Source organism: Pseudoroseicyclus aestuarii, assembly GCF_003217255.1.
Taxonomy (GTDB): Bacteria; Pseudomonadota; Alphaproteobacteria; order Rhodobacterales; family Rhodobacteraceae; genus Pseudoroseicyclus; species Pseudoroseicyclus aestuarii.
The window spans coordinates 272,999-493,265 of the sequence record NZ_QJTE01000002.1; the positions used below are offsets into that span (position 1 = coordinate 272,999).

General features: G+C 70.6%; 216 protein-coding genes, 3 tRNA genes and 1 pseudogene (2 of these 220 cut by a window edge). 109 read left to right on the forward strand and 111 right to left on the reverse strand.

The features are described from left to right. From DFP88_RS06090 to DFP88_RS06115, 6 genes are all read right to left on the reverse strand, one after another. Positions 1 to 1,591, reverse strand: partial view of a (2,3-dihydroxybenzoyl)adenylate synthase gene (locus DFP88_RS06090; RefSeq protein ID WP_245904713.1) — the 5' portion only. 50 nt of this gene lie to the left of the window's left edge; 1,591 of the gene's 1,641 nt are visible here — the first part of the coding sequence; the start codon lies at positions 1,589 to 1,591; its stop codon lies beyond the left edge, outside the window. Between the two features lie 52 nt (positions 1,592 to 1,643). After that, a complete protein-coding gene (locus tag DFP88_RS06095; protein WP_110813577.1) occupies positions 1,644 to 3,014 on the reverse strand; it encodes a YncE family protein in 1,371 nt (456 codons plus the stop codon). A 190-nt stretch (positions 3,015 to 3,204) separates the two neighbouring features. Beyond that, positions 3,205 to 4,008: an alpha/beta hydrolase gene (locus DFP88_RS06100; RefSeq protein WP_181418572.1), complete on the reverse strand. Its 804-nt coding sequence runs from the start codon at positions 4,006 to 4,008 to the stop codon at positions 3,205 to 3,207. Further along, positions 4,001 to 4,792: an ABC transporter ATP-binding protein gene (locus tag DFP88_RS06105; protein WP_245904714.1), complete on the reverse strand. Its 792-nt coding sequence runs from the start codon at positions 4,790 to 4,792 to the stop codon at positions 4,001 to 4,003. Before DFP88_RS06105 ends, DFP88_RS06100 begins: the two co-directional genes overlap by 8 nt. Continuing rightward, positions 4,789 to 5,844, reverse strand: a complete 1,056-nt coding sequence (locus DFP88_RS06110) for a FecCD family ABC transporter permease (protein ID WP_110813579.1) — start codon at positions 5,842 to 5,844, stop codon at positions 4,789 to 4,791. The genes DFP88_RS06105 and DFP88_RS06110 overlap by 4 nt, the downstream gene beginning before the upstream one ends. Then, positions 5,841 to 6,941: an ABC transporter substrate-binding protein gene (locus DFP88_RS06115; RefSeq protein WP_181418573.1), complete on the reverse strand. Its 1,101-nt coding sequence runs from the start codon at positions 6,939 to 6,941 to the stop codon at positions 5,841 to 5,843. The genes DFP88_RS06110 and DFP88_RS06115 overlap by 4 nt, the downstream gene beginning before the upstream one ends. A gap of 125 nt (positions 6,942 to 7,066) precedes the next feature. On the opposite strand from DFP88_RS06115, the gene DFP88_RS06120 reads away from it, so the two are divergent. The 6 genes from DFP88_RS06120 (at position 7,067) to DFP88_RS06145 (ending at position 13,854) form a co-directional block, all read left to right on the forward strand. Then, positions 7,067 to 9,133 carry an NAD(+) synthase gene (locus tag DFP88_RS06120; RefSeq protein WP_110813581.1) on the forward strand — a complete coding sequence of 689 codons (2,067 nt, stop codon included), beginning with the start codon at positions 7,067 to 7,069 and terminating at the stop codon, positions 9,131 to 9,133. Between the two features lie 133 nt (positions 9,134 to 9,266). Next, complete coding sequence (locus DFP88_RS06125; protein ID WP_110813582.1) at positions 9,267 to 10,175, forward strand: hypothetical protein; 909 nt, start codon at positions 9,267 to 9,269, stop codon at positions 10,173 to 10,175. A gap of 243 nt (positions 10,176 to 10,418) precedes the next feature. Continuing rightward, positions 10,419 to 11,414 carry a thiosulfate ABC transporter substrate-binding protein CysP gene (gene cysP / locus DFP88_RS06130; RefSeq protein ID WP_110813583.1) on the forward strand — a complete coding sequence of 332 codons (996 nt, stop codon included), beginning with the start codon at positions 10,419 to 10,421 and terminating at the stop codon, positions 11,412 to 11,414. A 48-nt stretch (positions 11,415 to 11,462) separates the two neighbouring features. Then, on the forward strand, positions 11,463 to 12,332 hold the full coding sequence (gene cysT, locus DFP88_RS06135) for a sulfate ABC transporter permease subunit CysT (RefSeq protein ID WP_245904715.1): 870 nt from the start codon (positions 11,463 to 11,465) through the stop codon (positions 12,330 to 12,332). Beyond that, the gene (cysW, locus tag DFP88_RS06140; RefSeq protein WP_110813585.1) at positions 12,332 to 13,135 is read left to right on the forward strand and encodes a sulfate ABC transporter permease subunit CysW; all 804 of its coding nucleotides are present in this window, start codon (positions 12,332 to 12,334) and stop codon (positions 13,133 to 13,135) included. The genes cysT and cysW overlap by 1 nt, the downstream gene beginning before the upstream one ends. After that, entirely contained in the window at positions 13,132 to 13,854 is a 723-nt protein-coding gene (locus DFP88_RS06145; RefSeq protein WP_110813586.1) for an ABC transporter ATP-binding protein, read from the forward strand. The genes cysW and DFP88_RS06145 overlap by 4 nt, the downstream gene beginning before the upstream one ends. Here DFP88_RS06145 and DFP88_RS06150 read toward each other — a convergent pair. Next, positions 13,851 to 15,203, reverse strand: a complete 1,353-nt coding sequence (locus DFP88_RS06150) for a FliI/YscN family ATPase (protein ID WP_110813587.1) — start codon at positions 15,201 to 15,203, stop codon at positions 13,851 to 13,853. The two genes, DFP88_RS06145 and DFP88_RS06150, sit on opposite strands and share 4 nt — an antisense overlap. Before the next feature lie 112 nt (positions 15,204 to 15,315). On the opposite strand from DFP88_RS06150, the gene DFP88_RS06155 reads away from it, so the two are divergent. Genes DFP88_RS06155 through DFP88_RS06190 form a run of 8 tightly spaced genes read left to right on the forward strand, consistent with a single transcriptional unit; the run spans position 15,316 to position 21,393 of the window. Further along, entirely contained in the window at positions 15,316 to 15,612 is a 297-nt protein-coding gene (locus DFP88_RS06155; RefSeq protein ID WP_245904716.1) for a flagellar basal body rod protein FlgB, read from the forward strand. Next, complete coding sequence (gene flgC / locus DFP88_RS06160) at positions 15,609 to 16,031, forward strand: flagellar basal body rod protein FlgC (RefSeq protein ID WP_110813588.1); 423 nt, start codon at positions 15,609 to 15,611, stop codon at positions 16,029 to 16,031. The genes DFP88_RS06155 and flgC (DFP88_RS06160) overlap by 4 nt, the downstream gene beginning before the upstream one ends. Before the next feature lies 1 nt (position 16,032). Further along, positions 16,033 to 16,356, forward strand: coding sequence for a flagellar hook-basal body complex protein FliE (fliE, locus tag DFP88_RS06165; protein ID WP_110813589.1), 324 nt, complete (start codon positions 16,033 to 16,035; stop codon positions 16,354 to 16,356). 39 nt (positions 16,357 to 16,395) lie between these two features. Further along, positions 16,396 to 16,629 carry a flagellar biosynthetic protein FliQ gene (locus tag DFP88_RS06170; RefSeq protein ID WP_110814159.1) on the forward strand — a complete coding sequence of 78 codons (234 nt, stop codon included), beginning with the start codon at positions 16,396 to 16,398 and terminating at the stop codon, positions 16,627 to 16,629. Then, entirely contained in the window at positions 16,626 to 17,426 is an 801-nt protein-coding gene (locus DFP88_RS06175) for a lysozyme family protein (RefSeq protein WP_110813590.1), read from the forward strand. Before DFP88_RS06170 ends, DFP88_RS06175 begins: the two co-directional genes overlap by 4 nt. Further along, positions 17,423 to 19,507, forward strand: a complete 2,085-nt coding sequence (gene flhA, locus DFP88_RS06180) for a flagellar biosynthesis protein FlhA (protein WP_110813591.1) — start codon at positions 17,423 to 17,425, stop codon at positions 19,505 to 19,507. The genes DFP88_RS06175 and flhA (DFP88_RS06180) overlap by 4 nt, the downstream gene beginning before the upstream one ends. A gap of 4 nt (positions 19,508 to 19,511) precedes the next feature. Next, complete coding sequence (locus tag DFP88_RS06185) at positions 19,512 to 20,267, forward strand: flagellar biosynthetic protein FliR (RefSeq protein WP_181418574.1); 756 nt, start codon at positions 19,512 to 19,514, stop codon at positions 20,265 to 20,267. A gap of 1 nt (position 20,268) precedes the next feature. After that, the gene (locus DFP88_RS06190) at positions 20,269 to 21,393 is read left to right on the forward strand and encodes an EscU/YscU/HrcU family type III secretion system export apparatus switch protein (RefSeq protein WP_110813593.1); all 1,125 of its coding nucleotides are present in this window, start codon (positions 20,269 to 20,271) and stop codon (positions 21,391 to 21,393) included. A 101-nt stretch (positions 21,394 to 21,494) separates the two neighbouring features. On the opposite strand, the gene DFP88_RS06195 is transcribed toward DFP88_RS06190, so the two are convergent. Genes DFP88_RS06195 through DFP88_RS06210 form a run of 4 tightly spaced genes read right to left on the reverse strand, consistent with a single transcriptional unit; the run spans position 21,495 to position 24,111 of the window. Beyond that, the gene (locus DFP88_RS06195) at positions 21,495 to 22,118 is read right to left on the reverse strand and encodes a MotE family protein (RefSeq protein WP_110813594.1); all 624 of its coding nucleotides are present in this window, start codon (positions 22,116 to 22,118) and stop codon (positions 21,495 to 21,497) included. Further along, positions 22,115 to 22,606, reverse strand: a complete 492-nt coding sequence (locus DFP88_RS06200; protein WP_110813595.1) for a hypothetical protein — start codon at positions 22,604 to 22,606, stop codon at positions 22,115 to 22,117. The genes DFP88_RS06195 and DFP88_RS06200 overlap by 4 nt, the downstream gene beginning before the upstream one ends. After that, positions 22,590 to 23,546: a flagellar motor switch protein FliM gene (locus tag DFP88_RS06205; RefSeq protein ID WP_110813596.1), complete on the reverse strand. Its 957-nt coding sequence runs from the start codon at positions 23,544 to 23,546 to the stop codon at positions 22,590 to 22,592. Before DFP88_RS06205 ends, DFP88_RS06200 begins: the two co-directional genes overlap by 17 nt. Positions 23,547 to 23,553: 7 nt before the next feature. Then, positions 23,554 to 24,111: a flagellar basal body-associated FliL family protein gene (locus DFP88_RS06210; protein ID WP_110813597.1), complete on the reverse strand. Its 558-nt coding sequence runs from the start codon at positions 24,109 to 24,111 to the stop codon at positions 23,554 to 23,556. A gap of 139 nt (positions 24,112 to 24,250) precedes the next feature. Here DFP88_RS06210 and fliF (DFP88_RS06215) point away from each other — a divergent pair, with 139 nt between their 5' ends. The 7 genes from fliF (DFP88_RS06215) (at position 24,251) to DFP88_RS06245 (ending at position 31,053) form a co-directional block, all read left to right on the forward strand. Further along, on the forward strand, positions 24,251 to 25,939 hold the full coding sequence (gene fliF / locus DFP88_RS06215; RefSeq protein ID WP_110814160.1) for a flagellar basal-body MS-ring/collar protein FliF: 1,689 nt from the start codon (positions 24,251 to 24,253) through the stop codon (positions 25,937 to 25,939). Position 25,940: 1 nt separating this feature from the next. Further along, positions 25,941 to 26,588: a FliH/SctL family protein gene (locus tag DFP88_RS06220; RefSeq protein WP_110813598.1), complete on the forward strand. Its 648-nt coding sequence runs from the start codon at positions 25,941 to 25,943 to the stop codon at positions 26,586 to 26,588. Then, a complete protein-coding gene (gene fliN / locus DFP88_RS06225; RefSeq protein WP_425450814.1) occupies positions 26,581 to 26,994 on the forward strand; it encodes a flagellar motor switch protein FliN in 414 nt (137 codons plus the stop codon). The genes DFP88_RS06220 and fliN overlap by 8 nt, the downstream gene beginning before the upstream one ends. Continuing rightward, a complete protein-coding gene (gene fliP / locus DFP88_RS06230) occupies positions 26,991 to 27,815 on the forward strand; it encodes a flagellar type III secretion system pore protein FliP (RefSeq protein ID WP_110813599.1) in 825 nt (274 codons plus the stop codon). The genes fliN and fliP (DFP88_RS06230) overlap by 4 nt, the downstream gene beginning before the upstream one ends. 17 nt (positions 27,816 to 27,832) lie before the next feature. Continuing rightward, a complete protein-coding gene (locus tag DFP88_RS06235; RefSeq protein WP_110813600.1) occupies positions 27,833 to 28,927 on the forward strand; it encodes a flagellar motor switch protein FliG in 1,095 nt (364 codons plus the stop codon). Then, positions 28,924 to 30,024 carry a hypothetical protein gene (locus tag DFP88_RS06240; protein WP_110813601.1) on the forward strand — a complete coding sequence of 367 codons (1,101 nt, stop codon included), beginning with the start codon at positions 28,924 to 28,926 and terminating at the stop codon, positions 30,022 to 30,024. Before DFP88_RS06235 ends, DFP88_RS06240 begins: the two co-directional genes overlap by 4 nt. Positions 30,025 to 30,087: 63 nt before the next feature. Then, positions 30,088 to 31,053 carry a DMT family transporter gene (locus tag DFP88_RS06245; protein ID WP_110813602.1) on the forward strand — a complete coding sequence of 322 codons (966 nt, stop codon included), beginning with the start codon at positions 30,088 to 30,090 and terminating at the stop codon, positions 31,051 to 31,053. Here DFP88_RS06245 and DFP88_RS06250 read toward each other — a convergent pair. Further along, positions 31,050 to 31,988: a formate/nitrite transporter family protein gene (locus DFP88_RS06250; RefSeq protein WP_110813603.1), complete on the reverse strand. Its 939-nt coding sequence runs from the start codon at positions 31,986 to 31,988 to the stop codon at positions 31,050 to 31,052. The genes DFP88_RS06245 and DFP88_RS06250 overlap by 4 nt on opposite strands. A 59-nt stretch (positions 31,989 to 32,047) precedes the next feature. After that, entirely contained in the window at positions 32,048 to 33,448 is a 1,401-nt protein-coding gene (locus DFP88_RS06255; RefSeq protein WP_110813604.1) for a phosphomannomutase, read from the reverse strand. 176 nt (positions 33,449 to 33,624) lie between these two features. Here DFP88_RS06255 and DFP88_RS06260 point away from each other — a divergent pair, with 176 nt between their 5' ends. Next, the gene (locus DFP88_RS06260) at positions 33,625 to 35,079 is read left to right on the forward strand and encodes a mannose-1-phosphate guanylyltransferase/mannose-6-phosphate isomerase (RefSeq protein ID WP_110813605.1); all 1,455 of its coding nucleotides are present in this window, start codon (positions 33,625 to 33,627) and stop codon (positions 35,077 to 35,079) included. A gap of 101 nt (positions 35,080 to 35,180) precedes the next feature. Here the strand turns inward: DFP88_RS06260 and DFP88_RS06265 are convergent, their stop codons facing one another. Continuing rightward, positions 35,181 to 36,248 (reverse strand): DUF2793 domain-containing protein, encoded by a 1,068-nt coding sequence (locus tag DFP88_RS06265; RefSeq protein ID WP_110813606.1) that lies wholly within the window; start codon positions 36,246 to 36,248, stop codon positions 35,181 to 35,183. A gap of 102 nt (positions 36,249 to 36,350) precedes the next feature. Next, complete coding sequence (locus DFP88_RS06270) at positions 36,351 to 37,220, reverse strand: branched-chain amino acid aminotransferase (RefSeq protein ID WP_110813607.1); 870 nt, start codon at positions 37,218 to 37,220, stop codon at positions 36,351 to 36,353. A gap of 159 nt (positions 37,221 to 37,379) precedes the next feature. Between DFP88_RS06270 and DFP88_RS06275 the strand changes: the two genes are divergently transcribed. Continuing rightward, the gene (locus DFP88_RS06275) at positions 37,380 to 37,883 is read left to right on the forward strand and encodes a MarR family winged helix-turn-helix transcriptional regulator (protein WP_245904717.1); all 504 of its coding nucleotides are present in this window, start codon (positions 37,380 to 37,382) and stop codon (positions 37,881 to 37,883) included. Between the two features lie 9 nt (positions 37,884 to 37,892). Beyond that, on the forward strand, positions 37,893 to 38,603 hold the full coding sequence (locus DFP88_RS06280) for a response regulator (protein WP_110813609.1): 711 nt from the start codon (positions 37,893 to 37,895) through the stop codon (positions 38,601 to 38,603). An 81-nt stretch (positions 38,604 to 38,684) separates the two neighbouring features. Here DFP88_RS06280 and DFP88_RS06285 read toward each other — a convergent pair whose 3' ends face one another. Beyond that, a complete protein-coding gene (locus DFP88_RS06285; RefSeq protein WP_245904718.1) occupies positions 38,685 to 39,119 on the reverse strand; it encodes a PRC-barrel domain-containing protein in 435 nt (144 codons plus the stop codon). Positions 39,120 to 39,312: 193 nt separating this feature from the next. Here DFP88_RS06285 and DFP88_RS06290 point away from each other — a divergent pair, with 193 nt between their 5' ends. From DFP88_RS06290 to DFP88_RS06320, 7 genes are all read left to right on the forward strand, one after another. Beyond that, positions 39,313 to 40,236 (forward strand): histone deacetylase family protein, encoded by a 924-nt coding sequence (locus DFP88_RS06290; protein WP_110814162.1) that lies wholly within the window; start codon positions 39,313 to 39,315, stop codon positions 40,234 to 40,236. Continuing rightward, positions 40,233 to 40,478 (forward strand): exodeoxyribonuclease VII small subunit, encoded by a 246-nt coding sequence (locus tag DFP88_RS06295; protein WP_110813611.1) that lies wholly within the window; start codon positions 40,233 to 40,235, stop codon positions 40,476 to 40,478. Before DFP88_RS06290 ends, DFP88_RS06295 begins: the two co-directional genes overlap by 4 nt. A 4-nt stretch (positions 40,479 to 40,482) precedes the next feature. Next, positions 40,483 to 41,346, forward strand: coding sequence for a polyprenyl synthetase family protein (locus DFP88_RS06300; protein WP_110813612.1), 864 nt, complete (start codon positions 40,483 to 40,485; stop codon positions 41,344 to 41,346). A 7-nt stretch (positions 41,347 to 41,353) separates the two neighbouring features. Further along, entirely contained in the window at positions 41,354 to 43,282 is a 1,929-nt protein-coding gene (gene dxs / locus DFP88_RS06305) for a 1-deoxy-D-xylulose-5-phosphate synthase (RefSeq protein WP_110813613.1), read from the forward strand. A gap of 128 nt (positions 43,283 to 43,410) precedes the next feature. Next, entirely contained in the window at positions 43,411 to 44,391 is a 981-nt protein-coding gene (gene deoC, locus DFP88_RS06310) for a deoxyribose-phosphate aldolase (protein ID WP_181418575.1), read from the forward strand. A gap of 10 nt (positions 44,392 to 44,401) precedes the next feature. Beyond that, positions 44,402 to 46,726, forward strand: a complete 2,325-nt coding sequence (locus DFP88_RS06315; protein WP_110813615.1) for an aldehyde dehydrogenase family protein — start codon at positions 44,402 to 44,404, stop codon at positions 46,724 to 46,726. A gap of 76 nt (positions 46,727 to 46,802) precedes the next feature. Then, entirely contained in the window at positions 46,803 to 47,138 is a 336-nt protein-coding gene (locus DFP88_RS06320) for a hypothetical protein (RefSeq protein ID WP_110813616.1), read from the forward strand. A gap of 87 nt (positions 47,139 to 47,225) precedes the next feature. Here DFP88_RS06320 and DFP88_RS06325 read toward each other — a convergent pair whose 3' ends face one another. From DFP88_RS06325 to leuC, 13 genes are all read right to left on the reverse strand, one after another. Continuing rightward, on the reverse strand, positions 47,226 to 48,086 hold the full coding sequence (locus DFP88_RS06325; RefSeq protein WP_110813617.1) for an SDR family oxidoreductase: 861 nt from the start codon (positions 48,084 to 48,086) through the stop codon (positions 47,226 to 47,228). A 39-nt stretch (positions 48,087 to 48,125) separates the two neighbouring features. Then, the gene (locus DFP88_RS06330) at positions 48,126 to 48,548 is read right to left on the reverse strand and encodes a DUF1810 domain-containing protein (protein ID WP_110813618.1); all 423 of its coding nucleotides are present in this window, start codon (positions 48,546 to 48,548) and stop codon (positions 48,126 to 48,128) included. Continuing rightward, positions 48,545 to 49,525 (reverse strand): DNA topoisomerase IB, encoded by a 981-nt coding sequence (locus DFP88_RS06335; RefSeq protein ID WP_110813619.1) that lies wholly within the window; start codon positions 49,523 to 49,525, stop codon positions 48,545 to 48,547. The genes DFP88_RS06330 and DFP88_RS06335 overlap by 4 nt, the downstream gene beginning before the upstream one ends. Before the next feature lie 135 nt (positions 49,526 to 49,660). Then, complete coding sequence (locus tag DFP88_RS06340; RefSeq protein WP_110813620.1) at positions 49,661 to 50,683, reverse strand: aspartate-semialdehyde dehydrogenase; 1,023 nt, start codon at positions 50,681 to 50,683, stop codon at positions 49,661 to 49,663. Positions 50,684 to 50,748: 65 nt separating this feature from the next. After that, positions 50,749 to 51,408: a YoaK family protein gene (locus DFP88_RS06345; RefSeq protein ID WP_110813621.1), complete on the reverse strand. Its 660-nt coding sequence runs from the start codon at positions 51,406 to 51,408 to the stop codon at positions 50,749 to 50,751. A 33-nt stretch (positions 51,409 to 51,441) separates the two neighbouring features. Next, a tRNA-Pro gene (locus DFP88_RS06350) sits at positions 51,442 to 51,518 on the reverse strand. A 47-nt stretch (positions 51,519 to 51,565) separates the two neighbouring features. After that, positions 51,566 to 52,534 carry a DMT family transporter gene (locus DFP88_RS06355; RefSeq protein ID WP_110813622.1) on the reverse strand — a complete coding sequence of 323 codons (969 nt, stop codon included), beginning with the start codon at positions 52,532 to 52,534 and terminating at the stop codon, positions 51,566 to 51,568. An 86-nt stretch (positions 52,535 to 52,620) separates the two neighbouring features. Next, the gene (leuB, locus tag DFP88_RS06360) at positions 52,621 to 53,721 is read right to left on the reverse strand and encodes a 3-isopropylmalate dehydrogenase (RefSeq protein ID WP_110813623.1); all 1,101 of its coding nucleotides are present in this window, start codon (positions 53,719 to 53,721) and stop codon (positions 52,621 to 52,623) included. Between the two features lie 68 nt (positions 53,722 to 53,789). Further along, positions 53,790 to 54,899, reverse strand: coding sequence for an endonuclease/exonuclease/phosphatase family protein (locus DFP88_RS06365; protein ID WP_110814163.1), 1,110 nt, complete (start codon positions 54,897 to 54,899; stop codon positions 53,790 to 53,792). Next, positions 54,896 to 55,720, reverse strand: coding sequence for a hypothetical protein (locus tag DFP88_RS17305; RefSeq protein WP_146227432.1), 825 nt, complete (start codon positions 55,718 to 55,720; stop codon positions 54,896 to 54,898). Before DFP88_RS17305 ends, DFP88_RS06365 begins: the two co-directional genes overlap by 4 nt. Positions 55,721 to 55,989: 269 nt before the next feature. Beyond that, the gene (gene leuD / locus DFP88_RS06375) at positions 55,990 to 56,595 is read right to left on the reverse strand and encodes a 3-isopropylmalate dehydratase small subunit (protein WP_110813625.1); all 606 of its coding nucleotides are present in this window, start codon (positions 56,593 to 56,595) and stop codon (positions 55,990 to 55,992) included. A gap of 73 nt (positions 56,596 to 56,668) precedes the next feature. Further along, positions 56,669 to 57,415 (reverse strand): THxN family PEP-CTERM protein, encoded by a 747-nt coding sequence (locus DFP88_RS06380; protein ID WP_181418577.1) that lies wholly within the window; start codon positions 57,413 to 57,415, stop codon positions 56,669 to 56,671. Positions 57,416 to 57,756: 341 nt separating this feature from the next. Further along, on the reverse strand, positions 57,757 to 59,178 hold the full coding sequence (gene leuC, locus DFP88_RS06385) for a 3-isopropylmalate dehydratase large subunit (protein WP_110813626.1): 1,422 nt from the start codon (positions 59,176 to 59,178) through the stop codon (positions 57,757 to 57,759). Positions 59,179 to 59,423: 245 nt separating this feature from the next. On the opposite strand from leuC, the gene DFP88_RS06395 reads away from it, so the two are divergent. Beyond that, the gene (locus DFP88_RS06395) at positions 59,424 to 60,791 is read left to right on the forward strand and encodes a mechanosensitive ion channel family protein (protein ID WP_110813628.1); all 1,368 of its coding nucleotides are present in this window, start codon (positions 59,424 to 59,426) and stop codon (positions 60,789 to 60,791) included. On the opposite strand, the gene DFP88_RS06400 is transcribed toward DFP88_RS06395, so the two are convergent. Beyond that, positions 60,778 to 62,331 carry an ATP-binding cassette domain-containing protein gene (locus tag DFP88_RS06400; protein WP_342767707.1) on the reverse strand — a complete coding sequence of 518 codons (1,554 nt, stop codon included), beginning with the start codon at positions 62,329 to 62,331 and terminating at the stop codon, positions 60,778 to 60,780. The genes DFP88_RS06395 and DFP88_RS06400 overlap by 14 nt on opposite strands. Before the next feature lie 347 nt (positions 62,332 to 62,678). On the opposite strand from DFP88_RS06400, the gene rsfS reads away from it, so the two are divergent. From rsfS to DFP88_RS06435, 7 genes are all read left to right on the forward strand, one after another. Next, the gene (gene rsfS / locus DFP88_RS06405; protein ID WP_110813630.1) at positions 62,679 to 63,050 is read left to right on the forward strand and encodes a ribosome silencing factor; all 372 of its coding nucleotides are present in this window, start codon (positions 62,679 to 62,681) and stop codon (positions 63,048 to 63,050) included. After that, complete coding sequence (rlmH, locus tag DFP88_RS06410; protein ID WP_110813631.1) at positions 63,050 to 63,520, forward strand: 23S rRNA (pseudouridine(1915)-N(3))-methyltransferase RlmH; 471 nt, start codon at positions 63,050 to 63,052, stop codon at positions 63,518 to 63,520. Before rsfS ends, rlmH begins: the two co-directional genes overlap by 1 nt. 63 nt (positions 63,521 to 63,583) lie before the next feature. Next, positions 63,584 to 65,104 carry a 2,3-bisphosphoglycerate-independent phosphoglycerate mutase gene (gene gpmI / locus DFP88_RS06415; RefSeq protein ID WP_110813632.1) on the forward strand — a complete coding sequence of 507 codons (1,521 nt, stop codon included), beginning with the start codon at positions 63,584 to 63,586 and terminating at the stop codon, positions 65,102 to 65,104. 4 nt (positions 65,105 to 65,108) lie between these two features. Continuing rightward, on the forward strand, positions 65,109 to 66,236 hold the full coding sequence (locus DFP88_RS06420; RefSeq protein WP_110813633.1) for a murein hydrolase activator EnvC family protein: 1,128 nt from the start codon (positions 65,109 to 65,111) through the stop codon (positions 66,234 to 66,236). Positions 66,237 to 66,250: 14 nt separating this feature from the next. Beyond that, positions 66,251 to 67,642 (forward strand): S41 family peptidase, encoded by a 1,392-nt coding sequence (locus DFP88_RS06425; protein ID WP_110813634.1) that lies wholly within the window; start codon positions 66,251 to 66,253, stop codon positions 67,640 to 67,642. After that, on the forward strand, positions 67,639 to 68,121 hold the full coding sequence (locus DFP88_RS06430) for an RNA pyrophosphohydrolase (protein ID WP_110813635.1): 483 nt from the start codon (positions 67,639 to 67,641) through the stop codon (positions 68,119 to 68,121). The genes DFP88_RS06425 and DFP88_RS06430 overlap by 4 nt, the downstream gene beginning before the upstream one ends. Positions 68,122 to 68,149: 28 nt before the next feature. Further along, entirely contained in the window at positions 68,150 to 68,653 is a 504-nt protein-coding gene (locus DFP88_RS06435) for a hypothetical protein (RefSeq protein ID WP_110813636.1), read from the forward strand. Positions 68,654 to 68,657: 4 nt separating this feature from the next. Here the strand turns inward: DFP88_RS06435 and DFP88_RS06440 are convergent, their stop codons facing one another. From DFP88_RS06440 to rnr, 3 genes are all read right to left on the reverse strand, one after another. Then, positions 68,658 to 69,122 (reverse strand): GNAT family N-acetyltransferase, encoded by a 465-nt coding sequence (locus tag DFP88_RS06440; RefSeq protein WP_181418578.1) that lies wholly within the window; start codon positions 69,120 to 69,122, stop codon positions 68,658 to 68,660. A gap of 164 nt (positions 69,123 to 69,286) precedes the next feature. Continuing rightward, a complete protein-coding gene (locus DFP88_RS06445) occupies positions 69,287 to 70,516 on the reverse strand; it encodes a lytic murein transglycosylase (protein ID WP_425450820.1) in 1,230 nt (409 codons plus the stop codon). Positions 70,517 to 70,624: 108 nt separating this feature from the next. Continuing rightward, positions 70,625 to 72,919, reverse strand: a complete 2,295-nt coding sequence (gene rnr, locus DFP88_RS06450) for a ribonuclease R (protein WP_110813638.1) — start codon at positions 72,917 to 72,919, stop codon at positions 70,625 to 70,627. 169 nt (positions 72,920 to 73,088) lie between these two features. Here rnr and DFP88_RS06455 point away from each other — a divergent pair, with 169 nt between their 5' ends. The 5 genes from DFP88_RS06455 (at position 73,089) to DFP88_RS06475 (ending at position 78,238) form a co-directional block, all read left to right on the forward strand. Then, the gene (locus DFP88_RS06455) at positions 73,089 to 74,888 is read left to right on the forward strand and encodes an adenine deaminase (protein WP_110813639.1); all 1,800 of its coding nucleotides are present in this window, start codon (positions 73,089 to 73,091) and stop codon (positions 74,886 to 74,888) included. A gap of 1 nt (position 74,889) precedes the next feature. Next, positions 74,890 to 76,374 carry an AMP nucleosidase gene (locus tag DFP88_RS06460; RefSeq protein ID WP_110813640.1) on the forward strand — a complete coding sequence of 495 codons (1,485 nt, stop codon included), beginning with the start codon at positions 74,890 to 74,892 and terminating at the stop codon, positions 76,372 to 76,374. A gap of 143 nt (positions 76,375 to 76,517) precedes the next feature. After that, a complete protein-coding gene (locus DFP88_RS06465) occupies positions 76,518 to 76,808 on the forward strand; it encodes an HU family DNA-binding protein (RefSeq protein WP_110813641.1) in 291 nt (96 codons plus the stop codon). Between the two features lie 116 nt (positions 76,809 to 76,924). Beyond that, positions 76,925 to 77,836: a DMT family transporter gene (locus DFP88_RS06470; protein ID WP_110813642.1), complete on the forward strand. Its 912-nt coding sequence runs from the start codon at positions 76,925 to 76,927 to the stop codon at positions 77,834 to 77,836. 42 nt (positions 77,837 to 77,878) lie between these two features. Then, positions 77,879 to 78,238 carry a PRC-barrel domain-containing protein gene (locus DFP88_RS06475; protein WP_110814166.1) on the forward strand — a complete coding sequence of 120 codons (360 nt, stop codon included), beginning with the start codon at positions 77,879 to 77,881 and terminating at the stop codon, positions 78,236 to 78,238. Between the two features lie 3 nt (positions 78,239 to 78,241). On the opposite strand, the gene mutM is transcribed toward DFP88_RS06475, so the two are convergent. Continuing rightward, positions 78,242 to 79,087: a bifunctional DNA-formamidopyrimidine glycosylase/DNA-(apurinic or apyrimidinic site) lyase gene (gene mutM, locus DFP88_RS06480; RefSeq protein WP_110813643.1), complete on the reverse strand. Its 846-nt coding sequence runs from the start codon at positions 79,085 to 79,087 to the stop codon at positions 78,242 to 78,244. Positions 79,088 to 79,149: 62 nt separating this feature from the next. On the opposite strand from mutM, the gene ubiE reads away from it, so the two are divergent. Together ubiE and ubiB are read left to right on the forward strand one after the other, a co-directional pair. Further along, positions 79,150 to 79,902: a bifunctional demethylmenaquinone methyltransferase/2-methoxy-6-polyprenyl-1,4-benzoquinol methylase UbiE gene (ubiE, locus tag DFP88_RS06485; protein ID WP_110813644.1), complete on the forward strand. Its 753-nt coding sequence runs from the start codon at positions 79,150 to 79,152 to the stop codon at positions 79,900 to 79,902. A 2-nt stretch (positions 79,903 to 79,904) separates the two neighbouring features. Further along, on the forward strand, positions 79,905 to 81,431 hold the full coding sequence (gene ubiB, locus DFP88_RS06490) for a 2-polyprenylphenol 6-hydroxylase (protein WP_110813645.1): 1,527 nt from the start codon (positions 79,905 to 79,907) through the stop codon (positions 81,429 to 81,431). 1 nt (position 81,432) lies between these two features. Here ubiB and DFP88_RS06495 read toward each other — a convergent pair whose 3' ends face one another. Beyond that, entirely contained in the window at positions 81,433 to 82,119 is a 687-nt protein-coding gene (locus DFP88_RS06495) for a flagellar hook capping FlgD N-terminal domain-containing protein (RefSeq protein WP_110813646.1), read from the reverse strand. Positions 82,120 to 82,129: 10 nt separating this feature from the next. Then, the gene (locus DFP88_RS06500; RefSeq protein WP_110813647.1) at positions 82,130 to 83,872 is read right to left on the reverse strand and encodes a flagellar hook-length control protein FliK; all 1,743 of its coding nucleotides are present in this window, start codon (positions 83,870 to 83,872) and stop codon (positions 82,130 to 82,132) included. Positions 83,873 to 83,952: 80 nt separating this feature from the next. Between DFP88_RS06500 and DFP88_RS06505 the strand changes: the two genes are divergently transcribed. The 6 genes and pseudogenes from DFP88_RS06505 to DFP88_RS06530 all read left to right on the forward strand — a co-directional run bounded on the left by DFP88_RS06505 (position 83,953) and on the right by DFP88_RS06530 (position 87,843). Beyond that, positions 83,953 to 84,279, forward strand: coding sequence for a rod-binding protein (locus DFP88_RS06505; RefSeq protein WP_110813648.1), 327 nt, complete (start codon positions 83,953 to 83,955; stop codon positions 84,277 to 84,279). After that, positions 84,266 to 84,610, forward strand: coding sequence for a flagellar biosynthesis protein FlgN (locus tag DFP88_RS06510; protein WP_110813649.1), 345 nt, complete (start codon positions 84,266 to 84,268; stop codon positions 84,608 to 84,610). The genes DFP88_RS06505 and DFP88_RS06510 overlap by 14 nt, the downstream gene beginning before the upstream one ends. A gap of 210 nt (positions 84,611 to 84,820) precedes the next feature. Beyond that, positions 84,821 to 86,029 (forward strand): flagellin, encoded by a 1,209-nt coding sequence (locus tag DFP88_RS06515; protein ID WP_110813650.1) that lies wholly within the window; start codon positions 84,821 to 84,823, stop codon positions 86,027 to 86,029. A gap of 109 nt (positions 86,030 to 86,138) precedes the next feature. Further along, positions 86,139 to 86,537 carry a flagellar biosynthesis regulator FlaF gene (gene flaF, locus DFP88_RS06520; protein WP_110813651.1) on the forward strand — a complete coding sequence of 133 codons (399 nt, stop codon included), beginning with the start codon at positions 86,139 to 86,141 and terminating at the stop codon, positions 86,535 to 86,537. Further along, positions 86,537 to 86,929 (forward strand): annotated as a pseudogene (flbT, locus tag DFP88_RS06525) (flagellar biosynthesis repressor FlbT); the annotation flags it as partial. The gene flaF and the pseudogene flbT, both read left to right, overlap by 1 nt. Before the next feature lie 119 nt (positions 86,930 to 87,048). Beyond that, complete coding sequence (locus DFP88_RS06530; RefSeq protein WP_110813653.1) at positions 87,049 to 87,843, forward strand: DUF1217 domain-containing protein; 795 nt, start codon at positions 87,049 to 87,051, stop codon at positions 87,841 to 87,843. A 7-nt stretch (positions 87,844 to 87,850) separates the two neighbouring features. Here DFP88_RS06530 and purU read toward each other — a convergent pair whose 3' ends face one another. From purU to DFP88_RS06555, 5 genes are all read right to left on the reverse strand, one after another. Further along, the gene (gene purU / locus DFP88_RS06535; RefSeq protein ID WP_110813654.1) at positions 87,851 to 88,699 is read right to left on the reverse strand and encodes a formyltetrahydrofolate deformylase; all 849 of its coding nucleotides are present in this window, start codon (positions 88,697 to 88,699) and stop codon (positions 87,851 to 87,853) included. Positions 88,700 to 88,793: 94 nt separating this feature from the next. Further along, positions 88,794 to 90,098: a TRAP transporter large permease gene (locus DFP88_RS06540; RefSeq protein WP_110813655.1), complete on the reverse strand. Its 1,305-nt coding sequence runs from the start codon at positions 90,096 to 90,098 to the stop codon at positions 88,794 to 88,796. Continuing rightward, positions 90,095 to 90,610, reverse strand: coding sequence for a TRAP transporter small permease (locus DFP88_RS06545; protein WP_110813656.1), 516 nt, complete (start codon positions 90,608 to 90,610; stop codon positions 90,095 to 90,097). Before DFP88_RS06545 ends, DFP88_RS06540 begins: the two co-directional genes overlap by 4 nt. 4 nt (positions 90,611 to 90,614) lie before the next feature. Beyond that, the gene (locus DFP88_RS06550) at positions 90,615 to 91,598 is read right to left on the reverse strand and encodes a TRAP transporter substrate-binding protein (RefSeq protein ID WP_110813657.1); all 984 of its coding nucleotides are present in this window, start codon (positions 91,596 to 91,598) and stop codon (positions 90,615 to 90,617) included. A 112-nt stretch (positions 91,599 to 91,710) separates the two neighbouring features. Continuing rightward, entirely contained in the window at positions 91,711 to 93,051 is a 1,341-nt protein-coding gene (locus DFP88_RS06555) for a FliI/YscN family ATPase (protein ID WP_110813658.1), read from the reverse strand. Between the two features lie 111 nt (positions 93,052 to 93,162). Here DFP88_RS06555 and DFP88_RS06560 point away from each other — a divergent pair, with 111 nt between their 5' ends. The 9 genes from DFP88_RS06560 to DFP88_RS06600 are packed head-to-tail and all read left to right on the forward strand — an operon-like array spanning position 93,163 to position 97,760. After that, positions 93,163 to 93,543 carry a FlgB family protein gene (locus DFP88_RS06560; protein ID WP_110813659.1) on the forward strand — a complete coding sequence of 127 codons (381 nt, stop codon included), beginning with the start codon at positions 93,163 to 93,165 and terminating at the stop codon, positions 93,541 to 93,543. Between the two features lie 3 nt (positions 93,544 to 93,546). Then, positions 93,547 to 93,939, forward strand: a complete 393-nt coding sequence (gene flgC, locus DFP88_RS06565) for a flagellar basal body rod protein FlgC (RefSeq protein ID WP_110813660.1) — start codon at positions 93,547 to 93,549, stop codon at positions 93,937 to 93,939. A gap of 30 nt (positions 93,940 to 93,969) precedes the next feature. Beyond that, on the forward strand, positions 93,970 to 94,266 hold the full coding sequence (gene fliE, locus DFP88_RS06570; protein WP_110813661.1) for a flagellar hook-basal body complex protein FliE: 297 nt from the start codon (positions 93,970 to 93,972) through the stop codon (positions 94,264 to 94,266). Then, the gene (locus tag DFP88_RS06575) at positions 94,266 to 94,535 is read left to right on the forward strand and encodes a flagellar biosynthetic protein FliQ (RefSeq protein WP_110813662.1); all 270 of its coding nucleotides are present in this window, start codon (positions 94,266 to 94,268) and stop codon (positions 94,533 to 94,535) included. Before fliE (DFP88_RS06570) ends, DFP88_RS06575 begins: the two co-directional genes overlap by 1 nt. 4 nt (positions 94,536 to 94,539) lie before the next feature. Next, positions 94,540 to 95,256, forward strand: a complete 717-nt coding sequence (locus DFP88_RS06580) for a flagellar hook-basal body complex protein (protein WP_110813663.1) — start codon at positions 94,540 to 94,542, stop codon at positions 95,254 to 95,256. A 12-nt stretch (positions 95,257 to 95,268) separates the two neighbouring features. Then, on the forward strand, positions 95,269 to 96,054 hold the full coding sequence (gene flgG, locus DFP88_RS06585) for a flagellar basal-body rod protein FlgG (RefSeq protein ID WP_110813664.1): 786 nt from the start codon (positions 95,269 to 95,271) through the stop codon (positions 96,052 to 96,054). Beyond that, entirely contained in the window at positions 96,051 to 96,467 is a 417-nt protein-coding gene (flgA, locus tag DFP88_RS06590; RefSeq protein WP_110813665.1) for a flagellar basal body P-ring formation chaperone FlgA, read from the forward strand. The genes flgG and flgA overlap by 4 nt, the downstream gene beginning before the upstream one ends. A 28-nt stretch (positions 96,468 to 96,495) precedes the next feature. Beyond that, the gene (gene flgH, locus DFP88_RS06595; RefSeq protein WP_110813666.1) at positions 96,496 to 97,227 is read left to right on the forward strand and encodes a flagellar basal body L-ring protein FlgH; all 732 of its coding nucleotides are present in this window, start codon (positions 96,496 to 96,498) and stop codon (positions 97,225 to 97,227) included. An 11-nt stretch (positions 97,228 to 97,238) separates the two neighbouring features. Continuing rightward, a complete protein-coding gene (locus tag DFP88_RS06600; RefSeq protein ID WP_110813667.1) occupies positions 97,239 to 97,760 on the forward strand; it encodes a flagellar basal body-associated FliL family protein in 522 nt (173 codons plus the stop codon). Positions 97,761 to 97,831: 71 nt separating this feature from the next. Here DFP88_RS06600 and DFP88_RS06605 read toward each other — a convergent pair whose 3' ends face one another. The 9 genes from DFP88_RS06605 to DFP88_RS06645 form a co-directional block, all read right to left on the reverse strand. Next, positions 97,832 to 98,218: a hypothetical protein gene (locus DFP88_RS06605; protein WP_110813668.1), complete on the reverse strand. Its 387-nt coding sequence runs from the start codon at positions 98,216 to 98,218 to the stop codon at positions 97,832 to 97,834. Beyond that, positions 98,215 to 99,300, reverse strand: a complete 1,086-nt coding sequence (locus DFP88_RS06610) for an EscU/YscU/HrcU family type III secretion system export apparatus switch protein (protein ID WP_110813669.1) — start codon at positions 99,298 to 99,300, stop codon at positions 98,215 to 98,217. Before DFP88_RS06610 ends, DFP88_RS06605 begins: the two co-directional genes overlap by 4 nt. Continuing rightward, positions 99,297 to 100,079 (reverse strand): flagellar biosynthetic protein FliR, encoded by a 783-nt coding sequence (locus tag DFP88_RS06615; RefSeq protein ID WP_110813670.1) that lies wholly within the window; start codon positions 100,077 to 100,079, stop codon positions 99,297 to 99,299. Before DFP88_RS06615 ends, DFP88_RS06610 begins: the two co-directional genes overlap by 4 nt. 10 nt (positions 100,080 to 100,089) lie before the next feature. Next, positions 100,090 to 102,174, reverse strand: a complete 2,085-nt coding sequence (gene flhA / locus DFP88_RS06620; protein ID WP_110813671.1) for a flagellar biosynthesis protein FlhA — start codon at positions 102,172 to 102,174, stop codon at positions 100,090 to 100,092. Positions 102,175 to 102,331: 157 nt separating this feature from the next. Further along, positions 102,332 to 104,704 carry a hypothetical protein gene (locus DFP88_RS06625; protein WP_110813672.1) on the reverse strand — a complete coding sequence of 791 codons (2,373 nt, stop codon included), beginning with the start codon at positions 104,702 to 104,704 and terminating at the stop codon, positions 102,332 to 102,334. Next, a complete protein-coding gene (motA, locus tag DFP88_RS06630; protein ID WP_110813673.1) occupies positions 104,701 to 105,573 on the reverse strand; it encodes a flagellar motor stator protein MotA in 873 nt (290 codons plus the stop codon). The genes DFP88_RS06625 and motA overlap by 4 nt, the downstream gene beginning before the upstream one ends. A 63-nt stretch (positions 105,574 to 105,636) precedes the next feature. Further along, the gene (locus tag DFP88_RS06635; protein ID WP_245904720.1) at positions 105,637 to 106,326 is read right to left on the reverse strand and encodes a MotE family protein; all 690 of its coding nucleotides are present in this window, start codon (positions 106,324 to 106,326) and stop codon (positions 105,637 to 105,639) included. Then, positions 106,323 to 106,688 carry a hypothetical protein gene (locus tag DFP88_RS06640; RefSeq protein ID WP_110813674.1) on the reverse strand — a complete coding sequence of 122 codons (366 nt, stop codon included), beginning with the start codon at positions 106,686 to 106,688 and terminating at the stop codon, positions 106,323 to 106,325. Before DFP88_RS06640 ends, DFP88_RS06635 begins: the two co-directional genes overlap by 4 nt. 13 nt (positions 106,689 to 106,701) lie before the next feature. Further along, entirely contained in the window at positions 106,702 to 107,199 is a 498-nt protein-coding gene (locus DFP88_RS06645) for a flagellar basal body-associated FliL family protein (protein ID WP_110813675.1), read from the reverse strand. 152 nt (positions 107,200 to 107,351) lie between these two features. On the opposite strand from DFP88_RS06645, the gene fliF (DFP88_RS06650) reads away from it, so the two are divergent. The 4 genes from fliF (DFP88_RS06650) (at position 107,352) to fliP (DFP88_RS06665) (ending at position 110,812) form a co-directional block, all read left to right on the forward strand. Next, complete coding sequence (gene fliF, locus DFP88_RS06650; protein WP_110813676.1) at positions 107,352 to 108,932, forward strand: flagellar basal-body MS-ring/collar protein FliF; 1,581 nt, start codon at positions 107,352 to 107,354, stop codon at positions 108,930 to 108,932. After that, positions 108,932 to 109,633: a hypothetical protein gene (locus tag DFP88_RS06655; RefSeq protein ID WP_110813677.1), complete on the forward strand. Its 702-nt coding sequence runs from the start codon at positions 108,932 to 108,934 to the stop codon at positions 109,631 to 109,633. Before fliF (DFP88_RS06650) ends, DFP88_RS06655 begins: the two co-directional genes overlap by 1 nt. Beyond that, positions 109,626 to 109,910, forward strand: a complete 285-nt coding sequence (locus DFP88_RS06660; protein ID WP_110813678.1) for a FliM/FliN family flagellar motor switch protein — start codon at positions 109,626 to 109,628, stop codon at positions 109,908 to 109,910. Before DFP88_RS06655 ends, DFP88_RS06660 begins: the two co-directional genes overlap by 8 nt. Positions 109,911 to 110,083: 173 nt before the next feature. Beyond that, positions 110,084 to 110,812: a flagellar type III secretion system pore protein FliP gene (gene fliP, locus DFP88_RS06665; RefSeq protein WP_425450815.1), complete on the forward strand. Its 729-nt coding sequence runs from the start codon at positions 110,084 to 110,086 to the stop codon at positions 110,810 to 110,812. An 8-nt stretch (positions 110,813 to 110,820) separates the two neighbouring features. Here fliP (DFP88_RS06665) and DFP88_RS06670 read toward each other — a convergent pair whose 3' ends face one another. After that, complete coding sequence (locus DFP88_RS06670) at positions 110,821 to 111,615, reverse strand: SDR family oxidoreductase (protein WP_110813680.1); 795 nt, start codon at positions 111,613 to 111,615, stop codon at positions 110,821 to 110,823. A gap of 115 nt (positions 111,616 to 111,730) precedes the next feature. On the opposite strand from DFP88_RS06670, the gene DFP88_RS06675 reads away from it, so the two are divergent. The 10 genes from DFP88_RS06675 to DFP88_RS06720 all read left to right on the forward strand — a co-directional run bounded on the left by DFP88_RS06675 (position 111,731) and on the right by DFP88_RS06720 (position 121,795). Further along, positions 111,731 to 112,507: a sulfite exporter TauE/SafE family protein gene (locus DFP88_RS06675; RefSeq protein ID WP_110813681.1), complete on the forward strand. Its 777-nt coding sequence runs from the start codon at positions 111,731 to 111,733 to the stop codon at positions 112,505 to 112,507. A gap of 52 nt (positions 112,508 to 112,559) precedes the next feature. Further along, positions 112,560 to 113,348 (forward strand): hypothetical protein, encoded by a 789-nt coding sequence (locus tag DFP88_RS06680; protein WP_110813682.1) that lies wholly within the window; start codon positions 112,560 to 112,562, stop codon positions 113,346 to 113,348. Next, on the forward strand, positions 113,332 to 114,702 hold the full coding sequence (locus DFP88_RS06685; protein WP_110813683.1) for a tetratricopeptide repeat protein: 1,371 nt from the start codon (positions 113,332 to 113,334) through the stop codon (positions 114,700 to 114,702). Before DFP88_RS06680 ends, DFP88_RS06685 begins: the two co-directional genes overlap by 17 nt. Further along, positions 114,699 to 115,106 carry a DUF6165 family protein gene (locus DFP88_RS06690; RefSeq protein ID WP_110813684.1) on the forward strand — a complete coding sequence of 136 codons (408 nt, stop codon included), beginning with the start codon at positions 114,699 to 114,701 and terminating at the stop codon, positions 115,104 to 115,106. The genes DFP88_RS06685 and DFP88_RS06690 overlap by 4 nt, the downstream gene beginning before the upstream one ends. Further along, entirely contained in the window at positions 115,103 to 115,864 is a 762-nt protein-coding gene (locus tag DFP88_RS06695; protein WP_110813685.1) for an FkbM family methyltransferase, read from the forward strand. The genes DFP88_RS06690 and DFP88_RS06695 overlap by 4 nt, the downstream gene beginning before the upstream one ends. 76 nt (positions 115,865 to 115,940) lie before the next feature. Further along, positions 115,941 to 116,801 (forward strand): flagellar motor protein MotB, encoded by an 861-nt coding sequence (locus tag DFP88_RS06700; RefSeq protein WP_342767692.1) that lies wholly within the window; start codon positions 115,941 to 115,943, stop codon positions 116,799 to 116,801. Between the two features lie 88 nt (positions 116,802 to 116,889). Then, positions 116,890 to 118,203 (forward strand): flagellar hook protein FlgE, encoded by a 1,314-nt coding sequence (locus DFP88_RS06705; RefSeq protein ID WP_110813687.1) that lies wholly within the window; start codon positions 116,890 to 116,892, stop codon positions 118,201 to 118,203. A 24-nt stretch (positions 118,204 to 118,227) separates the two neighbouring features. Then, positions 118,228 to 119,676 carry a flagellar hook-associated protein FlgK gene (gene flgK, locus DFP88_RS06710; RefSeq protein WP_110813688.1) on the forward strand — a complete coding sequence of 483 codons (1,449 nt, stop codon included), beginning with the start codon at positions 118,228 to 118,230 and terminating at the stop codon, positions 119,674 to 119,676. 2 nt (positions 119,677 to 119,678) lie between these two features. Continuing rightward, positions 119,679 to 120,692 (forward strand): hypothetical protein, encoded by a 1,014-nt coding sequence (locus DFP88_RS06715; RefSeq protein ID WP_110813689.1) that lies wholly within the window; start codon positions 119,679 to 119,681, stop codon positions 120,690 to 120,692. After that, complete coding sequence (locus tag DFP88_RS06720) at positions 120,689 to 121,795, forward strand: flagellar basal body P-ring protein FlgI (protein ID WP_110813690.1); 1,107 nt, start codon at positions 120,689 to 120,691, stop codon at positions 121,793 to 121,795. Before DFP88_RS06715 ends, DFP88_RS06720 begins: the two co-directional genes overlap by 4 nt. A gap of 131 nt (positions 121,796 to 121,926) precedes the next feature. Here DFP88_RS06720 and DFP88_RS06725 read toward each other — a convergent pair whose 3' ends face one another. From DFP88_RS06725 to DFP88_RS06740, 4 genes are all read right to left on the reverse strand, one after another. After that, positions 121,927 to 125,547: a hydantoinase B/oxoprolinase family protein gene (locus tag DFP88_RS06725; protein ID WP_110813691.1), complete on the reverse strand. Its 3,621-nt coding sequence runs from the start codon at positions 125,545 to 125,547 to the stop codon at positions 121,927 to 121,929. 81 nt (positions 125,548 to 125,628) lie between these two features. After that, entirely contained in the window at positions 125,629 to 126,219 is a 591-nt protein-coding gene (locus tag DFP88_RS06730; protein WP_110813692.1) for an HD domain-containing protein, read from the reverse strand. Beyond that, on the reverse strand, positions 126,216 to 127,175 hold the full coding sequence (locus DFP88_RS06735; protein ID WP_110813693.1) for a glycosyltransferase family 8 protein: 960 nt from the start codon (positions 127,173 to 127,175) through the stop codon (positions 126,216 to 126,218). The genes DFP88_RS06730 and DFP88_RS06735 overlap by 4 nt, the downstream gene beginning before the upstream one ends. A 197-nt stretch (positions 127,176 to 127,372) precedes the next feature. Then, positions 127,373 to 128,368 carry a glycosyltransferase family 8 protein gene (locus tag DFP88_RS06740; RefSeq protein WP_110813694.1) on the reverse strand — a complete coding sequence of 332 codons (996 nt, stop codon included), beginning with the start codon at positions 128,366 to 128,368 and terminating at the stop codon, positions 127,373 to 127,375. 159 nt (positions 128,369 to 128,527) lie between these two features. Here DFP88_RS06740 and ahcY point away from each other — a divergent pair, with 159 nt between their 5' ends. Genes ahcY through DFP88_RS06755 form a run of 3 tightly spaced genes read left to right on the forward strand, consistent with a single transcriptional unit; the run spans position 128,528 to position 131,894 of the window. Next, on the forward strand, positions 128,528 to 129,913 hold the full coding sequence (gene ahcY, locus DFP88_RS06745) for an adenosylhomocysteinase (RefSeq protein WP_110813695.1): 1,386 nt from the start codon (positions 128,528 to 128,530) through the stop codon (positions 129,911 to 129,913). Between the two features lie 57 nt (positions 129,914 to 129,970). Beyond that, positions 129,971 to 131,509, forward strand: a complete 1,539-nt coding sequence (locus DFP88_RS06750) for a sensor histidine kinase (protein ID WP_181418579.1) — start codon at positions 129,971 to 129,973, stop codon at positions 131,507 to 131,509. After that, on the forward strand, positions 131,502 to 131,894 hold the full coding sequence (locus DFP88_RS06755; RefSeq protein WP_110813697.1) for a response regulator: 393 nt from the start codon (positions 131,502 to 131,504) through the stop codon (positions 131,892 to 131,894). The genes DFP88_RS06750 and DFP88_RS06755 overlap by 8 nt, the downstream gene beginning before the upstream one ends. Before the next feature lie 171 nt (positions 131,895 to 132,065). On the opposite strand, the gene DFP88_RS06760 is transcribed toward DFP88_RS06755, so the two are convergent. From DFP88_RS06760 to tsaD, 3 genes are read right to left on the reverse strand one after another with little or no spacing between them, the layout of a single operon-like run. Next, the gene (locus DFP88_RS06760; RefSeq protein ID WP_110813698.1) at positions 132,066 to 132,485 is read right to left on the reverse strand and encodes an EVE domain-containing protein; all 420 of its coding nucleotides are present in this window, start codon (positions 132,483 to 132,485) and stop codon (positions 132,066 to 132,068) included. Positions 132,486 to 132,487: 2 nt separating this feature from the next. Further along, positions 132,488 to 133,450, reverse strand: a complete 963-nt coding sequence (locus DFP88_RS06765; RefSeq protein WP_110813699.1) for an NAD(P)H-dependent glycerol-3-phosphate dehydrogenase — start codon at positions 133,448 to 133,450, stop codon at positions 132,488 to 132,490. Beyond that, entirely contained in the window at positions 133,447 to 134,595 is a 1,149-nt protein-coding gene (gene tsaD / locus DFP88_RS06770; protein ID WP_245904721.1) for a tRNA (adenosine(37)-N6)-threonylcarbamoyltransferase complex transferase subunit TsaD, read from the reverse strand. The genes DFP88_RS06765 and tsaD overlap by 4 nt, the downstream gene beginning before the upstream one ends. Positions 134,596 to 134,661: 66 nt before the next feature. On the opposite strand from tsaD, the gene DFP88_RS06775 reads away from it, so the two are divergent. The 4 genes from DFP88_RS06775 to DFP88_RS06790 all read left to right on the forward strand — a co-directional run bounded on the left by DFP88_RS06775 (position 134,662) and on the right by DFP88_RS06790 (position 138,465). Then, positions 134,662 to 135,387: a uroporphyrinogen-III synthase gene (locus DFP88_RS06775; protein ID WP_181418580.1), complete on the forward strand. Its 726-nt coding sequence runs from the start codon at positions 134,662 to 134,664 to the stop codon at positions 135,385 to 135,387. Between the two features lie 203 nt (positions 135,388 to 135,590). Beyond that, positions 135,591 to 136,823, forward strand: a complete 1,233-nt coding sequence (locus tag DFP88_RS06780) for a COG4223 family protein (RefSeq protein WP_110813700.1) — start codon at positions 135,591 to 135,593, stop codon at positions 136,821 to 136,823. A 10-nt stretch (positions 136,824 to 136,833) separates the two neighbouring features. After that, positions 136,834 to 138,318, forward strand: coding sequence for a heme biosynthesis protein HemY (locus tag DFP88_RS06785; protein WP_110813701.1), 1,485 nt, complete (start codon positions 136,834 to 136,836; stop codon positions 138,316 to 138,318). Positions 138,319 to 138,389: 71 nt separating this feature from the next. After that, positions 138,390 to 138,465, forward strand: a tRNA-Thr gene (locus tag DFP88_RS06790). 129 nt (positions 138,466 to 138,594) lie between these two features. Here the strand turns inward: DFP88_RS06790 and DFP88_RS06795 are convergent. Further along, complete coding sequence (locus tag DFP88_RS06795; protein WP_110813702.1) at positions 138,595 to 139,143, reverse strand: ActR/PrrA/RegA family redox response regulator transcription factor; 549 nt, start codon at positions 139,141 to 139,143, stop codon at positions 138,595 to 138,597. 116 nt (positions 139,144 to 139,259) lie between these two features. Here DFP88_RS06795 and DFP88_RS06800 point away from each other — a divergent pair, with 116 nt between their 5' ends. From DFP88_RS06800 to trxA, 6 genes are all read left to right on the forward strand, one after another. Further along, positions 139,260 to 140,579 (forward strand): ActS/PrrB/RegB family redox-sensitive histidine kinase, encoded by a 1,320-nt coding sequence (locus DFP88_RS06800; protein WP_146227437.1) that lies wholly within the window; start codon positions 139,260 to 139,262, stop codon positions 140,577 to 140,579. 35 nt (positions 140,580 to 140,614) lie between these two features. Beyond that, the gene (locus tag DFP88_RS06805; RefSeq protein WP_110813703.1) at positions 140,615 to 142,258 is read left to right on the forward strand and encodes a PAS-domain containing protein; all 1,644 of its coding nucleotides are present in this window, start codon (positions 140,615 to 140,617) and stop codon (positions 142,256 to 142,258) included. A 368-nt stretch (positions 142,259 to 142,626) separates the two neighbouring features. Next, a complete protein-coding gene (gene tsaE, locus DFP88_RS06810; protein WP_110814171.1) occupies positions 142,627 to 143,112 on the forward strand; it encodes a tRNA (adenosine(37)-N6)-threonylcarbamoyltransferase complex ATPase subunit type 1 TsaE in 486 nt (161 codons plus the stop codon). Then, complete coding sequence (locus tag DFP88_RS06815) at positions 143,105 to 146,044, forward strand: PD-(D/E)XK nuclease family protein (protein ID WP_245904722.1); 2,940 nt, start codon at positions 143,105 to 143,107, stop codon at positions 146,042 to 146,044. Before tsaE ends, DFP88_RS06815 begins: the two co-directional genes overlap by 8 nt. Beyond that, complete coding sequence (gene addA, locus DFP88_RS06820) at positions 146,041 to 149,406, forward strand: double-strand break repair helicase AddA (protein WP_110813705.1); 3,366 nt, start codon at positions 146,041 to 146,043, stop codon at positions 149,404 to 149,406. The genes DFP88_RS06815 and addA overlap by 4 nt, the downstream gene beginning before the upstream one ends. A 59-nt stretch (positions 149,407 to 149,465) precedes the next feature. Then, on the forward strand, positions 149,466 to 149,786 hold the full coding sequence (gene trxA, locus DFP88_RS06825; RefSeq protein WP_110813706.1) for a thioredoxin: 321 nt from the start codon (positions 149,466 to 149,468) through the stop codon (positions 149,784 to 149,786). A gap of 242 nt (positions 149,787 to 150,028) precedes the next feature. Here the strand turns inward: trxA and DFP88_RS06830 are convergent, their stop codons facing one another. Continuing rightward, positions 150,029 to 151,090: a LacI family DNA-binding transcriptional regulator gene (locus DFP88_RS06830; RefSeq protein WP_110813707.1), complete on the reverse strand. Its 1,062-nt coding sequence runs from the start codon at positions 151,088 to 151,090 to the stop codon at positions 150,029 to 150,031. 144 nt (positions 151,091 to 151,234) lie between these two features. Between DFP88_RS06830 and DFP88_RS06835 the strand changes: the two genes are divergently transcribed. The 3 genes from DFP88_RS06835 (at position 151,235) to DFP88_RS06845 (ending at position 152,949) form a co-directional block, all read left to right on the forward strand. Next, positions 151,235 to 151,311 (forward strand) — tRNA-Arg (locus tag DFP88_RS06835). Between the two features lie 112 nt (positions 151,312 to 151,423). Further along, positions 151,424 to 152,131: a Crp/Fnr family transcriptional regulator gene (locus tag DFP88_RS06840; RefSeq protein ID WP_110813708.1), complete on the forward strand. Its 708-nt coding sequence runs from the start codon at positions 151,424 to 151,426 to the stop codon at positions 152,129 to 152,131. Positions 152,132 to 152,229: 98 nt separating this feature from the next. Next, positions 152,230 to 152,949 (forward strand): Crp/Fnr family transcriptional regulator, encoded by a 720-nt coding sequence (locus DFP88_RS06845; RefSeq protein WP_110813709.1) that lies wholly within the window; start codon positions 152,230 to 152,232, stop codon positions 152,947 to 152,949. On the opposite strand, the gene DFP88_RS06850 is transcribed toward DFP88_RS06845, so the two are convergent. Both DFP88_RS06850 and DFP88_RS06855 read right to left on the reverse strand, forming a co-directional pair. Then, positions 152,933 to 153,637, reverse strand: a complete 705-nt coding sequence (locus DFP88_RS06850) for a winged helix-turn-helix domain-containing protein (protein ID WP_110813710.1) — start codon at positions 153,635 to 153,637, stop codon at positions 152,933 to 152,935. The two genes, DFP88_RS06845 and DFP88_RS06850, sit on opposite strands and share 17 nt — an antisense overlap. After that, positions 153,609 to 153,920, reverse strand: coding sequence for a hypothetical protein (locus DFP88_RS06855; protein WP_245904723.1), 312 nt, complete (start codon positions 153,918 to 153,920; stop codon positions 153,609 to 153,611). The genes DFP88_RS06850 and DFP88_RS06855 overlap by 29 nt, the downstream gene beginning before the upstream one ends. A gap of 196 nt (positions 153,921 to 154,116) precedes the next feature. Between DFP88_RS06855 and DFP88_RS06860 the strand changes: the two genes are divergently transcribed. The 3 genes from DFP88_RS06860 to DFP88_RS06870 all read left to right on the forward strand — a co-directional run bounded on the left by DFP88_RS06860 (position 154,117) and on the right by DFP88_RS06870 (position 156,744). Then, on the forward strand, positions 154,117 to 154,791 hold the full coding sequence (locus DFP88_RS06860; RefSeq protein ID WP_110813711.1) for a hypothetical protein: 675 nt from the start codon (positions 154,117 to 154,119) through the stop codon (positions 154,789 to 154,791). Positions 154,792 to 154,920: 129 nt separating this feature from the next. Then, positions 154,921 to 155,553: a ribonuclease HII gene (locus tag DFP88_RS06865; protein WP_110813712.1), complete on the forward strand. Its 633-nt coding sequence runs from the start codon at positions 154,921 to 154,923 to the stop codon at positions 155,551 to 155,553. Between the two features lie 84 nt (positions 155,554 to 155,637). Further along, complete coding sequence (locus DFP88_RS06870) at positions 155,638 to 156,744, forward strand: site-specific DNA-methyltransferase (RefSeq protein WP_110813713.1); 1,107 nt, start codon at positions 155,638 to 155,640, stop codon at positions 156,742 to 156,744. 96 nt (positions 156,745 to 156,840) lie between these two features. Here the strand turns inward: DFP88_RS06870 and DFP88_RS06875 are convergent, their stop codons facing one another. Both DFP88_RS06875 and mutY read right to left on the reverse strand, forming a co-directional pair. Continuing rightward, positions 156,841 to 157,971, reverse strand: coding sequence for an alkane 1-monooxygenase (locus DFP88_RS06875; protein WP_110813714.1), 1,131 nt, complete (start codon positions 157,969 to 157,971; stop codon positions 156,841 to 156,843). 24 nt (positions 157,972 to 157,995) lie between these two features. Beyond that, positions 157,996 to 159,069, reverse strand: a complete 1,074-nt coding sequence (gene mutY / locus DFP88_RS06880) for an A/G-specific adenine glycosylase (RefSeq protein WP_245904724.1) — start codon at positions 159,067 to 159,069, stop codon at positions 157,996 to 157,998. Positions 159,070 to 159,120: 51 nt separating this feature from the next. Between mutY and DFP88_RS06885 the strand changes: the two genes are divergently transcribed. Both DFP88_RS06885 and DFP88_RS06890 read left to right on the forward strand, forming a co-directional pair. Further along, complete coding sequence (locus DFP88_RS06885; RefSeq protein WP_110813715.1) at positions 159,121 to 159,699, forward strand: DUF721 domain-containing protein; 579 nt, start codon at positions 159,121 to 159,123, stop codon at positions 159,697 to 159,699. After that, a complete protein-coding gene (locus DFP88_RS06890; protein ID WP_110813716.1) occupies positions 159,696 to 160,514 on the forward strand; it encodes a DsbA family protein in 819 nt (272 codons plus the stop codon). The genes DFP88_RS06885 and DFP88_RS06890 overlap by 4 nt, the downstream gene beginning before the upstream one ends. Here DFP88_RS06890 and lpxK read toward each other — a convergent pair. From lpxK to DFP88_RS06930, 8 genes are all read right to left on the reverse strand, one after another. Continuing rightward, on the reverse strand, positions 160,511 to 161,497 hold the full coding sequence (gene lpxK / locus DFP88_RS06895) for a tetraacyldisaccharide 4'-kinase (RefSeq protein WP_110813717.1): 987 nt from the start codon (positions 161,495 to 161,497) through the stop codon (positions 160,511 to 160,513). The genes DFP88_RS06890 and lpxK overlap by 4 nt on opposite strands. Continuing rightward, entirely contained in the window at positions 161,494 to 162,639 is a 1,146-nt protein-coding gene (locus DFP88_RS06900; protein WP_181418581.1) for a 3-deoxy-D-manno-octulosonic acid transferase, read from the reverse strand. The genes lpxK and DFP88_RS06900 overlap by 4 nt, the downstream gene beginning before the upstream one ends. An 8-nt stretch (positions 162,640 to 162,647) precedes the next feature. After that, positions 162,648 to 162,893 (reverse strand): DUF4170 domain-containing protein, encoded by a 246-nt coding sequence (locus DFP88_RS06905; RefSeq protein WP_110813719.1) that lies wholly within the window; start codon positions 162,891 to 162,893, stop codon positions 162,648 to 162,650. 73 nt (positions 162,894 to 162,966) lie between these two features. Further along, positions 162,967 to 163,785: a 3'(2'),5'-bisphosphate nucleotidase CysQ gene (locus tag DFP88_RS06910; protein WP_110813720.1), complete on the reverse strand. Its 819-nt coding sequence runs from the start codon at positions 163,783 to 163,785 to the stop codon at positions 162,967 to 162,969. Beyond that, a complete protein-coding gene (locus DFP88_RS06915; RefSeq protein ID WP_110813721.1) occupies positions 163,772 to 165,127 on the reverse strand; it encodes a TldD/PmbA family protein in 1,356 nt (451 codons plus the stop codon). The genes DFP88_RS06910 and DFP88_RS06915 overlap by 14 nt, the downstream gene beginning before the upstream one ends. Before the next feature lie 558 nt (positions 165,128 to 165,685). Further along, the gene (locus tag DFP88_RS06920; RefSeq protein ID WP_110813722.1) at positions 165,686 to 165,853 is read right to left on the reverse strand and encodes a YdcH family protein; all 168 of its coding nucleotides are present in this window, start codon (positions 165,851 to 165,853) and stop codon (positions 165,686 to 165,688) included. A 126-nt stretch (positions 165,854 to 165,979) separates the two neighbouring features. Continuing rightward, positions 165,980 to 166,675 (reverse strand): tRNA1(Val) (adenine(37)-N6)-methyltransferase, encoded by a 696-nt coding sequence (locus DFP88_RS06925; protein WP_110814174.1) that lies wholly within the window; start codon positions 166,673 to 166,675, stop codon positions 165,980 to 165,982. Positions 166,676 to 166,743: 68 nt separating this feature from the next. Beyond that, positions 166,744 to 166,959, reverse strand: a complete 216-nt coding sequence (locus tag DFP88_RS06930) for a putative signal transducing protein (protein ID WP_110813723.1) — start codon at positions 166,957 to 166,959, stop codon at positions 166,744 to 166,746. Between the two features lie 61 nt (positions 166,960 to 167,020). Between DFP88_RS06930 and DFP88_RS06935 the strand changes: the two genes are divergently transcribed. Next, the gene (locus DFP88_RS06935) at positions 167,021 to 168,016 is read left to right on the forward strand and encodes a polyprenyl synthetase family protein (RefSeq protein ID WP_110813724.1); all 996 of its coding nucleotides are present in this window, start codon (positions 167,021 to 167,023) and stop codon (positions 168,014 to 168,016) included. An 81-nt stretch (positions 168,017 to 168,097) separates the two neighbouring features. Here DFP88_RS06935 and DFP88_RS06940 read toward each other — a convergent pair whose 3' ends face one another. From DFP88_RS06940 to DFP88_RS06950, 3 genes are all read right to left on the reverse strand, one after another. Continuing rightward, positions 168,098 to 168,973, reverse strand: a complete 876-nt coding sequence (locus tag DFP88_RS06940; protein ID WP_110813725.1) for a 4-(cytidine 5'-diphospho)-2-C-methyl-D-erythritol kinase — start codon at positions 168,971 to 168,973, stop codon at positions 168,098 to 168,100. Continuing rightward, complete coding sequence (locus tag DFP88_RS06945; RefSeq protein ID WP_110813726.1) at positions 168,970 to 170,676, reverse strand: tetratricopeptide repeat protein; 1,707 nt, start codon at positions 170,674 to 170,676, stop codon at positions 168,970 to 168,972. Before DFP88_RS06945 ends, DFP88_RS06940 begins: the two co-directional genes overlap by 4 nt. Before the next feature lie 102 nt (positions 170,677 to 170,778). Next, complete coding sequence (locus DFP88_RS06950) at positions 170,779 to 172,449, reverse strand: electron transfer flavoprotein-ubiquinone oxidoreductase (RefSeq protein ID WP_110813727.1); 1,671 nt, start codon at positions 172,447 to 172,449, stop codon at positions 170,779 to 170,781. 220 nt (positions 172,450 to 172,669) lie between these two features. Between DFP88_RS06950 and greA the strand changes: the two genes are divergently transcribed. Together greA and DFP88_RS06960 are read left to right on the forward strand one after the other, a co-directional pair. After that, positions 172,670 to 173,140, forward strand: a complete 471-nt coding sequence (greA, locus tag DFP88_RS06955) for a transcription elongation factor GreA (protein WP_110813728.1) — start codon at positions 172,670 to 172,672, stop codon at positions 173,138 to 173,140. A gap of 25 nt (positions 173,141 to 173,165) precedes the next feature. After that, positions 173,166 to 174,161 carry a hypothetical protein gene (locus tag DFP88_RS06960; RefSeq protein ID WP_110813729.1) on the forward strand — a complete coding sequence of 332 codons (996 nt, stop codon included), beginning with the start codon at positions 173,166 to 173,168 and terminating at the stop codon, positions 174,159 to 174,161. Here the strand turns inward: DFP88_RS06960 and DFP88_RS06965 are convergent, their stop codons facing one another. Next, complete coding sequence (locus DFP88_RS06965) at positions 174,162 to 175,451, reverse strand: cation:proton antiporter (protein WP_110813730.1); 1,290 nt, start codon at positions 175,449 to 175,451, stop codon at positions 174,162 to 174,164. It abuts the gene before it with no gap. A 161-nt stretch (positions 175,452 to 175,612) separates the two neighbouring features. On the opposite strand from DFP88_RS06965, the gene DFP88_RS06970 reads away from it, so the two are divergent. Both DFP88_RS06970 and DFP88_RS06975 read left to right on the forward strand, forming a co-directional pair. Continuing rightward, positions 175,613 to 175,747: an aa3-type cytochrome c oxidase subunit IV gene (locus tag DFP88_RS06970; RefSeq protein ID WP_110813731.1), complete on the forward strand. Its 135-nt coding sequence runs from the start codon at positions 175,613 to 175,615 to the stop codon at positions 175,745 to 175,747. A gap of 10 nt (positions 175,748 to 175,757) precedes the next feature. After that, entirely contained in the window at positions 175,758 to 176,405 is a 648-nt protein-coding gene (locus DFP88_RS06975; RefSeq protein WP_181418582.1) for a hypothetical protein, read from the forward strand. Here DFP88_RS06975 and DFP88_RS06980 read toward each other — a convergent pair. From DFP88_RS06980 to DFP88_RS06990, 3 genes are all read right to left on the reverse strand, one after another. Further along, the gene (locus tag DFP88_RS06980) at positions 176,402 to 176,734 is read right to left on the reverse strand and encodes an AzlD domain-containing protein (protein ID WP_110813732.1); all 333 of its coding nucleotides are present in this window, start codon (positions 176,732 to 176,734) and stop codon (positions 176,402 to 176,404) included. The genes DFP88_RS06975 and DFP88_RS06980 overlap by 4 nt on opposite strands. Next, complete coding sequence (locus tag DFP88_RS06985; protein ID WP_110813733.1) at positions 176,731 to 177,492, reverse strand: AzlC family ABC transporter permease; 762 nt, start codon at positions 177,490 to 177,492, stop codon at positions 176,731 to 176,733. The genes DFP88_RS06980 and DFP88_RS06985 overlap by 4 nt, the downstream gene beginning before the upstream one ends. Positions 177,493 to 177,581: 89 nt before the next feature. Next, positions 177,582 to 178,352, reverse strand: a complete 771-nt coding sequence (locus tag DFP88_RS06990; RefSeq protein ID WP_110813734.1) for a redoxin domain-containing protein — start codon at positions 178,350 to 178,352, stop codon at positions 177,582 to 177,584. A 246-nt stretch (positions 178,353 to 178,598) separates the two neighbouring features. Here DFP88_RS06990 and DFP88_RS06995 point away from each other — a divergent pair, with 246 nt between their 5' ends. Continuing rightward, entirely contained in the window at positions 178,599 to 179,180 is a 582-nt protein-coding gene (locus DFP88_RS06995) for a GNAT family N-acetyltransferase (protein ID WP_110813735.1), read from the forward strand. Here the strand turns inward: DFP88_RS06995 and dgcN are convergent. After that, the gene (dgcN, locus tag DFP88_RS07000; protein ID WP_110813736.1) at positions 179,177 to 180,178 is read right to left on the reverse strand and encodes an N-acetyltransferase DgcN; all 1,002 of its coding nucleotides are present in this window, start codon (positions 180,176 to 180,178) and stop codon (positions 179,177 to 179,179) included. The genes DFP88_RS06995 and dgcN overlap by 4 nt on opposite strands. Before the next feature lie 145 nt (positions 180,179 to 180,323). On the opposite strand from dgcN, the gene DFP88_RS07005 reads away from it, so the two are divergent. Then, a complete protein-coding gene (locus tag DFP88_RS07005) occupies positions 180,324 to 180,548 on the forward strand; it encodes a hypothetical protein (protein ID WP_110813737.1) in 225 nt (74 codons plus the stop codon). An 82-nt stretch (positions 180,549 to 180,630) separates the two neighbouring features. Then, entirely contained in the window at positions 180,631 to 181,593 is a 963-nt protein-coding gene (locus tag DFP88_RS07010; protein WP_110813738.1) for an acetyl-CoA carboxylase carboxyltransferase subunit alpha, read from the forward strand. 73 nt (positions 181,594 to 181,666) lie between these two features. Here the strand turns inward: DFP88_RS07010 and DFP88_RS07015 are convergent, their stop codons facing one another. Genes DFP88_RS07015 through DFP88_RS07030 form a run of 4 tightly spaced genes read right to left on the reverse strand, consistent with a single transcriptional unit; the run spans position 181,667 to position 184,596 of the window. Continuing rightward, positions 181,667 to 182,272, reverse strand: coding sequence for a pyridoxamine 5'-phosphate oxidase family protein (locus DFP88_RS07015; RefSeq protein WP_110813739.1), 606 nt, complete (start codon positions 182,270 to 182,272; stop codon positions 181,667 to 181,669). Then, positions 182,259 to 183,011: a lysophospholipid acyltransferase family protein gene (locus DFP88_RS07020; RefSeq protein ID WP_110813740.1), complete on the reverse strand. Its 753-nt coding sequence runs from the start codon at positions 183,009 to 183,011 to the stop codon at positions 182,259 to 182,261. Before DFP88_RS07020 ends, DFP88_RS07015 begins: the two co-directional genes overlap by 14 nt. Next, the gene (locus DFP88_RS07025) at positions 183,008 to 183,913 is read right to left on the reverse strand and encodes a cell division protein FtsX (RefSeq protein WP_110814175.1); all 906 of its coding nucleotides are present in this window, start codon (positions 183,911 to 183,913) and stop codon (positions 183,008 to 183,010) included. Before DFP88_RS07025 ends, DFP88_RS07020 begins: the two co-directional genes overlap by 4 nt. Positions 183,914 to 183,918: 5 nt before the next feature. Continuing rightward, on the reverse strand, positions 183,919 to 184,596 hold the full coding sequence (locus tag DFP88_RS07030) for a cell division ATP-binding protein FtsE (protein ID WP_110813741.1): 678 nt from the start codon (positions 184,594 to 184,596) through the stop codon (positions 183,919 to 183,921). A gap of 187 nt (positions 184,597 to 184,783) precedes the next feature. Here DFP88_RS07030 and DFP88_RS17215 point away from each other — a divergent pair, with 187 nt between their 5' ends. Further along, entirely contained in the window at positions 184,784 to 186,259 is a 1,476-nt protein-coding gene (locus DFP88_RS17215) for a zinc-ribbon domain-containing protein (protein ID WP_220032299.1), read from the forward strand. Between the two features lie 7 nt (positions 186,260 to 186,266). Here DFP88_RS17215 and DFP88_RS07040 read toward each other — a convergent pair whose 3' ends face one another. The 4 genes from DFP88_RS07040 to argH form a co-directional block, all read right to left on the reverse strand. Beyond that, on the reverse strand, positions 186,267 to 188,789 hold the full coding sequence (locus DFP88_RS07040; RefSeq protein WP_110813742.1) for a TIGR02302 family protein: 2,523 nt from the start codon (positions 188,787 to 188,789) through the stop codon (positions 186,267 to 186,269). Between the two features lie 118 nt (positions 188,790 to 188,907). Beyond that, positions 188,908 to 190,173 (reverse strand): diaminopimelate decarboxylase, encoded by a 1,266-nt coding sequence (gene lysA / locus DFP88_RS07045; protein WP_110813743.1) that lies wholly within the window; start codon positions 190,171 to 190,173, stop codon positions 188,908 to 188,910. Positions 190,174 to 190,272: 99 nt separating this feature from the next. Then, positions 190,273 to 190,446, reverse strand: a complete 174-nt coding sequence (locus DFP88_RS17005) for a hypothetical protein (RefSeq protein ID WP_181418583.1) — start codon at positions 190,444 to 190,446, stop codon at positions 190,273 to 190,275. After that, a complete protein-coding gene (argH, locus tag DFP88_RS07050; protein WP_110813744.1) occupies positions 190,443 to 191,849 on the reverse strand; it encodes an argininosuccinate lyase in 1,407 nt (468 codons plus the stop codon). Before argH ends, DFP88_RS17005 begins: the two co-directional genes overlap by 4 nt. 40 nt (positions 191,850 to 191,889) lie before the next feature. Between argH and DFP88_RS07055 the strand changes: the two genes are divergently transcribed. After that, positions 191,890 to 192,444, forward strand: coding sequence for a TlpA family protein disulfide reductase (locus DFP88_RS07055; RefSeq protein WP_110813745.1), 555 nt, complete (start codon positions 191,890 to 191,892; stop codon positions 192,442 to 192,444). A gap of 335 nt (positions 192,445 to 192,779) precedes the next feature. Here DFP88_RS07055 and cbiE read toward each other — a convergent pair whose 3' ends face one another. The 11 genes from cbiE to DFP88_RS07110 all read right to left on the reverse strand — a co-directional run bounded on the left by cbiE (position 192,780) and on the right by DFP88_RS07110 (position 206,838). Further along, complete coding sequence (gene cbiE / locus DFP88_RS07060; protein WP_110813746.1) at positions 192,780 to 193,988, reverse strand: precorrin-6y C5,15-methyltransferase (decarboxylating) subunit CbiE; 1,209 nt, start codon at positions 193,986 to 193,988, stop codon at positions 192,780 to 192,782. Beyond that, positions 193,985 to 194,605 carry a precorrin-8X methylmutase gene (locus DFP88_RS07065; protein ID WP_110814176.1) on the reverse strand — a complete coding sequence of 207 codons (621 nt, stop codon included), beginning with the start codon at positions 194,603 to 194,605 and terminating at the stop codon, positions 193,985 to 193,987. Before DFP88_RS07065 ends, cbiE begins: the two co-directional genes overlap by 4 nt. Positions 194,606 to 195,659: 1,054 nt before the next feature. Beyond that, positions 195,660 to 195,854, reverse strand: a complete 195-nt coding sequence (locus DFP88_RS07070; RefSeq protein ID WP_110813747.1) for a DUF6732 family protein — start codon at positions 195,852 to 195,854, stop codon at positions 195,660 to 195,662. A gap of 189 nt (positions 195,855 to 196,043) precedes the next feature. Continuing rightward, entirely contained in the window at positions 196,044 to 196,412 is a 369-nt protein-coding gene (locus DFP88_RS07075) for a hypothetical protein (protein WP_110813748.1), read from the reverse strand. Positions 196,413 to 196,576: 164 nt separating this feature from the next. Further along, positions 196,577 to 198,439: a DNA mismatch repair endonuclease MutL gene (mutL, locus tag DFP88_RS07080; protein WP_110813749.1), complete on the reverse strand. Its 1,863-nt coding sequence runs from the start codon at positions 198,437 to 198,439 to the stop codon at positions 196,577 to 196,579. An 84-nt stretch (positions 198,440 to 198,523) separates the two neighbouring features. Then, positions 198,524 to 200,500: a glycoside hydrolase family 3 protein gene (locus DFP88_RS07085; RefSeq protein ID WP_110813750.1), complete on the reverse strand. Its 1,977-nt coding sequence runs from the start codon at positions 200,498 to 200,500 to the stop codon at positions 198,524 to 198,526. Between the two features lie 157 nt (positions 200,501 to 200,657). Further along, positions 200,658 to 202,085: a M16 family metallopeptidase gene (locus DFP88_RS07090; RefSeq protein WP_110813751.1), complete on the reverse strand. Its 1,428-nt coding sequence runs from the start codon at positions 202,083 to 202,085 to the stop codon at positions 200,658 to 200,660. Next, a complete protein-coding gene (locus DFP88_RS07095; RefSeq protein WP_110813752.1) occupies positions 202,082 to 203,449 on the reverse strand; it encodes a M16 family metallopeptidase in 1,368 nt (455 codons plus the stop codon). The genes DFP88_RS07090 and DFP88_RS07095 overlap by 4 nt, the downstream gene beginning before the upstream one ends. Before the next feature lie 176 nt (positions 203,450 to 203,625). Continuing rightward, positions 203,626 to 204,597 (reverse strand): ABC transporter substrate-binding protein, encoded by a 972-nt coding sequence (locus DFP88_RS07100; RefSeq protein ID WP_110813753.1) that lies wholly within the window; start codon positions 204,595 to 204,597, stop codon positions 203,626 to 203,628. A 241-nt stretch (positions 204,598 to 204,838) separates the two neighbouring features. Beyond that, positions 204,839 to 205,819: an NAD-dependent epimerase/dehydratase family protein gene (locus tag DFP88_RS07105; protein ID WP_110813754.1), complete on the reverse strand. Its 981-nt coding sequence runs from the start codon at positions 205,817 to 205,819 to the stop codon at positions 204,839 to 204,841. 104 nt (positions 205,820 to 205,923) lie between these two features. Beyond that, positions 205,924 to 206,838, reverse strand: a complete 915-nt coding sequence (locus DFP88_RS07110) for a hydrogen peroxide-inducible genes activator (RefSeq protein WP_110813755.1) — start codon at positions 206,836 to 206,838, stop codon at positions 205,924 to 205,926. Between the two features lie 94 nt (positions 206,839 to 206,932). Between DFP88_RS07110 and DFP88_RS07115 the strand changes: the two genes are divergently transcribed. Then, positions 206,933 to 207,904 carry a sodium-dependent bicarbonate transport family permease gene (locus tag DFP88_RS07115; protein ID WP_110813756.1) on the forward strand — a complete coding sequence of 324 codons (972 nt, stop codon included), beginning with the start codon at positions 206,933 to 206,935 and terminating at the stop codon, positions 207,902 to 207,904. 12 nt (positions 207,905 to 207,916) lie between these two features. Here DFP88_RS07115 and DFP88_RS07120 read toward each other — a convergent pair whose 3' ends face one another. From DFP88_RS07120 to dapD, 11 genes are all read right to left on the reverse strand, one after another. After that, positions 207,917 to 209,677, reverse strand: coding sequence for a chloride channel protein (locus DFP88_RS07120; protein WP_220032300.1), 1,761 nt, complete (start codon positions 209,675 to 209,677; stop codon positions 207,917 to 207,919). Positions 209,678 to 209,685: 8 nt separating this feature from the next. After that, entirely contained in the window at positions 209,686 to 210,600 is a 915-nt protein-coding gene (locus DFP88_RS07125) for an aminotransferase class IV (RefSeq protein ID WP_110813758.1), read from the reverse strand. A 23-nt stretch (positions 210,601 to 210,623) separates the two neighbouring features. After that, the gene (locus DFP88_RS07130; protein ID WP_110813759.1) at positions 210,624 to 211,397 is read right to left on the reverse strand and encodes an amino acid ABC transporter ATP-binding protein; all 774 of its coding nucleotides are present in this window, start codon (positions 211,395 to 211,397) and stop codon (positions 210,624 to 210,626) included. Between the two features lie 19 nt (positions 211,398 to 211,416). Continuing rightward, positions 211,417 to 212,082 carry an amino acid ABC transporter permease gene (locus DFP88_RS07135; protein ID WP_110813760.1) on the reverse strand — a complete coding sequence of 222 codons (666 nt, stop codon included), beginning with the start codon at positions 212,080 to 212,082 and terminating at the stop codon, positions 211,417 to 211,419. A 10-nt stretch (positions 212,083 to 212,092) separates the two neighbouring features. Beyond that, positions 212,093 to 212,758, reverse strand: a complete 666-nt coding sequence (locus DFP88_RS07140; protein WP_110813761.1) for an amino acid ABC transporter permease — start codon at positions 212,756 to 212,758, stop codon at positions 212,093 to 212,095. 68 nt (positions 212,759 to 212,826) lie between these two features. Then, positions 212,827 to 213,648 carry a transporter substrate-binding domain-containing protein gene (locus DFP88_RS07145; protein ID WP_110813762.1) on the reverse strand — a complete coding sequence of 274 codons (822 nt, stop codon included), beginning with the start codon at positions 213,646 to 213,648 and terminating at the stop codon, positions 212,827 to 212,829. Continuing rightward, positions 213,645 to 214,337, reverse strand: a complete 693-nt coding sequence (locus tag DFP88_RS07150) for a GntR family transcriptional regulator (protein WP_110813763.1) — start codon at positions 214,335 to 214,337, stop codon at positions 213,645 to 213,647. Before DFP88_RS07150 ends, DFP88_RS07145 begins: the two co-directional genes overlap by 4 nt. Before the next feature lie 309 nt (positions 214,338 to 214,646). Further along, a complete protein-coding gene (gene dapE, locus DFP88_RS07155) occupies positions 214,647 to 215,789 on the reverse strand; it encodes a succinyl-diaminopimelate desuccinylase (RefSeq protein ID WP_110813764.1) in 1,143 nt (380 codons plus the stop codon). Next, positions 215,786 to 216,124 carry a hypothetical protein gene (locus tag DFP88_RS07160; RefSeq protein WP_110813765.1) on the reverse strand — a complete coding sequence of 113 codons (339 nt, stop codon included), beginning with the start codon at positions 216,122 to 216,124 and terminating at the stop codon, positions 215,786 to 215,788. Before DFP88_RS07160 ends, dapE begins: the two co-directional genes overlap by 4 nt. A gap of 124 nt (positions 216,125 to 216,248) precedes the next feature. Then, positions 216,249 to 216,491 (reverse strand): GlsB/YeaQ/YmgE family stress response membrane protein, encoded by a 243-nt coding sequence (locus DFP88_RS07165; protein ID WP_220032301.1) that lies wholly within the window; start codon positions 216,489 to 216,491, stop codon positions 216,249 to 216,251. A 142-nt stretch (positions 216,492 to 216,633) separates the two neighbouring features. Next, complete coding sequence (gene dapD / locus DFP88_RS07170; protein WP_110813767.1) at positions 216,634 to 217,473, reverse strand: 2,3,4,5-tetrahydropyridine-2,6-dicarboxylate N-succinyltransferase; 840 nt, start codon at positions 217,471 to 217,473, stop codon at positions 216,634 to 216,636. Between the two features lie 101 nt (positions 217,474 to 217,574). Here dapD and DFP88_RS07175 point away from each other — a divergent pair, with 101 nt between their 5' ends. Continuing rightward, on the forward strand, positions 217,575 to 218,423 hold the full coding sequence (locus DFP88_RS07175; protein WP_110813768.1) for an LOG family protein: 849 nt from the start codon (positions 217,575 to 217,577) through the stop codon (positions 218,421 to 218,423). A 13-nt stretch (positions 218,424 to 218,436) separates the two neighbouring features. Here DFP88_RS07175 and DFP88_RS07180 read toward each other — a convergent pair whose 3' ends face one another. Beyond that, a complete protein-coding gene (locus DFP88_RS07180) occupies positions 218,437 to 219,441 on the reverse strand; it encodes a LacI family transcriptional regulator (RefSeq protein WP_245904726.1) in 1,005 nt (334 codons plus the stop codon). Positions 219,442 to 219,665: 224 nt separating this feature from the next. On the opposite strand from DFP88_RS07180, the gene DFP88_RS07185 reads away from it, so the two are divergent. Continuing rightward, positions 219,666 to 220,267, forward strand: partial view of an ABC transporter substrate-binding protein gene (locus tag DFP88_RS07185; RefSeq protein ID WP_425450821.1) — the 5' end (the start) only. It continues 637 nt past the right edge of the window; 602 of the gene's 1,239 nt are visible here — the first part of the coding sequence; it begins with the start codon at positions 219,666 to 219,668; its stop codon lies beyond the right edge, outside the window.

Sequence of the window (220,267 nt, forward strand, 5' to 3'; positions counted from 1 at the left end):
CGCGCAGCTGCCGACGGCTGATCTTCAGCGCGGCGGTGGTCTCGAAGGCCTCGACGAAGCGGACCTCGTCGGGGATCTTGAAGGACGCGATCCCGCGCCCGCGCATCCATGTCTTCACTTGCGGCCCGCGCAGCGCCGGATCGCGGCGGATCACGAAAGCGCAGCTGCGCTCGCCCAGCTCGGCATCCGGGATCGACACGCAGATCGCGTCATAGACGCCTTCGTGCCCCAGCAGATGATCCTCGATCTCCTCGGCCGAGACCTTCTCCCCGGCGCGGTTGATGTGATCCGTGGCGCGCCCCTGCACGACAAGGTGGCCGGAGGGCAGGCGCAGCACCACGTCGCCGGTGCGATAGAAGCCGTCGGCGGTGAAGCTGCGGGCATTGGCCTCGGGCGCACCGTGGTAAGCAGTGATTGTGTAGGGGCCGCGCGTCAGAAGCTGGCCGGGCGTCCCCTCGGGCACCTCGCGGTCCTGGTCGTCGACGAGGCGGATCTCGTCGTCCGGGCTGATCGGGCGACCCTGCGTGCCGGTGACGATTTCGTCCGGATCCTCGGCGCGGGTGTAGTTCACCAGCCCCTCGGCCATGCCGAAGACCTGCGTCAGCCGGCAGCCTAGACCGGGGCCGATGCGCCGCGCGGCCTCGGGCGGCAGCCTGGCGCCGCCGACCAGCAGGTCGGTCAGGCTCTCCAATTCGTCCCGGCCCCGCGCGGCGGCGGCATCGAGCCAGAGCAGCGCGAGGGGGGGGACCAGCGCGCTCATCGTCACGCCATGCCGGGCGATCAGCGGAAAGGCGGTCTGCGGGTTCGGATCGGGCGCGAGGACCACGGTGCCACCCGCATGCAGCGCGCCGAGTACCCCCGGCGACGACAGCGTGAAGTTATGCGCCGCCGGCAGCGCGGCGAGGTAGACCGAGGCCTCCGTCAGCCCGCAGATCGTCGCGCTTTCGCGCACGGAATAGAGGTAGTCGTCATGGGTGCGCGGGATCAGCTTCGACAGGCCCGTGCTGCCGCCGGAAATCTGCAGGAAGGCGACGGAGGATGGCTCCGGATCCGGCGGCAGCAGGCCCGGATCGCCCGAAAGGCTCCCCAGCGGCACAAACTCCTCCGCCTCGCCGGCGACAACGACATGGGCCAGCCCGACCTCGGCCGAGACCTCGCGCGCCATGGCGCGGTAATCGAAGCCGCCGCGCCGGTCGGCCACCACCAGCGCCTTGGCGCCGGAGCGGGCGGCGAAGTGCGCGATCTCGGTCCGGCGATGGGCGGGCAGGGCAAAGACCGGCAGCAGCCCGGCCATGAAGAGGCCGAACATCACCTGCACGAAGGCCGGCTCGTTCGGCAGCTGCAGCACGACGCGGTCGCCGGGCCTCAGCCCCAGCGCCAGGAACCCGGCGCCGATGCGCCGCGCATCCTCCAGCAGGTCCTCGTAGCTCAGTCGCATTTCGCCGCCGATGACGGCGGTGCGGGTGGCATGGCGGGCGGCCCGGTCCCGCAGCAGCGCGGGAAAGGTCTCGCCCGTCCAGTAGCCCGCGGCGCGGTAGCGGGCGGCGCGATCCTCGGGCCAGATCTGCTGCGGCGGGGCGGGCTCTGTCACGGCTGCTGTCCTGATGGGCGGACGCCCCGGGTGTGGGGCGCCCGCGGGGTCTTTACTCGGCCGGGGTGATGCGGGTGATGTGATCGCCCTGCGCGTCATCCTCGCCGGCGGATTTGTTGACGACGAAGACGGTGCCGTCCTCCAGCGCGATCACACCGTTCGGGAAGGTGCCGATCGGCAGGGTGGCAGTGATCTCGCCCGCCGCGTCCAGCACCGACAGGGTGCCCGAGACGCGGTTGGTCACGAAGACCTCGCCCGAGGCCGGATTCCAGGCCGCATTCAGCGGGCCGGCGCCTGTGCGCAGCTGCGACAGGATCTCGCCGCTCTCGGCGTCGATACGGGTCACGTGATCGCTGCCCTGGCTGGTGGCGATGACGGCATCGGCCTCGGGGTCGTAGGCGATACCGATGGTGCCCAAGACGTTTTCCAGCGGGACGATGTTCAGCACGCTGCCGTCGGCGGTGTCGATCACCGCGACCTCGTCGGTGTCCAGGCTGGCCGCGACGAGGCGCCCGGCCCCGGGATCCAGCGCGATGCTGCCCATGCCGAAGGTCGCGCGGCGGCGCGAGGAGGGGATGGTGATCGGCTCCAGCTCTTCGAGCGTCTCGGTGTCGAAGACATGCACCGTCGGCTCGAAGGTGGCCGAGGCATAGGCGCGCCCAGCCTCGGCATCGATCACCACGTCACGGGCATGGCCGACGGTGCCGGGCGCGAACTGCTTGATCAGCGACAGGTCGTCCTGGTCGTAGACGGCGACGGTATCCTGCCGGGTGTTGGTGACCCAGACGGTGCCCTGCGCGTCGTCGACACCGATGCCGTAGACCGCGAAGACACCGTTCTCGGGCGCCGTCTCGGGCGTGATGCTGGCCGTGATCTCGAGCGTCTCGGGATCGACCTTCAGCAGCTGGCTTTCCTCGATCGGCGGGCGCCCGACGGCCGATGCAACGAAAAGCGTGTCACTCGCCGCGCTATAGGCGACCTGATACAGGCCGGACACCAGCGGCGCGCTCTCGATGATAAAGCGCTCCTCGCCCGAGAGCGGCAGGTCGGGCGAGATCTTCATCTCGAAGGCCAGCCCGTAGGAGGGGGCGCCGATCTGCGCGAGGATCGGGTGAATGCCGGGAACGGCATCCTCGGGCAGCGGCAGGGCGGCCTCGAAGGCGCCCTCCCCGTCGGCGATATAGGGCTCTTCGTTCAGCACGGTCTCGCCGCGCATCAGCGTAACGGTCTGGCCGGGCTCCAGCCCCTCTCCGGTCACGACGGCCTCGCCGCCGGGCACCAGCGGCTGGTCGCGCGCGCCAGACCCGGCCGAGATCGTGCCGGACCAGCTCTGGTCGAGATCGGCGAAGGCGGATTGGGCGAGCGCGGGCGCCGCGCTCAACAGGGCAAGGCTGGCGCCGGCAAAGAACTTGGTGTGCAGCATCTGCAACGGTCTCCTCAAGGGGTCTCGGGACGGCCCTGCTTGCTGCTGACTGGCTACGGGCGCTGGCCCGACCTACCGCAGCTCGACGCGCAATCCAAGTATTTTTGTCGGGTAATCCGCGCCCCTCTCTTCTCTTTGAAAATATCCCGCGGGGAGCGCGAGGGGTGCGACACCCCTCGCTCCCGCAGTGTCAGCCGGCCAAGGGCCGGGCCGCGAAGCGCAGCGCATGCGGCACCGAGGCGCGCAGCGCGGGCCCATGCTGCTGGCCTGCCAGGATGCGCTGCTCCACCGCCAGCCCCTCGCACCGGGCGAGGCGCCGGGTCAGCTCCAGCACCTCGGGCGCAGGGCGCGGCGCTGTCAGCGGCGGATCGGTGCTGCGGCTTTCCATATCGCCCAGCATGACCAGCAGCCGCGCCCGCGCCGGTCTCGCCGCCCGCTCCAGCGCCGCCATGGTGCGCGCGGCCATCCAGAGCGAGGGGCTGACGGGGCAGTAGCCGGAAAATCCCTCCGGCCTGGTGAAGAGCGCCGTCAGCACCAGCAGCCCGCCCAGCGAATGGCCCCAGAGCGTGCGACGCGCCGGATCGATCCGCAGCCCGGTCTCGGCCAGCTCGCGCAGCGGACCGGTGATCTCCTCCAGCAGGGCGCCGCCGCCGCCGGTGGGCCGCATCGCCCCGTCTTCGGGATCGAAGGGCGGGGTATAGTCATGCCAGCGCCGCGCCCGGTCGAAGGCCTCGGGCCCGTCATGGCCCAGCAGCACCAGCGCCAGGTCCGGCACCTCTGCCAGCAGCGCGGGCGTCAGGCAGCCAAGCGCGGCATTGCCGTCGAGCATGGTCAGCGACGGGACACCGCCGGGCGGCACAGGCGCGCGCGGCACCGCGACATAGAGCCTGCGATGCCCCGCCTCCAGCACCCGGAAGACATGCGTTCCGGTGCCCTCGAGGATCGCCTCCTCCATCATCGCGAAGCGGCCGTCGCGCGGCGGCGCCTCAGCCATGGCGGGCGAGGACGCCGTCGGCATGGACATGCAGCAGGCCGCGCGAACAGCGCTCGATCCGGGCGTCGATGCCATAGGCCTGCCCCAGCGCCTCGGGGGTCACCACATCCTCCGGCGCGCCGGAGGCAAGCGCGGCGCCGGCCTGCATCAGCACGATGCGGTCGGCCCACCGCAGCGACAGCTCCAGATCGTGCAGCACCACCACCGCGATGATGCCGCTCTCGCGCACGAGGGCCTGCACCGCCTGCATCACCTCGAACTGGCGCCCGGGGTCGAGCGCGCTGGTCGGCTCGTCCAGCAGCAGGATGCGCGGGCCGCGCACCATGGCCTGCGCCAGCGAGGCCATCTGCCGCTGCCCGCCCGACAGCCGGTCGAGGCGCGATTGCGCGAGGCCGGCTATGCCCAGCCGCTCCAGCGCGGCATGGGCGCGCATGACCGGATCGCTCCGGTCGCCGTCGGGCACCGCGCGCAGCGCCGTCACCACCGCCTCGAGCACGGTGAGCGCGGCGCCCGATTGCACCGCCTGCGGCATGTAGCCGGTCAGCCGGGCATGGGCGGCGGCGCTTTGCTGCAGAAGATCGAGATCGCCCAGAAACACCCGCCCCTCGCAGGGCGCCAGACGCGCAAGGGCCCGGATCAGGGTCGATTTCCCGGCGCCGTTCGGCCCGATCAGGGCCGTCACCTCGCCTGGTCGCATCTCCGGCAGATCGAGCCCGTCGATCACCATGCGGCGCCCGAGGCGCACGCGCAGCCCCTCGGCGCGCAGGGCCTCCCCGCCGCTCACAGCCCGTCCTTCCGGCGCAGCACGAGGGCAAGGAAGACCGGCACGCCCACCAGTGACGTGACGATGCCGATGGGCAGCACGACGCCCTGCACGATCAGCTCGCTCAGGATCGCGGCCAGCAGCATCACCAGCGCCCCGGTCAGCGCGCTGGCGGGCAGGAAATGGACGTGATCCTCGCCCACCAGAAGGCGGGCAATATGCGGGCCGACCAGCCCGACGAAGCCGATGGTGCCGACGAAGGCCACGGACAGCGCCGACAGAAGCGTGATGCGGATCAGCGCCATGGTGCGCAGCCGCCCGGTGTCGATGCCGAAGCTGCGGGCGCGATCCTCGCCCAGCCGCAGCGCCGTCAGCATCCAGCGCGCGCGCCAGGACAGGGGCGCGACAACCGCCAGCGCGAGGGCCAGCACGCCGATCCGTCCCCATCCTGTCTGCCCCACCGAGCCCATGGTCCAGAACACGAACTGCTGCAGCGCCGACTGGCTGGCGGTGTATTGCAGCAGGGCGACCATGGCGTTGAAGGCGAAGACCAGCGCGATGCCCAGCAGCACCAGCGTCGAGGGGCCGGTGCCCGGTCGCCCCGCCACGCTGCGCAGAAGCGCCATGGCCAAGGCCGCGAAGAGGAAGGCATTGGCCGGCACCAGCCACTCTGCCGGCAGCCCCGGCACCGAGACGCCGAGGATCAGCGCCAGCGCCGCCCCGAAGGAGGCCGCCGAGGAGATGCCGAGCGTGAAGGGGCTGGCCAGCGGGTTGTCGAGGATGGTCTGCATCTCGGCCCCCGCCAGCGCCAGCGCGGCGCCGACCAGCAGCGCGGTCAGGGCCTGCGGCAGGCGCACGGTCCAGACGATGACGCGGGCCACGCGCTCTGCCTCATCGGGCAGGATCAGCGCGCGCAGCGCCTCGAGCGGGGGCAGCGGCGAGGGGCCGGACATCAGCGAGGCGAGGAGCGCCGCAAGCACCAGACCCGCCAGCACCGCGACGCAGCCGCGCCGCCAGCGCATCTGCGCGGCATGGGCGGCCAGCGCCGGCGCTGCTGCGGGCAGGGCGGTCATTGCCCGGCGCGGTTCAGGCTGACGAAGGGCGCACCGGTGACCGGCACGGCGAGGAAACGGTCGTTGATCTCGTCCAGCGTGTCCTGCGGCAGCGAGGCGGGGAAGAGGTCCGGGTGGAACCAGCTTGCCATCGCCTCGAGCGCGACGACGTTCAGCGGGCTGTTGTGGAAGTTGTGCCAAAGCGCATGGGCGCGCCCCTCGCGCACGGAGGTCAGCTCCGACAGGATGGGCTGACCGTCGAGGAAGCTCTGCAGCGTCTCCTGCGCCTGTTCGGGCGGGATGCCGGGGCCGGTGACCACGCCGCGGTCGGGCGCGAAATGGCTGCCCCCAGTGGCAAGGTAGATGTCGGGATCGGCGGCCAGCAGATACTCTGCGCTCAGCTCGCCGAAGGTGCCGGGCACGACGCTTGCGCCGATGTTCTCGCCCCCCGCGGCGCTGACGAATTCCCCGAGACTCGCCTCGCCGGGCGAGACCAGCCGGCCCGAGGTATTGGCCTGCATGTGCAGAAAGACGCTCGGCCGCTCGGGCTGCTGCGCCGCGATGGTGTCGAGAACGCTGTCCCGGTGCTGCTGGTAGAAGGCGATGAAATCCTCGGCTGCCTCCTCCTTGCCCAGCACCTGCCCGAGGATGCGCATCGAGGGCACGGTATTGGCAAAGGGATCGGCGCGGAAATCGATCATTACCGTGGGGATGCCCGCGGCCTCCAGCGTATCGGCCAGCGCCTCCATGGCCTCGGGCGTGCCGCCCTCGCCGCTGAGGATGAAGAGGTCGGGATCGGCGGCGATCACCTTCTCCGCCGAGGGGATCTGGTCGCCGTCGATCAAAGGTCTGTCGGCAAGCTGCGGATAGGCTGCGAACCAGTCTTGCTGCAGTTCCGCGTCGAAGCGGCGCAGGTCGGCCAGCGCCACGACCCGTTCCGGCACTTCGGCGCCCAGAAGGCCTAGGGCGAGGAGCTGCCGCGCCTCGGCCAGCGCGATGCGCTGGGCGGGGCCCTCCAGCGTGACCTCGCGCCCCTCGATGTCGGTGACGGTGACGGGCTGGGCCTCGGCGGCCAGCGGCAGCAGGGCCAGCAGCAGGGCGAGGGTGGATCGGATCACGCGGACCTCCCTGAAAGACTGCCCTTGGTCTAAATGCCCCATTAAAATTGTCAACTATCCCGCGGGCCCCGTCTCTGCGCCCGGGAGGTATTGAGGCGGCGGCGCGGATGGAGGATGCTGCACCCATGACACATGCCCCCGATCCCGCCGACTTCGCCGCGCTGCATCGCCACGGCTTCGTCCGTGTCGCCACCTGCAGTCCCGCGGTGCGGCCCGCCGACGTGTCCTTCAACACCGAGGCGGTGCTGGAGCAGGCGCGGGCGGCGGATGCGGCGCGGGCGGACGTGCTGGTCTGCCCCGAGCTGTGCCTGTCCTCCTACGCGATCGACGATCTGCACATGCAGGGCGCGCTTCTGGACGCGGTCGAGCGGGCGGTGGCGCGCGTGGTCGAGGCAAGCGCCGACCTTGCGCCGGTGCTGGTTGTCGGCGCGCCGCTGCGGCACGAGGGGCGGCTGTACAACTGCGCGCTGGCGATCTCGCGCGGGCGGCTGCTGGGGGTGATCCCCAAGACCTTCCTGCCGAACTACCGCGAGTTCTACGAGAAACGCTGGTTCGCGCATGGCCTCGGCGTCACCGGGCATGAGATCGCGGTCGGCGGGCTGACCGCGCCCTTCGGCACCGACCTGATCTTCGAGGCCAGCGACCTGCCCGGCCTGATCCTGCATGCCGAGATCTGCGAGGACGTCTGGACGCCTGCGCCGCCATCCTCTGCGGCTGCGATGGCGGGGGCGGTGATCCTGACCAACCTCTCGGCCTCGCAGATCGTGATCGGCAAATCCTCGGACCGGCACGTGCTGTGCCAGAGCCAGTCGATGCGCGCCGTGGCCGCCTATGCCTATGCCGCCGCCGGACCGGGCGAGAGCACGACGGATTTCTCCTGGGACGGGCAGGGGATGATCTACGAGCTGGGCGATCTGCTGGCCGAGTCCGAACGCTTCGCCGCCACGCCGCAGCTGGTGCTGGCCGACGTGGACACCGGGCGCATCCTCTCCGAGCGGATGCGCACCGGCAGCTTCAACGATGCCTCGCGGGGGCAGACGGGCAGCTTCCGCCGCATCCGCTTCGAGTATCGCCCGCACCGGCAGGACGCCGGGCTGATCCGGCCCCTGCGCCGCTTTCCCTATGTGCCGAACCGCGCCAGCCACCGCGACCGCGACTGCTACGAGGCCTTCAACATCCAGGTCGAGGCGCTGCGCCGCCGGATCGAGGCGACGGGGGCGAAGCACCTTGTCATCGGCATCTCGGGCGGGCTCGATTCCACCCATGCGCTGATCGTCGCGGCCCGAACCTGCGACAGGCTGGGCCTGCCGCGCGAGCGCATCCTCGCCTTCACCATGCCGGGCTTCGCCACCTCGGACGAGACCAAGGGCAATGCCTGGGCCCTGATGCGGGCGATGGGCGTGACGGCGGCGGAAATCGACATCCGCCCAGCCGCGCGGCAGATGCTGGCCGACATGGACCACCCCTTCGCGGACGGCGAGCCGGTCTATGACGTGACCTTCGAGAACGTGCAGGCGGGGCTGCGCACCGACTACCTGTTCCGGCTGGCGAACCAGCGTCAGGGCTTCGTCGTCGGCACCGGCGATCTGTCCGAGCTGGCGCTGGGCTGGTGCACCTACGGCGTCGGCGACCAGATGAGCCATTATGCCGTCAATGCCGGCGTGCCAAAGACCCTGATCCAGTACCTGATCCGCTGGTGCGTCACCTCCGGCCAGTTCGACGCCGAGGCCGACCGCGTGCTCGAGGCGATCCTCGACACCGAGATCAGCCCCGAGCTTGTGCCCGCCGACGCGCAGGGTGGCATCCAGAGCACGGAAGAGAAGATCGGCCCCTACGCGCTGAACGACTTCTTCCTGTTCCACATCATGCGCTACGGCCTGCCGCCCTCGAAGGTCGCCTTCCTCGCCTGGCATGCCTGGCACGACGCCAAGGCGGGCGTCTGGCCCGAGGGGATCCCCGAGGCCAAGCGCGAGGCCTACGATCTGGCCACCATCCGGCACTGGCTGGAGCGGTTCCTGACCCGTTTCTTCGTGACCAGCCAGTTCAAGCGTTCGGCCCTGCCGAACGGGCCCAAGGTCTCGCCCGGCGGCGCGCTGTCGCCCCGCGGCGACTGGCGCGCGCCCTCCGACAGCGTGGCCGGGCCGTGGCTAGAGGATCTGGAGGCGGTGCCGGAGGTCTGGCCGGGCGGCTGAGGCGCCCGCCGCCATGTCAGCTTTTTGCTAACCATCACGGCCTATGGTCGGCCTCCGGAAGGTCGGCCGCGGGGTTCGCGTCACCCGGTTGCCTGGCCGTACGATGGGGGCGCCACTGGGGAGGGTGCGACGCTTGAGGACCCTTGCCAGACACGGTGACTACGAGATCACCCTGCACGAAAGCGGCGCGCAGCCCAGCGACAAGCTGGTCGTGACCTTCGGCGGCCAGCCGTCGGACCTGGCCCAGAGCGGCTTCGGGACGAGCTTCGCCCTGTCGCTGGGCTATGACACGATTCACGTGGCCCAGCGGTTCGGAACCCAATACCAGGGCCTGCCGCTCGAGGCGTTTCACGCCGCGGTGCATCCGGTCAGCCGGGGCTATGCGGATGTCATCACCTACGGATCAAGCCTGGGTGGCTATGCCGCCCTCTATTACGGCGGCTGCATCGAGGCCCGCTGCCTCGCGGCGGCGCCGATGCTTCCGGCGTGGAAGCCCCTGCAGCTACCGGCCTACCGCGATGTCGCGGTGACCCACCGCGCGCTGGGCGAGTGTCCGGCAAGCGGCCGCACCCCCACCGTCCTTTACGACCCCCACGTCTCGGCGGACCTTTACCTGGTGGAGACCATGGTCAGGCCGGTCTATCCGGACCTGCGGGAAATCCGCCTGCCCTTCGCGGGGCACAAGGTTCTCGTCGCGCTGTCACAGGCACGGCTTCTGCGGCCCGTGATCGAGACCCTCATCCGCGAGGACAGGGTGATCGACTTCGACCCACCCGCAGAGGGCACGGCGATCTTTCACGGCGAGAAGGGGGGCCACCTGATGAAGTCGGACCCCGCCGCCGCGAAGGCAGAGCTTCTGATGAGCCTTGGCCTCAGGCCGTCGAAGCGGATCTACAACCACCTGATCCAGTGCATGATAAAGCTGGGCGACCTCGATAGCGCGCAGGCCATGATCGACCACGCGAAGGCGAGTGGCGACAAGAACCGCGCCCTGTTCCCGGCCCGCGCCAAGAGTGCGGCGGAGGCCGGACTGAGGGTCTGATGCCCGCAGAGGACAGGCTGCGCCGGGCCAGGGGCGCTGACGGTCCGGAGGGCGGCAGCCGCAGACCCGCACCTTCGGCCGGCAGAAGGATTTCCCGCGCAGCCCTCGCTTGGGCGAACGCCCGTTCCAGCCCGCGCCATCGCTCGAGCAACCCATCCCTTTCGCACCCCCGCCGCCTTGCCGCTGCCCCGCAGAACCCGCAGATCAGCGGTAACAGACCCCGAACTCACGGAGCCTATCCGCATGATCCGCAGCACCCTGACCGCCGCCGCGCTTGGCCTTGGCGCCCTGACGACGCCCGCCGCCGCGCAGGACGCGCCGGACGAGATCCTCAACGTCTCCTACGACATCGCGCGCGAGCTTTATGCCGCGATCAACCCCGCCTTCATCGCGCAATACGAGGGCGAGACCGGGCAGGAGCTGACTGTCGATCAAAGCCACGCCGGCTCGTCGAAGCAGGCGCGGGCCATCCTGCAGGGCCTTCAGGCCGATCTCGTGACCTTCAACCAGGTCCTCGACATCCAGATCCTCGCCGATCAGGGCTTCGTCGCCGAGGACTGGCAGGAGCAGTTCCCGAACAACGCCTCGCCCTACTATTCGCTGCCCGCCTTCATGGTGCGCGAGGGGAACCCCAAGGACATCCAGGACTGGGGCGATCTGGTGGAAGAGGACGTCTCGGTCATCTTCCCGAACCCCAAGACCTCGGGCAATGCGCGCTACACCTACCTCGCCGCCTGGGCCTATGCGCTCGAAGAGAACGACGGTGACGAAGAGGCGGCGCGCGCCTTCGTCGACGAGCTTCTCGATCACGTCGAGGTCTTCGATACCGGCGGCCGCGGCGCCACCACCACCTTCACCGAGCGGGGGATCGGCGACGTGCTGATCACCTTCGAGGCCGAGGTGCTGAACATCGTCGAGGAGACCCCGGGCTACGAGGCCGTCGTGCCGTCGCAATCTCTGCTGGCCGAGTTCCCCGTCGCCGTGGTCGAGCGTGTCGCCGACCAGCGCGGCAGCACCGAGATCGCGCGCAGCTACCTCGATTACCTATATTCGACCGAGGGGCAGGAGATCATCGCCGGCTTCAACAACCGCGTCCACGACGAGGCCGTCGTCGAAGCCAATGCCGACCGCTTTCCCGAGGTGGACCTGGTGACGGTCGAGGAGGTCTTCGGCTCCTGGGAAGAGGCGAACGAGACGCATTTCGCCTCGGGCGGAGAGCTCGACCGGATGCTGCGCTGAACGATTGAGGGTTGACGCGCCCCCGCCATCCGTGGCGGGGGCGAGTGCATGAGCATGACGGCGACACCTGTTTCCCCCTGGCGCCTGCCCCGGCGCCGCCGCAGCCCCTTGCCGGGGCTGGGCCTGACGCTGGGCGTGAGTCTCGTCTTCGTGTCGCTGATCGTGCTCCTGCCGCTGCTGGGCCTTGGCTGGCAATTAGCGCAGCTGGGCTGGTCCGATTACCTCTGGGTGATGAGCGACGCGCGCACGCTGGCCTCGCTGCGGGTGACGCTGACGGCGGCGGCGGCGGCGACGCTGGTGAACGGCGTCTTCGGATTGCTGCTGGCCTGGGTTCTGGTGCGCTACCGCTTTCCGGGGCGCGCGGCGCTGGATGCACTGGTCGATCTGCCCTTCGCCCTGCCCACGGCCGTCGCCGGCATCGCGCTGGTCGCGCTTTACGGCCAGAACGGCTGGGTCGGCAGCCTCTTGGCGCCGCTGGGCCTGCAGGTGGCCTACAGCTGGTCCGGCATCGTCATCGCCATGGTCTTCACCTCCGTCCCCTTCGCCGTGCGCGCGATCCAGCCCCTGATCGAGGAGCTGGACCCCGCCGAGGAAGCCGCCGCCCTGACGCTGGGCGCCAGCCGGGGGCAGATTTTCCGGACCATCACCCTGCCGCAGCTGATGCCGGGCATCCTGACCGGCACGGGCCTCAGCTTCGTGCGCTCTCTCGGCGAATTCGGCGCGGTGATCTTCATCGCCGGGAACATCCCCTACGAGACCGAGATCGCCTCGCTTCTCATCATGATCCGGCTGGACGAGTTCGACTATCCCGCCGCCGCCGCCATCGCCGGGACCATGCTGGGCCTGTCGCTGGTGCTGCTGGTGGCGATCAACCTCGCCCAGACGCGGCTTTACCGCCGTTACGAGAGGGGGGCCTGATGCTGCGCCGCACCCTTATCGCGCTGGCGGTGCTCTTTGCCGCCGTGGTCATCGTGCTGCCGGTGGCGGCGATCCTGTCGCGCGCCTTTGCCGAAGGGGTCGGCGCCTGGTGGGCCGCCGTTTCGGACCCCGAGACGCTGCAGGCGGTCTGGCTGACGGTGCTGACGGCGCTGATCGTGCTGCCGCTGAACATCCTTTTCGGCCTCTGCGCGGCCTGGGCCATCGCCCGCTTCCGCTTTCCGGGACGGCGGGCGCTGCTGATCCTGATCGAGATTCCCTTCGCCGTCTCGCCCATCGTGGCGGGGCTGTGCTTCCTGCTGGTCTACGGCGCCTACGGCCCCGTCGGCGGCGCGCTGCAGCCCTACGGCCTGCAGCTGATGTTCAACCTGACCGGCATTGTCATGGTCTCTCTCTTCGTGACCTGCCCCTTCGTGGTGCGCGAGGTGCTGCCGGTGCTTCAGGTGACCGGCGAGGACGAGGAGAAGGCCGCCCTGACCCTTGGCGCGAATGGCTGGCAGATCTTCCGGCACGTGACGCTGCCCAATGTCACCTGGGCGCTGGTCTATGGCGCGATCCTCGCCACTGCCCGCGCGATCGGGGAATTCGGCGCCGTCTCTGTCGTCTCGGGCGCGATCCGCGGCCAGACGATGACGCTGCCCCTGCAGATCGAGCTTCTCTACAACGACTACAACACCACCGGCGCCTTCGCCGCCGCGACGCTGCTGACCGCGCTTGCCCTGCTGACGCTGGTGCTGCGCGGCGCGATCACGGCGATCCACCCCGCGCATGGAGCACGGCCATGACACTGACGGTCCAGTCCATTTCCAAGCGTTACGACGGCGCGGCGGTGCTGCAGGATGCCTCGATCACCATCCGGGACGGCGAGTTCGTCGCCCTGCTCGGCCCCTCGGGCAGCGGCAAGACGACGCTGCTGAACGTGATCTCTGGCCTCGTGCAGCCCGACGCGGGGCAGCTGCTGCTGGACGGGCGCGACATTACCGCGCTGCCCGCAGGCGCCCGCCGCTTCGGCATGGTGTTCCAGAGCTACGCCCTGTTCCGGCACATGACCGTCGCGCAGAACATCGGCTTCGGCCTTCAGGTGCTGCCGCGCGGCGACCGGCTGGACAAGGCGGGGCGCGCGGCCAAGGTGCGCGAGCTTCTGGCGATGATCGAGATGCCTGACCTCGGCGACCGCTATCCTGCGCAGCTTTCGGGCGGGCAGCAGCAGCGCGTCGCCATGGCCCGCGCGCTGGCCATCGACCCGGCCCTTCTGCTGCTGGACGAGCCCTTCTCGGCGCTGGACGCCAAGGTGCGGCATAGCTTGCGCGGCTCGGTGCGCGATCTGCAGCGGCGTGTCGGTGTCGCCGCGATCCTCGTGACGCACGACCAGGCCGAGGCCTTCGAGGTGGCGGACCGCATCGCGGTGATGAATGGCGGACGGATCGAGCAGATCGGCACGCCGGAGGAGCTGCGCGCAGCCCCCGCGACCCCCTTCGTGCAGGATTTCCTGACCGCGGCCTAGTCCTGCGGCATCTGCACCGCGACCCCGGCCTCGCCGAGCGCGGCATAGAGCGCGCCGAACGCCTGATCGGCGCTCGTCGCCTCGCCCTTGCGCTGGGTCAGCATCTCCTCCGCCGGGCCGGACAGGCTGATCGCGGCATCGACCTCCGCGTCGGTGCCGGGCTTGTAGGCGCCGATGCGGATCAGCTCTTCCATGTCGGCATGACGCGCCAGCGCCCCGCGCGCGGCGCGCAGCACGGCGTATTCCGCCGGGCTGTGACAGTCGGGCAGCATCCGGCTGATGGATTTCTGCAGGTCGATCGCCGGGTAGCGCCCGCGCTCGGCGATGCGGCGGTCCAGCACGACATGGCCGTCCATGATGCCGCGCACCGTGTCCGCGATCGGCTCGTTCATGTCGTCGCCGTCCACCAGCACGGTATAAAGCGCGGTGATGTCGCCCTGCGCCGCGCTGCCGGGGCCCGAGCGTTCCAGAAGCTGCGGCAGCTCGGCGAAGGTGGTGGGCGGGTAGCCGCGCTGGGTCGGCGGCTCTCCCCCCGCGAGGCCGATCTCGCGCTGCGCCATGGCAAAGCGGGTGACCGAATCGATCAGCAGGAGCACCTGCTTGCCCTGATCGCGGAAATGCTCGGCCACCGCCGTGGCGGTCCATGCGGCCTGCCGGCGCATCAGCGGCGGCTCGTCCCCGGTCGACACGATCAGGACGGCGCGGGCCATCCCCTCGGGCCCGAGGTCGCCTTGGATGAAATCCTGCACCTCGCGCCCGCGTTCGCCCACGAGGCCGATAACGATGACATCCGCCTCTGCGCCGCGCGCCAGCATCGCCATCAGGGTCGATTTGCCGACCCCGCTGCCGGCGAAGACGCCCATGCGCTGCCCGCGGCAGAGGGGGGTGAAGATATCGACAGCGCGAATCCCCGTCTCCAGCTTCGGGCCGACCCGGCGCCGGTCGAAGGCGCGGGGCGGTGCCGCCTTGACCGCGCGCGCCTGCGGACCCTCGTGCAGCGGGCCCAGCCCGTCCAGCGGCGCGCCCAGCGGGCCGAGCACGCGGCCGATCCAGCTGTCGTCGGGGCGCAGGCTGCCCCCCTCGGGTGAAAGCGCGACGCGGTCGCCGATCACCACGCCGTCCCATTGGCCGAAGGGCAGCACCTGCGTGCCCTTGTCCGACATGCCGACAGCCTCGCCCAGCACCGGGCCGCGCGCGCCATGGACCACGCAGCGCGCGCCGATCCCCAGCGCGCGTTCCAACCCCGTGACCGTCAGCGTCAGCCCGAGGACCGAGGCAACGCGCCCCTCTATCCTTGCATCAGGGCTGGTGCGACTTATCGACGACAGCTCTGAAAACAGCGTATGCATCTGCGCTATCCCGTAGTCAGCTTGATTTATACATGGTATTACAAGGATAGATGCAAGGGAAACGATGATGAGTCACTCAGACATATCTTTCTTCCAGGTGGCGTCGCAGCGCATGCAATGGCTGGCAGACCGGCAGCGCGTGACGGCCCAGAACATCGCCAATTCCGACACCCCCGGCTTCGAGGCGCAGGACATCGCGCCCTTCTCGCAGGTGCTGGGAGAGGCGCGGGACGAGCCGGCGCGCGCGCGCCGCGACGACACGGCCTGGAGCATCAGCCCCGACGGCAATTCCGTCGTGCTGGAGCAGCAGACGATCCGCGCGGCGCAGACCGCCGGGGAGCACCGGCTGGCGTCGCAGCTGTATCGCAAGGGCGTCGAGATGCTGACGCTGGCGGGCGGCGGCTCATGAGCGGCGGGATCGATTCGCTCGGCGCGGTCGCGGCGACCGCCGCCAGCGGCATGCGCGCGCAGGGCGACCGGCTTCGCGTCACCGCCGAGAACGTCGCCAATGCCGAGACCCGGGGCACCACGCCCGGCGCCGACCCCTATGTCCGCAAGCTGGTCAGCTTCGAGGAGATGATCGACCAGTCGACCGGCGCCGCGCTGGTCCGCGTCGGCGATCCGCGTATGGACCCCGCGCCCTTCGGGCTTGAGCACGACCCCTCGCATCCGGCGGCGGACGAGGCGGGCTACGTCAAGACGCCCAACGTCGACCCGATCCTCGAGATGGCCAACATGCGCGAGGCTTCGCGCGGCTACGAGGCCAACATGAACATGTTCGAAACGGCGCGCCGCATGCGCGACCAGATGCTTGATCTGCTGAGGTAAGATGGCCGACTTCTCGACCCTGGTGTCCTCGGGCGCCGTCCGCGGCGCCTATCGCAGCGCGCAGTCCCTTGCCGCCGAGCGTGGCCCGCTCGTGGTGGAAGAGGCGCCGCCGAGCTTTGCCGAGGCGCTGTCGCAGGCGGCCTCGACCACCATGGAAAACGTGCGCGCCTCGGAAGAGGTGATGCAGCGCGGCCTCGTCGGAGAGGCCGAGACCCAGGCGGTGATCGAGGCGACACTGGCGATGGAGCAGACGCTGAAGATCGCCGTCTCGGTCCGCGACAAGCTGGTCGAGGCCTACCGCGACATCATGCAGATGCCGATCTGATCCTTGGACGGCGCCGCGACATACGCCGTCCTGCAGGACATGCTGATCGCCGTGCTGCTGGCCTCGGCGCCGGTGATGCTCGTCGCGCTGGTCGTTGGCCTTGGCATCGCGCTGGTGCAGGCGCTGACGCAGGTGCAGGAGATGACGCTGACCTTCGTGCCGAAGATCGTCGCCATCTTCGTGGTGCTGCTGGCCAGCCTGCCCTTCGTCTATGCGACCCTTTCCGGGCTCAGCGACACGGTCTTCGACGCCATCGCGAGCGGCACGCTGTGAGGGCGCTGGCGCTGATCCTCGCGCTGCTGCCCGGCCCGGCGCTGGCAGAGGCCTGGGGCGGCTTCTACGCCCCCGCCAGCGCCGCGACGCATCAGGCTGCCCCGCTGGAGGCCGCGCCCGCCAGCGGCGACGCGGGGATTTGCGTGCGCGAGATCCTGCAGGCGCAGCTGCGCCACGGCATCCCCAACAACATCCTTCTCGGCATCGGCCTGCAGGAGGCCGGGCGCCGCGTCGGCGAAGGCGTGACGATCTGGCCCTGGTCGGTCAATGCCGCCGGGACCGGCCGCGTCTTCGACAGTAGGGACGAGGCGCTGGCCTGGGTGCAGGAGCGGCAGGCCGCCGGCATCGCCTCCATCGACGTGGGCTGCATGCAGATCAACCTGCGCTGGCACCCCGAGGCCTTCGTCAGCCCGGCCCAGGGCTTCGATCCGGCGGTGAACGTCGATTATGCCGCCCGCTTCCTTGTCGGGCTGCACCAGCAGACCGGGGACTGGGCGACGGCGGCGGGCAGCTACCATTCCTTCACCCCCGAAAAGCGCGACATCTACCTCGCCAGCCTGACCCGCAACGTCGAGGTGGCCAATGCCCGCATCGACAGCTTCCGCGCGCTGGCGGCCGGCTCCCCGGGGGGCGAGGATCTGCGGCTGGCCGAGGCGCCGCAGCCGGTCCTTGCGCCGGGCGGCCCCTTCTGGTCCGCCAGCCTCAGCGCCGGCGGGCGGCGCAGCCTTTATTCGGCGCGCGACCTGCAGCCGATCCTGCCGATCTTCGACGCTGCCCCCGCCGAGGAGGCGTCATGAGCGCCCGCCGCCCCTCGCGCCTGATCGCGGCCGGGCTGGGCCACCGCGACATCGGGTTCGCCATCGGCGTGGTGCTGGTGCTGGCGATGCTCTTCGTGCCGCTGCCCAGCGTTCTGCTGGACCTCGGCCTCGCGGTCTCGCTCTCGCTTTCGGTGCTGATCCTGATGGTCGCGCTCTGGATCCCGAAACCGCTGGAGTTCAACAGCTTTCCGACGCTGCTGCTGGTCGTGACCATGCTGCGGCTGTCGCTGAACGTCAGCTCGACCCGGCTGATCCTGTCCGAGGGGCATACGGGCACCCATGCCGCCGGCGGCGTGATCGAAGGCTTTGCCCAGTTCATGGTCAGCGGCGATTTCGTGATCGGCATGGTGATCTTCGCGATCCTTGTGGTGATCAACTTCATCGTCATCTCCAAGGGCTCCACCCGCATCGCCGAGGTTTCGGCCCGCTTCAGCCTCGATGCGATGCCGGGCAAGCAGATGGCGATCGACGCCGACCTCGGCGCCGGCCTGATCGACGAGGGCGAGGCGCGGTCCCGCAGGAAAGAGCTCGAGGACGAGAGCGGCTTTTTCGGCGCCATGGACGGCGCCTCGAAATTTGTGCGCGGCGACGCGGTCGCCGGCCTGATCATCACCGGGATCAACGTCGTCGGCGGCATCCTGATCGGCACCATGCAGCACGGGCTGGGGCTGGGGCAGGCGGCCTCGACCTATACCGTGCTGACCATCGGCGACGGCCTCGTCAGCCAGATCCCGGCGCTGATCGTCTCGCTCGCCGCCGGCCTGATCGTCACCAAGGGCGGCACCGAAGGCGCGGCGAACGAGGCGGTGCTAGGCCAGCTCTCGAGCTTTCCCAAGGCGCTCTTCATGGCCGCCGCGCTGCTTTTCGGCATCGGCCTGCTGCCCGGCTTTCCGATCCTCGTCTTCACCCTGCTGGCCGCCGGCATGGTCGCGCTGGGCGAGGTGCTGCGCCGCGAGGCCTTGGCCCGCGCCGCCGAGGCCGCCAAGGGCCCGCCCGCCCCTCAGCGCAGCGAGGCCGAGCAGGAAAAGGAGAGCCTCGCCGAGGCAATGCGGGTCGACGATCTGCGGCTGGAACTGGGCGCCGGGCTGGTGCCGCTGATCTCCAGCCCGCAGGCCGCGCTGCCCGGCAAGATCAAGAGCCTGCGCGCCCTCTTCGGGCGGGAATACGGCTTCGTCCTCCCTTCCGTCCGGATCAAGGACGAGGGGCGTCTGCCGACCCGCGGCTACGCGATCCTCGTGCAGGGCGTCGAAGCCGCGCGCGGAGAGCTGCGGCCCGACCGGATGATGGTCATCAACCCCGCCGAGACGCCCGTCGCGCTGCCCGGAGAGCATGGCAAGGATCCGACCTTCGGCCTCGACTGCCTCTGGATCGAGCAGTCCCTGACCCCCGAGGCCGAGCGCCTGGGCTATACCGTCGTCGATCCCGAAAGCGTCATCACCACCCATATGACCGAGATCATCAAGGACAGCCTCCCCGAACTGCTGACCTATGCCGCGGTGAAGGGCCTGATCGAGGGGCTGGACAAGACCTACCAGAAGCTGGTCACGGACCTGCCCGGCCAGAACCAGGTGATCATGATCCAGCACGTCCTTCAGGCCCTGCTGAGCGAGCGGATCTCGATCCGCAACCTGCCGCTGATCGTCGAGGCCGTGGCCGAGGCGGCGCGCGGCACCACGAACGTCGGGCAGATCACCGAACACGTGCGCAAGCGCCTGTCGAGCCAGATCTGCCAGGCGCTCAAGGACCCCTCCGGCTACCTGCCCGTCATCACACTCTCCCCGGCCTGGGAGCGGGAGATGACCGACGCGATCCGCGTCTCGGGCGAGGGGCGCAATTTCCTGATGTCGCCGCAGCGCGTGCAGGATTTCGTTCTGGCCGCCCGCAAGGAGATCCAGCCCTACGCGCAGCGCGACGAATGGCCCGCGCTGCTGGTCGGCGCCGAGGCGCGCCCGCATGTGCGCCAGATGCTGGAACGGGTCAGCCCGACGACGCAGGTGCTGTCCCATGCCGAGGTGCATCGCAAGGCCAGCCTGCGCACCGTCGCCACCGTGGGCGGCTAGGGCGGTGGAGCTCTCCGCCGTCCTCGTGGCGCAGCTCGTGCCTTATATCCTCGTCTTCGCGCGGCTGGGCAGCGTGATGATCTTCATGCCCGGCTTCGGCGACACGGCGATCCCGATGCGGATGCGGCTGATGATGGCGCTGGTGATCTCGGTCGCGCTGACGCCGGCCAGTGGCGTTCCGGCGGTGGATCTCGCGCAGCCGATGCTGCTGGTCCCGCTCCTCGCGATCGAGGTGACCGTCGGCCTCTGGATCGGGCTGACCGCGCGCATCCTCTTCTCGGCGCTCGATTTCGCCGGGGCGCAGGTCGCCTATGTCGCGGGGCTGTCGAACGCGCTGGCGCCGCAGACGGGCCAGTTCCAGGGCGCGACGATGATCTCGGGCGTGCTGACGCTGGCGGCCACGGCGATGATCTTCGCCACGGACCTGCACCACCTCATCCTGCGCGCGCTGCTGCTGTCCTACGAGGTCTTTCCCACCGGGCGGCTGATGCCCGGCGATCTGGCGCAGCAGACCGTGCGCGCCGCCTCCGCCAGCTTCTCGATCGGCCTGTCGATCGCCGCGCCCTTCTACGTCATGGGGCTGGTGCTCAACGCGGGGCTGGGGCTGACCGCGCGGATGATGCCGCAGCTGCCGGTCTTCTTCGTGGCAACGCCGGTGCTGATCGTCTCGGGCCTCTTCGTCCTCGTCCTTGCCGCGCCCGCCATGCTCTCGGGCTGGGCCGAGGTCTTCGCCGGCTGGCTCGGACGGCTGAGCTTCTGAGATGGCCCAGCAGGAGGAAGACCAGCAAAGCAAGACCGAAGAGCCGACAGACAAGCGCCTGCGCGACGCGCGAAAGAAGGGCGACGTCCCCTCCTCGCGCGAGGTCGGGACAGCCGCCTGCGTACTCGCGCTGGCGCTCTGCACGGCGCTGGTGCTGCCGCGGATGGCACCGGGCCTCGTCGCGGCGCTCTCGGGGCCTCTGGCCAATGCCGGGCAGCTTTCCGTCGCCACCGGCGGCGCCGGCCTCGAGGATGTCGCCGGCATCTCTGCGGGGCTGGTCCTGCAGGCGGCGCTGGTCTGCGCGCCGCTCTTTCTCGCGCTGATCCTCGCTGCCCTCGCCGCCGTCGCGCTGCAGGGCGAGGTCGTCGTGGCCGCCGAGCGGATCAAGCCCAAGTGGTCCAAGCTCTCGCCCGCGCAGGGGCTCAAGCGGCTCTTCAGCGCCGAGACGCTGGTTGAGTTTCTGAAAAGCCTCGCCAAGGTCGCGATCATCGGCGCCGTCGCCACCTGGGTCACGCGCCGCGTGGTGCTGGGCATGGCCGAGGGCGCGCTTTTCGTGCCGCAGGCGCTGCCCGGTCACATCGGCCGGGCGCTGGCCGCGATGCTGCTGGGCGCCACGGTCCTGCTGGTGCCGCTGGCGCTGGCCGATGTCCTCTGGAAGCGCGCCCAGTGGATGAAGAAGCAGCGCATGTCGCTGCGCGAGATCCGCGTTGAGCACAAGGAAAGCGAGGGCGATCCCATGCTCAAGGCGCGCCGCCGCGACATCGGCCGCGCCCGCGCCCGCCGCCGCATCACTCAGGCCGTGCCGACAGCCAGCGTGATCCTGACCAACCCGACGCATTACGCCGTCGCCCTGCGCTACGAGGTCGGGCGCGATGCCGCGCCGGTCTGCGTCGCCAAGGGCACCGACCGCATGGCCGCGCAGATCCGCGCCCTCGCGCGCGAGAACGCGGTCCCGGTGATCGAGAACCGCCCCCTCGCCCGCGCGCTGCACGCCGCCGTAGAGGAGGGCGAGGTGGTCCCGGCCGAGCACTGGCAGGCCGTGGCCGAGATCATCGGCTACGTCATGGATCTCAAGGCCCGCCGGGATCGCCGCCCGCCTCCGGGCTCGGACCTGCGGCTCGATTGAGGCCCGGCGGCAGAAGCCCCCCCCAATTCATGTTTCCGAAAATACTCCGGGGGTCCGGGGGCTGGCCCCCGGTCCCGAAGCCTCCGCCCGCGCGGCGCCCGTCACTCGATGCGGATGTTCTCCAGCCGCTGATCGCCCGGCATCCGGCCGCGCTCGAAGATGATGCGGCTGATCGCCTGCGCCCGCACGGGGCTCAGCTGCGCGAGGATCGGGGCGGCGTCGCGTTCTACCATGTCGCCTAGCACCATGACCGAAACCTCGAGGTCCAGCTCGTTCATGATCGCTGCCGCCTCGTCGGGCTTCATCGCGCGGTAGAGGTTGACCAGCCGGGCCACGTCGCCCTCGTGCACCGCCTCGATGCGGTCCAGCTGCGCCTCGAGATCGCCGCGCAGCGTCTCGAGACGAGCCGCCTCGATCTCCAGCTGCTCGCGGGCCAGCTCCAGCTCGGCGGCTTCGGCGGCGAGTTGCTGCTGGCGCTCGCCCAGCAGCCCGCGCTCCTGCGTCACGGTCTCGAGCACCGCCTCGGGCAGCGGACAGGCCTCCGGCGCGGTCGCCTGCGCCGTCGCCGCCGCCGTCTCGGGGTCGTCCGCAGAGCCGGCGGCCTCGGCGGCGCGCACGAAGGGCAGGGCCAGAGCCTGCGGCACGGCGCCCGGCCCGAGGCTGGCGCCGGCCTTGAACAGGGCGGCGAGGGCGAGGCCCGAGAGAAGGAGGCGCGCGGGCCTCACGCCTCGATGCTCCGGGTCTTCTCGAAGAACTGCCGCACGAGGTCGGATTTCGGCTCGCCCCGGATCATCTCCTGCGCCGCCTGCGCCCCCCCGCCTGCGGGCAGCGGGGCCGCGGGTGCCGTCGGCGTCGCGATATCACCGTCCGCCGCCGGGGTCTGCGCCGCCTCGGGCACGGCGGCCGCGGGCTCAGGCACGGGGCTGCGCCGGCGCCCCAGCGCCAGCCGGGCGCCGAGGCGGCCCGTGCGCTGCGGGGCAGTCGCCGCGGCCCGCGGCTCCTCCGTCTCGCGCGGGGCCATCCGCCCTGCGGCCTCGCGCAGCGCCGCCGCCGAGACCTGCGACCGGTCGACATCAGCCGAGAAGCGGCCGATCACCGGCTCTAGCGCCGACAGCGCGGCCAGCAGCCGCCGCATGCGCCGGTCCACCAGCGCGGTATAGCCCAGCGTGCCCGCGAGCAGCATGAGGATCACCCCGTCAATCAGCTGTGCCATCGGCTCCGTCCTTTCTCGATGTCTCAGTGCCGTCCATGTCGCCGGTCAGGCGCAAGGCCACCGACCCGTTGCTCTTGCGCCCCATCGCGCCGGTGAACATCTGCCGCCCGCCGCAGGTCAGCATCGCCTCGTGGTCGGTCAGCACACCCAGGTCCAGCACCTGCCCGGCGCGCCAGTTCAGCACCTCGGCCATCGGCAGGCGCACCCGGCAGAGCAGCGCCTGAAGCTGCACCGAGGTCTCGCCCAGCCGGCCCTCCATCTCCTGCCGCCAGCCGCTCTCGCCGCTGAGGCTGCCGCCCAGGAAGGGCTGCGCCAGCAGCGGCCGGATCGTGTCGATGGCGCCGTAGGGGATCATGAAGTGCAGCGGTCCGCCGTGCCCGTCGATCCGCACGTCGATGCGCAGCAGGACCGAGGGGCCGCCGCCGGGCGCCAAAGCGGCGGCCTGCGGGTTGCTCTCGACCTGGCCGATGCTGAACTCGACCGGCGCGATCTGGCTGAAGGCGCGGGTCAGCTCCGCCAGGATCACCGCGCAGAGCCGCATGCCGAAGCGCCGCTCGATCGCGGTGAAGCGACGCGGCACCCACTCCCGCGCCTTGCCGGCGGGCGGGTTGCCGCCCAGCATGAACTCGAGCATCGCGAAGAGAAGCTGCGGCGAGATCGCGGTCAGCATCGGCCCGTCCCAGCCCTCGGCCTCGGTCACGGCGATGAAGCCGGGCGCCGGAAGCGTCGCCATCGCATCGCCGCAGGTCATGTAGCGGGCCTGCTGCAGTGTCACTTCGACCGGCACCCCGACGAAGTTCTTCAGCGCGCTCGACAGCGCGAGGGTATAGCGGTCCGTCGCCACCTCGAGCATCGGCAGCGGCTCGAAGGATTGCGCCGCGGTGCGGATGATCAGCTCTTCGACCGGCTCGCCGGCGGGGGCCGTGGTCTGGGTATTCATGCCGCCCTCACTGGATCACCAGGTCCGCGATCAGGACCTCCTGCACCGTCTCGGTCCCCACAACGGCGCGGGCGCGGCGCAGAAGCTCGGCCCGCAGCCGGGCCAGGCCGGCGCTGCCTTGCAGATCGGCCTCGGTCAGCTGCCGCAGGTAGTCGAGGAAGCTGTCGCGCAGGTAGGGCTGCCGCCCGGGCAGCTGCCCGGCCTCGGGCGCGTCGCCGTCGAAGACCAGCGCGAGGTCCAGCTTGAGAAAGCGGTAGGCGGACTGGCCGTCCAGCGTCGGCGCGGCGATGTTCACGATCATCTCTTCCATCGCCAGCACCTGCGTGCCGCCCTCGCCGCCGTGCGACGCGGCCGGGGCCTCGTCGTGCGGCGCGGGCGCGGCCTCGGCCCCGCCGCCGCCGGCAAAGCTGGTCAGCCCGCCGATGCCGAGCGCGGCCATCAGCCCGCCGGTGCCCGCCAGCAGCGCCAGCGCCAAGGCCAGCAGCGGCAGCGCGAGGCGGCGCAGCAGGGGCCGCCGTGCCGGGCTGGCCCCTGTCTTGGTGGTGCTGGTGGCGCTCTTGCTCATGCGCGCGGAATCCCCTGCGGCTACTGAGGCAGATGTTCCATCACGATAAGAATAAATCAAGGACACTTTCTAACTATACTTGAAATACAAGGATAGCCGTGCTTCCTGTCCGACACATCACGCCGACATGGGGCCAAGGGTGCGGGCAATCATCGACAACCTTCGCAAGCTGGGCGGGCTGAAGCTGGCCGCCCTGGGGGCCACCGGGCTGGGGGTCACCCTCGCGGTGCTGTTCGGGCTGGGCGCGGTGATGCGCGCGGACTGGACGCCGCTCTATTCGGATCTCTCGCCCGCAGCCGCCTCGCAGGTGGTGGCGACGCTCGAGCAGGCGGGCTTCCGTGTCGATCTCGGCGCCGGCGGATCGGTCGTCAGCGTGCCGGCCCCGGATGTCGCGCGGGCGCGCATGGCCCTCGCCGAGCAGGGCCTGCCGAACGAGGGCACCCCGGGCTGGGAGCTCTTCGACGGCGCCTCGGGCCTTGGGATGAACGGCTTCATGCAGCAGGTCACCCGGCTGCGCGCGCTCGAGGGCGAGCTGGCGCGCTCGATCCAGACGATCGACGGGATTGAGGCGGCGCGCGTGCACCTCGTCCTGCCCGAGCGCGAGGCCTTCAGCCGCGAGCGGGCCGAGGCCTCGGCCTCGATCATCCTGCGGGCGCAGACGGGGCGGCAGGTCGGCCGCGCGCAGGCGCAGGCGATTCGCGCGCTCGTCGCCTCCTCCGTCGCCGGCCTCGCCCCGGCGCGGGTGACGGTGCTGTCCGCCAGCGGCGAGACGATCCTGTCCGAGGATGGCGAAAGCGCCGCCGAGATCACCATGCAGACCGTCCGGGCCGGCATCGAAGAGCGCATGGCCGCGCAGGTGCAGCAGATCCTCACCGCCCGCGTCGGCGCCGGCAATGCCCGCGTGCAGGTCAATGTCGACCTGTCGAACGAGCGGCAGGTGATCCGGTCGCAAAGCTACGATCCCGACCAGCAGGTCGTCCGCTCCACCGACACGCGCGAGCGCAACGAGGAGGGGCAGGAGTTCCGGCGCGAGGCCAACGACGTCGGCGGCAACCTTCCCGATGCGCTGGCCGGGGACGAGACGCGGCCCGCCAGCACCAGCACCAGCACCGACAGCGAAGAGCAGGTGCGCTACGAGATCGGCTCTACCCAGACCGAGACGGTGCGCGAGCCCGGCGAGATCGAGCGTGTCTCGGTCGCGGTGCTGGTCAACGGCATCTACGCCGTCGGCGATGGCGGCGCCGTCGCCTATCAGGAGCGTGACGCGGCCGAGCTGGAGCGGCTGGAGGCCCTCGTGCGCTCGGCCATCGGCTTCGACGAGGCGCGGGGCGATCTGGTGCAGGTCGATAGCCTGCGCTTCATGGATTACTCCATGGACGTCGGAGAGCCGGTCGGCCAGGGCCTCGCCGGGGTGCTCTCGGCCAACCTCGGGGCGCTGCTGCGCGGGCTCTTCGCCGTGGCGATCCTCGCGCTCGTGCTGCTGCTGGCGGTGCGGCCGGTGCTGCGCCGCCTGCTGCCCGACCCGGGCATGGCCCAGATCGGCGAGCAGGAGGGTGCCCCCGCGCTGACCGCCGATCCGGCGCAGGACGAGGCGGGGCAGGGCCTGCCGGCGCCCCTCGACGCGGGGCGGCGCGATGCCGGGGCCGATGCCGGGCAGGAGGACGGCCTTTACGATCCGCTGCGCGGCGCGCAGGGCGATTACGTGAACCTTGCGACCGTCACCGGCGAGATCGGGCGCACGCGCCTCGCCGCGCTGGGCGAGCTGGTGCAGGTCGAGCCGGAGCAGAGCCTGCGGGTGCTGCGCGGCTGGCTGTCGCAGGAGGGCTGAGATGGGCGCCCTGTTCCAGCGGGATTTCGACGCCGAGCTGGCCGAGGAGCAGCGCGCCGCCGTGCGCGCCGCCCATGGCGGTATCCTGCCCGAGGAGGTGGAGGCGGCGATCGAGGCCGCGCGCGCCGAGGCGCGGGCCGAGGGGCTGGCGCAGGGCCGCGCCGAGGGCCGGGCCGAGGCCGAGGCCGCCCGCGCCGCCGCCGACAGTGCCGCGCTGCAGGCCCTCGGCCCGCAGCTGACCGACATCGCCGAGGCCGCCGGCGCCCATCGCGCCGCGCTGGAGCGGCAGCTTCTGGGCTATGTCCAGACCATCTGCACCCGCGTTTTCCCCGAGCTGATCGAGCACCGCGCCGAAGCGCGCGCCGCCGCCCGCATCCGCCGCGCGATCACGCTGGCGCTGGGCAGCGGGCAGCTTCGGATCGCGGTGGCGCCGGGCAGCCTCGCGGCGCTGACCCCCTCGATCCGGGCCGTGGCCGAGGCCGAGGGCCTTACGGCCCGGCTTGAGATCGAGGCCGATCCGGCGCTGCGCCCCGGCGCCATCTCGGCGCGCTGGGACGATGGCGTCTTCGACTACAGCTTCGACGCGATCTGCGAGCAGATCCTCGCGTCCCTGCGCCAGATCACCGAGAAGGAGGCCCCGCGTGGCTAGCAACACCCCGACGACAGACCCCTCGCGCACCGCCCCCGCCGGCGAGGAGACCTTTCCCGACCTCGATGCCGCCGCGCCCGAAGGGGCGCAGGACCAGACGGTGATCGAGGCCATGGCCGCCGCGCGGCTGACAGGCGAGGATACCGCGCCGGGGCGCAACATCGACGCGATGCTGAACGTCGCGCTCGACGTGCAGATCGTGCTGGGCCGGGCGCGGATGCCGATTGCCCAGCTGCTGAAGCTGTCGCGCGGCAAGGTGGTCGAGCTCGACAAGAAGATCGGCGAGCCGGTGGACGTCATCATCAACGACCGCCTCGTGGCGCGCGGCGACCTCGTGAAGGTCGGCGAGGGGCGGCTGGGCGTGACCCTGACCGAAATCGTCAAGGACTACGTCGGCGACCGATGAGGCAGCGCGCATCCCTCCCTTTCCTGGCGGCGGGCCTGCTCGTGATCGCCGGGCCGGTCGCCGCGCAGCAGGGGGGCGACCTTCTGGGCGCGCTGAGCGGCGCGCTGGGCGATGCGCCCGCGGGCAGCGACGCGGCGGCCTCGCTCTCGGGGCGGCTGCTGCAGCTGATCGCGCTGATTACCGTGCTCAGCCTCGCGCCGGGTCTGCTGATCGTCACGACCAGCTTCACCCGCTTCGTCATCGTGCTGTCGATCCTGCGCAGCGCCATGGGCCTGAACCAGACGCCGCCGAACATCGTGCTGACGGCGATGGCGCTGTTCCTGACCTTCTTCGTCATGCAGCCGGTCTTCGAGGACGCCTGGGAGGACGGGCTGCAGCCGCTTCTCGACAATGCCATCACCGAGGAGCAGGCGGTTCCCCGCATCGCGGAGCCCTTTCGCCGGTTCATGACCGCCAATACCCGCCCGCGCGACATCGCGCTGTTTCAGGACATCGCCGCCCGCTCCTCGGGGGAGGCGGGGCAGGAGGAGGAGGAGGCCGGGCCGCAGGAGCCGGGCTGGCGCGAGCTGGTGCCCGCCTTCATGATCTCTGAGCTCAGGCGCGCCTTCTCGATCGGTTTCCTGATCTACCTGCCCTTCGTGGCCATCGACCTGATCGTCGCCTCGATCCTGATGGCGGCAGGCATGATGATGCTGCCGCCGGTGCTGATCTCGCTGCCCTTTAAGGTGATCTTCTTCGTTCTGATCGATGGCTGGTACATGCTGGCCGGCAGCCTGCTGGAATCCTACCTGCCCATCGCCGGCGCGGCGGGGGCAGGATGAGCGAGAAGGACGCGCCGATGCCCAAGGATACTTTCGAGGCGGCCGAGGCCGGCTCTGTGCTGCCTGCCCCGTTTGGCGGACGCTCGGGCAGTGCGCGCGCCCGCCGCGAGGCGCGCGCCCTCGCCGGCCCCGAGAAGGCGGCGATCCTGTTCCTCTGCCTCGGCGAGAAGCGGGGCACCGCCCTGATGCAGAAGCTGTCCGAGGCCGATATCCAGACCATCACCCGCGCGATGGCGGGCCTCGGGTCGATCCCGGCCGAGGTCGTCGAGGAGGTGATGGAGGAATTCACCTACCACGTCACCGAGGGCGGCGAGGTCTACGGCTCCTTCGCGGTGGCCGAGGGGATGCTGCGCGGCTTCCTGCCCGAGGCGCAGGTGACGCAGATCATGAACCAGGTCCGCGGCCGGCGGAACGAGAACAGGGGCATGTGGGACCGCTTCTCGGCCCTGAACGAGAGCGTGATCGCGAACTACCTGCGCGGCGAGCACGAGCAGACCGCCGCCGCGATCCTGACGAATGTCGCGCCCGACGTCGCGGCCAAGGTGCTGCCGATGCTGGGCCCCGACAAGATGCAGGAGGTGGCCGAGCGGATGATGACGATGGATGCCGTACCGCTGCACATGATGCGCCAGATCGAAGAGACGCTGCAGCAGGAGGTGATCGGATCGGCCAGCCGTTCGAGCGGCGGCGACACGCAGCAGCGCATGGCCGACCTTTTCAACAAGCTCGACCGCGAGGCCTTCGACAAGATCGCGCCGGTTCTCGAGGAGCGGCATCCCGAACGCTTCTTCGCGATCAAGCAGCGCATGTTCACCTTCGCCGACCTTGCCAAGCTGGACATGCAGGATCTGGCCCGCGTGATGCGCGGGATGGAGGGAAGCATGCTGCCTCTGGCCCTGCGCGGCGCCGAGAAGGAGCTGCGCGACACCTTCCTGGCCGCGCTGCCGGCGCGGACCCGCGACATGCTGCTGGACGAGATGAACACGATGGGCCCCGTGCGCGGGCGCGAGGTTCGGGCGGCGCAGGTGGCGATGGTCGACCTCGCCAAGGACCTGGCCGAGCAGGAGGTGATCCGCCTGCCGCTTGACGACGAAGACGAGCTGATCGAATGAGCCTGCCGCCGATCCTGCCGATCCTGCCGGGGCTTGCCGGGCTGGCGGGGCTGACCGGGCTCGCGGGCGGACGTGCTGCGGGGCAGGGGCAGGGACTGGGTGGCGGGCCTGCCGGCAACCCCGCCGGCGGGGGCTTCTCTGCCGGGAGTGCTGCCGCCGGGGCCGCCGCCTCCGCGCCGGTCGAGGCGGCGCTGAGGCTCGTCGGGCAGGTGCCCGCGGCGCATCCCGCGAGGGGGAGCTGGGTCCCCGCGACGGTCACCGCGCCGGCGGCAGGCGGCCTCGTCACGCTGGAGGCGGCGGGGGCCGAGATCGTGCTGCGCGGCGCTGCCGGTCCGTTGATGCCGGCGCTGGCCGCCGGCGCCAGCCTGCGCCTGCGGCTGGACGGCGGCACCGCGCGCCTGCGGGTGGCCCCCGAGGCGCCCGCCGGATCGGCGCCACAGCCCGCCCAGTCCATGGCGCCGCCGCGCGGCGGTCTCTCGGGGCTCGCCGCGCTCGCCATGGCGACCGAGAGCCTGCGACAGGGGCAGGGGGCCGCGGCCCTGCGCCGGACGGCAGAGCCCGCGGCGCCCGCCCCCGCGGCCCAGGCCGCAGGGGGCGCCGCGGCCGGGCTGATGCCCCTGGCCGCCGTTCAGGCGGTGCTTCTGCATCTTCTGCCGCTGCATCAGGCCGCGCCGCTGCGCCGGCTGGCGCGCGGTCGTCCGGACCCGCGCCGGGAAGGCGAGGATGCGCCGCCGGAGGACCAAGGCCGGCGCGACCCCTCGACCCCCGAGCGCGAGCCCGATGCGCAAGACACCGCGCCGCCGGAGGCGATTCTCTTCGACCTGGGGGGCGTTCCGCACCAGGCCGAGATGCGCCAGCAGGCGGAACCCGAGCCGCGCATCCTGATCGAGACCGAGCTTGCCGCCTGCGGCCGCGTCCGCCTGACCGCCGAGCCCGCGCCGGGCGGCGCCGTCGCCCTGCATTGCCGCAGCGAGCGCCCCGTTCCCGATGCCGACTGGGAAGAACTGACCACGATGGCCCGCGCCCGCGCCGGCGCCGCCGGGGTGGCGCTGGTGCTGTCGCGCAGCACCGGGCCGCTCGACCCGGCGGCGGGCTGACCCGGGCGCCTTGCCGCCACTGGCCGCTTCGCTAGAGTGCGCGCAACGAAAGGCCCCCTCCCCATGCCCGCTCCCGAGACGACCCCCGCCGAGACTGCCCCGCGGCGGGACCAGCCGCTGAAGGGCATCTTTCTCAAGGTTCTCTCGGTCTGCATCTTCGTGTGCATGGCGAGCCTGATCAAGGCGACCTCGGGCCATGTGCCGCCGGGCCAGGCGGTCTTCTTCCGCTCCTTCTTCGCGGCGCCGGTGATCCTTGTGTGGCTGCTGATGCTGGGCCAGCTGCGCCACGGCCTCGAGACGGCGGCACCGATGAGCCACCTCTGGCGCGGGATCGTCGGCACGACGGCCATGGCCTTCAACTTTGCCGCCCTTGGCCTGCTGCCGCTGCCCGAGGTGACGGCGATCGGCTATGCCGCGCCGCTGCTGGTGGTGGTGCTGGCGGCGATGTTCCTCGCCGAGAAGGTGCGCCTGTTCCGGCTGTCGATGGTGGCCCTTGGCCTTGTCGGCGTGATGATCGTCCTGTCGCCGCGCCTCTCGCTGGGCGCCGGGCCGATCCAGCCGACCGAGGCGCTGGGCGCCGTCGTCGCGCTGGCCGGCGCGATCTGCGCCGCGCTGGCGCAGGTCTTCGTGCGCCGCATGACCGAGACGGAAAGCACCGCCGCCATCGTCTTCTGGTTCTCGATCACCGCGACGATGCTCTCACTGCTGACGCTGCCCTTCGGCTGGGTCTGGCCGACGCCGGCCGAGGCCGCGATGCTGGTCATGGCCGGGATCAGCGGCGGAATCGCGCAGATCCTGATGACCTCGAGCTATCGCTATGCCGATGCCTCGGTCATCGCGCCCTTCGACTACGTCTCGATGCTGCTGGCCATCGTGATCGGCTACCTCGTCTTCTCCGAGGTGCCGACCGGGCCGATGCTGGTGGGGGCGGCGATCATCATCACCGCCGGCGTGCTGATCATCCTGCGCGAGCGCTGGCTGGCCCTGCCGCGCGGCCGCGCCCGCAAGGCGATGACCTGGAACGGCTAGAGGACGCGGGGCCTCTGCCCCTCGACCGGGTCGGGAATGCGGTCGCTGACGATCTCTTCGCGGACCTGGCCCCAGGCGGTCATCGTGAAGACCGCCGTGCCGCCGACGATATTGCCCGCCAGCACCGGCAGCCAGAAGCCGAAGGCGGCATGCATCCAGCCCAGCTCTCCGCGGATCAGCAGGAATACCATCTCGACCGTGCCGGCGATGATATGGGTGAAATCCCCCGCCGCGATCAGCCAGGTGAAGAGCATGATGATCCAGAAGGCCTCATGCTCGCCCGATGACAGCATCCAGACCAGCGCGGCGATCAGGATGCCCGCCGGGATTCCCTTGACGAAGCTCATCGTGGCGCCGGTCCCCGTGGCGTGATCCGAGATCGCCGCCATGGCCGAGACGACCTCGGGTGCCAGCGCCGGCGTCAGCGCGAAGAAGGCCGCCGCGATGGCGCAGCCGACGGCATTGGCCACCAGCACGGTCAGCCAGAGCCGCGCGACGTAATAGGCCATCTTCGGCCTCGGCCGGGTCAGCAGCGGCAGGACGGTGGTGATGACGTTCTCGGTGAACAGCTGCATCCGGCTGAGGATCACCAGCAGGAAGCCGATGCTGTAGCCCAGGTTCTCGACCAGCGGGCGCCAGGTGGCGTCGGGCAGGTAGGCGCGGAAGATCGATTCGCCCAGCACCGAGGCCGAGATCAGCATCCCCGCCGCGATGCCCGAGAAGATCAGCGACCGCCAGGGCCGCTTCAGCTCTTCCTCGCCCTGCCGCAGCACGACGTGGTAGACCAGCCGCGCCGTCAGGTGAGAGGCCTGATCGACGGCCTTGTCCTCGGCCTCGTCCCGCACCTTGACCGAAGAGGGGGCCTCCTCCTCGGACAGGTCGTCATCGCTGCCGGTGCCGGGGGCCTGCCGCGGCCTGTCATCTTGATCTGTCATGTCCCCCAGATGCCGCGTTGCCGCCGCAGATCAAGGGCGATCGTGCAGGGCAGCCCGGCTCAGCCCCGCGACAGCCTCTGGTCCAGCCGGTCGAGGTGGGCCGTCATCAGCGCCTCGGCGCGGGGCGCGCTGGCGGCCTCGGCGTAGCAGCGCATCTCGGGCGCATTGCCCGAGGGGCGCAGATGCACCACCTCGCCGCTTTCGAACAGCACCCGCAGCCCGTCCGTCAGGTCGAGCGCCTGTTCCGGCGCCCCGGTCTCGAAGAAGGCCGCCCGCGCCTCCGGCTCTGCCTCGAGCGCGGCGATAAGGGCGGCGGCGGCCTGCGTGTCGATGCCGGTGACCCGGCCCGAGGCGGTGAAGCGCGCGGGCAGGGCGGCGGCCAGCTGCGCCAGGCTCTGCCCCGCCGCGCGGGCGGCGGCGAGGGGCGCGATCAGCGGCAGCAGCGCATCGCGCGTCATCAGCGGCGGCAGCGGCCCGGCGGGGCCCTGCGCCTCGAACCCGAGGAGGAAGCCGCCGTTCGCCTCGTAGCCCGCGACGCGGGCCTGCGGGTCGTCCCGCAGCGCCGCCTCCATCCCGGCGATGACATGGGGCGAGCCGATGCGCGTGCGGGTCACCGCGAAATCGCCCATCGCCTCGACCAGCGTGTTCGAGGAGACCGGCGTGACGAGGGCCTTCGCCCCCAGCATCCGCGCCGTCAGCGGCCCCAGCACGTCGCCCGGCAGCACCTGCCCGGCGCCATCCGCCAGCAGCGGCCTGTCGCCGTCGCCATCGGTCGAGACCACGGCATCAAGGCCATGCTGCGCCGTCCAGGCGGGAAGCAGGTCGCGCAGCGCCGGGTCCACCGCCTCGGTGTCGACGGGCACGAAGACCTCGGACCGCGCCAAGGGCACGCAAACCGCCCCCAGCGCCTGCAGCACCTCGGCCAGCAGGTCCCGCGCGACGGAGCTGTGCTGGTAGACGCCGATCCGCAGCCCCTCCAGCGCCCGCGGGCCGAAGGCCTCGGTATAGCGCGTCGCATAGGCGGCGCCGCAGCCGGGGTCCTCCTGCAGGGGGCCGGTCGTGCCGCCCCCGGTTTCGGCCTGTTCCAGCGCGGCGAGGATCGCGGCCTCGTCGCTCTTGGCGATCTCGCCGGTCGGCAGGTAGAACTTCAGCCCGTTGCGGTCGTCCGGGATATGGCTGCCGGTGACCATGATCGCCGCCTGCCCCCGCCCCATCGCCGCCAGCGCCAGCGCCGGGGTCGGCACGGCGCCGCAATCGGTGGCCTCGAGGCCCGCCTCGCGCACCGCCGCGAGAACAGTCTGGCCGATCCTCGGGGAACTGGCGCGCAGGTCGCGCCCGACATGGACCCCGCCGCCATGCGGGCAGGCGGCGAGGAAGGCCCGCACATGCGCGGCGACAAGCGCGTCCGTCAGCTCGGTGACAAGGCCGCGCAACCCGCTGGTGCCGAATTTCGGGGGCATGATCACTCCTTCGGGGCCGCGTCCATCGGTGTGACCCTAGCGCCGGGCGTGGCCGCGGGGCAAGGCGGCGCGGGACGCAAGACACTGACGCACCTGCGCTCCTTGACTTCCCGCGGCGGCTCCCGCCGACTGGGGGGGCCCCTTTGCGGGGGCGCCGACACAACGCGCGAGGGCCCATGACCCAGATCACCCCCGTCATCCTCAGCGGCGGCTCCGGCACCCGCCTCTGGCCGCTGTCGCGCAAGAGCTACCCCAAGCAGTTCGCGCGCCTGATCGGCGAGGAGAGCCTGTTCCAGTCCTGCGCCCGGCGCCTCTCGGGCGAGGGCGCGGATGGGCTGCGGTTCACCCCGCCGGCGATCGTGACCGGCGCCGATTTCCGCTTCATCGTGACCGAGCAGCTGCAGGAGGTGGGCGTCGATCCCGGCCCCGTGGTGATCGAGCCCGAGGCGAAGAACACCGCCCCCGCCGTGCTGGCCGCCGCTCTGCATGCGCAGGCGCAGGACCCCGAGGCGGTGCTGCTGGTCGCGCCCTCGGACCACCTGATCCCGGATGCGGCGGCGTTCCGCGCCGCCGTGGCGCAGGGGATGCAGGCCGTGACCGAGGGGCGTCTGGTGACCTTCGGCATCCGTCCCGACCGCCCCGAGACGGGCTACGGCTACCTGCACCTCGCCCAGGCCCCGGACGGCAGCGGCGGCCCCGTCCCGCTCGAGGCCTTCGTCGAGAAGCCGGCCCTGGCCGAGGCCGAGAGGATGCTGGCCGATGGCGCCTATCGCTGGAACGCCGGGATCTTCCTCTTCGCGGCAAAGGACATCGTCGCGGCCTTCGACCGGCATGCCCCCGCCATCGTGGCCCCGGTGCGCGCGGCGCTCGAGGCGGCGCAGCACGACCTGGGCTTTCTGAGGCTGGCCCCCGGCCCCTGGGCCCGTCTGCCGGACGACTCCATCGACTACGCGGTGATGGAAAAGGCCGAGGCGCTCTCGGTCGTGCCCTTCGACGGCGCCTGGTCGGACCTGGGCAGCTGGGAGGCCGTGCTGCGCGAGACGGCGCCAGAGGCGGGCGGCACCGCCACGAGCGGCAGCGCGCTGGCCATCGACTGCCGCAACACCCTCCTGCGCAGCGAGGATCCGGAGGTGGAGCTGGTCGGCATCGGCCTCGACGGCATCTTCGCCGTGGCGATGCCCGACGCGGTGCTCGTCGCGCGCCTCGACCGGGCTCAGGACGTGAAACAGGCGGTGACGGCGCTGAAGGCGCGCGGTGCCCGGCAGGCCGAGGCCTTTGCCATGGATCACCGCCCCTGGGGCCATTACGAGACGCTGGCCCTCTCGGACCGCTTCCAGGTCAAGCGCATCGTGGTCAAGCCCGGCGCCGCCCTCAGCCTGCAAAGCCACCACCACCGGTCAGAGCACTGGATCGTCGTCGCCGGCACCGCCCGCGTCACCGTCGACGGCACCGTGCAGCTGGTGACCGAGAACCAGTCCATCTACGTGCCCTTGGGCTCGGTCCACCGGATGGAGAATCCCGGCAAGGTGCCGATGGTGCTGATCGAGGTGCAGACCGGCAGCTACCTCGGCGAGGACGACATCATCCGCTACGAGGACGTCTATGCCCGGGGCCAGGGCGCAAAGGGCTGAAGCCGCGCCCCCTTCTTCTCTTTGAAAATATCCCGGGGGAGAGGCCGCAGGCCTCGGGGGCAGCGCCCCCCGCGCCGCCCCCGCCCGCGCGCCAACTGGCCTTAGCCCCAGCGCCCCACGGCCATGGCGCGGTATGTCGCCCCCGTGCCCTGCGTCGTCGCGGCGAAGCCCTGGATCAGGGCCGAGACACCCGCATCGGCACCGGGCCGGGCATTGGCCCAATGCCCCGCCGCGCCGCTACAGTGAACCTGCAGCGCAGGCGCGGCGATGAAGGCGCGCGGAAAGGTCCAGGTGATCTCGGGCGCGGTGAAGAGGGCCCCGAGCGGCTGGTCCGCCGCCGAAGCGCTCAGCGCGGGCGAGAGGCAGATCTGCGTCCCGTCGGCCAGCCGCAGCCAGGCGCCATCCGCGCTCTCCCCCCGGTCCAGCAGGGCGCCGGTGGCGGCGCCTGCGTCCAGAGAGACGGCGCCGAGCACGTTGCCGCTATGATAGGCGGTCGCCCCACCGATGGTCAGGCCGGGGCCGAAGGCCGCGGCGCCGCTCGCGCCGTCGAAGGCGACGCCCTGCGACCAGTCCGCGCCATCGGCCGAGACCTTGATCGCGAAGGCGTCGCTGCCGGCGGTGCCCATCTCGGCCCGGCCGGACCAGCCGGTCTGGAACAGAAGGCTCGCGGTATCGCCCGGCGCGGCCTTGTTCAGCTTCAGCTGGTGGCCCGCGCCCTCATGCGTCAGCAGCGTCGCATCGGCGGCGACGGCCAGCCTGTTGGTGGCATCGGCATCGGTGTTCAGCCCCAGCATCTCCTGCCGCGCCGCGCCGCCGCCGGTGCCCGTGCTGCCGGCCACCGACCAGGTGCCGGCGCCGAAGACCAGCGCCGCATCCTCGGCCAGGCAGCGCAGCTGCCAGCCCGGCGCGGGCCGCAGGAACAGCCAGCCGCCGTTCGAGAAGACGGCGACAGCGCCGTCCTGCCCGGTCCAGGCGCCGGCCGCGCCCGCAGCGACGATATGGCGCTGGCCGGGGGCGGGTTCGGCGGGCGGCGCCGTGCGATCCCGGTCCTGCACGACGGGCATCACCAGCGCGTCCAGCCGCTCCAGCGCCTCGTTGTGGGTGACGTGTTTCTGGGCCTGCGCCGGCTGGAGGACGGGCAGGCCGAGATTGGCGGTGGTGTCGGGCATCGGCGACCTCGCGAGGTGAATGACATCCCCCGCAGCCTGCCGACCTGGCCCTAAGGCGGGCTGACGGCGCCGAACGCGCCGCCGCCCGCCCGCGCAACGCCCCTAGCTGCGCACGAGCTTTTCGTAGGCCTCGGCGATGTCGCGGGTCATCTGCCCGACCTCGAAGCTGTAGTCGCCGATCTGCCCGACGGGGGTGACCTCGGCGGCGGTGCCGGTCAGCCAGCACTGCTCGAAGCCTTCCAGCTCCTCGGGCATGATGTGCCGCTCGTGCACCGTCACGCCGCGCTCGTGCAGCATCTGCAGCACGGTCTGCCGGGTCAGCCCGTTGAGGAAGCAGTCGGCGGTAGGGGTATGAACCTCGCCGTCCTTGACGAAGAAGATGTTCGCCCCCGTCGCCTCGGCGACATAGCCGCGGTAGTCGAACATCATCGCGTCCGAGCATCCCTTGGCCTCGGCGGCGTGCTTGGACATGGTGCAGATCATGTAAAGCCCGGCGGCCTTGGCCTGGCTGGGGATCGTCTCGGGCGAGGGGCGTTTCCACTTCGAGATGTCGAGCTTGGCGCCCTTCATCTTGGCATCGCCGTAGTAGTTCCCCCATTGCCAGCCGGCGACGACCAGCCGCACCGGGTTGCGCGCGGCCGAGACGCCCATGTCCTGGCCCGAGCCGCGGAAGGCGACGGCGCGGACATAGGCATCGGTCCAGCCGTTCGCCTTGAGCATGTCGTCCTTGGCGGCGTCGATCTCCTCGGCGGTATAGGGCAGCTCCATGTCGATCAGCTCGGCCGAGCGGATCAGCCGCTGGCTGTGCTCGTGCCCCTTGAAGATCGTGCCATTGTAGCAGCGCTCTCCTTCGAAGACGGAGCTGGCGTAGTGCAGACCATGGGTCAGCACATGGACCTTGGCCTCGCGCCAGTCCACCAGCGTGCCGTCCATCCAGATCGTGCCGTCGCGGTCATCAAAGGCTCCGTCCATCGAAGCACCCCTTTTCATTTGCGATGCTTGCGCTGCAATGTCCGATGTGGACATATTGTTGCGCAAATTCGGCGCCTGACGTAGCAGCGCGCTACTGGACAGTCAACAGCCCTGACGTATTCTGCGGCGGGGCCGGCAAGCAGTCGCAAGGGGGGCATGATGGGCGAGACGACGCGCGGCGGGCAGGCGCTGCTGTTCCTGACGGACGAGCAGCTGCGCCGCGGCATCGAGGCGATGTATTTCGCCTACCGCGGCTTCACCGCCGATCCCGACCGCATCCTCGAGGAGCGGGGGCTGGGCCGGGCGCATCACCGCGCGATCCATTTCATCCACCGCAGCCCCGGCGCCACGGTCGGCACCTTGCTGACGCTTCTGGGCGTGACCAAGCAGTCGCTGAACCGCGTGCTGCGCACGCTGGTCGAGGAGGGGCTCGTGGTGCAGCGCATCGGCACCAGCGACCGCCGCGAGCGGCGGCTGCACCTGACGCCCGAGGGCGAGGCGCTGGAACGCGCGCTCTCGGATGCGCAGCGCGAGCGGCTGCGCGCGGCCTACCGGCGCGCCGGCCCGGCCGCCGTCGCAGGCTTTCGCGAGGTGCTCGAGGCGATGATGGACCCGGAGTTGCGGCACCACTACGATGTCACTGCCCGCAAGGGAGAGCCCTAGGAGCCGCTGATGGACAGGCCGCATCTTCTGGTCGTCGACGACGATTCGCGCCTGCGCGAGCTACTGCGCAAGTTCCTGCGCCGCGAGGGCTACCTCGTCACGGCGGCGCGCGACGCGGCGCAGGCGCGGCGCCTGCTGGCCGGACTGGAGTTCGACCTGATCGTGCTGGACGTGATGATGCCGGGCGAGGACGGCATCAGCTTCTGCCGCGCCCTGCGCGAGGAGCGGGGCCTGACCCTGCCGGTGCTGCTGCTGACCGCGCGCAGCGAGACGCAGGACCGAATCTCCGGTCTCGAGGCGGGGGCCGACGATTACCTGCCCAAGCCCTTCGATCCCAAGGAGCTGGTGCTGCGCATCAATGCCATCCTGCGCCGCCTGCCGCCCGCAGAGGCGCAGGCCGCGCGCCCCAGCGTGCTGCACCTTGGCGCGATCCGCTACGAGATCGAGCGCGGCGAGATGTGGCAGGGCGATATGCCGGTGCGGCTGACGGCGACCGAAAGCGCCCTGATGCGCATCTTCTCTGCCCGCCCCGGAGAGCCGGTCAGCCGCGCCGAACTGACGCGGGAGCTGGGACGAGAGGCCGGCCGCGAGGGCGAGATGCAGGAACGCGCCGTTGACGTGCAGATCACCCGCCTGCGCCGCAAGTTCGAGGCCGATCCCCGCCAGCCGCGCTACCTGCAGACCATCCGCGGCGCGGGCTACATGCTCGCGCCGGACTAGGGCGGGGCCCACCGGACAAGAAAAAGCCCCCGCAGGGCGATCCTGCGGGGGCCAAGTCTTCGTCAAATCGAAGATCGGGGCTTATTGCCACCAGCCTTCGTCGACGCTCGGCAGCTCTTCGAGCTGCTCTTCGTTGTAGCGCGTGATCAGCGCGTAGCCGTCATCCGAAGGCGTCAGGTCAACGTCGGTCAGGTTCAGCAGAACGTGCTTGTCGCCGATGTCGAGAAAGCCGCCGACTTCGACCACGACGCCTTGCAGCGAACCGGACTGGTCAAGGACAACATCCTCAATCTCACCGATCTGGTTCCAGTCGGCGCCGACGCCGTCATAGCCCGACCAGCCCCAAGCGTAATCGCCTTCCGGCGCGCCCCAGGAGCCTTCGTCATAGGCCTCGTTCGTGGTGTAGACGGGGCTGCCCGTCATGTCGCGGGTGCGGATCAGTTGATCCCACTGCGGCGTCTCGTAACCGGTATCGGACATCGTGTCCTGAGCGATCGCGGGGGTGGTGGACGCCATCAGGGCTGCGGCAAGAATTGCACCAGTCGTTTTCATGGTCTTTCCTCCAAAGTCGTTGTTGCCAACCCAAGGCGTGGCAGCGGAAATCGTTCCTGAAAAACCGGCTGGGCGAGCAGGCGCGGCGCTGCGGCAAGGCCATGCGCCGTCAGGACGGGGCTTGTCCTCGACCAGTCTTTTGGTCTTCCTCGCGGGCATGGTCACAGCCCTCATCACCCATTCCGCCTGCCTTGGACACGATACGCCGCCGGGCCACCCCGAGCGCGTCGAACGGCTGCGCACGGTGCTCGCCGTGCTCGACGGCATGGATCTCCAGCGGCACGAGGCGCCGATGGCGGCCGAGGCCGATATCCTGCGCGTCCATCCCGAAAGCCACCTGCGCGCCCTGCGCGAGGCCGCGCCGGAGGAGGGGCTGGTGGCGCTGGACGGCGACACCTTCCTCTCGCCCGGCAGCCTCGAGGCCGCCTGGCGCTGCGTCGGCGCCGCGCTGAAGGGGGTGGACCTCGTGCTGGGCGGGCAGGCGCAGACAGCCTTTGCCGCCGTGCGCCCGCCGGGCCACCACGCGGAACGCGAGACGGCGATGGGCTTCTGCCTGTTCGGCACCGTCGCGGCGGCGGCGAAATACGCGCTGGATCACCACGGTTTGGCCCGTGTCGCGATCCTCGATTTCGACGTGCACCACGGCAACGGCACGCAGGACCTTGTCGAGGACGATCCCCGCATCCTCTTCTGTTCGTCCCATCAGGCGCCGCTGTTTCCCGGCACCGGCGCCGCGCATGAGACCGGCGCGGATGACAACGTGGTGAACGTGCCGCTGCCCGCGGGCACCGACTGGCCGACCCTGCGCCGCGCCTGGAACCGCACGATCCTGCCCCGGGTCGAGGCCTTTGCCCCCGAAATGATCTTCATTTCCGCCGGTTTCGACTGTCACCGAGCCGACCCGCTGGGCGGCATGACGCTGGAGGCGGCGGACTTCGGCCTGCTGACGGAGCGGATCATGGAGGTGGCAGAGGAGTGTTGCGGCGGGCGCGTCGTCTCCGTACTTGAGGGCGGATACGATCTCGCGGCCCTCGCCGCCGGGGTCGCGGAGCATGTGAACGTGCTGAAAGGTGGGGCATGAGCGAGACGCAGAAACCCGTCGAGGAAATGAGCTTCGAAGAGGCGATCCGCGAGCTTGAGACCGTGGTCGGCCAGCTCGAGCGCGGCGACGTGGCGCTGGAGCAGTCAATCGCGCTCTATGAGCGCGGCGCCAAGCTGAAGACGCGCTGCGAGACGAAGCTCGCCGAGGCCGAGGAAAAGGTCGCCAAGATCACGCTCGACGCCAGCGGCCAGCCGCAGGGCACCGCCCCGCTCGAGGGCTGAGGGCATGTCCGCGCTCGACGACGGCCTTGCCCGCGCCCGCGCCATCGCGGAAGAGGCGCTGCCCGAACGGGGCGAGCGCCTTGGCCCGCTGGCCGCGCCGATGGGCTATGCCATCGAGGGCGGCAAGGCGCTGCGCGGCTTCCTCGTGCTGGAAGGCGCGCGGCTGCACGGGCTGGACGAGGGCGCGGTGCGCGGCGCGGTTCAGGCCGCCGAATGCCTGCACGCCTATTCTCTGGTGCATGACGATCTGCCCAGCATGGACGACGACGACCTGCGGCGCGGCCGCCCGACCCTGCACCGGCAGTGGGACGAGGCGACGGCGATCCTGGCCGGCGACGGGCTGCAGGCCCTGTCCTTCGAGCTTCTGGCCGGGCTGGACCTGCCGCCAAGCCGCGTCGTCGCGCTGATCCGCGGCTTCGCCAGTGCCGTCGGCGCCGAGGGGATGGTTCTGGGCCAGGCGATGGATATCGCCGCCGAGACGGCCGAGGCGCCGCTGACGCTGGAGGAGATCACCGACCTTCAGGCCAAAAAGACCGGCGCGCTGATCCGCTGGTCCGCCGGGGCGGGCGCCGTGATGGCGGGCGCCGACGACGGCCCGCTCGACACTTATGGCCGGGCGCTGGGCATGGCCTTCCAGATCGCCGACGACCTGCTCGACGTGACCGGCGATGCCGGCACGGTGGGCAAGGCCACGGGCAAGGATGCCGATGCCGGCAAGGCCACCTTCGTCTCGCTTCTGGGGCTGAAGGCGGCGCAGGCGCGCGCGAGCGCCCTTGTCGAAGAGGCCTGCGACGCGCTCTCGCCCTACGGGCCGGACGCGGAAACCCTGCGCGATGCCGCGCGTTTCGTCATTTCACGCAAGCGTTAGGTACCGCATGAGCAGACCCAGCACGCCGCTTCTCGACCGCATCCGGACCCCCGCCGATATGGCAGAGCTGTCCGATAGTGACCTGCGGCACCTTGCCGACGAGTTGCGGGCCGAGACGATCAGCGCCGTCAGCGAAACCGGCGGCCATCTGGGCGCGGGCCTCGGCGTGATCGAACTGACGGTAGCGCTGCATGCGATCTTCGACGCGCCGCGCGACCGGCTGATCTGGGACGTCAGCCACCAGGCCTATCCGCACAAGATCCTGACCGGCCGCCGGGACCGCATCCGCACCCTGCGGCAGGAGGGCGGTCTGTCCGGCTTCACCAAGCGGGCGGAAAGCGTCTTCGACCCCTTCGGCGCGGCCCATAGCTCCACCTCGATTTCGGCGGCGCTGGGCTATGCCGCGGCGCGCGACCTTGGCGGGCGCGGCATCGACGACGCGGGTATCGGCGATTGCATCGCGGTGATCGGCGACGGCGCGATGAGCGCGGGCATGGCCTACGAGGCGATGAACAACGCAGGCCACCTCGACAAGCGCCTGATCGTCATCCTCAACGACAACGAGATGAGCATCGCGCCGCCAGTGGGGGCGATGTCCTCCTACCTCTCGCGGCTCTATGCCGGGGCGCCGTTCCAGGAGCTGAAGTCCGCCGCCAAGGAAGCCGTCAACTTCCTGCCCGGCCCCTTCCGCGAGGGGGCGAAGCGGGCGAAGGACGTGCTCAAGCACATGGCCGTCGGCGGCACCCTCTTCGAGGAGCTGGGCTTTTCCTACGTCGGCCCGATCGACGGGCACGACATGGAGCAGCTTCTGGCGGTGCTGCGCACGGTGAAGTCCCGCGCCGACGGGCCGGTTCTGATCCATGCGATCACCAAGAAGGGCAAGGGCTACGCCCCCGCCGAATCCGCCGCCGACCGCGGCCATGCGACGACCAAGTTCGACGCGGTGACCGGCGAGAAGTCCAAGGCCAAGAGCAACGCGCCCTCCTATACCTCGGTCTTCGCCAAGGCGCTGACGGGGCTGGCCGAAGAGGACAAGCGCATCTGCGCGGTGACCGCCGCCATGCCCGACGGCACCGGCCTTTCGGGCTTTCTCGAGCGCTTCGCCGACCGCGGCTTCGACGTCGGTATCGCCGAGCAGCATGCGGTGACCTTTGCCGCGGGCCTCGCGGCGGGGGGAATGCGGCCCTTCTGCGCGCTTTATTCCACCTTCCTGCAGCGCGGTTACGACCAGGTCGTGCACGACGTGGCGATTCAGCGGCTGCCGGTGCGCTTCGCCATCGACCGCGCGGGCCTTGTCGGGGCGGACGGGGCGACCCATGCCGGCGCATTCGACGTGGCGTATCTGTCCAATTTGCCCGGCTTTGTCGTGATGGCCGCCGCCGACGAGGCGGAGCTGGTGCGCATGGTGGCCACCGCCGCCGCGCATGACGAGGGGCCGATCGCCTTCCGCTTTCCGCGCGGCGAGGGCGTGGGCGTCGAGATGCCCGCCGATCCGCAACCGCTGGAGATCGGCAAGGGCCGCATCGTGCGCGAAGGGCGGGGCGTTGCCCTGCTGAGCCTTGGCACCCGGCTGCAACCGGCGCTGAAGGCCGCCGAGGCGCTGGCCGCGCGCGGGATCGAGGCGACGGTGGCCGATGCGCGCTTTGCCAAGCCGCTGGACCGCGAGATGATCCTGGGGCTGGCGCGCGATCACGACGCGCTGATCACCATCGAGGAAGGCGCGGTCGGCGGCTTCGGCAGCCATGTCGCGCAGCTTCTCGCGGACGAAGGCGCCTTCGACGCGGGGCTGAAGTTCCGCATGATGACGCTGCCCGACAGCTTCATCGACCAGGCCTCGATGGAGGCGATGTACCGCGTCGCCAAGCTGGGCGCCGAGGATATCGAGGCCAAGGCCCTCGAAGTGCTGGACGTCGCCGCGATCGAGCGCCGGGCCTGAGGGGGCCGGCCTCGGGGGGCATCGAGCCCCCGCTCGGCCGGCCCGCCGCTGACGCGGCGGCGCGCGCTGCACGGGGCATTCCCCAGAGGGCCCTCGCCGCGCTAGACTGGCGCCCAAGGGAGGACGAGATGACATCATTGCCCGCGACCGCCACGCAGATGGCCCTGCATCACGCCCGCAATGCCGGCACCGCGCTGGAGCCGGCGATGTTCGAGGGTCATGCCGTCAACCGCAGCGCTGCCGAGAAGCGCGCGGCCCAGCTGACGACCCGGCGCAGCGTGAAGAAGGCGCACCAGGCGGCCTGGCTGGTCAATGCGATCCGCTGCATCGACCTGACCACCCTTGCGGGCGACGACACCGCCGGCCGCGTCCGCCGCCTTTGCGCCAAGGCGCGCCAGCCGATCCGCCCCGATATCGCCGAGGCGCTGGGCGTCACGGTCACCACCGGCGCCGTCTGCGTCTACCCGACCATGGTGCCCCATGCCGTCGAGGCGCTGGAGGGAACGGGCATCCCCGTCGCCTCTGTCGCCACCGGCTTTCCCGCCGGGCTGATGCCGCTTCCCCTGCGCCTCGAGGAGATCCGCTGGGCGGTGCAGCAGGGCGCGCAGGAGATCGACATCGTCATCACCCGCGAGCACGTGCTGACCGGCAACTGGCCGGCGCTTTACGACGAGGTAAAGGCGATGCGCGAGGCCTGCGGCGACGCCCACCTCAAGGCGATCCTCGCCACCGGCGATCTGGCGACGCTGGGCAATGTCTATGCCGCGAGCATGGTGGCGATGCAGGCGGGCGCCGATTTCATCAAGACCTCGACCGGCAAGGAGGGGGTGAACGCCACGCTTCCCGTCTCGCTGACCATGGTGCGGGCGCTGCGCGACTATGGCGCCATCACCGGCGAGCGCATCGGCTTCAAGCCGGCGGGCGGGATGAAGACGGCGAAGGATGCCATCGCCTGGCAGATCCTGATGCGCGAGGAGCTGGGGCGAGACTGGCTGGAGCCGGATCTCTTCCGCCTCGGCGCCTCGTCAATGCTGGGCGATATCGAGCGGCAGCTCGAGCATCACGTCACCGGGCGCTACGCCGCCGCCCATCGCCACGCGCCAAGCTGAGGGGGCAGGCATGACCGAGATCACCGATATCCTGAAGACGATGGAGTATGGCATGGCGCCCGAGGACAGCAGCGCCGTGCGGGATTGGCTTGCGCGGCACGAGGCGGGCTTCGGCCACTTCATCGGCGGCAGCATGACAGCGCCGGGCGAGACATTCGAGGTCACGGCCCCGGCCAGCGGCGATGTGCTGGCGCGCGTCACGCAGGGCACGCAGGCCGACGTCGAGGCCGCCGTGGCGGCGGCGCGCAAGGCGCAGCCGGGCTGGGTCGGGCTTTCGGGGCACGAGCGGGCGCGACACCTTTACGCGCTGGCGAGGCACGTCCAGCAGCACGCGCGCTTTTTCGCGGTGCTCGAAAGCCTCGATAACGGCAAGCCGATCCGCGAGAGCCGGGATGTCGATGTCCCCCTCGTCGCGCGGCACTTCTACCACCATGCCGGCTGGGCCGAGCTGATGGAGACCGAATTCCCCGGTGCCGCCCCTCATGGCGTCTGCGGCCAGATCATCCCATGGAACTTCCCGCTGCTGATGCTGGCCTGGAAGGTCGCACCGGCGCTGGCGGCGGGCAACACGGTCGTGCTGAAACCGGCGGAATACACGCCGCTGACGGCGCTGGCCTTTGCCGAGATCGCGCGCGAATGCGGGCTGCCCAAGGGCGTTCTAAACATCGTCACCGGCGATGGCGAGACCGGCGCCGCGCTGGTCGCGGCGGATGTCGACAAGCTGGCCTTTACCGGATCGACCGAGGTGGGGCGGATCATCCGGCGCGAGACCGCCGGGCGCGGCATCCCCCTGACGCTGGAGCTTGGCGGCAAGTCGCCCTTCGTCGTCTTCGCCGATGCCGACCTCGATGCCGCGGTCGAGGGCGTGGTCGATGCGATCTGGTTCAACGGCGGGCAGGTCTGCTGCGCCGGCGCCCGCGTCCTCGTGGCCGAGGCGGTGGAAGAGCGTTTCACCCGCCTGCTGAGCGCCCGGATGAAGGCGCTGCGCATCGGCGATCCACTGGACAAGAACACCGACATGGGGGCCATCGTGCATCCCGTGCAGCTGGACCGCATCCGGCGGCTGGTGGCGCAGGGCGTCGCGGAGGGCGCAGAGCTGATCCAGGGCGATTGCCCGGAGGGCTGCTTCTACCCCGCCACCATCGCCCGCCACGTGGAGCCGGCGAGCACTTTGGCCACCGAAGAGATCTTCGGCCCCGTGGCGACGATCACCAGCTTCCGCACGCCCGAGGACGCGGTAAGCCTGGCCAATGCCACGCGCTACGGCCTCGCCGCCTCGATCTGGACCGAGAACGTTAACCTCGCGCTCGACGTGGCGGCGCAGGTCAAGGCGGGCGTCGTCTGGGTGAATGCCACCAACCTTTTCGACGCGGGCGCGCCCTTCGGCGGCATGCGCGAAAGCGGCTTTGGCCGCGAGGGCGGGCGCGAGGGGATGGGCGCCTACCTCAAGGCGCCGCAGCCCGAGGGCTGGGAGACGGCGCCCGAGGCGCCCGGCGCTGCGCCCGGCCTCGGCCAGCCGCAGCAGGGCATCGACCGCACCGCCAAGCTCTATATCGGCGGCAAGCAGGCGCGGCCCGATTCGGGGTACAGCTACGCGGTGCCGGGCGGTCTTGCCGGCCTCGGCAATCGCAAGGATATCCGCAACGCCGTCGAGGCGGCGCGCAAGGCCAAGGGCTGGGGCAAGGCCACCGGGCATAACCGCGCGCAGGTGCTCTATTACCTCGCCGAGAACCTCTCGGCCCGCGCGACGGAGTTCGAGGCGCGCCTCACCGCCTCCGGCAGCAGCGACGCCGCGCAGGAGGTCGAGACCGCGATCCGCCGCTGCTTCTGGTACGCCGCGCAGGCGGACAAATTCGACGGCGCGGTGCGGCCCACGGTCGGGCGCCACGTCACGATGATGATGCCCGAACCCTTCGGTGTCATGGGGATCGCCTGCCCGGTGGAGCAGCCGCTTCTGGGCTTCGTCAGCCTCGTGCTGCCGGCCATCGCGATGGGCAATGCCGTCGTCGCGGTGCCCAGCCAGACGCATCCGCTGGCGGCGACCGACCTTTACCAGGTGCTCGAGACCTCGGACGTTCCGGCGGGCGTGGTCAACATCGTCACCGGTGAGCGTGACGTTCTGGCCAGGACCCTGGCCGAGCACGACGATGTCGCGGCGCTCTGGTACGCGGGGAGTGCCGAAGGCGCCCGCGTGGCAGAGGCGGCGAGTGCCGGAAACCTGAAGTCCACATGGTGCCTCGGGTCCCGCGACTGGTCCGGCCCGGATGGGCAGGGCCGCGCCTTCCTGGAGCGGGCGACGCAGATCAAGACGATCTGGACACCCTACGGCGCCTGATCGCCCGCCGCCCCGCCGCGGAACATCCCGCGAGCGGGGCGGTTTCCCCCGTGACCTTACGCGAGGGAGTCGCACGATGACCGACGGCAAGAGCCCCACGTCCGACCAACTTCGGGACCAGATCGACCACGGCGAAGGCGGCGACAAGGTGTCGGCCGAGGATCCCGCGAGCGCGCCTCTCGGCACGGATGCCGAAGCGGGCGGCAACCCGCCCACCCGCGACGAGCTGGAGCTGGCCCGGAAGGGTGAGATTGCAGGCCGCGAGAACGGCCCGCCGCCGGCCAGTCAAAACGAGCCGCAACAGGCCCGGGCGGCGGAGCACGAGGAGCGGACGTCTCGTGGCAGCAGCGCCCTGTGGATCGGCGCGGCGGTGGTGGTCGTGATCGTGCTGGTGATCTGGCTCGCGACCTGAGGGCGGGACAAGAGAGGGGGCTCTGCCCCCTCGGCCCTGGCGGGCCTCACCCCCGGGATATTTTCGAAGAGAAGATGCAGCGGGCCCTCAGGCCTCGGGTTGCTCGGCTTCTAGGATCGCCTTCAGGCCGCTGCGGTAGTCTGGGTAGGCGAGGCTCACACCGAGGTCAGCCTTGATCCGGTCGTTCCGCACACGCTTGCTCTCGGCGTAGAAGCTGCGAGCCATGGGCGACATGTCGGCCTCGTCGAAATCGACCGCTTCTGGAGGGGGCATACCCAGCAACTCGGCGGCATGGGCGATCACGGCGTCTGGCGGGGCGGGATCGTCGTCGCAGACATTGTAGATGCGCCCCGGATCGGGCTGCGCGATCGAGGCCATGAGTACCTGCGCGATGTCCTCGACATGGGTGCGGCTGAAAACCTGTCCCGGCTTGACGATCCGCCGCGCGCTGCCGCGCCGCAGCTTTTCGAAGGGGCCGCGGCCCGACCCGTAGATGCCGGCGAGGCGGAAGATGTGAAGCGGCAGCCCCGGCACCTCGGCCCAGGCGGCCTCTGCCGCGACGCGATGCCGGCCGCGCTCCGTCGCCGGGTCTAGTGCGCTGTCCTCGTCCACCCAGCCGCCCTGCCGGTCGCCGTAGACGCCGGTGGTGGAGAGGTAGCCGACCCAGCGAAGCTGTGGCGCGGCGGCGGCGATCTCGGGCCCTAGGGCGGCAAGGACGGGATCGCCCGCCTCGGATGGAGGGGCGGAAATCAGCAGGTGGTCGGCGGCGGCGAGGGCGGGCCGCGGATCCTCCCCGGGCCAGAGCACCGGCTCGACGCCGCTGGCCACCATCTTTGCGGCCGTCTCGGCATGGCGCGTCGTCCCGATCAGGCGCCAGCCCTGCGGCTGAAGGCGGCGGGCGAGGGCGCGGGCGGTATAGCCATGGCCGAAGGTCAGAAGCGTGGGCATGGGGCTACCTGACAGCCGCGCCGCCGCCTTGTCCAGCGGCTAGCGCCGGCCCAGGCGGTCCAGCGTCTGCGGGTCGCGCGCGCCGCCGTAGAAGCTGGACAGAACGGCCTCGAAGATCGGGTCGGCCTGCGGCACCTCGGCGAAGAGTGTGGCGCTTGATCGTAGCTTTACGGCGTCGATCTCGCCCAGAACCGCCTCGGGCGGGCGACCGCTGTTCGCCAGCATGGCCTCGCAGGCCTCGATCAGGCGCGGGCCCAGTACCGCGTGGGAGAGATAGGCCCCCGCCTCGTCCAGATCCGCGAGCGCGTAGCGGCGCGCCATCTCGCTGCGGCCAAGGCCGGCGACCTGCGGGAAGACGAACCAGATCCAATGCGTCGCCTTGCGACCGCCGCGCAATTCCTCGAGCGGGGCGGGCCAGACGGCCTCCTGCGCCGCGACGAAGTCCTGCGGATCGAAGCTCATGACAGAAGCCGCAGCAGCGCGCGCTCGGCCTGCCGCAGGCCCTCGCGCTCGGGCAACTCGCGCAGCAGGTCCAGCCGTTCCTTCTCCGTCGCCTCGGTCAGGGCGATGACGCGCGGATGGATATAGCTGTTGCGGGCAATGGTCGGCGTATTGTGCAGCCGCTCGGAGGCCGCCTCGCTCACGGCCTTGATCGTCAGCTTGCCGGGCTGTAGCGCCGCGGACAGCGCCGCCTCGCTGCCGGCCCAGGTGCGAAAGGTCTTGGCAGTGATCCCCTCAGTGCCGACGATGTCGGAAAGGCGGTGGTTCACCTGCTCGGAGCTGACGCCATGAGCCTCGCCCTCGTCGTCGATCCAGCGGATCAGCTGTTTCCCCGGCAGGTCGTGAAGCTGGCCGAAGACCTTGTTCAGCCCGCGGTCCCGGATCGTCTTGCGCACCTTGTGCCCGCCCTTGGCGGTGAAGCGCAGCTCCATCCGGTCGCCGTCCAGCTTGATGTGCCTGCCGGTCAGCGTGGTGGCGCCGTAGGTGTGGTTCTCGCTGGCATATTCCGGGTTGCCGACGCGGATCGCCATGCGGTCAATCAGCGCCAGCACGGCGGCGATGGCGAAGTCCAGATCGCCTGCCTCGCCCGACAGATCCCGCCGGATGCGGCGGCGGATCGCCGGAAGAGCCTCGCCGAAATCGACGAGATGGTCGAACTTGTGGCTCTCACGCCAGGCGCGCCAGTCGGGGTGGTAGCGATACTGCTTGCGCGTCCGCGCATCGAGGCCGGTGGCCTGAAGGTGGCCGTAGGGCAGCGGGCAGATCCAGACGTTCTCGTAGGCGGGCGGCACGGCCAGCGCCTCGATCCGCTTGCGCTCGGCGCCGCGCTGGATGCGGGTGCCATCCGGCGCGACGTAGGAAAACCCCGTGCCGCGCCGCTCACGGCGGATCCCGGGCTGGTTGTCGGGGTAATAAACGAGGTCGCGGGGCGCGGGCATGGCAGCGTAACCATGTCCGCAGGCCGCGGTTCCCCCGCCGCGATCACGAGGCGCGGGGGCCCCCCTCTTCTCTTTGCAAATATCCCGGGGGTGCGGGGGCTGGCCCCCGCTCCCGCCCTTGCCGCCAGCGGAAGATCAGGCCTTCTTCAGCGCCCGCTGGCCGAGGACCTCGGCGATCTGCACGGCGTTCAGCGCCGCGCCCTTGCGCAGGTTGTCCGAGACGACCCACATGTTCAGGCCGTTGTCGATCGTGGGATCCTGCCGGATGCGGCTGATGAAGGTCGCGAAATCGCCGACGCATTCGATGGGCGTCACGTAGCCGCCGTCCTCGCGCTTGTCGATCACCATGACGCCCGGCGCCTCGCGCAGGATGTCGCGGGCCTCGTCCTCGTCGAGGAAATCCTCGAACTCGATGTTGATCGCCTCGGAATGGCCGACGAAGACCGGCACCCGCACGCAGGTCGCGGTGACCTTGATCGCCTTGTCGACGATCTTCTTCGTCTCGGCGACCATCTTCCACTCTTCGCGGGTCTGGCCGTCTTCCATGAAGCTGTCGATATGCGGGATCACGTTGAAGGCGATCTGCTTGGTGAAGGTCTTGGCCGGCTTGTCGTCGGTCGGGTTGTAGATGCTCTTGGTCTGGTCCCAGAGCTCGTCCATGCCGTCCTTCCCGGCGCCCGAGACGGACTGGTAGGTCGAGACGACGACGCGGCGGATCCGCGCGCGGTCGTGCAGGGGCTTCAAGGCCACGACCATCTGCGCGGTCGAGCAGTTCGGGTTCGCGATGATGTTCTTCTTGGTATAGCCCATGACCGCCTCGGCGTTCACCTCGGGCACCACCAGCGGCACGTCGGGATCGTAGCGGTAGAGAGAGCTGTTATCGATCACCACGCAGCCGGCGGCCGCGGCCTTGGGCGCGTATTGCTTCGTGGCGTCAGAGCCGATGGCGAAAAGCGCGATGTCCCAGCCGGTGAAGTCGAAGCCGTCGAGGTCCTTGGTCTTCAGGGTTTTGTCGCCATAGCTCACTTCCGTGCCGAGCGAGCGGCGGCTGGCCAGCGCGACGACCTCGTCGGCCGGAAACTCGCGCTCGGCAAGGATGTTCAACATTTCGCGGCCCACGTTGCCCGTGGCGCCGACGACGGCGACCCTGTAGCCCATTGTCTTGTCCTCGTGATGGTCCGGACGGCGTCCTAGACCCTTTCGGACCCGAGGGAAAGCGGCGATCAGCGCGGTGCGCGCGGCTCGAGCAGCAGCAGCGACAGGGCACAGAGCAGGGCGGCGGCCCCGGCGGCGCAGCCAAGAGCCAGGCCCGCGTCCCGCATCGCCAGCACGGCGCCAAGGACTGCGCCCGTGCAGAGGCCTGCCCAGAGCCCGGCAAAGCGCAGGGCCACCCGCCAGGGGCCGCGCCCCATCGCCGCATCCGCCAGGGCCCGCCCCAGGTTCACCAGGGTGCCGGTGACATAGGTCAGCGCCAGCCCGGCGGCGCCCTGACGGTGCAGCACCGCGTTCTGCAGCCCCATCACCAGGGCCAGCAGCGGGCCGGTCGCCGCAGTGGGGCGGCCTTGCGCCGCGACCAGCGCCGTCACGCCGGCAAGGGACAGCGCCAACACCGCCAGGAGGACCGCGATGCGCCAGCGCCCCGCGCCGGCGCCGGCCAGCTCTCCGGCGACGACCCCGGTGACGAAGGCGGCGATCAGGCTGAGAGCGGCCCCGACGCCTGACACGCGGCCCGCCGCGGCGTCGAGGCCGGCCTGCGTGGTGTTCCCGCTCATGAAGGAGACGTAGAGTTCGCCGAAATGCAGAAAGCCGATTGCATCCACGGCACCCGCCAGCGCGGCTAGCGCCACGGCAAGGCGGTAGATGCCGGGCTGCGGCGCGCTCATGCCAAGACGGAAGCTGTGATGTGGGGGTGATACTGGTCGGAGCGAGAGGATTCGAACCTCCGACCCCCTGCTCCCGAAGCAGGTGCGCTACCAGGCTGCGCTACGCTCCGACCGTGCGCGGGGACGTAGCCGCTGTGGCGCGGGGATGCAAGGCCCGTCATGCGCGCCCGTCGCGGCGGCGGGGCATCAGCCGGGCGATGGTGCTGGGGCGCGGGCCGGTGCCGATATTGGGGCGCAGCAGCTTGGTGTTCAGCACCGGCTTGTGCGCCGAAGCGTCCGAGCCGCTTTCCCGCAGCACGATGTAAAGGCCGCTGGCAATGATGATCAGCGTGCCGATGGCGGTGCCCCAATCGGGATACTCGCCGAAGAAGAGCGCGCCGAAAAGCGTCGCCCAGATGATCTGGCTGTACTGCATCGGCGCGACGATCACCGCCTCGCCGACCGAGTAGGCGGCCACGATCAGCCGCCCGCCGATCCATCCCAGCACGCTCATCGCGGCGAAGATGCCCAGATGCTCGACCGGCATCGGCTTGTAGACGAAGGGCAGGAAGCAGGCCATCAGGACGAAGTTGCCGATCATCGGGTAAAGCAGCAGCACCACGGGCCGCTCCTCCGCGCCGATCTTGCGGATCACGATGGCGGTGAAGGAGCCGGTCACCGCCGCCCCGACCGCCGCCAGATGGCCCAGCGTGAAGGGGGTGGAGCCGGGGCGCAGCACCACGATCACCCCGATCAGCCCGGCGATCACCGCCAGCCAGCGGCGCAGGCGCACCGTCTCGCCCAGGATCGGGATCGACAGGACGGTGATGATCAGCGGCGTCGCGAAGACCAGCGCATAGACCTGCGCCAGCGGCAGCACCGAGAAGGCGTAGAAGCCGAAAAGGCCGGTCAGCACGGCCGATCCGGTGCGCACGGCGACCCATCCCGGATGGCGCGGGCGCAGCGTGCCCGGCTGCGGGTCCTGGATGATCATCAGCATGGCGAGGGGGAAGGACAGCGTGACCGAGAAGAAGATCAGCTGCATCGGGGCGTAGATGCCGCCCATGGTCTTCACGATGGCGTCGTGGCTGGCGAAGATCGCGAAGGCGATCAGACCGATCACCGCCCCCTTGGCGTTTCCACCCATAGCTGCCTCTCCTGCCTGCCTTTTTTCAGGCAGTCATGCGCCCCCCTTCCGGGGGACGCAAGGGAGGCCGGGTCAAAACCCGCGCCTCAGGCGGCGTCCAGCGCGGCGACGATGGCATCGCCCATCTCGCCGGTCGAGACCGGGCTGCCGCCCTCGGGGCCCAGCAGGTCGGCGGTGCGCAGCCCGTCGGCCAGCACCTTTTCGACGGCTTTCTCCAGCCGCGTCGCCTCGTCCCCGGCGTCGAAGGAATAGCGCAGCGCCATGGCGAAGCTCAGGATGCAGGCGATCGGGTTCGCCTTGCCCTGGCCCGTGATATCGGGGGCAGAGCCGTGCACCGGCTCGTACAGCGCCTTGGGCCGGCCATTCGCCATCGGCAGGCCGAGCGAGGCGGAGGGCAGCATGCCCAGCGATCCCGTCAGCATCGCCGCGGCATCCGACAGCAGGTCGCCGAAGAGGTTGTCGGTGACGATGACGTCGAACTGCTTGGGCCAGCGGCACAGCTGCATCGCGCCGGCATCGGCGTACATGTGGCTCAGCGCGACATCGGGATATTCCTCGGCGCCGATCTTGGTCACGACCTCGCGCCAGAGGACGCCCGATTCCATCACGTTGGCCTTCTCCATCGAGCAGACCTTGTTGCCGCGGCGACGGGCCAGTTCGAAGGCGCTGCGGGCGACGCGGGCGATCTCGGATTCCGTGTAGCGCTGGGTATTGATGCCGACGCGTTCGTTGCCCTCGGTGACGATGCCGCGCGGCTCGCCGAAGTAGATGCCGGAGGTCAGCTCGCGCACGATCATGATGTCGAGGCCCGCGACGACGTCCTTCTTGAGGCTGCTGAAATCGGCCAGCGCGTCGAAGCACTGCGCCGGGCGCAGGTTGGCGAAGAGGTCCATCTCCTTGCGCAGGCGCAGCAGGCCGCGCTCGGGCTTCAGGCTGAAATCGAGGCTGTCGTACTTCGGCCCGCCGACGGCGCCCAGAAGCACGGCGTCGACCTCTTGTGCCTTGGCCATGGTGTCGTCGTGCAGCGGGGTGCCATGCGCGTCGTAGGCGCAGCCGCCGACCAGATCCTCGGAGACGTCGAAGGACATGCCGCGCCCGTCGAACCAGCCGATGACCTTGCGGACCTCGGTCATGACTTCGGGGCCGATGCCGTCGCCGGGCAGGATCAGAAGGCTGTTGGTCGTCACGGGCGCTCTCCCTTTGTCGCGGACGCATCCGGGTAGCCCCGTGCTACCCGAGGGTCAAGCGAGGCGCCTCAGGGCGCGAGGTCGACCCAGACGAGGCGATGGGCAGAGGCCTCTGCCGCCGCCTCGGCCAGTGGCCCCGCCTCGGGCCAGAGGACCCCGGCATCCACCACCCGCAGATCGGCCGAGGGCAGGACATAGGCGACGCGCAGGTTGCCCGGCCCGCCCTCCGCGGCCGGGTCCCAATCGGCAGTGTCGAGGGCCGGATCGCCCGCGTGACCGGCGTCGGCAGACGCGGCGCCGCCGGGGCTTGCGGGGCGCGGATCGCTTAGCCGCGGGTCGGTCAGCAGCGCGGCAATGGCCTCGTGGCGGCCATCACCGTCGGTGGGGTCTATATTGGCCTTGCCGGCCAGCACGGCGGGCGAGGGTAGCGCCCCATAGGCACCGTCCAGCACCGCCTGCCAGAGGCGCAGTTCATCCGCATTGCGCAGCCCGTTGGCATCCTCGGGCCCGTCGAAAAGCGGCGGCGTCGCGGCGAAGGCCAGAAGGCTCAGCGGACGCGCGCCGCCGAAGGGCACGATCCAGTGGCCCGTGCTCGACAGCCGCTGCTGCGCCTGCGCCGCCTCGGACGGGAAGGGGGTGGCATCGGGGCGCTGCGGCAGCACCGCGCCGGGCAGGTCGCGCCAGAGCAGGTCCGACAGGTCGCGCACCGGGCCGGCCAGCGGCACCCGCGCCAGCACCGCCAGCCCGCCGTGGCCGGTGAAGCGGCCGTAGCCCATGGCATCGCGCGCCTCGTGCGTCCTGCCGTTGCCGTCGAGGTCGAGGCCCGTCTCCATCCCGCTGTTCGGCTGCCGCGCGACGCGGACGGGGTAGGCGGGGCCGCCCTCCTCGGCCAGGAGCTGGGCCAGGGCACCCAGCGCAGCGCCGCCGGCATCCCAGTCGATGCCGGTCAGCAGCAGGATGTCGGCATCGGCGGCGCGGATCACCTGCGCGGCGGCCATGACCTGCGCCTCCTGCCGCAGGATGTCGCGCAGCAGCAGGCCCGGCCCGCGACGGCTGAGGCCGGCGTCGTAAGTCGCGATGCGGACAAGGCCCTCCTGCGCCGCGACATGGGCTGCGGGCAGGCAGAGCGCCAGCAGCAGCCAGAGGGTGGCCGCGATGCGGCGGGCGCGGCGGGTCAGGCCGTGGCGATTCGCCCCGCCTCGGCCATGATGCGGTCGCGCTGGGCCTGGATCAGGTCGGCGACCCGGTAGCGGGCGATCCCGCGCATCAGAAGGCTGCCCGGCACGAAGGCCCATATCGCCAAGGTCCAGATCAGGGTCTGCGGATCCGACATGTCGAAGACCGGGCCCAGCCACCGGACCGCCGGCCCCGCCATCATCGGCAGCAGGAATGGCAGGACGACTCCTAAGGAAAGGTAAACGAAGGCCTGGCGGCGCAGCCGGCTGGCCGCGTCATCGCCCAGCGAGGGGTCGAAACCGGGCAGGTTCACCCAGACGTTGAAGATGCCGCCTTCCAGCGGCCAGCGCCCGAGGCGCAGCGAGATCCAGAAGACCGCCACCATCGCGAGCGACAGGCTGTAGGCCGTCGCCGAGACGCAGCACAGCGCCTCTGCCACCTCGTTCGGCAGGGCGAGGGGGCTCGCGGCGATCACGGCGGCCACGGGGGTGCCGGGCCGGTCCAGCACCTCGGTCAGGCGGTGCGTCAGCATATGGGCCGCTTGGCCAAGCGTGCTCGCCGAGGTGCTGGGCAGCAGCAGCAGCAGGGAGAAGGCGACGAACAGCAGGGTGCAGATGAAGCGCAGGCGGTTGAAGGGCGGCGCATCGCGGAACTCCAGCAAGCTGGGCGCGGCAGCGCGGTATTCGACGGTCACGAGCACACCGGCAGAGAGGGCGCCCAGCAGCAGCATGTCTCCCGCCTGGCCTAAGGCGAGGCCGGGCAAGGCGATCAGCAGGGCCACGCCTGCGCCGCGCATGATCGCGGCTGAAGCAGCTTTTGCCATTGTCTATCCCCTGCGTCGCGAATGACCCGACGGGGTCGGATTACCCCGTCCACGACCTATTGGTGTACGTATGCAAGCAAAGGGGCAAGACGGTCCGGTAGCGAACGGAGAAAGAGTGATGCCTCAGGGCCACCATGGAAGCGCCAAGGTTTCGACACGCAAAACCCGCCAGACCATTAAGGTCGGGCGGGTTCCGGGGGTAGGGGCGGATGAGGGGCTGCGACCCTCTGTCGCGCCTGCTCAGCAGGTTAAAAAGGATCCGGCGGGGGTCAGACCCAGGGGCGCTGGGCGTCGGCCTCGGTCTCGAAGCTGGCGATTCGGCTGCTTTTCTCGAGCGTCAGGGCGATGTCGTCCAGACCGTTCAGCAGGCAGTGCTTGCGGAAGGAGTCCACCTCGAAGGGATAGCGCGTGCCGTCGGAGGCAGTGACGGTCTGGCTTTCGAGGTCGACCTCGATTCGCGCGTTGGAGCCTTTTTCCGCCTCGGCCATCAGCGCATCGACCTGCTCCTGCGGCAGGGTGATCGGCAGGATGCCGTTCTTGAAGCAGTTGTTGTGAAAGATATCGGCGAAGCTGGGCGCGATCACGCAGCGGATGCCGAAGTCGAGCAGCGCCCAGGGCGCATGCTCGCGGCTGGAGCCGCAGCCGAAGTTCTCGCCCGCGACGAGGATCTGGGCCTCGCGGTAGGCGGGGCGGTTCAGCACGAAGTCGGGGTTCTCCGACCCGTCGTCCTGATACCGCATCTCGTCGAAGAGGTTCACGCCCAGCCCCGAGCGCTTGATGGTCTTCAGGAACTGCTTGGGGATGATCATGTCGGTATCGACGTTCACCAGGGGCAGGGGGGCGGCCACGCCGCTGAGCTTGTCGAACTTGTCCATCACTGGCCTCTGAAGAAGGGATTCCGTCGCGCGCCGGTCTAGTCCCGGCAGCAAAGTTTCGCAACTGGCCGGATCAGGCCGTCTTGCGGCGACGAAGCAGGCCCAGGCCCCCCAGCGCGCCCAGCAGCAGCGCCCCGCCGGCGGGCAGCGGAATAGGCGCAACGTCCCCGACATAGGTGAAGACGCCGGTCAGCCCGGCAGAGGTCTGCTTGCCCTCGGCCGTCCAGATGGCGTCGTCGATGCCCAGCCCGGTGATGTCCAGCGTGTAGAGCCTGTCGCCGATGCGGAAGGTGTCGCTGAGGCTGTCGTTACGCAGCAGCGTCACCTTGTCCGCGCAGCCGCCGGCGTTGATGCCCGTGCCGTTCGCCCCGTTGGCGCAGACGGCGTCCTGGTTGCGCGTCTCGTCATGGGCGAAGTCGAAGGTGGAGCTGTAGCTGCGCGCCTCGCCCTCGAAGTTCAGCGAGTAATCGACGCGCAGCTGGGCCGAATCGATCGAGGCCTGCTGCCCCTTGGTCCGCGAGCCGGTCGTCGCGATGGCGTTGTTGTAGTGCGTGAAGGTGCCGAGCGAGAAGCGCGTGCCTTGGGTGATGTCGTCAAGCGGCGTGTCCGCGCCGGCAAAGCCGTAGCCGCTGGGGCCGGTCCCGCGGGTCGGATTGCCCCAGATGATGCGGTCGGAGCCGACGCCGCCCAGATCGTAGACGCTGCCGCCTTCGGCACTCGCAGAGGTCCAGCTGCCGCCGACGGAGGTAAGCGATGCGGCATTTGCCGCGGCAGTCGTGAGCAGCAGGGCCGCACCTGCGAAGGCAAATCTGGTAAACATGAAAACCGTCTCCAAGAACCTGAAAGTGGCAACGCGGCGGCGCCCCGAATCCGTCCGCAGATTGCCACCGTTATGACACCTTTCAACGGAAGGGCCTTGGATAATGTTTCGAATGATCGTCATTGGTGCGCGATGCGGCGCAGTAATGATGCAAGGACGCTACTGTTTTGGCGCCGTTGATGCGGGGGAACCGGCCAGCGGTACTGCGCCGCCTCGGCGGGCGGAAAACATGGCGCGAAAAAGGCGCGGGACTCACTCGGGTCCAAACGCAAAACCGGCCGCGAGGGGGAACCTCGCGGCCGGACCTGTCATGGAGCTGGCGCTGCAGCCTGCGGGCGCGGTCAGGCCGGCTCTGGCTCCGGTGCCATCATCTCGCGCACGTCGGTCAGCCGCCCGGTGATCGCGGCGGCCGCGGCCATCTGCGGGCTCATCAGGTGGGTGCGCCCGCCGCGGCCCTGACGCCCCTCGAAGTTGCGGTTCGAGGTGGCGGCACAGCGCTCGCCCGGGGCGAGCTGGTCGGGGTTCATCGCAAGGCACATGGAGCAGCCGGCCATCCGCCACTCGAAGCCTGCATCGCGGAAGATCTGCGCGAGGCCCTCTTCCTCGGCCTGCGCCCGCACGAGGCCAGAGCCGGGGACGACCATGGCGCGCAGGCCCGGCTTGACCTTGTGGCCCTTCATGACCGCGGCGGCGGCGCGCAGATCCTCGATCCGGCCATTGGTGCAGGAGCCGATGAAGACGGTGTCGATCTCGATGTCCTGCAGGCGCTGGCCCGGATTCAGGCCCATGTATTCGAGGCTGCGCTTGACCGCGCCGACCTTGCCGCCTGAGAAATCCTCGGGGGCGGGGACAGCGGCGGTGATCGGCAGCACGTCCTCGGGCGAGGTGCCCCAGGTCACGACCGGGGCGATATCCTCGCCGCGGATGGTGACGACCTTGTCCCAATGGGCGTCCTCGTCGGATTTGAGCGTCTTCCACCACTCGAGCGCGGCATCCCATTGCTCGCCCTTCGGCGCATGGGTGCGGCCCTTGACGTAGTCGAAGGTGGTCTGGTCGGGGGCGATCAGGCCGGCGCGGGCGCCGCCTTCGATCGCCATGTTGCAGACGGTCATCCGCCCTTCCATCGACAGCGAGCGGATCGCCTCGCCGCAGTATTCGATGACGTAGCCGGTGCCGCCGGCGGTGCCGGTATGGCCGATCACCGAAAGCGTGATGTCCTTGGCGGTGACGCCGGGCATCAGCTGGCCGGTGATCTCGACCTTCATGTTCTTGGACTTGGACTGGATCAGCGTCTGCGTGGCGAGCACGTGCTCCACCTCGGAGGTGCCGATGCCATGCGCCAGCGCGCCGAAGGCGCCATGCGTCGCGGTATGGGAATCGCCGCAGACGATGGTCATGCCCGGCAGCGTCCAGCCGTTCTCGGGGCCGACGATATGGACGATGCCCTGCCGGATATCCGAAACCGGGTAGTAGTTGATGCCGAAGTCGCGGGCATTCTTGTCCAGCGCATCGACCTGGATGCGGCTGTCCTCGTTCTCGATCCCGTTGGCGCGATCCTCGGTGGTCGGCACGTTGTGATCGGGCACGGCGATGGTGCGCTGCGGGGCGCGGACCTTGCGGCCCGTCATGCGCAGGCCTTCGAAGGCCTGCGGGCTGGTGACCTCGTGCACCATGTGGCGGTCGATGTAGAGCAGGCAGGTGCCCTCGTCCTGCTGGACGACGTGGGCATCCCAGATCTTGTCGTAGAGTGTCTTGCCGGACATGGTCTGTCCTCTCGCGGCTGGAAATTGGCTGACGAAGGCGTGGGCACACGGCCCGGGCGCGTCAGAGACGCGCGAGGATAGCCCGGCGGGCGCCGAAGAAGCGCCAGGGCAGCCTTGCGCGATCGTCCATGTCGAAAACCCGTGTCATGGCGCCGACATACGCCTCTGCCGCGATTCCATCAAGACCCGCGCTATAAGGGGCTGCGCCGCTTGCCGACCCTGCGCCGGCAGGGCAGGATCGCGCGATGGAGCCCGATATCGATCCGACAGAGCTGGCCGAGGATGCGGCCCAAGGCCTTGTGCAAAGGCTCTCGGGTCTCGGCCGCGAGGTTCTGGCATGGCTTCAGGACGCCGGGTCCGAGCTGCTGCAGCCCTACAACTTCTGGCAGGCGGTGCTCTGCCTCGTGCTTTTCGGCGTGGCGCATGTGCTCGCGGGCCTCCTGCGACCGCGGGTCGAGGCCTGGACCCACAGCCGAGAGGGCTGGCCGCGCTGGCGCCTGCGGTATCTCGTGGTGCTGCAAAAGCGGCTGCGGCTGATCGTCTTCGTCGTGCTGATCTGGCTGGCGCTGATCGTGCTGCGCGGCGCGATGATGGATGCACGCACCGCCCTGACCGAGATCGTCGCCAACCTCGCCGCCGCCTGGCTGGTGGTGGCGCTGGCCGCGCGGCTGATCCAGAACCCGATCCTGCGCAGCGTCGTGCGCTATGCCGCCTGGACCTGGGTCACGCTGCGTATCCTTGGCCTGACCGACGAGGCGGCAGAGATCCTCGACGGCATCGCGCTGGGCGTCGGCGACGTGCGGCTGACCGCGCTCAAGGCGGTGCAGGCGGTGGTGACGCTGGCCTTCGCCATCGTCGCGGCGCGGCTGGTGGCGCGCAGCGCCGCGCACCGGGTCGAGGAGAATCCGAACATCAGCCCCTCGGTCCGGGTGCTGGCGATCAAGCTGCTGCAGATCGGCCTTTACGGCGCCGCCTTCGTCTTCGCGCTGCGGGCGGTGGGGGTCGACCTGACCGGCCTCGCCTTCCTGTCGGGCGCGGTCGGCGTCGGGCTGGGCTTCGGCCTGCAGAAGGTCGTCTCGAATCTCGTGTCGGGGCTGATCATCCTGCTCGACAAGTCGATCAAGCCCGGCGACGTCATCAGCCTTGGCGAGACCTTCGGATGGATCACCACGCTGGGCGCGCGCTATGCCAGCGTCGTCACCCGCGACGGGCGCGAGTACCTGATCCCGAACGAGGATCTGATCACCACGCAGGTGGTGAACTGGACCCATTCGGACACCTCCGTCCGGCTGGATATCAACTTCGGCACCGCCTACGGCGACGATCCGCACCTTGTCCGCCGCGTCGCGATCGAGGCGACAGCGGCGGTCGAGCGGGTGCTCGGTACCCCGAAGCCGGTCTGCCACATCACCGGCTTCGGCGATTCCAGCGTCGATTACATCCTGCGGTTCTGGATCGACGATGCGACGAAGGGGCTGACCAATATCCGCGGCAACGTCTTCCTCGCGCTTTGGGACGCCTTCAAGGAAAACGGCATCACCATCCCCTTCCCGCAGCGCGAGGTGACGGTGCTGGACGGCTCGCGCCTGCGCACCGCGCCTATCCCCGACTAAGGGCGTCCAGGACCGGCGCGGGATCGTCCCGCTCGACCAGCCGCTTGCCCTCGATCGACCAGGTGCGGGTGGCGACGGCCTCGACGAAGGCGCGGTCGTGGCTGACGATCAGCGCGGCGGCGCCCTCGGCGGAAAGCTCGCCCTCCAGCGCCTCCTGCCCCTCGATGTCGAGGTGGTTGGTCGGCTCGTCCAGCAGGTACAGCGTCGGCCGCGCCAGCCGCAGCAGCAGCATCGCCAGCCGCGCCCGCTGCCCGCCCGACAGGCGGGACAGTGGCGCCGTCTGCAGGTCCGGCGGCAGCCCGGCGCCGGCCAGCGCGGCGCGGGCGCGGGCATCGGGCATGTCGGCGGCCTTCACCGCCTCCCAGGCGGTGGCGTGTGCGATCTGCGCGAGATCCTGCCGCGCGATACCGGGCCGGGCCGAGGCGGCGACCTGCACGCCGGGCACCGGCCCCGCCAGCGCCGCCTCGATCATCGCCATGAGCCGCGACTTGCCCGCGCCGTTCGGGCCCAGCAGCACCACGCGGTCGCCGCGCTCGAGCCAGAGCTTCGGCGTGCGGTAAAGCAGCCGCCCGTCCGGCGCCGTCACTTCGGCCTCGTCCAGCGTCACCAGCGCCTTGGCGTGCGCGGCCCCGTGGTCGAGGCGGATCGCGCCTGCGCCGGCCTCGCGGTGGGCCGGGCGCGCCGCCTCTTCCATCCGCTCGGCCCGTTCCGTCAGCTGCTTGGTCTTGGTGACCAGGAGGTCCGAGCCGGAGTTGATGCCGATGTTCTTCAGCTTGGCCGCCTGCCGCCGCAGCTGCGCCGCGCGCCGCATGTCGTTGTCGAAGCGCCTGCCCTCGGCGGCATCCGCCTCGTCCAGTGCGGCGCGGGCGGCCGTATAGGGCAGGGGATAGCTGCGGCTGCCCTCGGGCCGCAGGAAGAGGGTGCGGCTCGTCACCGAGTCCAGAAAGGCGCGGTCGTGGCTGGCGGCGATCACCCCGGTGCCGCGCGGCAGGGCCGCGAGCCAGGCCTCGAGCGCGGCGATCCGCGACAGATCGAGGTGGTTCGTCGGCTCGTCCAGCAGGATCAGGTCCGGCTCCACCACGCCAGCGCGGGCCAGCAGGACCATGCGCTGCCAGCCGCCAGACAGGGCGGACAGGGGGTGCTGCCGCGCCTCTTCGGGAAGGCCGATATCGTCCACCGCGATCTCGGCGCGCCAACTCTCCATCTCCTGCAGCTCGGGGTGCAGGGCCTGCAGAACCGCCTCCTGCGCGGTCAGCGGCAGCAGCGGCTCGGGCACATCCTGCGGCACGCGGGCGATGCGGGCCGAGCGGGCGGTGGTCACGCTGCCCTGCGTCGGCTCCTCCTCTCCGGCGATGATCCGCAGGAGCGAGGTCTTGCCGCGCCCGTTGGCGGCGACGAGGCCGAGGCGCTCGCCGCGACTCACGGTCAGGTCGAGATCGGAAAACAGGGTATCGGCGCGGGTCAGCGCAAGGGCAGAGAGAGTGAGAAGCGTGGGATCATCCGGGGCACGGGCCAGCGCGGGGCTGGCAGGCCTGCACAGGCAGGCCGGTTCGGACGAACCGGAGAGGGGGCTGGTCTGCTTTGTCCTGTCCGGTCAGCCCTGCGAAGACATGTCTTGCAGGGCCAGATCAGGGCCGTGGGTGCGGTGCGGGTCGGCGCGCCAGGTCATGCGGCAGGCCCTCCTTCCAGGCCGGATCCTCGGATGAGGAAAGGCTACGGCAGCAGATCGCCGGCGGCAAGGGCGCGGCTTTGTTGAAAGGCGGCCACGAGATTGCTATCATAGGGCTACGCCCTGCGCCGGGGCGCTAGGCCGGCGCGGCACCGGAGGACGATGATCTGTCTTTTTCCACATCGGCGGAGCAATCCGCCACAGGGACTGCGGGCGTCATGACCGGCGCCCCCGCTCTGACGAGCGATCGGCTGCTGAGCGCGATCCTCACCTCTCTCGATGACGACAAGGCCGAGGAGGTCATCAAGATCGACCTTCGCGGCAAGACCGAGATGGGCGACTGGATGGTGATCGCCACGGGGCGCTCCAGCCGCCAGGTCGGCGCCATGGCCGAGCACATGATCGACACGCTCAAGGCCGACTTCGGCCTGCTGTGCAAGGTCGAGGGCAAGGAAGCCGGCGACTGGGTCCTGATCGACACCGGCGATGTCGTCGTGCACCTGTTCCGCCCCGAAGTGCGCGAGTTCTACCAGCTCGAGAAGATGTGGCAGAGCGGCGCGGACGTCGCCGGGGCCATCCGCAACAGCTGATGCGCGTCCAGATCTGCGCCGTCGGGCGCCTGAAGGCGGGCCCCGAACGCGCGCTGGTCGAGGATTACGTGACGCGCTTCGACCGCACGGGGCGCGCGCTGGGCCTTGGCCCGCTCGAGATCACAGAGGTCGAGGATCGCAAGGGCGGCGGCATGAGTGCCGAAGCCGCGCTTCTTGACCGCGCCCTCCCCTCCGGCGCCGCAATCTGCGCGCTGGACGAGCGGGGGCGGCAGATGACCTCGCCCGAGTTCGCGCAGATGCTGGCCGGCTGGCGCGATGCCGGGCGCAGCGGCGCGGCCTTCGTGATCGGCGGCGCCGACGGGATCGACCCCGCGCTGCGGGGCAGGGCCGAGGCGGTGCTCAGCTTCGGTCCGATGGTCTGGCCGCACATGATGGTGCGCTCGATGCTGACCGAACAGCTCTATCGCGCCGCCTCGATCCTTGCCGGAAGCCCCTACCACCGCGTCTGATCCGCGCCGGGTGGACAATCGCGCCCCCGCCGCTACACCAAGCCGCAGCGAATGGAGGCCCAAATGGCGACACCGAAACCCGTGGTCCTGTGCATCCTCGACGGCTGGGGCCTGCGCGCCGAGCGCGAGGCCAATGCCCCCGCCCAGGCCGAGACGCCCACCTTCGACCGGATCATGGCGCAGGGCCCGACCTCCCGGCTGATCACCCATGGCCGCGACGTCGGTCTGCCCGCCGGGCAGATGGGCAATTCCGAGGTCGGCCATACCAACATCGGCGCCGGCCGTGTGGTGGCGATGGATCTCGGCCAGATCGACCTCGCGATGGAGGACGGCAGCTTCGGCAAGATGGAGGCGCTGACCGATTTCATCGCCGCGCTGCAGGATTCGGGCGGCACCGCGCACCTGATGGGCGTGATCTCGGACGGCGGAGTTCACGGGCATATCGACCATGTCGTCGCCGCTGCCACGGTGATCGCCGGGGCCGGCGTGCCGGTCGCGATCCATGCCGTGACCGACGGGCGCGACGTCGCCCCCAGCTCCGCCGATGCCTTCATCGCCGACCTTGTGGAGCGTCTGCCGCAGGGCGCCCGCGTCGCCACGGTCACAGGCCGCTACTTCGCGATGGACCGCGACAACCGCTGGGACAGGGTGAAGACCGCCTATGACGCCATGGTCCGGGGCGAAGGCGCCCGCGCCGATACCGCGCAGGAGGCGGTCGAAGCCTCTTACGCCGCGGGCAAGACGGACGAGTTCCTGCCTGCCACGGTGATCGGCGATTACGCCGGGATGCAGCCTGCCGACGGCTTCTTCTGCCTGAACTTCCGCGCCGACCGCGCGCGGGAGCTGCTGGCCGCCATCGCCGATCCCGACTTCGACGGCTTCGAGCGCAGCGCCATGCCGCAGCTCGTGGCGCGGCTGGGGATGGTGGAATATTCCAGCCGTCACACCGCCTGGTACAAGACGGTCTTCCCCAAGCGCGACATCCAGAACACGCTCGGTGCCTGGGTCGCGAAGAAGGGCCTGCGGCAGTTCCGCCTCGCCGAGACGGAGAAGTACCCGCATGTCACCTTCTTCCTGAACGGCGGCAAGGAAGAGCCGGAGGAGGGCGAGGATCGGTTCATGCCGAAATCGCCCAACGTCGCCACCTACGACATGCAGCCCGAGATGAGCAGCGTCGAGGTGACGGACAAGTTCGTCGAGGCGATCGAGTCGGGCTATGACCTGATCGTCACCAACTTCGCCAATCCCGACATGGTCGGCCATACCGGCGACCTTCAGGCCGCGATCAAGGCCTGCGAGGCGGTGGACCGCGGCCTCGCCCGCGTCTGCGAGGCGCTGGACAAGGTCGGCGGCGCGATGATCGTCACCGCCGATCACGGCAACTGCGAGACCATGGTCGATCCCGAGACCGGCGGGCCGCATACCTCGCATACCACCAACCCGGTGCCCGTCGCGCTCTATGGTGGGCTCGAGGGCGCGTCCCTGCACGAGGGGCGGCTGGCCGATCTGGCGCCGACGCTTCTGGATCTCATGGGCCTCGATCTGCCGCCCGAGATGACCGGCCGCAGCCTGATCGACCGCTAGGCCGGTGCTGCGTCTCGCCCTGGCCCTCCTGCTGCTGGCCGCGCCCGCCCAGGCTGAGGCCCAGGCGCAGGATACGGCAGAGGCCGCGCGCGCGGCCTCGGGCCGGTTGCAGGAGGCGGGGCGGATGCTGGACGAAGCCGAGGGCAGCACCGACCGCCTTTCCGCGCTGACGCAGACGGTCCATGCCTACGAGGAGGGGCTGGTGCTGCTGCGCGACGGCCTGCGCCGCGCCGCCCTGCGCGAGGCGGCGCTGGAACGGCAGCTTGCCTCGCAGGAAGGCGAGATCGGTGATCTTCTCGGCGTGCTGATGACGATCGAGCGAGCGCCCGTGCCGCTTCTTCTGCTGCACCCCTCCGGCCCCGTGGGCACCGCCCGCGCTGCGATGATGGGCAGCGCGGTGACGCCCGCCCTGCAGGAGCGGGCCGAGGCGCTGCGCGCCGACCTGACAGAGGTGCAGGAGTTGCGCGCCGTGCAGGACAGCGCCGCCGCCACGCTGGAAGAGGGGCTGGCCGGCGCGCAGCAGGCCCGCGCCGAGCTGGCGCAGGCGGCGCAGGAACGGACCGACCTGCCGCGCCGCTATACCGAGGATCCCGTTGCCACCGCCCTGCTGATCGCCGGCTCCGAAACGCTAGAGGCCTTTGCCGGCGGGCTGGCGCAGACCATCGACACCGAGATGGCGACCGAGGCGCCGGATGCCGCGGACCGGCGCGGCAGCCTGCCGCTGCCGGTGCAGGGCGTGGTGCTGCGCGGCTACGGGCAGGCCGATGCCGCCGGCGTGGAGCGGCCGGGTCTGGTGATCGCGACGCGGCCGCAGGCGCTGGTCACCCTGCCGGTGGCGGCCACCCTGCGCTTCCGCGGCGAGCTTCTGGATTACGGCACCGTCGCGATCCTGGAGCCGGCGCCGGGGGTCCTCTTCGTGCTGGCCGGCATGGCCGAGGTCTATGGCGAGGCGGGCGAGGTCCTTCCCGAAGGCGCGCCCTTGGGCCTGATGGGCGGCGAGGCCGGGCCCGGTGACGCAATATTGACGGGATTGGCGGCATCTTCTGGCGCAGAAGCCAGCGAAACGCTTTATCTCGAGGTGCGGGACAGGCAAGGTCCGACCGATCCCGCGACCTGGTTCGCGCTGGACTGAGAGGGAATTCGAGCATGAGAAAACTGCTTCTTGCCGCGGTCGGTGGCACGGCACTGGGCCTTGTGGCGACGACTCAGGTCGCCGGTCCGCTGCTGGCGCAGGAGGCCGAGCGCGAGTCGAGCGTCTACCAGCAGCTGGACCTCTTCAGCGACATCTTCGAACGCATCCGCGCCGAATACGTCGAGGAGGTGCAGCCCGCCGATCTGGTCGAGGCCGCGATCAACGGCATGCTCACCTCGCTCGACCCGCATTCCAGCTACCTCTCGCCCGACGACGCCGAGGCGATGCGGGTGCAGACGCGCGGCGAGTTCGGCGGCCTCGGCATCGAGGTGACGCAGGAAGAGGGCATCGTGAAGGTCGTCTCGCCGATGGACGAGACGCCCGCCGCCGCCGCCGGCATCCAGGCCGGGGACTACATCACCGCCGTCAACGGCGAGAGCGTGATCGGCCTGAACCTCGACGAGGCGGTGGAGCTGATGCGCGGCCCCGTCGGCTCCGAGATCACGATCACCATCGTGCGCGAAGGCATGGACGAGCCGATGGAAGTCAGCCTCGTGCGCGACACCATCCAGCTGACCGCCGTGCGCGCCCGCACCGAGGGGCATGCGCTGGTGCTGCGCGTCTCGACCTTCAACGACCAGACCTTCGAGAACCTGCAGGAGGGTCTCGAAGAGCAGATTGAGGAGGCCGGCGGTCTCGACAATGTCGACGGCGTCGTGCTCGACCTGCGCAACAACCCCGGCGGACTGCTGAACCAGGCGATCTACGTCGCCGACGCCTTCCTCGACGAGGGCGAGATCGTCTCGACCCGCGGGCGCGACCCGCAGGAGAGCGAGCGGCACAATGCCACCGCGGGCGACCTGATCGACGGCAAGCCGATCGTGGTGCTGGTCAACGGCGGCTCCGCCTCCGCCTCCGAGATCGTCGCGGGCGCGCTGCAGGATCACCGCCGCGCCATCGTCGTCGGCACCCAGAGCTTCGGCAAGGGATCGGTGCAGACCGTCATGCCGCTGCGCGGCGATGGCGCGATGCGGCTGACCACGGCGCGCTACTACACGCCCTCGGGCCGGTCGATCCAGGCGCTGGGCATCGCCCCCGACATCATCGTCGAGCAGCCGCTGCCCCCGACCCCCGAGGAGCTCGCCGCCGAGGAGGAGGACGCGCCGCGCTTCCGCAGCGAGGCCGACCTGCGCGGCAGCCTGGCCAACGACAGCCTCACGGACGAGGAGCGCGAGCAGATGGATGCCGAGCGCGCCGAGGCCGAGGCGGCGGCCCAGCTGCGCGAGCAGGACTACCAGCTCGCCTATGCCGTCGACGTGCTCAAGGGTCTCTCGGCGCTTTCGCCGCAGTCGATCCAGATGCCCATCGACGATCACGCCGATGCCGGCGAGGCCGCCCAGCCGTGACGCCCGAGGCCATCGCGGCGCTGCCCTACCGGCCCAATGTCGGCGTCATGCTTGTGAACGCCGATGGGCTGGTCTGGGTCGGCCAGCGCATCGACCGCGACCAGGACGCCTGGCAGATGCCGCAGGGCGGGATCGATCCGGACGAGGACGCGCGCACCGCCGCCCTGCGCGAGCTTGAGGAGGAGACGGGCATCCCGCCCGCCCTCGTCCGAATCGAGGCGCAGACGCGCGAGCCCATCACCTACGAGCTGCCCGCCGATGTCGTGCCGACGATCTGGGGCGGGCGGTTTCGCGGGCAGGCGCAGGACTGGGTGCTGCTGCGGTTTCTGGGGCAGGATGCGGATATCCGCATCGATACCGAGCATCCGGAGTTCGCGGCCTGGAAATGGGTCGCGCCCGATGACCTCGTGCCGAACATCGTGCCCTTCAAGCGCGCTGCCTATGCCCGCGTCCTGGCCGAGCTTGGCCCCTCGATCTGACACCTTCCCGCCGATACGGAGCCTTCCGATGCCGCGTCTCTTCCCCGCCGTCGCCCTTGCCCTGAGCGTGGCGCTGCCCGCGCAGCAGGCCGCTGCGCTCAGCTGTCTAGCCCCCGATCCGCTGCGCAGCCTGCAGGAGGCCGCCGCCTCGGACGAGACCTACCGCGTGCTGCTGGGCCGCCTCGACTTCGACGCCGAGGCGCTGCCGGTATCGGGCCCCGCCGGGCCGGTCGCCGGGCTGTCTGAGGCGCCGCTGGTCCGGGCGGAGTTCGAGGGCCATGCCCTTGGCGCCGAGGGCTTCGACACCGCCGCCAACGGCACCCTCGCGATCGAGCCTGGCTGCCTGGGCGAGGTCTGCGGCAATGCCGTGCCGGGCGAAGAGGTTCTGATATTCGCCCGTGTGACCGAGGCCGGAATGGTGATCGACCTCGACCCCTGCCAGGGCTGGCTGCAACCCGCGCCGAGCGACGCGCAGCAGGCGCAGATGGCGGCCTGCGTCTCGGGCGGCGAGGACTGCCCCGCCGCCGACTGACCTCTTAGCCCTCGCGCGGAAGCTCCATGCGGAAGGAGACGCCGTCCGTCTCGCGCAGGGCAAAGCCGCAGGCGAGGTAGGTGTTCTGCGCGCCGGTATTGGCCTTGTCCGCGCTGACCGTGATGTAGTCGTAGCCCTCCGCCTCGGCGCGGCGGACGACGGTTTCGATCAGCCGCCGGCCCAGCCCGCTGCCGCGCCGCTCCGGCGCGACGTAGAGGTGATGCAGGTCCATCCCGCGCCTGCTCTGGTGCAGCATGGCGCGGCGGGCCATGGCAGCGTAGCCCACGGCCCGGCCCTCTGCCTTCGCGATCAGCGCCTGAAAAATGGGCCGCGGGCCGAAAAGGTCGCGTTCGAGCGTGTCTTCCGTCGCCTGCGAGGCGTCGCCGTGATGCGCGGTGAGTGCCGCGATCATCGCCAGCAGATCGGCGGTATCCGCGCGTGTGGCGTCTTCGATGGTGATCTCTGTCATCTGTCCGGTCTCTGAGGCACCCGCCGCAGGCCGGAGTCCATGCCGCCCTGCGGCGGACATGGGAAATGCGCCGCCACCCTAGAAGGGGGCGTTCCAATAGGTCGTGAGGGAGGTGCGGCGCGTCATGCGGCAAGACTTGCCCGCAGGACGCGCCGCGTCAAGGCCTAGCGCAGGCGGGCCAGCAGCGCCTCTGACGGGAAGCCGTCGACCGGCAGGCCGGCGGCCTGCTGGTAGGCACGGATCGCCGTGGTGCTGCCGGCGCCCAGAAGGCCGTCGATCTCGCCGTCGTAGAAGCCGGCGCGGGCGAGGCCCCGCTGCAGGTCCTTGCGCTGCGCCTCGGTCAGCTGGTGGTAGCCGGCCATCGGCGTGGCGAAGGGCGCGCCGCCCTTCAGCCGGTCCGACAGATGCCCCACCGCGATCACGTAGGAGGCGGCGTTGTTGTAGCGCGCGATCGAGGACCAGTTGCCAAAGGCGAGGAAGGCAGGGCCATCAGCGCCTTCGGGCCGGATCAGCCGCGCCGGGCCGTGGTCGGGGATGCTGCCGCGCGCGGCACGCACGCCGGCGGCCTGCCAGTCGGCGACGCTGCGCCGCGTGTCGCTGGCGGCAACGCCGGGGGCCGAAACCTCGACCCCCCAAAGCTGGCCGCGCGTCCAGCCCGCGTTGGCGAGGTAGCGCGCGGTGGAGGCCAGCGAATCGGTGGGATCGTCGGACCAGATGTCGCGCTTGCCGTCGCCGTTGAAGTCGGCGGCATAGGCGAGATAGCTGGTCGGGATGAACTGGGTGTGACCCATCGCGCCGGCCCAGCTGCCCAGCATGTGCTGCGCGTCCACGTCGCCGTTCTGGATGATCCGCAGCGCGGCGATCAGCTGCTCTTCCATGAAGGCGCCGCGCCGCCCCTCGAAGGCGAGGGTGCTGAGGGCCGAGACGGTCGGAATGTTGCCGCGGCGGTCGCCGTAGCTGCTTTCCAGTCCCCAGATCGCCACGACAACCTCGCGGTCGACGCCGTAGCGCGCCTCGATCTGGTCGAGCACGCCGTCATAGCGGGCGAGCATGGCGCGACCGGTGTTGATGCGGGTGTCCGTGACGGCGCCGGCCAGATACTGGCCCAGCGTGCGCCGGAACTCGGGCTGGTCGCGGTCGCTCTCGATCACGCCGGGCAGGAAGCCGGTGCTGGCGAAGGCCGCGTCGAAGACGCCGGGTGCGATGCCCGCCGCCGTGGCGCGGGGGCGGAAGTTCGCGACCCAGGCGTCGTAGGCGGCATTGGGGACAGGCTGCATGGCGGGATCGGGCCTTTCGGGCGGGCGCAGCGCGCTGGTCGGCTGGGCGCCGCCGCAGGCCGCCAGAAGCGACAGCGCAAGGACGGCGCCAAGCCCGCGGGCGGCGGTCTTCTTGATGGATGTGGTGCGGGCGATGGTCACTGCTCGGGCCTCCCCTTTATGGATTTTGCGGCAGTGTAGCCGGGCCCGGGGCGGGGGGGAACAGCGCGCGGCGCGGCGGCGTGGTTATTTGCGCCGCCGCGAGACAGAGCGCTTGGGCCCCTTGGGGCTGCCGGGGCGCGCCGCCTTCTTGGCCGCCTTGGCGGCCTTCTTCTTGGCCTGGCCCGCCTTGCGCTGCACCGGACGGCCCGGGCGTCGGGAAGGGCCTGTGGCCATCTCCTGCCCGTCGAGCTCGATCATCTCGGCCACGAGGCCGCCAGAGATCGGCGCCGCCTCTTCCAGCCGCACCAGCGCGCGCTGGCCGGCGGAGAGGGTGGTGCCGCTGTCGGCCCCCATCAGCGTCTGCGCGGCGCGGTCGTAGTGGAAGTATTCGTTCCCCAGCGAGCGGATCGGGACCAGCGCATCGGCGCCGCTGTCGTCCAGCTTCACGAAGACGCCGAACTTGGCGATGCCGCTGATCCGGCCCTCGAAGGTGCTGCCGACGCGGTCCTTGAGGTAGGCGGCGAGGTAGCGGTCGGTGGTGTCCCGCTCTGCCACCATCGAGCGCCGCTCGGTGTCGGAGATCTGCTTGGCGGTATCGGCCAGTGCCTCGATCTCCTCGGGCTGCAGCCCGTCCTTGCCCCAGCGGTGCGCGGCGATCAGCGCCCGGTGCACGATCAGGTCGGCATAGCGCCGGATCGGCGAGGTGAAATGCGCGTAGTTCCGCAGCGCGAGGCCGAAGTGGCCGAAGTTCTCGGGCGCGTAATAGGCCTGCGTCATCGAGCGCAGGGTGGACATGTTGATCAGCTCGGCCTGATCGGTCCCGGCGGCCTGGCCCAGCAGGCGGTTGAGATGCGCGGTGCGCAGCACCTGCCCCTTGGCCAGCGTCAGGCCCGAGGCCTCGGCCACCTCGCGCAGCGCGTCGAGGCGGTCGGGATCGGGCTCTTCGTGCACGCGAAAGAGCAGCGGCGTCTTCTTCGCGATCAAGGTCTCGGCGGCGCAGACATTGGCCAGCACCATGAACTCCTCGACCAGCCGGTGCGCATCCATCCGGTCACGGTAGGCGACGGAGGTCACCTCACCGGCATCGTTCAGGATGATCCGCCGCTCGGGCAGGTCGAGGTCCAGCGGCTGCCGCGCCTCGCGCGCGGATTTCAGCGCGGCATAGGCGTCGAAGAGCGGGCGGATCACCGGATCGAGCAGCGGGCCGGCGCGGTCGCTCGGATTGCCCTCGGCGGCGGCCTGCGCCTCTTCGTAGGTCAGCGAGGCGGCGGAGCGGATCAGCGCGCGGTGGAAGTCGTGGCTCAGCTTCTGGCCGTGGCGGTCGATCCGCATGCGCAGGGCCAGCACCGGGCGGGCCACGCCCTCGTGCAGGGAGCAGAGGTCCCCCGAGAGGTGGTCGGGCAGCATCGGCACGACACGGTCGGGGAAGTAGGTGGAATTGCCGCGCTTCTTCGCCTCGCGGTCCAGCTGGCTGCCGGGCGTGACGTAATGGGCGACATCGGCGATCGCGACCCAGAGGATGAAGCCGCCTTCGTTCGAGGGATCGGGATCGGGCTGGGCGAGGACGGCGTCGTCGTGATCGCGGGCATCGGCCGGGTCGATGGTGACCAGCGGCAGCTCGCGCAGATCCTCGCGCCCCTTGAGACCCGCGGGCTTGGCGGCATCCGCCTCGGCCAGAACCGCGTCGGGGAAGTGGTCGGGGATGCCGTGCTGGTGAATGGCGATCAGGCTGACCGCGCGCGGCGCGCCGGGATCGCCAAGGCGCGAGGTGACACGTGCTTTCGGCAGGCCCATGCGGGCGCGGGGACCCGCGGCCTCGGCCTCGACCAGCTCTCCGTCCTTGGCGCCGTGCTCGGCCCCTGCGGGGACGATCCATTCCTTGTCGCTGCCCTTGTCGATCGGCAGGATCCGCCCGCCCTCGGCGCCTTGGCGGAAAAGGCCGAGGATGCGCAGGGGGTTCACGCCGATCTTGCGGATCAGTCGGGCGGTGTAGTGCTGATCCTCGCCCGGCGTCTCGGTCAGCCGCGCGAGGATGCGGTCGCCCGCGCCAAGGGCGCCGTCGCTGTCGCGCGGCAGCAGCAGGACGCGCGGCTCCGCCCCCTCGCCCTGCCATTCCAGCGGGCGGGCGAAGAGATCACCCTCCGCATCGGGTGCCTGAACCTGCAGGATCGAGACGGGCGGCAGCTTTTCGGGGTCGCGGTAGCTGCGGCGGCGCCTTTCCAGGTGGCCCTGATCCTCGAGCTCCTTGAGCACGCGCTTGAGGTCGATGCGCTGCGCGCCCTTGATGCCGAAGGCCTTCGCGATGTCGCGCTTGGCGGTCAGGGCGGGATTGTCCGAGATCCAACGGAGGATCGCGTCCTTGGAGGGGATATCAGCCATCCCTCGCGCCTATCACGGGCCAGCCGCGGCGTCATCGGGGATTCGCCGCGCGGACCGAAGCCGCGGAACCGGGGGTTTTGCACCCCCGGACCCCCGCAGGATATTTGCAAAGAGAAGAACGGGCCGCGCGGGGGTTGCGAAGGCAGGGGGCTTGGTGTCAGATTTGGAAATGGAACATACCACCTCCTCCCCGAAAAGCTGGGCCGATTGCGCCCCCACCCTTGTCGCCGTGGCCGCGGGCCGGGCGCCCGCAGACCTGGTGATCCGCGGCGGCCGGCTGGTCAACGTCCAGAGCCGGGAGGTGCTGGAGGGCTGGCAGGTGGCGATCGCCGAGGGGCGGTTCGCCTATGTCGGCCCCGATGCCGGGCATTGCATCGGCGAGGGCACGCGGGTGATCGAGGCCGAGGGGCGGTTCCTGATCCCCGGACTGATCGACGCCCACATGCATATCGAGAGCGGCATGCTGACGCCGGCGGAATTCGCGGCCGCCGTGATCCCGCATGGCACAACCACGATGTTCACCGACCCGCACGAGATCGCCAATGTGCTAGGGCTGGAGGGCGTGCGGATGATGCATGACGAGGCGCTGATGCAGCCCGTCAACATCTTTACCCAGATGCCCTCCTGCGCGCCCTCGGCCCCCGGTCTCGAGACCACGGGGCACGAGATCAGCGCCGAGGATGTCGAAGAGGCGATGGCCTGGCCCGGCATCGTCGGCCTTGGCGAGATGATGAACTTTCCCGGCGTCGCGGCGGGCGATGCGCAGATGCTGGCCGAGATGGCCGGGACCATGCGCGCCGGCAAGACGGTGGGCGGGCACTATGCCTCGCCGGACCGGGGGCTGGCCTTCCACGCCTATGCCGCCGGCGGCGCGGCGGACGATCACGAGGGCACGCGCGAGTCCGATGCCATCGACCGGGTGCGGCAGGGCATGCGCTCCATGCTGCGGCTGGGCAGCGCCTGGTACGACGTCGAGAGCCAGATCACCGCGGTGACCGAGAAGGGCCTCGATCCGCGGAACTTCGTCCTGTGCACCGACGACTGCCATTCCGGCACGCTGGTGAACGAGGGGCACATGGACCGCGTGCTGCGCCATGCCGTGGCCTGCGGCTGCGATCCGCTGGTCGCGCTGCAGATGGCGACGATCAACACCGCCACCCATTTCGGCATGGAGCGCGAGCTGGGCTCCATCGCGCCGGGGCGGCGGGCGGACGTGATCCTGACCTCGTCGCTGACCGAGCTGCCGATCGAGCATGTGATCGCCCGCGGTGTCACGGTGGCTGAGGGCGGTCGTCTGGCTGTCACCTGCCCGCATTACGACTGGCCCGAGAGCGCGCGGGCGACGGTGAGGCTGGGCAAGGTGCTGGAGGAGAGCGACTTCGAGATCGCCGCGCCGGAGGGGGCCGCCGAGGTGCGCGCCCGAGTCATCGGCGTGGTCGAGAACCAGGCCCCGACCAAGGCGCTGGTGCAGAGCCTGCCGGTCCGCGGCGGGATCGTCGAGGGCGGCGAGACGGCGCAGATCGCGCTGGTAGAACGGCACCGCGGCACCGGCGGCGTGACCAACGGCTTCGTCTCGGGCTTCGGTTACGGGCCGGGCATGGCCATGGCCAGCACCGTGGCACATGACAGCCACCACATGATCGTCGTCGGCACCGACCGGGCAATGATGGCCGCCGCCGCGAACCGGCTGGGCGAGGTCGGCGGCGGTATCACTGTCTGGAAGGACGGGGCCGAGATCGCGCTTGTCCGCCTGCCGATCGCCGGGCTGATGTCGGATGCGCCCGCGGCCGAGGTCGCCGCCGATGCCGAGGCGATGGGCCGCGCCATGCAGGCCTGCGGCTGCACCCTGAACAACGCCTACATGCAGCATTCGCTGCTCGCGCTCGTGGTGATCCCCGAGCTTCGCATTTCCGATCTCGGGCTGGTGGACGTCACCCGCTTCGAGATCGTTCCGCTATTCGAGGACTGAGATGACCAAGATTGATGGTAGCCTGAACCTGCTGACCCCTTCCGTTCCCGCGCCCGAGGCCTTTACCGACGAGGCTGCCGCGATGGAGCGGCTGATCGAGCTTTACGACATCGCGACGGAGTTCCTGTCGAAGAATTTCGTCGAGACGCTGCGCGACGGGCAGCAGGGCGCGCGGTTCCGCGCCTTCTACCCCGAGATCCGCTTTTCCACCGCGACCTTCCAGCTGGCCGACAGCCGCCTGAGCTTTGGCCATGTCGCCAGCCCCGGCAGCTATTCCACGACCGTCACCCGCCCGCGGCTTTTCGCCAACTACCTGCGCCAGCAGATGCGGCTTCTGATCCAGAACCACGGCGTGCCGGTGGTGATCGGCGCCTCGGAGACGCCGATGCCGGTGCATTTCGCCGTCGCCAACGATGCCGCGCTGTCGGTGCCGCAGGAGGGATCGACCGAGTTCCACCTGCGCGACATCTTCGACGTGCCGGATCTGTCGACGATGAACGACGACATCGTGAACGGCAACGGCTTCACCTATCCCGACGGGTCGACCCCGCTGGCGCCCTTCACCGCGCAGCGGATCGATTATTCGCTGGCGCGGCTTGCGCATTATACAGCGACGGCGCCCGATCACTTCCAGAACCACGTGTTGTTCACGAACTACCAGTTCTACATCGAAGAATTCGAGGCCTTTGCCCGCAAGATGCTGGCCGATCCGGACAGCGGCTACGACAGCTTCGTCGCGCCCGGCAACGTGGTCATTACCGATCCCGAGGCGCCGGTGCCGGTGCCGCCGAAGATGCCGCAGATGCCGACCTATCACCTGACGCGCGAGGGCGGGCAGGGGATCACGCTGGTCAACATCGGCGTCGGCCCCTCGAATGCGAAGACGGCGACGGACCACATCGCGGTGCTGCGCCCGCATGCCTGGCTGATGGTCGGTCACTGCGCGGGGCTGCGCAATTCGCAGCGTCTGGGGGACTTTGTCCTCGCGCACAGCTACCTGCGCGAGGATCACGTTCTGGATGACGACCTGCCGCTCTGGGTGCCGATCCCGCCGCTGGCCGAGATCCAGGTCGCGCTGGAGCAGGCCGTGGCCGATGTCACTGAATTCCAAGGCTATGACCTCAAGCGGATCATGCGCACAGGCACCGTCGCCACGATCGACGACCGCAACTGGGAGTTGCGCGACCAGTCCGGCCCGGTGCAGCGCCTGAGCCAGTCGCGGGCCGTCGGCCTCGACATGGAAAGCGGCACCATCGCGGCGAACGGCTTCCGCTTCCGGGTGCCCTACGGCACGCTTCTGTGCGTCTCGGACAAGCCGCTGCATGGCGAGCTGAAGCTTCCGGGCATGGCCTCGGACTTCTACAAGACGCAGGTGGCGCGGCACCTGATGATCGGGATCAGGGCGATGGAGAGCCTGCGCGAGATGCCGCTCGAGCGGCTGCACAGTCGCAAGCTGCGGAGCTTCGAGGAGACCGCATTTCTGTGATCCAGTGGCGGCACCCTGCCAATGGGCGGCATTTCCCCTTGCACTGATAGCGAAATCGGTGTCGGTCTTGTCGTCATAACCGCGCAGACGCGCGGAGAATTGATGCCCCGCGCGCCTGGCGTGAATGAAGGAGACCGTGGACCATGGCCACCAAACCGATGACCAAGACTCAGCTCGTTGCCGCTCTGGCCGATGCGACCGAAAGCGACAAGAAGTCCGCAGGTGCGGCTCTCGACGCGCTGAGCGAGATCATCACCAAGGAGGTCGCCGGCGGCGGCGCCGTGACCATCCCCGGCGTCGGCAAGGTCTACTGCCGCGAGCGTCCCGAGCGTATGGTCCGCAACCCCGCCACGGGCGAGCAGATCAAGAAGGACGCCGACAAGGTGGTGAAGGTCACCATCGCCAAGGCGCTGAAGGACAGCGTCAACGGCTGAGGCCGGCTTTTCATCCCGGACCGGGCGCGTGTCGCCCGGATCGGTCTAGTCTTCAGGACGGGCGCTGCGGCGCCCGCCCGCCTTTCTGGGGGCGGGACAGCCACGGGGGGGCCTGAATGGGCCTGCGTGCGATCCTTCTGGGCCTGCTCTTTGCGCTGGTCTGGTCGTCCTCCTTCACCTTCGCCCATATCGTCGTCGAGCAGGCGCCGCCGATGACGGCGCTGGTCCTGCGCTTTGCCTGTTCGGGCGCGATCTGCGTCGCGCTGGCGCTGGCGATGGGGCAGACCGCGCGGCTGACGCCTGCCCAGTGGCGCGCCACGGTGATCTTCGGCATCTGCCAGAACGCCATCTACCTGGGCCTCAACTGGATCGCGATGGCCTGGATCGAGGCCTCCCTCGCGGCCATCATCGCCTCCTGCATGCCGCTGCTGGTGGCGGCGGCGGGGCGGTTGTTCCTCGGGGACAGGCTGCGTCCGCTGACCCTTGGCGGGCTTCTGGCGGGGCTGGCCGGCGTCACGCTGATCATGGGCGCGCGGCTGGGCGGCGGCGAGACGGCGCTGGGCGCCCTGGCGCTCTGCGTGATCGCGGTGCTGGCGCTGACGGTGGCGACCCTCTCGCTGCGGGGCGCGGCCTCGGGCGGGAATGTCACCATGGTCGTGGGCCTGCAGATGCTGGTCGGCGGCGCCGCGCTGGTGCCCTTCGCCCTGTTCGAGGACCATACGACGGTCTGGAGCGGCGGGCTGATCTTCGCCTTCGCCTACTCGGTCCTCGTCTCGGGCGTGCTGGCGACGCTGATCTGGTTCGTCCTCGTGGGCAGGATCGGCGCCACCCGGGCCGCCACCTTCCACTTCCTCAACCCGGTCTTCGGCGTGCTGATCGCCGCGGTGCTGCTGGGCGAATCCCTGCGCGGCTGGGACCTCGTCGGGGTGGCCGTGGTCGCCGCCGGCATCCTTGCCGTGCAGATCGGCCGGGCGGAAAAGGGCCGGCCCGCCCCGGCCGGGCCTGCCACCGCGGAACGGGCGGGCTGAAGGGGGCGTTTATCGGGCACAGGTCATCCGATGGAGGATCACATGCCTGACACAGCGCAGACGAACAGCGCCGTCATCTCGTCCGACCGGGTCAACGGGACCGAGGTCTACGGCGTCGAGGGCGGCAGCATCGGCCATATCGACCACCTGCTGATCGACAAGAAGACCGGCCGCATCACCTATGCGATGATGGGCTTCGGCGGCTTCATGGGCCTCGGCGAGGATTACTACCCGATCCCCTGGGCCAAGCTCGACTACGACCCCGGTCTTGCCGGCTACCGCACCGACATCACGCGCGAGCAGATCGAAGGCGCGCCCGAGCGGCGCGACGGCTGGTACGATGACCGCAAGTGGGAAGAGGCGACCTACGCCCACTACGGCGCGCCGTATTACTGGATCTGATCCCTAACGCTGGCAGGTCGGGCAATAGAAGCTCGACCTGCCGGACTGCACGATCCGCCGGATGGGGGTCGCACAATGGGGGCAGGGCGCCCCTTCTCGGCCATAGACGCGGAAAGTGTGCTGGAAATAGCCCAGTTCCCCGCTGGCTTGGCGATGATCGCGAAGCGAGGATCCGCCGGCCTCTATCGCCTCCTCAAGCACCATGCGCGTGATCGGCACGAGGGTGGTCAGCCGCTGCGCCGAGATGCGGCCCGCCTTGCGGCGCGGGTCGATGCCGGCCCGGTGCAGGATTTCACAGACGTAGATATTGCCAAGGCCCGCGACCACCGTCTGGTCCAGCAGCGCCGTCTTGATCGGCGTGGCCCGCCCCTTGAGGCGCCCGATCAGATAGGCCTCGTTGAACGCGTTGCCGAAGGGCTCCGGCCCAAGCGCCTTGAGCAGCCAGTGATCCTCGACCTCCGCCGTCGGCGCCAGATCCATCGCGCCGAAGCGCCGCGCGTCGTTGAAGGTGACGCGCGCGCCGCCCTCCATGTCGAGCACGACGTGATCGTGCTTTTCCGGCGCGGGGTGGTCGAAATGGAACTGCCCCAGCGCCGCGCCCGAGACCAGCATCCGCCCCGACATGCCAAGGTGGACGATCAGCGTCTCGCCCCCCGACAGCTCTGCCAGGATGTATTTGGAGCGCCGCCGCAGCGCCGTGACCTCCTGCCCCTCCAGCCGCTCTGCCATCCGCTTGGGCAGGGGCCAGCGCAGATCCGGCCGGTTGACCTGCGCGGCAAGGATGCGCCGCCCCTCCATCGCCGGCAAAAGCCCGCGACGAACCGTCTCGACCTCTGGCAATTCGGGCATCGGCGCCTTTCCTATGGGGGGAGCGCCCCATATGAAGGAGCGAAGGCCAGAGAGGCAAGAGCATGACCGACCAGACGCAGCGCACCACCCATTTCGGCTTTTCCGAGGTGCCCGAAGACGAGAAGGCGGGCCGCGTGCGCGGCGTCTTCACCTCGGTCGCCAGCCGCTACGACCTGATGAACGACGTGATGTCGGGGGGCGTGCACCGGCTGTGGAAGGACGCGATGATGGACTGGCTCGCGCCCCGGCCCGGCCAGCGCCTGCTGGACGTCGCGGGCGGCACCGGCGACATCGCCTTCCGCTTTCTCGGGCGCGCGGGCCATGGCCATGCCACCGTCTGCGACCTGACCGAGGATATGCTGATCGCCGGGCGCACCCGCGCCGAGGCCGAGAAGATGGAGGGCAGCCTCGACTGGGTCGTGGGCGACGCCATGGCGCTGCCCTTCGAGGATGCCAGCTTCGACGTCTACACGATCAGCTTCGGCATCCGGAACGTCACCCGCCCCGAAGAGGCCCTGCGCGAGGCCTTTCGCGTGCTGAAACCTGGCGGGCGGCTGATGGTGCTGGAGTTCAGCCAGCTCCCGAACCCGATGATGCAGAAGGCCTACGATCTGTATTCCTTCAATGTGATCCCGCGCATGGGGCAGGCGATCGCGGGCGACCGCGACAGCTACCAGTACCTCGTCGAATCGATCCGCCGCTTCCCGGACCAAGAGACCTTCCTGCAGATGATCCGCGCCGCCGGCTTCGACAATGCGCGCTATCGCAACCTGAGCATGGGTATCGCGGCGCTGCATTCCGGCTGGAAGCTCTAGCCTTGCGAGGACCCCACAACTTCCTGCGGCTGATCCGCACCGGCGCGACCTTCGAGCGGACCGGCGCCATGGGCGTCGTGCTCGACGCTTTCGACGCGCCGCCGCTCTTGCGCACGGCCGCGCGGCTGCTGGGCAAGCCCTTCCGCTGGCTGGGCTACGAGGGCGACCCGAACATGCCGCCGGTGACGCGGGCGATCACCGCCCTTGGCCCGGCCTATATCAAGTTCGGTCAGATCCTCTCGACCCGCCCCGATGTCGTCGGCATCGAGATCGCGACACAGCTTCGGGTGCTGCAGGACCGCCTGCCGCCCTTCGGCATGGACGAGGCGAAGGCCGCGGTCGAATACGAGCTGGGCCAGAAGGTCGATGCGGTCTTTTCCGAGTTCTCCGACCCCGTCGCCGCCGCCTCGATCGCGCAGGTCCACCACGCGCGCCTCGCCGCCACCGGCGAGGAGGTCGCGGTCAAGGTCCTGCGCCCGGGGATCGAGCGGGCCTTCCGCCGCGATATCGACGCCTTCCGCCTTGCTGCCCGGATGATCGAGCGGCTGGCCCCCTTCTCGCGCCGGCTGCGGCCGACGGATGTGATCGCGCATTTCGAGCAGACCGTGCTGGGCGAGCTGGACCTGCGGCTCGAGGCGGCTGCGGCGGCGGAGTTCGCCGCCAATACCGCGAAGGACGCGGGCTTTGCCGTGCCGCCGGTGCTCTGGCACCTCAGCGGGAAGCGGGTGATGACGCTGGGCTGGGTCACGGGTCTGGGTGCCGCAGATGTCGAGGCGATCGAGGCCGCGGGGCACGACCGCAGGCTGCTGGGCGAGCGGGTGCTGCAGCTGTTCCTCAGCCACGCGCTGCGCGACGGCTTCTTCCACGGCGACATGCACCAAGGCAATCTGAAGATCGGCCCGGACGGCACGCTGATCGCCTATGATTTCGGGATCATGGGGCGGATCGATCACTATACGCGCCGGGTCTATGCCGAGATCATCTTCGGCTTCATCCGGCGCGACTACAAGCGCGTGGCCGAGGTGCATTTCGAAGCAGGCTACGTCCCCGCGGACCGCGATGTCGACGAATTCGCCAGCGCCCTGCGCGCGGTGGGCGAGCCGATCTTCGGCATGGAGGCCAGCCGCATCTCCATGGGGCGGCTGCTGAACTACCTCTTCGAGGTGACGGAACGCTTCGGCATGGAGACGCGGACCGAGCTGATCCTGTTGCAACGCACCATGGTCGTCGTCGAAGGCGTGGCACGGACGCTGGACCCGCATATCAACATCTGGGACGCGGCGCGTCCGACGGTCGAAGGCTATATCCGCGACAGCATCGGCCCGCGCGCCGTGGCGCAGGACCTGGTGCAGGCCGCGCGGGTGCTGTCCCGCTTCGGCCCGCGCCTGCCGGCCCTGGCCGAGGCGGTGCTGGTGGCGCAGAGCCAGCCCACGCCGCCGCCATCCCGCCGCCCGCTGCATCCGCTGGTCTGGGCCGGCGGCGGCGCGGCCCTCTCGGCGCTGGTGATCCTCGCGGCGGCCTCGCTCTAGGCTATAGGGCCGGCGCCCTCAGGGCATCCACCTCCTCCTGCGACACGGCGGTGCCCCCGGCGAGGATCAGCACCGTGCCGGCAGGGGTGGATTGCACCTCGTCGACGCGGGCGTAGAGGCGCGGCACCTGGGTGTCGATCACCGTCTCACCGGCCTGGCTGACCACCTCGAAGCTGTAGAGGCCCCGCGGCATGGCCGTGCCGTCGGCCCCTGTGCCGGTCCAGGTAACCGTGCTCTCGCCCCGCGGCAGAAGCCGGCGCTGGACCTCGGCGCCGGTGCTGTCGCGAACGACAAGCTCCGTCCGCTCCGCCTCGGCGCGGGGGGTAAAGGTCAGCGCGACGGGGCTTCCGTCGAACTGCGCCGGCACCGCGGCCCGCACTTCACGGCCGACAAGGGCCGCCATCTCGGCCAGACCGCCGGCCCCGATGGCCGAGGTCATCTGCCGCAGCAGATCGTTCGTCTGCACCTGCTGCTCCACCCCCGAGAAGGTGGCAAGCTGAACCGAGAACTCCGCCGACTCCATCGGCTGTAGCGGGTCCTGGTTCTGCATCTGCGTCGTCAGCATCTTCAGGAAGGTCTCGAAATCCGAGCTGAGCGCCGAGGTGCTGCTGCCCTTTGCCGTGGCTGCGCCGGGGGCGGGTGCGCGCCCCGCCGGGGCGAGCGGGCTGGTTGTCGCGATATCGGTCATGCAGTCGCTCCTATAGTCGAAGGTCGAGGCCGGTGGCGGCGCCACGGCCCGGGGGCGGCGAGGTCGCCCCTGCCGGATGCTGCGCGGTCCGGCCTTCAGGCGCCTCGCCGGCTGGCCGGGCACTGTCCGGGGTCGGGCCATCGCCCCGGTCGGGCCTGTCCCGCGCGCTGCCGCCGAAACTAAGATCGACCTGGCCGAAGCCGAGGTCACGCAGCTCGGCGGCAAGCTCGGCCGCGTGGCGGCGCATCAGGTCCGCGGTCTCCGGCCGCTCGGCCTGCATGACCAGTGTGAGGCTGTCGCCGGTGGTCACGAGGCTCATGCGAACGCGCCCCAGCTCCTCGGGGTCGAGGGCGATTTCGGTCGGGGTTCCCTCCGGCTGGGGCAGCGCGGCAGAGAGTTGCTGCGCAAGGGGCCGTGCCTCGGGCCGCGGGGCCTGCGCGATATCGACGCGCGGCATCCCGGCCGTCTCGGGCCGGAGGAGTCCGGCCTCCAAGGGCTCGGCCGCGGGATCGGGCAGGGCCGTGGCTTCGGGCAGGACGGCATTGCGGAAGCCTTCGGCCTTCGCGGCCGCGAGGCTTGGCTGCGCCACTGCGGGAGAGGCCGCCGTGGATCGCATCAGAAGCGCCGCCTCTGCCGTCGTCGGGGCCTGTCGCCGCGCGGTGCGGCCCTCTGCACCCCGCCTCTCGGGGGCGCTGGTGCCAGGTGTCGTCTCACCCGCGGCGCCCGCCTGCGACGCCGCGGGGCGCGGCGCTTCGGCGCCGGCCTCGACCGGGCGCGCGGAATGAGTGCCGGGCATGGGCGTCCCGGCCGTCGCCTGTTGCGGCGTCGGCCTGTCCTTTGCGGCGCGCGTGCCCGTGGGCTGGCCCGGGCCGATTTGCTGCGCGGCGGCAAGGGGGCGCGGCGGCTTGCCCGACTCGGCCGAGGCCGCGCCGGGGGAACCAGCCCGACCGGCGTCCTCTCCTGACTCTGTCATCAGCGCGGCGGGCGTGGCCGCTCCTCCACCCTCGCGCCCGGCTTGGGTGCTGCGCCCCTGGGCGGATGTGGGGCCCGGCGGGGGCGCCGGAACGCCCCGGGGGCCAGTGTCGGACCCGTCCATGCCGTGCAGCGGCGTCTTGGTGTCGAACCGTGCCTGGACGGCTCCCTCTGCCGCGGCGACTGCGCCCGGCATCGTGCCGGAGCCCGCCGCGGCCGGGTCCACGGGCCGCGGGGCGGCCACAGGATCGCCTGTGGATGCGGGCCCGGCGAGCGTAGGAGACGCATCGCTTTGTACCCTGCCGGCTCCCTCTGCGGCGTGGATCGGGTTCAGGCTCGGGCTCCGGCGCGCGGCTGTGACGGCATCCTCGACGGGGTGCGCTGTGACGGCGCGCGCTGCCCCTGCCCGGTCGCGGGGCGGCAGGGCGTCACCCTGCCCGTCGTGCCGCAGAAGCGGGTGCCGCGGCAGAGGGTCCGCCCCTTCCGGCCGCGGCAGGGACTCCGCGACCTCGGCCGGCGCCTCTGAAGGCCGGTCACCGGCGGTCTCGGCCTGCTCGCCCTCCGGGGTCGAGCCGTCCGCCGCGATGGAGGGGCCTTCGGTGCCGGTGCCTTGGTCGGCCATCAACATCCCGAAGAGGGCACCGCCATCGCTATCTCCGCGCGTCCCGCCACGAAGGCCCGGCGCCTCTACCGGCGCGATGGCTGGGATCCCGGCGTTCGCCGCGCCCTTGCGAAGAGGTGCTGCTGTGGTCGCAGTGGCGAGAATCGGAAGCTGGGTCATGCTCTGTCTTCTGCACCACGAGGCTTACTGAATATTTACCGCGAGCGGAGAGTCTGCCCCCGATCAGCAAGGAGAGGGTCATGGCGGATTACGTGACGGGCTTCGGCCCGATGCCAGGCGCGGCAGGGCAGCCACCGGCGGCGACGCCGGCTGGCGGCACCGGGGTCACCGACAGGGCCGCGATGCGCGCCGCGGCAGAGGGTCTCGAGACGCTGTTCCTGGCTGAGATGCTGAAGACGGCCGGCCTGGGCAAGACGCCCGACAGCTTCGGCGGCGGCGTGGGCGAGGACCAGTTCGCCTCCTTTCTGACCGAGGCGCAGGCCGGGCGCATCGTCGCGGCCGGCGGCATCGGCCTGGCCGAATCGCTCTTCAACAGCATGCTGGAGGCGCGGGATGGACGCGACTGATCGTGCCCTCGCGCTGCTCGAGCGGGAGAGGCGCGCGCTCCTCTCCGCGGACTGGGAGGCGCTCGACCGAATCGCGCCGTTGAAGGCGAGGCTGGCCGAAACGCTTGGCGCGCAGCCGGAGGCGGGCCTGACCCCGCGCCGCCTGGCCGAGATCCGCAGGGCGGCGGGGCGCAACGGCGCGATCATGACCGCGGCGATGGAGGGCCTTCGCGACGGCGCCCGCCGCCTGCAGGAGATACGCCGCGCCCAATCGGGATTCTCCAGCTACGACAGCGCCGGGCGGCAGGCGCGCGTCGCCTCCACGCGCCCGGGCCTCGAGAAGCGATCCTGACGGCGGCGCCCCGGGCGACGAGAAAGGCCGCGCCCGTTAAACCTATCTTGGGAATTCTCGAGGCAAAAGAAGCGCATCACCCTAGGGTGACGCACAGGGGCCGGAGCAGCCGGCCCGACCGATAGTCAGAACGGCTGAAATCGTCGCCGCATGCCGGCGACACATGCCATCGGCGTAAAACGCGCCCTATCAACAGGACCACATACACCCATGTCCAGCATTCTGACCAACAACGGGGCGATGGTCGCCCTGCAGACCCTCAAGAGCATCAACAACCAGCTCGGCGACACCCAGTCGGCCATCTCGACCGGCAAGAACGTCGCCACCGCCAAAGACAACTCGGCCGTCTGGGCCATCTCGAAGGTCATGGAGTCCGACGTCAAGGGCTTCAAGGCGATCTCCGACTCGCTCTCGCTCGGCGAAAGCACCGTCGCGGTCGCACGCCAGGCGTCGGAGACGGTCACCGATCTGCTCACCGACATGAAGGGCAAGATCGTCGCCGCCCAGGAAGACAACGTCGACCGGGCGAAACTGCAGGCCGACGTCGCCGCGCTGCGCGACCAGATCACCTCGGTGGTCGGCGCCGCCCAGTTCAACGGCCTGAACCTCGTCAACGGCACCTCGGGCAACGTGGACGTCCTGTCCTCGCTGGACCGCGATGCCTCCGGCGGGGTTACCTCCTCCACCATCACCGTCAACCAGCAGGACCTCTCGGTCGGCGGCTATACCGCCAAGGCCGTTCTGGCCGGCTCCGACGGTGCCTCGGCGAACAACGACACCGCCAGCTTCACGCTGGACAACACCAGCGGCACCGGCACGCTGGTGATCGACGACAGCGCGGATGCCTTTGCCGCCGGTGACAGCGTCTCGCTGAGCATCGGTGACACCAAGGTGACCTATACCGTCACCGCCGACGACGTCGCGGCCACCACGACGGCCGATATCGTCGCCGTCGGCCTGAAGAACGCCGTCGACAAGCTGGGCAACCCGGACCTGACGGTGGATTACGACAGCGGCACCCCCGGCACCCTGGCCTTCACCAACGCCGGCGGTGACGACCTGGTCGTCTCGGCGCAGTTCGAGAACGCTGGTTCGGGTGGCCTCGGTACGCTGGCCAGCATCGATGTCTCCTCGGCCGCGGGTGCCACCGCTGCCCTGGGCACCATCGAAGGGCTGATCACCACCGCGGTCGACTCTGCCGCCGCCTTCGGTTCGGTCCAGGGCCGGATCGAGATCCAGGCCGACTTCATCAGCAAGCTGTCCGACTCGCTGAAGTCCGGCATCGGCTCCATGGTCGATGCCGACATGGAAGAGACCTCGGCCCGTCTGCAGGCCCTGCAGGTGCAGCAGCAGCTGGGCGTCCAGTCGCTGTCGATCGCCAACCAGGCGCCGCAGTCGGTCCTCTCGCTGTTCCGCTAAGGCACGGCTTACCGGGGGCGCCCTCGCGCGCCCCCGGTCCCCCCATTCCTGTCTCGTCAGCGGCAAAGCCGCCCTTCCGGCGCATTTTCGTCCTGAAAGGACCTGACCCTTGAATTTCGTCCAGCAAGCCCGACAGGCCTACGGCGCCAGCAATGCCGTCATCCGCTCTGCCCGCTCGGCCGAGCACCAGATCCTCGCCGAAGCGACCGCACGCCTGCGCGCCGCCGTCGACTCCGGCTTCTTTCCCTCCATCGCCAAGGCCATCCACGACAATCGCCGTCTCTGGACCCGGCTCGTCGCCGATGTGGCCGATGACGACAACGGGCTGCCGGCCGAGCTTCGCGGTCGGCTGTTCTACCTGGGCGAATTCACCAACAGCCATTCGCGGGCCGTCCTTGCGGGCAAGGCGCATGCGGGCGTCCTGGTCGAAATCAACACCGCGGTGCTGCGCGGGCTGAGCGGCCAGCAGGCCGGCAGCGCGGCCGCCGTGCCCAGCGAGGTGGCGTGATGACCGGCCTTGTCCTCAAGCTCGGCCCGCAGGAGCGTGTGCTGGTCAACGGCGCGGTGATCGAGAACGGCGACCGCCGGTCGCGCCTGTCGATCCTGACGCCGAACGCCAAGATCCTGCGCCTGCGCGACGCCATCCGCCCCGGCGAGGCCGATACCCCGGTCAAGCGCGTCTGCTACATCGCCCAGCTCGTGCTCGCCGGCGAGGCGACCCCGGCCCAGGGCCATACGCAGATGATCAGCGGGGTGGAGCAGCTGAGCCAGGTCCTGACCGATCCGGACAGCCGCGCCCTTCTGTCCGAGGCGACCACCGCCCTGCGCGCGGGCGAGACCTATCGCGCGCTCAAGCGGTTGCGCGCGCTTCTGCCGCGCGAAGAACGCCTGATGGCGATGTCCCGGAGCGCTCCGCCGGCCCCCGCGCGGCCGGAGCTGGGACCGGAGGTCGACATGGCCCGACAGTTCGCCGCCGAGCTGTGCGACGAGGATGCCGCCCGCCGGGCGGGTCGCGCATCATGAGCTTCCAGCCGGTCCTGCCCCTTTCGGGCTATACCGGCTGGCGGTTTCTCCAGCGCACGCTGGACAGCCAGCAGGAGGCCTTCTCGAACAGCGGCCCCGTCAAGACCGCGGCCGAGTATTTCCGCGAGAACATCTCCAAGGCGGCCACGGCAGAGGACCTCGTGGCGGACCGCCGCCTTCTGGGCGTGGCCTTGGGCGCCTTCGGGCTGGACGAGGATATCGACGCCAAGGCCTTCATCAAGAAGGTCCTGGCGGAGGGCACGCTCGAGAAGGACGCCCTGGCGAGCAAGCTTTCCGACAAGCGCTACGCCCGCCTGGCCGAGGCCTTCGGCTACGGCAATGCCGGCCCGCGCGTCTGGATGGAGGGCTTCGCCGATGAGATCATCGACAAGTACCAGGCGAAGCAGTTCCAGGTCGCGGTCGGCGAGCAGAACGAGTCCCTGCGCCTCGCGCTGAACGTCACGGCCGGTCTCGAGGAGATCGGTGCCGCGGAGAAAACCGACAACGCCGCCTGGTTCGGCATGATGGGCAATGGCCCCCTGCGGGCGGTCTTCGAAGGGGCGCTGGGCTTTCCCAAGTCCTTCGGAAAGATCGACCTCGATCAGCAACTGGACCAGTTCAGGTCCCGCGCGCAGTCCACCTTCGGCACCTCGGACATGGCCGAGATCGCCGGCGATCCGCAGCTTCAGGAAAAGCTGGTCCGGCTCTACCTGATCCGGAGCGAGGCTTCGGCCATGACATCCCTGAGCGGCGCGAACGCCGCCCTGACCCTGCTGTCGAACCTGCGCTAGCCCGCCGCTACTTGGCGAAGACCACGGTGCGGCTGCCATTGATCAGCACCCGCCGTTGCAGGTGCAGCGCCACGCCCCGCGCCAGAACGCGCCGCTCGATGTCGCGGCCCTTGGCGACGAGGTCCTCGGGCGTGTCGGCATGGGTCACATGCTCCACGTCCTGGCTGATGATCGGCCCCTCGTCGAGATCCTCGGTGACGTAATGCGCCGTCGCGCCGATCATCTTCACGCCGCGGGCATGGGCCTGATGATAGGGCTTCGCGCCCTTGAAGCCGGGCAGGAAGGAGTGGTGGATGTTGATGCAGCGCCCCGAGAGAAAGGCGCTCATCTCGTCGGAGAGGATCTGCATGTAGCGCGCCAGCACCACCAGCTCGGCGCCGGTGTTGTCGACGAGATCGCGGATCTGCGCCTCCTGTTGCGGCTTGGTCTCCCTGGTGATCGGCAGGTGGTGGTAGGGCACATCGGCGGGCAGATCGGCGCTCAGCGCTTCGGCAGGGTGGTTGCCGGCGATGGCGACCACCTCCATCGGCAGCTCGCCCATGCGCTGGCGGTACAGCAGGTCGACCAGGCAGTGATCGAACTTGGACACAAGGATCATCACCTTGGGCAGGCGCTGGGCCGAGACCAGCTCCCAGCGCATGCCGAAGGCCGTGCCGATGCCGTCCATCTTGGCGCGGAAGGGCGCGGCATCCTCGTGGCAGCGGAAGGCGACCCGCATGAAGAAGGTGCCGGTCTGCGCGTCGTCGAACTGCCGCGCCTCGGTGATATCGCCGCCGGTATCGGCCAGGGCGGTCGCCACCGCCGCCACGATGCCGGGGCGGTTCTGGCAGGTCAGCGTCAGGATCTCGTGGGTCATGGCTCTTCCTTCTGGCCTCCTCCCCTCGTGCCCCGGGGGCCTCCGCCGGTCTGATGCGGAAGCGACCCTTCCGGGGCGGAGGGCGAAGCAAGCCTTAGTCGATCATCGTCTCGGGCAGAAGCAGGGCGATCTGCGGAAAAGCCACGATCAGCACCAGCGCCACCAGCATCGCGCCCCAGAAGGGCAGCACGCCGGCGAAGATGCGGCCCAGCGGCACCGAGGGCGCCACCGATTTCACGATGAAGACGTTCACCCCCACGGGGGGCGAGATCAGCCCCATCTCCAGCACCAGCACCGCCAGAACACCGAACCAGATCGGATCGTAGCCCAGCGCGATGATCACCGGAAAGAAGATCGGCAGCGTCAGGACCAGCATCGCCAGCCCCTCGAGGAAACAGCCGAGGACGAGGTAGCACAGCAGGATCAGCGACAGCACCGCGAGCGGCGGCAGGGCCAGCCCCTCGAGCAGGGCGCCGAAGCTGGCGGGAATGTGGCTGAGGGCGAGGAAGGGGTTGATCAGATGCGCCGAGATCAGGATCAGCATCACGGTCGCCGTCGTCACCACGGAATCGCGCGTGGCGCTCCACAATCGGCGCAGCGAGAGCTGGCCCAGCACCGCGCCGAAGAGGATCACAAGCCCCGCGCCCACGGCCGAAGCCTCGACCGGGGAGAAGAGCCCGCCGTAGATCCCGCCTATGGTCAGCGCGATGACCGAGAGGATCGGCAGCGCGCCGATCAGGGCGCGCAGCTTCTCGGCGCCGGTGGTGCGCGGCCCGGTCGGGCCGAGGCCGGGGCGCAGGCGGCAGAGTAGGCTAATCGTCGCGATGAAGAGGGCCAGCAGCAGCAGGCCCGGCAGCACGCCGGCCAGGAACAGCCGGCCGATGCTTTGCTGCGTCAGGATCGCGTAGATGACGAAGCCGGTCGAGGGCGGGATCAGGATGCCCAGCGTGCCGCCCGCGGCCACGGCGCCGGTCGAGAGCCGGCTGTCGTAGCCGTAGCGATCCATCTCGCCCAGCGAGACGCGCCCCATTGTCAGCGCCGAGGCGACGGAACTGCCCGAGAGCGCCGCGAAGCCGCCGCAGCCCAGCACCGTCGCGGAGGCGAGGCCGCCGCGGACCTGCCCGATGATGGCATAGGCGGCATCGTAAAGGCGCCGGCTCATGCCGGTTTCGGTGGCGACATTGCCCATCAGGATAAAGAGCGGCACCACCACGAGCTCGGCCGAGGAGGCGAGCGTGAAGCTTTCCGATCCCAGCAGGCTGAGCGCGCTGGTCAGGCTGTCGAGCGCCCAGATCCCGCCGAAACCGACGGCGAACATTGCGAAGGCCACGGGCACCCGCAGCATCAGCAGCAGGAACAGCAGGGCGAGGCCGGAAAGCCCGATGGCGGTATCGGTCATCGCGGCGCCTCCTGCGCGGTGTCCCAGCGCGGCGGGCTGCGGCGGCTGGCGACCTCGGCGGCGCGCAGCAGCATCGCCAGCGCGGTCAGGCCCGAAAAGGCGCAGACCCCCCATTGGAACCAGGCCTTCGGCAGGTCGATGATGTTGCTGCGCAGGTTCAGCATCAGGCTGAGCCGCGCGCTGTCGTAGACCGTCCAGGCGATGCCCGCGAAGATCGCTGCGCCCAGCAGCGCCGAGGCGATGTCCGAGGCGCGGTTCAGCCATGCGGGAAAGCGCGGCTCCAGCAGGTCGACCGAGATATGCCCGCCCAGCCTGTCACAGAGCGCCATGCCGCCGAAGACGAGGACCGTCATCGCCATGGTCGAGACGTCCTGCGCCCCGCGCAGCGGCGCGCCGAAGTAGCGGCCCAGGACATCGACGAGGATCACGCTGACCTGCACGATCAGCGCGACGGATCCGATCAGGGCGGACAGGCCGATCAGCCTGTCCGCCAGCCATCGCAAGGACGTCACGCGGTCACTCGCCCTGCATCACCGAAAGGACCTCTTCGCCGCCGATCTCGGCGACCACCTCCTGCGTCACCGGTTCCGTCAGCGCGCCGAAGGCGGCGGCCTCTTCCTCCGTCAGGGTGATGACGGTCGCGCCCTCGTCGGCCTGAAGCGAGGCGAGGACCTCGTCCGCCTTGGCGTACCAGCCCTCTTCGGCCGATCGCGACAGCGGCCGGAAGGTGACGGTATCCAGCGCCGCGCGGCCTTCGTCGGGCAGGCCGTCATAGACCGCCTCGTTCATCGCGAGGAAGAAGGAGACCCGGCCCAGCGGCGCACCGTAGGTGTAGCTGTCGGCCACCTCGTCGAGGCGGAAGTCGGCGACCGCGCTCGATCCGGTGACGATGCCGTCGATCAGCCCGGTGTCCAGCGCGTTGTACATCTCCGAGGCGGACATCTGCACCGGGATACCGCCGAGCGATTCGATCACCGCCGCCCCGACGGAGCCGGCGACGCGGATCTTCAGCCCCTCCACGTCCGCGGGCGTGCGGATGTCGTGGCCCTTCATGATGAAGATGTTCGGCTCGGAGGTCCAAAGCGCGATCGGAAGCGTGTAGGGAAACTCGTCCCCCAGAAGCCCGGCCTCCCAGGCGTCGTTCAGCGCCTCGGCGCCGGTGCGCCCCTCGGGGATCGCGCCGGGCAGTTCGGAGATCATCGTCAGGGGAAACTGGCTGGAGGTATAGCCGGGCACGCCCCAGGCGATATCGGCAACGCCCTGCAGCACGCGGATATACTGCTCCAGCGGGCCGGCGCCCAGCTCTCCGCCGGGGTAGGTGCGGATCGTCACGTCGCCGCCGGCGGCGGCCTCGGTCAGGGGATCGACGACCGCGGCGGTGATCGTATGCACCGGTGGCACCCAGTGGGCGAGCTTCAGCTCGGCCTGCGCCTGGGCGAGGGCAGGGACGAAAGCGAGGGCGGCGGCCACGGCGAGGCGGGCTCTGCGCTGGTGGATCATCGTGCGGTCTCTCGTGTCGGTGACGGCTTCGAGGTGCAGCCTTAGCGTGCCTGCCCCCGAAGGTCCCCCGCCGAAATCCTCATGTTAACTATGAGGAGGGGCCGCGCACCGGTCAGTCCTTGCGCCGGGCCGGAGCGCGGGCCTGCGCAAGGACCTGCCGCAGGACGGTGAAGGACGAGGAGATCGCCGGATCGCCCTTGCGCGCCAGAAAGGCGTCCAAGGCGCCATGGCAGGTGATGGCGGCATCCACAGCCGGGTCCGAGCCGGCGGTATAGAGACCGGCCTGGATCATCAGCTCGGCCCGCGCATAGGCGCCAAGGTGGCCCCGCGCCTCGCCGATCAGCTGGTTTTCCGCCGCTGTCGCCGCCGCCGGAAGCGAGCGCGAGACCGAGCGCAGCAGGTCCACCGCCGGAAAGCGCCCCCGCTCGGCGATGGCGCGGTCCATCACGACATGGCCGTCGAGCACGCCGCGCAGCCAGTCTGCCACCGGCTCGTCCATGTCGCTGCCCGCGACGAGGACCGAGTAGATCGCCGTGATGTCGCCCTGACCCTCGGTGCCGGGACCGGCCCTTTCGCACAGCGCGGCGATGGCCGGCGCGGTCGAGGCAGGAAAGCCGCGCAGGGCCGCGGGCTCGCCCGCCGCGGCAGCGACCTCGCGATGCGCCTCGGCAAAGCGGGTGACGCTGTCGATCAGCAGCAGCACCTGCCGCCCCTCGTCGCGGAAATGTTCGGCCACCGCCGTCGCCGCCAGCGCGCAGCGGCGCCGCGTCTGCGGCGCGCGGTCCGACGTCGCGGCGACGACGACCGCGCGGGCCATGCCCTCGGGGCCCAGAACCTCCTGCACGAAGTGCCGCAGCTCGCGCCCCCGCTCGCCCACGAGGCCGATGACGATGACGTCCGCCCCGACGCCGCGCGCCAGATCGGCCAGCAGCGTCGACTTGCCCACGCCCGAGCCGGCGAAAAGGCCGATGCGCTGGCCCTGGACCAGCGGCAGCAGCGTGTTGAAGACGGCCAGCCCGGTCGACAGGCGGCTGCCCATGGGCCGTCGCGCCTGCGGCGGCGGCGGCGCGGCCTGAAGGCGCCGGGGCCTTGCGCCGGGCAGCAGCGGCAGGCCATCCAGCGGCGCCCCGTCGGGATCGACCACGCGCCCGATCCAGCTGTCGTCGGGGGCGAAGACCGGCGCGGGCTCCATCTGCACCAGATCGCCAAGCGTCACCCCCTCGGCCGATCCCTCGGGCAGAAGCTGCACCCGCCCCTCGGCGATGCGCACGACCTCGGCGGCGATGCGCCCGGCGCCGTGGCGGATTGTCACCCGCGACCCCAGCCGCGCCATCGGCAACAGCCCCTCGGCCTCGATCACGGCGCCGGCGGCGCCGGTCACCCGCCCCGCCGGCCGCTCGGCCCCCGCGCGTTCGATCGCGGCGATGACGCGTCCGATCAGCTCGTCGTCCATCTTCGGCCTCCTGCCTCTCCGTTGCGGCGGCTGCGCCCCTGGCTTGCGAACCCGTTCTTAAAGAATCGGCCTTAAGGCTGGGTTGAGGCAGGAAGCCGAGGGAGAAGCCCCGTGTATCAGTCGCTCGACATGTTCAGCACCTCCATGGCGATGGCGCGCCATGCCGGTGCGCGGCAGGCCGTCTCCTCGGCCAATGTCGCCAATGCCGACACGCCCGGATTTCGCGCGCAGGCGCTGCCCGGCTTTGCCGAGGCCTACGACAGTCCGGTCGGCCGGCTTGGCCTGCGCCAGACCCGGGCGGAGCATCTGGGCATCGGCCAGGGTCACCTCGCGCTCAAGGTCGCCGATGCCGGCGGCGAGGCCGCGCCCAACGGCAATACCGTCTCTCTCGAGACCGAGATGCTGACCGGCGCCGAGATCCGCTCCGAGCACAATCGCGCCCTCGCCATCTATCGCCATGCCATCGGCCTGATCCGTACCAGTCTGGGGTAAACGATGACCGATTTTTCCAATGCCATGTCCGTCGCGGCCAGCGGGATGCGCGCCCAGTCGGGCCGCATGCGCTTCATCTCCGAGAACATCGCGAACGCCGACACGCCCGGCTATCACCGCAAGACCACGACCTTCGAGCAGGAGGTGTCGCGCGCGGCGCCCGAGGGTGCCGTCAGCCTTGGCCGCCTGCGCCTCGACCAGACGGAGCTGGACCGGATCTACGACCCCGCCCACCCGATGGCGGACGGCAGCGGCCACTACGACGGCTCCAACGTCGATCTGCTGGTCGAGATCGCGGACAGCCGCGAGGCCTCGCGCAGCTACGAGGCCAATCTCAAGATGTTCGACCAGGTGCGCCAGATGAGCGCCTCTCTTCTCGAAATCCTTCGCAAGTAACGCAGCCCTTTTTTCGTCAGGAGGACCAGGATGGAACTCGGATCTCTCGTCGCCCAGGCCTACCGCGGCACTCGGCAGAGCGTCTCGGCCGAGATGCCGCAGCCCCCGCGGGACGAGGCCGCGAACCCGGCCGGCGCCGCCGCGGCCGAATTCGTGCGCACCCTGCGCGAAAGCGATGCCACCGCGATGCAGTCGATGACCGGCAGCGGCGATCCGCATGCGCTGGTGCAGGCCCTGTCGCAGGCGGAACTGGCCGTCGAGACGGTCGTGACCCTCCGCAACAAGGTCGTCGAAGCCTACCAGGAAATCCTCAGGATGCCGGTCTGATGCTGAGCGAGAGCGAATTCTACGACGTGCTGCGTCAGGGCCTCTGGGTGGCTGTGGTCATCTCGATCCCGGTGCTGGCCGTGGCGCTGGGCGTCGGCCTGATCATCGGCCTATTCCAGGCGCTGACCTCGATCCAGGAGGCGACGCTGACCTTCGTGCCGAAGCTGGCGGCGATCGCCGCGGTCTACTGGGTGACCATGGGTTTCATGACCGAAAGCCTCGTGTCCTACTTCCAGGACACGCTGCTGCCGCGGATCGCGGGGGTCTAGGCGCATGGAGAACAGCACCTACGCCACGCTCACGCGCCAGTCCGGCCTGCAGGCCCAGATGCGGGTCCTTGCCAACAACATCGCCAATGCCGGCACCACCGGCTACCGCGCCGAGGGGGTGATCTTCTCGGAATACGTCGCGCGGCTGGGCGATGACGCGCCCTCACTGTCGATGGCCGCCGCCCGCGTGCGCCAGACCGATACCTCGCAGGGCGCGCTGACGCAGACGGATGGCGCCTTCGACCTGGCGATCGAGGGCGAGGGGTTCTTCGCTATCGAGACGCCCGAGGGGCAGCGCCTGACCCGGGCCGGCAACTTCGGCCCCAACGAGAACGGCGATCTGGTGACGCCCGACGGCTACCCGGTGCTCGACGCCGGCGGCGCGCCGCTTTTCGTCCCGCAGGGGCAGGGGCCTGTCGGCATCGGCGCCGACGGCACTGTCTCGGTCGAGGGGCGCCCGGTGGGGCAGGTGGGGGTGTTCCGCCCGCTCGACCCCTTGGCGGTGACCCGCGGCAGCGGCGTGATGTTCGACGCCGGCGGCGCGGTCGAGGCGGTGCCCGACCCCGCCGTGCTCCAAGGGTACCTCGAGGAATCGAACGTCGATCCGGTGGTCGAGGTCGCCCGCATGATCGAGGTCCAGCGCGCCTACGAGCTGGGCCAGGGCTTTCTCGACAAGGAAGACGAGCGGATCCGCAGCCTGATCCGCGCCGTCAGCAAGTAAAGGAGACCGCCGATGCGTGCCCTTCAGATCGCCGCCGCCGGCATGACCGCGCAGCAGACCCGGGTCGAGGTCATTTCCAACAACCTCGCCAACATGAGCACCACGGGCTACAACGCCCGCCGCGCCGAATTCGCCGACCTGCACTACCAGCAGGTGGCGCGGCCCGGCACGATCAACGCCTCTGACGGCACGGTCCTGCCGACCGGCGTGCAGCTGGGCCTCGGCGTGCGGCCGACGGCGGTCTCCGTGATGCTGTCGCAGGGCACGCTGGCGCAGACGGGGGGCAACCTCGATGTCGCGATCGAGGGCGAGGGCTACCTCGAGGTGACGCTGCCCAGTGGGCAGCCGGCCTATACCCGCGACGGCGCGCTGAAGCTGTCCGCCGACGGGTTGATCGTGACCTCCGACGGCTATGCCGTGGCGCCCGACATCACCATGCCCGCCGATGCGCGCGACATCTCGATCAATGCCGAGGGCGAGGTCTATGCCTACTTCACCGACAGGGTAGAGCCGGAGCTGCTGGGCCAGTTCAGCATGGCCGGCTTCACCAATGCCAAGGGGCTCGAGGCGATCGGCTCGAACCTCTTCGTCGAAAGCCCCGCCTCCGGCCCCTCGCTGGTGACGACGCCGGGGCAGGACGGGCTGGGGACGCTGCGGCAGGGCTACCTCGAGGACAGCTCCGTCGATGCGGTCAAGGAGGTGACCGAGCTGATCCAGGCCCAGCGCGGCTACGAGCTGAACTCCAAGGTCATCACCGCCGCCGACCAGATGCTGGGCGCGATGGTGCAGATCCGATGATCCGCCGGGCGCTCCTGGCCTGCCTCTGCGCCGGGCCTGCCATGGCCGATACGCTGGTTGCCGCGCGCACGATCCCGGCCGGGCAGGTCATCGCCGAAGGCGACCTGCTCCTGCGCGGGCAGGAGGTGCCCGGTGCCCTCACCGACAAGGCCTCGGCCGTGGGGCAGGAGGCGCGCGTCGCGCTTTACGCCGGGCGGCCGATCCGCGCTGGCGATCTCGGCGCCCCTGCCGTGGTGGAGCGCAACGAGACCCTGCCGCTGATCTACGAGAACGGCGCGATCACCATCACCACCGAGGGGCGGGCGCTGGATCGCGCCGGCCTCGGCGACATGCTCGACGTGATGAACATCTCGTCGCGCACGACGGTCCGCGCCCGGATCGGCCCCGACGGCGGGGCCTATGTCACGCCGTGACCCATTGCCGCACAGAAGGAGCGACAGAATGCGCTTTCCTGCTCTAGCCCTCGCCCTGGCCGCCCTTGCCGGCTGCGGCAGCGCGCCCATCGGGCGCGAGCCCGACTTCACGCCGCCGCAGGCCGGGGCCGAGGCGACGGCGATGATGACCTACTCGCTGCCGCAGGAGGTCGCGGTGCCGCCGACGATGATCGGCCCCTCCGTCGCCTCGCTCTGGGACGGGGGGCGCGGCTCGCTCCTTGGCGACCGGCGGGCGATGCAGCGCGGCGACATCATGACCGTGGTGATCGAGATCGACGATTCGGCCTCCATCTCCAATTCCTCGGACCGCTCGCGCACGGCCAGCCAGGACATGGGCGTGCCCTCGCTCGTCGGGATCCCGCAGCGCCTGAACGAGCGTCTGCCCGAGGGGGCCACCCTCGACGCTGCTGTCGGGCTGAACTCCAACAGCAGCTTCGCCGGCGACGGCTCCGTCCGCCGCAACGAGCAGCTGGAGCTGCGGGTGGCCGCAACCGTGACCGATGTGCTGCCCAATGGCGTGCTGCAGATCGAGGGGCGGCAGGAGGTGCGGGTGAACTTCGAACTGCGCGAGCTGATCGTGACGGGCTACGTCCGGCCCGCCGATATCAGCCGCCAGAACGAGATCACCTACGATAAGATCGCCTCCGCCCGGATTTCCTACGGCGGGCGCGGCCAGATCAGCGACGTGCAGCAGCCGCGCTACGGGCAGCAAGTCCTGGAAAACGTCCTGCCGTTCTGAGAGGTGCGCCGATGATGAAAATCCTGATCCCCCTCGTGCTGCTGCTGGTGGGCACCGGCGGCGGCGTCGGCGCCGGCCTGATGTTGAAGCCGGCCGAGCCGGAGACCGTCCTGGCCGAGGCGCCCTGTGGGCCGCTTGCCGAAGGGCAGGGCGAGGCGGCGGTGCACGAGGCTGCGGCGCATGCAGAGGCGGCGGACGACGCCGACTCCACCAAGGCCTATGTCCGGCTGCAGAACCAGTTCATCGTGCCCGTGGTCGACGATGGCCATGTCTCGGGTCTCGTCGTGTTGTCGCTGAGCGTCGAGGTTCCGGAAAGCGGCAAGGAAGAGGTGCTGATGCGCGAGCCGCGGCTGCGCGATTCCTTCCTGCAGGTGCTCTTCGACCACGCCAATACCGGCGGCTTCGACGGCACCTTCACCGATACCGCGACGATGCGGGGCCTGCGGCAGGCGCTGACCCTTGCCGCGCAGGAGGCCGTGGGTCCCCAGGCCTCGAGCGTTCTGATCACCGATCTGGTGCGGCAGGACGTCTGAGGCGCGGCGGCGGCCCTGCCGCTGCCAGCCAGCCTTGGCCCACTGTGCCGCGCCGGCAAGGCGGCGCGGGCCTAGCGATCCTCTTTCCGCTGCGCGGCCTGCCGCCTTGCGCGGGCCTCGGCCTCAAAGAGATCCTTTGCAGCCTCGCGCCGCCCGAAGGCTTTGCGCAGCTCGGTCTCCTGGCCAGCGATCTCGGCCCGCAGGCGCGCGCGCTCCATGTTCAGGCTGGTGCGGCGCGTGTCGATCCAGTGCTGCCAGCGTTGATCGGCGCCCGCGCGATGCGCAAGGTCGTCGGCCCGCACCTCCAGCGCCCGCTCCCGTAGCTGCTCTGACAAGGTCTCGAGGGCTTGGCCGATCTCGGCATCGCGCCGGCGCAGCGCCGCCATGCGGCCCTGGGCCGCGTCGAAGACGGCGCCGGTCAATCGCCTCAGGGCGGCAAGATCATCGGCGCGGCTCATGGCGCGCCGCCCGCTGCCTTGCGCAGCTTCTCGGCGAAGCGGATCGCGGCGGCGACGGCGCGGAAATGCCTGCGCTCGATCTCGTCCCCGATCTCGAGCTCGGCGTGCAGCGCCCGCGCCGTCGGCGGATCGGAATGGATCGGAACCCCTGCCTCCGTTGCGGCCTCTCGGATTCGGGCGGCGATGGCGTCGACGCCCTTGGCCACCACATGCGGGGCCCGACCGGCGGCCTGGTCCCATCGCAGCGCCACGGCGTAATGCGTCGGGTTGACGACGACGACGTCCGCCGTCTGCACATCGGCCAGCATCTGGTTCATCGCGATCTGGATGCCTTTCTGCCGGCGCTGCTGCTTCATATGCGGATCGCCCTCGGCATCCTTGGTCTCATCTGTCAGCTCCTTGCGGCTCATCCGGTGTTTGCGCATGTGCTCGGCCCGCTGGAACAGGAAGTCCACGGCCCCCAGCGCCAGGGCGATCAGCACCACGATCCACAGCAGGCCAAGGCACAGCCGCCCCAGCTCTGCCGCGATCTGGCCGGGGGAGAGGGTCATCGTGCCGAGGATGCGGGGCAGCTGCCGTGACAGGTAAAGGCCGAGCACGACGGAGTAGAGCAGGAGCTTGGCGAAGCTCTTGGCGAATTCGAACAGCCCGGCGCGGCCGAACTTGTTCTTGACCCCCGAGATCGGCGAGATCCGGTTCAGCTTCGGCTCGAGCTTCGTCGGGGCGAAGACCAGGCTGCGCTGGGCGATGACGCAGAGCAGCGCGAGGGCGGCGGGAAGGGCGAAGAAGGGCCAGACCGTGCCCGCGGCCCGCCCGGCGAGCCCGCCCAGAAGCGGCGCCTGGCTGCCCGCGAAGACCACCGCCGCAAGCGCGGCGGCCTGGTCCAGTGGCACCGAGAGGGCCTGGCCCAGGCCCTTCAGCGCCGCAGGCCCCATGGCCAGCGCGCCGATCAGGAAGCCGGCATAGGCGGCGGCGGTCGTCAGATCGGCAGAGCGTGGGATCTCGCCCTTGCGCCGCGCGTCGTCCAGCCGCTTCTGTGTCGGCTCGTACTGCTTGTCTCCGCTGTCCTCGCCCTCGCTCATGGGGCGAAGGGGGCGGCGAGAAAGGCGTGCATCGCCTGCACCCAGATCGGCAGCATCAGCGGCGCGGCCAGCAACAGCAGCGCGAGCGAGCCGAAGGTGATCGCCGGCGCGCCGACGAAGGCCACCATGAGCTGCGGCATGGCGCGGTTAATCACGCCAAGGGTGATGTTGTAGATCAGCGAGGCGAGCACGAAGGGCGCCGCCAGTGTGAAGGCGAGGGCGAAGCTGCGCGAGACCTGGTCGAGGCCGGCGGCCCCGATGGTCGCCGGATCGGGCAGTTGGCCCGGCGGGATCAGCGCGTAGCTGTCGATCATATAGGCCGCGAGGCGCAGGTGAAGGCCCAGGATCGTCGCCAGCGCCAGCCCCGCGACGACGAGGATATGCCCGATCGCCGGCATCGCATCGAGACCGGCGGTGCCGCCGAAGATCTGCGACAGGGACGTGGCCTGCGCCGCGATGGTGCCGGCCATCTGCAGCACCATGACGAACAGCCGCAGCATCAAGCCCAGAAAGATGCCCGTCAGCAGCTCCGCCCCGCCGAGCGCCAGGAGCGGCAGCCCGTCACGTGGCACCGCGCCGAGGGGCGCCGCGGGGGCGACCACCAGGGTAAAGGCCAGCGCCAGGGCCAGCCGGACCCTGGGCGGGATCGCCTGCTCGCCGAAGGCGGGGGCCAGCGCCATCAGCGCCGCGATCCGCAGGAACACGATCAGCCCGGTCCAGAGGCCCGCCTCGGTCAGCCCTGCCAGCTCGAGAAGGGCGCGCGACAGCTCGGCGTTCATCCCGCGGGCCTCAGGCCGGGACCATGCCGACGACGGCCGGGCGCGCATCTACGCCCAGCTCGTCGAAGGACAGCACAGGGTTCGGCAGGCCGCGCGCCGCCATGACGGTGCGGATGAAGCGGCGCCGCTTCATCGTCGTGACCACCGCCGGGAATTGCCCGAGGTCGGCGGCGCGGGCGAGCTTCTCGGCGATGGCCGCGGCGAGACGGTTGAAGTCCTCCGGCGGCAGGGCGATGTCCGCCGGCCCGCGGTCGCCGCCGATCTGGTAGGCGGTGAAGCTGTCCTCCCATTCCGGGGCGAGCTGGATCAGCGGCACCGTGCCGTCGGGCCGCTTCAGCTCTGCCACCAGCTGGAAGCCGAGGCGCTGGCGCACGTGCTCCGTCACCCCCTCGACAGTCTGGTGCAGCTGGCGCCCCTCGGCCGAGGCCTCGAGGATCAGCGGCAGGTTGCGGATCGACACCCGCTCTTCCAGCAGCAGGCGGAGCACGGCCAGCAGGACCTCGAGCGGCAGCTTGTCCGGGATCAGCTCGTCGATCATCCTCCGGTTCTGCTCGGAGCGGGCCTGGTCCGAGAGGTTCGTCATCTCGTCCAGCAGGCGGCGCAGTGCCCGCAGGGTCAGCAGGCGCGGAAAGTTGCGCTTGATCACCTCGAGCAGGTGCGTCGCCAGCACCTCGGCGGGATAGACCGTCGTCATGCCCGCGACCGCAGCCTCTTCCTGCGCGTCGGGCGCGATCCAGCGCGCCGGGGCGCCATAGACCGGCTCCTTCACGTCCTCGCCATCCAGGGTTTCTGGCGGCGGGCCGGCGAGAAGGGCAAGGATACGGTTCGGGCGCAGGGTGTCCCGCTCCTGCTCGACCCCCTGGATCTTGACGACATAGGTGCCCGGCGGCAGCCCGGCGTCGTCGGTCAGGCGGATCTCGGGCAGCAGCACCCCGAACTGCGTCGCGACATGGTTGCGCATGTTGGCGATGCGCGCGTCGAGGCCGGTTCCTGGGTCGAGCACCATGTCCACGAGGTCCGGCGCGAATTCGACATGGATGTCGTCGAGGTCGAGCATGTCCCCGAGCGAGGTGCGGCGCGCCTCTTCCGCCGGGGGCTGCGCGGCCTCGGCCTCGGCCTGTCTCTGGCGCCCGCGCGAGACGGCGAAAGCGCCAAAGGCGAGGACCGCCGCCCCGAGCATGAAGGGCACGAAGGGCAGGCCCGGCACCAGCGCAAAGGCCGCCAGCAGGGCGGCGACGGTGGCAAGGGCCGCGGGATGCCGGCCCATCTGGTCCATCAGGGCGAGATCGGTCGACCCCGTTGCGCCGCCTCGGGCCAGCAGCAGCGCCGAGGCGATGGAGATGATGACCGCGGGGATCTGGCTGACGAGGCCGTCGCCGACGGTCAGGATGGCGTAGGTCTCGAAGGCGAGGCCGACCGGCATGCCATGCACCAGCGTGCCGATGATCAGCCCCATGACGAGGTTCAGGGCGGTGATCAGCAGGCCCGCGACCGCGTCGCCCTTCACGAATTTCGAGGCGCCGTCGAGGCTGCCGAAGAAGGTCGTCTCGGCCTGCTCGCGCTCGCGCCGGGTCTTGGCCTCGGTGTGGTCGATGGCCCCGGCGCTCATGTCGGCGTCGATGGCCAGCTGCTTGCCCGGCATCGCGTCGAGCGCGAATCGCGCGCCGACCTCGGCCATGCGGGTGGCGCCCTTGTTGATGACCATGAAGTTCACGATCAGCAGCACGCCGAAGACCACGAGGCCGAGCAGGATCTGCCCGCCCATGACGAACATGGCGAAGCCCTCGATCACCTCGCCGGCGGCATCCGTCCCGGTATGGCCCTGCCCGATGATCAGCTTGGTGGAGCTGACGTTCAGCGACAGCCGCAGCATGAGCGAGGCGAGGAGCACTGTCGGAAAGGCCGAGAAATCCAGCGGCCGCTCGATGAAGAGGGTGATCGTGAAGATCAGGATCGCGAGCGCGAAGCTGGCGGCGAGGCCGATGTCCAGCACGATCGAGGGCATCGGCAGGATCATCATCGCGATGATCGCCATGAGCGCGAGGGCCAGCAGGATCGTCGGCTGGAACATCATGCGGGCCGAGAGCGCCGGCATCGCCTACCTCCCGCTTTCGGTGGAGGGGCGGGCAAGGGCGCTGCGACCCCGACCGGAGAGGCGGCGACGGCTGGGCTGTCGTGTCATGATGACGCGCTTTCTGCTGCGGGATCATGCCGCCCAGTCTGCCGCGGCAAGGTTTACATTCGGTAAGCGATCATGGCGTGGCAGGGTCTTCCCGATCCTCGAGCGGGAAGCGGGACAGAAGGTCTTCCGCCAGGCGCCGCGCCTCTTCCGCCTGCTCCAGAAGATCGCGCCCCTCGGCCAGGCTTGCTTCTGCGGCCAGGGGCGGCTGCTCCCTGCGCGCGGCCTCGCCGGCGCGCTGCAGCAGAGCGGTTTCGGCGGCGGCTTCGGCATCCACGGCGGCCTCGCCATCGGCGGACGCCTCTGCCGCTTCGGCCAATCCGTCCCAGGCCCCGGCGCGCCAGAGATCCCTGGGGGCCGGGGGGGCGACCTGCGCCGCCTCGGCCAGCGCGGCAGTGCTGTCGCCCTGCATCCGCAGCGCCTCGGCCCGCAGGGTCGCCGCAGCCTCTCCGGCGACGCCGCCGAGCGCCCGAAGCACCTCGTCCGGATCCTCCAGCGCGAGTGCCGCCTCGGCCCGCAAGAGGCGCCGCGCGGCCATGGCCTCGCCACGGGCGCCGCCCGAGACGAGATCGGCGGCCCGCTCCGCGAAGCCCAGCTGCAGGAGGCGTTCCGCAACGCGGTTCTCGGCCTCTGCCGTGATCGGCGGCAAGCCGGCGTAGATCCGGTCGATGAACTCGGCATCCGGCAGTGTCTCCGTCAGCGCCTCGACCGCCTCTGCGCGCAGCTCCCGCCTCTGCGCCGCGCCCATCTCCCCGCTCTCGTCGCGCAGGAGGGACAGCGCCATCTCGTGGCGGCCCGAGGCGATGAGGGCGCGTGCTTCGACCGCGGCGAGGGCGGCCTCCACCGGGGTTCCGCGCGCCTCGAACCGCATCGCGCGGGCCAGATCCAGCTGGTCCTCTGGCACCGGGCGGCCTTCGGCCAGCTCCAGCTCGATCAGCCGGATCAGCCCCTCCGGCGTCATGCGGGCATCCTCCTCGGCGAGCTGCGCCAGATCCTCGATCGCTTCCTGCGGACCCTGCGACTGCAGCGTCAGCTCGGCCGCCGTCAGCTCGGCTTCGACCGAGTGGCCGTCCGGGGCGGTGAAGGCTTCGCTCAGTACGGCCTCGGCGGAGAGCGGGTCATCCGCGTCGATGAACAGCTGCGCGACGCGCGGGGCGAGGTGCCCGCGCAGCGCTTCGGGCAGCAGCGAGAATCCCGTCAGCAGGCCGGTCCGTTCGGAGGGCGTCATCTCGACGATGCTGCCGGCGGCGAGGGCGCGCCAGAGGGCCACCGGACCGGTGCAGCCCTGCTGGCCCGTGAAGGGCCTGCCGGGCAGCGGATCGCCGTCGACGATGGCGGCCATCGTGCTGAGCACCTGCCGCTCGACCGAGCGGCGGTCGTCGATCCGGAGGACGCCAAGGGCCTCTCGCCCGAAGCCGAAGGCCAGATAGCTGCGCGCCAGGGCGAGGGCCGCGCCGGGGTCGGTCCCTCCCGCCTCGTCGGTCAGGCGGGTGCTGCGGGCGGTGATCTCGTCGCTGAACTCGCCCTCGCCGATCCAGGACCGGACGTCGAAGAGGGCGTCGTCGAGGCAGCGGCTGCGCTCCTGCGGGGGCGCGGCGCGGCCCGTCGCGCTGTCGATGCTGCTGCGCACGTCGAGGCCGGGCCGGCGCGGCTGGCTGCTGGCGGCGAAGGGGGGACGGGCCGCGTCAGGCGGCGCATCCGGCGCGCTCGCAGGGGCGGAGGGTGCCGGATCCGGGGCCGGGGGCGCTGCGGCGGCGGCGTCGCGGCGCGCGCGCGCCATGGCATCGGGGTCCACGGTCAGCAGGCCCTGCGCCGCCGCGCGCGACAGGGTGTCGAGGATCTGGGACTGCGCCGCCTGGACCCGCCGCGTCGCGGGGGGCTCCTGGAAAGGGTTGAGCAGGTCCGGCTCCGCCGCGGTCTCTGGCAAGAGCGGCAGGTCGCTTTGCGGCGCATCGAGCGGAGGGCTGGCAGCGGGTAGCGCCGGATCATCGAAGAGCAGCGGCAGGACAAGGTCGGCCCCGCCGCCGGCGCTGCGCGCGTCCTGCGCCGGCGGGGCGATCGGGTTTTCCCAACCCGATCCGGCCGGCGCCTCGCCGTCCCGGATGTCGATCACCAGCCGGTCGGGCCTCCAGAGAAAGGCGCGGGCATGGCAGGTGTCGCAGGACAGCTTCAGGCGTAGCCGCCCCGGCCGCGCCTCGAGCGCGGCGAGACGATCGCGGCGGATGCGGGCGAAGACGCCCGCGGTGTCGAAGGTCGCGCCGGGCAAGGTGAAAACGTAGTCACCGCCGTCCCGCCCGAGGCGCCAGTCGGCCCCTTCGGGAATCGCCAGGACGAGGCGCACGAAATCCGGGTGCTGCCCCGACCGGAAGGAGACGGTCTGCGCCGCAAGGGGGGCAGCCGGCAAGGCGCAGAGGAGCGCCAGCACGAGGGGCAGGGCCCACCTCATGCGGCGGCGCCGTCCTTCGTTGCCCGAAGCGCGTTCTCGAGATCCGAGAAGCTGGGGCGATGGTGGTGCGGGGTATTCTGGCGCCCGACCTCGATGCAGATGTTGGGACTGTGCTGGTGCAGGTTCGCGACCAGCACCTCACGGATCAGCTTGTAGAACTGCGCCTCCTCCTCCAGCACCGTCTTGAGCTTGGAGGCGAAGGGGCCAACGAGGCCATAGGCGAGAAAGACGCCAAGGAAGGTGCCGACGAGGGCGCCGCCGATCATCTTGCCCAGCACCTCGGGTGGCTGGTCGATCGAGCCCATGGTCTTGATCACGCCCAGCACGGCGGCGACGATGCCTAGCGCGGGCAGGCCGTCGGCGACGGTCTGCAGCGCATGCGGCGTGTGCATCGAATGATGCATCGCCGCCTCCATCCGCTTGTCCAGGACGTCCTCGACCTGGTGCGGATCGTCGTAGTTCATGCTGGCGGAGCGCAGGGTGTCGCAGATCAGCTCGACCGCCTCGTGATCGTGCTGGATCTTCGGGTACTTCGCGAAGATCGCGGACTCCGCGGGGTTCTCCGTATGCTCCTCCAGCGCCACCGGGTTGGCGCGGGCGATGCGGATCAGCTCGAAGAGCAGGCACAGCAGGTCCCGGTAGTCATCGGGGGACCAGCGGGGGCCCTTGAAGACCTTCTTGAGGTCCCTCAGCGTGTGCTTGATCGCCGGGCCGTCGTTCGAGATGACGAAGGCGCCGGCCGCGGCGCCGCCGATCATGATCATCTCGAAGGGCATGGCCTTCATGATGATCCCCATTTTTCCCCCGGCCAGCATGTAGCCGCCGAAGACCATCACGAAGATGATGCCGATGCCGATGAAGCCGGTCATGCGTCGCCCCTGCCGTTGCACCCGCCCTCTTGTCGCAGAGAGTGGTTAAGGTTCCGTCAGCCGTCACTCGGTCGGCGCGGCGGCATTGCGCCCGGCGAGGATCGCGCTGATCGAATAGGCCGTCCCCGCCTCCAGGCGGCTCATCACCGCCGCCGCGATTTCGGGCTGCATCCGGGCGATGAAGCCTGCGGAGAACTCGGGGGCCATCTGCTCGAAGAGGGCGGCGGCATCCTCGGTCTTCATGTTCTCGTAGACCGCCGTCAGACGGGTCAGGTCGTCCTCGGCAGCGGTCTCCGACAGGGCGAGGGTGGCCGACAGCCTCTCCTCCGCGGCTTGCAGGGCCTGGAGCTTCTCCTCGATTTCGCCTTCCGCGACGCGGAGCGCCTGCATCCTGTCCTCTACCTGCGTCTCGCGCCGCGAGACGCGCTCCTCGCGGGCGTCGAAGGCGGCCAGAAGCTCCGGCGTGCCCTCGCAGGCGCCGATGGCGGTCTCTGCCGGCGCCTCCTGAGGCGGGTCCGAATCGGCGGCCAGGGCCCGGCTGACGCCGTCGGAAAGGCGCAGCGCGCCCGAGAACAGCAGCAGCCCCGCGATCACCGGCAGCACGCTGCGCGCGGCGCGGCGCCTGATGGCGGGCCGCCCCTTCGCGCGCGTTTTGACGGCCCCGCCCTTGCCCTTGCCCCTGGACCGAGGCTCGGCCGCCGGGCGCCCGGAGACGGGCGGCTCGCGGCGCATCTGCTGGGGATCCTGCGTCATGGCGTCACCTCGAGGTCGACGTTGCGAATGAAGTAGGGCTCCGGCGGTGCCTCCGCCTCGGGTTGGTCGGCCTGCGGCTCCGGCAGGTCGTGGAGCGAGGCGACCAGAAGCTCCAGCCGCTTGGCCGCGGCCTCGGCCCGGTCCGTGGCCGCGTTCAGCGTGCCGACCTGCGTGCTGGCCGCGTCGCGGGCGCGGGCGACGGTGCGGGTCAGATCGTCGACCTGCGCGGAAAGGACCGCCACGGCGCCGCCGACCCCCGATTCGAGATCCGTGAAGCGGCGCAGCCGCCGCGACAGCACCATGCAGTACAGCGCCGCGGCGAGCGCACCCGCGACCAGCAGCATGTCGGCGATCAGCGACATCGTCCCGCCCCCCTCAGTTGACCACGAATTCCATCACGAGCAGGTCGCGCACCCGCCCTTCGCCCGCCACCACCTGCACCCGGCGCAGCATCTGCCCGCGCAGCCGGACCAGGGCGGCCGGATCGGCAAGGTCACTGACCTCCACGGCGCGCAGGTAGCCGTTCAGCACGTCGACGATGCGCGGCCGTATCGCCTCGACCGATTCCGCATGCTCCGGCGGCACTTCGAGCTGGGCCGAGAAGCGCAGGAGATTGCGCCCCGACCGCGCCGGCAGGTTGATGACCAGCGGGTCCAGCGGCACGAAGACCGCGGGCGCCAGCGGGGCCGGCTCGGCCTCCAGCTGGTCGGCCGGCTCCTCGGCCTCGCCGCCGCCGCCGATCAGCCCGGACGAGGCGGCGAAGAACCCGCCGCCCGCCCCGGCGAGCAGCAGGACGATGCCGAGGATCAGCGGCAGTTTCGACTTCTTCTTCGGCGCTTCCTCGGCGCCCTCCACATCGGCAGCGGCAGACATGCTGTGACTTCCTCCGGTCTCCTGCCCCGCGCAGGGCGGGTCTCCGTTCTGGATGAGGAGAGTTAAGCCGGGAACGACTAACCAATTGTTAAGTGCGATCGGGCCATAAGCGGGGCGTCGCGGCAGAAGTCCGCCAGCTACGGAGAACCGATTTGGACGCCTCCCTGTCCCTCTGGTCCGGTCTGACCACGCGTCGCAAGGTTGCCGCCGGTCTGGCCGCGATTCTGGTCTTTGCGGCCGTCCTGCTCCTGACGCGAGGCGCGGGGCGGACGCAAAACGCCCTGCTTTACGCCGGGCTCGAACCCAGCGCCGCCGGGGAAGTCGTCGGCGCGCTCGACCAGCGCGGCCTCCCCTACGAGGTGCGCGGCGATTCGATCTGGGTGCCGCAGGACCAGCGCGACTCGCTGCGGCTGACCCTTGCCGCGGAGGGGCTGCCGGCCAATGGCGGGCAGGGCTACGAGCTGCTGGATCAGCTCTCCGGCTTCGGCACCACCAGCCAGATGTTCGATGCCGCCTACTGGCGGGCCAAGGAGGGCGAGCTGGCGCGCACGATCCTGTCGACGCCCGGCATCCGCTCGGCGCGCGTGCATATCTCGAGCCCGACGGCGCGGCCCTTCGCGCGCGACGAGCGGCCGACCGCCGCGGTCACCGTCAGCCTCGGGGGCAGCGGCCTCTCGGGCGCCCAGGCCGAGGCGCTGCGGTACCTCGTGGCCTCTGCCGTTCCGGGCCTCGCGCCGCTCGACGTGGCGATCATCGATGCGGAGAACGGGCTGGTCTCGCCGCCGGAGGACACGGCCGCGGGCAGCGATTCCCGCACCGAGGAGCTGCGCGCGCGGGCGGAGCGCCTGCTCGAGGCGCGGGTCGGGCCGGGCAATGCCGTGGTCGAGCTGAGCGTCGAGGTGGCGACCGAATCCGAGCAGATCGTCGAGCGGCGGATCGACCCCGAGAGCCGCGTCGCCATCTCGACCGAAACCCTCGAGAGCAGCGACAGCACCCAGGGCAGCGGCGGCGATGTCACCGTCGCCTCCAACCTGCCCGACGGCGAAGCGGCGGGGGGCGGCGGCAATTCCAACCAGGCCAGCGAAACGCGGCAGGTGACGAACTACGAGATTTCCGAGACCAGCCGGGAGGTCCTGCGCGGGCCCGGCGCCGTGCGCCGCCTGACCGTGGCGGTGCTGGTCAACGACCAGACGGCCGAGGGTCCGGAGGGCGATCTCGTCTCCACCCCCCGCAGCGAGGAGGAGCTTGCCGCGTTGAGCGCGCTCGTCGCCTCTGCCGTCGGCCTGAACGAGGAGCGCGGCGATGTGATCACGGTGCGCTCGATGGCCTTCGAGCCGATCCTGCCGATGGGCACCGAGGCCGTCGCCACCGGCGCGGGCACGCCGCTCGACATGATGCGGCTGATCCAGCTCGGGGTGCTGGCGGCGGTGGCGCTGGTCCTTGGCCTCTTCGTGGTGCGGCCGATCCTGACCTCGGGGCGGCAGGGCCTGCCCGCGCCGGCCGAGGCCGCGGCCCTCCCGCTGCCGGAGGCGGGGGATATGGGGGGCGCGCCCGACCTCGATACCGGCGGCTTCGCGATGCTGCCGGCCGATTTCGACATGGGCGACATGGGCGGCGGCGAGGAGGAGAGCGATCCGGCAGAGCGGCTGCGCCGGCTGATCGAGGAGCGCCAGGTGGAGACCCTGCAGATCCTGCAAAGCTGGGTCGAGGATGAAGATACGGAGGTTGCGTGATGGCGATCGCGGAATGGCTCGAATGCTTCGACGACAGCCCAGAGCCGCTGGCGCGGGTCGATCCCGAGGGGCCGGGCGAGGACTGGCTCGAGGGGCATGCCGCCGGTGTCGAGGCGGGGCGCGCCGCCGCGGCGGCAGAGCAGGCGGCGCTGACGGAGCGGCTGGTGCAGACGCTCGACGACATGGGCTTCGGCTATGCCGAGGCGCGGGCGCATCTGCTCGCCGCGCTGCGCCCGCTCTTCGCCGCGCTGTCGGAAAGCCTGGTCCCCGGGCTGGCGGCGCAAGGCCTGGCGCTGCGCCTCGCCGAGAGGCTGGCTGAGGCCGCCGAGGCCGATGCCGGGCTGCCGGTCACCCTGCGCGTCGCGCCCACCGAAACGGAGGCCTTCGAGCAGGTCGCCAGCAGCGCGCCGCTGCCGCTGCGCCTGCAGCCGGACCCGGTGCTGGAGCCGGGCCAGCTCGTTCTCGAGCGGGGCGGCAGCGCGACGATGCTCGATGCCCTCTCGCTCGTCGAGGAGCTGCGCGGCGCGCTGGATGCTCTGGCGGCGGGCACGAGTGGGGCGCCCGGCGAGGAGGCGGGTCCTTCTGGCGCCGCGCAGCCCGGAGGGGCCGTCCCGGAAGCGGAGGCGACGCCGGGTGCGGCCTTCTCTGCCGAGGATCCGCTTGCACAACACCGCGCCGAGAGGAGTGAGCGCCATGGATGATCCCACGACTGCCGCCGGCGACGACCATCCGCTGCGGTCCGTCCCGATCGAGGTGACGATCATGGTAGGCCGGGCGCGGCCGACCGTGCGGGACCTGCTCTCTCTCGAGGAGAACGCCGTGCTGCCGCTGGACCGCCGCGTCGAGGACCCGGTGGAGCTTTACGTCGGCGGCCGGCTCATCGCGCGCGGCGAGCTGCAGGAGATGGAGGGAGGAGAGCCGGGCCAGCTTGCCGTGCGGCTGACAGAGGTCGCCAGCGCGGGCGGCGACCTGGGCTGAGGATGGGCAGGCCCCGGCCTTTCCATCCGCCTGCGGCCGACCCGCGGGCCGGTCCCGGGCGCCGGCAGGCCGGCGAGGCAGGGGCATTCAACCGCGAAGTCGCGGGCAGCGGCGCGGGTGCGCGGCGCCCGGGGCGGGCCCACCGTCTTCTCGCGGCGATCCTGCCGCTTCTGGTGACGCTGGTTCTGGCGTGTCTTCTGGTCCTGATCTGGGCCGATCCCGGTAGGGCGCAGGGGGCGCCCTTAGACCTGCCGCTGCCGGAAGGCGGCGCGCTGGCCGAGCGCAGCGTGCAGCTTCTGGTGCTGGTCACGCTGCTGGGGCTGGTGCCGGGACTGGCGGTGATGATCACCTGCTTTCCCTTCATGGTCACCGTGCTGGCCATCCTGCGGCAGGCGCTGGGCCTGCAGCAATCGCCGCCAAACATGCTGCTGGTCAGCCTCGCGCTGTTCCTGACCTGGTTCGTGATGGACCCGGTGCTGACCGCCGCCTGGCAGCAGGGCATCCGCCCCTGGACCGAAGGCGCGATCGAGATCGACGAGGCCTTCCTGCGCGCGATCGAGCCCTTTCGCGGCTTCATGGCCAACCGGATCGACCCGGGCAGCTTCGAGGCGCTGGCTGGCCTGCGCCCCGGCCTCGACCCCGCTCAGCCGATTCCGGAGGCGCCGCTCTCGGTGCTGGTGCCCAGCTTCATGCTCTCCGAGATCGCGCGGGCTTTCCAGGTCGGCTTCATGATCTTCCTGCCCTTCCTGATCATCGATCTGGTGGTGGCGGCGGTGCTGATGTCGATGGGCATGATGATGGTGCCGCCGGCGATCGTCTCGCTGCCGTTCAAGCTGGCCTTCTTCGTCGTCGCGGACGGCTGGAGCCTTTTGGCCGGCAGCCTCGTGCGCAGCTACCTCTAGCCGCGCCCCTAGCCGACATTGGCGGGCGGCGCGCCGCTCACCCGCTGCTCCAGATCGACGAGCGTTCCGGTCTGCAGGCCGGAGGCGTCGGACAGCAGGTAGAGCGCGAGACGCGCGACATCCTCGGGCTTGAGCAGGCGACCGAAGGGCTGGCGGGCCTCTGCCTCCTCCAGCCAGCCCTCGCCCTTGCCCAGCGTCTCGGCCTGCATGGTCCGCTCACCGGCGGTGTCGGTCCAGCCCAGCATGATGCCATTGGCGCGGATCCGGTCGGCGGCATGGGCATTGGCCGCGTTCTTCGTCAGCGTCGCCATGGCGCCCTTGGTGCCGGAATAGACCGCCAGCTCGGGGGCGCCGCAATGGGCGTTCATCGACAGCACGTTGACGATGGCGCCGGGATCGCCGCGCTCCTTCAGGTGCCGGATCAGCTGCTGCATCAGGAAGAAGCCTGCCCGCGTGTTCAGCGCGAAGAGCTTGTCGAAAAGCTCGGGCTCGGCGTCGAGGAAGGAGGCCCGGCTCGACAGGCCGGCAGAGTTCACGAGGCAGTCGACGCCCCCCATCAGCTCCACCGCCTTTTCGAAGACCCGCACCGGCGTCTCGGCTTCGGCCAGATCGCCCGGCGCGACCTTCACTTCGCAGCCATGGCCGCGCAGCCGCTCGGCGACGCGCTCGCCCTTCTCGGCATCGCGCCCGACAAGGGTGACCGCCGCGGCCCCGCTTTTCGCGGCGGCCTCGGCGATGGCGGCGCCGATTCCCTGCGTGCCGCCCGTCACCAGCACCCGCTTGCCCGTCAATGTCACGTCCATGGCACGATCCTCTTCGTTCTGCTCCGGGTACAAGTCCCCGGCCCGCGCCCCGGGTTCCCGAACTTGACACCCGCAGGGGCGGAGCGCAGGCAGGCCGGCGGGAGGATCGCAGGCAATGCAAGGTTTCGTGTTCTCGGACCCGCTGGCCCTGGCAGCGGCCTGTCTGGCGGTGGTGCTGGTCGGGCTGTCGAAGGGCGGGCTGGGCGGCGCCATGGCGCTGCTGGGCGTGCCGGTCATGGCGCTGACGATCCCGCCGGTGCAGGCGGCGGGGATCCTCCTGCCGATCCTGATCGTCATGGACTGGGTCAGCCTCTGGAGCTGGCGCGGCACCTTCGACCGCCGCGTGCTGAAGATGATGCTGCCGGCGGCCATGGTCGGAATCGCCGTCGGCTGGGCCACGGCGGCCTGGACCTCGGACGCGATGGTGCGGCTGATCGTGGGCGTGATCGCGCTGGTCTTCGTCGCGCGCTGGGCGCAGGGCGCCATCAAGGCGCGGCGCAGCCCCGCGACGCCACGGCCGCACAATGCCGCCGCCGCCGGGGTCTGGGGATCCCTTGCCGGCTATACCAGCTTCGTCGCCCATGCGGGCGGGCCGCCCTACCAGGTCTACACGCTGCCGCTGCGGCAGGATCCGCGGCTGTACACCGGCACCAGCGTGGTCTTCTTCGCCGTCGTCAACATGGTCAAGCTGATCCCCTATGCCGCGCTGGGGCAGCTGGACGTCGCCAACCTTACCGCCTCGGCGATGCTGATGCCGCTGGCGGCGCTGGCGACGCTGGCCGGCGCGGCACTGGTCCGGCGGATGCGGCCCGAGGTCTTCTACCCGCTCATGTACACGATGGTGACGCTGGTCGGCTGCAAGCTGACATGGGACGGTCTGCAGGCGCTTTGACAAGGGGGCCGGGGCGGGGCACCGTCGCCCCGGCCGAGGCAAGGGGCGCGCGATGCAGTTCACCGTACATCTGGATGACACGACCGGCGATCCGCGGCGCAGCGGGCCGGTGCAGGTCGGCTGGTTCCTGACCGAGCAGAAGGGCGGCATCATCTACGCCCCGCCCGAGCGCGTGCGCTCGGCCGAGCTGGACCGCCGCCACGCCAAGAGCGCCTCGCGCTGCCCGGCGGTGATCACGCTGGAAAGCCGGTATTTCCTGATCCGCTGCCCCTTCGACATCCACATCGGCTTCGGCCGCGACGACAAGGGCAAGCCCTTCCTGCGCAACCTCGCCGGCGAGGCGAGCGCGATTCGCGCCAGCAAGCTGGGCGAGAAGCTGCACCTGACGAACGAGGCCGAGTGGCGGCACAAGGGCGTGCCGACCCTGCAGCTGAGCCTGCCTTACGTCTTCGTCGCGGACGAGCCCGTCTACATGGCGCAGGTGCCGCCCTTCATGCACTACCGCCCCGATCCGCTGCCCGGCACGCTGTTCGGCGGGCGCTTTCCGATCAACGTCTGGCCGCGCCCGCTGATGTGGGCCTTCGAGTGGCACGAGCCGGACAAACCGATCCGCCTCAAGCGTGGCGAGCCGCTGTTTTATGCCGGCTTCGAGACGGTGGGGCCCGAGCGCCCGGTGCAGGTCGTCGAGACCGAGGTGACCCCCGATCTCGAGGCCTACATGGAGCTGATCTCGGGCGCGGTGAACTACGTCAGCCAGACCTTCTCGCTGTTCGAGGCGGCCGAGGCGCGGCGGCCCGAAACGCTTCTCAGCCCGGTCCGGCGTCGTGGCGCAGAGGGCTGAGCAGCCCGCGGATCTGCGGCAGCGGGCGCTGGCGCTGCACCGCGGCGGCAAGCCGGGCGAGGCCAAGCCGCTTTACACCGCCTACCTGTCGCAGCGCGCGGACGACGCGCAGATGTGGTCGAACTTCGGCGCCCTGATGCGGGCCGAGGGGCGGCTGGATCAGGCGCTGCGGGCACAGGAACGCGCCTTCGCGCTCGCCCCGACCTCACTGCCCGTGCTGATCAACTTTGCCAATGCGCTGGCCGACAGCGGCCGCAGCGAAGAGGCGCTGACCCATCGCCGCGCGGTGCTGGAGCAGAGCCCCGACGACGCGGCGACCAAGGCGATGGTGGGCAAGGCGCTGCGCAGCCTCGGGCGATACGAGGAGGGGATCGCGACGCTCGCGCGCTTCATCCGCGAGCACCCGGAGGAGACGGAGCTGAAGCTTCAGCTCGCGCTGACGCAGCTTGCCGCGGGCCGCTACGCCGAGGGTTTCGAGAACTACGCCGTGCGCTGGCAGACGGAGGAGCTGACGCCGCGCCGTCTGCCGCAACCCGAATGGGACGGCGGCGGCCTGCGCGGCAAGACCATTGCCGTGCTGCCCGAACAGGGCTTCGGCGATACCATCGCCTTCGCGCGCTTCCTGCCGGTGCTTCGGCAATACGGGCCGGAGCGGGTGCTGCTGCATTGCGCCCCGCCGGTGCTGCGGCTTCTGCAGCAGGTGCATGGCGCCGATTGGGTGGGCCAGCTGACGCCGGAGGGGCCCCGCTTCGATCTCTGGACCGACATGATGGACCTGCCGACGCATCATTTCGCGTCCCAGGACGATATTCCTGCACCGGCGCGCATGGCGGTCCCCGAGGATGCGGTACGCCGCGCCCGCTCGATCGCCGGCCCGCATGGCGCAGCCCTCAAGGTCGGCGTCGTCTGGACCGGATCGCTGACCTACCGCGGCAATGCCCACCGCAGTTTCGGGCACGAGCGCTTCTTGCCGCTGGCCGATCTGCCGGGGGTCAAGCTTTTCTCGCTCTACAAGGGGCCGGCGGCGGAGGCCTTTCGCGCCGACGGCAGCGCCGCCTTCATCCTGGATGCGGGGTCGAGCGACAGGGACTTCGCCGATTGCGCCGCGCTGATGCGCGAGATGGACCTCGTCGTGACATCGGACACCGCGACGGCGCATCTTGCCGGCTCGCTGGGGGTGCCGGTCTGGGTGCTGCTGCACTGGGACGCCTTCTGGCTGTGGCGGCACGAGGGCGAGACAACGCCCTGGTATCCCTCGATGACGCTGATCCGCCAGCCCGCGCCGCGCGACTGGGACAGCGTCTTCGCCGAGGTGGCGCGCCGCCTCGCCGCTCTGACGGAGAGCCGGCCATGACGGAGATCCTCGCCCCCATCTCGCCCGGCGAATTGCTCGACAAGCTGACGATCCTGCGCCTGAAGGAGGAGCGGATCGCGGAGCCTGCGAAGCTGGCCCATGTCCGCGAGGAGCGTGCGGCCCTGTCGGACATCGCCCGCGACGCGATGCCGGACAGTCCGGAGATCCGCACCCTCTGGGACGAGCTCTACCAGATCAACGCAATACTCTGGCAGGTCGAGGACGATATTCGGGCCTGCGAGGCGCGGCAGGACTTCTCGGAGACCTTCGTCGCGCTGGCCCGCAGCGTTTACCGCACCAACGACCGCCGCGCCGAGATCAAGCGCCGCATCAACGAGGCGCTGGGCTCGACCCTGATCGAGGAGAAATCCTACACCGACCCGGATGGCGAGGGTGCGGCATGAGCATCGACGAGGCGATCGCCCGCGGCCGGGCCGAACTGGCCGAGGCGCTGCGGCAGATCGAGGCGCGGCTGGCCGAGGATCGCAGCCGGGCCCGCGCGCCGCTGGTGCGCCAGCAGCACGAGATCAGGCGCATGCTCGATCCCGGCTATGCCTATTCCAGCCAAGCCGGGCAGGACAGGGTCGTCGACCGTCTCATGGGTGGCAAACCCGGCGTCTTCGCCGATATCGGCGGCTATGACGGCGTGACCGGATCGAACACGCTGTTCCTCGAGCAGCGGCGCGGCTGGACCGGCGTGCTGGTCGAGCCGGTGCCGGCGCAGCTTGCCCGCGCGACGGCGGTGCGCCGCTGCCCCTGCCTGCCCTATGCCGTCGCCGCCGGCGAGGGGCGGGCCGATTTCGTCGCCGTCACCGCCGGCTACACCCAGATGAGCGGGCTTGCAGGCAGCTACGACGCCGCGCTGCTGGACCGGGTGCGCGCCGATCCGCGCCATGCCGAAGAGCGGATCGAGGTCGAAACGCGCAGCCTCTCGACGATCTTCGACGAGGCGGGGATCGGCACGCCCGACTTCGTATCCCTCGATATCGAGGGGGGAGAGCTGGCGGCGCTCGAGGCCTTTGATTTCGACAGGCACCGCGTCGCGCTCTGGGCGATCGAGAACAACGCGGGCAGCCCGGACCTTGGCCGCATCATGCGCGAAACGGGGCATGATCTTGTCGAGTTCTGCGGACCCGACGAGCTTTGGCGCCGCCGCGCCTGACCGGGCGGGTTTTCCTACACAGTCATTTAACGCCGCCGCTTCAGGATCACGCCGTGGGTGAAAGCGGAGTGTGACCGTGGGCGAACGACCGATCATCATCAAGCGCAAGAAGGTCGCGGGCGGCGATGGCCACCACGGCGGCGCCTGGAAGGTGGCCTATGCGGACTTCGTGACCGCGATGATGGCCTTCTTTCTGCTGATGTGGCTGCTGAACGCGACGACGGAGCAGCAGCGCAGCGGCCTTGCCGACTACTTCTCGCCGACGATTTCCGTCAGCCGCACCTCGGGCGGCGGCGAGAACGTGATGAATGGCGACAGCATGCACACGGAGATGACCGAGATCGCGGATGGCACCGGCAGCAACTCCGGCGTGCTCGGGGCGGTGCCCTTCAATCCCGATCGCGGCGACAGCGGCCGGACCCCCACGGGCATCGACGGGAAGGCCGCCGACGACATGGAGGCCGCCGAGATTGCCGCCCTGCGCGAGGTCGAAGAGGCCCTGCTCGGCTTCGGCGGCGAGACCTTCGTCAGCGAGAACGCGATGCGCCACGTCGTGACCCGCCTGACGGACGAGGGGCTGATCATCGAGCTTTTCGCCCTGCCCGACGCCCCGCTCTTCGCCGGCGACACGGCAGAGCCGATGCCGGTGACCGAGGCGCTGGTGGCGATGATCGCCGAGGTCTCGGGCCTCGTGAGCAACCGTGTCGCCGTCGAGGCGCATCTGGCCGCGAAGCCCGTGATGCGGGTCGATCCGCCGCTTTTCCCGCTGTCTTCCGAAAGGGCGCTGCGGGTGCGCGAGATGCTCGAGGATCACGGCCTGGACAGGGAGCGGGTGCGCCGCGTCACCGGCCATGCCGACCGCTCCCCGGTCGTCGGGGACGCGAGCGCGCCGCGCAACGACAGGATCGAGATCATCCTGCTTCGCAGCGATCTCTGATCGCGGCCTAGCCCGCATTCACGCCATCTTAAACGGCGGCGGCTAGCAAGGCAGCAACCATCGTCTTCGAAACCAGAAGGGCCCCCTTATGACGATTTCTTCCTCGCTCAGGGCCGGAGTGACCGGCCTCGCGGCGAATGCCGGCCGGCTCGCGACCATCTCCGACAACATCGCGAACTCCTCGACCCTGGGCTACAAGCGCGCGGTCACGGATTTCACGCAGATGGTCGTCAACGGCTCCTCCGGCTCCGGCCGCTATACCGCCGGCGGCGTCAGCAGTTCTGCCTTCCGCGTGGCGAACGAAGGGGGCGCGATCACCGGCACCTCGAATGCGACCGACCTTGCCGTCTCGGGCCGCGGCTTCCTGCCGGTGACCGCCGCGACGCCGGCGCAGCTGACCGACGGGCAGCTTCCGCTGCAGCTGACCTCGACCGGCTCCTTCGAGATCAACGATGCCGGCTACCTGCAAAGTCCGCAGGGCAAAATGCTGCTGGGCTGGCCCGCCAACTTCGACGGCTCCTTCGAGAATTTCCCGCGCGACACGGTCGCCGGGCTCGAGCCGGTTCGCGTCAACATGTCCGCCTTCACCGGCAGCGCCACGACCGAGATCGACCTCGCCGTGAACCTGCCCGCCACCGGCACCGAGGATACCGGCGACGGGCTGCCCGAAGAGATGACGCTGGAGTACTTCGACAACCTCGGCAAGCCCGAGGCGCTGACGATCACCTTCACCCCGACGGTCCCTGCCGCGGGCGATCCGGCGACGAACGAATGGGCGATGACCATCGCCGACAGCGCCTCGGGCGGCGCGGTGATCGGCGACTACACCCTGACCTTCGCCGATGTGCGCGACCTCGGCGGAACGCTGGCCGGCGTGGCCGATACCGTCGGCGGCGCCTATGACGCGCAGACCGGCAGCATCACGGTGACCGCCGATGCCGGCCCGATTCAGATCAACATCGGCGAGATCGGCGACGGCAACGGCACGACCCAGCTGTCGGACGTTTTCGCCCCGGTGCAGATCAGCAAGGACGGCAATGCGGCCGGCAACATGACCGGCGTCGACGTCGACGACAACGGCTACCTGCGCGCCCAGTACGACAACGGCATCACCCGCGTCCTCTACCAGATCCCGCTGGTCGACGTCCCCGATGCCAATGCGATGAATTCCGCCACCGGCCAGGCCTTCGAGGTGACGCGCGAAAGCGGCGGCTTCCTGCTGTGGAACGCGGGCGACGGGCCGACCGGGACCATCGCGAACTTCGCGCTGCAGGAATCGGCGACCGATGTCGCCAAGGAGCTGACCGATCTGATTCAGACGCAGCGGGCCTATTCGTCCAACGCCAAGATCGTCCAGACGGTGGACGAGATGCTGCAGGAAACCACCAACCTCAAGCGCTGAGACTGAACCGCGGAGGCTGCGCCGATGTCGATCTCGATGACCCTTGCCAATGCCCTTAGCGGTCTAACCGCGACGGGGCGCATGGCGCAGACCGTGGCGTCCAACATCGCCAATGCCAATACCGACGGCTATGGCCGGCGCGAGGTGGCGCTGTCCTCGCAGGTGATCGGCAAGGGCGGGGCGGGGGTGCAGGTCGATGGCGTCACCCGCATCGTCGATCGCGGCATCCTTGCCGATCGCCGCCTCGCCGATGCCGAACGGGGCGCCCAGCAGGCCGGCGCCGAGGCGCTGGAACGGGTCGAGCAGCTGGTCGGCGCGCCGGGCGATGCCAGCTCCATCGCCGGGCGGATCGCCGCGCTCGAGCAGGCCCTTGCCACGGCATCGGCCGATCCCGCCTCGACCCTGCGGCTGAACGCCGTTTCCGACAGGCTGGGCGAGGTCGCGAGCACCTTGAACAGGGCCTCCGACGGGCTGGCCGAGATGCGGGCCCGCGCAGACGACGATATCGCCGCCCAGGTGACGACGCTGAACGAGGCTCTCGCAAGGGTCGAGGTGCTGAACGACGATATCGCCCGCGCCCGCTACACGGGCCTCGACGAATCCGGGCTCAAGGACCAGCGGCAGGTGGTGATCGACAAGATCGCCGGGATCGTCCCGATCCGCCTGCTGTCGCGCGATAACGGCTCCGTCGCGGTGATCAGCCAGGCCGGGCAGGTGCTGCTTGACGACAGGGCGGCGCAGATCGGTTTTTCGCCCGTGGGCCTCGTGACGGCCGACATGTCGCTTGCCGGCGGCACGCTCTCCGGCCTCAGCATCAATGGCAAGCCGGTCGCCAGCGCCGACGGGGTGGGCAAGCTCGTTGGCGGCGCGCTGGGCGCCAGCTTCCAGCTGCGGGACGAGACGCTGCCCGGGGTGCAGGCGCAGCTCGACGAGGTGGCGCAGGACCTGATCCTCCGCCTCTCCGACCCGGCCGCCGATCCCACGATTCCCGCCGGGGGCGCTGGTCTTCTGACGGATAACGGCTCGCCTCTCGACCCGCTGGACGTGACAGGGCTCTCGGGGCGGATCGCCGTGAACGCGGCGGTCGACCGCACGGCCGGCGGCGATGTGACGCTGCTGCGCGACGGGTTGAACGCCGCCGCAGCGGGCCCAGTCGGCGAGGCCCGCCAGATCGACGCCTGGATCGGGGCCCTGGCCGCCAAGCGCACGCCTCCCGCAGGCGGCTTGGCGGCCAGCGCCGCGGGCCTTGCCACCCGCGTCTCGACCAGCACCGGCAGCGCCCGCGTCGATGCCGAAGAGCAGCTCGGCTTCGCGACCGCCCGCTGGGAGACCATGCGCGAGGCGGAGCTGATCTCCGGCGTCGACAGCGACCGCGAGATGCAGATGCTGCTGCGCATCGAGCAGGCCTATGCCGCCAATGCCCGCGTGATGACCGCCGCGGATTCGATGATCCGCCAGCTGATGGAGATCTGACGATGACGCTCACCTCGATCGGCGACATGAGCCGCAGCTTCATGACCCTGCGCAACGGCGGCCAGATCCGCCAGCGCCTGGAAACCCTCTCGCAGGAGATGTCGACCGGCAGGGTCAAGGACCTGACCGCGCATCTCGACCGTGACGCCGGCCGGGTGACCGAACTTGATCGTGGGATCGGGCTAGCGGAGAGCTTCGAGACGGCGACACAGCAGACCGAGCAGATGCTCGGGACCATGCAGCTGGCGCTGGGCACGATCGATAGCAGCCGCGAGCACATGTTCGAGCAGCTCTCCGCGATGCAGGGGCAGGGCACGCTCAACGGCTTGAACTCGGCCGCCAATGCGGCGCAGCAGGGCTTCGAGGCCACCGTCTCCGCGCTCAACAGCCGGTTCGGCGACACGGCGCTCTTCTCCGGCACCGCCACGGATCGCAGCGCGCTGGCCTCCGCCGGCGACATGCTGGCCTCGATCACCGCCGCGCTCGGCCCGGCGGTGACGGCGACGGATGTGGCCGATGCGGTCGATGCCTGGTTCGACGACCCCGCCGGCGGCTTTCGGACCGGCGACGGCTACCTGGGCGAGCCGGGCGCGCCGCTGACCCGCCGGGTCAGTCAGGACCGCTCCATCACCATCGACGCGCGGGCCGAGGATCCGGCCCTGACCGCGATCCTCAAGGCCGCAGCCCTGGCCGTCATCGCCGGAGACGAGGCCGTGGCCCTGCCCGATTCCACCCGCCTTGCCCTGGTCGAACAGGCTTCGGAGCGGATGATCTCGGCCGCGCAGCCGCTGACCGAGATGCGCGCCCGGCTGGGCGAGGGCGAGGCCGAGGCCGAGCGGATGAACGCCTTTCACGCCGCCCGCGGATCGGCCCTGACGATGATGCGCAACGACCTCGCCCTGGCCGATCCCTACGACACGGCCAGCAACCTGCAGGCAACGCAGGCCCGGCTCGAGCAGCATTTCATCGTGACCGCGCGCCTGTCGCAGCTGAGCCTCGCGGGGTACCTGCGATGATCCTGCGCCTTGTCGCCGCCCTGTCGCTGATCCTGGGGCTGGGCCTGCCGGCACAGGCGGCGCAGGTGCGGCTGAAGGACCTCGTCGAATTCGACGGCGTCCGCGCCAACGATCTCGTGGGCTACGGTCTGGTCGTCGGGCTGAACGGCACCGGCGACGGGCTGCGTAACAGTCCCTTCACCGAAGAGATCATGACCAACATCCTCGAGCGGCTGGGCGTCAACGTCACGGGCGAGCAGTTCCGGCCGCGCAACGTAGCGGCGGTCATGGTGACCGCCTCGCTGCCGCCCTTCGCCCGCGCCGGCAGCCCGATCGACGTCACCGTCAGCGCCATCGGCGATTCCTCCTCCCTGCTCGGGGGGACGCTGATCATGACGCCGCTGAATGCGGCTGACGGCGATATCTACGCCGTCGCCCAAGGCACGATCATCGCCGGCGGGGTCGTCGCCGAGGGTGAGGCCGCCAGTGTCACGCAAGGCGTGCCGACCTCTGGCGTGATCCCCGCCGGCGCCACGGTCGAGCGCGAGGTGGTATTCGACTTCACCTCCATGCAGCGGCTGCGGCTGGCGCTGCGGGTGCCGGATTTCACCACCGCCGCGCGGATCGAGCAGGCGATCAACGGCAATTTCGGCACGCCCGTCGCGGTGATGACGGATGCCGGCACCGTCTCGCTCGATATCGGCGCCACCGGCGCGCCCTCGCCCGCCCATGCGCTGGCCCGGCTGGAGAATATCCTGGTCGAGCCCGAGGTGCGGGCGCGGGTGGTCGTGGACCAGCGCTCCGGCACCATCGTGATGGGCGAGGACGTGCGGATCGACCGCGTCGCCGTCAGCCAGGGCAACCTGACCCTGCGGGTCGAGGAGGCGCCGCTGGTGGTGCAGCCCAATCCCTTTGCCCCCGGCCAGACGGTCATCGTGCCCCGCACCGAGGCCGCGATCGAGCAGGAGCCGGGGATCGGCCTTGCCGAGGTGCAGGAGGGCGCCTCGCTCTCCGAAGTGGTGGCCGGGCTGAACGCGCTGGGCGTCGCGCCCTACGACATGATCGACATCCTGAAAAGCATCCGGGCCGCCGGCGCGCTCCATGCGGAATTCATCGTGCGGTAACGCCCCAGCGGGCTGACGGGGCGGGCGCACTAAGGTCGACCCGCGTCCGGGAGATGCCTTGTCGGAGCGGCGCTCTGGCCCCCGTGACAACAGCCGCCGATTGCGCGGGCGCCGTCACGGGGCCGTACCGATCAGCTGTCGCCGGCCGGGCCGTAGCCGCCCGGCGTCGGGGTGACGATCACCACGCAATCGCCCGGCGCGACGGTGGTCTGGTCGCAGGAGGCGAGCCGCTCCGACGCGCCGCCGGCGTGCAGGATCGAGGTCAGGCCAAGGCGCCCGTCGCCTCCGCCGGCCAGCCCGCGCGGCGGGCTCTTGCGGTGCGACGAGAGGATCGCGAGGTCCATCGCCTCGAGAAAGCGGATCCGCCGGGTCGTGCCGTCGCCGCCCGCCGCCTGTCCCACCCCGCCGGAGCCGGCGTCGATGCGGAACTCTTCCAGCAGGACCGGGTACTTCGATTCCAGCACCTCGGGGTCGGTCAGGCGCGAGTTGGTCATGTGCACATGCACCCCCGCCTGCCCGGCAAAGACGCGCCCGTCGTTCATCCGCCCCGCTGGGCTGCCCGAGCAGATCGTCTCGTAGTACTGGTGGCGCGCGTTGCCGAAGGTCAGGTTGTTCATCGTCCCCTCGGCATTCGACAGCGCGCCGAGCGCGCCGAAGAGGGCGTTGGTGACATGCTGGCTGGTCTCGACATTGCCGGCGACGACGGCGGCGGGATACTGCGGCGCCAGCATGCAGCCCTCGGGCACGATGATCCGGATCGGGCGCAGGCAGCCCGCGTTCATCGGGATCGCGCTTTCGACCATCACGCGGAAGACGTAGAGGACCGCGGCCCGCGTCACCGGCTCCGGCGCGTTGAAGTTGTTGGGCTGCACCTCCGAGGTGCCGGTGAAATCGACGGTGGCGGTGCGGGTTTCCTTGTCGATGTCGATCCGTACCCGGATCACCTGGCCGGTATCGGTGGGGTAGTCGTAGCTGCCCCCCTCGAGCCGGCCGAGCACCCGCGCGACCTCTTCGGCGGCGTTGTCCTGCACATGGCCCATGTAGGCGCGCACGACATCGAGGCCGAATTGCGCCACCATGCGCCGCAGCTCCGCCGCGCCGCGGGCATTGGCGGCCACCTGCGCCTTGAGGTCGGCGACGTTCTCGTCCGGGTTGCGGCAGGGGAAGGCGTGCTCGGTTAGCACCCGGCGCAGATCGGCCTCGAGGAAGCGGCCGCCACGCGCCAGCAGCAGGTTGTCGATCAGCACCCCTTCCTCGTCCACCGTGGTGGCGCGGGGCGTCATCGACCCGGGCGCGCGGCCACCGACATCGGCGTGGTGTCCGCGGCTGGCGGTCCAGAACAGGATCTCCGCCCCCGCTTCGTCGAAGACGGGGGTGACGACGGTGATGTCGGGCAGGTGGGTGCCGCCGTTGTAGGGCGCGTTCAGCGCGTAGACATCGCCGGGCTGGATCATGCCCCGGTTCTGCCGGATCACCGCCTCGACGCTGCGGTCCATGCTGCCAAGGTGCACCGGCATATGCGGCGCATTGGCCACCAGCGCGCCGTCGGCGTCGAAGACGGCGCAGGAAAAGTCGAGCCGTTCCTTGATGTTGACCGATCGAGCGGTCTTCTGCAGCGCGACGCCCATCTGTTCGGCGATGTTCATGAAGAGGTTGTTGAAGACCTCGAGCAGGATCGGATCGGCCTCGGTCCCGGCGGCCATGTCGCGACTGGCGGCGGTCTCGCGCGTCATCAGGATATGATCGCGCGCCGTGGCCGCGGCGCGCCAGCCGGGCTCGACCACGACGGTCTGGTTCGGCTCGATGATCAGGGCGGGTCCGGCGATGACGCGGCCCGGTGTCAGATCGGCGCGCATCACAACCGCGGCCTCGTGCCAGGCGCCGCCGGTGAAGACGGGGGCGCGGGCGGTAACGGGGGCCTCGCCCTCGTCCAGCGTATGCTCGGGGTCGATCTCGCTGCCGGTCTGCGCGGCCTCGCCCTCGACCTCGGCGGCCTCGACGATCAGCGGCGCCTCGGGGTCGGCGAAGCCGAACTCCGCCAGATGCGCCGTCTCGAAGGCCGCGCGCGCGGCATCCGCGTCGCCGTTCCAGGCCACGGGCAGGGCGGTGTCGGTGCCGCGATAGCGCAGGTGCAGGCGGCGGGTGTAGGCCGCCCCCTCTGCCGCGCTCTGCTCGGCGAGGGCGGCGCCGACCTCCTCGGCCAGCCGGTCCAGAGTGCGGTCCAGCGCCTCGGCGGCCTCGGGGCCGAAGGCCGTCTCAAGCCCCTGCTGCCGGGTCTCGGTCACGCGGGCGAGGCCGATGCCATAGGCCGAAAGCAGGCCCGAAAGCGGGTGGATCAGCACCCGCTCCATCCCCAGCGCATCGGCGACGAGGCAGCCGTGCTGCCCGCCCGCGCCGCCGAAGGCGTTCAGCAGGTAGCCCGTCACGTCGCGCCCGCGCTGGACCGAGATCTTCTTGATCGCATTGGCCATGTTCTCGACCGCGATGCGCAGGAAGCCTTCGGCGACTTCTTCCGGCGCCCGCCCCTCGGCCATCGCGGCGAATTTCTCGGCGACCGTCTCGCGGTCGAGCGGCTGGTCCTGACCGGGGCCGAAGATGGCGGGGAAGAAGTCGGGGTTCAGCTTGCCCAGCATCACGTTGGCATCGGTGACGGTCAGCGGACCGCCGCCGCGGTAGCAGGCGGGGCCGGGATGGGCCCCGGCGCTGTCTGGGCCGACGCGAAAGCGGCCCGGATCGGCGTGCAGGATCGACCCGCCGCCGGCGGCGACGGTATGGACCTGCACCATCGGCGCCCGCATGCGCACGCCCGCGACCTGCGTGTCGAAGACCCGCTCGAAGGCGCCGTCGAAATGCGCGACATCGGTCGAGGTGCCGCCCATGTCGAAGCCGATGACCCGGTCGTGCCCGGCCAGCTGCCCGGTGCGCGCCATGCCGACGACGCCGCCCGCGGGGCCCGAGAGGATCGCGTCGCGGCCCTGGAACCGGTCCGCCGCCGTCAGCCCGCCCGAGGACATCATGAAAAGCAGCGTCGGCCCCGACTGCTCGGGCGGCGTGGCGCCCAGAGCGCCGCCGACCCGGTCGACGTAGCGCGACAGGATCGGCGTCAGGTAGGCATCGACCACCGTGGTATCGCCGCGGCCGACCAGCTTGATCAGGGGCGAGACCTCGTGGCTGACCGAGACCTGGCCGAAGCCGACCTCGCGCGCGGCCTGGGCCAGCGCCTGCTCGTGCGCGGGGGCGCACCAGGCATGCATCAGCACGATGGCGACGGCGTCGATGCCATCGGCCTTCGCCGCCTGCATGGCCTTCACCGCGCTTTCGAGATCCAGCGCCCGCTCGGTGCTGCCGTCGGCGCGGACCCGCTCCTCGACCTCGACGACCCGCTCGTAAAGCTGCTCGGGCAGGACGATCTCCTTGGCGAAGATCTCGGGCCGGTCCTGATAGGCGAGGCGCAGCGCGTCGCGAAAGCCGCGGGTGATCAGCAGCAGCGTGCGGTCGCCCTTGCGCTCCAGCAGGGCATTGGTGGCGACGGTGGTGCCCATGCGCACGGTGCCGACGCGGCCCGGGTCGATGGTGCCGCCAAGATGCCGGCGGATCCCCTCGATCGCGGCATCCTCGTAGTTGCCCGGGTTCTCGGACAGCAGCTTGAGCGCGCGCAGGTCCCCTTCGGGCGGGCTGGCGATGACATCGGTGAAGGTGCCGCCCCGGTCGATCCAGAAATCCCAACGGGCAGGGGCGGTCTGGTCGGTCATCGCGGGGCGCTCCACTCAATCGGTCAGGTCGGCAGGAGTTGGTCGCAAGCCCGATGCGGGGTCAACCGGCAATCGGCTCGCCTAGCACAGCGCCAGAAGGGCGGCGCAGCGGTCGACATAATCCTGCCGCGCCTCGCGCGGGGGGCGTAGGCGGATCTGCAGTTGCTGCATCGCCTCGGAGGGCGCGCCGAATAGCCGCGTCGCCTCGGAGGGGGTGAAGCCGGCGATGCGCACCGCCTCGAGCCACGCGCTGATCTTGTCGGCGCGCTTGATCTGCGCCTTCAGGCGGCGTGGCAGGGCGGCGGGCAGGCCGAAGCGGATGTGCACGGCGGCTGTCAGCCGCTCGTCCAGGGCCTTGTAGTCGGGGCCGACGGCGGCTTTCACCGGGCTGATCATGTCGCCGATGACGTATTCGGGGGCATCGTGCAGCAGAGCGGCCAGGCGGTCGCGGGGCCCCGCCTCGGGCTGGCTGCGGGCGAAGATCTCCTCGACCAGCAGCGAATGCTCGGCCACCGAATAGGCGTAGTCGCCTTTCGTCTGCCCGTTCCAGCGCGCCACGAAGGCGAGGCCATGGGCGATATCCTCGACCTCGATATCCATCGGCGTGGGGTCCAGCAGGTCGAGGCGGCGGCCCGAGAGCATGCGTTGCCAGGCGCGAGGCGGGCGGGTCATCGCAGGACCGACAGATCGTCCGCGAAGCGGGATAGATAGGCTGCGCTTCTATAGGCGTCGACGGCGTGCCGAATGCCCATCCTGCGCATGAGCCGGGGCTGAGCTGCCGCGCCGAGGGGGATCCGGGGCAAGGAGGCCGATGGCATGTGCTGCATCAGGAATTCCCTCAAACAGATCGCAAAGCGCGGCGGAAGTATCTGCTCCGGATCGACCCATGGTTTTGTCTTCCCGATGAAGTGGACCAGATGCGGGGATTTCATCGCCTCCAGCAGGCGCGACTTCCATGAGTATTGCCAATTCCAAGTCGGAGACAGCTCTGCCCATCGGCCTTGAAAGGCGATATTGAGGAGTGTCTGGTCCTTGTGCCTAAGTCGGCCCTGATACTTGGCACCAGTATCCAGGCAATGCTGAAGCGCGTCGACCTCCAGCCATGTCTCTGTATCAATGAGCAGGACGCCGGCATTGAAGTAGGGTGCCGCGTCCAGCTTCAGCGGGACATAATCCTCGGGCTGCCTCTTCAGGTGGCGCCATTGCTGATTGTCCCGGACCGCACCGAAGACGGCGTCCTTCAAATCGAGCGTGAACAGCGCGCTGAACCCGCCCCGCTGCGGAAAGACGTCGGAATCCAAGTAGAGGATTCTCTTGTAGTCCGCCGCAAGAGCCGTTGGCAAAGCCAGGCGAAGATAGGTCGCTTGGCTTCGGCGGGCGTCCAGATCGAAACCCGAGAAAACAGTGCCGCAGTCAATTTTCAGAAGCCAAATGTTGTGAGGCTTCAGACCTTCGGGCATCTCCAGGGGCTCGTCAGAGCAAATGCAGATGTCGAAGTCTCGGTCCGCCTCCAGCTCTGCTATGCGGCTCGCCGCGAACAAGGCGTAGGGATAGAAATTCCTGTCGCAGCAGAAAACAATAGCCGAGGCATGCTGCGCCTGGTCTGAATAGCTTGTTGTTTCGAACATCTGATCCGGCCGGATTTTATCGCGATAGGGGTCACGGTGGAGGGGTCTGTTAAGCGGGGCGCTCACTCAATGCGCGCCCTAAGCGCGGCTTGCCGAACTTGCTGCTCCCGAGGGCCAGTTGCGGCAATGCGGGGGGGTTCGCCGGCCTGTTCTGGAACATGCTCACTCCTGTCGTCCCCGGAAGCGGGTATTTCACGTCAGGCCGGTAGGGACAAATCCGCCCCGGCTGCGGGCCCGGGCTCGGCGCGCCTCAGCACCGTCAGGTCGGTGGGAAACTGCGAAAGGTAGCGGGCGGTCGCCGGAACCGCCATGGCATGGCGCAGGCACATCTTGCCAAGGCGCCCGCGGTCCAGCAGCGGCCCAGTCCCCACCGCGGGCCGCGGCTGGTCCGGCATCGCGCCTGAAAAGAAGGCGGCCATCGCGGCGGCGAAGCGCGGCGAGAGGGCCCCCTGCGGATCCTTCCACGGCTTCGTCGCGCCGATGAAATGCACGACATGCGGCATGCGCATCGCCTCGAAAAGGCGCGTGCGCTGGGTGTATTGCCAGTTCCAGACCGGCGAGATCTCGGCCCAGTCGCCGCGCAGCAGGCAGTTCAGCAGTGTCTGGTCGTGCCCGATGAGGCGGTCCTTGTGCTGCCGTCCGAAGGCGACGGCGCGGGTGCCGAGGTCGGCCTCCAGCCAGCGGGCGGTGTCGATCAGCATGACGCCCGAGTTGAAATAGGGCGCCGTCTTCCACCCCATCCGCCGGAACTGCTCCGGCAGGCGCCGGGGCGTGCGCCATTGCTGGTTGTCGCGCACCGCGGCAACGGCATGCGGGCCGATATCCAGCCCGAGGAGCGCGCCGAAATCGCCGCCCTGCACGAAGATGTCGCCGTCGAGATAAAGGATGCGGTCGTAATCCGCCCGCAGCGCCTGCGGCAGCGCGAGGCGCAGGTAGGCGCTGGCGGTGCGGCGCCGGTCCAGCCGCAGCCCGTCGAAGGCGCCGCCGGTGTCGATGGTCACCGCCCGCAGCCCGAGGGGCGCCAGGGCAGGCGGCAGGCTGAGTTCCGCGTCGGAGCAGAGGCAGATGTCGAAATCCCGCCCGGGCGAGAGGGCGGCGATCTGCGCCGCCGCGAAGAGCGCGTAGGGCAGGTAGTTGGCGTCGGCGCAGAAGGCGATCGCGCGGCGGTGCCGGGCCGGCCGGTCCGCTGTCATGCTGAAAGTCACCCGTTCCTCCGCCGGATCTGCCGCCCGCTCCCTACCATCCCCGGAAAAGAAGCTTCAAGTTGCAGCCATTGCGCGGCACCGCCTACAGTTGCCGGGTTGCAGCCCCGGTGCTAGTCGAGGCGGATCACAAGGACCAAGGAGGCCCCGATGGCCGAGGACTATATCGTCAAGGACATCGCGCTTGCTGGCTATGGCCGCAAGGAGCTGGACATTGCCGAGACCGAGATGCCGGGCCTGATGGCCCTGCGCGAGGAATACGGCGAGACCAAGCCGCTTACCGGCGCCCGCATCACCGGATCGCTGCACATGACGATCCAGACCGCCGCGCTGATCGAGACGCTGGTGGCGCTGGGCGCGGATGTGCGCTGGGCCTCCTGCAACATCTTCTCGACCCAGGATCACGCCGCCGCGGTCATCGCCGAGGGCGGCGTGCCGGTCTTCGCGATCAAGGGGCAGAGCCTGGCCGAGCACTGGGATTACCTCGACCGTTCGTTCCAGTTCGAAGACGGGCCGAACATGATCCTCGACGACGGCGGCGATGCGACGCTTTACGTCCTGCTGGGCGCGCGCGCCGAGGCGGGCGAGGATCTGGGCGTGCCGACCTCGGAAGAGGAAGAGGTGATCCAGGCGCAGATCGCCAAGCGGATGGAGCAGAGCCCCGGCTGGTTCACCCGCACCCGCGACGCGATCCTCGGCGTCTCGGAAGAGACGACCACCGGCGTGCACCGCCTTTACGATCTGCACAAGAAGGGCCAGCTGCCCTTCCCGGCGATCAACGTCAACGACAGCGTGACCAAGTCGAAGTTCGACAACAAGTACGGCTGCAAGGAAAGCCTCGTCGACGGCATCCGCCGCGCCACCGACGTGATGATGGCCGGCAAAGTCGCCGTGGTCTGCGGCTACGGCGATGTCGGCAAGGGCAGCGCCGCCTCGCTCGCCGGGGCCGGCGCGCGGGTGAAGGTGACCGAGGTCGATCCGATCTGCGCGCTGCAGGCGGCGATGGACGGCTTCGAGGTGGTGACTCTCGAGGATGTGGTGGACAGCGCCGACATCTTCATCACCACCACCGGCAACAAGGACATCATCCGCATCGAGCACATGCGCGCGATGAAGGACATGGCGATCGTCGGCAACATCGGCCACTTCGACAACGAGATTCAGGTGGCCAGCCTGAAGAATCACAAGTGGACGAACGTCAAGGAACAGGTCGACATGATCGAGATGCCCTCGGGCAACCGGATCATCCTGCTCTCTGAAGGGCGCCTTCTGAACCTCGGCAATGCGACCGGCCATCCCTCTTTCGTGATGTCGGCCAGCTTCACCAACCAGGTGCTGGCGCAGATCGAGCTTTTCACCAAGGGCGACGAATATCGCCCCGGCGTCTACATCCTGCCCAAGCATCTGGATGAAAAGGTCGCGCGCCTGCACCTGGGCCGGATCGGCGCCAAGCTCAGCACGCTGAGCCCAGAGCAGGCCGCCTATATCGGCGTCACGCCCGAGGGCCCCTTCAAGCCCGAGCACTACCGCTACTAGGGCCGCGGCTCTTCGGGACACCTTGTCCCGGATGCCATGTTCGCCCTATGGTTGATCATGGCAGAGCTCACGGCATCCCCGCAGGCGGTCCCCGGGCTTGGCACCCGGGGCACCTCCATTGCGCTGGCGCTCGCGGTCTGCGGCATCGGGGGCGTGGTGATCCTGCTGGGCTGGATCGGCCGGATCGATGGCGTCACCCGCATCCTGCCCGGTTTCGTCGCCATGGTGCCGGCGACCGCGGGGATGCTGGTCGTGCTTGGCCTCAGCCTCCTGCTTTGGTGGTACCGGCACCGGGACGGACGCCACCGCAGCACCGACCGGGCCAGCATGATACTCGCCGCCATCGCCGCCGCCTGGGCCGTGGCAGAGCTGGTCGCGATGGTGACCTCCGGCCGCGACCTGGGGTCCTTCGCCTTCACGCTGACGCCGGGCGCCGCGATGGCGCCGGGCACGGCCATCCTCTCGCTGTTGGCGGCGGGGTGCCTCTTGCTCGTGGGCCGGTGCAAGGCGCGTGTGCCGTTTCAGGTCGCCGCGACGGCCGGCCTTCTGCTGGCGCTCGTGGCCCTGCTGGGCTACCTCTTCGATGCCGAGGCGCTCTACGAGGTCTTCGTCTTCTCGGCGATGGCGCTGCATACCGCCCTGGCCTTCGCGCTGCTTTTCGTGGCGCTCCTGCTGGCCTTTCCCGACGACGGCTGGGTCGCCCTGCTGCTGGCCGAGGGGCGCGGCAGCCGCAGCGCCCGGCGCACCCTGCTGCTGACGACCCTCTCGCCAGTGATCTTGTGCCTGATCGCGCTGTGGCTGACCGAGGCGGGCATCTTCAACGAGAATTTCCGGCTGAGCCTTCTGGCGATCCTGCTCATCGCGAAGGCCGATGCCGCCGTGCTCTGGATGGCGCATGTCGAGAACCGGGTCGAACGCGAGCAGGCCGCCGCCCTGCGCGAGGTGCAGCGGGCCAGCGAGGATCGCGCGCTTCTGCTGCGCGAGGTCTATCACCGGGTGAAGAACAACCTTCAGCAGATCAGCGCGCTGCTGCGGTTCGAGGCGCGCCGGATCGACGATCCCCGGCTGAACGAAAGTTACGCCGCGATGGAGCGGCGCATCCGCTCCATCGGGCTGGTGCACCAGATGCTGATCGCCTCTCACGCGCCCTCGGAGGTGGAGCTGGCGCAATTCCTCGGCCAGCTGGCCCGCAGCCTGGCGACAAGCTACGGCCTGCCCGAACGCGGCATCCGGCTCGACGTCCGGGTCGATCCGCTGGTCGTGCACCTCGATGTCGCCATCTCGCTGGGCCTTCTGTCGAACGAGCTGGTGGTGAACGCGATCGAACATGCCTTTCCCGAAGACCGCGGCGGGCGTGTCGTCTTGACCTGCAGCGATGACGATGATCGGCTCGTGCTTGCGATCGAGGACGATGGCGTCGGCTGGACCGGCGGCGCCTTCGATGGGCCGGGCGGCAGCACCGGCAGCCTGCTGATCCGGACCATGACCCGCCAGCTCGAGGGGCGGGCCACCATTTCACCGGGGGCGGAGGGTGCAGGAACCCTGATCCGCATCGAAATGCCTTCAGATATCGACGAACGGAAGCGCTATGGCTAACGGCACAGGCAGCCCTCTCCGCGATCCCGGGGATCGCAGCGTCGTCATCGTCGAGGATGACGTGCTGATCGCCGAGGATCTGGCCTGGATGTGCCGCGACTTCGACCTCTCGGTGCTGGAGACCTTCTACGTGGGCGAGGGCACGGCCGAGCGGATCCTCGAACTGGCGCCGCGCTACGTGCTCATGGACGTGCGCCTCGGCGGCGCCATCGACGGGGTCGAGGTGGCGCGGCTGGTGCATGACGAGGCGCCCTCGATCCGGGTCGTCTTCGTCACCGGCTCGAACGAGCCGCCGACGATCCAGCGGATCAACGAGGACCACCCGCATCGCATCCTGATCAAGCCCATTGCCCCGCAGGACCTGCGCGAGGCCGTCGAGGGCTGAGCCGGCGCGCCGGTGACGAAGTGCTAATCCTCGGGTGCTAGACCCCCTCGGGACGGCCTGATGCGCATGCGCGCTCCGGGCCCTCGATGTCCGCGGGTGGGAGTCTGCGGGTGAGACGGGGGAGCGGGCGTTGCGCCCGCTCCCCCTGTGCCGTGTCCGGTCAGGCCCCGCTCAGGTCTCGAGGCCCGCGAGGTCGCAGATCACCTGCCATTCGGCCTCGCTGACCGGCTGCACCGAGAGGCGGCTGTTGTTCACGAGGACCATGTCCTTCAGGCGCGGGTCGGCCTTGATCTCCTCCAGCGTCACCTCCCGCACGGCGGGCTGCAGGGCGCGGATGTCCACGCATTCCCAGCGCGGGTCGTCGGTGGTGCTGTCGGGATGCGCCGTGGCGCAGACCTCGACCATGCCGACGACGGCCTTGCCCTTGTTCGAATGGTAGAAGAAGCCGCGATCCCCCAGCGCCATCTCGCGCATGAAGTTGCGGGCCTGGTAGTTCCGCACGCCGTCCCATTGCTCGCCCGCCGCGCCGCGGGCGACCTGCTGGTCCCAGCCCCAGACGTCGGGTTCCGATTTGAACAGCCAGTAGCGCATCGTCATTCCTCTTTCAGCGGTCGGTCCAGAAGCGCGCGCAGCGCCTCCGGGGCGGTCATCTCGCGCGCCACCATGCGCGCCACCACGGTCGAGACCGGAAGCTCCAGCCCCAGCCTCTCGGCCAGGCGCACGGCGGCGCCGGCGGTGGCGGCGCCCTCGACGGTGATCGCCGGGTCCCAGTCCTCGCCGCGCCCCAGCGCGAGGCCCATGGCCATGTTGCGCGACTGCTCCGAGCTGCAGGTCAGCACCAGATCGCCAAAGCCCGACAGCCCCGCCAGCGTCTCGGGCCGGGCGCCAAGCGCGCTCGCGAGGCGCGTGATCTCGGCAAAGCCGCGGGTCATCAGCGCGGCATGGGCGCTGCGCCCGTAGCCCGCGCCAAGGCAGGCGCCGCAGGCGATGGCGATCACGTTCTTCAGCGCGCCGCCCAGCTCCGCGCCGGTGCAGTCGGTGGTGGTGTAAAGCCGCAGCTCGGGCGTCGAGAGGGCGTGCTGCAGCGCCTGCCCGATCTCCGCCTCGCGGCAGGCGAGCGTCAGGGCGGTCGGCAGCCCGCGCGCGATATCGGCGGCGAAGGAGGGGCCGGTCAGCAGCGCCGGCACGGCATCCGGCATCTCCTCGGCGATGAGGGCGGTCTGCCCCGTCAGGCTGGCCAGCTCGATCCCCTTGGCGCAGGCGACGAGGGCCTTGCCCGCCAGCCGCGCGCGGTTCTGCTGCAGAAAGCCGCGCGTCGCCTGCGCCGGCACCGCGAGGAGGACGCTCTGCGCCTGCGCCAGCGCATCGGCATCGCCGGTCGGGCGGATGCCCTCGGGCAGGGTCACGCCCGCCAGGCGCGGCGCAGTGCGCTCCGCCTGCATCGCCTCCACCGCCGCGGCATCGCGCGCCCAGAGCGTCACCTCGCGCCCGGCGCGCGCCAGCGCCACCGCCAATGCCGTGCCGAAGGCGCCGGCCCCTGCCACCGCGATGCTCATGCCTTCGCTCCCTTGCGTCCCGCGCCCAGCATCGGCGCCGCCCCCGCGTCGAGCGGCCAGCGCGGCCGTGCCGCCAGCGTCATCCCGTCGATGTCGCCCCGCCGCAGCCGGTCCAGCCCCGCATAGGCGATCATCGCCGCGTTGTCGGTGCAAAGCGCCAGCGGCGGCGCCACGAGGGACAGGCCCCGCTCCGCCGCCACCGCCTCGAGCGCGGCGCGCACCGCGCCATTGGCCGCCACGCCCCCGGCCACGGCGAATCCCGCCGCGCCTCTCTCTTCTCTTTCCAAATATCCCGGGGGAGTCGGGGCTTGCCCCGACGGGGGCAGCGCCCCCTCTTCCGCCATCGCCCTCAGCGCGCGGCGGCTCTTCTCGGCAAGGATCTCGGCCACGGCGGCCTGGAAACCGGCGCAAAGGTCGGCCCGGTCCTGCCGCGTCAGACCGCCGGCCTCGGCCACGGCCCGGTCGCGCGCCCGCAGCAGCGCCGTCTTGAGACCGGAGAAGGACATGTCGCAGCCGGGCCGGTCCAGCAGCGGCCGGGGCAGGGGAAAGCGCGCCGGATCGCCCTGCGCCGCCTCGGCTTCGACCGCGGGGCCGCCGGGCTGCGGCAGCCCCAGCAGCCGCGCGCATTTGTCGAAGGCCTCGCCGGGGGCGTCATCGATGGTGCCGCCGATCCGCTCGAAGCGGTCCTCGCCCCGCACGGCGAGGAACTGGCAATGCCCGCCAGAGACCAGCAGCATCAGGTAGGGGAAGGCCAGCCCATCCGTCAGCCGCGGCGTCAGCGCATGGCCCGCGAGGTGGTTGACGCCGATCAGCGGCAGCCCGGTCGCGGCGGCAAGACCCTTGGCCGTCATCACGCCCGAGAGGACGCCGCCGATCAGCCCCGGCCCCGCCGTCACCGCGATCGCGTCGAGGTCGCGAAGACCCAGTCCGGCCTCCTCCAGCGCCTGCTCGACGCAAAGATCCAGCCGCTCGGCATGGGCGCGGGCGGCGATCTCGGGGACGACGCCGCCGAAGGCCGCATGCAGCTGCGCCTGCCCCATGACGACGGAGGACAGGATCGCGGGCCCGTCCCCATCCTGCCGCACCACGGCGGCGGCGGTGTCGTCGCAGCTCGATTCGATGCCGAGAAGGGTCAGGCTGCGCAAGGGCCGCTCCTGTTGCGGTTGGTGCTCAGGCAGGTAACATCGGCGCCACCCCCGGACAATGCCGCCTTGCCCCACAGCCTTCCCCAGACCCTGCCGCATCTCCTGCTGACCCGCCCGGCCGGCGGGGCGGACCGGCTGCATGCCGCGCTCGAGGCGGCGGCGGGGCAGCCCTGGCCCGCCACCATCGCGCCGATCCTGCGCATCGCGCCGCTGCCGCTGCCGCCGATGCGCCCCGAGGGGCTGATCCTGACCTCCCTCCACGGCGCCGAGGCTGCCGCCCTGCTGTCCCTGCCGCCCGGCACCCCCACCTGGTGCGTCGGCGCCCGCACAGCGCAGGCCGCCGCAGGGATCGGCCTTGCGGTGCGGCTGGTGGCCGAAGATGCCGAGGCCCTGGTGCTGGCGCTGCGGTCCGATCCGCCGCCGCATCCGCTCCTGCACCTGCGTGGCCGCGTCGCGCGGGGGGATATCGCCGCAAGGCTGCGCGCCGCGGGGCTGCAGCTGCGCGACCAGGTCGCCTACGACCAGCTCGCCCAGCCCCTGGCGCCAGAGGGGCGGGCGCTGCTGGCCGGCACCGCGCCCGTCATCGCCCCCCTGGCCTCGCCCCGCAGCGCCGCGCTTCTGGCGCCCGAGCTGCGGGCGGCCAGGGCCCCCTGGCGCGCCGCGGCCCTGAGCGCGGCGGTGGCGCAGGCGCTCGGCCCGCTGCCCGAGGGCTGCGTCACGGTGGCCGGGGCCAAGGATCTTCAGGGGCTGGTCGCTGCAACCCTTCGTGCCGCTGCTGCGTTCGCCCCCTGAGGGTCGACGGGATCGCACGCTTGAGACCGGCTTGCCGCCAGTCTAGGGTTCAAAGGGTAAGGTAAGGGGAAGGCACGGATTTGGCCAGAAACACGAGTTCCGGCGGCAGCAAGCCTCCGCGCAGCACCAGCCGCAGGTCTTCCACCCCCCGTAGCAGCGCCGCGACCCGCAAGGCCGATCCCGCGGCCTCGCAGAGCGGCGGCGTGATCCCCCCCGCGACCTTCCCGAACACGGGCCCCGGCACCGCCGAACATCCCAGTGCCGCGCCGGCCCCCGAGGGCACGGCGCAACCCGCGACCCCCGCCGCGCCGGCAGAGCCGCAGGCCGCCCCCCAGCCCGAGCATGCGGCCAAGCCCGAGGCCGCGCCCCGGCACGAGGCCTCTCCGGCGCCCGCCCCGCAACGCGGCGGCGGCTTCGGCGGCGCCCTCGCGGGCGGTATCATCGCCGCGGCCCTCGGCTTCTTCATCGCCTGGTTCTTCCTTGGCCGCGACGACGCGGCCGAGCAGGCGCAGGCGGACCGTCTCGACGCGATCGAGCAGCAGCTGGCCGAGCTGCCGCCGCCCGCCGATCTTCAGCCCCTGACCGATCAGGTTGACGCCGCGCAGCAGGCCTCCGAGACCGCGCTGGCGGACCTGGGCACCAGCGTGTCGTCGCAGATCGACGAGATCACCGCGCGCCTCGGCGATCTCGAGACCCGTGTGACCGACCTCGAGGGAGAGCCGAGCGAGGATGGCACCCTGACCGAGACCGCCATCGCTCGCTGGCAGGACGAGGTCGATGCCCTGCGGCAGGACTTCCAGTCCCGCGCCGAAAGCCTCGAGACCGATCTGCGCAGCCAGCTGGACGACCTGCAGGCCCAGGCAGATGCCGCCGAAGAGCGCCTGCAGGAAACGCGCGAGACCGCGCAGCAGGTGACGCAGGACGCCGAGGCCGCCGCCGCCCGCAGCGCCGCCCGCGCCGCGCTGGAACAGCTGCGCGCCGATCTCGACACCGGCAGCGCCTATGCGCAGCCGCTGAACACCATCTCCGAGGCCGAGGTTGCGATCCCCGAGGGGCTCTCGGACCATGCCGAGGACGGCGTGCCGATGATCGCCGCCCTGCGAGAGGATTTCGAGCCCGCCGCACGCGAGGCCCTGTCGGCCGCGCGTCTTGCCGGCGAGGCGGGCGAGGATGGCGGCAGCCGCGTCGGCTCCTTCCTGCGCAGCCAGCTTCAGGTCCGCTCGACCGGCCCGCGCACGGGCGACGATGCGGATGCCGTCCTGTCGCGCGCGCAGGATGCGCTGCGCCAGGGCCGGCTGCAGGATGCGCTGAGCGAGGTCGAGGGCCTGCCGCAGGCGGCCCGCGACGAAATGAGCGGCTGGATCGAGGCGGCGCGGATTCGCGCCGGCGCCACCGCCGCGGCCGACGATCTGGCCGCTTCCCTGAACGAAGAATGAGGCGCGCGAAATGCTCTGGTCCCTGATCAAGATAGTAGTATTCGTCGCGCTGGTCGCCCTCGTCACCTGGGCCGCCGCCACGCTGATCGAGATGCCGGGCGGCGCCGTGGTGCAGTTCGGCGGCATCGAGATGACGCTGAGCCCGCTGGCCGTGGTCGTCGCGATCCTGCTGATCGGCCTCGCCGTCTGGATCGCGGTCAAGCTGCTGGGCCTGCTGGTGGCACTGCTGCGCTTCATCGCCGGCGACGAGACCGCCTTCACGCGCTACGTCGCCCGCTCGCGTCGCCGCAAGGGCACCGAGGCGCTGGAGAACGGCCTTCTCGCCCTTGCCGCCGGTGAAGGCACCCAGGCCATGGCCGAGGCGCGCCGCGCCGAGCGCTACCTGCACCGCCCCGAGGTGACCAACCTGCTGATCGCCCAGGGCGCCGAGCAGGCGGGTGATCGCAAGACCGCCGAGGATGCCTACAAGAGCCTGATGCAGGCCGACCGCACCCGCTTCGTCGGGCTGCGCGGGCTGATGAAGCAGAAGCTGGCCGAGGGTGATACCGACGGCGCCCTGCGCCTTGCGCGCACCGCCTTCGAGGCGAACCCGCGCCATGGCGAGACGCAGGATACCCTGCTGCGCCTGCAGGCCGAGACCGGTGATTGGTCCGGCGCCCGCGAAACGCTGGGGGCCAAGCTGCGCGGCGGCAGCCTGCCGCGCGACGTGCACCGCCGCCGCGACGCGGTCCTCGCGCTCAGCGAAGCGCGCGGCGTCCTCGAGGAAGGCGCGAGCATCGAGGCCCGTGAAAAGGCGATCGAGGCGAACCGCAAGTCGCCCGACCTGGTGCCCGCCGCCGTCATGGCCGCGCGCGGCTACATCGAGACGGGCAATCCCCGTTACGCCGGCCGCGTCCTGCGCAAGACCTGGGAGGTCGAGCCGCACCCCGACCTCGCCGCCACCTTCGCCGACATCGCGCCGAACGAGGACGCGAAGACCCGTCTCAAGCGCTTCGAGGTGCTGACCAAGACGCGTCCTGACCACCCCGAGACGCGCATGCTCAAGGCCGAGCTGCTGATCGCCGCCGAGGATTTCAACGAGGCGCGGCGTGCGCTGGGCGACCTGATCGAGACCGATCCAACGGTGCGCAGCGTGACGCTGATGGCCGCGATCGAACGCGGGCGGGGCGCCGACGATGCCGTCGTGCGCGCCTGGCTCGCCCGCGCGATCAGCGCCCGCCGTGGCCCGCAATGGACATGCGAGAACTGCCACACCATCCAGGCCGAATGGCATGCCGTCTGCCCGAACTGCCATGCCTTCGACACGCTGGCCTGGACCCGCCCGCCCGAGGGCGAGGTGACCATGCCCGGCGGGGCCGACATGCTGCCGCTGCTGGTCGGCAAGGGCCCGAACGAGGCGCCGCAGCCCGGGCCCCCGGTGCGCACCGACGGCAGGGCCGAACCCGTGCCCGAGGCCGAGGTGGTCGCGGACGAGGCGCCTGAAAAGCGGACCTAGGGTCGCTTCGGTCGAAAGCGGCGATTTGCCGCTTTCGCCCCATCCCGAGCGGTGCTAAGAGGCCGCCCAGCGCCGGTGTAGCTCAGCTGGTAGAGCACGTCATTCGTAATGATGGGGTCGGGGGTTCGAGTCCCTTCACCGGCACCACCCCTCCCAGGCAGGCCGCAGCAGCAGGCGCTCAGGCGCCCAGCACGCGGGGCCCCTTTCTTCTCTTTTGAAATATCCCGGGGGAGGTCCGGCCCCGCCGGACCGGGGGCAGCGCCCCCTGCCGCGCCTTCAGCGCGGGCCGCGCTTGGCCAGAATGCGCTGCAGCGTCCGCCGATGCATGTTCAGCCGCCGCGCCGTTTCGCTCACGTTGCGGTCGCACATCTCGTAGACGCGCTGGATATGCTCCCATTTCACGCGATCCGCGCTCATCGGGTTCTCCGGCGGCTCGGGATGATCGGCCCCGCGGGCCAGCAGGGCGTTCGTCACCTCGCTCGCATCGGCCGGCTTCGAAAGATAGTCGGTCGCCCCGATCTTCACCGCCGCGACCGCCGTCGCGATGGCGCCGTAGCCCGTCAGCACCACGATGCGGCTGTCCGGCCGGCGGCCCCGCAGCGCCTCGACCACGTCAAGGCCGTTGCCATCCTCGAGCCGCAGGTCGACCACCGCGTAGGCCGGGGGACGCGCCAGCGCCGCGGCCTTGCCCGCCGCGACGGAGCCGGCCATCTCCACGGCGAAGCCGCGCTTCTCCATCGCCTTCCCGAGGCGCCGCAGAAAGGCCTCGTCGTCATCGACCACAAGCAGGCTGCGGTCTGGGCCCAGGTCGATCTCGTCCGGCATGGCAAAGCTCCTTTCGGCAAAGATAGCGGCCTCGCGCCCCGCCGCAACGCCCTCGGGCGATTGATTGCCGCGCCGCCCTTGCCTACCAAGGGATATCCCGCGACAGGAGGGCAGGCGTGGCCGATGCCGGAATAGAGACGGTCCCCCAGCCGGGCGGCGGCACGCGGCTGTCGCTGCGCACGCTGCTGCTGCTGCGCTGGGCGGCGCTGGGCGGGCAGGCCCTGGCGGTCTTCGTGGCCGGGCCGATCCTCGGCATGGGCTTCGCCGTGCTCGCGGTCTGGGCCACCATCGCCGCCGCGGTGCTGGCCAATGCCACGGTCTCCCTGCTGATGCCGGGCGGACGGCGCCTGTCCGGGGCCGAGGCCTTGGCGATGCTGCTCTTCGACGTGCTGCAGCTGGCGCTCCTGCTCTACCTGACCGGCGGGCTGAACAATCCCTTCGCCCTGCTGATGCTGGCGCCGGTGACCATCGCCGCCACGCTGCTCTCGCCGCGCGGGGCCGTGGCGATCGGCGCGCTCGCCATCGCCCTCGTCTCGCTGCTGGCGCTCTTCGACCTGCCGCTCCTCGGCCCCGACGGCGTGGAGGTGCTGCTGCCCGCGCTGGCCCGGCTGGGCTTCTGGCTGGCGCTGGTGATCGGCGTCGCCTTCACCGCGCTCTACGCCGGGCGCGTCACCGCCGAGATCAAGGCCATGGACGAGGCGCTGGCCGCGACGCAGCTCGCCCTCAGCCGGGCGCAGACGCTGACCGACCTTGGCGCCGTCGTCGCCGCCGCCGCGCATGAACTCGGCACGCCGCTCGCCACCATCACCCTGACCGCCAGCGAACTGGCGGACGAGCTCGAGGATCGGCCCGAGCTGCGCGAGGATGCGGTGCTGATCCGCGGGCAGGCGATGCGCTGCCGCGACATCCTGCGCTCCATGGGTAGCCGCGACGACCTGCAGATGCAGAGCGCCCCGGTCGAGGCGATCCTGCGCGAGGCGGCAGAGCCGCACATGGCGCGCGGCATCGCGGTCGACCTCGCGGTGCCCGAGGGGCCGCAGCCGGTCATGCGGCGGCGCCCCGAGATCCTGCACGGCCTGCGCAACCTCGTGCAGAATGCCGTCGATTTCGCCGAGACCGGCGTCGAGGTGGAGCTTGGCTGGACCCGCCGCCTCGTCACCATCGAGATCCGCGACGACGGTCCGGGCTTTCCCGCCCAGCTGCTGCCACGGATCGGCGATCCCTTCATCTCGAGCCGCCGCCGCCCGATCGAGGCCCCCGCGCCGGGCGAAGAGGGCATGGGTCTGGGCCTGTTCATCGCCAAGGCCCTGCTCGAGCGGACGGGCGCGCGGCTGCGGTTTTCCAACGATGCGGCGGGCGGCGCTGTCGTCCGCGTCACATGGCCGCGCAGCGGCGGGCCGCTCCTGCCGGACCCGGAGGCCGGCGCGCCGCATTAAGGGTTCGTTAATCAGGCGAGTCCCATGCTCGCAGGATGACAGGATTCTCCGGCATGCATGGGCTAAGCCCCGAAGCCACCCTCGTGATGCTGGGGCTGTCGCTGCTGGCGGCGATGGTGACGGCGCTGGCGATCGGACGGCTGGGGCGGCCCCGGCGCCGCAGCGCCACGCGGGATGACGCCAGCGTCTTCCTCTTCGATGGCGAGGTGCTGGTCGATGCCACGCCGGCGGCGCGGCGCCTGCTCGACCGGATCGGAGGAGGCGAGGATTCGGATTTCGCGGCCCTGACCGCCCTTCTGTCGCATCGGTTCCCGGACCTCTTGCCGCGGCTGCACCGTCTTGGCGGCAGCGGAGAGGTCAGGATCGAGGGGCTGGGCCGCAGCGGCGCGCTCGAGGTCGCCTATCGCGAAGGGCTGGTGCGGCTGACGCTGGTGCCGCCCGAGGATGCCGGCTCCGGCGTCGACGTCGTCGCCTTCGAGGCCCTGCAGGACGAGTTGCGGGTGCTGCGCGGCATCGCCGAGGATGCGCCGCAGCTGATCTGGAAGCAGGAGGCCGATGGCCGCGTGACATGGGCCAATGCCGCCTACCTCGCGCTGGCCGACAGCCTCGCGCCGCGCTCCGCCGGCGACGGCGCCTGGCCCCGCGATTGCGTCTTCCCCGAGTTGCGCGGCTCTGCCGAAGCGGCCCCGCCGGTTGCCGCCACGCCCGGCCGGCGCCGCAGCGACAAGCCGCTGCGCCTCGAGATCGGGGCAAGGCGCAAGGCGCCGCGGATCTACGAGGTGACCCGGTTCGACCGCGGCGGCGAGGTCATTCATTTCGGCACCGATGTCACCGCCCTCGCCGAGGCGGAGCAGGCCCGGCACGTCTTCGTGCAGACGCTCACGCAGACCTTCGCGCAGCTCTCCATCGGTCTGGCCATCTTCGACCGGCGGCGCCGCCTCGTGATGTTCAACCCGGCCTTCCACGATCTGACCGGCTTGCCGGTCGCCTTTCTCGGCTCGCAGCCGCAGGTGCAGACGGTGCTCGACCGCCTGCGCGACATGAACATGCTGCCAGAGCCGCGGAACTATGCCAGCTGGCGCGACCAGATCGTCGCCCTCGAAGAGGCGGCGGCCAGCGGCAGCTACCGCGAGACATGGTCCCTTCCGGGCGGGCGGACCCTGCGGGTCTCTGGCCGGCCGCATCCCGAGGGGGCGCTGGCCTTCCTCTTCGAGGATATCAGCGCCGAGATCGCGCTCACCCGCCACTTCCGGGCCGAGCTAGAGACCGCGCAGGCGGTGATCGACACGCTGTCCGAGGCCGTCGCCGTCTTCTCGCCCAACGGTCAGCGCGTCAGCTGCAATGCCGCCTATGCCGCCCGCTGGGGGCAGGATCGCGGCGCGGCCAGGGATGTCACGCTGGCGCAGGAAATCGCGCTCTGGAAATCACATGCGGCCCCGACCAACGTCTGGACTGACCTGCGCGATTTCGTCGGCGCCTTCGGCGATCGCGCGCCCTGGGCCGAGGTCCTGCGCCTTCGCGACGGCCGTGCGCTGCGCTGCGAGCTGCGCCCGCTCCCCGGGGGCGAGACCATGGTGCTCTTCACCGACGAGGTGGCGGGCGACTGGGATGGCCGGACCCTTCGCGACGAAAGCGCCGGCGGCGCCCGCGGGCGCGCCGGTGGCGCCGGCAAGCACTGAGGCTGCCGGCTAACCCGCGCGGCAGCTGCGCGGGCTCCTCCGGGTCTGGCGCCGACCCGCTCGGTATTAACTATGCCGGCGCGCTGCACGGTGGTTGCGGGTGTGCAGGCCGGGGCTGGCCTGTCGAGCCGCGCCGCTGCGGCAGTATCGCCTGGCAGCGGCGTCTGCGCTGGGCCGCTTGCCCCTGGGCGGGTCGCAGGTGGCCTCCCCGCCCTGCGCGCGAGCGGATGTTCCCTGACATTGCCAAAGCTGGAAGGTCCGGCGGCGCGCCGGGTTGGCGCATCGGCCTGCCCCAGGTGGGCGGCCCGTCGAGCGCGCGGCGGGGCAGCCGCCTTGCCCTCGGCCGCCGCAGCGGTGATCATGCGGCCATGTTCCGCCCTGCGCCCATTCCGCTGCCGACCGAGGCCGCGACCTCGGCCCTTGCCGCCCGCCTCGCGCCGCGCCTCGGGGGTGGCGACTGCCTGCTGCTGGAGGGGCCGATCGGGGCGGGAAAGACCTTTTTCGCAAGGGCGCTGATCCGCGCGCGGCTGGGCGATCCGCTGGCCGAGGTGCCCTCTCCGACCTTCACGCTGGTGCAGGTCTACGAGACGCCGGACCTTGAGCTCTGGCACGCCGACCTCTACCGCCTCTCCGACCCGTCCGAGCTGGACGAGCTGGGGTTGGTGGAGGCGATGGACGCGGCGCTGAGCCTCGTCGAATGGCCGCAGAAGCTGGGCGCGCTGCTGCCCGAGACCGCCCTGACGCTGTCGCTTCACCCATCGCCGGAGGCCGGAACCGGCGCCGATGCGCCAAGGATGTTGCAGATTTCCGGCGCCGACTCCTGGCGCGCCCGGCTGGAGCCGATCCTTGACTGATCCCCGCCTCTTCGCCCCGCAAGACACCCCGCGCCTCTTCCACCTGCCGCCCGGCGCGGATTTCGCGGGGCAGCTCGTTGCCGGGCTGCGCGCCCGGCTGGAGGGGCACCCGCCCGAGGCGGCGGCGCGGGTCACGGTGCTGGTCAACACCCGCCGGATGCAGCGCCGGTTGCGCGAGGTCTGGGATGCCGGCCCGCCGGCCCTGCTGCCGCGCCTGCGGCTGATCACCGACCTCGCGCTCGATCCCTTGGGGCCGGGCGCCGAGGCACAGCCCCCGGTTCCGCCGCTGCGGCGCCGGCTCGAGCTGGCGCAGCTGATCGGCCGGCTGATCGAGGCGGAGCCCGACCTCGCCCCCCGCGCCGCGCTTTACGACCTGGCCGACAGCCTCGCGCGGCTGATGGACGAGATGCAGGGCGAGGGCGTCGATCCCGACGCGATCGAGGCGCTGGACGTCACCGACCAGTCCGGCCACTGGCAGCGCAGCCTGCGCTTCCTGCGGTTGGTCCAGGGCTGGTTCGGCCCGGACCAGCCGCCCGACCTTGAGGCGCGGCAGCGCCTCGTCGTCGAGCACCTCGCGCAGGGCTGGCGCGATCACCCGCCCGCCGGGCCGATGATCGTCGCCGGCTCCACCGGCTCGCGCGGGGCGACGCAGCTTCTGATGCAGGCGGTGGCGCGGCTGGAGCAGGGTGCCGTGGTGCTGCCCGGCTTCGACGCCGACCAGCCGCAGGCCGTCTGGGACCGGCTGGACGAGGCGCTGACGGCCGAGGATCATCCGCAATACCGCTTCGCCGTGCTGCTGCGCGGGCTGGGGATGACCGCCGGGCAGGTCGCGCCATGGACCGATGCGCCGCCCGCCGATCCGGCGCGCAACCGGCTGATATCGCTGTCCCTGCGTCCCGCGCCGGTCACCGACCAGTGGCGGGCCGAGGGCGCGGCGCTGGGCGATCTGGGCGCGGCGACGGCGCGCATGACGCTGGTCGAGGCGCAGGGCCCGCGCGCCGAGGCCGAGGCGATCGCCCTCGGCCTGCGCATGGCGATCGAGCAGGGGCGTCGCGCGATGCTGATCACGCCCGACCGGATGCTGACGCGGCAGGTCGCCGCCGCGCTGGGCCGCTGGGGCATCACGCCCGACGACAGCGCCGGCATGCCGCTGCCGCTTTCGGCGCCCGGCCGCTTCCTGCGGCAGGTGGCGATGCTGGGGCCGAAGCCCGGCGCCGCGGCGCTACTGGCGCTGCTGAAACACCCGCTGACCTGGACCGGGGCGGATCGCGGCATGCATTTGCTGAACGCCCAGGCGCTGGAGCTGCACCTGCGCCGCCAGGGCTGCGCCCCCACGCCCGCGGCGATCCGCGACTGGGCCAATGGCGCCGAGGCGAAGGAGGCCTGGGGGCCTTGGGCCGATTGGCTCACCGGCGCGCTCGAGAGCGGCGCGCCCCATGCCGGCCCGCTTCCCTTGGCGGAGCGCATCGCCGCGCATCTGGAGCAGGCTTCGCTCTGGGCCGGGCCGACGCCCGTGCTCTGGGACGAGCAGGCCGGCCGCGCCGCCCGCCGCGCGATGGACGACTTCGCCGCCGCTGCCGATGCCGGCGGCGATGTCGGCGCGGGCGACTACCTGACGCTCCTCGAGGGCGTCCTGCGGCAGGGCGAGGTGCGCGACCGCGACACCGGCCATCCGCTGGTGCTGATCCGCGGCACGCTCGAGGCGCGGGTGGAGCAGGCGGATCTGACCATCCTCGGGGGTCTGAACGAAGGATCCTGGCCCGAACCCGCGGCGCCGGACCCCTGGCTGAACCGGGCGCTGCGGCGGCAGGCTGGCCTTCTGTTGCCCGAGCGGCAGATCGGCCTTTCCGCGCATGACTTCATGCAATCCGTCGCGGCGCCCGAGGTCTGGCTGACCCGCGCGACGCGGTCTTCGGATGCGCCGACGGTGCCCTCGCGCTGGCTGAACCGGCTGACCAACCTGCTGGACGGCCTGCCGGACCAGGGCGGGCGCGAGGCGCTGGCGGCGATGCGGGAACGCGGCAGCCTCTGGGCCGGGCGCGCCGCCGCGCTCTCGGCGCCCGAAAGGGCCGTGCCGCCAGCGCCGCGCCCCAGCCCGCGCCCGCCCGTCGCGCATCGCCCCAGCCAGCTGCCGGTCACCGGCATCACCCGGCTGATCCGCGATCCCTATGCCGTCTATGCCCGCTATATCCTGCGCCTCTACCCGCAGGGCCCGCTGACGCCGCAGCCCGACGCGCTGCTGCGCGGCACCGTGCTGCACGCGATCTACGAGCGCTTCATCGAAGGCGGCACGCCCCCCGATGCGCCGGATGCGCAGGCCCGGCTGCTGAAGGTCGCCGATGCGGTGCTGGCCGAGGAGGTGCCCTGGCCGGTGCAGCGCCGGCTCTGGCATGCGCGGATCGCTCGCTCTGCCCCCGCCTTCCTGTCAGGCGAGGTCGCGCGGCAGGCCCGCGCCACGCCGAGTCTGTTCGAGCAGCAGGGAAGGGCCGAGATCGCGAGCCTCGGCTTCACCCTGACGGCCAAGGCCGACCGCATCGACCTCGGCGACAGCGGCGGCTGGATCTATGACTACAAGACCGGCACCCCGCCCTCGGACAAGGAGCAGCGCGCCTTCGAAAAGCAGCTTTTGCTCGAGGCGGCGATTCTCGAGCGGGCGGGCTTTGGTGAGACCGGGCCGATGCGCGTCGCGGGCGCCGCCTTCATCGGCGTGGGCCGCGTGCCGAAGGTCGTGCCAGCGCCGCTGGACGATCTACCCCCCGGCCGGGTCTGGGAGGAGCTGACGCAGCTGATCGCCCGCTGGCAGGAGCCGCAGCGCGGCTATTCCGCCCGCATGGCGGTGCGCGAGACGGCGTTCGAGGGGGATTACGACCACCTCGCTCGCAGCGGCGAGTGGGATCTGACGACCAAGGCAAGCCCGGAGGATGTCGGATGATCCGCGACGACGCGACCCAGCGGCAGGTCGAGGCCGCCGATCCCGCCGCCTCGACCTGGCTTTCGGCCAATGCCGGCTCGGGCAAGACGCGTGTGCTGACCGACCGGGTGGCGCGGCTGTTGCTGGACGGCTGCGATCCGCAGAACATCCTGTGCCTGACCTATACCAAGGCCGCCGCCGCCGAGATGCAGAACCGGCTGTTCAAGCGCCTTGGCCAATGGGCGATGATGGAGGACGCGGCGCTGTCCTCGACGCTCGAGGAGCTGGGCGCCCCCCGCCCCGAGCTGTCGCGCGCCCGCACGCTTTTCGCCCGCGCGATCGAGACGCCGGGCGGGCTGCGGATCCAGACGATCCACTCCTTCTGCGCCGGCCTCCTGCGCCGCTTCCCGCTCGAGGCCGGGGTCTCGCCCGCCTTCCGCGAGATGGAGGACCGCGAGGCGCAGCTTCTGCGCGCCGAAGTGGCCGAGGAGATGGCCGAGGGGCCCGAGGCGCGGCTGCTGGACGCGCTGGCGGAGCAGGCGACGGAAGAGGACCTCGACGGTTTGCTGGCTGAGATCGCGGCCCGCCGCGAGGTCTTTGGCGCCCCCGCCGCCGAGGCGGCCCTGCGCGCCAGCCTTGGCCTGGGCGCGCAGGACGATCCGCAGCAGCTGCTGGCCGGGATCGGCGGGCCGGAGGATCGCGCGCTGATCGCCCGCGCCGTCCCGATCCTGCGGACCGGCAAGGCCACCGATGCCAAGGTGGCCGAGCGTCTGGTGCGCTTCCCCGCGGACCCCGGCCTCGCGGATCTGGCACTGCTCGAGGATGTCTTCCTGACCGGCGCCTCTGCCAAGGAGCCGTTCAGCGCCAAGATCGGGACCCTGCCGACCAAGGACCTGCGCATCGCCCATCCCGAGCTGGTCGAGGAGCTGGACGACCTGATGGCGCGGGTGCAGGAGGGGCGGCAGACCCGCCTCGGCCTTCTGGCGCTGGAGCGGTCGCGCGCGCTGCAGGATTTCGCCCGCGCCTTCGTGCCGGCCTACGAGGCCAAGAAGCTGGCGCGCGGCCTGCTGGATTTCGACGACCTGATCGGCAAGGCGCAGGCGCTGCTGACCGATCCCGCGGTCGCGGCCTGGGTGCTGTTCCGCCTCGATGGCGGGATCGACCATATCCTCGTGGACGAGGCGCAGGACACCGCGCCGCGCCAGTGGCAGGTGATTGAGCGGCTGGCGCAGGAATTCGCCGCCGGCGAAGGGGCGCGCGAGGCGGCGCGCACGATCTTCGTGGTCGGCGACAAGAAGCAGTCGATCTACTCTTTCCAGGGCGCGGACCCCGAGGGCTTCGACCGGATGCGCGACCACTTCGGCGCGCGTCTTGCCCCGGCGGGCGGGCTGAACACGCTGGATCTGGAATATTCCTTCCGCTCGTCCGAGGCGGTGCTGCGGGTCGTGGACGAGACCTTCGTCGGGCCGATGGCCGAGGGGCTGGGCCAGTCCGTGCCGCACCTAGCCTTCAAGGCGGCGATGCCGGGGCGCGTCGACCTGTGGCCGCCGGTGCCGGCCACCCCGCCCGAGAAGGACGAGGGCGACTGGACCGATCCCGTCGATAGGGTGAGCGAGCGGCACCACGCGGTGATCCTCGCCGGGCAGATCGCCGATGCGATTCTGGCGATGAAGGACAGCGAGACGATCCCCGAGGAGATCGGCCAGACCGGCACCTACCGCCAGCGCCCGGTGACGGAAGGCGACGTGCTGATCCTCGTGCAGCGGCGGTCCGCGCTGTTCGCCGAGATCATCCGCGCCTGCAAGACGCGCGGGCTGCAGGTCGCGGGCGCCGACCGGCTGCGGGTGGGGGCGGAGCTGGCGGTGCGCGATGTGCTCTCGCTCCTTCGCTTCGTCGCGCTGCCGGACGACGACCTTGCGCTGGCCGAGGCGCTGCGCTCGCCGCTGCTGGGCTGGTCCGAGCAGGCGCTCTACGCCCTCGCGCAGCCGCGGCCTGGGCGGCTTTGGCAGGCGCTGCGCGGCGCGCGGGAGGCGCATCCCGAGACGCTGGCGATCCTTGACGACCTGCGCGGGCAGGCCGATTTCCTGCGGCCCTACGATCTGATCGAGCGGCTTCTGGTGCGCCACGACGGGCGCCGCCGCCTGCTGGCGCGGCTGGGGGCCGAGGCCGAGGACGGGCTGGACGCGCTGCTGAGCCAGGCGCTGCAATACGAGACTGCCGAGGTGCCCTCGCTCACTGGCTTCGTGGAATGGGTCGTGGCCGACCAGCTGGAGATCAAGCGGCAGGCCGAGGCGCAGGGCGGGCGGCTGCGGGTGATGTCGGTGCACGGGGCCAAGGGCCTCGAGGCGCCGATCGTCATCCTGCCCGATACCGCCAAGCGGCCGGTGCAGGCGCGGGGGCGGGTCTACCTCGATGGGGCGCAGGCGCTCTGGGCGCCCTCCAAGGACGCGATGCCGGATCCGATGCTGGCTCTGCGCGACGCGCTGGCCGAGGCCGAGGAGCGCGAGCGGCGGCGGCTCCTTTACGTCGCGATGACGCGCGCGGAAAGCTGGCTGATCCTTTGCGCCGCGGGCGAGACGGGCATGGGCGGCGATAGTTGGCATGCGGCGGTGGCCGATGGGATGGGGCGGGTCGGCGCGGTGCCGCGGGATTTCGCCGCCGGAGAAGGTTTGCGCTACGAGCCGCTGGGCTGGACCCATGGCGAGATGGCGCCGGTTCCAGTGCCCTCCGCGCCGCCCGCCTTCGCCGATCCCGGCCCGCCGCCGGTGGTGGCGGAGCGGCCGGCGGTGCTGTCGCCCTCGGATCTGGGCGGCGCCAAGGTTCTGGCTGGCGATCCCGGAGGGCCGGCGGAGGACGAAGAGGGGGAGGAGGCGCGCGCGCGCGGCAGCCTCGTGCACCTGCTGCTCGAGCATCTGCCGGCCTATCCGCCCGAGGAGCGCGCGGCATTGGGCCGCCGCCTGATCGCCAGCCTTGCCGAGGCGCCGCCCGAGGCCGAGGCGCTGCTGCACGATGCGCTGGGGCTGATCGATGCGCCGGGCCTGTCGGAGGCCTTCGGCCCCGGCGCCCTGGCCGAGGTGGCGATCACCGCCGCGCCGCCCGAGGCCGGCGGCCAGCGGCTGCACGGCGTGATCGACCGTCTGCTGGTCGGCGAGGCGCGCGTCCTGGCGGTGGATTTCAAGACCAACCGCCTGGTGCCCGAGGGGCCGAATCAGGTGCCCGCCGGGCTTCTGCGCCAGATGGGGGCCTATGCCGCGATGCTGCGGCAGCTTTACCCGGGCCGGCGCGTCGAGACGGCGCTTCTGTGGACGGCGGGGCCGGTCCTGATGCCGCTGCCGGAGGCGCTGGTCGATGCTGCGCTGGCCGATATGCCGTCCCGAGGTTGACCGGGGCAGGGGCCGATCATAGGTCTTCGGCACAAGGCAAACGCCGAGGAGGCAAACCTATGGCTACCGTAGCAGTGACCGACGCCACGTTCGACAGCGAAGTGCGCGGCTCCGACGTACCCGTCGTGGTGGATTTCTGGGCCGAATGGTGCGGCCCCTGCAAGATGATCGGCCCGGCCCTCGAGGAGCTGTCCGAGGAATACGGCGGCGCCGTGAAGGTCGCCAAGGTCAATGTCGACGAGAACCCGAACACCCCGGCGCAGATGGGGGTCCGCGGCATCCCGGCGCTGTTCCTGTTCAAGAACGGCGAAGTGGTCTCGAACCGCGCGGGCGCCGCGCCCAAGGCGGCGCTGAAGGGCTGGATCGACGAATCGCTTTGAGGCGATACCGATGCCGGAGTTGAGGGGGCGTCTTTCGGGGCGCCCTTTTTCCGTGAGGCCCGCGGCGGTCGGCGCCGGGGGGCCAGCCCCCCGGACCCCCCCGGAGTATTTCGGGAAACATGAAGGGGACGGTAACCGGCTGTTAACCATATTCGCGTGAAGCCGGGCTGCGGCACAGGCGGGAGCGCCGATGGCCGCCTCCGGTCGAAGCGTCGGTCCCGTTCCGGTTCTTGCCCTTCAGGCTAGGCCGGGGCAGGATCTCCTTGTTTTGCAGGCCGGGTCGAGCGGCGCAGGGTGTCGCCCCAGGCGATCGTCGGCGAGAGGTCGAGCCGTTCCGGCGTGACGATGGCCGTCCCCGGCTGCCGCGCGGCGATAAGCTCTGCAGCGCGGCGCCCGATCTCGCGGCGGCAGGCGTCCATCGTGGCCAGCTGCCTGGGCAGCCCGTCCAGAAGCTCTACTCCGTTGAAGCCGGCGAGGCCGATGCGGCCGGGCACGTCGACGCCGCGCTCCAGCAGCCACAACAGCCCGCCGGCGCCGATCATGTCGTTGGAATAGTAGATGAAATCGATGTCCGGGCTGCGCTCCAGCAGCCGCTGGGTCATCTCGCGCCCCTTGGCGAGGGCCGAGCCGCCGGAATAGAACTCCCGGTCGGCGATGGCGATGCCGTCCTCGGACAGGCGTTCGGCGAAACCCTCGAGCCTTTTGCGCGCCCGGTGATCGAGCGGCATCTTGGTTCCGAGAAAGGCGATGCGGCGATAGCCCTCGGCCAGGATCGCCTCGGCCATCTCGCGCCCGGCGCGGCGGTGGCTGATGCCGACGCAGGCGTCGATCGGGATGCCGTCGGTATCCATGATCTCGACCACGGGGATGCCCGATTGCGTCAGCATCGCCCGGCTGGCGGGGCTGTGTTCGAGCCCCGCGACGATCACGCCCGAGGGCCGCCAGGACAGCATCTCGTAGAGCACCTGCTCTTCCGTTTCGGGCAGGTAGTCGGTGAAGCCGACGACGGGTTGCAGCCCGGTGCCGGCGAGCGCCTCGGAGATGCCGGAGAGCACCTCGGGGAAGACCATGTTCTTGAGCGAGGGGATCACCACCGCCACGAGGTTCACCCGGCCCCCGGCGAGGGATCCGGCGATGCGGTTCGGCACGTAGCCCAGCCGCTTGGCCGCGTCGCGCACGCGCTGGCGCGTGGCGGCGCTGACGTCGCCCTTGTCGCGCAGCACGCGGCTGACGGTCATCTCGCTGACGCCCGCCGCTTCGGAGACGTCGCGCAGGGTCAGGGGGCGGCGGGGCGGGCGTGTCATCGGGATGTCTTCATCGGCTGGATGGCGGTCCCGTGACGATGCGGGTTCCCCCCGCTTAGCGAAGCCGCGCGCGCTTGTCCAAGCGGGCCGGGCGCGGTGGCGCGTTGACCCGCGCCGCAGATCGCGGCAGATACGGGGTGGCGTGGCCCCGTGGCTCAACTGGATAGAGCAATCCCCTCCTAAGGGATAGGTTGCAGGTTCGAGTCCTGCCGGGGTCACCAAACGAACGCCGGATCGACCGGCCCTTGTGTCGTTCCCGCAGAGAATTGTTCATTTCGTACAGAACTTGCCGGGCCGCTTGTCCGGGCTGCAGCAGCGGGGCAAGAGGTTGATATGGACCAGTCTTCCTACAAGCGTTTCGAGAACCGGCTTCTGGCGCGGCTCCCCGAGGTGCAGGAGAGCGGGATCGCTGCCGCCCTCGAACCCGTAGACCTGCCGCAGGGCACGATCATCGAATCGCCCTTCGAGCCGATCACCCATGTCTACTTCCTCGAAAGCGGGGTCGGCTCGGTCATCACACGCGCCGATGGGCAGCAGGCCGAGACCGGCCTCTTCGGCCGCGAGGGCATGTCGGGCTGCAATATCGTGCTGGGGGACGACCGGTCGCCGCATCTGACGACGGTGCAGGTTCCGGGACGCGGGTACCGGGTGGAGGCCGCGGTGATCCGCGAGGCGCTGGCGGGCCCGGCACTGCGCGGCATGCTGCTCTCCTTTGCCCAGTGCATGTGGATCCAGGCCTCCTACACGGCGCTGGCCAATGCGCGGCTGAAGATCGAGGCGCGGCTGTCCCGCTGGCTTCTGATGTGCCACGACCGCGTCGATGGCGACGAGATCGCGCTGACCCATGATTTCCTGTCGATCATGCTCGGCGTGCGGCGGGCGGGCGTCACGGTGGCGCTGCACGTTCTGGAGGGCGAGCAGCTGATCCGGGCCAGCCGCGGCGTGATCCGCATCGTCGACCGCGAGGGGCTGCGGAAGCGTGCCGGCGGGTTCTACGGCGTGGCCGAGCAGGAATACGAACGGCTGTTGCGCAGGGTCTAGAGCGGGGTCTAAGCTTCGGGCACAACCCTGCCGGGCGACGACGGCATGGTCCCATGCCCGCCCGCAGGGCGCGCTAGATCCGATCGGATATCAGCCCAATGATCGCCAACCACCTGCTCGACGGTCTTCCGCCGCGCGCCTTCGCGCGTCTCGAGCCGCACCTCGAAGGTATCGACCTGCCGGTGGGGGCCCGCCTCGAGGAGCCGCAGCGAGACATCGCGCAGGTGATCTTCCCCCTCAGCGGGATCGCCTCGGTCATCGCCCTGGGGCCAGGCGAGCTTCAGGTCGAGGCCGGTCTCTTCGGCCGCGACGGGATGACCGGCACCGCCCTTCTGCTCGGCGCGGGGCGGCCGCAAAGCCTGACCATCGTGCAGGTGCCGGGCCGGGGCCTGCGGCTCGCCGCCGATGCGCTGCTGGAGGCGCTGGAGGATCGCGCGGTCCAGAGCCACTTCCTGCGCTTCGTGCATGCGCTGTCGGTGCAGACGGCGCAGACCGCCCTCGCCTTCAGCAAGGGGCGGCTGCCGGCCCGATTGGCGCGCTGGTTGCTGATGTGCCGGGACCGGATCGACGGCGACGACCTGCAGCTGACGCATGAGTTCATGGCACTGATGCTTGGCGCGCGGCGGGCCGGCGTGACTGAGGCGCTGCACGTGCTGGAGGGGATGCAGCTTATTCGGTCCACCCGCGGCATGGTCCGGAACCTCGACCGGCCCGGCCTCAAGGAGGCGGCCGGCGGCTTCTACGGTCGGGCAGAGGCCGAATACGCCCGCCTCTTCGCGGGGGCGCCGGGCGCGTCTGGCATTACACCATCCGGATGACGGCCTTGTCGATCGCCAGCATGTAGCCGCGCTTGGCGATGTTGCGGACCAGAAGCTCGCTGACCAGCTGGTTGCCCAGCGTGTCGCGCAGCCGCTTGATCCGGGTGGCGCCCGCCGCCTCTTCGCAGTCGCTGGCATTGCGGCCCGAGATCACGGCCTCGATCTCGGCGCCCGACAGCACCTCGTCGTCGAGACGCGCTTCGGCCAGCACCGAGAGGGTCTCGATCGCGGCGGCGGTCAGCTTGAACTCGAAATTGTTCAGATAAACCAGGTTCTGGTCGCGGCTGATCAGCAGGCTGTTCACCTCTATCCCCTGCCGCTCGATCATGCCCATCCGGCGATTGAGCTGGATCAGCATCAGCAGGAAGGTCACGGCGGCGATCAGCAGCGCGGCCGAGAAGACCAGCAGCACGAAGATCACGAAGCGATAGCTGGCGAGCGTGTCGGAAAAGGCTGTGCCGGACTGGGCGAGGATCTCGAGCAGCTTGATCTCGGCCTGCGTCGTCAGGTCGTCGTTCTCGACGAAGAGACGCTCGACCCGCGCGTTGAAGGCATTGCCGTCCGGCAGGTTGGCGAACAGCAGCACAGCCGCGCCGACCAGCAGCGCCGCGATCCCGGCAAGGCCCGTCGTCACGATGCGGGTGCCGGTGGCCCGCGTCTCAGAAGCGGAGGTAGAACTCTCCCGCACTGTCTCGCCTTTCCTCCAGCCCGCTATCGTCGAACAGGCCCAGCACGTTTAGGAGGTTCCACCCGGCATCCGCAAGCCTCTGGCGCAGCTGCGCCTCGGCATTGCCGCGTTCGCAGGCGCCGCTGATCTCGGCAACGCCGTAGTGCAGCCGCAGCGGATCGTCCTGCTTGGCCTTGTAATCGGCGTAGCAGGCGGCAGAGGCCGGCGCCGCGGCAAGAAGCAGCCCCAGGGCAAGCCCGGCGGGGGCGAGTCGGTGCAGAAGGGGGGCGGCGGGCTTGCTCATGACGATCACCATAGATGGCGCGCCCCGGCATTCAATATCAGAGCGCATTCTCCCGAGTTTTCCTGCGCGGAACGGCAGTGTCATCCGATAGCAGGCGGCCGGATATTGCCTGACGCGGCCGCTTCGCCCAGCTGTTGCTCGACACGAAGCGCCTGATCCGCAGGCTGCCGCCGCAGCACATCAAGGAGAGACACGCATGACACGATCCCTCGTCGCCGCCGCCCTGTCCCTTGCGCTGGGGCTGGGCAGCCTCTTCGGGCAGGCCGCCCCGGCCAGCGCCGACAGCGACAGCGCCCGGCGCCTGCTGGGCGGGCTGGCGGTGATCGGTGCCGCCGCCTGGGCCGCGAACGAATACCAGCAGCGGCAGGAGGCGCTGGACGAGCGCCGGGATGCCGCGAACCCGCAGCCGCAGGCCGCGCCGCGCTCGGACCTGCAGCAGCTCGAGGCGGAGCTGGCGATCCAGGCCCAGCGGATTGAGGCGCGCCGCGCCGCCGAGGCGGCCGCCGCCAGCATACCGCGCGACTACGGCGAGCCGCCGGTCTCCTCTGCGCTGGTGCCGGATGTGTCGCAGGCGCCGCTGGCCTCGGTGCCCAGCCCCGCATCGGCGGGCGCCGGCGCCGGCGTCACGCCCGAGCAGCTGCGCGACTGGACCGCGGCGCCGGCGGGGGTGCTGCAACTGCCGGCCTCCTGCCTGCGCAGCTACGCCGGGGCGAGCGGCGGCGCGATGTTGGATGACAGCTGCCTGTCGCAGGCCGGAGTGGCAGATCTGCCGCTTGCCTGCGCCGGGACCGTGCGCAGCGAGGGCCGCTTCGTCAGCGGCTGGCAGCCCGACTGCCTGCGCGCGCGCGGCTACAGGATTGCCGTCCGGTAGACCCGGACGTGCAATAGGGCGCGGCATTTTTGCCCCAGGTGTCGCGTCTTCAGGGGCGGAGGGTTATCCCTCCGCCCCGAATTATGCCGGGACCTTGCATGTGCCGCTGCAGGGCCGGAAAAGCCCGGCATGACCCAGCCCGATCTTTCGCATGAAATCCGCGCCCGCTCGGCCGGCGCGCTTCGCATCGCCGGCGTCGACGAGGTGGGGCGCGGCCCCCTGGCCGGGCCGGTGACGGCGGCGGCCGTGATCCTCGATCCGGACCGCATCCCGCCGGGGCTGAACGATTCCAAGAAGCTGACGGCGCGGCGGCGTGCCGCCCTGCACGAGGCGCTGCTGGACTGCGCCGAGATCTCGGTCGGCCATGCCAGCGTCGCGGAGATCGACGAGATCAACATCCTGCGCGCCTCGCACCTTGCCATGCAGCGCGCGGTGGAGGGGCTGGCCGTGCCGCCCGACCACGTGCTGATCGACGGCAACATGATCCCGCGCGGTTTTCCCTATCCGGCAAGCGCCATCATCGGCGGGGACGCGGTGTCGCTCTCGATCGCCGCCGCCTCGATCGTGGCCAAGTGCCTGCGCGACGCGATCATGGTGGATCTGGCGCAACAGCACCCCGGCTACGGCTGGGAGCGGAATGCCGGTTACGGCACCAAGGCGCATCGCGAGGCGCTGCTGGAGCTGGGCGTGACGCCGCATCATAGGCGCAGCTTCGCCCCCATACACAACATCTTGTATCAAGGCAGATCCATAAACCCCTGATTCAAAAAAGCTTTTGACAGCGAATCCCCTCTGACTCATTTTCTGTCCCCATAAGGGCGGCAAAAGCCCATTCGAGGCAGAGACATGACGACAGTGAAAACGAGGGGGGCGCCCACGCTCCCTGTGAACTCTATTATCGCGGGCGATTGCATCGAGGCGATGCGCGCCCTGCCCGATGCATCGGTGGATCTGGTCTTTGCCGATCCGCCCTACAACCTGCAGCTTCGCGGGGCGCTGCACCGGCCGGACAACAGCCTCGTCGATGCCGTCGACGACGCCTGGGACGCCTTCGACAGCTTTGCCGCCTACGACGCCTTCACCCGCGCCTGGCTGACCGAGGCCCGGCGCCTGCTGAAGCCGGGTGGCGCGCTTTGGGTGATCGGCAGCTATCACAACGTCTTCCGCCTCGGCGCCGAGCTGCAGAACCAGGGCTTCTGGATCCTGAACGACGTCGTCTGGCGCAAGTCGAACCCGATGCCGAACTTTCGCGGCAAGCGGCTGGCCAATGCGCATGAGACGCTGATCTGGGCGAGCCGGGGGCAGGGGGCGAAGTACACCTTCAACTACGACGCGCTGAAGGCGCTGAACGAGGGCGTGCAGATGCGGTCCGACTGGGTGCTGCCGATCTGCACCGGCGGCGAGCGTGAAAAGGACGAGAGCGGCCAGAAGGCGCATCCGACGCAGAAGCCGGAGAGCCTGCTGCACCGGGTGCTGGTGGGCACCACCAACCCCGGCGACGTCGTCCTCGACCCCTTCTTCGGCACTGGCACCACGGGCGCGGTCGCCAAGGCGCTGGGCCGCGACTGGATCGGCATCGAGCGGGACGCGGGCTACCGGCAGGTGGCGGAACGGCGCATCGCCAAGGTGCGCCGCTATGACGCCGAGGCGCTGCGGGTCAGCACTTCGAAGCGGGCCGAGCCGCGGGTGGCCTTCGGCGTGCTGGTCGAGCGCGGCATGCTGCGCCCCGGCGAGGAGCTGTTGAGCACGAATGGCCGGCACAGGGCCAAGGTTCGCGCCGACGGCACCCTTGCCGGTCCCGACGTGACCGGATCGATCCATCAGGTCGGCGCGCATCTGGAAGGCGCGCCCTCCTGCAACGGCTGGACCTACTGGCAGTTCAAGCGCGACGGCGTCTGCGTGCCGATCGACCTTCTGCGCCAGCAGATCCGGGCCGAGATGCAGGCCGGCTGAGGCGCATCTGCCGGGCCGGGGAGGGGGGCTGTCTGCCCCCCGTCGCCTATCGGCGACTCCCCCCGAGAGTATTTGACGAAACATGAAGGGGCGCGGTCAGGGCCCCTGCGGGAGGGGCAGGGTGCCGTGCTTGTAGGGCGCCCAATCCGTGATCTCGGGGTAGAAGCGCCTGCGCCAGGCGCGCACGCGCGGGTTCATCACCCGCCGCCAGGCGGGCGGCACCATCGCCAGCGCCCCCATCAGCGGGTAGCCGTAGGGCAGCTGGGGGGCCTGATCCTCGGGGTAGGTCTGCAGGAGGGGAAAGCGGCGGTCCGGTTTCACGTGGTGGTCGGAATGGCGCTGCAGGTTGATCAGCAGCCAGTTCGAGGCGCGATGCGCCGCGTTCCAGGAGTGGCGCGGCAGCACGCGCTCGTAGCGGCCCTGCCCGAGGTGTTTCCGCGTCAGCCCGTAGTGTTCGATGTAATTCGTCAGCTCCAGCTGCCAGATCGCCACCAGCGCCTGCCAAGCAAAAAGCGCGAGGCCCTGCCAGCCGCCCAGCAGGAGCGCCGCCAGCAGCATCGCGCCTTGCAGCGCGGCATAGAGCCAGAAAGGGTTGCGGGCGCTGCGCATGCCCAGCCCGCGCCGTGCCAGCAGCGCCCGCTCCGCCCGCCAGGCGGAGGCGGGGCAGCGGCGCAGCACACGCCAGAGGTAGCGGTGAAACCCTTCGTTGTAGCGGGCGGTGACGGCATCGCGGGGCGTGCCGACCCAGATGTGGTGGACGCGCAGATGCTCTGACCGGAAATGGCTGTAGAGGCAGGAGGCCAAAAGGATGTCGGCTAGGGCCCGCTCCAGCCGGTTGCGCTGGTGCAGCAGCTCGTGCGCGTGGACGATGCCGACGGCGCCGGAGGCGGTGCCGATCCCGAAGAAGAGGCCCGCCGCCTCCCATCCCGTCAGGCCCGAGCGGGTCACGTACCAGATCATCCCGAAGATCAGCGCGATCTGCATCGGACACCAAAGCATGGTCAGCAGCCGGTGCCAGAGAAGCGCGCCGTCTTCCGTCTGCGGATCGGGATTGGCGAGGCTTTGCCCCGCGACGAAATCCAGCAGATCGAAGAGCAGCCATGTGAAGGCCGGCAGCAGCAGCACCCAGAGCCCGCCCCATGCCGCGCCCAGAATGGCCAGCGGCAGGGTGAGCAGCGACAGCCAGAAGGGCAGCGCGGCGGGCGGTGGCGTGGGGCTGTCGGGCATCGGGGACCCCCGGGGGCTGTCCCCTCAGTCCTGCGGCAGCATCCATTTACAATCCGTAAACGCCGCCTGGGCGAGGTCGTGCACCTTGCGCATCACGGTGGGCAGGGAGGCCGGGCGGAAGGCATGGCGCGCGACCCAAGTGCCTCGCGCGGGCTGCGCCTCCATCGGCAGCACCGCCGTCTCGATCTGCAGCGCCAGGTGGAAATGGGTGAAGGTATGCCGCGCCTCGGCGCCAAGGGGCCGCCAATCGGCGGACAGCGGCGGCGCGGGCTGCGGCGCCTCGGACCAATCGGTGCCGGGAAAGCCGAGCATGCCGCCCAGAAGCCCGCTGGCGGGGCGCGTCTCGAGCAGCCATGCGCCGTCTTCGCGGCGCGCGACATAGGCGGTGCCAAGGCGCAGCGGCTTTGCCTTCTTGGGCGTCTTCTTCGGAAGCGCGCCTTGCGTGCCCGCGGCGCGGGCCGCGCAGGGGGCGCGGAGCGGGCAGATGCCGCAGGCGGGACTGCGCGGCGTGCAGATCGTCGCGCCGAGATCCATCACCGCCTGCGCGTGATCGCCGGGCCGCTTGTCCGGCGTCAGGGCGGCGGCGCGGGCCGTCAGCTCGGGCTTGGCGGCGGGCAGGGGGGTGTGGATGTCGTAAAGCCGCGCCATGACGCGCTCGACATTGCCGTCGACGACCGGTTCGGCCCGGTCGAAGGCAATGGCGGCCACGGCAGCCGAGGTATAGGCGCCGATGCCGGGCAGGGCGCGCAGCCCCTCCGCCTTGTCCGGAAAGCCGCCCAGATCGGTGACGGTGCGGGCGCATTTCAGCAGGTTGCGGGCGCGGGCATAGTAGCCGAGGCCGGCCCATTCGGCCATGACATCGGCATCCTCGGCCGCGGCCAGCGCCTCGACCGTCGGCCAGCGCGCGGTGAAGCGGTGGAAGTAGCCGGTGACGGCGGCGACGGTGGTCTGCTGCAGCATCACTTCGGAGAGCCAGACGCGGTAGGGATCGGGAAGCACGCCGGCGCGCCGCTCTGCCGGCGGGACGCGCCAGGGCAGGCGGCGGGCATGGCCATCGTACCAGGCCAGCAGCGCTGTGCCGATCTGCGCTTCGTTCACGCTGTGTCCCCCTGCCGCTTGCCGCCCGTCTCTAGTAGGATAAACGGCATCATGAAACCGTCTCGAGGTCCCACCACACGCGGTTTTGCCCGCGCCTCCAGCCTGCTGGAGAAGCGAATCCGCAGCGCCGGAGAGGCGCGCGGCTTTGCCGTGACGCGCCTTCTGACCCATTGGCCCGAGATCGCGGGCGAAGCGGTGGCCGCCGTGGCCCGGCCCGTCAAGATCGGCTACGGCGGCGGGCGCGGCAAGGCGGCGCCGCTGGGCGCGACGCTGACGCTGCTGACCAGCGGCGCGCAGGCGCCGATGCTGCAGATGCAGCTCGAGCAGATCAAGGAGCGGGTGAACGCCTGCTACGGCTACCGCGCCATCGCCCATGTCCGGCTGACCCAAACCGCGCCCGAGGGCTTCGAGGGGTTCGCCGAGGCACAGGCCCCCTTCGCAGGCGCACAGAAGGCCCCCGCGATGCCGCCGCAGCAGGCGGAGCGGCGGGCGGCGGATATCGCCCAGGGCACCCAAAACACGGAATTGAGACTTGCTCTTGAGGCGCTCGCCGCCAATGTCCTGACCAAGCATGGGCCCGCCCGCAGGGGACAGGCCGCCGATGACATCGACCAGAAGGACCTGACATGACCAAGCCGCTTCCCGCCATCGCCCTTGCCGCCGCCTTCGCCGCCGGCGGCGCATGGATGCTGACACGGCCGGCCGAGGATGCCGCTCTTCTGCCGCCCGCCGCCGGCGCCGCGCAGGCGCAGGAGGCCGCTGCGGAAGACGCCGCCCAGACGCAGGTCGAAACCGAGGGTGGTGAGACCGCTGCCGATGCCGCGCCGGCCGAGGACACCGCGCAGGAAGACACCGGCCAGACGCAGGTCGAGGCCGAGGGCGACGAGGCCGCCGCCGATGTCGACACCTCCTCGGTCGAGGAGATGGCGCAGGGCGATGCCGATGCGCCGGTCGAGGTGATCGAGTACTTCTCCTACACCTGCCCGCATTGCCGCGATTTCCACGAGAACCAGTACCAGCAGCTCAAGGAGCAGTATATCGACAGCGGCCAGGTCCGCTTCGTTATGCGCGAGGTCTATTTCGACCGCCCCGGCCTCTGGGCCTCCATGGTAGCGCGCTGCGGCGGCGAGATGCGCTACTTCGGCGTGACCGATGCCCTGTTCGAGCAGCAGCGCGACTGGATCGCCGGCGGCGACCCGGCCTCCATCGCCGAGAACCTGCGCAAGATCGGCCTCGTCTCGGGTCTCGACCAAGAGACGCTGGATGCCTGCATGGCCGATGGCGCCAAGGCCGAGGCGCTGGTCGCCTGGTTCCAGCAGAACGCCGAAGAGGATCAGATCGAGGCGACGCCGACGCTGATCATCAACGGCACCTCCTATGCCAACATGCCCTTCGACGAGCTGTCGGAGATCATCGATCAGCAGATCGAAGAGAACGAGGGCTAAAGCCCCAGCGTATCGAGCGCGGCGTCCAGCGGCGCCGCGTCCTCGATCCGCAGGCGCACCGGCAGCGTCAGCACCTGCGCCCGCATCGCGGGCGGCAGGCGCACCGCGTCCTTCTCCGTCGTAACAAGCTGCGCGCCCTTGGCCTGCGCCTCGGCGCTGAGGCGTTGTAGCAGCGCGGGTGAGAGAGGCTGGTGATCGTCCAGCGGCACGGTCCCGACCAGGTCCGCGCCGAGGCCGCGGAGCGTGGCGAAGAACTTCTCCGGATCGCCGATGCCGGCGAAGGGCAGCACCCGAAGCTGGCCCCATGGCATGCCGGTCGCCAGCGGCTCCAGCCGGGCGCGCAGGTGTGGCAGGCCCCCGATCGCCTGACCCCAGCGCTGCGCGAATTGCGCCTGCGCGGCATCGTCGCCGATCGACAGCAGCAGGCGGGCGCGGGCAAGGCCGGTCGGGACGGGTTCGCGCAGCGGGCCGGCGGGGATGACGCGGCCATTGCCGAAACCGCGCGCGGCATCGACGACGCAGATCGGCAGATCCTGCGCGAGGCCGGGGTTCTGGAACCCGTCGTCCATCACCAGCACGTCTGCGCCCGCGGCCTCTGCCGCCCGCGCGGTGGCGGCGCGGTCCGGCCCGATCCAGACCGGGGCAAAGGCGGAAAGCAGCAGCGGCTCGTCCCCGACATCGGCTGCAGAATGCTGCGCCGGATCGACCCGAAGCGGCCCCTTGAGCGCCCCGCCATGACCACGGCTCAGGACATGCGGGCTGTGTCCGCGCGCCGCGAGCCGCATCAGCATATCCATGGCCGAGGGGGTCTTGCCGGTGCCGCCGATGGTGATGTTGCCAAGGCAGATCACCGGCACCCCCGCACGGTACCCCGGCCGCGCGCGCAGCCGCCGGGCGGTGGCGTATCCGTAAAGGCCGCCCAGCGGCGCCAGCACCCCCGAGGCCAGCCCCGGTGGGCGATACCAGAAGCCCGGCGCCCTCATCGTGCCAGCGTCTCTTCGATCAGCGTGGCAAGGCGCTGTGTCGCCTCGGCGCCCGCGGTGCTTGCCTCCCACCCGGCGCGGGCGAGGGTGGCGGCGCGGTCCGGCGCCAGCAGCGATTCGACGGCATAGCCGAGGTCCGAGGGCGTGCGCACCCAGCGCAGCGCCCCCGCGGCATCGAGGCGCCGGAACCCCGTCTCATGCGCGCCGGCATGGGTGCCGGCAATGATGGCCGAGCCCAGCGCCGCCGCCTCGAGCGGATCGCGCATCGGCGCCTCGGGGCCGCGGCCCAGCGTGCCGCCGATCAGGGTGACGGGCGCAAGGCGGTACCACAGGCCCAGCTCCTCGGGGCCGTCGGCGAGGTAGACCTCCGTCGTCTCGCCGATCTCCTCGCCCGCCTCGCGGCTGGCGGTCTGCAGCCCGCTGGCGCGAAGGCGGGTGTCGAAGGCGGCGGTATCGGAGGCTTTGGCCGGGGCGAGGATCAGCAGCAGCCGATGCGCCCGCTTGCAGGCCTGCCGATGCGCCGCCAGCACCAGGTCCAGCTCGCGCAGGTTGGCGCCGCTGACCAGCCAGCAGGGCCGGTTGCCGACCATCCGCGACATCTCCAGCCGGTCGTCCTCGCGGCAGGGCAGGGCGGCAGGGCCGTCGTCGAGCGGGCCGGTCACCTCGACCGCCTGCGCCGGGATCCCGGCCCGCCGCAGGCGCGCCGCGGCGGTGCCGTCCACCGCCAGCGCCCGGCCAAAGCTGGAAAGCGCGCTCTTGCGGGCCCCCGGTCGCCATCCCCGCGCCTCGAGGCTGAGGGCGCTGGTGGCCGCCTCGGCGAGGATGCAGGGCAGGCCCTGACGCACGGCCTCGGCCAAGAGGACCCCGCGCAGGTTACCGGTCAGCCAGACAAGGAGATCCGGCTGCCATTGCGCCAAGAAGGCCTGCACCGAGCCGCGCGCCTCGCCCGGCGGGGCGGTGCGGTCGATCCGCTCGGGCAGGGCCATGTGCGGTGCCTCCGGCGGCGTCGTCACCAGCAGCCGCGGCGCATCCGGCCCGGTCTCGGCCGCGCCCGCCAGGGCACGGTCGAGGGCTGCCACCACGCCCAGTCGGCGCGGGTCGGGGCAGTGGATCCAGACGCGGCCCTGCGGCGCAGGCGGCACGGCGGGCCCTAGTGGCCCAGCTCTTCGGTGGAGGAGGCGGGCGCCTCTTCGTCGCGCAGGCGGTGCAGATGGGCGATGAAGTAGCGCATGTGGGCATTGTCCACGGTGCGCTGCGCCTCGGATTTCCAGGCGTTGTAGGCGCTGTCGTAGTCGGGGAAGATCCCGACGACATGGATGTCGTCGACGTTGCGGAAGACGTTGGTCTGGGGATCGACCAGCTCTCCGCCGAAGACAAGGTGCAGGCGCTGCGTCATGGTCGTCCCTTCTCTGCCGCTATGCGCGCTCAGGGTAGGCGCGCAGGCCGGGCGGTCAAGATGCGGCGCGAGGTCAGGCGGGCGGCGCGGCGGCGACGGGCGGCTGCTCGGGCACCAGCGCATCGGCAAGCTGGCGGTGCAGCGGCGCTCCGGCGGCGATGACGCCGTTCAGCAGGGGCCTCGCGCCGTTGAAGCGCAGCGGTGCGCCGCCGCGGTCGGTCACCACGCCGCCCGCCTCGGCGACGATCAGCGCGCCGGCGGCGATGTCCCATTCCCAGCTTGGGCGCACGGCGATCATTGCATCGAACCGCCCCTCGGCCACGAGGCACATGCGGTAGGCGAGAGAGGAGCGGAAGTGCCGGCGGAAGGCAGGGCGGACCCCGCCCTTCCATTGCGCCGGGTTCTGCGCCAGCCCCGAGGCCAGCACGCGCGAGCCGCCGAGGTCCTCTTCAAGGCCGACGGCGATGGCATCGCCGTTCAGGGTGGCGCCGCAGCCGCGGGCGGCGGCGTAGATCAGCCCGCGCACCGGCATGACCACGGCAGCGGCCAGCGGCACGCCATCCTCGGCCACGGCGACCGAGACGCCCCAATCCGCCTGCCCGGCGAGATAGGCGCGGGTGCCGTCGATGGGATCGACGACGAAGACGCGGCGGGCGGCCAGCCGCGCGGGATCGTCCTCGCTTTCCTCCGAGAGCCAGCCGTAATCCGGGCGCGCCGCGGTCAGCCGCTCGCGCAGCAGCGCGTTCGAGGCAAGGTCCGCCTCGCTGACGGGGCCTGCGGCGCCGGGCTTGTCCCAGGCGACGGGGTCCGAGAACCCCTTGGCGAGGGCGCCGGCGGCCTGCACCGCCTCGACCAGCAGGTCGCGGTCGGCGGCGGCGTCAGTCGCCTGCAAGCGTCATCCCCTCCACCAGCAGGGACGGGACCACACGGCCCAACCAGGGTCGCGCGTCATTGGCCGGCGCGATGCGGCGCAGCATGTCGCGCAGGTTGCCGGCGATCGTCACCTCGTTCACCGGGTAGGCGATCTGGCCGTTCTCGATCCAGAAGCCCGAGGCGCCGCGGGAGTAATCGCCCGTGTTGGGATTGATGGTAGAGCCGATCAGGGATGTCACCAGAAGCCCGGTGCCCATGCCGGCAATCAGCGCCTCGCGGCTTTGCGTGCCTTGCGTCAGCGTCACGTTCCCTGCCGAGGGGCTGGGCGGCGCGCCGGTGCCGCGGACGGCATTGCCGGTGCTTTGCAGGCCGAGCTTGCGCGCCGTCGCGAGGTCCAGGATCCAGCCCTGCAGCACGCCATCCTCGACCAGCGCGCGGCGCTGCGTCGGCAGCCCCTCGGCATCGAAGGGGCGCGAGCCGGAGACCCGCTTGCGGTGCGGATCGCTGGTCAGGTCGATCCCCTCGGGCAGCACCGGCTGGCCGAGCGCATCCAGCAACCAGCTGGAGCCGCGGGCCACGGCGGTGCCGTTGATCGCCGACAGCAGGTGCCCGATCAGCGACGACGAGATCCGCTCGTCGTAGAGCACCGGGTAGCGGCCGGTCTTGGGGCGGCGGGCGCCGGCGCGGGCGGCGGCGCGTTCGCCCGCGGTGCGGCCGATCTCCTCGGGGCTGCGCAGGTCCGATTGGAAGATGCGCGAATCGTGGTCGTAGTCCCGCTCCATCCCCGTGCCGGTGCCGCTGATCGCCACGCAGGAGGTGCCGCGATCGCTGCGGGCATAGCCGCCGGAAAAGCCGTTGCTGGCCGCCAAATGCACCTGCTGGCGCCCGTAGCCGGCGGAGGCCTGCTGCACCTGCGCGACGCCCGGAACGGCGCGGGCGGCGGCCTCGGCCGCGAGGGCATCCTCCTGCAGGGCGGCGGGATCGGGCTCTGCCGTGGCGTCGTAAAGCTCCAGCGCCTCCCAGCGCAGGTCGCTCGCCAGTTGTTCGGGGTCGGCGAGGCCGGCGCCCGGATCCTCGGGCGCCTCGCGGGCCATGGCGACGGCGCGTTCGGCCATGATGCGGATCGTCTCGTCCTTCAGGTCCGAGGCCGAGACGCAGGCCTGCCGTCGCCCGATCAGGACGCGCAGGCCGATCTCGGTGCCTTCGGCGCGTTCCGCCTGTTCGAGGCTGCCGCCGCGCACATCGATCGAGACGGAGGTGCCGGCCACGGCGATGCCGTCAGCGGCCTCGGCGCCGGCCTCCTTCGCGGCACGCAGCATCCGGTCGGTCAGCGCGGCCAGGTCGTGGGGGGCATCGGGCATCGCAAGCTCCGGCTGTAGTGCAATGCCACGGTTGTTAGCGGCTCTGCCCGCGAAGGGCCAGATCGCCGCCGCCGGCTGCATCGGATCGTGATGCCGGGCCGTCGGCCCGAGGGCCGCTCGCGCGTTCCGGCACCCGAGAGAAGTGCCGGCGCGATTCCCCGGTCATGCCCCGGGCGATCCGCGGCCTGAAACAGCGGGCCGCTCGCAAGCGGCCCGCCGCCTTGCACGCCGCACCTGCGCAGACCTCGCCTCAATCCGATCAGGGACGCCAGGGAGGAGAGCGTCACCTGAAGAGCGTGGCGAAGAGCGCCGGTGCTTCACGTGTTCTGTGGTCACGACCTGCGGGCCTGCACCAGCGGCTAGGGGCCGGCCTACGCGCGATGGTCGAAACCAGGTTTGGCTGCTGGGGTCCCGGCTGATGTCGAGGCCAGCCGGGGTTCATTGGTCGCCGAGGCCCCTTTCTGGGCCTGCGGCGGCCGGGTCGCGGTGCCGGCGATCCGCAGTACCTACGGAATCGCGGGGTGTCGGCGCCGCGATGGGCAGAGACCCGCCCTTGCGCTAGTGCGCGCTGAGGCGGGTAATCTCCTCCTTCAGCTGGAGCTTTTGCTTCTTCATCTGCGCGATCTCCAGATCGCTTGTCGCCGGGGCCCGCTGCGCGTGTTCGACGGCATCGGACAGGCTGCGGTGCTTGCGGCGCAGCTGGTCGAGATGGGAAGTCAGGCTCATGGTGAATGCTCCTCTCCGAGGTTGGGCCCAGTCAGTGCAGCACAGATTCATAAATCTGTCACGCGGTCCGAGACAGGAACCGCATGACGGGCAGGGTGACGGCGAAATCTTGCAAAAGTCTGAAGGCTAAATGGGCAATTCTCGCCCATTTCGGAGAATGTCCTTCACGAAGGCGCAATAGTCCTCGCGATCCCCCTCGTGTCGCGCCCCCTCGTGCAGCACCAGCGGCGGATGCAGGCGAAAGGCGGCACGGCCAAGCTTCACGCCGCGCAGAATCGCCCGCTCCGGCGGGCGGCCGCCGCGCGAGGCCAGCGGCAGCAGGGCGAGCGAGCCGAGCCGCCCCTCCATCGCGACCAGCGCCTCCGGCACACGCTCGATCCTGAGAATCAGCGTCGCGGTGCCGCGCCGCCGCAGCCGGCGCGCGGCGGCGTCGATCCAGTCGGCCAGCACGGTCTCGCCGCCGAAGGCCGTCTCGCGCCCCGGATCGCTGACCGGCACCGAATGGCGACGGTCGTAATAGGGCGGATTGAAGAGGACATGGTCGAAGGGCCGCTTCAGGTCCGGCGGCAGGGCGCGCAGGTCCGCCTCCACCACCTCGGCCGGGATATGGTTCAGCGCGGCGTTGCGCCGGGCGAGATCGGCGTAGCCCGGCTGAAGCTCGACCCCCGTCAGCCGCAGGTCCGGCACCCGCGCCCCAAGGCACAGCAGCGCGGCGCCGGTGCCGCAGCCAAGCTCGAGCACGGCCTCGCCCGATCGGGCCGGAACGGCGGCGGCCAGCATCACGCTGTCGGCCCCGGCGCGGTAGCCGCCGCGCGGCTGCATCAGTGTGATCCGCCCGCCGAGAAAGGCGTCGCGGGTGATGTCCACCTCCGGCCTGTCGGTCCCGCGGCTCACCGCCCCAGGTCGACCTCGTTGTCGCGCATGGCGCGTTCCGCATCGGCCAGATCGCGCTCCAGCACCATGAGGCGGCGCGGCAGGATACCGATGGAGCCCTCCATGATGCTCGTGTTTACGTCCAGCACGAAGCAGTCTATACCCTCGCCGTCCAGCAGGGCGGTGGCGAAGGCGATCACGGTGGGGTCGTTGGTGCGCAGAAGCTCCTTCATCACCCCCAGCTAGGGATTGCCGCCGACCTTGTCCACGGACCTGCACCATGAGCCTGTCGTCATGAGCCTCGATCTTGCCACGAAGCCGCACGAGGCGCTGGCCGAGTGGCTGGCGGACGACCTTGCCGCCGTGAACACCCTGATCCGCGAGCGCATGGCCTCCGAGCACGCGCCGCGCATCCCCGAGGTGACGGCGCATCTGGTCGAGGCGGGGGGCAAGCGGCTGCGGCCGATGCTGACGCTGGCCGCGGCGCGGATGATGGGCATCGAGGGCGAGCATCATCACCGCCTCGCCGCTTCGGTCGAGTTCATCCATACCGCCACGCTTCTGCACGACGACGTGGTCGACGACTCGCGCCAGCGGCGCGGACGGCCGACGGCGAACCTGCTGTGGGACAACACCTCTTCGGTGCTGGTCGGCGATTACCTCTTCGCCCGTTCGTTCCAGCTGATGGTCGAGACGGGATCCCTGAGGGTGCTCGATATCCTCGCGAATGCCGCCGCCACCATCGCCGAGGGCGAGGTGCTGCAGCTGACCGCCGCGCGCCGGATCGAGACGACGGAAGAGACCTACCTGCGGATCGTGCGCGGCAAGACGGCGGCGCTGTTCTCTGCCGCGACCGAGGCCGGCGGGGTCGCCGCCGGCGCCGAGGAGGCGCAGGTCGAGGCGCTGCGCGCCTATGGCGACGCGCTGGGCGTGGCCTTCCAGATCGTCGACGACCTGCTCGATTACGCGGGCACCGAGGAGATCGGGAAGACGGTCGGCGACGATTTCCGCGAGGGCAAGCCGACCATGCCGGTGCTGCTGGCCGTGGCGCGCGCGGATGACGAAGAGCGGGCCTTCTGGCAGCGGGCGATGGGACGCGGCGCGCTGGAAGAGGGGGATCTGGCCCATGCGCAGGCGCTGATGGCCAAGCACGGCGCCTTCGACGCGACGCGCGATGCCGCCAAGGCCTGGATCGCCCGCGCCAAGGAGTCGCTGGAGCGGCTGCCCGAGCATCCGGTCAAGCCGATGCTCGCGTCCCTTGCCGATTACGTGGTCGCCCGCCTGCACTGACCCTGCGCCCCGGCCCGGCGGCAGGAGCGGGGGCCAGCCCCCGCACCCCCGGGATATTTCCAAAGAGAAGAGGGGGCGGCTTCAGGCCAGGGCGGTTCCGGTCAGGAGCGGGGCGGGGGCGACCCACCAGCCCATCTCGGCGATCTGCAGCCCGCGCGCGGCGACGCGGGCCTGGGCCACGTCGCGGGTGATGCCGACACAGGTGGCGCCCGAGCCGGACATGAAGGCCGTCTTGACCTGCGGGATCCGGCGCAGCCGCTGCAGCACGCGGGCGATCTCGGGCTCGATCGCCTCGGCGGCGGGCTGGAGATCGTTGCGCTGGGCGGCGAGCCAGGCGCAGAAGCCGTCGAGATCGAGGCCCTCGGGCATCTCGTCCATGGCGGGATTGGCGTGGCTTTCGAGGGCCGCGAAGACCTTTGCCGTCGGCACCTCGATCTTCGGGTTCACCAGGATCAGGCCCATCTGCGGCAGGCGCGGCACCGGCGAGAGCACCTCGCCGATACCCGACATCCGGGCGGCATGGGGAGCCTGGAGGCAGACGGGGACATCGGCGCCGAGCTCCGCGACCTCGGGATCGCCGGGGGCGAAGGGCGCGACGCCCCAGAGTTTTGCCAACACCCGCAGCACCGCCGCGGCATCGGCCGAGCCGGAGCCGAGGCCGGCGGCATGGGGCAGGGCCTTGGTCAGCTTGATCCTTGCGCCGAGTGTCACGCCCCGCGCCTCGCGCAGCATCTGCGCCGCCTTCACGACGATATTGCCGGAATCCGTAGGCAGCCCCGCCGCGAAGGGGCCGCCGATTTCGAGCGTCACTTCGGTGGCGGCGACGGCGCTGACGTGGTCGCCGAAACCGGCGAAGCCGACGAGGCTGTCGAGCGTATGGTAGCCGCCGGCCCTGCGGCCGGTGACATGGAGGGTGAAATTCACCTTCGCCGGGGCGGCGCCGGTATCCTTGGTCATGGCGCCTCTTGTCCGTCCGCGGTGTTGCGCAGCGGGTCTGCGCCCTCTTCGGCCAGCACCGCGTCGAGGCCGCGCTCAAGCTTTTGCCTGATGCGCTGCTCCTCCTCGGGCTCCGGATCGAAGGAGAGCGCGCGGCGCCACTGGAACTGCGCCTCGGACAGGCGCCCGACGGCCCAGAAGGCATCGCCGAGGTGATCGTTCAGGATCGGGTCTACCGGCAGCAGCGAGACGGCGCGTTCGAGGTTCCCGACCGCCTCCGCGTAGCGGCCCAGCTTGAACTGCGCCCAGCCGAGGGAATCGACGATCGCGCCATCCTCGGGCCGCAGGGCCACGGCGCGTTCGATCATGCCCAGCGCCTCGTCGAGCCTTTCGCCGCGCTCGACCAGCGAGTAGCCGAGGAAATTCAGCACCGCCGGCTGATCCGGCGTGACATCGAGCGCGGCGCGCATGTCCGCCTCGGCGCCGTCCCAGTTGCCCTGCGCCTCGCGCGCCATGCCGCGGGCGTAGAGGAGCCACCAGCCGCTGCCCTCGGGCGTCTGCTCGATGGCGCGGGTATAGGCGGCCTCGGCGCCGGCGAGATCGTCCTGCCGCGAGAGCATCTGGCCCAGCGCGACCTGCGCCTGCGTCAGCTCCGGATCGGCGGCGGTCAGCTGTTGCAGCACCTCGATGGCACGGCCCGGCTGCTCGGCGGCGGCAAGCGCCTCGGCCCGGCCAAGCTCGGCCAGCGGGAAGGAGGGATCGTTGCGCGGCACCGCGGCGAAGCTCTCCCCGGCGAGGTCCGGGCGGCCCAGCCGCCCCAGGATGTTGCCCAGCAGCAGGAGCGCGTCGACATGGTCCGGCTTCAGCGCCTGCGCGGCGCGGGCGAAGATCAGCGTGCTCTCGGGCGGGGCGTCGCCTTCGAGCACCCCGGCGAAGGAGAAGTGCACCTCGGCCAGGCCGTCCTGCGCGCTTTGCACGAGGTCGAAGGCGATGTCCTCTCCCGCCTCGATCCGCTCCACGAGCGCGCCGATGGCGATGTCGAGGCCGCCGGGGAAGAGGCCGCGCAGCCGCTCGGCTGCCTGAGGGCCATTGCCGCTCTGCGCCTGGATCTGGGCGTAGGCCAGCGCGCCGCGGCGGCTGCGCAGCAGGCCCTCGGCCTCGGGTCGGTCGAGGATCTCGGCCGCGGCGTCGAAATCGCCGGAGGCCGCCAGCATCAGGGCTTCGTGGTAAAGGGCGAAGGGCAGCAGGCCCGGCGACTCCGCCAGTGCGGCGAAGCTGCCGCGCGCGGCCTCGACGTCGCCCGTGCCGTAAAGCGCCCAGCCGCGCGAGAGGGCATTGACGAGCAGGTCGTCGTCGCCGGCATCGATCACCGAGAGCAGGCCCTCCCAGTCGCCCGCCCGAGCGGCGCGGATCTGCCGCAGCAGCCCGGCGATCTGGCTGTCGCCTTCGAGCCGCTCGTCCGGCAGGTCGAGGGCACGGTCGACCTCGCCCGCGGCGAGAAGCGCGGCGAGGGCGGATTCGGTGATCTGCGGCCCGGCCTCGGGATCGGCCTCGAGCACGGCGAGAAAGCGGTCGGCGGCGACGGCGTAGTCATGCGCCGCCGCGGCGCTGCGCGCGCTGAGATAATCGGCGGCATCGGGCGCGGCGAGGGCCGGGGTGCCGAGGGCGGCTGCAAGGACGAGGGGCGAGAGGATGCGGCGGGCGAGGTCCGGGATCGGTCTCATTCAGGTCGGCCCTTTCGGCATCGGCTGCATGCGGGCCCAAGGCTAGTGACCGCGGCGGCGGGCCGCAATCGCCCCCGCCCCGGTTTCAGCGGAAAGCCGCGGTCACATGTTCGGGTAGTTCGGCCCGTCGCCGCCCTGCGGGACCGTCCAGAGGATGTTCTGGCTGGGATCCTTGATGTCGCAGGTCTTGCAGTGCACGCAGTTCTGGAAGTTGATCACGAAGCGCGGATCCTTCCCCTCTTCCTCGACGACCTCGTAGACGCCGGCCGGGCAGTAGCGCTGCGCTGGCTCCGCGTAGAGCGGCAGGTTGCGCTGGATCGGCACCGCCGGATCCTTGAGCACGAGGTGGCAGGGCTGATCCTCGGCGTGGTTGGTCCCCGAGAAGCTGACGTCGGTCAGCCGGTCGAAGCTGAGCCTGCCGTCGGGCTTGGAATAGGCGATCGGCTTGTGCTTCTCGGCCGGCTCGGTCGCCTCGGCATCGGTCTTGCCGTGCTTGAGCGTTCCGAAAAGGGACAGCCCGGCCAGCGCGTTTGTCCACATGTCGAGTCCGCCCAGCAGCAGAGAGCCCTTGAGGCCCCAGCGCGACCACATCGGCTTGACGTTGCGCACGCGGTAAAGGTCGCGCCCCACCGGCCCCTCGCGCAGGGCGGTGTCGTATTCGGCCAGCGTGTCGCCGGCGCGGCCCGCCGCGATGGCGGCCTGCGCGGCCTCGGCGGCGGCGATGCCCGAGAGCATGGCGTTATGGTTGCCCTTGATGCGCGGCAGGTTGACCATGCCGGCGGCGCAGCCCAGCAGCATCCCGCCCGGGAAGGCCGCGGTGGGCAGCGACTGCCAGCCGCCCTCGGTGATCGCGCGGGCGCCGTAGGCGACGCGCTTTCCGCCCTTCAGAAGCTCGGCGATCATCGGGTGATGCTTCCAGCGCTGGAACTCGCTGAAGGGGTAGAGATAGGGGTTCTTGTAGCCAAGGTGGACGACGAGCCCGAGGTACACCTGGTTCCCCTCGGCGTGGTAGATGAAGCCGCCGCCATCGCCGTTCCCCGCGAGCGGCCAGCCCATGGTGTGCACGGCGCGGCCCAGATGGTGCTTCTCCGGGTCGATCTCCCAGATTTCCTTCATGCCGAGGCCGTATTTCTGCGGCTCGTGCCCCTCCTGCAGGCCGAACTCGGCGATCGCCTGCTTCGAGAGGGAGCCGCGCACGCCTTCGGCCAGCATCACGTACTTGCCGCGCAGCTCCAGCCCCGGCTCGTAGGCGGGGCCGGGGGTGCCGTCGGGGTTGCGGCCGAATTCGCCCGCCACGACGCCCGCGATCTCTCCGTTTTCGCCGTGAACGAGGGAGGAGCAGGAAAAGCCGGGAAAGATCTCGACGCCCAGCGCCTCGGCCTGCTCGGCCAGCCAGCGGCAGAGGTTGCCGAGGCTGATGATGTAATTGCCGTGGTTGTGCATGAAGCGCGGCATCGGCCAGTTCGGCACCGTGATCGCGCCGCCCTCGCCCATGAGGTAGAACTTGTCCTGCGTGACCTCCGTCGTCACCGGGGCGCCCTGCTCGCGCCAGTCGGGCAGTAGCGCGTCGAGGCCGACGGGGTCGAGGACCGCGCCCGAGAGGATATGCGCCCCGACCTCGGATCCCTTCTCGAGCAGCACCACCGACAGCTCGGGGTCCAGCTGCTTGAGGCGGATCGCCGCCGAGAGGCCGGCAGGGCCGGCGCCGACGATGACCACGTCGTAGTCCATGGCGTCGCGCGCGATCTCGGGCTGCGGGGCTGTCTCGGTCATCGGGTGTCCTCTGGCGTCAAGGCTGCAGGGCTGACGGAATCGGTAGCAGCGCCGGGGCGCTGGGGCAATTGCCGCGGCGCCTGCCGGGACGCAGGGTTCCGGGCCGGCAGGGCGCGGGGGCCCGCGCAGCCGCCGGGGGCGCCCCTTGACACAGCCCGCCCCGACCGACTTATGAAGCGCGATGATTTTTGATGGCCCGAGGGGCCGGGAGGCAGAGCCCATGGAAAAGATTCCGCTGACCCGCGCCGGCTTCGACAAGCTGGACGGCGAGCTCAAGCACCTCAAGTCGGTCGAGCGTCCGCAGATCATCCAGGCCATTTCCGAGGCGCGCGAGCATGGCGATCTGTCCGAGAACGCCGAGTATCACTCCGCCAAGGAAAAGCAGAGCTTCATCGAGGGCCGGATCAAGGAGCTCGAGGGCGTGATCGGCCTGGCCGATGTCATCGACCCCAAGAAGATGTCCGGCGCGATCAAGTTCGGCGCGACGGTGCAGCTCGTGGACGAGGACACCGAGGAAGAGAAGACCTACCAGATCGTCGGCGAATACGAGGCCGACATCGAGAAGGGCCGGCTGAACATCAAGTCGCCGCTCGCCCGCGCGCTGATCGGCAAGGACGAAGGCGACAGCGTCGAGGTCCGCACGCCCGGCGGCGAGAAGAGCTACGAAGTTCTCTCGGTGATCTATCGCTGAGAGCGCGCCGGGGCGGGGGCCTGCGATGACGGGACCGCAAGGACAGGGGCTGGCATCCTTCGACTGGGCGGCGCCCGAGCTGGCGCTGCTGGGCGCGGCGGTCGTCTGGCTGATCGGCGGGCTCCTCTGGCTGGCGGTTGTCACCGGCTTCGGCGCGGCGGCTCTGGTCGCGGTGCTGGTGCCGGCGGGGCTGCTGGGGCTGGCGGGGCAGGGCCTGCACGCGCAGCGTCTGGCCCGGCAGGAGGCGCAGACCCTGTCCGCGCAACTCGAGGCGCTGCGGCAGGATCTGCGCGGGCTGGAGCGTGCGTCGGGCAAGCAGCCCGCCGCCGCACCCTCGGCCGTCGAGACCGCCGCCCTTCCCGCCGCGCTGGAGCGCCGGCTCGCGGAGATCGCGCAGCAGCAGCGCGGCACGCTTGAGGCGCTGGCGCAGATCTCCGCCGCGCGGCCTGAGCCTGCCGCCTCCCCGCGCGCCCCCTCGCCCGAGCCAGCGCCCGCGCCCGCCGAGGGGCAGCAGGCCCTGGCCTTCGAACCCGATGACCTCGACCAGCCGGCGCTGCCCGTCGCCACGCAGATCCTGGCGCTGAATTTCCCCGACAGCGCCGAGGACCGCGCCGGCATCGCCGCGCTGCGCCGCGGTCTGCGCGACCACGCCTTGCGGCAGATGATCCAGGCCAGCCAGGACGTGCTGACGTTGCTGGGGCAGGACGGGCTTTACATGGACGACATGGCGCCCGATCGCGCCCGGCCAGAGGTCTGGCGCCAGTTCGCCCGGGGCGAGCGGGGGCGGGCGGTCGCGGCCCTTGGCGGTATCCGCGACAAGACCGTCCTGGCCGTCACCAGCACCCGCATGCGCGAGGACACGATCTTTCGCGACGCGGCGCACCACTTCCTGCGGCTTTTCGACCGCACGCTGGTCCGGCTCGAGGCCGAGGCTTCGGACGTGGAGCTTGCGGCCCTGTCCGATACCCGCACCGCCCGCGCCTTCATGCTGCTGGGCCGGGTGACGGGCACTTTCGCCTGATCACTCGGCACGCCTCTCCACCTCGCGGGCGGTCCTGATCCGGGTGGGGAAGGGGAAGACCGGCCGATCCTCGGAGCCGGAGTCGGGGCGCGCGGCGATGTAGCGGCCATAGGCGCGCGACAGCGGGGCGGCGCTGGCGCCATGCAGCACAACGCTCAGCAGCACCGTCACGAGGACCGCGGGCAGGATGTCCGTGGCGGTTTCGGGCAGCGCGTCGCCTTCGAGGATCAGCAGCAGGTAGAGGATCGACGCCAGCCCCCGCGGCCCGAACCAGCCGAGGAAGGCCACCGTCGCGGGCAGCATCCGCGTGCCCACAAGCGACAGCGCCACGGGCAGCATGCGGATCACCGTCAGCGACAGCGCGCCATAGACGAGGTGCCGCCATGACAGGTCCGGAAGGGCCTGCGGCAGCAGGATCGCGCCCAGCAGCAGGAAGACGATCAGGCTCAGCAGCTGGCCCTCCGTCTCGCCGAAATCCTCGATCGCATCGAGGATCCGGCGCGAGCGGCTGGCGACCGCCGCGCCCGCGGCGAAGGCGGCGATGAAGCCGTTGCCCTCGACCAGCTCGGCCCCCGCCCAGGCCAGCAGCGCCAGCGAGAGCACCGAGATCTGCAGGAAGGTCTCGTTCATCCAGCCGCGGCGGGCGCAGGCCTCGACCAGGCGGGCGCCGATCAGCCCGACGGCGAGGCCGGCTAGCGGGCCGAAGCCGACCTGCCGCAGCACGAAAAGGCCCCAGCCGGTCGCACCGCGCGTCTCCGAGGCTTCGAAGGCCAGCGACAGGACGATCAGCAGCACCGGGAAGGCCAGCCCGTCGTTCAGCCCGCTTTCGACGTTGAGCCCCTGCCGGATGCGCTGCGGCACCTTGTCGTTGCTGACCACCGCCTGCCCCAGCGCGGCATCGGTGGGGGCCAGGATCACCCCCAGCACCGCCGCCGGCCAGAGCCCGAGGCCGGGAAACAGCCACCAGGCGACCAGCGTGCCGAGGATCATCGTCAGCGGCAGGCCGATCCCCAGCATCCGGAAGGGCAGGTCATGCTCGCGCGTCAGCCGGGTCACGTCGATCCGCGCGGCATCGGTAAACAGGGCCAGCACCAGCGTGATCTCGGCCAGCAGGTTGATCCCCTCGTTCCGGATCGGCAGCGCCACGAGGTCGAGCCCCGCCTCGCCGATCAGCAGCCCGAAAAGGGTGAAGACCATCGGCCCGGTTAGCGAGCCCGATTCGCCGCGCCGCGAGATCAGCGCGAAAAGGAACACCGCGCCGGCGAGGGTGAAGAGATCGAGTGGGTTCATCGGTCCGGTCTCTGCTGCTGCTGCCGCTCAGCGGTAGCGCGGCAAGCCCAGAGGATGAACCGCTTTTGTCGCATGTCGTGCCGCCTGCCCGCGGGAGGCGGCGTGACAGCGGCGCGGCGCTGGGCTATGACGGCGCCAGAGGCAAGAGGCAGGAGAGCCAGATGGCTGAGCATAGTCACGGCAGCATGGATGTGCGCCCGCAGGAGCGGACCTTCGAGGGGTTCATCTGGCTGGTCGGTCGCGCCGTGGCCGTCATCATTCTCCTGCTGGTCCTGCTTGCCCTCATCAACGCCTGAGACCGCCGGTTTGACCCGCCCCGCCTCGCGCCCCAACCGGCGTGCCGTCCTGCTTGGCCTGCCGCTGGTGCCGCTCGCGCTGCAGGGCTGCGCCGCGCCCAGCGTCTGGGCCTCGGACGAGGCGGTGGCGCAGGCCTATGCGCCGGTGACCGGCGAGACGGCGCTGACCCTTTTCACGATGAAGAATAGCGGCAGCGACAACGGCGCCCATACCGCGCTGATGATCGAGGCCGACCAGCGGGTGATCTTCGATCCTGCCGGCAGCTTCGAGACCGCGGCCCTGCCGGAGCGGAACGACCTGATCTATGGCGTGACCGAGCAGGTGGCCGAGGTTTACGTCAGCTTCCATGCCCGCGACGAGTACTACGTCGTCGCGCAGCGCGTCGCCGTGCCGCCCGAGACGGCGCAGGCCGCGCTTGCGCTGGCGCAGCAGGCCGGCCCGGTGCCGCGCACCCGCTGCACCATCGCCACGGGGCGGCTTCTGCAGCAGCTTGAGGGCTTCGAGGGCATCCGCCCGGCGCTGTTCCCCGACCGGCTGATGGACCAGATGGCCCGCATTCCCGGCGTCGAGACCCGCATCACCCGCGAGGAGGATGGCGGCACGCTCGAGGAGCGGCGGCAGGCGCTGGATGCCCGCCTCGGCGCGGCCGCGGACTAGACGACCGCCAGCAGGATCAGCACGGCATAGAGCGTCGCGGCCCCGGCCAGCATCGCGCCGATCGTGCTGCGGGACAGGACGCCGACCCCCAGCACCGCCAGCGCCGACAGCAGGCGGGCCGGATCCGTCGCCCCGCCCGTCGCCTCGGGCCAGAGCACCAGCGGCGCGACGAGGCCCGGCAGGACCGCGACGGCGGTATAGCGCAGGTGGCGCAAAGCCCAGTCCGGCAGCGGCCGCTGGCCGATCAGCCCCAGGAACGAGAACCGCAGCAGCAGCGTGCCCACCCCCAGCAGGGCGATGACGGTCCAGATCAGCCAGGTCGGGATCATGCAGCCCTCGCGCGGCGGGGGCCGTGGGCCTTCAGCCAGACCTCGCACTGCGCGCCGACGGCCATGGCCACCAGCGCCGCGACGAGGACGCCGGTGTTGTAGGGCAGAAAGGCCAGGCCCAGCGACAGCAGGATCGAGGTGGCGGCGGCGGCGAGATGCGGCAGGCTGCGCAGCATCGGCGCGATCAGCGCGAGAAAGCAGATCGGCATGGCGAAATCCAGCGCCAGCCAGGCGGGCAGGGCACTGCCGATCACCGCGCCCACAAGCGTCATCACGAACCAGATCGGGCAGACCGGCGTGGCGCAGCCCAGGAAGTAGAGGATGCGCGTGCGGGTGGACCACTGCGGGTTCTTCTCGAACCGCGCGACGGAGCAGGCATAGGTCTGATCGACGGTCAGATAGGCGACGCAGGCCCGCTGCCAGAGCGGCGCCTGCCCCAGCCAGGGCACGAGGCCGGCGGAGTACATCGCCATCCGCAGGTTCACCGCCAGCGCCGTCAGCAGGATGATCGCCAGCGGCGCCTCGTCCAGCATCAGGTGCAGCGCGGCGAATTGCGCGGCCCCCGCGACGACGGCGACCGAGAATGCCAGCGCCTGCAGCACGTCGAGCCCGGCCTCCCGCGCGGCGACGCCGAAGACCAGCGCGAAGGGTGTCAGCACCAGCAGGAAGGGCAGACCGTCCCGAAGCCCGTGCCCGAAGGCGCGGGCAGCCGGTGTCGCCGCCTCCGGCGGGGTCGGGGTGTCGGGCTGGTCGGTCACGGGCTAATCCGCTGGCTCGGGCCGGCAGAGGCTATCCGCGCGGGCGGCGGGAGGCAATGCGGGTGCGCCGCGCCGGGGCGCCGCGCGGACTAGTCGTCCTGCAGCTGGGCCTCGTCGCTGCTGCCATCACCTTCGAGCGCGCCCGCACGGGCCCGCGCGGGGTCGAAGAGCCGCAGGTAGGCGTTGAAGCGCCGCGATTCGCCGTAGCGGGTCTCGACATCGTCATCGGCGATCTCGTCTGGAACGAGGACCTCGTCACCGGGGCGCCAGCCGCCGGGCGTGTAGCAGTCCTTCTCGGTATGCGTGCGCAGCGCGTCGATAGTGCGCAGGAACTCGTCGCTCGAACGGCCGATGGCGAGGGGATGCTCGCTGATCATGCGGATGACGCGATGCGGATCCATGATGAAGGTGATTCGCGCCGGTTCGGGTGCGATCTCGCGATCCGTCGTCATGCCGAAGGCCGTCGAGAGCATGCCCGTCGGATCCTCGACCGAGGGGAAATCGACGCGAGCGCCGTAAAGACGCTCGATCTCGCGCAGCCAGGACTGCTGCTCTCCAAGGTCTTCCTTGGCGAGGGCGATCAGCTTGATCCCGCGCTCTTCGAACAATTCCTGGTCGCGGACGAACATGCCCATTTCCGTCGTGCAGACCGAGCTGAAGGTGCCCGGCTGGCTGAAGAACACGACCCAGCTGCCCTCGGCCCAGCGGCGGAAATCGATGGTGCCGCGGGTGGAACTGCCGATAAAGTGCGGAAATTGATCACCGATGCGGGGACGCCATTTCAGCTTTTCCCGGAAGGCCTGGGGCAGCATGACCTTTTCGCCGTTGCGACCGCGGCCGGTAAAGAACTGGTAAGACATGACGCGATTTCCTAGCGGGCTGCATCTGTACGATTTGCAGTATTACTTAACGAATGAGGCGCCGTTCGGGCGTAAATCGCAGCTTTGGATGGCGTTTTGCCATTAAACTGGGCGCCATTGCGCCTTTTGCCACGACAGGCAGGCCGTTCGTGCGGATCTGCGACAGGAGTCTCAGTCCCACTCCGGGATGGCGAGAGAGAGGCAGCGATGAGGTCATCTTTGGCCGAACCGGCGGTCTGACCCGCGATGCGAATCGAATTGGGCTTCGCCGAGAGCGAGCGGATGCGCATCGCCGAGATGTACTGGGACGCCTTCGGCGCCAAGCTGGGCCGCAGCCTTGGCCCGCGCGAGCGGGCGCTGCGCTTCATCGGCCCGATGCTGCGGCCCGATCATGCCTACTGCGCCCGCGACGGGCAGGGCAGGCTGCTGGGGGTTGCCGGCTTCAAGACGCAGCGGGGATCGCTGGTCGGCGGCGGGATGCGAGAGCTGGCCGCCGTCTACGGCCTCTGGGGCGCGCTATGGCGCGGGGCGCTGCTGTCGCTGCTGCAGGAGGATACCGACAACGAGCGGTTCCTGCTCGACGGGATCTTCGTCGCGCCCGAGGCGCGCAGCCAGGGCGTCGGCTCTCGCCTGATCGAAGCGGCGGCGGGCGAGGCCGCCGCACGCGGTTACCGCGAGATGCGGCTCGAGGTGGTGCAGGGCAACGACCGGGCGCTGGCGCTGTACCGGCGGCGTGGCTTCGTGGTGCTGCGCCGCCGGTCGAGCGCCCCGCTGGGCTGGCTCCTCGGGTTTCGCGGCACCACGACCATGGTGCGCCGGATCGGCTAGAGCGCCTCCAGCGCCTCGACCAGCCGGCCAGCGCCCTGGCGGTAGGGATCGACCGCCGGCAGGCCCATCCGGTCTTCGACCTCGGCAAGATAGGCCTCAGCCTCCGCCTCGCTCAGGTGCTGCGTGTTGACCGAGATGCCGACGACGCGGCACTCCGCGTTCGCCACCTGCGCCAGCGTCAGGCCGGTGTCGCGCAGCGCCTCGAGGCTGGGCAGGCTGTAGCCGGGCAGGCCGCGCATATGCGTTCGCGTCGGCTCGTGGCACAGGATCAGCGCATCGGGCTGGCCGCCGTGGATCAGCGCCAGCGTGACACCGGAATAGGAGACGTGGAACAGGCTGCCCTGGCCCTCGATCATGTCCCAGTGATCGGGATCGTTGTCCGGCGTCAGCCACTCGATGCTGCCGGCCATGAAATCGGCGATTACCGCGTCCAGCGGCACGCCCTCGCCGGTGATCAGGATGCCGGTCTGCCCGGTCGCGCGGAAGCTTGAGGGCAGGCCGCGCCGCTGCATCTCGGCATCCATCGCCATGGCCGTGTACATCTTGCCGACCGAGCAATCGGTGCCGATGGCGAGGCAGCGCTTGCCGCTGCGTTTCTCGCCGCTGGCGATGGGATACTTCACGCTGGGCACCCGAACGTCGTGCAGAGTGCGCCCATGCTCCTGCGCCGCGGCGACGAGGTCGGGCTCGTCCCGCAGCAGGTTGTGCAGCCCCGAGGCGATGTCGAAGCCCTCGGCCAGCGCCTCGCGCAGGACGGCCTTCCAGCTTTCGGAAATGACGCCGCCGCGATTGGCGACGCCGATCACCAGCGTCTTCGCGCCGGCCTCGCGCGCCTCGGCCAGCGTCATGTCGGGCAGGCGCATGTCGGCGCGGCAGCCCTCCATCCTCAATTGCCCGACGGCATTCTCGGGACGCCAGTCGCGGATGCCCTGCGCCACCTTCGCGGCGAGCGGATCGGGCGCATCGCCCAGGAACAACAGGTAAGGGGTCGGGATCATCGGGAACTCCTGCGCTACGGCTGCGAGACTGGCTGAAGCCATCGGATGTGCAAGCGAAATTCGGCTGGCCCGGGGCCCCGCCCGCTGGACCGCCGTCCGGGCCGCGATTAGGACGCCGGCCGGAAACTCGTGGAAGGAGAGACCTATGGCCCGCAGCGACACCCAAGGCACGAAGCGCCGCGCACTGCGCTTTCTCGCGGTTGTCGGCCTCGTCGTCGGGGGCGCGATCTTCGCCGCGCCCTTCCTTCTGGGACCAGAGACCATGACGCCCGAGGACGTGCAGAGCCTGACCGGCCTCGGCGGGGCCCTGCTGGGCGTCGCGGTGGTCTTCGGCATCGGCAGTTTCCTGATCCGCGACGGGCGCGGCTAGCCTTCGCGCCGGCCGCCCCCGTTGCATCACTGCCGCCGGGGCGGCATATGAGGCCGAAGGCCAATCGCGACAGGATGCCCGCATGACCGTCTACCTCGACTTCGAGAAGCCGCTCGCCGAGATCGAGGGCCAGGCCGCCGAGCTGCGCGCCCTCGCCCGCCGCAACCCCGAGGCGGATGTCGACAAGGAATCGCAGGCGCTCGACAAGAAGGCCGAGGAGATGCTCAAGCAGCTCTACGGCGGCCTCGACGCCTGGCGCAAATGCCAGGTCGCCCGGCACCCCGAGCGGCCGCATTGCCGCGACTACATCGCGCGCCTCTTCACCGATTACACGCCGCTCGCCGGTGACCGGAACTTTGCCGACGATCACGCGGTGATGGGCGGTCTGGCGCGGCTCGACGGCACGCCCGTCGTGGTCATCGGCCACGAGAAGGGCAACGACACCAAAAGCCGGATCGAGCACAACTTCGGCATGGCGCGCCCCGAGGGGTACCGCAAGGCGATCCGCCTGATGGATCTGGCGGACCGCTTCGGCCTTCCGGTGGTCAGCCTCGTTGACACGCCCGGCGCCTATCCCGGCAAGGGCGCCGAGGAGCGCGGCCAGTCCGAGGCCATCGCCCGCTCGACCCAGCGCTGCCTGCAACTGGGCGTGCCAATGGTCACCGTGGTGATCGGCGAGGGCGGCTCGGGCGGCGCCGTGGCCTTTGCCACCGCAAACCGCGTGCTGATGCTGGAGCATTCGATCTACTCGGTGATCTCGCCCGAAGGCTGCGCCTCGATCCTGTGGAAGGATGCCGGCAAGATGCAGGAGGCCGCCGCCGCGCTGCGCCTGACGGCGCAGGATCTGAAGACGCTGGGCCTCTGCGACGCCATCGTGCCCGAACCGCTGGGCGGCGCCCATCGCCACCCGAAGCAGGCCATCGACGCCGTCGGCGCCGAGATCCTCAAGGCGCTGGGCTCCATGGCGGGGACCAAGCCCAAGGCCCTGCGCGACGACCGCCGGAAGAAGTTTCTCGGCATGGGCAAGAACGGGCTGGCCGCCTGAGCGCCGTCTGTCCGGCGCCCTCGCGGCGCCGGGCCTTCCTCGTCTGACTGATCGCGCCGCGGCCTGCGGCGCCTTACCACATCGTCTTCGCCGCCCGGCCCGACCACTCCGCATCATAGGCGCGGCCGTCGAAATCAGCCTGCACCTCGGCCAGCATCTCGCCGACGCTGGGCAGGCCCGCGCTCTCGTCGCCGCGGGTCCACAGGCCCGAGCGGATCAGCGCGCGGGCGCATTGCGAATAGACCTCGGCCACGCGGACCACGATGACGCTGCGCGGGTGCTTGCCGCGCTGCTCGAAGGTCTCCGTCACCGCCGGGTCGGCGGTCAAAACCGCGGTGCCGTTCACCCGCATCACGTTGCCGCTGCCGGGGACCATGAACATCAGGCTGACGCGGCCGTCGCGGACGATGTTGCGCAGCGAATCGATGCGGTTGTTGCCGCGCCAGTCCGGCAGCCAGAGCGTCTGCTCGTCCACGATGCGCACCACGGGGCCGTCGTCGCCGCGCGGGCTGCCGTCCGTGCCCTGGGGCCCGACGGTCGTCAGCACGACGAAGCGCGCGCGGGCGATCCAGGCGGCATAGGTCGGGATCAGCCGATCCGTCACCTTCACCTGCGCGGGCCCGGAAGGCCTTATGTCGTAGACCGCCTCGAGCGCGGCGATATCGTCAATCGTCTTCATGCGGGACCCCGCGCGGGACGAACCCGGCCTCTGCCATCAGCGCGTCCGAGCGCGCCTCGATGACATCCTGCACCCTTTGCGTGAACTCCGCTACCGGCAGGCCGGCCTCGATCTCGGGCAGGAACTCCACCACGGCGGTGCCGGGATGGCGCAGGATGCCCTTGCGCGGCCAGAACAGCCCGACGTTGCAGGCTACGGGCACGCAGCGGGCATTCATCGCCTGGTAGAGCACGGCGGCGCCGACCTTGTAGGGCGCGCGGGCGCCGGGGGCGATGCGGGTGCCCTGCGGGTAGATCACCAGCTGCCCCGGCTCGCGGCGGCCCGCCTCCACGTCGTCGACCATCTTCTTCACCGCCTGCGCGCGGCGGCCCCGGTCCACCGGGATGCAGCCCAGCCGCCAGGCGTATTGGCCGATGACGGGCGTGTAGAGCAGCTCTCGCTTCATGATGAAGCGCGGCCGCTCGAGCGCGGCGTAGATCATCAGGATGTCGAGGAAGCTCTGGTGCTTGGCGGCGATCAGCACCTCGCCCTTTGGCGGCGTGCCGCGCACCTCGCAGCGCAGTCCGATCATCGGGCGGGCCAGCGCCATCGCGGTGCGCGCCCAGGCGCGGCAGGCGAAGCGGGCGCCCTTCGGGCTGAGCAGCGCCCAGGGCAGGAAGACGATGCCGTAGATCGCCATCAGGGGATAGATCACCGCGAGGTAGAGGGCCGAACGCAGCCCCCGGATGGCTTTGGTCATGCTTGACGCTCCAAAGTGCGAAGGGCCGCGGCGCGGGTCGCGGCAAAGGCGGTTGCGGCGGCCAGAAGCGGCAGCAGCGGCAGCCAGAGCCACTCTGCCCCCTGCGGGCCGAGGCCGGTCAGAAAGCCGCCGGCATCGCCGGCATCGGGCAGCAGCACCAGCGCCAGCGCGCCCAGCACCATGCCGATCGCGGCGCCCATCAGGGTGCGCAGCGTGAAACGGCGCACGAAGGCGCGGGCGATGTAGGTGTCGCGCGCGCCGATCAGCCGCAGCACGCGGATCACCTGCGCATTGGCAGCCAGTGCCGATTGCGCCGCCAGCGTGATCATCGCCGCCATCGAACCGGCGATCAGCAGCAGCGCGGTCCAGCCCAGCAGGCGCACGCGGCCCGCGGCGGCGACCAGCGGCTCGCGCCAGCGGGTGTGATCGTCCAGCATGGCGCCCGGCACCTCGGCCTGAAGGCGGGCGCGCAAGCCGGCGGCATCATAGCCCTCGCCGGTCTCGGTGATCTCGATCAGCCGGGGGATCGGCAGGGCGTCCAGCGGCAGGCCGGGGCCGAACCAGGGCTCCAGCAGGGCCGCCTCCTCGGCGTCCTCCAGCGGGCGGGCGCTGGCGATGCCGGGCGTCTGGCCCAGCACCTCGAGCGCGGTGCGGGTCTGCGCCGCCATCTGCTCGGCCGGGGCCGAGATGCGCAGTGTCGCGGTATTCGCCAGCTCGTCGGCCCAGCGGTCAGCGAGCCGCCCCGTCGCCAACGACAGCGCCAGCGCGAAGACGGCGAGGAAGGTCATCGCCGCTGCCGTCAGCAGCGTCAGCGTGGCGGTAAAGCCGGTGGGCGGCACCGCGCGGTCGGCCTGCGGATCGCCCGCCAGAAGCGACAGCAGCGCGGCGAGGCGGGGCGGCAGGCCGCTCACAGCTCTGCCCCCGCGGCCATCAGCTGGCCCTCCTTCAGGCGCAGAGTGCGCGCCACGACGCCCTGCGCCTTGGACTGGCGGATCAGGTTCAGATCATGCGTCGCCACGAGGACGGCGGTGCCCATGCGGTTCAGCTCGATCAGCAGGGTCAGCAGGCGCTGCGACATGGCCCAGTCGACATTGCCCGTCGGCTCGTCGGCCAGCACCACGTCGGGCGCGCCGATCACAGCGCGCGCAAGGGCGGCGCGCTGCCGCTCTCCGCCTGACAGCTCGGGCGGGCGGGCCTCGGCGCGGTGGCTGAGGCCGACCCAGGCCAGAAGGTCCGGCACGTATTGCGCCGCCTCTGCGCCGCGCCCCGAGACGGTCAGCGGCAGGCCGATGTTCTCGGCCAGCGACAGGTGATCGAGGAAGGCCACGTCCTGGTGCACCACGCCGATCCGGCGCCGCGCCAGCGTCACCTCCTCGCGGCCCATGGCGCTGACCGGCTGGTCGAAAAGCCAGGCCTCGCCGGAGGTCGGGCGCAGATCGGCATAGAGCAGCTTCATCAGCGTCGTCTTGCCCGAGCCGGAGGGGCCGGTCAGGAAGTGGAACGATCCGGGCGCCAGCGCCAGCGAGAGCGAAGAGAACAGCGCTCCGCCGCCATAGCTGTAGGCCACCTCGCTCAGCTCGATCACCGCCAGCCCCTTTGTCTGCTGCCGGGTCCTAATGCCGAATGTGTCGCCGGGTTTCAACGGCGCCCGGCCGCCGAGGCCATCATCGCCCCGGTTGCTTGGCGAAGCGGGGGGGCGTTGCTAGGGTGGCGGGCAAGCCGCTGCGCATCCTGCCTGGATCGCGCCAGCGCGATGGAAGTGGGGCCAAGAGATGCGTCTGATCTGTCCGACCTGCGGGGCGCAATACGAGGTGCCTCGGGACGCCATTCCGCCCGAGGGGCGCGATGTCGAATGTTCGAACTGCGGCGCCGTCTGGCTCGAGCAGCCGATGGTCGATGCCGAGGGGCCGCAGGACGACCTCGACGCCGCGGCGATGACCGGCGCCGCCGAGGAAGCCTATGGCCGAGAGGTTTGGGAGGAGGCACCGGAGGTCGCGCCCGAGCCCGAGGTCGAACCCGAACCTGCGCCTGCCGCCGAGGCGCCGGCCCGCGGGTTGCCGCGCAGCACCGTCACCCCCGAGATCGCCGCGATCCTGCGCGAGGAGGCCGAGCACGAGCGCCGCGTCCGCGCCGCCGAGGCGGGCACCGATCAGCCGGACCCGGCGGAGCCGGAGCCGGAAGAGCCCCCTTCGGAGGAGGAGCCTGACGCGCCGCAGGAGGATCACGACGGCGACCCGGACTTCGAGGAGTCGGATTGGCTCGATCCGGGGCACGAAGAGGAAGAGGAGGTCGAGACCTACGGCGCCGGCATCGCCGATCCCGACGACGCGGGATACGAGGATGCGCGGCGCACGCTGGCCGCCCGCGACGAGGCCTATGCCGAGGACGAGGCGGCGGAGGCGGCCGCCGGTGCCTGGCCCCCGCTCGACGACCAGGACGAGGCCGAAGCGGAGCATCCGGACGAGGAGGAGGGCGATCTGCCCGGCCATGTCGAGCTTCTGCCTCGGGCCGGCGGCCGTGCCGGCGCCTCCTCTGACCAGCGGGCCGCGCCCGAGGTTCCGCGCGCCGAGGTGATGCCCCGCCGCCCCGCGCGGCCGCGCGCCGAGACCGGCCCCGAGGGGCGCCCGGGGGCCGAGCTGCCGCCGCGCAGCGGCCGCGGCATCCCCGATTCGCTCAGCGCGACGGGGCCCGCAGCCGAGATGCCGGAGCAGGATGCGCCGGGGCAGGAGGTGCCGGATACCTCGGCGCCGGCCCTGCGGCCCCGCCGCCCGCGCCGTGTCGCGCAGGACCTGCCGCAGGATGGGATCGAGCCCGCGGAGGCGGAAGAGCCCGCCGAGGTGCGGCGCGAGATGATCAAACCGAGCATGGAGGCGGTTCACGAAGAGGCCGCCCCGCGCCGGCAGCAGGCGCTGCGCCGGGAGGCGCAGCCCGGTCACGAGGCGCTGCTGCCCGATCTCGAGGCGATCAACTCTTCGCTGCGCTCCGCCGAGGACCGCGAGTCCCGGCCCGCGGACGAGCCGCGGCGCCGGGCCGCGCGGTCGCGCCGGGGGTTCCGCCTTGGGTTCGGTCTGGCGGTTCTATGGCTGGCGCTGCTGACGCTGGTCTATGTGCAGGCGCCGCGGATCGCCAGCGCCGTGCCCGCGCTCTCGGCGCCGCTGGCCGGCTATGCCGAGGCTGTCGATCACGGCCGGCTGCGGCTCGATACCGTCGTTCAGGACCTGATGGCGCGCCTCTCGGAGGGCGCCTAGGCGCCGCTCAGAACAGGTCCAGAAGCCGCCTGAGGTAGTCCCGCTCGCTCTCGGGGCGCTCCTGCTCGGCGGCGCGGCGGCGGATCTCGCCCAGCAGCTCCTGCGCCCGGCGGTCGGCATCCTCCCCCTCGAGCATGCCCTGCTCGGTGCCCGATCGCCCGCCCTCGCCAAGCTCGCGGCCCAGCGGGTCGCGCTGCGCCGGCTCAAGCCGGCCAGTCTCGCGGCCCGCCGCGCCATCCTCGCCGGGCTGACCGTCGCGGCGGGCATCCGCCATGGCCTGCCCGAGGTTGCGCATCCCCTCGCGCAGCGCGTCCATCGCCTCGGACTGGCGGTCGATGGCGCCGGCAAGATCGTCCTGCCGCAGCGCCTGCTCGGCCCCGTCCATCGCCTCTTCGGCCCGGTCCAGCGCGCCGCGCATCGCCTCGGCCGCCTCGCCGTCGAGGCCGGGAAGCTGGCCGCGCTGGCGGTCGAGTTCGTCCCGCAAGGCCTGCTGCTGGTCGGCTAGGCTGCCCGGACCCGTCTCATCGCCGGGGGCCTCGCCCGTCTCTGCGCCCGGCTGCTCGCCGGCCTGCCCGCCGCGCGGCCCCTTGCCGCCCTGTCCCTGCTGGCCGGGGGATCCGAACTGCTCCTGCAGGTCGCGGAAGGCCTGATCCGAGAGATCCTGCTGCTCGCGCAGCGTGTCGCCCAGCTGTTCCATGGATTGCTCGCCGGGGCCGCCTTCGCCCTGGCCCTGCGTGACCTGCAGGTTCTCCATCATCTGGTTGAGCTGCTCCATCAGCTCCTGCGCCTCGGCCATGCGGCCTTCTTCCATCAGCTGCTGGATGCGGTCCATCAGGGCCTGCAGCTCGTCCTGGGTGACCTCCATGCCCTCGCCCTGACCGGATTGCGGCCGGTCGGCCATCTCCTCGCCCGGCTCGGCGTTCCGGGCCAGCATGCTGAGGTAATCCTGCGTCGCCTCGCGCAGCTCCTGCATCAGCTCCTGCACCTCTTCGGGCGAAGCGCCGTTGCGCATCGCCTCGGCCAGCCGCTCCTGCGCCCGCTCCAGCCGCTCGCGCGCGTCGCCCAGCGTCCCGTCCTCGAGCTGCACGGCCAGGTCCCAAAGCGCTTGGGCGATTTCCTCCTGCCCCTCGGCGGTCAACCCGCCGGGCGCATCGGCCAGCGCCTCCAGCCGGCGCAGGCTGACGCGCAGGCGCAGGTAGGTGGTCTGGTTGGGGAAAATCTCCTCGGGCCGGTAACTGGCGGCGCGCAAGAGGTCGAGGACGCGCCCCGCATTGCCGCGCGACCACAGAAGATCGCGCCGCTGCTCGATCACCGCGCGGGCGAGCGGCTGGAAGAAGCGGCGCCCCGGCAGCACGATCTCGCGCTGCTCGGAGGTGCCGCTCTGCCCCGCCGCGTCCTCGGCGGTCAGCTGGATCGTCACGGGCAGGTTGGCGAAGGGATGCTGCGAGAAATCCTCGGCCAGCACGCCCTCGATCTCGGTCCTGTCGCCGGTGAAGGGCATCGGCAGGTCGACGGTCAGAGGCTCCCGCGGATCGGGCTCTGTCGCAAGGCCGTGGCTGCGATCGACGCGCGCCGGGTCCAGCACGATGCGCGCGCTGCCCCCGGTCACGCCGTAATCGTCCGCGGCTTCGAAGGGCTGGCTCATCTGCCCCTCGCCATCGACCTCGATCGGGCCGGTCAGCCGCGCCTCGGGCGCGCGGTCGGCCAGGACGGAGATCTCCCATTCGGCACCGCCCGGCCCGTCGATCGAGAGGGTCCCGGCCTGCGTCACGGCAAAATCCTGCGCCGCCGCGCTGGCAGGCTCGATATCCTCGGTGCGGCCCGAGACGGTCTCGGCCACGGTCAGCGCGCCGACCTCGCCATAAAGGCGCAGCGTCACGGCGCTGCCCTGCGGCACCTCGAGCGGGCCCGGCGGGATATCGGCGAGGTAGAGCGAGGGCAGGCCGGTATAGGCGGGCGGCTCGATCCAGCCCTCCCAGACCGGGCCCTGGGCCAGCTGCGCGCCGCCTCCGGGCGTCATCGTGGCGACGCTGCCCACCCGCCAGACAGAGCCGAAGAGCAGGGCCGTCACCACGAAGAGCAGGGCGATGTAGCGAAGGCCGAAAGGATCGCGGCTGTTGAGGCGCAGATTGCCCGGCACGGCGCGGGCGGCGCGGGTGCGCTGGGTCATCCGCTCGAGGTGCGCGCGCCACAGCCCCTCCGATCCGGCGTCCCCGCGCCCGACGGCCTGGCTGTCGGCCAGCGCCGCAATGGGCCGCCCCGGCATCGCGGCATCCAGCCGCTCCAGCGCCTCGGCGCGGCTCGGCCAGCGGAAACGCCAGAGGCCCCAGCCCAGCGCGCCCAGCGCGGCGAGCAGGGCCGCGACCAGCCAGCTCCAGACGAGTTCGATGGCAAGGCTGTCCTGCCAGCCGGCGATCAGCGGCGCCAGGGCCAGCGCGATCACCACCCAGAGCGGCCAGAAGGCCCGCAGCGCCCGCTCGGCCACCATGCCGGCGCGCGTCCATGCCAGCGGCCGCCGCAGATGCGGCAGCGCGGTGCCCCCGGTGGGCTGGTCGGTCTGGCCGGTCTCGTCGGTCAGGGCACTGGTGCTCCGGTCGCGGGGGGCCTCGCCATGGCGGGCCGGGCGGGGGATGGCGCGGCTCCGGCGGTCACAGCCACGCGGGGATGCTATCGCGGGCGATCATCTCCTCATAGGTCGGGCGGGCGCGGATAACCGCGAAGTGATTGCCCTGGACCAGCACCTCGGGGATCAGCGGCCGGGCGTTGTATTCGCCCGCCATGACCGCGCCATAGGCGCCGGCGCTGCGAAAGGCGACGAGATCGCCTTCGGCCATCGGCGGCAGGGCGCGGGCGCGGGCAAAGGTGTCGCCGGTCTCGCAGACCGGGCCGACCACGTCGTAGCTGCGCGCCTCGGCGCCCGGCGCGGGCTCCGCCAGCGGGACGATGTCGTGGTGCGCGTCGTACATCGCCGGGCGCAGCAGGTCGTTCATCCCGGCGTCGAGGATCAGGAAATCGCGCCCCTCGCCGGCCTTGTCGTAGATCACCCGGCTGACGAGGACCCCGGCGTTGCCGGCGATCAGGCGCCCCGGCTCGACCTCGATCTCGCAGCCCAGATGGCCGACGGTGCGCTGCACGAGCGCGCCGTAGTCGAAGGGCAGGGGCGGCGCCTCGTTGCTGCGGGTATAGGGGATGCCCAGGCCCCCGCCGAGGTCGATGCGGGCGATCTCGTGGCCCTGCTCGCGCAGCGCCTCGACCAGCGCCGCGACCTTGGAAAAGGCCGCCTCGAAGGGCCCCAGCTCGGTCAGCTGGCTGCCGATATGCACGTCGACCCCGACCACCCGCAGCCCCGGCAGGGCGGCGGCGCGGGCATAGACCTGCGAGGCCCGGGCGATCGGGATGCCGAACTTCGTCTCCGAGGTGCCGGTCGAGATCTTGGCATGGGTCTTGGCATCGACATCCGGGTTCACCCGGATCGTCACCGGCGCCACGGCCCCCATCCCGGCGGCGACCTCAGACAGCGCCTCCATCTCGGGCTCGCTCTCGAGGTTGAACTGCCGGATGCCGCCCTCCAGCGCCATCCGCATCTCGTCCCGCGTCTTGCCGACGCCGGAAAAGACGATCCGCTCGCCCGGCACGCCGGCGGCGCGGGCCCGCGCGTATTCCCCGCCCGAGACGATATCCATGCCTGCCCCGGCATCGCCCAGCAGCTTCAGGACCGCGACATTGCCCAGCGCCTTGACGGCGAAGCACACGAGGTGCGGCTGCCCCGTCAGCGCCTCCTGCATCACCTTCAGGTGCCGCAGCAAGGTTGCCGCCGAATAGACATAGACGGGGGTTCCGACCGCGGCCGCGATCTCATCCAGCGGCACCTCCTCGGCATGGAGGCGCCCGGCCTTGTAAAGGAAATGGTCCATCAGCCTCTCCCGCCGCCGGGGAAGGGGGCGCGCCCCCCTCCTTCATGTTTCGTCTAAATACTCACTGCGCGCCGCTGGCGGGCGCGCCACGCCGGGGCCTCAAAGCCGAACCCCCGTCCTCATGCTGCCGCTGACGCTCAGCGTGCCGCCGCCGATCCGGGGCTGCGTCTCGACGGCCGGCGCGCCATAGGGCACGCGCCCACCGGCCTCTGGCGGGCCATCGGCGCCGCAGGCCGCGAGGATCAGCAGGGCGGGCAGGGCAAACCGGATCATCCCAGCACCTCGCGCCAGCGGGCGATCTGGCGGCGCACCTCGGACGGCGCGGTGCCGCCGTAGGAGGTGCGGCTCGCGACCGAGTTCTCGACCCCCAGAACGTCGAAGACGCCTGCCGTGATGCCCTGGTGCACGGACTGCATCTCTTCCAGCGTCAGGTCCGGCAGGTCGCCGCCCTTGGCCTCGGCCTTGGCGACAAGGCTGCCGGTGACGTGATGCGCCTCGCGGAAGGGCAGGCCCAGCTCACGCACCAGCCAGTCGGCCAGATCCGTCGCGGTGGAAAAGCCGGTGGCGGCGGCGGCGCGCAGGGATTCGGGATTGGCGCTCATCTCGGCGACCATGCCGGTCATCGCCGCGAGCGAGAGCATCAGCGAATCGGAGGCGTCGAAGATCGGCTCCTTGTCCTCCTGCATGTCCTTTCCATAGGTCAGCGGCAGGCCCTTCATTACCGTCGTCAGCGCGACCGAGGCGCCCATGATCCGGCCGATCTTGGCACGGATCAGCTCGGCGGCGTCGGGATTGCGCTTCTGCGGCATGATCGAGCTGCCGGTGGACCAGGCGTCCGGCATGGCGACGAAGCGGAACTGCGCGGTGGACCAGAGCACCAGCTCCTCCGACAGGCGCGAGAGGTGCAGCGCGCAGATCGTCGCGGCCGAGAGGTACTCCAGCGCGAAATCGCGGTCGGCCACGGCGTCGAGGCTGTTGTGCATCGGCCCGTCGAAGCCCAGCGCCGCGGCGGTGGCATGCCGGTCGATCGGGAAGGAGGTGCCGGCCAGCGCGGCGGCGCCCAGCGGCGAGAGGTTCATCCGCCTGCGCGCATCGGCGAAGCGGTCGCGGTCGCGGGCGAACATCTCGACATAGGCCATCATGTGGTGGCCCCAGGTGACGGGCTGCGCGACCTGCAGGTGGGTGAAGCCGGGCATGACCCAATCGGCCCCGGCCTCGGCCTGCGCCAGCAGCGCGCGGATCAGCGCCTCGAGCGCCTGATCCGCCGCGTCGCACTGGTCGCGGACGAACATCCGCACATCCAGCGCGACCTGGTCGTTGCGGCTGCGGCCGGTGTGCAGCCGTCCGCCGGCCTCGCCGATTAAAGCGCGCAGCCGCGCCTCGACGTTCATGTGGATATCCTCGAGCGCGGCCGAGAATTCGAACTCGCCGCCCTCGATCTCTGACAAGACGGTGAGCAGGCCTTCCCGGATCGCCTCGACATCCTTAGACCCGAGGATGCCGGTGTCGCCAAGCATGGTGGCATGGGCGCGGGAGCCTTCGATGTCCTGCCGCGCGAGGCGCCTGTCGTAGCCGATCGAGGCGTTGATCGCCTCCATGATCGCGCTGGGTCCGGCGGCAAAGCGGCCGCCCCACATCGCGTTGGCGCCGCTCTTGTCGCCCTTGCCCTGGTCCATAGGTTCGTCCCTGCCGATCACGCCCCCCGAAGGAGGTTTCATGCGCATCATTGCCGCCGCGGCTGTCTATCTTGCCGCAACGACCCTTGCAAACGCGCAGGACTGGGATCCCGCCCGCCTCGAGCCGCTTCTCGCGGGCGACATGCGCAAGCTCGCGCTGCACGAGGCGCCGATGGAGACCACCGAGGCCCCCTTCCAGAACGAGGAGGGGCAGGAGATGACCCTCGCCGATCTGGGCGAGGGCTGGCACCTGGTGAACTTCTGGGCGACATGGTGCGCCCCCTGCCGGGTCGAGATGCCGCATCTCGCCGCGCTGGGCGCCGAGATGGGCGGCGAGGGCTTCGACGTCGTCACCATCGCCGTGGGCCGCAACGATCCCGCCGGCATGGCGGCCTTCCTCGAAGAGGCCGGGGCCGAGGCGCTGCCGCGCTACACCGACCCGCGCCAGGGCCTGTCGCGCCAGATGGGCATCCTCGGCCTGCCGGTGACCGTGATCCTCGACCCCGAGGGCCGCGAGGTCGCGCGGCTGCAGGGCGAAGCCGACTGGAACGCGCCGGAGGCGCGGGCGCTGATCGCCGAGATGACCGGCGGCTGAGGCGGCGCTGGGGGGCGCTGCCCCCGGCGGCCTGCGGCCGCTTCCCCCGGGATATTTTCGAAGAGAAGATGAGAGGGGGCCTGGGCCTTCATTTTTGACGTCGCCGCGCGGAGTCTGGGCGGCGGGGGCGCGATCCATGCTCACCGGGTGCTTGGTCACGAGAGTCCCCGCATCCTCGCGAAGGCAAGAGGCCGCGATCTGTCGCGGGCAGCCGGGGGTGCCGGGCGGGGCGGGTCAAGCCAGGGTGGGCGCGGCCTTAGTCACCCGGGCGGCGCGCAGGGGGGGGAGCGGGTCGGGCCCTGCGGAGCCGGGGGCGACGCCGCAGGGCCTGCGGCTCATCGCTTGATCAGGCTCCATTGCATCACCGGCATCGCGGGGCGCCAGCCGGTCAGCCGGCCCACCGGCTCGGCCCGCGCGACGGCGATATGGGCGAGGCTGCCGCCGTACCGGGCGTAGAGCTGCATCAGCGCCGCTTCCGATTCCAGCGTCACGGCATTGGCGACCAGCCGGCCCAGCGGGCGCAGCGCGGCCCAGGCGGCCTCGAAGACGGGCTCCGACAGCCCGCCGCCGATGAAGATCGCATCGGGCGCGGGCAGGGCGTCCAGCGCCTCCGGCGCCTCGCCCTCGACCAGTTCCAGCCGGGGCGTGCCGAGGGCGAGGGCATTGGCGGCGGCCGTGGCGCGGCGGTCGGCGCGCGGCTCGATCCCGATGGCGCGGGCATAGCGCGCCGCGCGCATCCACTCGATCGAGACGGAGCCGGAGCCCGAGCCGATGTCCCAGAGCAGCGCGCCGCGCATCGGCATCAGCTTGGCCAGCGTGGCGGCGCGCACCTCGCGCTTGGTCATCGTGCCGTCGGACTGGAACAGGCTGTCCTCAAGCCCCGGCACGCGCGGGATCAGCGCCGCATCGGGCGCCGCGACGCAGTCGACGGCAAGGGTGTTGAAGGCCGGGACCTGGTGGTCCCAGCGTTCAGCCACGCCGTCGAAGCGCGCCTCCTCCCTGCCGCCCATGTTGGCCAGCACTGTCATCCGGCTTTGGCCGAAGCCGCGCTCGGTCAGGAAGGCGGCGATGCGGGCCGGCGTCTCGGCCCCCGTCGTCAGGATCAGCAGCTGGGCGTCGGGCTGGATGAAGGCGATCATCGTCTCGACCGGGCGGCCATGGACGGTGAGCGTCTCCACGTCGGCAAGGCTCCAGCCCATCCGCACGGCAGCGAGCTGAAAGGCCGAAAGCTGCGGGTGGTAGGTGATCTCGGCCGGCGGAATGGCGCGGCCGATGCGCGCCCCGACCGAGAACCACAAGGGATCGCCCGTCACCAGCACCACGACGCGCCGCCCCTTCAGGCCCTGGATCGTGCCGATCATCGCGTCGAAGGGGCCGGGCCAGGCAACGCGTTCGGCACCGATGCCGCGGGCGAGGTCATGGTGACGCTCTCCGCCGACGATGACCTCGGCAGCCTCGACCACGGCGCGGGTGGCGGGGGTCAGGCCGTCGAGGCCCTCTTCGCCGATGCCGACGATATGCAGCCAGGCGGCGGTTGGGGTCATGCGGGGCCTTTCGCAAGCGCGCCTATGGCGGCGGCGGCCATGGAGGGTCCGCCGCGCCGTCCGCGCAGTGTGATGAAATCGCAGCCGCGCGGATCGGCAGAGAGCTCGGCCTTGCTTTCGGCGGCGCCGACGAAGCCGACCGGAAAGCCGAGGATCAGCGCCGGTTTCGGCCAGCCCTTGTCGAGGCCTTCGAGCAGGTGGAACAGCGCGGTGGGCGCATCGCCTATGGCGACCACGGCACCTTCGAGGCGGTCCTGCCACAGCTCCGTCGCCGCGGCCGAGCGGGTGGTGCCGAGGGCGCGGGCCATGGGCGCCGTCGCCGGATCATTCAGCGTGACGATGACCTCGCTGCGCAGGTCGCGGCGGATCAGCCCGGCGGCGACCATCTCGCAGTCGCAGATCACCGGGGCGCCTGCCGCCAGCGCCCTGCGCCCCGCCTCTACCGCGCCGGGCGAGACGGACAGGCGGTCGGCGATATCGGGCATCCCGCAGGCCTGGATCAGCCGGAGGGCCAGATCGGCGAGGCCGTCCGGAAACCGCTCCAGCCGCGCTTCGCGGCGGACGGCGGCGACGCTCGCCTCGTCGATGGCGGCGGGGTCCTTGAGGTAGGGGCGCATGGGCTTGCGGGGGGTGGGCCGTGGGACGGCCTGCACTTTGGGCCGCGATGTCTCTGCGGCTTGTCTCAGAGCGGCCTCGTGGCCCACGCCGAGGATCCAGGCCTCTTCGGTCTCCACGAGATCCCGCTCTTCTTCGCTCATCTCGGGCGCCGGGTCGAAGAGCGGAGCGAGTTCGTTCTTGCGGTCCATTTCGGCAAGGGCATCGGCCAGGACGCGAACCTGAGCCGCGTCGAGAATCTCGCCCTCTGAGCGTGACGCAGCGACGGCATCCTTGACCAAGGCGGGATAGATTTCCGCAAGCACCAGTGCGGCCTTGGGCGCCTTCAGCCCCGTTTCGAAGGGCCAGACCTTGCAATGCGGCTTCAGCCGCGGGTCCTGCCGGAGGGCCTGAAGGGCCGGCAGCCCCATCAGCACCTGCGATCCGACCGAGCCGTTGTAGAAGAGCTGCCAGACCGACTTTGCGCTGGGCGCCTTGAGATCCGTCAACCGTCTTTGCGGAGGGTAATCCGCGCCGCTGTGGACTGGCTTTTGGGTCGAGACGCCGGGGATGTCGTGGCTTGCCTCCCGGCCCCAGAAGGGGCCGAGCCCGTCGAAAAGTTCGTTCACGCACCCCGCGACCGCGAAGCGGTTGTTGCCGTTGTCGGGCCTGTCCTCGATCTTTTCGTGAAGCCAGGCCCAGAGATCGAGCGCGCTGTCCGAGCCGGTGATCTTTCGGGCCGCTCCCTGCGGATAGCCGAAGGCGAAATCGAAGCAGGCCAGCGTCTTGCGGCCCTGCGCGACTTCCCCGGCAAGAAGCTCCGCCAGGTGGGTCCTGGCCTCGGTCCGGGTGCGGAAATACACCGGCGCCGAGGCGAGGCCGTCGCGCACCACGGCAATCCAGATTGCATTGCCCGAGGGTTTGGCGGGGCTGCGGCTGCCCGCGGCGGACCAGTCCACCACGACATGGGTGTCGAAGAGGCTCATGGTCTCAGCCTGCGCCGCAGCACGGTGTGGCCGAGGGGGCGCCCGGCATGGGGACCGGGCGCAGGAGAGGCGGGCGGTTGCATGCGGGGGCTCAGGCCCTGCGCGCCTCGCGGCGGATGCGCAGCCGATGGCGCAGCGCCGTGCCGCCGGCGACGAGCACGGCCAGCACCAGCGCGGCGACGGCGACGTAATGGGTATGATCGCCCGCCTCGGCGACATGGCCGGGATGGGCCGCGGCGGCGACGGGGGTGAGCGCCGCGAGGGCGAGGGTCAGGATATGGCGCATGGGAACCTCTTGCGGTCTGGCCAGGAGCAGAGAGCGGCAGGGCCGGCGCCGGTGGCGCTATCGAGCGATCCCCGGTGCGGGGCGATCCTCGGGCCGTCGATCTCTCTGGCCGCTGGGGCTTCGTCTGCCGTGATTGATAGGGGCAGGCGGGCGGCGGCGCAAATGCCGCGCGCCGCCCGGCGCGGCGCCCTAGCTTGCGGCGTTCGCGGCGATGACGGCGGCGGTGTCGACGCCCCAAGCCAGCGGGTAGGCGGTGCCGTTCAGCTCGACCGTGCCGCTGCCGCCGGGCGAGAGGCGGAAGACGCGCGTTCCGTAAAGGCCGGTGATCACCGTCTCGCCGCCGACGGTGGCGAGGGTGCCGGTGTCGCCGTCAGAGCAGATCGTCGCGGCATCGCCGCAGGGGGTGAAGCTGTAGGTCTCGACCTCGCCCTCGACCTCTCCGGCCACGGCCGAGATCGGCCCGGCGGTGGGCGAGGGCGCGGAGCCGGGCAGGCCGGCGCAGGCGGACAGCGTGGTCAGCGCGGCAAGGGCCGACAGGACGAGGGGCATGCGGGTCATCGGGGGCCTCCGGCGGATGGTGTCCCGGCACCCTAGCCTCGCCCCGGAGGGGCGGCAAGACAGAGGCCACGGAGGGGCGGCAAGACAGGGGGGCCTAAGGGGCGGCAAGACAGGGGGCCCGAAGGGGCCGCAAGGCTGGGGAGGCGGTGGAGGCCCCGGCCTGCTCAGCGCCGGCCGAAGAGCTTCTCGATATCCGGCAGGTCCAGCGCGATCCAGGTCGGGCGCCCGTGGTTGCACTGGCCGGAGTTCGGCGTCGCCTCCATCTCGCGCAGGAGGGCGTTCATCTCCTCGCCGCGCAGCCGCCGTCCGGCGCGGACGGAGCCGTGGCAGGCCATGCGGCTGAGGATCGCGTCGATCCGCGCCGAAAGGCTGGCATGGCTGCCCTGGTCGGCCAGCTCGTCCAGCACGTCGCGCAGCAGCGGCTTGGCCGAGACCTGGCCCAGCGGCGCGGGCGTGGCGCGCACGGCGACGGCGCCGGGACCGAAAGCCTCGATCTCGAGGCCCAGCCGGGCGAGGTCCTCGGCGGCCTCCAGCAGCACGGCGGCCTCGTCGCCCAGCTCCACGATCTCGGGGATCAGCAGCGCCTGCGAGGGCACGCCCGCTTCGGCTGTCTGCGCCTTGAGCCGCTCGTAGACCAGCCGCTCATGCGCGGCATGGGCATCGACGAGGATCATGCCGCCCTCGGTCTGGGCGACGATGTAGGTCTCGTGCAGTTGCGCGCGGGCGGCGCCCAGCGGCAGGCGCATCAGGTCGGCCTCGGCAGACGGGGCCTCGTCGATCCGGGCCGAGGGCGCGGTCGTCTCGGCAAAGCCGGCGGGCTGCGGCGCGGGCGCCTGCGCGGCGTAGCTTTGCCGCAGCGCTCCCTGCGAGGGGCGGTCCATCTGGTAGATACGCGGGGTCTGCGGCTGCGGCTGGTCCTGCGGCGCCTCGGGCATCGGCGCGCGCATCGCGGCGAAGGCGGCCGAGGCATTGGTGCTGGACGAGCGATGCGTCGCCCCGGCCAGCGCCTGCCGCAGCCCGGTGACGATCAGCGATCGGACCGAGGCCGGATCGCGGAACCGCACCTCGGCCTTGGCGGGATGCACGTTCACATCCACCCGCGCCGGATCGCAGGTCACGAAGAGCGCGGCGGCGGGATGGCGCCCGGCATGCATCAGGTCGGAATAGCCGGCCTTCAGCGCGCCGGTCAGCAGCTTGTCCCGCACCGGGCGGCCGTTGACGAAGACGAACTGCTGCACCGCCGCGCCGCGCGAATAGGTCGGCAGGGCGGCGAGGCCGGTCAGGACATGCCCCTCGCGCTCGGCCTCGAGCGGGATCGCATTGTCGGTGAACTCCGCCCCGAGGATCGCGCGCAGCCGGGCTTCCAGCGGCGCCTGCCCCTCGCCGCGCTCGGGGTCGAGACGCAGGATCACGCGCCCGCTCTCGTCGTCGCGCAGGGTAAAGCCGACGCGCGGCTCGGCCATGGCGATGCGGCGCAGCGTGTCGGCGACGGCCTGCGCCTCGGCCCTGTCGGTGCGCAGGAACTTCAGCCGCGCGGGAGTGGCGTAGAAGAGGTCGCGCAGCTCGACCACCGTGCCGCAGTCGAGCGCGGCGGGCGCGCAGCCCTCGGCCCGGCCGCCGGACATGCCGATGCGCGCGCCCTCCGCGCCCTCGACCCGGCTGGTCACGCTCAGCCGTCCGACGGCGCCGAGAGAGGCCAGCGCCTCGCCCCGGAAGCCGAAGCTGCGAATGTTCAGAAGGTCGGTGCCATCGATCTTCGAGGTCGCGTGCCGCGCGAGGGCGAGGGGCAGCTGCGCCTCGGGGATGCCGCAGCCGTCGTCGGTCACCCGGATCAGGCTGCGCCCGCCATGGGCGATCACCACTTCGATCCGGCGCGCGCCGGCATCGACGGCATTCTCGACCAGTTCCTTCACCGCCGAGGCGGGGCGTTCGACCACCTCGCCGGCGGCGATGCGGTTGATCGCCGCCTCGTCCAGCTGGCGGATCGCGGCAGGGGATGCTGATATGTTGCGGTCGAGCGCTGTCATGCCACCAGTGCTAGCATGGCGCGGGGCCACCGCGAAAGGGGTGGCGCGCCGGCCCGCATACCTGCGGACCGGCGCGCGAGGGCCTCAGTAGCTCATGCCCGCGCCGAAGGCATAGAGCGGCGCGCGGCTGTCGTAGGGCAGGTCCGGGGCCTGCGCCTCGACCGCCGCCATGGAGGCGGGAAGCTCGAAGGGCAGGCTGCCCTCGGGCGCGACCGCGCCGGTCAGCACCTGCATCAGCGCCTCGTCCGACTGGCCGAAATTGGCCATCAGGGCCGCGGCCTCCTGCACGTCGGCCAGCACCGCGGGGCGGTTCATCGTGACGGTCATCACCGCCGGCACCCCGGCCTCCTGCGCCTCGAGATAGGCGTCGTAGCCCGCGTCGCCCGGCACGAAGTTCAGCCGCCCCTCCTGCTGGATGGAGCCGAAGAAGAAATCGGCATGGGGATGCTCATAGGGCGCATCGGCGCGGATCAGCGCGAGATCGGCCTGCGCGAGGTCATCGACCACGGTAAAGCCCGCCGCCTCGGCCACGCCGGCGTCGATGCCGTGCAGCCAGACGCTGCGCTGCGCGGGATCGAGCGGCAGGGTGCCGTCGTTCTTCAAAAGGACGGTGCTGCGCGCCTGCGCATCGAGGCCGGCTTCGGTGAACTCGTCGCTCCCGACGATCTGCGCGGCCTGCGCCGGGGCGACGAAGGGCGCCTCGAAGAGGCCCAGCGCGAACTTCTGGCCAAGGATGCGGGTCACCGATTCGTCGATGCGGCTTTCCTCGATCTTGCCTTGCGCCACCGCCTGCACCAGCAGCGCGCTGTCCGAGACGCCGCCAAACTGGTCGACGCCGGCTTCCACGGCCTTGGCGTAGCGGTCGACGGGGGCCATCTCCTCGACCCCCCAGGGGATGCCGAAGTCGCCGTCGATGCGCGGGCTCTCGCCCTCGGGCCAGCCGGTCAGGCAGGTGCCGCGGCAGTCGCGGGTGATCAGCCAGTCGGTCAGGATCACGCCGTCGAAGCGGTGCCGGCCGCGCAGCAGGTCGGTCAGAAGCTGGGCATTGTAGCCCGCCGCCACCTCTTCCAGCGGCTGGCCGTTCACCGTCAGCCCCTCGAGGATCGAGTAGGTGGGCATGACCGCGCCGACATGCGCCTCGAAGGCCCCTTCGAAGGGAATGACGTGCAGGCCGAGGTTGTCGCCGGTGAACTGGGCGGTGCGGGCATAGGCATTGTGGCTGTCGAAGCCCTCGGGCGCGGCGCCGTAGCCGACCCAGTGCTTGACGGTGGTGATGACGCTGCCCTCGTCCAGCCCGCCTTCGCCGTTTTGGAAGCCGGCGACATAGGCCTTCACCATGGCGCGGGCGCGCTGCGGGTCCTCGCCGAAGGTGCCGTTCACCCGGCTCCAGCGCGGCTCGGTCGCGAGGTCGGCCTGCGGCGAGAGGGCCTGGTGGATGCCGACGGCGCGGTATTCCTGCCGCGCCATGTCGGCGAAGGCCCGCGTCAGCGCCGGATCGTCCAGCGCGGCAAGGCCGGTCGTTTCCGGCCACTGGCTGAAGCTGCCGGGCGCGACGCTGGCGCCTTCGGTATATTGAAAGGCATTGCGTGGATCGGTGCTGATCGTCGCCGGGATGCCAAGGCGCGTGCCTTCCGCGATCTCCTGCAGCGCGTTGTTCTGCTCGGCCAGATGCGCGGCCTCGCCGGCGAGGCGGGTGATGAAGGTATTGACCTTGTCACCCTCGATGAGCGCGCGCGCGGCCTCCAGATCGTAGCTCTGGCCGCTGTCGGTGCCGCTCTCGTCGGATTGCGCCGGGGCGGTGCCATGCATCATCACGCCGGCCTTCTCCTCCAGCGTCATGCGCGACAGAAGGTCGGCCACGCGCTGGTCGTCGGGCAGGCGCCAGTCCTCGTAGGGGGTCAGATCGCCGCTGCGGTCGAGGTCGCGGAAGGTCAGGCCGTCGACCTCGATGGGCAAGGCGCCGCGCGTCTCGATCTGCGGCTGCCTGGGCGTGGTCTGGGCCCAGGCCGCGCCTGCCAGCGGCAGGCAAATGGCCAGCGTGATGATACGGCCTGTCGTCATGATCGTCCTCCCTCGCGACCGTTGGATCGGGCCGCGAGGGAGAGGGTTCCGCATGTCCGGCGGCGGTGCAAGGGGCCTTGCGCCCCCCGGCCCGCTGCCGCGAGGGCGGCCCCGGTCACGGCTGCGCGAGGGGGCGCAGGGTGCCGGGGCGGACCGGCTACTCGGTCGTCTGGCTCGCGCCGGTCTCCGGCGCGGCGGCGGGCGGCTCGGGCAGGACGCTGGGCAGATCGGCGGCCTCGTGATCGGCCCCCTCCAGCCCCTCGGGCTGGCCGACGACGACGGTATGCAGCGCCTCGGGGTCCAGGAGTTCGGCCGCGACGCGGTTCACGTCCTCAAGCGTTACCGCCTCGATGTAGGAATTGCGGTCGAGGACGTAGCTCGGCGGCAGGTCGATCATCTGCAGGCCGACGAGGATCGAGGCGATCTGCCCGTTCCCGTCGAAGCGCAGCGGGTATTCGCCCGTGATGTAGGTCTTGGCCTGGTCGAGCTCTTCCTCCGTCACGCCGTTCTCGGCAATGTCGGCCCATTCGGCCTTCGTGACCTCCAGCGCCTCGGCGATGGTGGCATTGCCCGAAGCGACGGAGCCGAGCCAGAGCTCGGAATACTCGGTGTCGCTGAGGAAGGTGCTGATGCCGTAGGTCAGCCCGCGCTTCTCGCGCACCTCGTCCATCAGCCGGCTTTCGAAGCCGCCGCCGCCGAGGATGTGGTTCAGCACGTAGGCAGCGAAGAAGTCGTCGTCGTCGCGCGCGATGCCCGGCTGACCGAAAAGCGCGACCGACTGCGGCGAGGGGAAATCGACGACCGTCGTGCCGCCGTCGAGCGCGTAATCCGCGGCCTCGGGCAGAGCGGGCCCCTCCTGCGGCAGGTCGCCCAGCAGGTCGTCCAGCAGCGTGCCCAGCGCCTCGGGCGTGATATCGCCCACGGCGCCGACATGGATGCGGTCCCGCACCATCGCGGCCTCATGCGCCGCATGAAGGTCCGCGCGGCTCAGGGAGGCGACGCTCTCTTCGGTGCCCGACAGCGGGCGGCCGATGGGGTGACCCGGATAGGCCTCCTCGAACCAGGTCCGGCCGGAGATGCGCTGCGGGTTCACCGCATCGGCCTGGATCCCGGCCTGCACCTGCGCGCGCACCCGCTCCACGGCGGTCTCGTTGAACGCGGGATCGATCAGCGCCTGCCGCAGCAGATCCATCGCCTCGCCCCGGTTCTCGGTCAGCACCTGGGCCGAGACGCTGACGGTATCGGTGCCGGCGTCGAAGCCGAACTGCGCCGCCAGCCCCTCGCGCGTGGTCTGGAAGGCCCGCGCGTCCATATCGCCCGAGCCTTCCTCGAGAAGGCCCATCATCAGGTTGGTGGCGCCCTCCTTACCCTCGGGGTCCAGCACCGCGCCGCCGTCGAAGCGGATCTCCAGCGCGGTGAAGGGCAGGGAATGCTCCTCGACGAGCCAGGCCTCGATCCCGCCGGGAGAGGTGACTTCCTGGATGTCGATGGCGCTTTCTACGCCCTCCTGCGCGGCGGCGGGCAGGGCTGTGCTGCCCTTCAGCGCGAGCGCGCAGGCGGCGGGGCGGATGATCGTGCGGATCATTGCAGATCCTCCTCTCGGTCGGCGACGACGCACATCGTCACGCTCTGGTCGCGGTTCAGGACGGATCGCGCGGCCTCCATGATGTCCTCCGCGGTCACGGCGCCCAGCACCTCGGGCCAGGCCTCGACGTCCTCGACCGTCAGGCCGCTGGTCAGGGCGGCGCCGTAGCTGCGGGCGCGGCCGAAGGCATCGTCGTCGGCATAGATCTCGCTCGCCTGGACCTGGGTGCGGATCCGCTCGAGCTGGGTCTCGTCGACCCCCTCTTCGAGGAAGCGGCGCAGCGAGGCGTCCATCGCATCCTCGGCCTCCTGCAGGCTCACGCCCTCGGCCGGGGTCACGTAGAGCGAGAAGGTCGTCGGGTCGAGGGAGATGCCGCCATAGCCGGCACCGGCGAAAAGCGCGATGTCGCTTTCGAAGGTCAGATCCTCGCTCAGCACGCTGGTAAAGGAGGACCCGCCGAGGATCTGCGCGAGGTAGGTCAGGGCGGCGGCCTCTTCCTGCGCGCCGCTGTCACGCTCTGGCGCGAGGTAGCTGCGGATCAGATAGGGCCGCGCGACGCGCTCGTCCTCGTAGGTCAGGCGCCGCTCGGCGCGCTGCGGCGGCTCCTGCGGGCGCACGCGCTCGGGCAGGTCGGGCTCTGCCGCGATCGGGCCGTAGTACTCCTGCGCGAGGTCGAGCACGGCCTCGGGCGTGACATCGCCGGCGACGATCAGCACCGCGTCATTGGGGCTGTAATAGGTGCGATACCAGTCCAGCGCATCCTCGCGGCTGAGCTCCTCCATCTCGTGGCGCCAGCCGATGATGGGGGTGCCGTAGCGGCTGGCGATGAACTGGGCGGCGCGCATCTGCTCGCCCGCGAGGGCGCCGGGGTTGCTGTCGGTGCGCTGGCTGCGTTCCTCGAGGATCACCTGCCGCTCGGTATCGACCTCCTCCTGCGTGAGCTGGAGGTTGCGCATCCGGTCGGCCTCCATCTCCATCATCAGGGGCAGGCGGTCGGCTGCGACGCGCTGGTAATAGGCCGTCTGGTCGTATGAGGTGAAGGCGTTGTCGGTGCCGCCATTCTCGGCGACGGTGCGGCTGAACTCGCCCGACTCGAGCTCGTCCGTCGCCTTGAACATCAGGTGTTCGAGGAAGTGCGCGACCCCGGACAGGCCCGGCACCTCGTCGGCGGAGCCGGCCTTGTAATAGACCATATGGGCCACGACCGGGGCGCGATGATCCTCGATCACCACGACCTCCATCCCGTTGTCGAGGTCGTAGGCGGTGACGTCGCCGGTTTCCGCCATGCCCGCGGCGGGCAGGGCGAGAAGCGGCAGGGCGATCGAAAGGCGCCTCGCGGCGGGCAGGGCGGGCAGGCGGAGCATCGGGTTCTCCCTTGGCGATTCCGCGCGAAGCCTAGTCCCGGCGGCTGGCCCCGGCCAGCCATGGGCACGCGAAGGTGAAGCGCGGTGGGGCGAGGGATAGCGGCGCCGATCCCGGCGGGCCTGCCGGCTGGCCCGTAAGGGAGAGGCCATCGGCCGCCCCCTTACGAAGTCTCGTTTTACTGCTGCAGCACCGCCGAGAGGTTCTCGCGCGCCTCGTCGCTCAGCCAGCCGGACCATTCGTCCTGATAGGTGGTCAGGAAGTGCACCGCGCCCTCTTCGCCCGAGGCCGAATTCTCGTCCATCCAGCTGAGGATCGCGTTCATCGTGTCCGTCTGGAAGGTCATCTGCGACAGGAAGTCGACGAGTTCGGGATGATCCTCGGCGAAGTCGGTCGTCACCGCCGTCAGCACCGGCGCGGGCGGGAAGGAGGTGCGGCCGACATCGCCCGCGTCGGGGTTCTGCGCCGCCTCGTGCGCCTCCTGATCGTACTCTCCCATGTCGACCTGGACCATGTCGTAGCGGCCGATCACGGAGGTCGGGGCCCAGTAGTAGCCGAACCAGGGCTCCTCGTTCTCGAAGGCCGCGGCGATGGAGGAGGCGAGCGTCTCGCCCGAGCCGTGGTTGAAGATCTCGATGCCCGCATCCTCGACCCCGAAGGCCGGCAGCAGGTTGTCGTTGAAGACGCGGCAGCCCCAGCCCTCGGGGCAGTTGTGGAACCGCCCGCCGACCCAGTCCGGATGGGCCAGGATGCCGTCGATGGTGGTCAGCTCGGGGTGCTCCTCGGCGAGGTATCCCGGGATCCACCAGGCGTCGATGCCGCCCGGCTCGAGCACGGGGCCAAGCTCCTCGATCGTGCCGGCCGCCCTCATCTCCTGGTAGATCTGGCCGGTGGCATTGCTCCAGAGCTCGGTGATGATGTCAGGCTCGCCGTTCTCGGAGACCGAGGTCATCGCCGGCACCGTGTCCGAGGGGACGGTCGAGACGGTGCAGCCGTAGCCCTGCGTCATGATGAAGGAGGCGACGTTGGTCACAACCGAGGCCGAGGCCCAGTTCATCTCGGTGATCGACACCTCGCCGCAGTCGCCGTCCTGGGCGAAGGCAGGGGCGGCGAGAAGGGTCAGTGCGGAGGAAAGGAGTAGCTTGTTCATGGATCCCCTGTCGGTTCGTTGTTCCCCGGACCGAGCGCGCGTCGCCGGTCCTTGTGGGCCGGCCACCCCCCGCCTCGTCCCGGACAAGGATCCGTTGCGCGCAGAGCGTCTGGCCGGACGATCAAGGCCGTGAGCCTAGCAACAAAGGCCCCAGTTTGCGAGCGCTGCGGCGGGTGACACCGGGGCACGGGCCGCGCCGGCCCCGCCCGGCGCAGGGCGGGGCCTAGTGGGGCCGTAGGGTCTAGCCCTGCTTCCCGCGAAGGAAGGCCACCGTCTCGGCCAGCACCTCGGGTATGTCGCGCATCGTCACGCCAAGGCTGCGCTGGCGGGTGAAGTCGAAGCGGGTCGGCGCCTCGATCTCGCCCTCGGGCGGCAGGGGCTGGGGCGCGTCGGGAAGCAGGCGCCCGAGCTCGGCGTAGAAATCGGCGACGGGCCAGCTGTCGCGGACGGCGAAGTAGCGACCGCGCGCCTCGGGCTGTTCGTAGCCGGCGAGGAAGAGTTTCGCCACGTCGCCGACATGGGCCGCCGAGATCGAGCCGGTGGGGATGCGCTCGTGCTGCGGACGCCCCTCGATCATGCCGCGCACGAGGCCGAGGCTCTCGTTGCCCTGCAGGTGCGGGAGCACCGGGCCCAGCATCATCGTCGGCAGGAAGATGCACAGCCGCATGCCGGCCTCGTCGCACAGCGCCTGCGCCATCTCTTCCATGTAAATCTTCTCGGCCGAGGTATACTTGCCCGCCGCCATCTGCTGCTCGCCCGAGGAGACGGCATTGTCCTCGGTCTTCACCTCCACCGGCTCCGGCGGGTTGGTCGAGGAGGTCGAGGAGCACAGGAGCACCGTGCCCACGCCCTGCCGCGCCGCTGCCTGCAGCACCGTGCGGCAGCCATCGACCACCGGGGCGACGATCTCGTCCCAGCCGCGCTGGCGGTCGAGCTGCGTGGCGGGGGTGCCGTCGGCGGCCTTGTAGATCGGCGGGAAGCAGGCGACGAAGATGGCGTCGGCGCCTTCGCAGGCGGCATCGAAGCTGGCCGGGTCGCTGGTATCGGCGGAGACGAGCGTCAGCCGCTCTTTCGCGCCGGGCAGGGACATCAGACTGTCGCGCTTGGCGGTGTCGGTGGCGTCGCGCAGCGTGCCGCGGACGGTATAGCCGCGGGCGAGGGCCTCGGCGGTGATGGTCGATCCGACGAGGCCGCTGGCCCCGGCAACGGTAAGAAGGGTCATGCCGGTCCTTTCAAATCTGTCCCGGCCTGCAGCGGCCGGGTCCCGTCAGCTATGGCGCCGGTCGCGCTTGTCCAGCCGGGACAGGGTGCGGCGCGAGGCCGGCGTCAGGGCCCGGAGACCGCCAGGCCGAGCGAGTGTGCCGCCTCGCGCATCACCGCCGCGAGACGCTCGCTCCCCGTCGCGGGGGCCTGGTCATCCGGGAACAGCAGGCCGATGCCGCGATGTGCCTCCGGCATGGTCAGCGGCTTCACGGCCACCTCGCTGCGGTGGATCGCCTGGCGCCGGGCGAAGAGGTCGGGCAGCACCGCGACGCCGGCGCCGGTGGCTGCCATGAGCAGGATGGAATCGAGGCTCGTCCCCTCGTAGTCACCCGAGACGATGCCGCCGCTCGCCGCGGCGAGGCCGTAGACGATGCGCGCCAGCCGGTGCCCGGTGTCCAGCGTCAGCAGCCGCTGACCGCCCAGATCGCCCGCCTGGGCCCGGCCCAGCGCGGCGACGGGATGGTCGCGGGCCACCGCCACCCAGAGGGTCTCGGTGAAGAGGGGGAACTGCCGGGTGTTGGGGTGATCCTCTGGCGTCGAGATGATCGCGTCGAAGCGACCGTTGCGGATGACCTCGTCGAGGCTGAGGGTGTTCTCCTCGCGCACGAGGACCCGCAGATCCGGCTGCTCGCGGTGCAGCGATTGCATCACCTGCGGCAGCAGATAGGGCCCGATCGAGGGCAGGACGCCCAGCCGCAGCCTGCCGCCGAAGGGCAGGACCGAGGTCATGGCCCCGCGAAGGGTCTCGACCTCGGCCAGGATGCGCCTTGCGCGGCGGACGCAGTCCAGGCCCTTGGCCGTCGCCTGCGCGCCGCCGCGACCGCGCTTGAACAGGCGCTGCCCGAAGGCCGCCTCGACCGCCGCGATCTGGCTCGAGAGGCTGGGCTGGCTGACGTTCAGCATCTCCGCCGCGAGGCTGAAGCTGCCCAGCTGATGGACCGCGACGATGTATTCGAGCTGGCGTAGCGTCGGCCTCATCCATAGCCCCAAGCTATCCATGGCGGTGCTAGAAAGTATTTAAGCTATGGCGTGCGCTGCGGCAATCGGGGGTGGACCCGATAGGAGAGCCCCCATGTCCGCCGCCCTCGACACGCTTGCCGGCACCCTGATGGTGCCCACGATCCTGTTCTTCGTGCTCGGCCTTCTGGCCGCGTTCCTGCGCAGCGACCTGTCGATCCCGGAGGGCGCGGCGAAAATCATGTCGATCTACCTGCTGCTGGCGATCGGGTTCAAAGGTGGGCACAGCCTGTCCGAGCACGGTCTTGGCCCCGCGGTGCTGCTGGCGATCCTCGCCGGGCTGCTGCTGTCCTTCCTGATCCCCTTCCTCGCCTTCGTGCTGCTGCGCCTGATGACCCGGCTGGACGCGGTGAACGCCGCGGCGGTGGCGTGGCACTACGGGTCGATCTCGATCGTGACCTTCGTGGCCGCGAGCAGCTTGCTGTCGCTGTCGGGCATCGCCTTCGACGGCTACATGGTGGCGGTGGCGGCCAGCATGGAGGTGCCGGCGATCCTCTCGGCGCTGTGGATCGCCGCCCGGCAGCCCGGGCGCGGCACCGTCGGAAAGGTCCCGGCCCGCGCGCTTTTCGCCAATGGCTCGATCGTGCTGCTTGCGGGGGCCTTCGTGATCGGGGCCGTCACCCGTGACGAGGGGATGGAGATGATCGCCCCCTTCGTCGTCACGCCCTTCCTCGGCATCCTGTGCCTGTTCCTGCTGGACATGGGCCTCTCGGCGGGCTGGAGCCTGTCTGCCAATCGTCACCTGCTGACGCCGGGCCTGTTCTGCTTCGGGCTGGTGATGCCGCTTGCCGGCGCGATGCTGGGCTGGGCGCTGGGCACCGCCATCGGGCTGCAGGTGGGCAGCCTGTTCTTGCTGATGGTGCTGGCGGCCTCCGCCTCCTACATCGCGGTGCCTGCCGCCATGCGGATCGCGCTGCCGAAGGCGGAGGCGGGGATTTCCCTTACGCTGTCGCTGGGCGTGACCTTCCCTTTCAACATCACCCTCGGCCTTCCGCTTTACCTCTGGCTGGCCGGCGGCGCCCCGTGAGGCGGACCGCCCTCAGCGTCGCGACGGGTAGAGGCGCCGGTTCGTCTCGTCGGCATAGCGCCGCAGGCAGTAGTGCTCGTTCAGCGTGCCAAGCACGGTCATGTCGCTTCCGACCACGGCCATGGTGTCGGCCTCGTTGCGGGCGAAGGTATTGATCGCATCGCGCACGGTCTGCTCGGGGCGCAGCCAGGCCGAGGTGTAGCGGGCGACGCTGGAGACCCGCTCCTTGGGGTCGAGCTCGTCCCAGTGCAGGTCGGTCATCTGGCACATGCCGGCATAGCTGTCGGTCTCGTCGAGGATCGGCACCGCCTTGGTCGAGCCCAGCGGAAAGCGCCGCCGCGCCTCGGCGATGGTGGTCGTGGTGGTGATCGTGCTCGAGGTGCGCCGCATCAGCCGCCCGACGGTCAGATCGCGGATCCAGCCCACGTCTGTGGCCGAGCGGATCGTCTCGCCGCGCAGATGGAAGCGCCAGGTCGAGAAGCTGAAGCCGAAGAACTGGCGCACGATGGAGGTCGAGAGCAGCGCCGAGAACAGCACCGCCAGCGCCAGCGGCAGGCTTTGCGTCATTTCGAGCGCGAGAAAGCTCATCGCCAGCGGCGCGCCGATGATCGAGGTGGCCAGCGCGCACATGCCCACGACGGCGAAGACGACGATGGGGATCTGCAGGCCGAAGGCCAGCATCCAGCCGATGGCGAAGGCCTTGCCGAGGATCGCGCCCAGCAGCAGCGAGGCGAAGAAAAGCCCGCCGCGAAACCCCGAGCCGAGCGAGACGATCGAGGCGAGGGTCTTGAGGGCGAAGAGGCCCAGCAGCGCCCAGAGCGTCATGTCCGTTTCGATCACCAGGCGCATCGCGCCGTGTCCCGAGGACAGGACCTGCGACGAGACCAGCGCCAGCAGCCCCACGGCGAGGCCGCCGATCATCGGCTGTGTCCAGCCGGGGATCGGGCTCTTGCCGAACAAGCGCTCCATCAGCGCGACGGAGCGCATGATGCCGATGCCGACGCCGGCGGCCAGCACTGTCAGAAGCGCGATGGGCAGGTAGCCCTCGCCCGGGATCTGCCCGGCGAAGAACAGGCTGGGGCCATGGCTGTCGGTCACCAGCCGGGTCACCGCGGTGGCCGCGATCGAGGCGGCCAGCACCGGCAGCAGCGCCGCCACAGTATAGGTCGCCAGCACCAGCTCGAAGGCGTAGAAGGCGCCCGCCAGCGGCGCGTCGAAGGCCGCGGCGATGGCGCCCCCGGCCCCGGCGGCGACAAGCTGGCGCAGGTCCTCGCGCCGCAGGCGCAGCCGCTGCCCCAGCCAGGAGGCGCCGCCCGAGGCGATCTGCGTATAGGCCGCCTCCATCCCGACCGAGCCGCCGAAGCCGCTGGACAGGAGGGTCTGCGCGCTGATGTAGAGGCTGCCGGGCACGCCGACCTTGCCGCCGCCGACGGCATTGGCCTCGATCGGGTCGGCGACACGGCGGAACCAGCGCCGCCCGACAAGGTAGCTCAGCCCCACGAGAAGGCCGCCCGCGACCGGTCCGGCGAAGGCGCGCAGCGGGTCGATCCCCTCCGCGCCGCTGACCGGCACCGCCGCGCCGAAGATCCAAAGGCCCATCAGCTGGATCAGCCCCTGCATCGCGACCACCGCCAGCCCCGAGAGGATGCCGACGAGGGCCGCGAGGCCGGTATAGGCGATCTCGTTGCGCCGGATCAGCGTGCGCAGCCGGAACGGCGCAACGAGGCGTCGCAGGACCGATCGCCTGCCGGAGGAGCGCAAGCGAGCGGGCACTCTTCCCATCAGCCCCGTGTATAGGCCTGGTAAAGGTCGTTCACCCGCGCGGTCATCGGGCCGGGCTTGCCGGTGCCGATGGGGCGGCCGTCGATGCTGGCCACGGGGGTGATGCCGCCAAGCGTGCCGGTCACGAAGGCCTCGTCGGCCGAGTAGACCTCGGACAGGGTGAAGGGCGCCTCACGCACCGTGTATCCGGCATCCTTCCACACCTTCATGGCTTTCTTGCGGGTGATGCCGTTGAAACAGGTCATCCCGTCCGAGGTCCAGAGCTCTTCGCCCCGGATGACGAAGAAGTTCGTCGAATTGCACGAGGCGACGAAGCCGCGGTCGTCCAGCATCAGCGCCTCGTCCGCGCCCATGTTGATCGCCTGGATCAGCGCCTGGATGAAGTTCAGCCGGCTGTGCGAGTTCAGGCGCAGGTCGAAGACATCCGGCGTCGAGCAGCGGATGGTCGAGGTCATCAGCTTGAGGCCGCGTTCCTTCAGCTCGGCATTGGGCTGCTTCCATTCGGCGACGATGACGATCGTCGCGCCGCCGACGATGAAACGCGGATCCTGGTTCGGCGTCGACTTGCGCCCGCGCGAGATCATGATGCGGATGTGGACGCCGTCTTCCATTCCGTTGTGGCGCAGACACTTCCAGATTTCCTCGACGATGCCGGCCTTATCGTACCCGATGTCGAGCTGGATCGAGCGCGCGCCTTCGAACATGCGGTCGATGTGCTCGTCCACGGCCAGAAGCTTGCCGTCGATCAGGCGGATGCCTTCCCAGACGCCGTCGCCAAGCACGAAGCCCGCGTCGAAGATCGAGACCTTGGCCTCGTCGCGGGCAAAGAATTCGCCATCGACGTAGATCTCCACGCCGTCGTTGCGCGGGTCTTTCGCGTAGCTCTGGGAGGACGAGCTGCTGAGGGGTGTCATGGTGCTACCTTGGGTTTGGTCGGTCAGAATGCGAATTCGCCGAAGCGGCGCAGGAAGTCCTGCGTGCGCGGCTTGCTGGGCGTCTTGAGAACCTCGTCGGGGGTGCCGACCTCGTGGAAGACGCCGTCGGCGAGGAAGATCACCTTGGTGGCGAAGTGGTAGGCGAAGCCCAGCTCGTGGGTGACGAGAAGCATGGTGCGCTTCTCTTCGGCCAGCTGCTTGATGACGCGCAGCACCTCGCCCACCAGTTCCGGATCGAGCGAGGAGGTCGGCTCGTCGAAGAGCAGGATTTCGGGCTGCATCGACAGCGCGCGGGCGATGGCGACGCGCTGCTGCTGGCCGCCCGACAGGCGCCCGGGCCAGGCCGAATGCTTGTCCGTGAGACCGACCTTGGCAAGCTCGGCCTCGGCGATGCGGCGCGCCTCGGGCTTCGGCAGGCCCTTCACCGTCACCAGCCCCTCCATGACGTTGTCGAGAACGCTCATGTGGGGAAAGAGGTTGAACTGCTGGAACACCATGCCCAGCCGTTCGCGCACCTGGCACAGCTGCTTCTCGGGGTAGGTGACGGTGCCCTTCCGCTCGAGGCCGATGCGCGTGCCGTCGAGCCGGATCTCGCCCTCGCTCAGCACCTCCATGAAGTTCAGGCAGCGCAGGAAGGTGGATTTGCCCGAGCCCGAGCCGCCGATGATCGCGACGCGCTCGCCCGGCTCGACGGTGAAGTCGATGCCCTTGAGCACGTGGTGATCGCCGAAGCGCTTGTGCAGGCCCCTGACGTCCAGGATGGGATGTGCGGTCATTTGTGGGGTCCTTTCCGGGTCAGTTCGACCGCGCCAGGTGCTTTTCGAGGCGCCCGGCAAGGAAGGTGCCGGGGTAGATCAGCACGAAGTAGATGAAGGCCACCGCCGTCAGGATCTCGAAGGGGCGGTAGTAGGTCGAGGACAGCAGCCGGCCCTGGTACATCAGCTCGTGCACCGAGATCACCGAGGCCAGCGAGGACATCTTGGCGACCTCGATGGTGCGGTTGGTGAAGGCCGGCAGCATCCGCTTGACCACCTGCGGCAGGATCACCCGGCGCATCGCCTGCGCCCGGCTCATGCCGATGGCCAGCGCGCCTTCCATCTGCCCGCGGTGGATCGACCGGATGCCGCCGCGAAAGATCTCGGAGGCATAGGCCGAGGTGTTCAGCACCAGCGCCAGCAAGGCGGCGGCATAGGGGCTGAGCTGGAGGCCGACGAGGATCGGGAAGGCGTAGAAGAACCAGATCAGCTGGATCAGCACCGGCGTGTCGCGGAACAGCTCCACGTAGACGAGGCTGACGCCGCGCAGCCAGCCGCTGCGCGCGAGCCGCGCCTGCGCCAGGAGAAAGCCGCCGGCCAGCCCGATGAGGATGGAGGGGATCCAGATCTCGATGGTGACCAATAGCCCGCGCAGCAGGACGATCCAGTTGTCGGTGACGATGCTGAAGTCGGGGACGTAGTTCATCCGGGCCTCCTCACTGGTAGGCCGTGAGCCGGGCTTCGGCGAGGCGGGCCAGCTGGCTCGCCGTGACCAGAAGCACGAGGTACATCAAGGCGATGGTCGTATAGACCTCGAGCGGGCGGAAGGTCTCGGCGTTCACCATCATCGCCTGGTAGAGCAGGTCGGCATAGGCCAGCGTCGAGGCCAGCGCCGTCGTCTTCAGCAGCTCGAAGCTGCGCTCGATGAAGGGCGGCACCATGCGCGAGATCGCCTGCGGCACGATCACCCGGCGCATCAGCGCGGCATGGGTCATGCCGAGCGCGCGCCCGCCTTCCCATTGCCCGCGCTCGATCGAGACGATGCCGCCCCGGAACACCTCGGCATAGAAGGCGCCGGACTGCGTCGAAAGCGCGAGGACGGCGGCGGCATAGGGATCGAGGCTGACGGCCAGCATCACCGGCAGCGCGTAGAAGAACCAGAAGAAGTGAACGATCGGCGGCGTGTTGCGGTAGAACTCGATGAAGACCAGCGCCGGGACGCTCAGCCAGCGGCGCGGCGAGAGGCGCATCATCGCGAGGACGAGCCCGACGAGGACGCCCAGCACGATCGAGACGGCCGCGATCTTGACGGTATTGAGCAGCCCCAGCGCGAGCATGTCGAAACGCTCGAGCACCGGGCCGAAGTCCCAGGAATACTCCATGCGGCGGCTTTCGTTGGATCAGGGGAGGGGCGCGGACCGGGCGGCGGGCGGCCGGTCCGCGCGGGGCCTTACCAGTCTTCCTTGACGAGGCCCGGGATGGTGCTGGCGTCGATGTCCTTGGTCGCAAGGTAGGCATCGAAGAGCTCGTCCGGCACGCCAGCGTCGTAAAGCTCGGCGAAGGTGGTGTTCACCCAGTCGAGGAACTCGGTGCTGTCCTCCTGGCGCATGCCGGCCGAGGTGGCGACGGGTTCGACCGGCTCGGGCAGGATCACCTCGCCGATCTGCAGCCGCGCGTATTGCACGACGAGCGCGGGGTGGAACTGCACCACCGCGTCGATGCGGCCGGCGGCGAAGGCGGCGATCGCCTCGTCGTTCGAGGCGAAGCGGCTGATCTGCGCCTCGTCCATCATCTCGGTGACGTTGCGGTCCAGCGAGGTGCCGAGCGTGACGCCGATCCGCGTCTCGGGCGTGTCGAGGGCATCCCAGCTCGTGACATCGGTCCCCTCCTGCACCAGCGCGCCCATGGCGTAGTAGAACAGCGGGTTTTCCGGGAAATCGAGCGCCTGGCGGCGCTCCTCGGTCGGGTCGAGCACGAACATGATGTCGAACTGGTTGGCCTGAAGGCCCGCCACCGCATTGGCCCAGGAGGTCTCGACGGGCACCATCTGAACGCCCAGATCCTCGGCCATGCGGCTGCCCATGGCCACGCCGACGCCGGTCCATTCCTCGGACATCGGGTCCTTGTAGAACCAGGGCTCGGCAGCGGCGACGCCGATGCGCAGCTCGCCCGAATCCATCACCTGCGCCATGGTGCCGCCGTCCTGCGCGCGGGCCATGGGGGCGAGGGCCATCGCGGCGGTGGCCGCGAGGATGAGGGTCCGTCTTTTCATGTCATTCTCCTGTTGGTTTCCGCCTTCTCCGCCTCGATCGAGGCGACGAAGGCCATCGTCTTGCCCAGCCCGCGGCGCATGTGGTCGCGGATCTCGTCCTTCATCTGCTCGCAGCTGTCGCCAAGGGCGAGGCGGACGTAGTCGTCGTGGCTTTCGCGCTTGGGGCCCATGATGCCGTGGGCGCGGTGATGCGCGGCCCAATACAGCTGCAGCCGGGCACGGATGGCGCCCCAGCTCGTAAGCAGAATGCCGTTGGCGCAGGTCTCGTAGGCCAGGCCGTGCAGGTCGAGCTCGGCGTCGATGGAGCGGATGTCGTCGCCCGCGTCGATCGCCGACAGGAGGGCGTGGTGCCGCGCCAGCAGCGCCTCGCGGAAGGCCTGGTCCCGGCGCGCCCAGATCTGCTCGAAGGCGAAGATCTCGAGGCAGATGCGCATGGAATAGATGTCGTCGATATCGGTCGAGGTCAGCTGCAGCACCCGCGTGCCGGTATAGGGCACGGTGACCAGCAGCCCCTCGTCCATCAGCTGGCGCATCGCCTCACGCATTGGCCCGCGGCTGACGCCGAACCGCAGGGCGAGCCCGGTCTCCGTCACCGCGTCGCCGGGCTCGAACTCTCCCGACAGGATGGCGCTGCGCAGAAGGCCGCCCAGCTGGGCCCCCATCGTCTCGCGCCTGATCATGCTGGTCATCGAAGATTCTCTCGGCGGATCGTGCTGTGTAGATTGTCTACAATGTCGATGAGCAGCTGTGCGGGAAATCGGTCGCAGATTGTCTACAATCTTGCTGCTGTGATGTTGTTGCCTAATAATGGGGCAATAGCCTTGCGGGTTAGCCCTCTTATTGGGCGCTTCGTCGCGCGATGCCGGTGTCTGGCACGGCCCTTGGGGGCTCGGGGCCTGCCCGGACCGCAAGGCGCAGCCGGGGGAGGGGGCTCTGCCCCCTCGGCCCTGGCGGGCCTCACCCCCGGGATATTTGGAAAGAGAAGAAGGGGGCGCGGCTCAGGCGAAGTAGTCCGTGAGGATCCGGGCGTAGACCGTCTTGAGGCGGTGGATCTGCGCGATCTCGACGCGTTCGTCGACGGCATGCATGGTCTTGCCGACCAGCCCCAGTTCGACCACCGGGCAGTGGTCCTTGACGAAGCGCGCGTCCGAGGTGCCGCCGGTGGTCGACAGGACAGGCGCCGCGCCCGTCTCTGCCTCGACCGCCGCCGAGACCAGCGCCGAAAGCTCGCCCGGCGGGGTGATGAAGCTCTCGCCCGAGACGGTGATGTCGAGGTCCAGCCGCACGCCGGTCGCCTTGGCCACCTCCGCCGCCTCGGCCTGCAGCCAATCGCTCAGCGAGGCGCCGGAATGCCGGTCGTTGAAGCGGATGTTGACGGTGGCGCGGGACTGCGCGGGAATGACATTGGTGGCGGGGTTGCCGGTATCGACGGTGACCACGGCGAGGGTCGAGGGGTCGAAATGCGCGGTGCCCTGGTCCAGCTCGGCCGTATCGAGCCGGTGCAGCAGCGCGACCATGGCCGTCAGCGGGTTCTTCGCGCGGTGCGGATAGGCCGAATGGCCCTGCACGCCGGTGGCGGTGATGCGGGCGGTCAGTGAGCCGCGGCGACCGATCTTGATCATCTCGCCGAAGGTTTCGGGGCAGGTCGGCTCTCCGACGATGCAGTGGCTCATCGCCTCGCCCGCCTCGTCCATCCAGTCGAGGATGGCGCGGGTGCCGTCGGTGCCCAGCCCCTCCTCGTCGCCTGTGATCGCCAGGATCACGGCGCCGTCGGGCGGCGTATCCGTGACGAAGTCGATGGCGGCGGCGGCGAAGGCGGCAACGCCGGATTTCATGTCCGTGGCGCCGCGGCCCCAGAGGTAGCCGTCCTTCTGCACCGCGCCGAAGGGATCGACGGACCAGTCGCCCGGGTTGCCCACCGGCACGACATCGGTATGGCCGTTGAAGCCGAAGCTGCGGTTGGCGCCGCGGCGGCCCCAGCGGGCATAGAGGTTCGGGGTGCCGTTCCGGTCGGTGCGCGTGCACTCGAACCCGGCCTGCGAGAGCAGGCCTTCGAGCAGGGTCAGCGCGCCGCCCTCTTCGGGTGTGACCGAGGGGCAGCGGATCAGATCGGCGGTCAGCGCGACGGGATCGGTGGTCATTGCGGGGCCTTTCCGTCGAAGAAGGGCGTCATCTGGGCGACCACCACGCTGCTTTCGTCGAGCGCGCGCTGCATCAGGCCCCGTTCCTCGTCCGAGATGTCGTGCCCTTCCTCGAGCCGCTCCTCGAGGGTGCCGTAGCCCGTCACGTCGAGCGGGGCGAGATCGGCCTGCTTGAGGATGGCGACCGTCTCGCGCACGGCCTCGGCCTCGTCCACGCCGGAGGCATAGCACATCAGGGCGGCGCCGCTGGCCTCCTTGGGCAGCCCGTCGCCGGCCTTGCGCCCGACCTCGACGAGAAGCGTGTAGACCTGCTGCTTGTTCGTCTTGTCGCTCATGCGGCCTCCGTCCGTCCTGTGCCCGCTTGCTGGCACCGCCGCCCGCCGGGTGCAAGCGCCGGACGGCAAAAGGGCCGCCCCGGCATCTGCCGGGACGGCCCTTTCTCGGTCAAGCGGGCGGTGCCTACTTGCGGATGGCGCGCACGATGGCGATCAGCGCACAGGCGCCGATGAAGCCGGCAATCAGGTACGCGATCCAGCTCTCGGCGGCGTAGAGGCCAAGCAGCGTGCCAAACACGAAGTTGAACAGCGCGGCGCCGAGGATGCCGAGGATGATGTTCATGATGATGCCCATGTTGGACTTCATGAACTGCTCGGCGAGCCAGCCGGCAATCCCGCCGATAATGATCGAGGCAATCCAGCCCATCTTCTTCTCCTGCAGTCGTTATCAGCCCGGAGTATCCGGGCGCTTCGGGAGCAGAACGCATGTTTTCACTCGAATGTTCCCGAACTTTTTAACCAAGCAGTGGAACTAAACACGCCCGTGGCAAAATAGACGCGGTCCGGGATCAGTCGCGCAGCAGCTCGTTCACCGCCGTCTTGGAGCGGGTCCGCTCGTCCACGCGCTTGACGATGACCGCGCAGTAGAGGTTCACGCCGTTCTTCGAGGGCAGGGAGCCGGAGACGACAACGGAGTAGGGAGGCACCTCGCCGTAGAAGACTTCGCCGCTCTCGCGGTCGACGATCTTGGTCGACTTGCCGATGTAGACGCCCATGCCGAGGACCGAGCCCTCGCGCACGATGCAGCCCTCGACCACCTCGGAGCGGGCGCCGATGAAGCAGCCGTCCTCGATGATCGTCGGCTCGGCCTGCAGCGGCTCGAGCACGCCGCCGATGCCGACGCCGCCCGAAAGGTGCACGTTCTTGCCGATCTGCGCGCAGGAGCCGACGGTGGCCCAGGTATCGACCATGGTGCCGCTGTCCACATAGGCGCCGAGGTTCACGAAGCTGGGCATCAGCACCACGCCGGGGGCGATATAGGCGCTGCGGCGGACGATGGCGTTCGGCACGGCGCGGAAGCCGGCGTCGCGCCAGCGGTTCTCGCCCCAGCCCTTGAACTTGCTGTCGACCTTGTCCCACCAGCCGCCGCCCTGGGGGCCGCCCTCCTGCGGGGCCATGTCCTTGATCCGGAAGCCAAGGAGCACGGCTTTCTTGGCCCATTGGTTGACCGTCCAGGTGCCGTCCGTCCCGCGTTCGGCGACGCGCAGGGCGCCGCTGTCCAACGCCTCGAGCGTGGCCTCGATCGCCTCGACGCTCTCGCCGGTGCTGGTTGGGCTCAGGGCGTCGCGGCGCTCCCAGGCGGCCTCGATGGCGGTTTCGAGCGCGGCGGTGTCGGTCTGTGCGGTCATGGGGCCTCCGGGCACTGTCATTGTCGGGCGCGTTTCGCTATACCCCCGAAGCTCACGGCGCCGCAACGCGCGCCGTTCCCGCAACGGCACCCGGAGGCCGCATGACCGACGACAGGCGTCACAGCAGGATGCGCGACAGCGTCGAGGATATCCGCACCGCGAGCGACGTGCCCGACACGCCGCAGACCCGGTCGCCGACCTATCGCCTGGCCTTTGCCGACGACGACTTCCTGCTGCGCACGGACCTGCGCCCGATGCGCCTGCAGCTTGAGCTTCTGAAGGCCGAGCTGGCGCTGGACGAGGCCGGGATCAACTCGACGGTGGTGCTGTTCGGCGGCGCCCGCATCCGCGAGCGGGCCGAGGATGCCGCCAATCCCGCCGTGGCCGAGCTGTCGCGCTATTACGGCGAGGCGCGCCGCTTCGCCGCGCTGGTGACGGAGCGGTCGATGAAGGCCGGCGGGCACGAGGATGTCGTCGTCACCGGCGGCGGGCCCGGCGTGATGGAGGCCGGCAACCGCGGCGCCGCCGATGTCGGCGGGCGCTCCATCGGGCTGAACATCGTGCTGCCGCACGAGCAGGCGCCGAACCTCTACGTCACGCCCGAGCTGGCCTTCAACTTTCACTACTTCGCCATCCGCAAGATGCATTTCCTGATGCGCGCGCGGGCGATCTGCGTCTTTCCCGGCGGCTTCGGCACGCTCGATGAGCTGTTCGAGACGCTGACCCTGATCCAGACCGGGCGGATGCCGGTGATGCCGGTGCTGCTGTTCGGCCGCGCCTTTTGGGAAAACGTCATCAACCTTCAGGCGCTGGTCGAGGGCGGCACCATCGCCGCCGAGGACCTCGACCTCTTCCGCTATGTCGAGACGGCGGACGAGGCGCTGGCGCTGATGGACGACTGGCCGGATCAGGACCAGCGCCGCCACCACATCCCCGGCCGCAAGGAGTAGCCGGGGGCAGGGCCTAGCCCTGCGGCACCTCCAGCTCCTGCATCGGGCTCGCGGCGGGGCATTGCACCGCCGCGATGGCGGCCTGCGCGAGGAAGGCGCCGGCGCGGCCGACGTCCTCGCGCAGGACGATCATCTCGGGGCGGAAGAGCTGCAGGAAGGGCACCGCCTCCTTGCCGGCGATGTCGATGTCGGCGCCAAGGCGGCGACCCTGCGCCTCGGCCGCGGCGACGGCGGCCATGGCGGCCATCGGCGAAAAGGCGAGGATCGCGTCGATCCCCGGACGCTCGGCCAGCGCCTCGTCGATCGCGCCGCGCAGCACCTCGATGCTCTCGTCGCTGTCCCGCCCCAGGACAGTCAGGGTAAGGCCGAGCGAGGCCGCCTCGGCCCGGGCGCTGTCGCGGCTGTGCCGGCCGTAGCTTTGCGTCGCGGGCGGGGCGATCACCAGCACGTCGTGGCGCCCCCGCGCGGCCAGCTTCCGCAGCGCCACCTGCGCGACCACCGCATTGTCGAAGTCGAACCAGGCGTGGCGATCCGCCCAGTCGGTGCGCCCATGCGTGGCGAAGGGGAATGACCGCTCCATCAGGTAGGCGACACGGGGATCGCGCGGCTGCGTCTGGTTGAAGATCACCGCATCGGCCGAGCCGCTTTCGACGATGTAGCGAATCGGCTTCATCGGGTCGTCCGAGGGGAAGAAGGGCGTGACGATCAGGTGGTAGCGGCTGCCGCGCAGCGTCTCGGCCATGCCCGAGATCAGCCGTGCCGTGTGGTTCATCATGTCGTGCTCGGTCGAAAGCACGAGGCTGATGACGCTGGTGCGCCCGGTGCGCAGGCGAACCCCGGCGCGGTTGGGCACATAGCCGATCTCGTCCGCGATGCGCCGCACCAGCACCTTGGTCGCCGCGCCGATGTCCGGCGCATCGTTCAGCGCCCGGCTGACGGTGGCGACGGCCAGGCCCGAGAGTTGCGCGATGGTCTTCAGCGTCGGCTTGCCCGGCTCGCGCAGTGCCGCCGGGGTCACGACGCGATGTGCTGCACCGCGGCGAGAGGGCGTGGGTTTGGGCTGGGTCTGCGGAGGCCGGGCCTTGTTCATCAGGGGTCTGAAACCTCGCAACGCGATGCTGCACCTGCACTAAGGATGTTGCGCAGTTGCAGAGAACTCTTGCATAAAATTACTTGCAGGTATTTTCTAAATCGATATAGAAAGTTTTACAACGATTTAGGGAGGAGCTAATCGTGACAGGGATCAATCGCTGGCTGAGCGGGACCGCCATCGCGTCCGCCTTGGCCGTCACCGCCGGGTCTGCCGGTGCCGTGGAACTTGAGGTCATGCACTGGTGGACCAGCGGCAGCGAGGCAGGCGCTGTTCAGGAATTCGCCAATGCCTTCAACGACCGCACCGACAACACCTGGGTCGACGGCGCGATCGCCGGCGGCGGCGACGTGGCCCGCCCGGTCATGGTCAGCCGGATCCTCGGTGGCGATCCGCCGGGCGCCTTCCAGTTCAACCACGGTCGTCAGGCCGAGGAGCTGATCGAGGCCGGCCTGATGCTGGATCTCACCGATGTCGCGGAAGAGCAGGGCTGGGCCGATGTGATCAACCCGCCCTCCCTTCTGGATGCCTGCACCTACGAGGGCCGGATCTACTGCGCCCCGGTGAACATCCACTCCTGGCAGTGGATGTGGCTGAACGACGCGACCTTCGAAGAGGCCGGCGTCGAGGTTCCGACGAACTGGGAAAGCTTCACCGAGACCGCCCCCGCCCTGCGCGAGGCCGGCATCGTGCCGCTGGCCGTCGGCGGTCAGCCCTGGCAGCAGAACGGCGCCTTCGGCGTGATGGCGCTGGC

Bases quoted from the DNA above. Each gene is read 5' to 3' on its own strand.
- DFP88_RS07165 (WP_220032301.1), bottom strand. From the start codon at position 216,491: ATGGGCTGGATTGCCTCGATCATTATCGGCGGGATTGCCGGCTGGCTC.
- DFP88_RS07135 (WP_110813760.1), bottom strand. From the start codon at position 212,082: ATGAACTACGTCCCCGACTTCAGCATCGTCACCGACAACTGGATCGTC.
- DFP88_RS06530 (WP_110813653.1), top strand. From the start codon at position 87,049: ATGAGCTTCCAGCCGGTCCTGCCCCTTTCGGGCTATACCGGCTGGCGG.
- DFP88_RS06725 (WP_110813691.1), bottom strand. From the start codon at position 125,547: ATGACCGACCAGACCGCCCCTGCCCGTTGGGATTTCTGGATCGACCGG.
- DFP88_RS06100 (WP_181418572.1), bottom strand. From the start codon at position 4,008: ATGGCTGAGGCGCCGCCGCGCGACGGCCGCTTCGCGATGATGGAGGAG.
- mutL (WP_110813749.1), bottom strand. From the start codon at position 198,439: ATGACAGCGCTCGACCGCAACATATCAGCATCCCCTGCCGCGATCCGC.
- DFP88_RS06785 (WP_110813701.1), top strand. From the start codon at position 136,834: ATGCTCTGGTCCCTGATCAAGATAGTAGTATTCGTCGCGCTGGTCGCC.
- DFP88_RS06200 (WP_110813595.1), bottom strand. From the start codon at position 22,606: ATGGCACAGCTGATTGACGGGGTGATCCTCATGCTGCTCGCGGGCACG.
- DFP88_RS06465 (WP_110813641.1), top strand. From the start codon at position 76,518: ATGGCCACCAAACCGATGACCAAGACTCAGCTCGTTGCCGCTCTGGCC.
- DFP88_RS06885 (WP_110813715.1), top strand. From the start codon at position 159,121: ATGAAACCGTCTCGAGGTCCCACCACACGCGGTTTTGCCCGCGCCTCC.
- mutM (WP_110813643.1), bottom strand. From the start codon at position 79,087: ATGCCCGAATTGCCAGAGGTCGAGACGGTTCGTCGCGGGCTTTTGCCG.
- DFP88_RS06605 (WP_110813668.1), bottom strand. From the start codon at position 98,218: ATGAGCCGCGCCGATGATCTTGCCGCCCTGAGGCGATTGACCGGCGCC.
- DFP88_RS06915 (WP_110813721.1), bottom strand. From the start codon at position 165,127: ATGCCCGATGCCCCCCACGACCTGGCCGCGCTGACCGACCGGATGCTG.
- DFP88_RS06505 (WP_110813648.1), top strand. From the start codon at position 83,953: ATGGCGGATTACGTGACGGGCTTCGGCCCGATGCCAGGCGCGGCAGGG.
- DFP88_RS06255 (WP_110813604.1), bottom strand. From the start codon at position 33,448: ATGCCCCCGAAATTCGGCACCAGCGGGTTGCGCGGCCTTGTCACCGAG.
- dapD (WP_110813767.1), bottom strand. From the start codon at position 217,473: ATGACCGCACAGACCGACACCGCCGCGCTCGAAACCGCCATCGAGGCC.
- DFP88_RS06435 (WP_110813636.1), top strand. From the start codon at position 68,150: ATGCCGCGTCTCTTCCCCGCCGTCGCCCTTGCCCTGAGCGTGGCGCTG.
- DFP88_RS06765 (WP_110813699.1), bottom strand. From the start codon at position 133,450: ATGAGCATCGCGGTGGCAGGGGCCGGCGCCTTCGGCACGGCATTGGCG.
- DFP88_RS06675 (WP_110813681.1), top strand. From the start codon at position 111,731: ATGCAAGGTTTCGTGTTCTCGGACCCGCTGGCCCTGGCAGCGGCCTGT.
- DFP88_RS06190 (WP_110813593.1), top strand. From the start codon at position 20,269: ATGGCCCAGCAGGAGGAAGACCAGCAAAGCAAGACCGAAGAGCCGACA.
- tsaE (WP_110814171.1), top strand. From the start codon at position 142,627: ATGTTCCGCCCTGCGCCCATTCCGCTGCCGACCGAGGCCGCGACCTCG.
- DFP88_RS07150 (WP_110813763.1), bottom strand. From the start codon at position 214,337: ATGACCAGCATGATCAGGCGCGAGACGATGGGGGCCCAGCTGGGCGGC.
- flgC (WP_110813660.1), top strand. From the start codon at position 93,547: ATGACCGATTTTTCCAATGCCATGTCCGTCGCGGCCAGCGGGATGCGC.
- flgC (WP_110813588.1), top strand. From the start codon at position 15,609: ATGAGCGGCGGGATCGATTCGCTCGGCGCGGTCGCGGCGACCGCCGCC.
- DFP88_RS06890 (WP_110813716.1), top strand. From the start codon at position 159,696: ATGACCAAGCCGCTTCCCGCCATCGCCCTTGCCGCCGCCTTCGCCGCC.
- motA (WP_110813673.1), bottom strand. From the start codon at position 105,573: ATGACCGGCTTCATCGGCATCGGCATCATCTTCGTGATGGTCTTCGGC.
- DFP88_RS06715 (WP_110813689.1), top strand. From the start codon at position 119,679: ATGACGCTCACCTCGATCGGCGACATGAGCCGCAGCTTCATGACCCTG.
- cysT (WP_245904715.1), top strand. From the start codon at position 11,463: ATGAGCATGACGGCGACACCTGTTTCCCCCTGGCGCCTGCCCCGGCGC.
- DFP88_RS06755 (WP_110813697.1), top strand. From the start codon at position 131,502: ATGGCTAACGGCACAGGCAGCCCTCTCCGCGATCCCGGGGATCGCAGC.
- DFP88_RS06730 (WP_110813692.1), bottom strand. From the start codon at position 126,219: ATGACCCGCCCGCCTCGCGCCTGGCAACGCATGCTCTCGGGCCGCCGC.
- DFP88_RS06600 (WP_110813667.1), top strand. From the start codon at position 97,239: ATGATGAAAATCCTGATCCCCCTCGTGCTGCTGCTGGTGGGCACCGGC.
- DFP88_RS06245 (WP_110813602.1), top strand. From the start codon at position 30,088: ATGCCCGCTCCCGAGACGACCCCCGCCGAGACTGCCCCGCGGCGGGAC.
- purU (WP_110813654.1), bottom strand. From the start codon at position 88,699: ATGACCCACGAGATCCTGACGCTGACCTGCCAGAACCGCCCCGGCATC.
- DFP88_RS07065 (WP_110814176.1), bottom strand. From the start codon at position 194,605: ATGCGCCCCTACCTCAAGGACCCCGCCGCCATCGACGAGGCGAGCGTC.
- DFP88_RS06640 (WP_110813674.1), bottom strand. From the start codon at position 106,688: ATGTCGCTGATCGCCGACATGCTGCTGGTCGCGGGTGCGCTCGCCGCG.
- DFP88_RS06325 (WP_110813617.1), bottom strand. From the start codon at position 48,086: ATGCCCACGCTTCTGACCTTCGGCCATGGCTATACCGCCCGCGCCCTC.
- DFP88_RS06840 (WP_110813708.1), top strand. From the start codon at position 151,424: ATGGACCAGTCTTCCTACAAGCGTTTCGAGAACCGGCTTCTGGCGCGG.
- deoC (WP_181418575.1), top strand. From the start codon at position 43,411: ATGACATCATTGCCCGCGACCGCCACGCAGATGGCCCTGCATCACGCC.
- DFP88_RS06280 (WP_110813609.1), top strand. From the start codon at position 37,893: ATGGACAGGCCGCATCTTCTGGTCGTCGACGACGATTCGCGCCTGCGC.
- flgA (WP_110813665.1), top strand. From the start codon at position 96,051: ATGATCCGCCGGGCGCTCCTGGCCTGCCTCTGCGCCGGGCCTGCCATG.
- DFP88_RS06845 (WP_110813709.1), top strand. From the start codon at position 152,230: ATGATCGCCAACCACCTGCTCGACGGTCTTCCGCCGCGCGCCTTCGCG.
- DFP88_RS07130 (WP_110813759.1), bottom strand. From the start codon at position 211,397: ATGACCGCACATCCCATCCTGGACGTCAGGGGCCTGCACAAGCGCTTC.
- DFP88_RS06935 (WP_110813724.1), top strand. From the start codon at position 167,021: ATGAGCCTCGATCTTGCCACGAAGCCGCACGAGGCGCTGGCCGAGTGG.
- DFP88_RS06455 (WP_110813639.1), top strand. From the start codon at position 73,089: ATGGAACATACCACCTCCTCCCCGAAAAGCTGGGCCGATTGCGCCCCC.
- DFP88_RS06460 (WP_110813640.1), top strand. From the start codon at position 74,890: ATGACCAAGATTGATGGTAGCCTGAACCTGCTGACCCCTTCCGTTCCC.
- fliE (WP_110813661.1), top strand. From the start codon at position 93,970: ATGGAACTCGGATCTCTCGTCGCCCAGGCCTACCGCGGCACTCGGCAG.
- DFP88_RS06300 (WP_110813612.1), top strand. From the start codon at position 40,483: ATGTCCGCGCTCGACGACGGCCTTGCCCGCGCCCGCGCCATCGCGGAA.
- DFP88_RS07110 (WP_110813755.1), bottom strand. From the start codon at position 206,838: ATGAGGCCGACGCTACGCCAGCTCGAATACATCGTCGCGGTCCATCAG.
- DFP88_RS06870 (WP_110813713.1), top strand. From the start codon at position 155,638: ATGACGACAGTGAAAACGAGGGGGGCGCCCACGCTCCCTGTGAACTCT.
- DFP88_RS06990 (WP_110813734.1), bottom strand. From the start codon at position 178,352: ATGTCTTACCAGTTCTTTACCGGCCGCGGTCGCAACGGCGAAAAGGTC.
- DFP88_RS06615 (WP_110813670.1), bottom strand. From the start codon at position 100,079: ATGAACGCCGAGCTGTCGCGCGCCCTTCTCGAGCTGGCAGGGCTGACC.
- DFP88_RS06670 (WP_110813680.1), bottom strand. From the start codon at position 111,615: ATGGACGTGACATTGACGGGCAAGCGGGTGCTGGTGACGGGCGGCACG.
- dxs (WP_110813613.1), top strand. From the start codon at position 41,354: ATGAGCAGACCCAGCACGCCGCTTCTCGACCGCATCCGGACCCCCGCC.
- DFP88_RS06250 (WP_110813603.1), bottom strand. From the start codon at position 31,988: ATGACAGATCAAGATGACAGGCCGCGGCAGGCCCCCGGCACCGGCAGC.
- DFP88_RS06540 (WP_110813655.1), bottom strand. From the start codon at position 90,098: ATGACCGATACCGCCATCGGGCTTTCCGGCCTCGCCCTGCTGTTCCTG.
- DFP88_RS06945 (WP_110813726.1), bottom strand. From the start codon at position 170,676: ATGAGACCGATCCCGGACCTCGCCCGCCGCATCCTCTCGCCCCTCGTC.
- DFP88_RS06330 (WP_110813618.1), bottom strand. From the start codon at position 48,548: ATGAGCTTCGATCCGCAGGACTTCGTCGCGGCGCAGGAGGCCGTCTGG.
- DFP88_RS06610 (WP_110813669.1), bottom strand. From the start codon at position 99,300: ATGAGCGAGGGCGAGGACAGCGGAGACAAGCAGTACGAGCCGACACAG.
- DFP88_RS06265 (WP_110813606.1), bottom strand. From the start codon at position 36,248: ATGCCCGACACCACCGCCAATCTCGGCCTGCCCGTCCTCCAGCCGGCG.
- DFP88_RS06205 (WP_110813596.1), bottom strand. From the start codon at position 23,546: ATGAATACCCAGACCACGGCCCCCGCCGGCGAGCCGGTCGAAGAGCTG.
- greA (WP_110813728.1), top strand. From the start codon at position 172,670: ATGGAAAAGATTCCGCTGACCCGCGCCGGCTTCGACAAGCTGGACGGC.
- DFP88_RS06905 (WP_110813719.1), bottom strand. From the start codon at position 162,893: ATGACGCAGCGCCTGCACCTTGTCTTCGGCGGAGAGCTGGTCGATCCC.
- leuC (WP_110813626.1), bottom strand. From the start codon at position 59,178: ATGTCCGGCAAGACACTCTACGACAAGATCTGGGATGCCCACGTCGTC.
- DFP88_RS06425 (WP_110813634.1), top strand. From the start codon at position 66,251: ATGAGAAAACTGCTTCTTGCCGCGGTCGGTGGCACGGCACTGGGCCTT.
- DFP88_RS07145 (WP_110813762.1), bottom strand. From the start codon at position 213,648: ATGAAAAGACGGACCCTCATCCTCGCGGCCACCGCCGCGATGGCCCTC.
- DFP88_RS07105 (WP_110813754.1), bottom strand. From the start codon at position 205,819: ATGACCCTTCTTACCGTTGCCGGGGCCAGCGGCCTCGTCGGATCGACC.
- DFP88_RS06155 (WP_245904716.1), top strand. From the start codon at position 15,316: ATGCAATGGCTGGCAGACCGGCAGCGCGTGACGGCCCAGAACATCGCC.
- flhA (WP_110813591.1), top strand. From the start codon at position 17,423: ATGAGCGCCCGCCGCCCCTCGCGCCTGATCGCGGCCGGGCTGGGCCAC.
- gpmI (WP_110813632.1), top strand. From the start codon at position 63,584: ATGGCGACACCGAAACCCGTGGTCCTGTGCATCCTCGACGGCTGGGGC.
- leuD (WP_110813625.1), bottom strand. From the start codon at position 56,595: ATGGACAAGTTCGACAAGCTCAGCGGCGTGGCCGCCCCCCTGCCCCTG.
- DFP88_RS07125 (WP_110813758.1), bottom strand. From the start codon at position 210,600: ATGACACCCCTCAGCAGCTCGTCCTCCCAGAGCTACGCGAAAGACCCG.
- DFP88_RS06285 (WP_245904718.1), bottom strand. From the start codon at position 39,119: ATGGCGTCCACCACCCCCGCGATCGCTCAGGACACGATGTCCGATACC.
- rsfS (WP_110813630.1), top strand. From the start codon at position 62,679: ATGACCGGCGCCCCCGCTCTGACGAGCGATCGGCTGCTGAGCGCGATC.
- cbiE (WP_110813746.1), bottom strand. From the start codon at position 193,988: ATGACCCCAACCGCCGCCTGGCTGCATATCGTCGGCATCGGCGAAGAG.
- DFP88_RS17215 (WP_220032299.1), top strand. From the start codon at position 184,784: ATGCGTCTGATCTGTCCGACCTGCGGGGCGCAATACGAGGTGCCTCGG.
- DFP88_RS06335 (WP_110813619.1), bottom strand. From the start codon at position 49,525: ATGCCCGCGCCCCGCGACCTCGTTTATTACCCCGACAACCAGCCCGGG.
- DFP88_RS07010 (WP_110813738.1), top strand. From the start codon at position 180,631: ATGACCGTCTACCTCGACTTCGAGAAGCCGCTCGCCGAGATCGAGGGC.
- DFP88_RS07175 (WP_110813768.1), top strand. From the start codon at position 217,575: ATGACCGACGACAGGCGTCACAGCAGGATGCGCGACAGCGTCGAGGAT.
- DFP88_RS07085 (WP_110813750.1), bottom strand. From the start codon at position 200,500: ATGACGACAGGCCGTATCATCACGCTGGCCATTTGCCTGCCGCTGGCA.
- DFP88_RS07115 (WP_110813756.1), top strand. From the start codon at position 206,933: ATGTCCGCCGCCCTCGACACGCTTGCCGGCACCCTGATGGTGCCCACG.
- DFP88_RS06500 (WP_110813647.1), bottom strand. From the start codon at position 83,872: ATGACCCAGCTTCCGATTCTCGCCACTGCGACCACAGCAGCACCTCTT.
- DFP88_RS06720 (WP_110813690.1), top strand. From the start codon at position 120,689: ATGATCCTGCGCCTTGTCGCCGCCCTGTCGCTGATCCTGGGGCTGGGC.
- DFP88_RS06295 (WP_110813611.1), top strand. From the start codon at position 40,233: ATGAGCGAGACGCAGAAACCCGTCGAGGAAATGAGCTTCGAAGAGGCG.
- DFP88_RS07055 (WP_110813745.1), top strand. From the start codon at position 191,890: ATGCGCATCATTGCCGCCGCGGCTGTCTATCTTGCCGCAACGACCCTT.
- fliP (WP_110813599.1), top strand. From the start codon at position 26,991: ATGAGGCAGCGCGCATCCCTCCCTTTCCTGGCGGCGGGCCTGCTCGTG.
- DFP88_RS06550 (WP_110813657.1), bottom strand. From the start codon at position 91,598: ATGATCCACCAGCGCAGAGCCCGCCTCGCCGTGGCCGCCGCCCTCGCT.
- ahcY (WP_110813695.1), top strand. From the start codon at position 128,528: ATGGCCGAGGACTATATCGTCAAGGACATCGCGCTTGCTGGCTATGGC.
- DFP88_RS06930 (WP_110813723.1), bottom strand. From the start codon at position 166,959: ATGAAGGAGCTTCTGCGCACCAACGACCCCACCGTGATCGCCTTCGCC.
- DFP88_RS06475 (WP_110814166.1), top strand. From the start codon at position 77,879: ATGCCTGACACAGCGCAGACGAACAGCGCCGTCATCTCGTCCGACCGG.
- DFP88_RS06970 (WP_110813731.1), top strand. From the start codon at position 175,613: ATGGCTGAGCATAGTCACGGCAGCATGGATGTGCGCCCGCAGGAGCGG.
- DFP88_RS06120 (WP_110813581.1), top strand. From the start codon at position 7,067: ATGACACATGCCCCCGATCCCGCCGACTTCGCCGCGCTGCATCGCCAC.
- trxA (WP_110813706.1), top strand. From the start codon at position 149,466: ATGGCTACCGTAGCAGTGACCGACGCCACGTTCGACAGCGAAGTGCGC.
- DFP88_RS06855 (WP_245904723.1), bottom strand. From the start codon at position 153,920: ATGAGCAAGCCCGCCGCCCCCCTTCTGCACCGACTCGCCCCCGCCGGG.
- ubiE (WP_110813644.1), top strand. From the start codon at position 79,150: ATGACCGACCAGACGCAGCGCACCACCCATTTCGGCTTTTCCGAGGTG.
- DFP88_RS06275 (WP_245904717.1), top strand. From the start codon at position 37,380: ATGGGCGAGACGACGCGCGGCGGGCAGGCGCTGCTGTTCCTGACGGAC.
- DFP88_RS06925 (WP_110814174.1), bottom strand. From the start codon at position 166,675: ATGCAGCCGCGCGGCGGCTACCGCGCCGGGGCCGACAGCGTGATGCTG.
- DFP88_RS06095 (WP_110813577.1), bottom strand. From the start codon at position 3,014: ATGCTGCACACCAAGTTCTTTGCCGGCGCCAGCCTTGCCCTGTTGAGC.
- DFP88_RS06320 (WP_110813616.1), top strand. From the start codon at position 46,803: ATGACCGACGGCAAGAGCCCCACGTCCGACCAACTTCGGGACCAGATC.
- lysA (WP_110813743.1), bottom strand. From the start codon at position 190,173: ATGGACCATTTCCTTTACAAGGCCGGGCGCCTCCATGCCGAGGAGGTG.
- DFP88_RS06635 (WP_245904720.1), bottom strand. From the start codon at position 106,326: ATGACGCAGGATCCCCAGCAGATGCGCCGCGAGCCGCCCGTCTCCGGG.
- DFP88_RS06830 (WP_110813707.1), bottom strand. From the start codon at position 151,090: ATGACACGCCCGCCCCGCCGCCCCCTGACCCTGCGCGACGTCTCCGAA.
- DFP88_RS07090 (WP_110813751.1), bottom strand. From the start codon at position 202,085: ATGATCCGCACGATCATCCGCCCCGCCGCCTGCGCGCTCGCGCTGAAG.
- DFP88_RS06270 (WP_110813607.1), bottom strand. From the start codon at position 37,220: ATGGACGGAGCCTTTGATGACCGCGACGGCACGATCTGGATGGACGGC.
- DFP88_RS06625 (WP_110813672.1), bottom strand. From the start codon at position 104,704: ATGAGGTGGGCCCTGCCCCTCGTGCTGGCGCTCCTCTGCGCCTTGCCG.
- DFP88_RS06980 (WP_110813732.1), bottom strand. From the start codon at position 176,734: ATGATCCCGACCTGGCTGATCTGGACCGTCATCGCCCTGCTGGGGGTG.
- flhA (WP_110813671.1), bottom strand. From the start codon at position 102,174: ATGCCGGCGCTCTCGGCCCGCATGATGTTCCAGCCGACGATCCTGCTG.
- DFP88_RS06760 (WP_110813698.1), bottom strand. From the start codon at position 132,485: ATGCGCTACTGGCTGTTCAAATCGGAACCCGACGTCTGGGGCTGGGAC.
- DFP88_RS06690 (WP_110813684.1), top strand. From the start codon at position 114,699: ATGACGGAGATCCTCGCCCCCATCTCGCCCGGCGAATTGCTCGACAAG.
- addA (WP_110813705.1), top strand. From the start codon at position 146,041: ATGATCCGCGACGACGCGACCCAGCGGCAGGTCGAGGCCGCCGATCCC.
- DFP88_RS06495 (WP_110813646.1), bottom strand. From the start codon at position 82,119: ATGACCGATATCGCGACAACCAGCCCGCTCGCCCCGGCGGGGCGCGCA.
- DFP88_RS06235 (WP_110813600.1), top strand. From the start codon at position 27,833: ATGCCCAAGGATACTTTCGAGGCGGCCGAGGCCGGCTCTGTGCTGCCT.
- DFP88_RS17005 (WP_181418583.1), bottom strand. From the start codon at position 190,446: ATGATCCGGTTTGCCCTGCCCGCCCTGCTGATCCTCGCGGCCTGCGGC.
- DFP88_RS06680 (WP_110813682.1), top strand. From the start codon at position 112,560: ATGCAGTTCACCGTACATCTGGATGACACGACCGGCGATCCGCGGCGC.
- DFP88_RS07075 (WP_110813748.1), bottom strand. From the start codon at position 196,412: ATGACCCGCATGCCCCTCGTCCTGTCGGCCCTTGCCGCGCTGACCACG.
- lpxK (WP_110813717.1), bottom strand. From the start codon at position 161,497: ATGAGGGCGCCGGGCTTCTGGTATCGCCCACCGGGGCTGGCCTCGGGG.
- dapE (WP_110813764.1), bottom strand. From the start codon at position 215,789: ATGACCACCGATCCCGTCGCGCTGACCGCCGATCTGATCCGCTGCCCC.
- DFP88_RS06290 (WP_110814162.1), top strand. From the start codon at position 39,313: ATGGTCACAGCCCTCATCACCCATTCCGCCTGCCTTGGACACGATACG.
- fliE (WP_110813589.1), top strand. From the start codon at position 16,033: ATGGCCGACTTCTCGACCCTGGTGTCCTCGGGCGCCGTCCGCGGCGCC.
- DFP88_RS17305 (WP_146227432.1), bottom strand. From the start codon at position 55,720: ATGGCAAAAGCTGCTTCAGCCGCGATCATGCGCGGCGCAGGCGTGGCC.
- flgH (WP_110813666.1), top strand. From the start codon at position 96,496: ATGCGCTTTCCTGCTCTAGCCCTCGCCCTGGCCGCCCTTGCCGGCTGC.
- DFP88_RS07140 (WP_110813761.1), bottom strand. From the start codon at position 212,758: ATGGAGTATTCCTGGGACTTCGGCCCGGTGCTCGAGCGTTTCGACATG.
- DFP88_RS06740 (WP_110813694.1), bottom strand. From the start codon at position 128,368: ATGACAGCGGACCGGCCGGCCCGGCACCGCCGCGCGATCGCCTTCTGC.
- DFP88_RS06645 (WP_110813675.1), bottom strand. From the start codon at position 107,199: ATGTCTGCCGCTGCCGATGTGGAGGGCGCCGAGGAAGCGCCGAAGAAG.
- DFP88_RS06805 (WP_110813703.1), top strand. From the start codon at position 140,615: ATGACAGGATTCTCCGGCATGCATGGGCTAAGCCCCGAAGCCACCCTC.
- DFP88_RS06515 (WP_110813650.1), top strand. From the start codon at position 84,821: ATGTCCAGCATTCTGACCAACAACGGGGCGATGGTCGCCCTGCAGACC.
- DFP88_RS06260 (WP_110813605.1), top strand. From the start codon at position 33,625: ATGACCCAGATCACCCCCGTCATCCTCAGCGGCGGCTCCGGCACCCGC.
- DFP88_RS06145 (WP_110813586.1), top strand. From the start codon at position 13,132: ATGACACTGACGGTCCAGTCCATTTCCAAGCGTTACGACGGCGCGGCG.
- flgK (WP_110813688.1), top strand. From the start codon at position 118,228: ATGTCGATCTCGATGACCCTTGCCAATGCCCTTAGCGGTCTAACCGCG.
- DFP88_RS06170 (WP_110814159.1), top strand. From the start codon at position 16,396: ATGCTGATCGCCGTGCTGCTGGCCTCGGCGCCGGTGATGCTCGTCGCG.
- DFP88_RS06440 (WP_181418578.1), bottom strand. From the start codon at position 69,122: ATGACAGAGATCACCATCGAAGACGCCACACGCGCGGATACCGCCGAT.
- DFP88_RS06860 (WP_110813711.1), top strand. From the start codon at position 154,117: ATGACACGATCCCTCGTCGCCGCCGCCCTGTCCCTTGCGCTGGGGCTG.
- DFP88_RS06655 (WP_110813677.1), top strand. From the start codon at position 108,932: ATGGCGATCGCGGAATGGCTCGAATGCTTCGACGACAGCCCAGAGCCG.
- DFP88_RS06735 (WP_110813693.1), bottom strand. From the start codon at position 127,175: ATGTTCGAAACAACAAGCTATTCAGACCAGGCGCAGCATGCCTCGGCT.
- DFP88_RS06580 (WP_110813663.1), top strand. From the start codon at position 94,540: ATGGAGAACAGCACCTACGCCACGCTCACGCGCCAGTCCGGCCTGCAG.
- DFP88_RS06395 (WP_110813628.1), top strand. From the start codon at position 59,424: ATGGAGCCCGATATCGATCCGACAGAGCTGGCCGAGGATGCGGCCCAA.
- DFP88_RS06355 (WP_110813622.1), bottom strand. From the start codon at position 52,534: ATGGGTGGAAACGCCAAGGGGGCGGTGATCGGTCTGATCGCCTTCGCG.
- argH (WP_110813744.1), bottom strand. From the start codon at position 191,849: ATGGACCAGGGCAAGGGCGACAAGAGCGGCGCCAACGCGATGTGGGGC.
- DFP88_RS06660 (WP_110813678.1), top strand. From the start codon at position 109,626: ATGGATGATCCCACGACTGCCGCCGGCGACGACCATCCGCTGCGGTCC.
- DFP88_RS06150 (WP_110813587.1), bottom strand. From the start codon at position 15,203: ATGCATACGCTGTTTTCAGAGCTGTCGTCGATAAGTCGCACCAGCCCT.
- DFP88_RS06705 (WP_110813687.1), top strand. From the start codon at position 116,890: ATGACGATTTCTTCCTCGCTCAGGGCCGGAGTGACCGGCCTCGCGGCG.
- DFP88_RS06510 (WP_110813649.1), top strand. From the start codon at position 84,266: ATGGACGCGACTGATCGTGCCCTCGCGCTGCTCGAGCGGGAGAGGCGC.
- DFP88_RS07160 (WP_110813765.1), bottom strand. From the start codon at position 216,124: ATGAGCGACAAGACGAACAAGCAGCAGGTCTACACGCTTCTCGTCGAG.
- DFP88_RS06555 (WP_110813658.1), bottom strand. From the start codon at position 93,051: ATGGACGACGAGCTGATCGGACGCGTCATCGCCGCGATCGAACGCGCG.
- DFP88_RS06110 (WP_110813579.1), bottom strand. From the start codon at position 5,844: ATGACCGCCCTGCCCGCAGCAGCGCCGGCGCTGGCCGCCCATGCCGCG.
- DFP88_RS07015 (WP_110813739.1), bottom strand. From the start codon at position 182,272: ATGAAGACGATTGACGATATCGCCGCGCTCGAGGCGGTCTACGACATA.
- DFP88_RS06340 (WP_110813620.1), bottom strand. From the start codon at position 50,683: ATGGGCTACAGGGTCGCCGTCGTCGGCGCCACGGGCAACGTGGGCCGC.
- DFP88_RS06315 (WP_110813615.1), top strand. From the start codon at position 44,402: ATGACCGAGATCACCGATATCCTGAAGACGATGGAGTATGGCATGGCG.
- DFP88_RS06875 (WP_110813714.1), bottom strand. From the start codon at position 157,971: ATGCCCGACAGCCCCACGCCACCGCCCGCCGCGCTGCCCTTCTGGCTG.
- DFP88_RS06380 (WP_181418577.1), bottom strand. From the start codon at position 57,415: ATGTTTACCAGATTTGCCTTCGCAGGTGCGGCCCTGCTGCTCACGACT.
- DFP88_RS07095 (WP_110813752.1), bottom strand. From the start codon at position 203,449: ATGCTCCGCCTGCCCGCCCTGCCCGCCGCGAGGCGCCTTTCGATCGCC.
- DFP88_RS06965 (WP_110813730.1), bottom strand. From the start codon at position 175,451: ATGAACCCACTCGATCTCTTCACCCTCGCCGGCGCGGTGTTCCTTTTC.
- flgG (WP_110813664.1), top strand. From the start codon at position 95,269: ATGCGTGCCCTTCAGATCGCCGCCGCCGGCATGACCGCGCAGCAGACC.
- DFP88_RS06950 (WP_110813727.1), bottom strand. From the start codon at position 172,449: ATGACCGAGACAGCCCCGCAGCCCGAGATCGCGCGCGACGCCATGGAC.
- DFP88_RS06220 (WP_110813598.1), top strand. From the start codon at position 25,941: ATGGGCGCCCTGTTCCAGCGGGATTTCGACGCCGAGCTGGCCGAGGAG.
- rlmH (WP_110813631.1), top strand. From the start codon at position 63,050: ATGCGCGTCCAGATCTGCGCCGTCGGGCGCCTGAAGGCGGGCCCCGAA.
- DFP88_RS06575 (WP_110813662.1), top strand. From the start codon at position 94,266: ATGCTGAGCGAGAGCGAATTCTACGACGTGCTGCGTCAGGGCCTCTGG.
- DFP88_RS06240 (WP_110813601.1), top strand. From the start codon at position 28,924: ATGAGCCTGCCGCCGATCCTGCCGATCCTGCCGGGGCTTGCCGGGCTG.
- DFP88_RS06995 (WP_110813735.1), top strand. From the start codon at position 178,599: ATGCGAATCGAATTGGGCTTCGCCGAGAGCGAGCGGATGCGCATCGCC.
- cysP (WP_110813583.1), top strand. From the start codon at position 10,419: ATGATCCGCAGCACCCTGACCGCCGCCGCGCTTGGCCTTGGCGCCCTG.
- rnr (WP_110813638.1), bottom strand. From the start codon at position 72,919: ATGGCTGATATCCCCTCCAAGGACGCGATCCTCCGTTGGATCTCGGAC.
- DFP88_RS06795 (WP_110813702.1), bottom strand. From the start codon at position 139,143: ATGCCGGACGAGATCGACCTGGGCCCAGACCGCAGCCTGCTTGTGGTC.
- DFP88_RS06695 (WP_110813685.1), top strand. From the start codon at position 115,103: ATGAGCATCGACGAGGCGATCGCCCGCGGCCGGGCCGAACTGGCCGAG.
- DFP88_RS06920 (WP_110813722.1), bottom strand. From the start codon at position 165,853: ATGAGCCTGACTTCCCATCTCGACCAGCTGCGCCGCAAGCACCGCAGC.
- DFP88_RS07005 (WP_110813737.1), top strand. From the start codon at position 180,324: ATGGCCCGCAGCGACACCCAAGGCACGAAGCGCCGCGCACTGCGCTTT.
- DFP88_RS06865 (WP_110813712.1), top strand. From the start codon at position 154,921: ATGACCCAGCCCGATCTTTCGCATGAAATCCGCGCCCGCTCGGCCGGC.
- DFP88_RS07020 (WP_110813740.1), bottom strand. From the start codon at position 183,011: ATGACCAAAGCCATCCGGGGGCTGCGTTCGGCCCTCTACCTCGCGGTG.
- DFP88_RS06210 (WP_110813597.1), bottom strand. From the start codon at position 24,111: ATGAGCAAGAGCGCCACCAGCACCACCAAGACAGGGGCCAGCCCGGCA.
- cysW (WP_110813585.1), top strand. From the start codon at position 12,332: ATGCTGCGCCGCACCCTTATCGCGCTGGCGGTGCTCTTTGCCGCCGTG.
- DFP88_RS07100 (WP_110813753.1), bottom strand. From the start codon at position 204,597: ATGAACAAGCTACTCCTTTCCTCCGCACTGACCCTTCTCGCCGCCCCT.
- DFP88_RS07070 (WP_110813747.1), bottom strand. From the start codon at position 195,854: ATGCGCCATATCCTGACCCTCGCCCTCGCGGCGCTCACCCCCGTCGCC.
- DFP88_RS06960 (WP_110813729.1), top strand. From the start codon at position 173,166: ATGACGGGACCGCAAGGACAGGGGCTGGCATCCTTCGACTGGGCGGCG.
- DFP88_RS06750 (WP_181418579.1), top strand. From the start codon at position 129,971: ATGGCAGAGCTCACGGCATCCCCGCAGGCGGTCCCCGGGCTTGGCACC.
- DFP88_RS06470 (WP_110813642.1), top strand. From the start codon at position 76,925: ATGGGCCTGCGTGCGATCCTTCTGGGCCTGCTCTTTGCGCTGGTCTGG.
- DFP88_RS06940 (WP_110813725.1), bottom strand. From the start codon at position 168,973: ATGACCAAGGATACCGGCGCCGCCCCGGCGAAGGTGAATTTCACCCTC.
- dgcN (WP_110813736.1), bottom strand. From the start codon at position 180,178: ATGATCCCGACCCCTTACCTGTTGTTCCTGGGCGATGCGCCCGATCCG.
- DFP88_RS06345 (WP_110813621.1), bottom strand. From the start codon at position 51,408: ATGAGCGCGCCGCAGCCCGGCATCTACCGCCTTGCCGTGGCGCTAGCC.